Here is a 230,686-nt window from a genome sequence, read left to right on the forward strand (position 1 = left end):
TTTATCGGCGCCCATTTCGGCGGCTTCCGCGAAGCGATGGCCAGCCCGCTGCTCCTCGACATGGCAATCCATACGTTTGATCAGGCCCGCCTCATTACGGGAGCCAATCCGGTCTCCGTATACTGCCACGAATTTAATCCTCCGGGGTCCTGGTATGAGGGGAATGCCATGGCGATCTGCATCTTTGAGATGTCCGACGGCACGGTGTTCAACTACCGCGGCTCCTGGTGCGCTGAGGGGATGCCGACATCCTGGGAAGCATCCTGGCGTGTCACCGGAGAAAAGGGGACGGCCGTTTGGGACGGGCACGGCGAACTTTATGCCGAAGTCGTAGCCGAAGGGGATCAGGACGGCAAGTTTATCCGCGAATATGCGCGCGTGCCAGGCGTGCTTGATTCCATGCGCAATACTTTTCATCACGGCTGCCTGGACGAAATGTTCGCGGCGCTTGAAGCGGGGCGCAAGCCGGAAACGGACTGCAGCGACAACATCTACAGCATGGCCATGGTGCTGGCTGCGCTGGAAAGCGCCAAGACGGGCAGCAAGGTGCTGATCCGGGAAGTGATGGAGGCGGGCCCTGCGGTGCAGGCATAGCCCGTTGAATCCAACTTATCAAGGCGGATGAATGGTTATCATCCATTTCGTTTGCTGTTACATGACATGACAAGGACTGCAGGCTTTTGCTGCAGTCCTTTTTGGCTGCATCAAGTGTAAGAAATACGCCTTCATCGCTTTACCGGACTGAAAATTTAATGAGATTAATGATCCCTTTACATTCCAATGACATGGCGTAAATAAAAACTCACTACACTGAAGTATGCATACATCAGGATGCAGACAACATTTCATGAGTGAAGGAGAGATTTACCCATTGAAGAGGACTAGTAAGCTGCAGCGCAGCGTGTCCGCCGTGATGCTTGGCAGTATGCTGATCAGCGCAGCAGCACCCGTCAGCTATGCAGACGGCCTGAACGGTCAAACGGCGCCTGTCGTTACGGCGGAGCCGGTGAACGATCCCACCGCCCCCGCAGCAGACAACAGCACGAACACGGAGACCCCGCAGGAGGGTCAGCAGACGCAAAATACGCTGCAGATCGCTCATCAGGCACCTGCTGAAGTTTCGGCCGATCAGGATTTCACGGTGAGCGCAGCCATCACAGGGACAGCCGCGGCTGGTTGGTCTGGCGTCGTGAAGTATGCGGTGGACGGGAACACCGAAGCATCTGTACCGTTGGTACAGGTCGAAGGCAAGCAGGATACATACAATGCAATCATTCCAGCAGAGGCGCTAAAGGGCACGATTCTGAATTATTCGATAACGCTGCTGGACGAGCAGTCCAAGGTGCTGCAGACAATCGCTTATAGCGCGCCAATTAAGGGCAGCGGAACAGAACCAGGCACCGGGCAGGATACGGTAGCGAACGTTTCCGCAGCCGTGCTGCCGCTGCTGATTACCGAGATGGTTCCGGATACAGCCAACGTGGCTGGTGTTTCAGCAGATGCTTACGAATATGTCGAAGTTTATAACAACACAGATCAGAACATCAATTTCAAGGACTATTCTTTCTTTTACAATAATAAAGACAACTGGACGCCGGTCAGCAACGGGAATATGATCATTCCTGCGCACAAGCCGGCGGTATTCTGGATTATGAACGGCAAGAACAATGCCGAGAACCAGGACAGCTTTAACGAAAATTACGGCACGACCCTCGTGGAGGATGAGAACCTGTTCCGGATCAACGGCGGAGGTGGCATGGCCAACACGGCAGCCAGAACGCTGTCTATTAAGGACAGTACGGGAAAAGTCATCGTGACGGCATCTTATGAGGCCCAGCACGTCAAGATGAATAAGGGGATCCTTTTTCAGCATCCGGCCGAAGGCAGCGTGCAAATGGCGGTGATGCCTGCTTCCGGACAAGTCCCGGCGACACCGGGAACGGTTGACTCCGCACAGCTCGTTCCGGTCGAGGTGCCGGAAGGAAGCGAGACGGTCATCAACCATACGCCGCCAACGTCCGTCGAAGTGAAGGACCTCGAGATTCAGGCGCATGTCGAGAATCCGGGCAAGAACAGTGACGGCTCTCCGGCTCCTGTGCAGCTGCTCTACAAAACGCCTGGCCAAACGAGATATACGGTGATCCCGATGGCAGACGCTCAAGGCACGGGCGACTATAAGGCGACCATTCCGGCCTCTGCGCTGGTTGAGCCCCAAATCGATTACCGCATCGCAGCCAGCCAGACGGAGAAAGCCTACTCCGTCAAGGTGAACCTGCCCGAGTTTGATCCGGCTAAGGCACCTCCGCTGCTGGTCACGGAGCTTGTCCCGAATACTACGAATGTGTCTGGGACGTCGACAGACGCATATGAAGCGATTGAAGTGTACAACAATACGGACCAGCCGGTATCTTTTAAAAACTATAAGCTGTATTACCGCTACCCGGATAAAGGGGCGGCCGGTGATGTCGTATGGCCATCGACGAAGGAGGACTTTGTCATCCCATCTAAGGGAACGGTCGTTTTCTGGATCAAAAACAGCGCCAACCAGTCATACACGGAGGAACAATTCAACGATTTCTACAAAACGAATCTGGTAGAGAACCAAAACCTGTTTATGATTCAGAGCGACGGGATGTCCAATTCCGGGCGCCGCGCGATTGTCATTAAAACGAATACCGGCAAGGAAATTTCGGCGGCTTATTATGACGCGGATACCTTGTACGAGAACGGCACCAAAGGCGACGAAACCAAGGAAAATATGGGGCTGCATTATGCTTACCCACAGAACGGCAGCACAACGATGATTAAGGCAAGCACCGGGACACAAGCGGCATCGCCAGGATCGGTAGCGGCCTCTCAAGTTCCAAGCGAGCCGGTCCATCAGGAAGAGGACATCAATCCTCCGACGATCGAAGATGTAACGAAGGTTAAGGAAATTGAACAGTCGAAGAGCCTCGAGCTGATCGCCGATGCGCAGGACGACAAGGAAGTCCGGTCCGTTCAGGTATACGTGCGCTCCGACAAGCAGAGCGATTATACATTGCATAATCTGTCCGAGGACTTCAACGATACGATGTACCACTACAAGCTGTCCTCTGCCGAATTGATCGGCCGAAAATACATCGAATATTATTTTGCTGCGTCGGACGGCGTAAACGAAACGAAAACCGATCCGGTCAAAGTAGACGTTACGGGTGGACCGGATTCTTCTCTACTGCGACTGAACGTGAAGGACCAACAGATCATTAAGGGGACAAACACCATTAAAGGCACGGCCGAATCCCTAGGATCGGACAAACTGCAGCTGAGCATTGACGGCAAACCGGTTGCGGATGGCAGCACGTTTACCCAGCTTGAGCATGACGCTTACTTTGTTTTCGATGCGGTCAATGTCGACTACTACTTCAAAAATGCAGTGACGATGGGACCGACAGAGCTCGGAGACAAATCGATCCTGTATACGTTCCTGGACCCGATCACTACGTATACGACGCTTTCGTTCCCGATCAGTGCCGATCGCCTCAAGGCGGACGAGGACAATATCATTTATGTTCGCGCCGGTTCCAAAACGGGCCCGTTTGACGACCGTCCGGAAGAGAACAAGGACGATTTTGAGATCAAGAACGTAAGGCTCGTGCTGGCGGACGGAACCGAAATCTGGGATCCGGCCTATGGCGTTAAGGATCAAGTGATCAAAATGGGGGATTCCGCCGGGAAAAACGAGTCTGTTGGGTTCAAGTTTAACCTGACTGCCGACCAGCTGAAGTCCAAGGCTTACGCCTGGAACACGCTCGAAGCGGCAGACGGCCCGCACGAAATCAAAGTGACGGACGGAACGGATGAATATAAGGCTGCCGTCATCGTGGATAATACGCCTCCGGAGGTTAAGCCATCGATCGAAAACGGCAAGGAATACCGCGGCGAGTTTACGCTGGATGCCGAAATCGAGGACGCTTATGCGGGTGTGGACAAGGTTGACGTGAAGCTGGACGATCAGAGCATCAAGCTTCCGTATCAAACTTCGTCCGGATCGCTGAAAGGCGGAGAACATTCGCTGATCATACATGCGGTGGACAAAGCGGGGAATGAAACCACACGGACCGTAAAATTCATAGTGCCGGACGAGAATCCGCTGGCTCCGGAACTGGTCAGCCCGCAGCAAGGGCAGACGAACGTGGGAAGAAGCGCCAATCTGACCGTCAAGGTGCAGGACCCGAGCCAGGACCCGATGAATGTGCTCTTTTACAAGGGGTATAAATATGACGGCAGCCGGACGGAGGACTTTACAGGTTACATGAACGCTTCGGTGACCGAGCCTCCGAAGGAAATGGCTCCTACAGGCGAAACGCAAATGAATCCGGGAGATTACGCCAAAATCAGTTCGGAAGACGGCAAATATTTGGTGAACGAGTCGGTAGACAAGTTCCCTTACCAGCGGTTCGAAGTGAAGCTTGACCCATCCGTGAAATCGTCGGATCGCGTGGATATCCACTGGAAAGGAAAGTCGCTCGAAGGCCGCAAGGTCAGCTTGTATGCCTGGAGCCCAGCGCAAAGCCAATGGATCCAGCTTGATCATGTGATCGCCGGAACCGAAGACTTTGAGCTGAACGCAACCGTGAAGGCGGGAGATTATGCGTCCGACCGAGCGATCGACGTCATGGTGCAGGACGAAATCGCCGCGGCGGCGGAGGGTACGGCCGCAGGCACCAAGCCTTCGCCGGAGCAGGAAGATCCTTACGACTTCTCGTTCGTCTGGATGTCCGACACCCAGTACTATTCGCAGAGCTATCCAAAAATTTATCAGGATATCGTCAACTGGATCGCTGCCCAGAAGGAAAAAATGAATATTCAATACGTCATTCACACGGGCGACGTCGTCGACAAGTCCTATGAGGAGTATCAGTGGGTCGAAGCCGACAAGGACATGAAGGTGCTGGAGAATGCCGGCATTCCTTACGGCGTACTGGCCGGTAACCACGACGTGGGCCATCAGGACAACGATTATACGAAGTTCAAAGAGTATTTTGGGGAAGACCGGTTCAAGAACAACTCGACGTTTGCCGGCTCCTATGATAACAACCGCGGTCATTACGACCTGGTATCTTCGAACGGAAACGACTTTATCATCGTCTACATGGGTTGGGGTCTCGGGGACGACGAAATCGAATGGATGAACGAAGTGGTGTCCAAGTATCCGGAACGCAAAGCGATCCTGTGCCTGCATGAGTACATGCTCGTATCGAATAACCGCGCACCGATTGCGGACCAAATTTTCGAAAAGGTCGTGAAGCCGAACAAGAACGTCATCGCAGCGCTGTCCGGGCATTATCACGACGCGGAGCTGAAGGTGGATGAGCTTGATGACAACGGCGACGGCCTGCCGGACCGTAACGTCTATCAGATGCTCGCGGATTACCAGGGAGCGCCTGAGGGCGGGCTGGGTTACATCCGTCTCATGCAGTTTGATATGAAAAACAACAAGCTCCACATCAAAACGTATTCGCCATATTTGAACGATTATAACTACTATGATCCGCAGGATAATCCGGGCAAGGACGAGTTTGACCTGGACCTGAATCTACAGCCGAAAACCAAGCGGGTTGCGACGGATTACATCAGCGTCAAAGTGTACACCGATAGCGAAATCGGAAGCAGCCGTGATGTGGCCAGCGGGTCCCAGGCATCTGTCTTATGGAACGGGCTGCCTGCGGACAGATACCAGCAGTGGTACGTAAAAGCGGAAGACGCGCACAGCGGCAGCACACTCTCTGATATTTGGGGCTTCTATACCGGGAAGAACAATTCCGGCAACCCTGGCGGCGGTAACGGAGGAAACAACGGTGGCGGCAGTGGAGGCAACGGTGGCGGAAATGGCGGCGGAACAACGCCGTCACAACCAGGTAACGGAAACGCCACTTCCCCTGAAACACCTTCTAATCCGGGAACAGGTGGCAATAAGGGAACCGTGGTGCTGAGGCCGGGCACGAACGGAAGCTATCAGGCCGATGCGAAAGTATTGGATCAAGCGATAACCGAAAGCACGAATGGCAAAATCGTCATCACGCTCGACGGAGCGAGCGACCAAGGACAACAGGCGGCTTCCTTGTCCCTGCCTGCAGCCAGCGCGGCCAAAGCCAAACAAAACGGTCTGTCGCTGATCGTTGCCGGACCGGACATGACGGTTACGGTGCCTGCGGCATCGTGGCCGGGCTCGCTGACCGATGCACAGCAGCTGGTACTGCGTATGGATGCGACGATGAACAGTACAGCCAGCCAGGCTGTACGAGATGCCATCGGCTCCCAATCCGACTATAGTCTCGCCGGACCGATGTACACACTTAAGCTGGTCAAGGTCAATGGTCAGGCAGAATCCGAGATCCAGAATCTGAGCGGCCCCGTTACGGTTGAGGGTAAGCTCACCACGGAGCAGCTGCAAAACCTGGATACCGACTACGCTGGGGTTTATGAACTGGGCAGCGGCCAGCCTAAATATCTCGGCGGGCATTTCAGCGGCGGTATGGTCAGCTTTACGGCAGATCACCTTGCTCCATTTGCTGTGCTAGAGTATCATAAGCAATTTGCAGATGTGAACGGCTCCTGGGCGGACGAATACATCGGCAAGCTGGCAGCCAAACATCTGGTTAACGGAATCGACGAGAACCGATTCGGGCCCAAGCTGAACGTCAGCCGTGCGGATTTCCTCACACTGGCGATGCGAATGATGGGCACCACTTTGCAAACTTCGGGAAGTTCGGCCTTTGCGGATGTTCCGGCGGACAGCTATTACGCCGGCGCGGTGGCTGAGGCTGCAAAACTCGGACTCATCCAAGGAAGCGGCGGCAAATTCAGACCTCAGGATCCGATCAGCCGCGAGGAAGCTGCGTCCATAGTGGTGAAGCTGGCCAGAGCGGTGAACTGGAGCGGCGAATCGGCTGCATCCAGCAGCTTTGCCGACATGCAAAACGTATCCGGATGGGCGAAGCAGGCTGTTACGGAAGCCGGTCAATTCGGTCTGATGAACGGCAAAGGCGGCGGCAAGTTCGATCCGCACGGTCAAGTCACCCGCGCAGAAACAGCGAAAATGATGTACACGCTCATCGCGCAAAAATAGCATGTATAAAAAGAGGGGGAAAGCGGCGGTTAAGCCTTCCTGCCTGCCGCAAGCCGGCGCCAGAAATTTTGGCGCCGGCTTGTGTGCGTTTCGATTCCGGCCTTGAAACCGGCGAACGTGCGTTCTATAATCAACACATACAATGAAATTGAAATTCCATAAAGTTTCGGGGCTGCCATGATATAATATTTTTAATTCATGATGTTAGTCTTGCTAATCTAGATTGGCTGGTTCGGATTTAGATTGGAAATCACCGGTTAGGGATGGATATACGTGAACAATAACGAAAGAGGACCCATTGAATTTACGGAAATCGACCTGGGCGGAGATGCCGGTGAAGGCATGCGCATTCCCGCCCGGGACCCCGCGGCCGTCACTCCGTCGAAATCCATAACGTTTAGTATGGAGAGCCGGGAGCAGGCCTTTGCTGAGGAAGCGCTTGGAAGAGCGGATGAAGCTGGCGAGCCGGCCCCATTTGTTCCTTTTATGAGCTATTGGGCGACGTATCAGCAGATGACCGAGGCTCAGCGGAAATGGTATTTTTACTGGAGGAGCGAAGTGCGGCAGGGTCGTTATCATCGTACGGATCTGTCCTATATCTTCATATACGTTTATGAGCTGATTCATCAAGTCGGCTGGACCGATCCCAGGGAAGGATACAGGCTGCTGGATGAGATTTGGACGGCTTACCGGGACAAGTTCCCCAGGCTGGATCATTATTTAAAGGAATGGACCGCCGACTTTGTGCTTATTCACAAGCTTGATATTCCGTTGATTCACATTACGCAAAGGGCGGGAAGCTTGCTGTCCCATGAGCTGATGGATTTGGAGCTCGTGCGATTGTTCCAAGACAAACCGCTGCAGATTCCGATGGAATTGCTGCTTATTTTAAGCGATTATGATGTCCGGGACAGCAGGTTTTATGTGGAAGCGGGCCAAGAGGATTTAGATTATCATATTCCGCGGATCGTATCGTTGGCTGTCGGTTATTTACGCGAAAAGGAAAACGATCAATGGAAGGCATTGTTTGCACCGGACATACCGCCAAAAACAACTGAAAGGTATTTGTTCCACAGAGCGGTGTATGATGCCCGCTTGTATGGGCGTTTACTTCCGGTGACCACAATCCCGATCCGCAATCATGCTCCGCTGCGGAGCTGGGTGACGCAAATTATCCGGTACACGGAAAACAAGCTGCGGGAACACCGGGGATTTAAGGGGCGTCTGAGAGGTGTAGAAATCTCCCCCTCGATCGAGCGTCTTGTGGAGCTTTATCTGAAGCGTGAGCTGACCGGCCGCCAGGAGGAAAGACCGGCGATTGTGATCGATTCGGACAAGCTCGCTTCACTGCAAAAGGACACCGAATATGTCCGGAGCATGCTCACCGTTGAAGAACCGGGCACGACAGAGGAGAAGGACGAGGAAACGGTTGCCCCTGCAAATAAGCCGAGCGCCGTCCATTCGGATACGTCTGGTGAAGGTTCGATCAGCGATCCGGTCGTTGCTCTTCATTCTGAACAGTCTAGGGAACCTGCAAGCGTTCCGGAGACGGATCCCCGGTTGGAGTTGGGATCTGGCCAAGTATCGGATACAGATGTAAGCTCCGATCAGGAACCTGCCCCCGTACCGGAGACGGATTACAGTCCGGAACTCCTTGCAGACGATAATCATGCAACAAGTACAGATTCGAGGACCTCAGAATCCGTCGAAGCGACGAATGCCGACTCGGCAGCTTGGGACACCTCCGGGCTGGATGAGGAATGGGCACGCTTTGCTGAGATGCTGGCACCATACCATCTGGAGGCGCTGCGTGTTTTGACAGGATCAATTCAGAATGCAGACTTAGACCAAGTGGCTGACCGTCACGGGACGATGCCCGGTTTGATCATCGATGAGATTAATGACTTGGCCATGGAGACGATCGGCGACCTGGTCATTGACGGGGACCGAATCGCTGAAGAATATATCGATTGCTTTGAGAACTTGAAAGGATGAACCGAATGAATGAAGTGAAGATATCCAAGAGGCTGACCACGGCGCTCGTGAATTCATTGACGGCGGGTGTCGTGCCCCGCGTAGGGCTGGAGCATGTCGCCGTGGGACGCCGGGCCGAAGTGGACGCCATATTAAGGGATATGGACAACATCGCCGAAGGAGGAGCGGGCTTCAAATTTATTACCGGCCGTTACGGCAGCGGAAAAAGCTTTCTGCTCCAGACATTCCGCAATTATGCCATGGACCGCGACTTTGTCGTGGCGGATGCCGATTTGTCTCCGGAACGGCGGCTGGTTGGGACGAAGGGCCAGGGATTGGCCACGTACCGCGAGCTGATGACCCATTTATCTACCCGCACGCGGCCGGACGGGGGAGCTTTGGAAGCGATCCTCCAGAAGTGGATCGCCGGCCTGCAGCAGTCCGCGATGCAGGAGAAGGGACTCCGTCCGAATGACGCTGGACTCCATGAAGAGGTGGAGCAGCGGATTTTCACGGTGACTTCGCAGATGCAGAGCCTGGTGCACGGGTTTGATTTCGCCAAGGTACTGTCCGTCTACTGGAACGGTTATAAGCTGGGGGACGACGACCGTAAGCAGGCGGCACTGCGCTGGCTTCGCGGTGAAATCCCGACGAAGACGGAAGCGCGGCGCGAGCTTGAGGTGGGCGTGATCATCGATGACGACAACTGGTACGATTACATGAAGCTGTGGGCTGAGTTTACGGCAAAAATCGGATATAAAGGACTGCTGCTCTTCATCGACGAAGCGGTCAATTTGTACAAAATTACGAACAGCGTTTCCCGGCAGAGCAACTATGAGAAGCTGCTGACGATGTTCAATGATACGATGCAGGGGAAAGCCGAGCATCTCGGCATCTTTATCGGGGGAACGCCCCAGTTTGTGGAAGATGAGCGCAGGGGACTCTTCAGCTACGAAGCGCTGCGCTCCCGCCTGATCGAAGGCCGGTATGCGGGAAGCGGCTTCGCCAATTACTCCGGACCGATCATTAAGCTGGAGATGCTGTCGAGTGAAGAAATTTTCATCCTGCTGGAAAAGCTGACGCGGATTCATGCCATGCATTATGGATATGAGCCTGCAGTAGGCAGCGGCGAAATTATTACGTTTATGGAAAATGCGGCCGGCCGGCTCGGAGCGGATCAGCTGCTGACCCCGCGCGAAGTGATCCGCGATTATATGGATCTGCTTCATACCCTGCATCAGAATCCGGGAATTACCTTTGAGCAGCTGGTCGGGGAGCGCAGCGTGAAGCCGGCGGATGCCGATCCGGACGAAGTCAGCGACTTTTTGGCGGAGTTCGAGCTATGAGCGACAATCCGTTTTACAAGCTGGCCCCTTTCATTCAGGAGTATATTTACAAAAAAAGGTGGGAGACGCTTCGTCCGGCACAGGTCGAAGCGCTCAACATCTGCTTCGATACGCGCAATCATCTGCTGATCGCGGCGGGTACGGCTTCCGGCAAGACAGAGGCTGCCTTCTTTCCAGCCATGTCCGAACTGCACGAGCGGCCGGCGAAATCTGTGGGGATTTTGTACATTGGACCACTCAAGGCGCTCATTAACGACCAGTTTGAGCGGATGAAGGACCTGCTGATCGAATCGCGGATCCCGGTATGGCACTGGCACGGCGACGTATCTCAGGCGGAGAAAACGAAGCTGATGCGAAATCCTTCGGGCATTCTGCAAATTACCCCCGAGTCGCTGGAGGGGCTGCTGATGAACCGTCCGAATGCGATCCCGGCGCTATTTCAGGACCTCAGATACATCATTATTGATGAGGTTCATGCGTTTATGGGCGCAGACCGGGGGATTCAAGTGCTGAGCCAGATCACCAGGTTAGAGCGGATGGCGGGCTGCCGTCCTAGACGAGTGGGCTTGTCCGCCACTTTGAGCGACTACGATTCCGCAACCGCCTGGCTCGGTGCGGGCAGTCCCGAGCAAGTATCCGTGGTCACATCGCCGGGCGGCCGCAAGCTGCGGCTTCGGGTCGACCATTTTTCGTTTCCCGATGCTCGGGACGAGGAGCAGGCGGAGCAGCTGCAAAACGCACGCAAAGCGTACTACGAGTATATTTACGAGACGACGCACCTGAAGAAAGCGCTGATTTTTACGAACAGCCGGTCCGATGCCGAGCTGACGACGCTGGAAATGCGCAGGGTCGCGGCCAAACGCAGCCAGCCGGACGTCTTTTATGTGCATCACGGCAGCATTTCAGCCATGCTGCGGGAGGAAGCCGAAAGCGCGCTGAAGATCGGGCCGGGTCCGGCCGTGGCGGCGGCAACGCTGACGCTGGAGCTGGGCATAGATCTGGGAGAGCTGGAGCGGGTGGTACAGCTCGGCGCGCCGTACAGCGCATCCAGCTTCGTCCAGCGGCTTGGCCGGTCCGGACGCAGGGGCGACTCCGCTTCGGAAATGCTGTTTGTCGTACAGGAGGAAGAGGATGAAGAAGCACCGCTTCCGGCCAGAATGCCCTGGACCCTGCTTCGAGCCATCGCGGTCATTGAACTCTATGTGCGCTATAAATGGGTGGAGCCTCATGATATCCGCCGGATGCCTGTCGGGACGCTGTACCACCAGACAATGAGCATGCTGAAGAGCATAGGGGAATCCGAACCCGCCGAATTGGCGCGTGCGGTCCTTACGCTTCCTTCGTTTAAACATGTGACACCTGATGAGTTCAAAGAGTTTCTCAGCTACCTGATCCAGACCGACCACATCCAGTGGACCGAGGAACAGACCCTCATCATCGGGCTGACGGGGGAGAAGATCGTGAATAACTACCGTTTTTATGCGGTGTTTAAGGATGACGAGGATCACGTCGTGTATAACGGCTCCGAGGAAATCGGCTCCATCACGACGGTACCGCCGCCCGGTTATTGCTTCTCCTTGGCCGGGAAGCTGTGGAAAGTGGTGGAGGTGGACACCAAGCACAAAGCCGTGTATGTGAAGGCGGCCAAAGGCAAAGTGGACACACTGTGGCTTGGATCGGGCGGCGACGTTCACACGAAAGTGATGCGGAAAATGAGAGAAGTGCTTGCCGATTCTGCGATTTATCCGTACTTGTCGCCACAGGCGGTGAATCGTTTGGAACGAGCCCGGCGCCTGGCTAGAGAAGGCGGACTGCTCCGCGATATCGTCATTCCGGCCGGCGGCGATTCGCTCTTTGTGCTGCCGTGGGTCGGCAGCAAGCAGTTCCGCACATTGGAACGGATGCTGAAGCACCACTTGGCGGATCGCCTCTCCCTGAGATCCATCGTGCCGATGGAGCCCTACTATATGGTCGTCGCCGGTAACAGCGATGCCGGGACGCTGATCCAGGAGATCGCGGCCGAATGTTCCCGGTGCGGCGAAGAACAGCTCCTTGCTCCGGAAGAAGCCCCGTACCTCGGCAAGTACGATGAATTTGTCGCTCCGGATCTGGTTCGCCGCGCGTTCGTCGTCGATGGGCTGGACCTCAAAGGGCTGAGAGAGGGAATATTAGGAGAGCCAGCGGAGTTTTCTTCCTAATGGATACGAACGGGGGGACAAGAATTGCCAGCTAACCAGGAGAATCATTTTTATCAACGTCTGCAGGCCGCTCATCAAATCCCGATCGGGATCATCGGGCCTAAACGTTTGGTTGAACAGATCCTGCGCGTGATCGAGACGTTTCCTTCTTTTGAAGCCGTTCCCCGGGTATTTGAGGATGCGGCGGAGGCGTCAATGCTGGCGGAACGGTTAGCCAGTGAGACGGAGGTGCTGCTCCTGTCCGACCCGTTGTCTCACAGGAAGGTCAAGGAAAACCCACGGGTAACCGTTCCAGCCCATTACGTACCGTTAACCGATGCGGGCCTCTATAAGGCGCTGTTTGCGGCGCATCAGCGCGGCCTGCTTGACCGGGGAATCTCGGTGGATACGCTCACCGAAACGATGGTTCGCAGAGCCTGCAGAGATTTAGGGATGACGGATGAACGGTGGAACGTGTATGACGGTCCGGTATATGCGTCGCCGGATAAGCTGATTGCATTCCATCAAGCCGGATTTGAGTCCGGCGGATGCTCCATCGTTTTTACAGGACAGCAGGCAGTGGCTCAGCGCTTGGAGGAAAGGGGCATCCCTTCCGAGTGGCTGCTTCCCTCCGATCAAGACATCGTCGTCGCGCTCGAGCGGGCGCTTCTGTCAACGGAGACCCGGCGCAGCAAAGAGTCCCAAATCGTCGTCGGGATGATCAACGTCGACCATTTCGAACGCGTAGCCATGCAGCGGAGCAATGAGCATGAGGTCCAGAAGCTGAAGCTGGACATCCACCGCATGGTGCTCGACTATGTGGAATCGCTGGACGGATTTCTGGCCCACCAGGGCGGGGACGAATACCTTTTCTTTACGACGCGGGGCATCTTCGAACGCGAAAGCGGCGGATACAAGACGATTCCGCTGGCCAAGGATGTCAATACGACGCACGGCATTTCGCTGAGCATCGGGATCGGCTTCGGCCGTTCGGCCAGTCTGGCCGGCACCCATGCCCGAACCGCAATGCGGAAGGCGAAGGAGGCAGGAGGGAATGCCTGTTTTATCGTCAGGGAGGACGAGACGCTGATCGGACCGCTCGAGATGGCCGATCCGGTCCGGGAGGTGCTGTCTTTCACCGATGCGGAGCTGATGAAGCATGCGGTGGATGCCGGCATGACCAGCGCGTATTTGAGCCGGCTGCTTCATAACCGGGCCAAGTACGGCCAAACCGATTATAAGGTCCATGAGCTGGCGTCATTGCTCGGCATTACGGTACGAAGCGCGCATCGGCTGCTGCTGCAGTGGATCGATCATGGGCTGGTGGCAATTGCCGGCATGGAGAAGGTGCCGCGCGGGCGGCCGCGGCAAATATTCAGGTTTACCTGTTTGGACAGGACTTCGTCTGAAGCAGGAGACGTGCCTGATTGAATTTGAAGATTGAATGCCTAACGAACACGAGAACTGAAAATGATGTTTACCTGCGGGGAATCTTTTAAAGAAGATTCTCCTTTTTCGTTTGGGGATGCCAAGGCAGCGTATTTGACGATATGAAGGATCCTGTTAGCCTGTTAATTGCGTTTTATACAGCTGCACAACTTGCGTTGCTACAGCTTCAATATCACTATCTAATTCTCCTAATACATAGGCTTCCAATACTCCCATGGTTGCCGTTCCTAAAAACTTCAAAAAAATTTGCTTATCAATAATCGGAAGCGAATCCTCATTAAGCTTTTTGTCGATCTCCGCCATAGTAAAAGACAATAGCTTTTTGCGAAATGTTGAGGCACCTTCACTTTTAAACAATGCTGCAAAAAATGATTTATGCTGCTCAAAATAAGAAAACCATAGTATCGAACCTTCGATAAGCCCCTTGTCTTTTTTTTGATCACATATTTCTCGCAATTGTGCTATATGGTCGTCCACAATCTTGTCTAACAGATCATATTTATCAGTATAATGCAGGTAGAATGTTTTTCGGCCAATATCAGCTTTTTCCGTAAGTTTTTTAACCGTAATCTCATCAAACCCTTCCTGAAGTAACATTTGCAAAAAAGTCGATTGAATCGCTTGCCGAGACTTTAAAATTCTTCGATCTGTTTTAACCATGCAGCAGTCCTCCTTGATGATTGTACACAATGAAAACAACTTGTGTATTAACACGCATATTGCGCGATGTGGTCATTGAATCACCAGACCCCTTATTTTAAAGTAAATATACACGAGGCGATTAATACGCACAAGTGTATATTATATATGAATAAAGGTGGTTTTAACTGTGACAGTCACCAAAAGGAACGTGAAATTTTATGCACATGGGCTACAAATAGCCGCGATTTTAAATGTACCTGAACTTGCTGGAGACAAAAAACAAAATCCAGCTATAGTTTGCGTTCATCCGGGCAGCAGCTGTAAAGAACAAACGGCGGGCATTTATGCGGAGAAACTTGCTGAGCTAGGTTACGTAACGATTGTATTCGATGCATCCTATCAAGGAGAAAGCGATGGCGAGCCTCGTTATGCTGAACACCCGGCTTCACGTGTTGAGGATATCCGGTCTGCGGTTGATTACTTAACGACTCTGGATTATGTCGATGAAGATCGTATTGGCGTGTTAGGTATTTGTGCAGGAGGCGGATATGCTGTAAATGCTTCGATGACAGAACGCCGCATCAAAGCTGTAGGTGCAGTTTCCGTTGCGAATATAGGTCGAGGATATCGTGAAAACGATCCAATCAACATGTTAGAGCAGGTTGCCCTGCAACGTACGGCTGAAGCACGTGGAGCCGAGCCTCTGGTTATTCAATGGATTCCTAACAGTCATGCTGAAAGAGAAGAAGCGGGAATGACTGAACTGGATCTTGTACAAGCGGTTGATTACTATAGAACACCAAGAGGTCAGAGCCCTAACGCTCCAAACAAATTGAAATTCACCAGTGTTGATTCAATCATTGCCTTTGATGCTTTCCATTTGGCAGAAACTTTACTGACTCAACCTTTGCAAATCATTGTCGGTGGTGTACAAGGAGCGTTTGGATCATATAAGGATGGCCACGAGCTTTATAACCGAGCAGCTTCAGAGAAAAAGGATTTGTTCGTTATTGAAGGGGCAAGCCACTATGACCTGTACGACAGACCAGAGCCAGTGAATAAAGCCGTTGAAAAATTAGGTGCCTTCTATAAAGAAAATCTTTAGCAAGCAGCTAAATATTCAGAACCTTAGCGGTGCAGGCAATGAACCTGTATCGCTTTTTTTTGCGCCAAAATCCCGCTAATTTAAAGACGATTAAAAGATTTGTCTTTATATAGGCCGAGTCTTTATGATGAAGTGGAAAACGATTGAATGGGAGGAAGAACAAGGATGAAAAATGTAGCTGAATTGGAAGCACGGCTGGCCCAGCCGTCCGAAGCGCTCATTGCCGACCTCATGTCTGTCGAAGGGGATATTCTCGTGCTTGGCGTTGGCGGCAAAATGGGTCCGAGTCTGGCCAGACTGGCCGCGAATGCGATACGAATGGGGGGCATGAACAAGAAGGTCATCGGGGTATCGCGCTTCTCGAATGAAGAGACGCGCAAGGAACTGGAGGATGCCGGGGTGACTACGATTTCGTGCGATTTGCTGAATGATCAGGAACTCCAGCAGCTGCCCGACGTGCCGAACGTCATTTTCATGGCCGGACATAAATTCGGAACGACGGGAAGGGAGTATTTTACATGGGCGATGAACAGCTATTTGCCCGGCAGGGTCGCCGAGAAATACCGCGATTCCAGGATCGTTGTGTTTTCTTCCGGCAACGTGTATCCCTTCACCCCGGTCGCCAGCGGTGGAGCCAGTGAGCATACTCCACCGGAACCGGTCGGAGAATATGCGCAGTCCTGCCTCGGCAGGGAGCGGATCTTCGATTATTTCTCACATCAGAATGGTACGCCGATGGCGATTTACCGGCTGAACTATGCGATCGACATGCGGTACGGCGTGTTGTTGGAGCTGGCGAAGTCCGTCAACGAAGGAAGGCCGGTCGATGTGACGATGGGCTACGCCAATGTCATTTGGCAGGGGGATGCGAACGAAATGGCGCTGCGCTGCCTGACCCAATGCGCCAACCCGCCGCAGATCATCAACGTGACGGGACCGGAAACGATGTCGATCCGCTGGGCGGCGGAAGAGTTGGCGCGCCGTTTAGGCAAAGAAGTGGTGTTTACGGGGACGGAGGCGGATACTGCGCTGCTCAGCAACGCGTCGAAGTCCCATCAGCTGTTCGGCTATCCGCGGGTATCCCTCCTGCAAATGATCGACTGGATCGCGGACTGGGTTCGGCAGGGTGGGGCGACATGGAGCAAACCTACGCATTTTCAGGAAAGAAAGGGGAAGTTCTGATATGAAAAATCCGGAGCATTCGCTAACCGCAGAGCAAATCGCAGCGCTGCACGACGGCCTGGTCATCCCGGCCCACCCGCTGGCACTGGATGAAAACCGGAAGCTGGATGAGCGGCATCAGCGGGCATTGACGCGTTACTATATAGATTCAGGCGCAGGAGGAATCGCCGTAGGCGTCCATTCCACCCAGTTTGAAATCCGGGACCCCGGCGTCGATTTGTTCGAGCCTGTCCTTCGGATGGCGGCCGAGGAAGTCCAGCGCGCACAGCTGCAGCGTCCCTTCATTTTAGTGGCTGGCATATGCGGTCCGACCGCCCAAGCGCTCAGAGAGGCGGAAACCGCGCGGAAGCTCGGCTATGATGCAGGTCTGCTCAGCATGGGAGGACTAGCGAATTGGAGCGAGGAAGAGCTGCTGCAGCGCACACGGGAAGTGGCTCAAAGGATACCCCTCATCGGTTTCTATCTCCAACCCTCCGTGGGCGGACGAATGTTCAGCTTCGACTTCTGGCGGGAATTCGCCGAAATCCCCAACGTCGTCGCCATCAAGATGGCGCCGTTCAACCGGTATCAAACCCTCGATGTTGCCCGGGCTGTCTGTTATTCCAGCCGCCGCGACGAAATCGCCCTGTACACAGGCAATGACGACAACATCATTGTTGATCTACTCACGACTTACCGGTTCCGGGTGGATGGTGAGCTCGTGGAGAAGAAGGTTGTCGGCGGACTGCTTGGCCATTGGGCGGTATGGACGCGGAAAGCCGTAGAGCTGCTGGAGGAAATCAAGCGGGTTCGCGGCGGAGGCGCCATTTCGGAAGAATGGCTGAGACGGAATGTGGAGGTGACCGACACCAATGCAGCGTTTTTCGATCCGGCCCACCAATTCGCCGGTTGCATTCCGGGCATTCACGAAGTGCTGCGGAGGCAGGGGCTGATGCGAGGGATCTGGTGCCTGAATCCGGAAGAGACGCTTTCTCCTGGGCAGACGGAAGAAATCGACCGGATTTATCGGGATTATCCCCATTTGAACGACGACGATTTTGTCCGCGAGCAACTGAATAAGTGGCTGGAAACGAAATCCAGTCACGCGTAGAAAATGATAAAAACCTGACATCCCGAAAGCGGAGAATTTGATATATTTCTACCGATTTAGCATTTTCCACACCGCTCAAAAGCTTGATGCAGCAGCATTTTTAGCCATTTCGGTGCTCATGGTTCGGTAAATTCCAATCTCAAGGAAATCACGCTGTTTACCGCAGGTGGAAGCGTTTTTATGATGGGATTACCGGTGAATCACGAACACCGAAAATCGTAACACCCCCAAGATGAGCCCCAAAACATGAAGGAGGAAAGAGTATGGCAAAGAAGTGGATCAATATGGTTGCGGCAGTCACGATGCTCATCTTCGTACTCAGCGCTTGCAGCGGTGGAAGCAAAACTTCCAATGAAGGAGCTGCACCGTCAGCGGAACCTGCACCAACCGGAGGCGCCGGAGCCGGAAGCAGCACCGAGCAGTATGGCGACACAGGCGGATTAAAGCTGCCGCTGGTTGATAAGCCGACGACGATTAAATTTATGTTGTCGAGCAACTCGGCCAAAATCGGCGACGACAAGCTGATTGTCCAGGAGCTGGAGAAGCGTACGGGGATCAAGGTCGAGTTCCAAACGTATTCCCCGCAAACGTATCAGGACAAATTGAAGGTTGTGGTGGCCTCCGGCAAACTTCCGGACATTTTCATCGGGCTGAAGCCGGCTGAACTGAAAAAAATCGGCCAGCAAAAAGGCGTAGTCGCGATCAACGAATATGCCGACATGCTGCCGAACTTCTCCAAATTGTATTTGAAGGAAAACAATTGGGTCATTAAATCGTTTGGCGACGAAAAAGGCAACATTTATACGTGGCCCATCTACGACCTTAACCGGGATGTCAATCATGGCTTCCTGTACCGGAAAGACATTTTTGACAAGAACGGCATCAAGGAATGGACAAATACAGAAGAATTCTACCAGGCTCTGAAGAAGCTGAAGGAAATTTACCCGGATTCTTATCCTTATGCTTCCAAAGGTCTGGCCAACATCTTCAGAGATTGGTCCTTCGGATGGGGCATCGGTAATGGCGACAACTATCCGGCGTATTACGACGAAAAGGACGGAACGTGGAAATATGCGACGGTTCAGCCGGAGCACAAGGATATGCTTGATTTTATGAAAAAGCTGTACAACGAAGGGCTGATGGATCCCGAGTTTCTGACGGATACGCAGGATTCCTGGACGACGAAGATGACGACCGACAAATCGTTTGTCACCTGGGATTGGATCGGCAGACTCGACTTGTTCTACAACCAGGTGAAGGACAAAAATCCGGATTATGATTTAAGATACGCCAATCCGGTCGGCCCAACGGGCCATGTCAGAACCCTTCCGAAAGTCTCCGACTTTAGCATTGCGGTCGCCAACAACAAGAACAAGGAAGCGGCGCTTAAACTGCTCGATTACCTCACCAGTCCTTCGGGCGGCGAGCTGATGACCGTTGGTGTGGAGGGTGTCAACTTCGAATGGGGGCAGGACGGCCGTCCGGTGTATCCGGAGCTCAAGGATCTCCCGCTCGTCGATATCGGCGTGCTGGAAGACCGCTACGGCATGTGGCTGGAAGGAGCATACCTCAGACCGGATAAACGCAGCGTGTACTATAAGTTCTCCGAAAAAGAACAGGAAGCCCAGGACAAAATCATGAAAGATGACAAGAGAGAACCGATGGATCCGATCCTGAACTTCACCGATGACGAAATTTCCACGATGGCGGAGCTGCAAACATCGCTTCAGAAAGCGGCGGAGGAATTCAACGCCAAATATATTCTGGATAAATCTTACGGCGACGCACAGTTCGAAAATTTCAAGAAGCAAATCGCCAAGCAGGGCCTGGACGACCTGATGAAAATTTATAACGATGCCCAAAAACGTTACGACGCGGCGAAATAAATCAATGAGGATTTGAAGACTTATGAAGAAACCGAACAAGGGACGTTTGACCGAAACGCTGAAGCACATCCGGCGGGACCGTGAACTGCTGCTGCTCTTTATCCCGTGTATTCTCTTTTATATCATTTTTCGCTACGGTCCCCTGTACGGCTTGATTATTGCTTTTAAGGACTACAGCGTGTTCTCCGGCGTGATGGGCAGCGATTGGGTCGGCCTGAAGCATTTTGTTAAATTTTTCAGCAATCAGGACTTTTGGATGCTGTTCCGCAATACATTGCTGCTTGGATTTTACACGCTGATCTTCGGCTTCCCGTTTCCGATTCTGCTGGCGATCCTGCTGAACGAGGTCCGGACCAAGTGGTTTAAAAAATCGGTGCAAACGCTCAGTTACCTGCCGGCGTTTTTGTCAGTCGTCATTATCAGCAGCATGATCATCGACTTCCTGTCGCCGACGAACGGTCTGCTCAACCAGCTGCTTTCTGCGTTCGGCTTTGAGAAAAAGTACTTTCTCGTAGATCCCGGCTGGTTCCGTCCGATCTATGTGATCTCCGAGATCTGGGGCACGATCGGCTATGAGTCGATCATCTACCTGGCCGCGATTGCGGGAATCAATCCGACGCTGTATGAAGCGGCCCGTGTTGACGGCGCATCCCGGTTTCACATGATCCGGCACATTACGATTCCCGGTCTCATGCCGACGATGCTCATTATGTTCATCCTGAAAACAGGCTCGATGATCCGAATCGGCTACGAAAAGGTGCTGCTGCTGTACAATCCGATGACCTACAACGTGGCCGACGTCTTCTCGACATATGTGTACCGGAAAGGACTGCTCGAATCCAATTACAGCTATGCCGCCGCGGTCGGCATGTTTGAAGCGCTGGTGGCCATGACGATGCTCCTTGGCGCAAATGCAATCAGCCGGAAGATCGGAGGGAAAGGGCTATGGTAGGAGAACGCAAAATATCGGTCTTCAGCATCGTCAACGCCCTGATCCTGGCCTGCATCGCGATTGCGACGCTCTATCCGGTGCTCTACATCACGGTCATTTCGTTCAGCGACACGGCTTCGGTCATTCAGGGCAAGGTATTCCTGTTTCCCAAAGGCTTTAATCTCGATGCCTACAAAGAAGTGCTGAGCAACAACACGATTCCCAGAGCTTATCTGAATTCCATTTACTATACGGCTTTGGGTACCTTCATCAATCTGCTGTTTACGGCGGTGGCTGCGTATCCGCTGTCCCAGCCCAATTTCTTCGGGCGGAGGGTGTTCATGCTGGGGATCATTGTCACGATGTTCCTGAACCCCGGCATTATCCCCACGTACATCGTCGTTCAAAAGCTGGGGCTGACGGATACGGTCTGGTCGCTTGTGCTGCCGAACGCGATCTGGACGATGGAGCTGATCATTCTGAAGAGCTTCTATGAAAACATGTCGTCACAGATCCGTGAGGCGGCCCTCATCGACGGCGCATCGGAGACGCGGATTCTGTTCAGTATCGTCATCCCGCTTTCCAAGCCGGCGCTGGCATCCATCGGCCTGTTCTTTTTCATGGGCCACTGGAACAGCTTTTTCCTTCCGCTCATTTATTTGAACGACAAGGAGATGTATCCGCTTCAGGTGGTCCTGCGCGATATGCTCATTTTTAACAGCGAAAATGATGCCGGACTTGTGGACCGGGCGGCCCTCGCACCGCAGGCGGTCAAGAACGCCACGATCGTGCTGTCGATGATTCCGGTGCTGCTGATCTATCCTTTTGCCCAAAAGTATTTTGCCAAAGGAGTCATGTTAGGTTCCGAGAAGGGTTAAGCGGACGGATGTGGAATAGTTGTCATCATGAGAGGTGACGCCAATGAATCGGCTGCTTGCAAACCGGGGACTACTGCAAATCTTCTGCTCTCTGCTGTTAGTCATCATGATCATGTCTGCATCAAGCTATGTCGTTTACAAAAAATCCATTTCCGGCATCTATGACAAAGTTACGCAAAACAATCGGCTCGTCGTTAAAAATATCATCCAGGCGTTCGACAGCAGCTTTACGACGGTCAACAATCTGATTTTTACGATCCACGGACTGCCGTTTGATCCGGTCAAATCCGGAGACGACGGCCGTATGGATATGGCACAGGTCTATAATTTGCAGGATAATCTGGCATCGCTGATTTCTTCTGTCGATTATATCGAAGATGTCATCGTTTTTTACGACAACCAGGATCTGGCCATTACGGCTAATGGAACGAGCGACATGAAGCTGCTCTTCCAGAACAAGTATAGGCACGATACGTACAATGCCTCGTACTGGCGCAGCTTTTCCAAATCCAAACGTCCGTTTACGGTATTTCCTTCTTCCGATTACATGATGCAGACGGAAGGGTCTAAAACGCAAAGCCGGCAGCTCATCGCCGTCATGGACGGCAACAAATACAAGCTGTCGGATAAAAACGTGATTATCCTGATCAATGCGGAAAAGCTGCTGCAGCATGTGAACATGTCCTCCATGATTCCGGGAGCGTCCATGATCGTGCTGGACGGCGACCGGAAAATCGTGCTCAGCACGGAAAAAAACTGGGACCTGGTCGAAGTGCTGAACGACGTCTATTTTAACCAGTCCCAGGAAGACTCGCTGACCCGCGGTGACTTCGAGTATCATGTGTACCAGTCGGATTACAACGATTTCATTTACATTGATAAGATGCCTTATCAATTCCAGAATATCGATACCGTGGCCAGCGGCAGCCGGATCATTATGGTGATCGCCATTGTGAGCGCGGTGCTGCTGTCCGGGCTGCTCAGCGTCTATCTGTACCTGCCGGTCAAAGGCATTCTTCAGCTGTTCGGAGAGGGCCGCGTCAAAGGGAATGACTTTCGGAAAATCTACAGCGGCATCGTCAAAGTCCAGCGCGAGAACGAAGCGCTAAGGCAGCGGATGGAGAGAGCCGAGGCTGATATGTGCAGGAACGCGTTCTTCCGGGTGCTGGAAAGCCAACGCTCCAGCGACATCGCGCGGGATGTGCTGAAATATGAGCCGTTTTTCTTCCGGGACCGCAGCTTTGTGATGGCATCCCTTGAGTTGAGGCTTTCCCAGAAGGGGGATCGTTCTCATCCCGCGATGGAGCCCCGGCAGATGACTGAGCTGCTGCGCAAGGAACTTGGCAGCATGGCGGGTGCGGGCTATACGGCAGTGTTTCACCAGCGGGAGATGCAGTTTCTTATCCTGCTGGGCATACCGCAGGGCGGCGACCGGCAGACGGTGATATCCGGCTGGGCTGCCTTCATTCAGGAAGCGAACCGCGATGTGCTGCCTGGGTATGTGCTCCGTTCCTTTGTCAGCAAGGATTATGAGGCTCATGTCCCGAACCTTCTGTCCGCTTATCAGGACATCTTGAACGGGATGCTCTACCGGAACGTACAGGATGAGGCGCAGACCGTGATCGATACTGCGGCGGTACAGTATGTGGGTGACGTTTATTTTCCACTGGAGAAAATGGATCATTTGGCCCGCTGCCTGACGGCCGGACTGACTGAGGAGAGCATCCAAATCGTGACGGACATTATTCACGAAAATGCAGGCCGGAACATTCATCATTATCATCTGGCCCATGTGGCCAAAAGCATGTTCCTCTATCTGATCAAGCCGGCCAAAGCTACGGCGGAAGGCGATCAGGAACTGATGCAGCTGGAGTCCCGGTTCATACGGCGGGTTGAGCAGGCATTTGATCACCGCGAAATCACGGAGGCGCTCCTGGAAGTGGTGAAGCGGGTTGCCGGCAGCCGCGGCGGCGAGCCGAAAAGCAAGCTGAATCCTGCCTTTATTTCGCAGTACATCGAGCTTCATTATATGAACAACCTGTACCTCGACCATATGGCGGAGGTGCTGGATACGAGCCCGAAATACTTTTCGAATTATTTCAAAAAAACGTTCGGCATCAACTACGTCGAATACCTGAACAAGGTGCGGCTGGCGCACGCCCGCGAATTTCTGAAGAACACCGATTACAACATATCGGAAATCGGGGAAAAGACGGGGTACATGAACGCGTCAACCTTTACCACGACGTTCAAAAAATACTACGGCATCTCCCCCAGCGAATACCGGAAAATGGCGGGGGAGGGGTAGAAGGAGCGAACTATCGTCATGAAAGCCGTTGCCGCATTACGAGGAAGCATTGTAGTCACGGATACGGAAGACCCGCCTCTGGAGAGGGGGCATGTCCGGATCCGGACCGAATATTCAGCCATTAGTCCCGGTACGGAGCTGTCTTTTCTGAAAAAGGGAGGCGATCATCCGTCCCTGCTCGGGTACAGCGCGGCCGGCATCGTCGAGGAAATCGGCGAAGGCGTGAACGGCCTGCTGCCCGGTCAAAGGGTGGCATGTTATGGAGCCCCCTATGTCCGGCATGCGGAACGTCTCACGGTTCCGTCCAATTTAGTGGCCGCGGTACCGGACCACGTCCTGCCGGAGGAAGCCGCTTTTGCGGGCCTTGGGGCGATAGCCATTCATGCCCTGCGGACGGCGGATCTGCGGTTCGGGGAGTCGGCGGTGGTCGTGGGACTTGGCATTCTGGGCCAGATCATTGCCCAAATCGCTTCAGCGGCTGCAGTTCGCGTCGCAGCGCTCGATTTGAACGCGCAGCGCGTACTGATGCTGCAGGAACAAGGAATCCGTCACGCGTATAACCGGCATGAACAGCTTGAGGAGCAGCTGCAGATCCTCACGGACGGCCATGGGGCGGACAGCGTCATCTTGTGCGCAGGGGGGCCGGGGGAGGAGCTGATCAACCGGTCGCTCACCTGGATTCGCGACCGCGGCAATATCGTGGTTGTCGGCGACTTGACCACTACGTTTTCCCGTGGTCAGATGTTCGGCAAGGAGGCGCAGGTGCTCATCTCCAGGGCCGGCGGGCCCGGCAGATATGACAGCGGATATGAGAAGGATAACCGTGATTATCCGATTGGTTATGTGCGGTGGACCGAGGGCAGAAACGTTGCGGAATACGTCCGCCTCCTCGCAGAAGGACGAATATCGGTACTGCCGCTCATATCGCACCGCTACCCGCTAGGTGAAGCGGAAGCGGCTTACGCCAACTATTTGAATCCTACGGATTGTCTGGGAACGATTCTCGAATACGAATCCTGAAGGAGGATGTGTGAATGCGGAAGTCATGGTTTGCACTATTGGCATGTGTTGTACTGTTAACAGGCTGGACTGGATTGGGAGGCAGCGGCACGGCAAAGGCGGAAGACAGCCGTCTGTCGCAGAAAGTGTATGGCAGCCCGGAAGAGCTGCTGCCGCCGCTGAACTACACCGTTTCGATTTTTAACGGGACCGTAGGCTATGAAGAGGGACGGCCGGTCATGTATACCGTGTCTAAAGGGAAACCGGGCCAACTGAATGTCATTGACCTGGAGGATTACAAGCTGCTGCGCAGCATTCCGATCCCGCCCTCGGAGAGCTCATGGGCGCATACGGTTGCGCCGGACGGCACGCTGTACGTCGCGGCCGACGGCAGCGGGGCCAGGTTGTGGAAATATTCTCCGGTGACGCATACCGTGGAACAGGCCGCCTCCTTTGCGGGCGAATCATGGCCGATCTGTATCACAACGGATGAGGCGGGCCGGGTATACGTCGGTACGTATCCTGGAGGCAAGGTGATTCAGTACGATCCAGCCACCGGCCAAACCAAGGACTATGGCCGCGTGATCGGTAACATTGCCCAAGAATATGTCCGCTCCATCGCATATCAGGGCGGTAACATTTATGCGGGAACGGCGCATCATCAGATTGTCCGCGTTAACCTGGAGACCGGCGAGAAGACGGACATTGCCGCGTCACTGAATGTTCCGGAAGGGGACGATACGGTATACGATTTGGACACTATCGACAACCGCTACCTGTTCGCCCGTTATACGGATGGCAGTGGTGTGCCGGGTCCGGCGTACATCTATGATACACAAACCGGTTCCTGGCTCGATACGGTGCTGGACAACGTGACCGGACTGCACGAGACCGATTCCTTGGACGGCAAAATTTATTTTATGTCCGACAAAAAATTGAAGACCTTCGATCTTGCCACGCATGAAGTCAGCGAAACAGGAATGGAGTATAATAGCGGATTCCGGGGAGCCGATTGGGTAGAGTTTCCGAACAACCCCGACCTCCCGGGTAAAAACCTGGTTACCGTCCGCTATGACGGCGGAGTGGCGATCATGAACATCGAGACCAAGCAAGTGCACCTGATGCCATCCGTCGTTCCGGGATTGCCTGGCGTGGTGAACCGGATCCAGTCCGCTCCGGACGGGAATCTGTTCGTCACCGGGGTACAAACGAGCCGGGGTTCGATTATCGACCCGAATACCCTGACTTCCTCGGCATTCTCCATTGGTCAGGCGGACAGTGTATATCCGCTCGGCGATAAAATGTATATGGGCGTCTATCCTGAAGGAGCGCTGTTCGAATACGACATGACCAAGCCGCCGGGGACAGAAAACCCGAAGAAGACGTTCGTCCTGGAAAATGGGCAGGAACGCCTGGTGAATATGACATCGGGAGGCGGCAAGCTCTATATCGCGACCATCCCGGGTTACGGTACCCTTGGCGGATCGGTTACGGTATATGATCCCGCTACGGGGGACAGCCGCGTTCACCGCAACGTCGTGCAGGATCAAAGCGTCCTGAGCCTTGCCTATAAAGACGGCAAATTGTTCGGATCGACGACGATTCGCGGGGGATTGGGCTCGGAGCCATCGGCGGATGAAGCGAAAATATTCGTATGGGACACCCAGACCGAGCAGAAGATCACGGAATTCCCGCTGCGGATTGCCGGACTCGATAAACCGGTCTTCATCGGGGATTTGAGCGTAGGTCCGGACGGACTGATCTGGGGCGCGGCGTATGAATACGTGTTTGCACTGGATCCAAATACGTATCAGGTTGTAAAGAGCAAAAAGGTGCAGTCTGGCGTTAGCTATACGCAGTGGGCTCATCACACGATCCGCTGGTCGGAAGACGGCCTTATGTACGTTTTATTCAACAACAAACTGACGGTCATTGATCCGCAAACGCTGGAATCGCGCACGATCACCAATGCCGCCCGGTTCGAGCTCGGCAAGGACGGCAACATCTACTTTACGGACAATGCCACGAATACGATCATGTACCGGATTGAGGTCGATGGGGAAATTGTCGAACAGCCACCTGGCATTCCGCTTCCGGTTAAAAATCCAGGATTTGAGGATGCCGTGAATGGCACTGCGATCCCCGGTTGGACGTCCTTGTTTGCCACCGGTTCCGATTTGAGCTACGCGGTCAGCACGGACCGGAGCTCCTCCGGCAGTGCCAGCCTGAAGCTGAAAGATAATACCCGTACGGGATCCGTCGCCTTGCAAAGCGATAAGATCACCGTTGAACCGGGCAAGAAATACACGTCCAAAGTCCAGGTGTATATCGAATCGGGACAGCCGGGAACGATGCTGCGCTTCTTTGACAGCAGCAATCAGACGCTGGCAACGCAGGAGATCCATCTGGACGAGAGCCGGCTGGCCCAGTGGCAGACCGTGACGCTAAACGCCATGGCTCCCGACAATGCGGCCTACGCCCGCTTGATCGCAGTGGTCAGCCGCTACAACATGGCGTCGGCATATTATGACGACTTCTCCCTGTCCGTTGAAGGGACGCCTGAACCGGCGGATCAGGCAGCGCCTGTGTCTGCGGCCGAGGTATCGCCCGCTGCAGGCGAGAGCGGCTGGCTGAACCGTGACGCATCCGTGCAAATCCAGGCGGAGGACGAGGGCAGCGGCGTGGCCGCCATAACCTATGCTGCCAGCGGAGCGGGTTCGCTTGAACCGGTTCGAGTAGAAGGAGCAACCGCGTCCTTCAACGTGACTGCCGAAGGAGTCACCACGGTGACCTATTCGGCCGAGGACCAGGCCGGCAACAAGGAGGATGCGCGGGAGCTTACGGTCAAGATCGATAAAACGGCGCCTGAAATCACGTTTACCGGGGAAGCAGCCTATACGGTAGATCAGAAGGTGTCCATTCAGTGTGCGGCGTCCGACAGCTTATCCGGTGTCGCATCGGAACCGTGCATCGGGACAGACCGGCCCGCATATGAGCTGGAGCCTGGCACCAATGTGATCACGGCTTCGGCTAAAGATGCCGCAGGCAATGAAAGCACCAAGGATTTTTCATTCGGGGTTACGGCAACGTACGACAGTCTGGGCACGCTTGTGCGTTCGTTCCTGCCTGCGGATGCCGACTTTGCTCAGTCGCTGAACGCGAAGCTGCTGGCGGCCAAGGCTTCGGCCGGACGTGATCAGGCTCAAGCGGTGCAGGGTCAGCTGTCCGCGTTCGAGCAGGAGGTTACCGCCCAAAGCGGCAATAAGCTGACGGCGGATCAGGCAGCGGTCCTGCTGAAGTGGGTGAAAACGCTGAAATAGAAGGATATCGAAATGAACAGTCGTGTTAAGCGTCGTCAAATGAGGAGTCTGCGAGCAAGCGCAGGCTCCTTTTCTTTTTCTGGACGATTCCGGATCTTTAGAACCGGCGAGGTTACCAGTGTTTGCAAAAATCGGCAACTTTCCCAAACGAAAAAGCGTTTAACATGTAGTTCGATCCGGATCGAAAACCGGACAAAGAGGATACTTATTTGATACAAGGGGCAGGGAGATGAAATAGTTATGAATAAAAAGCACCACTTTGGCACCGTAGCACGGTCTGCCGTGATGCTGACGATTTTGGGAGCCACGGTGATACCCAGCCCGTTTGTGGCGGCAGAGGATTTAGCAGTTCCGGCTAAGGTTCTGAGCATTCAGAACCCATCCTCAACTGGACAGGCGGCGCAGGTACCTGCCCAGAAGGCGGCAATCAAATGGAAATTTAGCCCTTCGTTTTACGATCAGGCAACCGGTTATTCCTACTACTCCGCCTCCTCCGACCAAATGAGCAGTCGCACCATCTATGTGGATCCGAAGGGGGAGTGGCATGCGTTTGCAGAAGGCGTAACGATACATCGGGACTACACTTTGGAAACACCGGTCGTGGACAGGACGAAATACGGCGATCCTATGGAAGGACTCTACTCGACCGTATATGACCCATCAAAGGAGACTGCGACGAGAGGGGTATATTTTGCAGGCGGCTCGGACCTCCAGCATGGATTTCGTTACGTAAAAAACTATTACAAGCGGAAGGACGCGCAGGGAAAGGAGTATACTGCTTCCGATTTCAGCCTGCTCCTTCGAACCCATTCCGGAGTGATCCGCGAGATCGAGCGTGTGCCTAACCGTTTGCGTTTTAAGGCGATGCCGGACGGAAATGCGCTTGCGGTTCAGTACAGCGCTCCCCATAATCCGGATGAAATACTGATCATCAACACCGAAACGGGGAAGAAGAAGCACCTGGCATATGGCCGACCAGAATACTATGACGCAAAAGGGGGGCGGCTTCTCATCACCCTCAATAAAACGGGAAATCCAAGCATCGTGTATACGCTAGCCGACGGTAAGCAGCGCCCGGCGACGGAACAGGATTGGAAAGCGTTTAGCAGCATTAGCTTGGCTGAAGTCCGCCACCTTCCGTGGCCGGACCCTGCCACTGCGCCTTCAGCTGATTTGCAGCCACAGGATTTGCCGGTGACATCGGTCCAATCTCAAGATCAAATCTTGGTCCGAGCTGCGATTGGCGGTCGTGCGGTGAATTTATCCTTTGCTTTTGTCCAAAACGGCCGGACTCTGTTCCCCGTTCGCGAATTGGCGGAGCAGACAGGGCTGGAGGTTAAGCAAACGAAGGTGTCTGGAAAAGCGGGGGGCACATCTTTTACCTTGAAAGGACCTGGGGGGAGCGTAAGTTTAACGCCGACTGACCCTATGATGATCGGCAGCCAGCTCTTTATTGGCTCTGATATCTTGAAGCGGATTGGCCTGCCGGTGCAGGGGGTGAATTGGAATCCCTAATTAGATGAGGGCGGAATTGGAGATTGGCTCATCTTTGAAAGAAGGGATTGATGATAGATCCATCTAATGGTTACTCGAACCGAAAAACTAGGAATTACATAGTGAAAGGAGAAATCAACGGTGAACAAGAAGCACAAACGGAAGGCCTTGTTGTTTGCAGCGCTGCTGACTGCGGCGGGTACGGCGGTGGTGCCAAGCCCCAGCGTACAGGCAGAGGAGGCACCTGCGGCTCAGGATAAATATCAGACAATCGAGAAACTGCCGGCGAGCGCAGATCAGCCAACCAAGAAGCAGTCGAAAGAAACGTTCACATGGGAGTTCTATCCTATATTTTTTGATAAGTCGACAGGACGTTCTTATTACAATGCGCATACTTTTGATGAGGAGCGTTCATACGAACGAACGATATATCAGGATGCAGATGGTCAATGGCATTCACTGGAAGAGGGGTTATCTGTCAATTGGGATTATGAACTGGGTGCGATCAAATTATGGAGATACGGGTTTGGCGAGGGACTCAGCGAACTCTTCTCCACGTTATACAATCCATCCAACGAAGTAGCAAACACAGGGGTTTATTGGATGGGCAGTGACGACAACCGTTACGGGCTACATTACATGAAAAATTACTACACTCGGCAGGATACCAATGGCTATTGGCATTCATCCGAGTACATTCTGCTCCAACGAACAGAGGATGGCGTGGTCCGCGAGGTTGGACGTACCTGGCATCGGCCGCTATATTACCCGGTGCCGAATGGTAAGGTTCTCGTTCAACAGTACAGTAACACGGCTAAAATGAATGAGTTATTGATTTATGATCCTGTTTCGGGGCTCATGAAGCACTTGGTCTACGCAAGCCTCGATTATTATGATCCACCTAGCGGGCGTCTGCTCGTCAACTATAACAAGCCGGGCCGCCCAATCGCAGTGATTACGTTGGCCGATGGAAAAATACGTCCGGCAACGGAAGATGATTGGCAGGAATTTAACCGTCTTTTGTCGGAAAAGGAAGACGCTGCGCCTCGGCCAAACGCATCGACCAAGCCCCCTGCCGATCTACAACCACAAAACTTGCCTGTGACACCCATTCAAATTCGTGATCAGATCACTGCAAGAGCCACTATTGGCGGCAAGGTGGTATATCTCAGTTTTGCCTTTATTCAATACGGACGCACGATGATTCCTGTACGGGAACTGATGGAGCAGACAGGTCTGGAAGTGATACAGCAGAAGGTGGCTGGGAAGGTAAACAGCAGTTCTTTTACCCTAAAAGGTCCGGGAGGAACCGAGACGGTCACGGCTGCTGACAGCATGATGATCGGTGACCGGCTCTATGTTGGATCTAATGTCTTGAAACGGATCGGCCTGCCGGTTCAGGGGATGAATTGGAATCTGTAAGCAAGATCGCGGCCTTTCATAAAAAAACGGCATGCCCTCCCATGGTGTCTACATGGGAGGCATGCCGTTTTCATTACAATCGGTTGGGTCTGATTACAAAACAGTTGGTTTCATTACAGGGCAGTTGGTTTGGCTTCGCTGCCGTGCCGCTCCTGCCGGGAAGACCAGCTTACGTACAGAAGCAGCAGCGCGGTGATCACAATTAACGCAATGATCATCCCGATCACCCCGTTCCAGCCGAAGCCAGACAAGAAGAAGCCGCCGGACCAGCCCACCAGACTGGACCCCGTGTAGTAGAAGAGCAGGTAAAGGGATGAAGCGTAAGCTTTATAGCGCATCGGTGCCGCTTTGCCCACCCAGCCGCTGGCAACGGTGTGTCCCGCGAAGAAGCCGCATGCGAACAGAATCATGCCTGCGATCATAAAGACCACGTTGCCCGCCAGCATGAGCAGGGCACCGACAAGAAGCATGCCCAGGCCGCTGGCAATCAAGCCGGCACGCGAATAACGGTCGGCCAGCTTACCGAACCAGACGGAGGACCAGGAGCCGATCAGCTGGAAGACGAACAGGCATCCGATCAACGTTTGACTCAGCTCATAAGGCGGCTGGGACAGCGGGAAGTCGATATAGTTAAACAGCGTAACGTACGCGCCGAGCAGCAGAAAACCGATCAGGTACAGGCACAGGAGCCGGGTGTTTGCAAATCCGTTCCGGAAGCCGTCGGCCCAGTGGTGCAGCGAAATGCTGACCGGTTTGAAGTGGTTTGATTTGGGCAGGTAGAGCCAAAACATCAGACTGCATAGAAGGCTGACCAAGCCTAGGACAAACATCGCAATATGCCAATTGAAAAAATCGGTGATCAGACTGATGATAACCCTTCCTGCAAAACCGCCTACCGCAGTGCCTGCCACATAGAATCCCATGACCTGCCCGATGCTGCGCGGTTCGATCTCCTCGTTGAGATAAGTCATGGCGATGGCCGGAAAGCCCGCAAGGCTGACGCCTTCGAGCAGCCTTGCGGCCAGCAGCAGATGAAAGTTTGTGCTGAACGAAGACGCCATAGCCAGCACGGATGTAACAAACAGCGACACGCTCATGACGCCTCTGCGCCCCCAGGCATTGGACAGCAGGGAGACAAACAGCATGGTAACCGCTAATGTAATCGTTGAGAAAGAAATGATGAAGCTGGCACTGGAAGGAGATACGTGGAATTCCTTCGCAAACGTGCCGATCAAAGGCTGCGGGCTGTACAGGATCGCAAAGGTGACCAGACTGCCCAACAGCATGCTGACCAGTACCCGGAAATAGGCACGGGTACCGATTTGAATGTACTGCACGGCAAACGCCTCTCTTTATTAAGTTCTGTAAACTCTTCTCATTCGGTGACGTCCCTAAGTATACGCCTGGTTCGCTTATGTTGTATAATGAATTAAAATTATCAAATTAATACCTCTCGGTTATGAGAGCTTGAAAAGAGGGCAGGCAACCATGGAATGGCAGCAGCTGGAGTATTTCCGCGTCGTGGCCAGGCTGGAGCATTTCATCAAATCGGCGGAGCAGCTGGCTATTTCCCAGCCGGCGCTAAGCCGGTCGATGACGAAGCTGGAAAAAGAGCTTGGGGTACAGCTGTTTGACCGGCATGGCCGATCCGTTCAGCTGAATGAAACGGGAAAGCTGTTTTTGGCTAGGGTAGAGCGGGCTATGCAGGAGATTGAGGATGGGATCGAAGAGATCCGGCAGTTCCACGATCCGTTTGCTGGCAAGGTCTCGATTGCATTTTTGATGTCATTTGGCGTTCACATGCTGCCGGATGTCATCGCAAGCTTCAACCGCAAATATCCGGACGTTGAATTCGCGCTGTATCAAAACCCGACGACGGTTATTCTGCCGCAATTGCTGCGAAGCGAGGTGGACCTGTGCATTATCGGTCCATTCGGCGCAGAGCCCGGTGTCGTCTGGCACAAGCTCGTTGAGGAAGAAATGTACGTCTACGTGCCTGCGGATCACCGGCTTGCAAAGCGTGAATCGATCCGGCTGGAAGAGGTAGCGGGCGAACCGTTTATATCCTTTAAGCCGGGTTATGGCGTCCGGACGCTGATGGAACGGTTTTGCGGTGAAGCCGGTTTTGAGCCGAACATCCGGTTTGAGGGCGATGATATTATGACGGCCGCAGGGCTTGTCTCCGCAGGACTTGGAGTTACGATCATCCCGGCTTTTTCGGGTATTGAACATGGAAAGGTCAAGCGGCTGCGCGTGACGGAGCCTTACTGCCGGAGGGAAATTGGACTGGCCTGGGTCGAGGACCGGAAGCTTCCTCCTTCCGCCGACCTGTTTCGCTCATTTATTATCGAGTATTTTCGTGGCCAAGGCGAACTGTAGAATGCACTTATTCTGACAAATAACTACAAGGTACGCAGATTGAAAGCCTGGATATCCAGGCTTTTTCTCTTATCGAATGACCCGTTTTCAAGGAAACAAGAATGGGATTAGCGAAGCTCAATTTTTTATTTAAGTATTTACTTTATTAAGAAAATGGTTTATTATAACAACAGAGAGAGCTGAACCATTTTTTACCTGATGATCCTTGCGTTCACCAACTTAACAGCCCAGATAACTACATGAACAAACGAAGCTTCGCTCAACACAGAGGCAGACCGCCGCAACGCGGATTCGAGAAGAGGGAGGGGAGACAGCTTCATCTTATGGCAAATGATACGTTTTCCGCACTGGCAGATCCAACACGTCGCGGCATCCTCGAATTGCTGGCCGGGAATCCCGAACTATCCGCCACACAGATCTACGAACGTTTTGATGTAAGTCCACAGGCCATTTCGCAGCATCTGAAAATCCTTCGGGAAACACAGCTCGTCCGGGTTGAGAAAAGGGCACAGCAGCGCATCTACTCATTGAACATCGATCCGGTCAAAGAACTCGAGCATTGGGCACAAGCCATCCGGCAGCAGTGGGATGGAAGGCTCAATGCCATGGACCGCGTCCTCGCTGAAGAGATGGCCAAACGAAAAGCCAATCAGGCGAATCATGAAAATAAAGGAGAATGAATAAATGAATCATCATGCCAGCAAGCAGGAGCTCGTCATTACCCGTGTGTTTGATTATCCGGTCGATTTGGTATGGGATGCCTGGACGGATCCGAGCCTGGTCATGAAATGGTGGGGGCCTGCCCATTTCAGCTCGCCTTCGTGCAAGATCGATCTTCGCGAAGGGGGAAGCTATCTGTTCTGCATGCGCGCGCCGGAATCCTTCGGCGGGCAGGATTATTACTCCGCGGGAGTGTACAAACGAATCGTTCCGCAGCAGCGGCTTGAATTTACGCAGATTCTGGCCGATGCGGAAGGAAATGCAGTTAAGCCTTCCGATGTCGGCATGCCGGAGGACTTCCCGGCTGTGGTCGATTTCGTCATTGATTTCATCTCGAAGGGCGATCAAACCGAGCTGATCATTATAGAGTCCAACTGGAGTCCGGGTCCAATGGCCGACAACGCGGTTACGGGCATGAACCAGTCTCTCGACAAACTTGCCGCAAGTTTGGCTTAACTATGTTTTTCACACATTCAGGAAACGATATATAGAAGAAAAAAACGCCCCAGATTCGTATCTGGAGCGTTTTTTGTGCTGCAATGCCTTCTAGCAGCATGTTGATGAACATCAGCTTTCGCGAATCCAAACCGTCATTTCGCCAGGCTCCCGGTTGCCCCATAGCGTATATGGGACGGCCCGGAGGCGCTGCTGTTCCAGCTGCGGCCGCACCGTGCTGTAGAGATCGTTCGGCGCTTCCGCCGGCGTGCCAGTGCGAAGGCCATCCGCCTCGATTACGGCGACGCCGCCGCGCCATTCGTCCGTGACGACCTGCAGCTCGGCATCTGCCGGCAGACTTAGAGAAGCGAGCGGGGCTCCATTGTCGGTCTCCTCCAGGCAGTAGACGAGCGGGCCGCGCTGCAGCGCGACTTTTCCGCTGCTTGCGCGCAGGTTCGGGTGGGCGTAGATCCGCCGCGGCTGCATATCGAGCTCAAGCTCAACTACGTCACCGGCCTGCCAGTCCCGGCGAATATAGGCATAGCCGTCACGCAGCTCGTACTGGGCAGGCTGGCCATTCACGCGGATCGCGCTTGCAGCAGACCATCCGGGAAGACGAAGTGCGATCGTGAAGTCACCCGCGCCATCCGCTTCCTGCACTTTCAGGCGAACCTGGCCATCCCAAGGCAAACGGCTCTCCATGTCCAGCTGAACGCTGCGGCCGGCCGCCTGGTGGCTGATCTGGCTGCCAATATACAGGTGCACGAAGAGTGCCTCGTCGCTCGCCGAATAAATGTATTGACCGAGCGAGGACAAGAGGCGGGAGACGTTTGGCGGGCAGCAGGCGCAGCCGTACCATTTTTGCCGGACCGGCTTGATGTGACGCTTGCCGGGATTGCCTTCGCTGGCCGCCGGCCACACTTCCATCGGGTTCACGTAAAAATAATGCTTGCCGTCGCCGGCAATTCCTGCGGTTACGGTGTTATACAGCGCACGCTCCATCACATCGGCGTATTCGCCCTTCACTTCATTCTGAAGCAGCCGCTGGGCAAAAAAGATCAGGCCGATCGATGCGCAGGTCTCACTGTAGTTTGTGTCGTTCGGCAGGTCGTAGTCAAACGTAAAAGCCTCACCGTGATGCGTGGATCCGATACTGCCTGTGACATACATTTGCTTTTGCACAATGTTGTCCCACAAGCGGCGGCAGGCTTCCAGCAAAGCGTTGTCTCCCTTAAGCAGGGCCAGGTCGGCCATGGCCGTATACATATAAACGGCTCTTACGGCATGGCCTGTCGCCACCTCGTGTTCCCGCACCGGCTTATGCGCCTGGTGGTAGGCAAGATTTACAGGCCCCTTCTGAACGACACCGGGTGCCCAGTGCGAAATCCGGCCCCGCCGTTCAAATTCCTCCGCAAAGAAATTCGGCTCCTGCCCGCGTTCATCGATCAAAAAGCCGGCTAGATTCAGGTATCTAACTTCGCCTGTAGCATGGTACAGCTTGACCAGGGCAAGCTCAATTTCCTGGTGACCGTCGTAACCCCGGATTTTGCCTTCTTCCGGCCCAAAACGGTCATCGATATGGTCGGCAATCTTGCGCGCAATGTCGAGAAGCTTGGTTTTGCCTGTTCCGTAAAAATAGGCGACCGCTGCTTCGATCAGGTGTCCGGCCGTATACATTTCGTGGCAGTCCATCAGATTGGTCCAGCGCTGGTCGAGCTTGTCAATCGTAAAGTATGTGTTCAGGTAACCATCTTCCTGCTGTGCGGCTCCGATCAGATCGATCGCTTCATCGGCGACTTTTTCCAGATCGGAGTCTGGGGATTGGGCGAGCGAATACCCGACCGCTTCCAGCCATTTATACAGGTCGGTGTCCTGAAACACGAATCCGGCAAAGCTTCCTTCCTCGAGTCCTGCGGCAATCCGGAAGTTGCGGATCGCATGGCTGGGTTCAGCATCGGGAACACGGTCATTCAGGGCTTCCCACTGGTAGGGAATCACGGTATGCTTGATAAGATCCACATGATTGGACCAATAGGAGTCGGTGATGCGGACGGATTTCAAATCAAGCGGCTGTGGATGGGTTGGCGCATTTTTGGTAGACAAGTTTTCGTTCACTCCTAACATCATCATCTGCAGCTTTATCATATCGAATCAAGCCAAGGATTGTCGGTAGTGGAACGTGCATAAAAAGTGTCATTAGCCCACTAAATTGATTTTTACAGACGAGCAGGAGGATTGTCATGCTGCCTATTTATCTACAACAACCTTACAAGCTCCAAATGGGTGGACAATTTGTCAGCGATGAGGATTGGTCCCATATGGAACGGACCATTTCCGATTATGAGCTGATTATCGGTGTTGCGGGGGTGGTCTTTCTCGAAGCTGGCGGCCAGCTGTACGAAGTGAAGGCGGGGGACATGCTGCTGCTGCGGCCGGGAGAGAAGCATCGCGGATACAGGCTGTCTTCCCCCGGCGTTTCATTTTACTGGTTTCATTTTTTGCTTCCTCCGGAGACGGGCGGAGAGCCGGACGGGGCCATACCTCATTATGCACACTGCCCGGAACCGAGCCGCGTTCACATTTTGGCCAGGCAGCTTCTGCACGCGGCGAGCGGGGGATACCGGCTGAAGCAGGCGGGGGACTATTTTCTGACGTCGCTGCTGATTGAATTGGCAGAGCAGCTGCAGGATGCGGGCGCATCCGAAGCGATGGACCCCCGGCTGTCGGAGCTGCTGGAATGGACCCGGCTGCATGCCCTCGAGAGGCATATGTCCGTCGACCGGGTCGCGATGCACATGGGGTATAACCGCAACTATTTGTCGCGGATGTTCAAGCAGAGATTCGGTACCGGCCTCAGGGATTATATTCACCGGATCCGGCTGGAAGCGGCAAGGGAGCTGCTTGTGTCGAGCAAGCTGCATATCAAGGAAATTGCAGACAGGGTCGGCATCGAAGACGACAAGCAGTTTATTAAATGGTTCAAGCGTCTGTCCGGCGTTACACCGACGGAGTACCGCCAGGCGTTTTCGGCAACACGTCTGAACAAGACGTAGGGATCGATGACATCGGTCCCCTGGATGCCGTCAAATAGGGCTTCGCGGGGAAATTGATTCTTCCGGACTCTGTTTTTTTGGGTAACACAAACGATATGGCCCTTTTGGCCGTGTCTGCATCCGGATCATCCGTGCGAATAGAGCTGTAAGTGATGCTTAAGTACCTCCCAAAAATACATCCTGGGTAAGTCGAGACTCCCATTTGAATCGTGCTATCATTTTTTTAGACCGTTGTTTGCAAGCTGCCAAACATCGTGAACGACGGCCTTCAGAAGAACCTGTAGAAGGATACGCAGCAGAATCTGCACACGATTGCACGATACTTGAGGAAAGGATTTGAACTCGATGATCCAGGAAAAATACGCCAACATGCTGAACATGGCCGAGGTTTCGACCCCGGACCGAATGTTATATCCCTTTGATATCTTCCGCCAGCTTAGACAAGAAACGCCAGTGCGCTACGACAGCAGCCGAAACTGCTGGGACGTCTTCCGCTATGAAGATGTGCAGCGCATTTTGAAGGATCCGAAAACATTTTCCTCCGAGCGTGGAGCAGGCGCAGGCGGCTCCATTCTGTTTATGGATCCGCCCAAGCATAAGCAAATGCGCGACCTGGTCAGCAAAGCGTTTACGCCCAAGGCGATCCAAGAGCTGACCCCCCGCATTCAGTCCATCGCCGAGCAGCTGCTAGATTCGGTAACGGATGGATCTATGGATATTTCCAGCGAATTCGCCACTCCGCTGCCGGTCATCGTGATTGCCGAGCTGCTGGGTGCTCCGAAAGAAGACCGGAACAAGTTCAAGCACTGGTCCGATATTCTGGTGGAAAGTGCCGACGACCTCACCGACGAAGCATTCCAGCGGATTACCGACAAGCGGATGAAAGCGATGGGAGAGCTGTCCGAGTATTTTAAAGGAATTATGGCGCAGCGGGCTGCAGAGCCGCAGGAAGATCTCGTCACTGCACTGCTGAACGCTGAAATCGAAGGAGAGAAGCTGTCGGAAAGGGATATTATCAGCTTCTGCGTGCTGCTGCTGGCTGCCGGAAACGAGACGACGACGAACCTGATCACCAATGGCGTGCGCGTGCTGACCGAAAGACCGGAGCTGCAGGAGCAGCTGTATCAAGCGCCGGACCTCATACCTTCCTTTATAGAAGAAGTACTGCGCTATTACCCGCCGATCATCGCGATTGGACGCAAAGCCGCGGAGACGGTACAAATCGGAGAGCATACGATTGAGCAGGGAGCGCAGGTCATTTCCTGGGTTGGGGCCGCCAACCGCGACGAGTCCCGGTTCGACGACCCGGACGGCTTCCGTCTGGACCGCAAACCGAACCCGCATATGACGTTCGGCTTCGGTATCCACTTCTGTCTTGGGGCTCCGCTGGCCAGGCTGGAAGGAAAAATTGCGTTTCAGGCGCTCCTCGACAGATTCAAGGATCTGCGCAGAGCCGCGGACGCTGAACTCCAGCCGATCCAAAGCTCCTTTGTCTTCGGCGTCAAACATTATCCGATCGCGATGAGCCGCAGATAGAGTCAGGTATCTTTAAGAGTGCTTCCGCTTTGTTCCAGATAGCATAATCTGCATGGGGAGCTCGCGGATTCCCATTTTCGGGAGCTGTCCATATTTCTTGGAGGCTCCCGGATATGCTAGAATAGAAAATAGCAGCTTGTACATAAGCATGATGATCTAAGGCATCCCTTTACTGCGAAGGTTCCAGGAACAGCATTTGCAGGGAAGAACGGATGCCTTTTTGCGTAAGCCCGCCGGGATGATCATTTCGTTTTACCGAAGTATAAGGAGTTGAGCGCCCGTGGAAAGGCAAGTCGAAGAATTGTGGCACCAGGTCCTGTCCATGATTCAAAAGAAGATCAGCAAGCCCAGCTATGATACGTGGCTGAAATCGACGAAGGCCGTCAGTTTGCAGGATAACGTCCTGACAATCAGCACGCCCAACACGTTTACGCAGGAATGGCTGGAGAATCGGTATACCAAGCTCATTTTGACAGCGGTTCGCGAATGCATGGATGCTCAGCCGGAGCTTCATATCATTACCCAGGATGAGCTGGAGACCGAGAGAAGATCCGCATCACCCGAACCGGCTGCCCTCATAGAGGATAATATCCTGAACGATCCAGTTTTTGCCGCCATGCTGAACCCAAAATACACCTTCGATACGTTCGTCGTCGGACTCGGCAACCGTTTTGCTCATGCAGCTGCACTGGCTGTAGCGGACGCGCCGGGCAAGGCGTATAACCCGCTGTTTTTGTACGGCGGTGTCGGTTTGGGGAAAACCCACTTGATGCAGGCGATCGGCCACTATGTGCTGGAGCACAATCCGCAGGCGAAGGTGCTCTATTTATCCTCCGAAAAGTTCACCAACCAGTTTATCAACGCCATCATGAACAACCGCGGCGAAGCTTTCCGTAACAAGTACCGCAACATCGACGTGCTTCTGATCGACGACATCCAGTTTATCGCCGGCAAGGAGCAGACACAGGAAGAGTTTTTCCATACTTTCAACGCACTGAAAGAAATGGGGAAGGCAATCATCATTTCCAGCGACCGTCCGCCCAAGGAAATCCCCACCCTGGAGGAACGGCTGCGTTCCCGCTTTGAATGGGGACTCATCACGGATATTCAGCCCCCGGATCTGGAGACCCGGATTGCTATTCTGCGCAAGAAGGCGAAGGCGGAGCATCTCGACATTCCGAACGAAGCGATGGTATACATCGCCAGCCATATTCATACAAACGTCCGTGAGCTCGAAGGGGCTCTTATCCGCGTCATCGCTTATTCCTCGCTTGTGAATCAGGACATCACCGTGCATATGACAGCCGAAGCACTAAAAAATATGATCTCGCAGTCACGTCCCCAAATGATCTCGATCCAGGACATCCAGGAGCGGGTGGGAGATTATTATGGTCTGCGCATCGAGGATTTTAAAGCACGGAAACGGACAAGGGCAGTAGCTTTTCCCCGGCAAATCGCCATGTATCTGTCCAGGGAGCTGACCGATTACTCGCTGCCCAAAATCGGGGAAGCTTTTGGCGGCAGGGACCATACGACCGTCATCCACGCCCATGAAAAAATCGCCTCGGTTATTCGTGAGGACCAGGAGATTCATCAAATCGTAAGCCGGTTGTCCGAGAACATTAAAAGCCGCATCCAACCGCGCGTGTAGCCTGTTATTTTTTATACCCGTATAATCTGAACCTGTCTGCCTCAGACCCTCCTTGGTAAGATAACGGCATAAACCATCTACCAGGGAGGTTCTTTATATGAAATCAATCGTCATTGAAAGAGCGGGCGGAACAGAAGTGCTTAAGGTGAGGGAAATGCCGGATCTTGCACCAAGATACGGGGAAATGATCGTGGACGTGGCGTATGCAGGCGTCGGGCTCGTGGATATTTTGATCCGCAAAGGCGGGTTTACGGAGCTGTTTCCGTATCCGGTGATTCCGGGGCTTGAGGTGTCCGGATTCGTCCGCTCAATCGGGGACGGAGTTGAAGGGTTCCGGATCGGCCAGCCGGTCGCTTCCATGAAGCTGCTTGAGCTTGGCGGATACGCTACCCAGGCCAGAGTGACGCCGCAGCTTACGGTTCCGCTCGATTCGCTCGGAGGAGATCTCGATATGGCCGAGGCGGCAGCCTCCATCGTCAACTTAACAACCGCCTACTTTGCGGTCAAGCAGGTGAACCGGATGAGGCAGGGGGACACGGCGCTGGTTCACGCCGCCGCAGGCGGACTCGGCAGCTTTCTGGGGCAAATCGCCAAACGGTTTGGCGCTGGGAAGGTGCTGGGGACGGTGGGTTCGCCGGATAAAATCAAGCTGGCCGCTTCGCTAGGATACGACGAACTGCTGCTGCGCTCCGATTTTGTGAACGAAGTGAAGCGGATCGCGGGAGTACAGGGGGTCGACACCGTATTTGACCCGGTTGGGGGCGAGACGAGGGCACGCAGCCTGGAGCTCCTGCGACCGCTGGGACAAATCGTCGCTCTGGGCAACGCCAGCGGCGGCGAGCTGGCGCATCAGAGCAACGAGATTTGGCTCGGCAACCAGAGCATCGCCGGCTTTAACCTGGGGGCGTATGCCATATATGATCCGGTTGGCGTGGGGCAGGCGGCCAGGGAAGCGCTGCAGCTGCTCGCCAGCAGAGAGGTCCGCTCGGAGGTGCACGGCATTTACCCGATGGAGGACGCCTCCGAGGCGCATCGTCTGCTCGAAAGCGGCCAAACGATGGGCAAACTCGTTCTGCAGATGGGATAAGCGCTACAGGTCCCTTATCAGCGTTCTCAGTCACAGGGTTCGTGAGAATCCTAATCAGATGAATGCTTATAATAGGAGCCTCTTGAATGACTATAGTCTGCAGCCTTTTGTGTGAGCCCTTGCCCGCCTGAAAGTCTGCATCTTATATATGAGCCTCTTACCCGCTTGAACGCGGAGCGGAGGCTTTCTTTTACGGCGGGAGGGGTGGTATCATTTGAATCGTGGAGTTTATGGAACGTTGTACATCTCGGAGGTGATGCTAACATGATGCAAACCCGGAATCTGCTCGGGGAATTTTTGAAATCGCGCAGGGAAAGGCTTCAACCGGCGGACGTCGGGGTTAGCGGGGGATACGGCAGAAGAAGGACTCCCGGACTTCGCCGTGAAGAGGTGGCGGAAATCGCTAATGTCAGCACTACCTGGTACACATGGCTGGAGCAGGGGAGAGACGTGGCCGCTTCCAGGGAAGTCATGGAGAACATCGCCAGGGCGCTGCTCCTGTCTCCCGACGAGAAGCTGCATGTCATGCGGCTGGCGGGATTCGGCGATCTTCCGGACTGGTCCGCGCCGGCGGCCGTCCCGCCGTTGGAGCCAGGACTGCAGAAAATTATTGATCAGCTGCGCTATCCAGCCATCTTGGTCAACCGCCGGACCGAAATTATGGCTTGGAACCGCCAGGCTCCCCGGCTGTTGTATGACTTTCTGGAAGATCCGGTAATGGGCCGCAACATGGTCTGGTCCATTTTCATGAATCCGTATTTGCGGGAACGCGTCCTGAACTGGGAGGAGTTTGCCGCATACAGTGCAGCCATTCTCCGCGCCTACCATGGTCAATCAAAGGGGGACCCGTGGTACGAGGCGTTTGCCCAGAAGTTGTCCGAAGTAAGCCCGGAATTTAGGGCGCTCTGGGACTCACACGATGTACGGGAGAAGCAGGTGCAGCCTTTCGTGCTGAACCATCCCGACCTTGGGCCGTTATCCTTTGAAATCAACACGTTTGCCCATATTAATGGCAATGAAGACCTGCACTGCTGCGTCTATTCTCCGCTGGCCGGAACCGGAACCGAGGAGAAGCTGGATCTGGACGCGCAAAAAACGCCGTAGCCGGATGACCGGCTGCGGCGTTTTTAAGAGATATGAAAGTATAAACTTCCGAGGTTAAACATCCTTATTTCGCTAGAAAAACTCCCTCTAAAAGCGGTCTGTTTCCTTTGAATGTACGTCGACCGGCTACATCGTGTGAATCCGGGCTGCAGTCCCGATACTCAAATGCTCTTGATCCAGCTGATGGCAGCGGGCCGTTACGGCAAAAGCGCCGATCGAAAAAGCCAGTGCCGCCCACGGTAAATAAGCCAAACCGATACTGTCGACGACCAGGCTGCCAAGCAGGGAGCCACAGGCGATGCCAAGGTTGGAGGCCACCGGCATCAGGGTCGAGGCAAAGTCCTTGGACCCGCCGGCCGATGCGTCGGCGAGATCGATTAGATACAGCTGAACGGCGGCGCTCAGGGCGTAGGAAAACAAGGCAATGAGCATCAGGCAGAGAACGGCAGCCCAGGTGAAGCTCAGGGTCAGGGCAAGGGCCAGCATCATCAGGCTCTGAACGATAAATACAATTTTGAGCTTGGACCTCGAATCCCCTTCGGCTACCTTGGCTCCGATCCAATTGCTCAGGATGGTCAGGCCGCCATAACCGAGCAGCACAGCGCTTGTCCACTGCTTCGGAATGCGGAGCACGTTCTCAAGAATCGGTGTGATATAGGTATAGACGATAAAGACTGAGCCCACGCCGAGCACCGGAATCAAGAAAGCCATCCGGATGCGGCGGTTTGCGAACAAGGCGAACTGCTGTTTCATAGAGCTGACGCTGACGGTATCGCTTTTCGGCAGAACCGAAGCGATGAAGAACAGCGGAATGATGCCCACTGCGGAGGTGACGATGAATGCCGCCCGCCATCCGAGCAGCTGGCCGATATAGGTGCCGACCGGCACGCCCAGGACGTTGGCGATCGAAAAGCCGCCGATGATCCATGCAACGGCGCCTGCTCGGCGGGAAGCCTGGATGTGTTCACTGGCCGCGGCAATGGACAGTGACAAGGTCAACCCGCACAAAATGGCTGTGATGACCCGGATCACAAACATCAGGGCGAAATTGCCGGCGAAAATCGTCAGGGCGTTCAGCACCAGCAGGGCCGCATAGCCCGACAAAATGGTCACATGCCGGGGGATGCGTCCCAAGAGGCTGACGGCAAACGGTGTGCCGACCGCATAAGCGATGGCGAAGCTGGATACGAGGATGCCGGCGGCCGCCAGGGATACGCCCAAACTGACGCTGATATCCTTCAGCAGGCCGACGATAACGTATTCGGTCGTCCCCAGCACGAACGCGGCAAAAGTGAAGGCAAAGATCAGAATGGTTTCTTTTTTAGTTGTCATGGTTCTCTCTTCTCCTGGGTGTCTATTTTTTTCTTTGATCTTACAGGATGAAAGGCTTTTCAAGTCAATAAAAAAATTGTCGAACGGTGCTAGAAGGTAGGGGAGTCTCGTTTAAAAACCATGCTATAATGAAAGGAAAAAGCAGGTGGACGGATTTGACGAATCATACAACCAGACCTTGGCGCGCCGATAAGCTGTCGCGTTTAGGTTCCTCTATTTTTGCGGAGGTGGCCGCTTGGAAGAAAGAAGCCGAAATGGCCGGTCGTGACCTGATCGACCTAAGCATCGGCAGCCCGGATCTCGGACCCACGGAGGCGGTGCGCCGCGCCTTAAGCGAAGCTGTGCTTGACGAAAAAAACTATACGTATCCCGGCTCGGCAGGCAGCGATGCGTTCCGGGAGAAATGTGCCGCATGGATGGAGCATCGCTTCAATGTGCGCCTGGATCCGAAGGCGGAAGTGCTGTCCCTCATGGGTTCGCAGGACGGGCTGGCGCATTTGGCTCAGGCGATCTGCAATCCTGGCGACTTGGCGATCGTCCCGAATCCGGGATATCCGATTTATGCCGGTTCGCTGGCCATTGCAGGCGTGAAGCCCTATGAAATGCCGCTTCGGGAAGAGCACGGCTTCTTGCCCGATTTGGAGAGCATCCCGGACGAAATTTGGGAGCAGGCGGTATTTATCCTATTGAACTTCCCAGGTAATCCGATTGCGGCAACGGCGGACCGGCCGTATTTTGAACGGCTAGTCACCTTGGCTCGAAAATGGAACGTGCTGATCGTTCATGACCTGGCCTATTCGGAAATGGGCTTTGACGGTTACCGGCCGCCAAGCATTCTGGAAACCCCAGGTGCAATCGAAACGGCCGTCGAGTTCCATTCGTTCTCCAAGAGCTTTAATATGGCGGGCTGCCGGATCGGATTTTTGGCCGGAAACCGCGATGTCCTCGCTTCGCTGCTGGAGCTGAAGAACAACATCGATTACGGCGTCTTCGGACCGATCCAGACGGCGGCGATCGCCGCGCTGGAGCAGGCGATGGCCCCCTCTCAGTCCACTGCCGGGGTGGCCGCATTGTACGAACGCCGCCGGGACGCGCTGATCGATGCGCTCGCGCGGGAGGGCTGGGTCGTACCCAAGCCGAAGGCGACGATGTTTGCCTGGGCGAAGCTGCCGGCAGCTTTCCTGGAAGGCGCAGAGCCCTGGAGTTCCCGGCAGTTTGCCCGGGAACTGCTGCTGGGAACAGGGGTGGCCGTGATCCCCGGGGACGGATTTGGTTCGGAAGGGGAAGGTTATGTGCGGATCGCCCTTGTTCAGGAGGAAGCGCGTCTGCGTGAAGCGGCCGACCGGATCGGACAATTTATAACGATGCATGGAAACACGAAATAGCAAGTGACATACCTGTCTCTATGACAGAACAACCCTGCTCTTGTGAGCAGGGTTTATTTGTTTATTGATTACAAACAAAAATTGATTTTTAATTCCTACTTGACAGGTGAGAATAATTGGTTTAATCTTACGTCAAGGAAATCGATTAATATTCATTTAATGAGTGATCATTATTTTAACATTAAACTAAATATCAGCCGATTGGTCCACCAAAGGCTCCTGTAATCCATACCGCTTCTTGCGGTTATGGCATTCGGGGGCCTTTTTGTATATCAGCATGCACGTTGATACGGATGGCTGCTACTCCATGGGGAGAGCAATGGTGGTGGTTGATGAATGGTGAAAGGAGAGATATGGAAGAGAAGCAGTGGCTTCTGATGGAGGAAGCCGATTGGTATTTTCGCAGGCTGGTTCGGAGATTCGTCAAGGAACGTGACAAAGTATCGATTGAAGGCGTGTCCCTTCCCGGGATGCTCGTGCTAAACGCGATTCTGCATGAAGGCGAGCAGAAGCTCGGGGATCTGGCCGAACGGCTGGATTTCACCACAGGCGCGGTGACTGCTGTTTGCGACAAGCTGGAATCGCTCGGCTTCGCGCAGCGAAAGCGCCTGGAGACCGACCGCAGATCCGTTGTCCTGGACATTACGGATAAGGGCAGGGACATGCTTGCACGCAACCGGGACGCAGGTACATACATGATCGAACGCATCTTTGGAGGCTTTACGGCCAAGGAACTAGAGGAACAAATCGTGAATTTCAAAAGACTCTACGAGCATTTGGAAGGCTTTGCCGACGCCGTGCTGAAGCAGGCACATCCACCGGAGAACGCCGAGGAGCCGTCTCCCGGCCACCGGAAGGCAGCGCAGAGACCGAACCGATTTATTTCATATTAAATTCATTGTGAGCAGGGAAGGGAGACAAATCATATGGGACATCCAACTATTTATCCTACAGGAACGACCGTTTACCAACCAGGAAAGGCATGGAGCGGTTATACCATCTACCAGGCAGCTGACACCGGGGCACTGCTGATCGACATGAACGGCAGAGAGGTGCATTTGTGGAAGGGGCTGCGCGGTTTCCCGAACAAAATATTCCCTGGAGGCTATGTGCTGGGCAGCACTGCCGAGCGGGATCCCAAATATGGTTTTCAGGACGAAGCCAATCTGGTACAGGTCGATTGGGACGGCAATGTCGTCTGGAAATTCGACCGGTACGAATGGATTGAGGATCCGGGTCATCCCGCGCAGTGGATGGCACGCCAGCATCATGATTACCAGCGGGAAGGCAATCCGGTCGGATATTATGTGCCTGGATCCGATCCGAAAGTCGGTTCAGGCAATACGATCATTCTCGCGCATAAAAACGTCAACCGTCCCGAAATTTCGGACATCGAGCTGCTGGACGACACGATCATCGAAGTGGATTGGGAGGGCAATGTCGTCTGGGAATGGGCCGTCAGCGATCATTTTGAAGAGCTTGGATTTGACGAAGCGGCGAAGGAGGCGTTGTACCGGGACCCGAATACACGGGCGTTCGGCACCCATTCCGGAGACTGGATGCATATCAACTCTGTATCGGTGCTCGGTCCGAATAAGCATTATGATGCAGGCGACGAGCGCTTTCATCCGGATAATCTGATTTGGGACGCGCGGGAATCCAACATTATCGCGATCATCGATAAACGGACCGGGAACATCGTATGGAAGCTCGGCCCGGACTATTCTGGAGAAGACACCAAACATATCGGCTGGATTATCGGCCAGCACCATGCCCATCTGATTCCGAAGGGACTGCCGGGAGAGGGCAATATTCTGGTATTCGATAACGGAGGCTGGGGCGGCTATGGCAGCCCGAACCCCGAATCGCCGGATGGCGTCAAGGTGGCGCGACGCGACCATTCCCGGATTCTGGAGATTCATCCGATAACGCTGGAGATCGAATGGCAGTACACGCCGACCGAAGCCGGATTCCAGGCGCCATTGGACTCTTATCGCTTTTATAGCCCTTATATCAGCTCGGCGCAGCGGCTGCCTAACGGCAATACGCTGATTACCGAAGGAGCGGACGGAAGAATTTTCGAAGTCACGCGGGAGCATGAACTGGTGTGGGAATACATCTCTCCTTATAAAAACTCCAGAAACGCAAATATGGTTTACCGTGCTTACCGCGTACCTTATGAATGGATTCCGCAGCTGGAGAAGCCGGTGGAGACGGAAATCGCTCCGCTTGATGTAGCCGATTACCGGCTGCCAGGCGCGGCACCGCGTGGAGCCGTGACTGCAGTCGAAGTTGAGGGTACCGTATCCTATGGCGATGGAGCCTTCTGCGTAGCGACCACGGACGAAGTCGTCAGGAAGGAACGGGATCAAGATGAGTAGGCATGTGTTTCAACGCATCAGCATAATGACCGCTGCCGTCCTGCTGATTTCTGTGCTGCTCACCGCATGCGGAACCGCCTCGGGAAAAGACAGCGGGCACCAGCTTAAGGTGAAAATCGCCGATATTTCCACCAACCCGATTTTCCGGGTCGCCGCGAAAAAAGGATTTTTCGAAAAACACGGCATTGATGCGGAGCTGGTCAACTTCGCCACGCCGGCCGAAGGAGTCAACGCCCTGTTTATCAAGCAGGTGGATATTGCCTTTGGCGCAGACTTCCCGCTGTTGAATGCCGTCAGCAAAGGCGACTATGCGATCTTTGCTTCCTCCGGAACGGCAACGGATTTGAGCGCAAGCGAATGGAAGATGTTCGCCCGTAAAGAGATTGCCGGCCCCGCCGACCTGAAGGGCAAAAAACTGAGCTACTCGCGTGGAACGTTCATTCCTTATTTGTGGGACGTTTATCTGCAGCAAAACGGCATTGCCTTGAAAGACGTCACGCTGGTCGGGCAGGGAGGATTTGACGAAACGTATGTGGCGCTGAAAAAGGGCGAGATCGACGCGGCCTGGGTGTACGGCTCGGTGCTGAACGACAAGTTCGCCGCGCTGTCCGAAGCGCATGAGCTGTCGGATATGTCCCAGACGCCTGTCCGGCTCGGCACAGGTCTGATCGCCGGCACCACACTGATCCAGAACCACCCGGACGAATTGGTCGAACTGCTGAAGGCGCTTGACGAAACATCCGACTACGTCCAGGCACATCCGGACGAAACGGCTGACATTATGTATGACGAAGTGAAGCAGCCGAAAGAGGCTACGCTTAAGGATCTTCCGAAAAATCCGTGGAAGATCGGCTTCACCCAGCAAGCCTACGACGGGCTGGCCGGCCAGAAAAAATATATGGTGGATACCGGCATTATTGAAAAGGATTTTAATCTGAACGACAAGCTGAATTTGGACCTGGTGCGCAAAGCGTTCCCGGACCGCGTGATTGAGTTGAAATAAGGAGGCTGGGATGATGGGGGCAGTAACCAGACCAAACGAGATTTATATTGAGAGCTTGAATAAAAGCTATAGTCAACAGCAGACGGCAGGCGATCTGCATTATATTATCCAGGATGTCGATCTGGTCGTGAAGGGAGGAGAATTTTTCGTTCTCCTCGGCCCTAGCGGCTGCGGCAAGTCGACGCTGCTCAGCCTGATCGCGGGGTTCGTGTCTAAAACCTCAGGGCATTTGCGGGTGGGCGAGAAAGAGGTGGATAGGCCTGGCCAGGATCGGGCCGTCGTCTTCCAGCAGGCCGATTCCTCGCTTTTCCCCTGGCTGACCGTCAGGGAGAACGTGGAGTTCGGCCTGCGGATGAAGCGCATTCCCGCCGCCCGGCGCAAGGAAATCTCCGATCGTTTTATCGGCATGGTTGGACTCAAAGGGCATGAAAATAAATTCCCCCGTGAGCTCTCCGGCGGGATGAAGCAGCGGGTGCAGTTGGCGAGGGTGCTGTCCAACGATCCCGGCATTCTGTTGATGGATGAGCCGTTCGGCGCGCTGGATGCGATGACCCGACGAACGATGCAGCGCGAACTGGTAAAGATCTGGCAGGAAACCGACAAGACGGTGATCTTCGTTACCCACGACATACAGGAAGCCCTGCTTCTCGGCGGTAGGATCGGTATTATGTCCGCCGGGCCCTCTTCGCGGATCACTGATATTTACGAGGTGCCGCTGGCGTACCCGAGAGACCTGGCCGCGCCGGAATTCCATGACCTGTACAACCGCATTCAGGCCCATTTTGACGAATAGAATCCGATCGGAGGAATCACCATGAGCAAGAAAATAAAGAAAGGACCGCTTCAAGTGCTGTTCTGGATCGCTTTGATCGTCATCTGGCAGCTGGTCTCGCTCGTATACGGGCCAGAGATTCTGCCAGGGCCGATTTACACGGCGAAAGGCGGATACGAGCTGCTGATGGACGGCACCCTTCTACAGTACATTGGCATCAGCGCCTATCGTGTCCTTCTCGGTTGGACGCTCGGCAGTTTGGTGGCGGTGCCTATCGGGATCATTATCGGTAAGGTCGGATTCATCCGAACCTTCGCCGAGCCGTTTTTGAACTTTATCCGGTTTATTCCGCCGATCGCATTCATCACGCTGTTCCTGGTCTGGTTCGGTATCGGCGAGACGTCTAAAGTAATGCTGATCATGTACGCCACATTTTTTATCGTCATTCTGAATACGTTCACCGGCGTTCTCTCCGTCGAGGAGGATAAAATTCGTTCGGCCCGCAGCATGGGAGCCTCCGAATGGCAGATCGTCGTTCATGTCATCATCCCGGCAACGGTTCCGTACATCTTTACCGGCATCCGGCTGGCCATGGGCACATCCTTTATGGCCATCATCGGAGCTGAAATGATCGCCTCCAATGAAGGAGTCGGGTATCTGATCTGGAACTCGCGCCTGTTTTTCCGGACGGATTGGATTTTCGTAGGTCTGATTTGCTTAGGGCTAATGGGCTTCCTGACGGATCGGGCAGTTGGACTGCTCGGGCGCAGGCTGCTTGCGAGATACGGTGTGGTAAGTACGACGTCTTTGAAGCGGTAGGAGACAGGATGGAGTAGTCATAGGACAAAGATTTTAAACCTTGGGTATCATCGTAAAACGAGGCGAACCGCAGCGGCGGTCCGTCTCTTTGGTTTATCACCGCTCAGCTTGGAGAAGCGAATTGCATTCCGCTTCGTTATCCCCTATACTTCATAGATAGTGATCAATTACTTACTAATCTGCATTATGAAAAGGAGTTATGCGCCATGGCAAGAGATGCGTCTACTTCGGTCAACCGAAGAACAGATATTATATCGGCCGCCATCGAGGTCTTTGCCGAAACCGGCTATTACCGGGCCACCACGGCACAGGTTGCACAGCGGGCCCACATATCGCAGCCTTACGTCTTTCGTTTTTTCTCAACGAAGGAAGCGCTGCTGCTTGCGGCTCTGGAAGTTTCCTGGTCCCGGATGATCGAGTCGTTTCAGCAAGTCGTGAAGTCAGCGTCGCCGGAGCGGCTTGAAGCGGAGCTGATTACGGAATACGAGAAGATCATGGAGAATCACCGGAACGAGATTCTGCTGCAGATGCAGTCCCAAACGATTCAGGAAGAAGCGATCCAGGAAGCGATGAGGAACGGATTCCGGGAGGTTCGTCAAATCGTACTGCAGGCATTTCGCGAGGCGGGAATTCCACATCCCGAAGAAAGAACGATGCTCTTTTTGGCCAGAGGGATGCTGTGCAACGTAGCGGATGCGATCAGTCTGCCCGAATTAAAGGAAAGATAAGGGGACGTGAGAGAGGTCTCCTTATCGAAATGGATTTTTTTCATGAATAGTTATTGACCAATCACTAACTGAATGTTATGATGAGTTCAAGTTAGTGATTGATCAATCACAAAACAAAACAGAGAGGACGATTTCATATGACGATAAACAAAGCGATGGTGGTCGGAGCGACGGGCGGAACGGGTGCAGCCATTACAGAGGAATTGGTAAAACGGGGAATCTCTACGATTGCGTTCGGAAGATCACGCCACAAGCTGGAGCAGCTCGCCAGCAGATTGGGAAACCCGGTGCATTTGAAGCTGGCCGTGGGAGATGCCATGCGGCCTGAAGAGATCATCACGCAAGCTGGGAATGCAGACGTCATGTTTCATTGTGCGAACGTACCGTACCATGAGATGGCCAGCAAGCTGATCCCGCTTGGTGAATCCGTAATGGAGGCGGCGGAACGGCTCGCTATCAAAGTGGTTGCGATTGATGGGATCTATCCTTATGGAAGAAGGCAGTCCAACCCGGTCACCGAAGAACATCCGAAACAGCCGCATACGAAGAAAGGGAAGGTTCGTTTGGACTTTGAACGCATGCTGTTCGGCAAGCGCTGGAACAAGGCCAGGGTTATGATCGTCCGTCTGCCGGATTATTATGGGCCAACAGCGAATGAAGCGTCCTATCTAGGCTCAACACTGGAAGCGATCGCCGCCGGCAAAATGGCCTTTTTCATCGGGAATATGACCGTTCCCCGCGAATATGTCTACTTGCCTGACGCCGCCGCCATGATTGCGAATTTGGCAGATCATGACGAAGCTTACGGTCAAAACTGGAACATTCCAGGGGGCGGGCTGATATCAGGACGGGAGATCGTGCGGATCGCGAGAGCGGCCAGTGGAAGCAGCAAACCGGTCATTCCGCTGAAAAAAATAGGGTTATCTCTGCTCGGATTAGGCGTGCCCGTGATGAAAGAGGTCGTTGAGATGCTATACCTGACCGAGGAACCGCTGACGCTGAGCGGAGCCAAGTACGAAAAGTGGATCGGGCCGATTATCGCAACACCGTTCAAGGAAGGCATCACCGCGACGGTCAAAACACTGCAGCAGGCAAACACCGCAGCATCGGTCCAGGCATCACAGACGGCTAGCTCTAGAATAGTTTAAGTGTTTGTTATTGATTAATCACTAATTTCAGCAAATCAATTCTCCCGTTAAAAGGAAATACGCCATCATTCCCAGACCAAAGGGACATTTTTGTAGAGATTCTGGCAGGAACTGCCGGATAGGCCCGCGAAACATTGGAAGGCAGCAAGAATTAGCGAACCACTATTCGACGACGGGAGAGGGGTACCGATGGACAATAACAAGTTTCATGGGATCTTTACCGCACTCGTAACACCGATGGATGAGCGTCTTGAAGTGGATACCGAATCACTGGAACGACTGGTGGAACACCAAATCGCGCAGGGAATTCAGGGATTCTATGTGGGCGGAAGTACGGCCGAAGGATTTATTCTGACTTCTGAGGAACGGATGAAGGTGCTGGAAACCGTCATTCACACGGCCAAAGGGCGGGTGACGGTTCTGGCGCATGTTGGCTGTATCAGTACGCTTGAGAGCATCAAGCTGGCCCGGCATGCGGAATCAGCAGGCGCGGACGCGGTTTCCGCTGTTGTACCCTTTTATTATAAGGCGGGACCACAGGAAATTAGGGATCACTATCGGTCCATCATGTCGTCGGTCAGCCTTCCGATGATTATGTACCACTATCCGGGAGCAACCGGGGTGCAGCTGTCTTTGGATTTTTACGAGGACATGGCTCACAGTGCTCAATGCATTGGCGTAAAATTTACATCCATGAACCTGTTCGAAATGCAGCAGATTCGTAGCCGATGCGGGGGAGATTGGATCATTTGGAACGGCCATGATGAGGTCTGTGCAGCAGGTTTTCTCATGGGCAGCGACGGTGCCATAGGCAGTACATTTAATATGATGCCGAAAATATTCATCCGTATGTATCAAGCCCGGTCTGCCAACGATTGGATGAACGTTAAAGCACTGCAGGAACAGGCCAATTCGGTCATTGCCCATATGCTTCGCTTCGATGTGATCCCTTATGAAAAGCACATTTTGTATCTTCAAGGTGTCATTCGCTGTCCTGCGGTACGGCAGCCGCTGCAGCATTTGACTGATGCACAAAAAGCAGGAATAGCCGAATTTTATGCATCGTCACCTGTTTTGGTACAGACGGGAATATCCAGCTAACACTTGCGCAGATTAATGAATATTATCATGATAGCCGCCTGAAAGGGCGGTTTTTTCGTGTTTGCCAAGAATGTACAGACACTTTGAACACTGTCTCATCATGGACTAGGATCCTTTCCACTCATGCTGAGGACATATGTCCTATCGCATACCGCCGCGATTGCCTTTTAATAATGACAGAACGATACAGAAGGAGAGGACCTATGAAAGGCATTATATTTGCACTGCTGGGGGGCGCCTGCATTACGCTGCAGGGTGTCGCCAACTCGCGGATCAGCGGGGATATCGGGACGTGGCAGGCCGCGGCGGTAACTCAATTGACCGGCTTCATCCTCGCTTTGATCATCCTGCTGTTTGCACGGGACGGCAGCCGAGAGGGCTTTACAAGCGTCAAGCCGCTGTACCGCATCGGCGGGGCCTTGGGAGCAGTCATCATTTTCAGCGAAGTGACGTCGATTCAGACGATCGGAGTGACCTTTACGATTTCTGCATTATTGATCGCCCAGCTCTGTCTGACATTTATTGTCGATCTGAATGGCTGGTTTGGCATGAAAAAACGAAAGATCAGCCCCGCACAGTTTATCGGGATCGGGATGATGATTGCGGGCGTCGTCATTCTTAAATTTTGACATCGTTGCCGTACGCCATTATGATGGGCCTAAGTTAGAGGGGGACGTTCAAGATGAGAGAGATTCAGGACCGCGGGCTGCTGGCAGATTACATGCGTCAATATGAGCTGGAGACGATATTTTACGAACCGTTTAGACCGCATTTATCGTTGTATTGCTTTGACCAGGGAGAATTCATTTGCTCGCAGGGAGCACCTGCGGAATATTTATATGTTCTCGTCAGCGGGAAAATTAAAATCTATACCACCTCACCCGAAGGGAAAACGCTGATCCTTAACTTTATGAAACCGCTGGAAATTATCGGGGATATCGAATATCTCAAGGAAACGGATACGGTCAATACCGTTGAGGCGGTCACGACCGTGCATATGATCGGCATCCACCATCGCTGGCTGCGGAAATTTGGACAGGATTACGCTCCTATGCTCCAGTTTCTGCTGGATATGATCACCAATAAGTTTTATATTAAATCCAATTTTTTAAGCCTTAATCTGATGTATCCGGTTGAAGTCCGTCTGGCCAGCTACTTGCTGTCGATCTCTTTCGACGATGCGGACACTTCCGGGGAGGAACAGCGGACAGCGATCAACCTGGTGGATGCGGCCAACTTAATCGGGACCAGCTATCGCCACGTCAACCGGGTGATCCAGAAGTTCTGCAAAGACGGACTCGTGGAGCGGGATAAAGGATATATCCGCGTAATAGACAGAAAAGGACTTAGCGATCTGGCTGGACAAAATATTTATGAAGTCGTAACGAAAGGAGGGGCAAACCAATGATGCTTGGTCTTGTGTTATCACTGATCGCCGGCTCCCTGGTGAGCCTGCAGAACATTTTTAACAGCAAAATGAATCAGCGGATCGGCTCCTGGGCGACAACCACGTGGGTGCTGCTCCTCGGGTTTGTCGCATCGTTTGGCATCGGCTTGGCGGTCGAAGGCAAGGGCATGCTGACACTCCAGCATATGCAGCCCTGGTACTGGTTCAGCGGCATGATCGGGGTGGGGGTTGTGTTCTGTCTGATGCAGAGCATGAAGCTGCTCGCACCCACTTTTGCCATCGCCGTAGTCATGACGGCCCAGCTTGGGTTTGCGCTGATTTGGGACTCGCTTGGCTGGATGGGACTGGAGAAAGTTCCGCTGACTCCGAACAAAGTGATCGGCGTGCTCGTGATCGTGGCCGGAATCGTTGTTTTCAAAATCGGCGAAGGGCGGCTTCCAGCGGGAAAATCTGCTGCGGTTCAAAAAGAGACTGCCGCATTCGAGCAAGGAAATAGATAAGGAGTGAAGTCGAATATGACAACCATGATTGATAAGGTTGCCTGGATTCAGATTCAGGACGGACGGGTACTCACCGCACGTTCCAAAGGAAAGGACACGTATTATTTGCCTGGGGGAAAGAGGGAGCCCGGTGAAACCGATGAGCAGACGCTGATCCGTGAAATCAGGGAAGAGCTTACGGTTGCGATCGACCCGGAGACCCTTGCATTCGTGGGAACGTTTGAAGCTCAGGCACATGGCAAAGCGGAAAATGTGACGGTTCAAATGAGCTGTTACACCGGGGCATATTCTGGCGAGCTCCGCCCATCGGCGGAAATCGAGGAGTTTGCCTGGCTGACCTATGCGGATCGCAGCCGTGTATCACCGGTATGCCAGCGAATTTTTGACCATCTGCGCGAGCGTCAATGGATCTGATCAGGTGTGCCGCGAAAAGTAACGGATATTCACAGGAATACTCATTCCTGCGGGGTATCCGTTTTGTTTGATTGTGAAAGTTACTGCAAATTTTTCATTGTAAAACTAATGGTTTACATTTGGTCTGATTTCATATAATCTAATACGGACAATAATTATCCGCTTTAGTCGGCAAAACCAATTTATTTTGCTCAAATGGGATTGGGAGACCACATTAATATTGGAGGTGATGACCTATGCATATGAAGACCGGCGTGGAGCAGTGCGTATACGCGATTTTTCTGCTGAGCATGCTGCCGGACAAGGCGGTTCTGCCCGGCGAGGCAATCAGCCAGCAGCTCGGCACTTCCCCGACGTATTTCCAGAAGCTTTTGCGTAAGCTGGTCAGCGCGGATCTGATCACCTCCGTGCCCGGGGTAAAAGGCGGGTTTAAATTGAAGAAAAAAACAGATGATATCCGTATCTACGATATTTACATCGCCATTGAGGGGCAGCAGTCCCTTTATTCCTCCAGCGGCATTTTCCGGGATATGCTGGAACTGCGGGACGATCCCGATCCGTGCTGCCTTCTGGCCAATTTGATGGAAGAAGCGGAATCCGCCTGGAAGAACGTGCTTCAGCGGGAGACGGTAGCATCCATTTACGACGATGCGCATCGGGAGCGTTACAGACAGAAGATTGAATCGCTAAAGGATTGGGTTCACGAAAAAATGGTCGTATAACATACAAACGAGAAAAGAGGGAAAAGCATGATTTCGATTTTAAGCCGAATCAATGAGCTTGCCAAAAAGGAAAAAGAAGAAGGGCTCACCAACGCCGAACGCGTGGAACAGCAATCGCTGCGCGAGGATTATCTACGCGAAATCCGCGGGCAGGTGCTGGGCACGTTCTCCCGTTTGACGGTGGTTGACCCGCTGGGCAATGACGTTACGCCCGAGAAGGTTCGCAAAGTCAAGGCTGAGCAGGAGGAGACGGAAGAGGAAACCCCCGGCGTTGTAAACCGGATTCGCCGCTACTTGGATTAACGGCCGGCGACAGAGACTTTACGCATCTGCACTTTTATCGATCACTATCATTCATTTGCATGACAACTTACGATTCCATTGTCCTACCGACATTCATATAAATTTGCAGGAAAGAAGCTGATACCTATGAGCAACCACGATACGAAAACGCTGGATCAGATCAAGTTTTCCGTTCTTGATCTGGCACCCATCGTCAGGGGTGGAACCGCGGCCGAATCGTTTAAAAATACATTGAACCTGGCGCAGCACGCCGAACGCTGGGGCTATAACCGTTATTGGCTGGCTGAGCATCACAACATGCCGGGCATCGCCAGTTCGGCAACGTCCGTCGTCATCGGATATGTAGCCGGAGGGACCCAGTCGATCCGCGTCGGTTCCGGAGGCATCATGCTGCCTAACCATGCGCCGCTGGTCATTGCGGAACAGTTCGGTACGCTGGAAGCCATGTATCCGGGGCGGATTGACCTTGGACTCGGACGCGCTCCGGGTTCCGACCAGCTGACCGCGGAAGCGCTGCGCCGCGACCCGAGCAACGGGCATTATTTTCCGCAGCATGTTCAGGAATTGATGGGCTATTTCGACGAGAAGTCCAAATATAACCGCGTCCGGGCCATTCCGGGGGAAGGACAGCAAGTTCCGATCTGGCTGCTCGGCTCCAGCGATTTTAGCGCTGCTTTGGCTGCCAAGATGGGCCTGCCGTTCTCCTTCGCCAGTCATTTCTCGCCCGATCATACGCTGCAGGCGCTGGCCATTTACCGGAGACAGTTTCAGCCGTCTGCGGTTCTGGACAAACCTTACGCCATGGTTGGAGTAAACGTGTACGCGGCGGATACAACGGAAGAGGCGGAGTTTATCGCCACATCGCATCAGCAGCAGTTTCTCAGCCTGATCCGGAATACGCCCGGCCAACTCGCCCCGCCGGTTAAATCGCTGGAAGGCAACTGGAACGAGTTCGAGAAGGCGCATGTGATGAAACAGATCCGTTCATCGGTCATCGGCAATCCGGAAGAAGTCAAGCAGCAGCTGCAGGCCTTCCTGAATGAGACCCAGGCGGACGAAATGATCGTCAACTCGATGGTTTACGACCCGGCGGCCCGCCTGCGTTCGTACGAAATCGTGGCCGAAGTCACCGGCATGAAAAAGTGACAGCTTTGAGCGTTATCACAATTGGGTAACGATCGAAATGGAGAGAGACTGGCCTATATCAAGGCCGGTCTTTTTTTGTTCCTTAGCTCTTTTATCCACGTGCAGTGGCTGCTTGAACGGTGGAGTGCAGCGCTCCGTATTTGGAAATAGGGAAACGACAACCTTGTCCGGATGGTGTATAATTTTGGAAATGTTAGGTCTCCACCATTTGAAGAAAGGATGAGAGCCATGCGATTTCCTTTTGATTATCCTGTCCGCGAAATCACCTACAAAGAGGTAAAAGACCGGAAGCTGCGTTTGTATGTTTCCGAACCGGACCAGGAGGCGGCAAACAGGCCGGTGATTTTGTTTTACCAAGGGGGGAGCTTTCAGCCCAATCCGAAGTTCTCGCCGGCCCAATTTCAGCACCAGGCCCATGCTTTGGCATCCTTAGGCGTCGTTTCGATCTGCGTGGACTACAGGACAGGGCGAGATGCTGGATTTACCCCGCTGCAGGCGATTATGGATGTTAAATCAGCCGTGCGGTGGGTGCGTCAGCATGCAGAGGAGCTCGGTGTCGATCCGGAGAAGCTGGCCTTATGCGGAGCTTCGGCGGGCGGGTATATTTCCGTTTCGTCCATCATGTTCGACCGCTTGAACGACGATTTGGACGATGTGAGCGTGAATGCCGTTCCCGATAAGCTTGTCATCTTTGCAGCCGGGATGGACGGGGTGGACATTATGTCCCGCCGATACCCCGAGCTGCTGCCTATTGCCGAAGAGATCTCCCCCATCCATCACGTGAGGCGCTGCCTGCCTCAGACGCTCTGGATATGCGGAACCGGGGACGATTTGTATGACCAGAACCGCGGCTTTGTTCAAGAAATGCAGGATGCCGGTAACCCGATTACGTTTAAAACTTATGATGGCATGGAGCATGGCTTTTTTAATTACGGCCGGCATAACAATACCTATTTTCATGAAACCAGACAGGATATTGAGGGCTTTCTCCGCCCGTGGTTGGAGCATACTGCTGAATAAAAGCTGAACTCTGAAGTTTGGCGCTCTGGCCAGGAACGAAAAACGGTCTGTCGCCGGATTTTGTCTTGCTGACAGCGGGTCAGAGAATCTCCGAATTGATTTGATGCAGTCTTTACTTTTCGACCAGGATATATTACGATAACGTGGATAATGTTTATCCTCTTTGATGCAGGATAAAGAGATAGCGTTCAGGATGATTTTAACCTGGAAGGGAAGGTAACCTCATGAAATTAAGTGTATTGGATCAAGCACCCGTTACGATAGGAAATACGGCTGAAGGAGCGCTTCACAAGGCGGAAGAATTGGCTGTTCTGGCCGACGAGCTGGGATACACCCGTATGTGGATGGCCGAGCACCATGGGGCGCGCACGTTTGCAAGTTCTGCGCCCGAAGTGACGGCGGCCCGACTTGCGGCCAAAACGCAGTCCATTCGGATCGGCACCGGTGGTGTCATGATGATGCATTATTCCCCTTTGAAGCTGGCCGAGGTGTTCAAGACGCTGAGCGCATTCACGCCTGGCCGGATCGACTTCGGCGTCGGCCGGGCACCCGGCGGAGATACAAGCTCCATGTATGCCTTGTCGGAAGGGCGGCAGCTGATGCTGCACAATATGTACGAGAAGCTGAAGACGACGCTGCAGCTGATGAATGATGAGGTTCCGGAAGATAGCCTGTACGCCAAAAACGCCGCATCCCCGGCTCACGTCACCCTGCCTGAGGCATGGCTGCTCGGATCAAGCGGCGACAGTGCGCTTAAAGCCGGAGAGATGGGTGTGGGGTATTCGTTTGCGCAATTTTTCAACGGGGCGATGAGCCGCGAAATTCTCGATATTTATAAAGACCAGTTCAAGCCTTCGGCATTTATGGAGAAATCGCAGATCAGCGTGACCTATTTGGTGACCACCGCTGAGACTAGGGAAGAAGCCGAATATGAGGCGCTGCCGCAGGATCTGTTTCGGCTTATGATGGCTAAGGGGCGGCAGATCACGCAGCTGCTCACTCCGGAAGAAGCCCACAATTACCCGTTAACCGAAATGGACCGGATGCTGATCCAGGACAATCGGAGGCTGCATTTGGTTGGCCCGGTTCAGGAAATTGCCGCCCGCCTGAAGGAAGAGCAGGAGCTGTATGGATTTGATGAGGCCATGATCTGCAGCATCCCGCATTCCCAGGAAAAGCGGCTGCAGGTATATAAGCTGCTGGCACGCGAGCTTTTACAATAGTATATATGACGTAATAATAGCGTACTTACCTCTTGCGATAATGGAGGAGAGTACGCTTTTTAGATTATTTATAGGCCTTGGAAACGATATTCATCCCATCTATAGCTGTATTAAAAATTAATGATGTCATAAATGTTGATAAATAGCTTAATGTGACGTAATATATAAAACACAATAAAACGAAGCGGGAGGAGGCTTGGGTTTTCACTCAGCAGCACACGGCAGAATTGCCGGATTAACGGGGCATGGAATGGGAGGAGAGGTAAAGAAATGGAACGTCATATTGCTATGGACATGGTAAGAGTGACAGAGGCGGCGGCGCTTGCCGCCGGACGCTGGACGGGAAGAGGAGACAAAAACAGCGCAGATCAGGCAGCAACGACAGCGATCAGGAAGCAATTCCATTCGATGCCCATTGATGGAACGGTCGTAATTGGCGAGGGGGAAATGGACGAAGCCCCCATGCTCTATATCGGAGAACAAGTGGGGGACCGCCGCGGTCCGAAGGTCGACATCGCGGTGGATCCGCTTGAGGGGACCGAAACGGTAGCCAGCGGTTTAAACAATGCCATATCGGTCATCGCCGCCGCTCCGGCAGGCCAGCTTCTGCATGCGCCGGATATGTACATGGCCAAGCTGGCGGCAGGTCCGAAGTTGGCCGGCCGGCTGTCCCTCGATGATCCGATTGAAACGACGCTATCCAAAGCATCGGCCATACTGAACAAACCGGTATCGGATATAACGGTATCGATTCTGGACCGGGAACGACATCAGGACATCATTGCCAAGCTCCGGACGATGGGGGCGCGGATCAAGCTGCTCAGTCACGGCGACGTCATGGGAGCGATTGAGGCGGCGATGGAGAGCGAAGTGGATCTGTATGTCGGCTCAGGCGGTGCACCTGAGGGTGTATTGGCCGCCGCCGCCCTCCGCTGCCTTGGCGGGGAGATGCAAGGAAGACTGCTTCCGGCCGGCCCGCCGGATTTCGAGCGCTGCCTGCGGATGGGGATTCCGGATCCGCACAAGCTGCTGACGATGGACGATCTCGTAGGTACAAAAGAAGTGCTTTTCGTTGCAACGGGCGTCACTTCCGGATCATTCTTGAACGGCGTGCGGTACCTGCAGGAAGACAAAGCCGAAACCTATTCGGTCGTCATGCATTCGGCCAACAAGACGATCAGTTATCTGCGGACGATTCATGAGCTTCCGGTGCAGGAGGCATTGGTTCAAGGGGCGGCAATGTAACGCTGGGTGCCTTGCAGTGAGCACCGGCATCGAACCAACAAGGACAGGCGGGAAGCCTGTCCTTGTTGGTTTTATTTTTTCTCGGCAGACAGAATGAGGAACATCGGCCGGCGCGTTTCGTCCTTCATGCCAGGGTGGTGCATCAATTTCGGGTCGGGAAGCGGCTCGCGAACCGCCGTGATGGCAAACCCGGTGCGAATTAAATCGTTGATGTAAGTGGAAAGGGTGCGGTGATATTTAATGACATGGTCCGTTAAAAACGCTGTGCTGCGAACACCTTCATCCTGATAATGATCCACCGGCCAGTACAGCGGGCTGCCCTGGTCGTCCAGAATCCATTCCTGCTCGGGCCGGGACGTAAAAATAGGATGCTCCACCGAGAAGACGAACGTGCCGCCCTGCTTTAAGCAGCTGTGTACTTTTTGGCATACGGCATCAAACGACTGCACGTAATGGAAAGCGAGCGAGCTGAGGACGACGTCGAAATGGCCGTCGGGAAAGTCGATATCTTCGATCGGTGCCTGCAGATAGGTGATTGCCGGATCATCCGTTTGTTCACGTGCGGATTCCAGCATTTTAGCCGAAATGTCTACGCCGACAACCTCAGCTGCATGCTGTTCCCGCGCATACCGGCAGTGCCAGCCAAAGCCGCAGCCGAGGTCGAGAACCGATTTGCCCTGCAGATCCGGAAGCGATGCTTTAAATTCATGCCATTCCCCCGCAGCCCCAAGCCCGCCGATGGACCGGGGCATCTCTTTATACGCCGCGAAAAAAGCGGTATCGTCATACTTGTTTTGTTTCATAATCGATGCACTCCTTTATTAGCTATTCACCTTTCCTCTTGTTTCCATCTGATCCAACTATAAATTGGGCATGACTTCCGGGTCAAGTTGATGCTGGATTCAGAACATGTTATAACACGGCATCGACTGGGTATATTGAGAAATAACATGTCTTACAAAAGGTGGAAAAACCATGAGAACTAACGCACCGGAGTCTTCCTTACTTTCAGCCCGGATCACGTATGCCAGCCGCAACCTCTGGTCGGGATTTTTGGCCGGCATCGGATTTATCGCTTTTGTGGATGAGGTCGTGTTTCATCAGCTGCTGCATTGGCATCATTTTTATGACAAATCCACATCGGCTGTGGGTCTTGTGTCAGACGGCCTGTTTCATGCGCTCAATTGGTTCGCGACGATCGCCGGCATGTTTATGGTATCGGATCTCCGGCGGAGAAACGCCATATGGCCGAAACGCTGGTGGGGAGGCATGCTCCTCGGCGTCGGTGGATTTCAGCTGTATGACGGGACGATCCAGCACAAGTGGATGCGGATTCATCAGATCCGGTACGTTGACAACATCTTCGTATACGACGTCGTTTGGAATGTCAGCGCTGCCGTCATTCTGATCATCGGCATCATGCTGATCGCTCAAACGGGCAGATTAGCGAAGCGGGAAACGGAAAGGGACGGTTAAATGAACATGACAGGACATCACGCAGGACATGCTGCCGGAGGTCACCATGATGCCGGGACTGGCACTCTCCATGATGCGCTCTTTATCCTCTTATTTCTCGTGCTTATCGGCTTCTACACCGTGGCGGCGAATGCTTCGAAACGCCGGTTTAACAGATGGCCCGCCATGCGCACGATCTGCTGGATCCTCGGAGTCCTTGCTGCGGCAGCGGCGTTAACTGGACCACTGGCGGCAAGAGCGCATGATGACTTTGTCTATCATATGCTGGGGCATCTGCTTCTTGGCATGCTGTCTCCACTATTGATCGCATGCTCTGCTCCCGTGACCTTATTGCTGCGCAGCTTAACGATTTCGTCCGCGCGCAGGATGGCAGCCTGGCTGAAAACCCGGCCAGTTCGTCTGCTGAGCCATCCAGTTACGGCATCTCTTTTGAACGTCGGAGGACTGTGGGTGCTGTATTATACCGGCTTGTACTCGGCGATGCAGCACCATCCGGTTCTTCATGTTTTGGTGCATGCGCATATGTTTGTCGCAGGGTACTTATACGCCGCAGCACTGCTCTGTATAGATCCCCGTCCTCACCGGGCAGGGTACGGATTTCGTGCAGGCATCCTCGTGTTATCTCTTGCCGGACATGGAATCTTGGCCAAGGTTCTATTTGCGTATCCGCCGGGAGACGTCCCCATAGCCCAGGCTGAATCGGGAGCACAGCTCATGTATTACGGAGGAGATGCCGTCGACCTGATCCTCATCTTTCTGTTTTGTCTGCAGTGGTACAAGTCGGCACGGCCTGGCAGAAGGCACAAGAACGCTTCGTCCCCGGCCATTTCGTGAAATTGACCTTTTTTAAAAAAGGAAACTGACCATTTCTATAGGGTCAGTTTTGTTTTATGTTGGTAGATATACGAATAAGAAAGGTTGGAAGTGGCGATGACAGAAGCGGTCAATCTAATGCATAAAGTTGGACAAGGGATTACTCCGCGGCAATTTATGGAACGCATGCAGGTCAGAGAAATGGTTAACAGCGGGATACCGAATACGGTTGAAAGGTTTTATGAAAAATATCATGGATTCCGTACGCTCGATTCGGCCAGGCGGGGTTTGTTTGCATCTTCAGGCGAGCGTTTAGGCATTCGCTGCCTGATCTTGTGCACGGACTGGTGTCCGGATGTCATTTGGAACGTCCCCGTGCTGTTTCGGATCATGGAGCAGTCCGGCATCCCGATTGAAGCGCTGATCATGGAAGAACATCTGGATACGATGGATTTGTTTCTGACGGACGGCGGAAGAGCCCAGCCTGTGGCGATTTTTGTTGACCGGGATGGCAACGTGCTCGGCAGGTGGGGAGCGCGCCCAGTCTACATTCAGCAAGTGATGGACGACTTTAAAGCCAGCCGGCCGGACAGGCAATCTCCTTCGTATCAAGAACAGCTGAACCGAGTTTACCGGGACATCGGGGCTCTTTACCTTGAGGGCGACCGGTACCAGGATGTTATTTTGCAAGAGCTGGACGTGCTGTTTCGTCGTTTTGTTCAAACACCGTAGAGATAGAAAGAGATTAGGTGCCGAACCAAGCCTTTTTTAAACGAAGGATACCTTCTTCCATAACCGGAAGCGGAAGGCCGGCAAAGCCCAAATAAACGACAGGAAGGGGGGCATCGGGAGGGGCAGCCCACATACTGCGGAAATCATACACCCTGACCTGCTGCTGTTCAGCCAGTTGGATCAGCTCTTGAGCGGTACCATCGCGGCGGACGCTCAGCTGAAGGTGAAGCCCCGCATGCTGACCGGTAATATGGACTTGCTCACTCAAGTGAATGCGTATCAGGTCTATCAAATGATGATGCTTCTTGCGGTACAAGCTGCGTGTCTTCCGCAGATGTCTGTACCAGTACCCCTCCCGCATGAACCGCTCCAGCGCCCACTGTTCCAGACGCGAAGGTGCATGCAGCAGATCATGGTGGAGCTTGGATAAGTTGTGCAAGAGTGAGGGAGGAACGACCATATAATTGATGCGGAGCGCAGGCGACAATGTCTTCGAGAAGGTACCGATATAGATAACCCTGCCTTTGTTATCAAGCCCTTGAAGGGAGGGGATCGGCTTTCCTTGATACCAGAATTCTCCGTCATAGTCATCCTCGATAATATAAGCGCCCTCCGTTTCGGCCCATGCGAGCAGACGCACCCGCTGCGAATACGGCATGATGCTTCCTGTCGGGAACTGATGCGAAGGCGTGACATATACGGCCTGAAAAGGAACCTTTGTCAGCTCATCCACAAGCAGCCCTTGGCCGCTAACCGGGATCGGAACCGTCTCCCAGCCGTATCCGTTCAATAGGTTCTTTACGAGATCGAAACCAGGCTCTTCAAAGGCCACCCGCCGTACCCCATCCAGTAGTTTAACCAGTATGCCGATGCTGTACGACATGCCGCTGCCAATGATGACTTGCTCCGGTGAACAGAGGACGCCTCTGGAATGAGCCAGATACTCCGAAATGGCAGCCCGCAGTCCCGGTTCGCCGCGGGAATCTCCATATTGACCCAGCTGTGCGGCCATCGGCTGCGCGGCTTCTTTTAACATTTTGCTCCATGTCCGCAATGGAAACGAATCTCCATCCATATGGGTAGGATTAAAATCGATCCAGTCCATGCCTTCTTCGCGTAAACACTCGTGAAATCCTGGCACGGTATGCTTAAGCTGCATACGCCGAGCCGGAGACGTTGTCACGACATTTTGTATAAATTCAGGGTCGTCCACCACGTAAAAGCCCGACTTAGGTTTGTTGACGACATAGCCTTCGACCACCAGCATGTGATATGCGGTTTCGACAGGCGTCTTGCTGATACCGAGCTGCTGCTGAAGCGCCCGTACGGACGGCAGCCGGGTCCCAGCCGCAACTTTCCCTAAGCGGATTTGTTCGCGGATCAAATGATAAAGTTGAAGATATAACGGAGAGCCGGAATGCTCGGGTAGCAGAAGGTCAAACATGGGATACCGCCTTTGCGTAGGATTCGCTGATTCTTGTCCTCATCGTATCACAAGAGGGTCTCGATCTGCAGCGATGGCTGCAACGCAAGTTGACGGATTTCTTGACCGTTATTTTGTTTGTAGATTCAGTGTATTTAGAAAAGGCTTCAGCTTGTCCACGACGTAGTGGCTGCCGCCGCGTGCATGTACATTTTCGATTAGTGCGGATATCAGGAAAGAAGATTGCTCCGCGTCGAAGGCGACCACGAATCCGTTCTCCTCGCCCTGTTCGCCTTTTTTGGCTTTCAGCTCGGCTGTTCCGGTTTTTGCCGCCAGCTTCAGCTCGGCAGAAGACAGCGCGTGAGCGGTTCCGCCGCTTCGGCTGACGACCTGCGTCAGGGCATCTTTGACCGTTCCAGCAACCTGTGGATTAATGATTTGGATCGCTTGAGGAGATTCTTGATCTTCCTGCTGTAGAAAGAGGATAGGGGGAACAAGTTTGCCTTGCTGGGCGAAGGGTGTGAATGCGACCGCCACGTGGATCGGGGACAACAGCATTTCTCCTTGTCCATAGGACGTATCCGCGAGCAGAACTTCCGAAGCCAGGTCGCGGTGGGAGGCGTTGGCATACTGGCTTGGCTTCAGGTTGATCATGTCCAGCCCCCAATTCTCGCCGAAGCCGAATTTGGATATGCCCTCGATAAATTTGCCGCTGCCCATTTCCAGCGCTTCTTGTGCAAAATAAATGTTGTCCGAATACACGAGGGCGTCCACCATATTTACGGAGCTGACGTCCTTCACCCGCGTGACATAGTACCCGCCCCAGCCCGCGTCTTTTTTCCAATGAAGACCGTCAATGCGGCGGGTTTTATCCGCTTTGGTTATGCCTTCGGTCAGGCCGGCAGCGGCCGTCACCGCTTTAAACACCGAACCTGGCGCATATCGGGCCGCGAACCGGTTAAAGAAAGGAAGCTCCGGATCCTTGGAATAAGCGTCCCATTCCTGCTGTGACAGGCCGGTGACCATTTGGTTTGGGTCATACGAAGGAGTGCTGACCAGGGCCAGCAGATCACCATGCTTCGGGTTCATCAACACTGCCGCGCCGGTATCACCGGACAGCGTACGGTACAGGTCCTGCTGAAGAGCGGAGGCGACCGTAAGGCGGATGTTCTCGCCATTTACCGCTGGCTTCTGGGCAACGATGCTTTTACGGTTCCCCTTCGCGTCAGTAATCTCGATCAATCCCCCTTTCCGTCCCCGCAGCTGCTTTTCCAGCGATTGCTCCAGCCCGGCCTTGCCAATCCAGTCCCCTGCTGCATAATAGCCGTCTTTATCGTTCTGCAAATCCTCCTGCGTCACCTGACGGACATAACCGGTAAGGTGGGCGGCGGCCTGGCCCAGCGGATAGTACCTCACTTCCTTCGGTCTGACCGAGACGCCCGGCAGTTTCTGGGACAGATCGGCAGCGGGAACATTGGCCATCGGAACAAAATAATTCGGTTTGACCCATTTCTGCGCCAGCTTTTTTTGGATATATTCCACTGGAAGTTTGAAGTAGGCGGCGATGCTAGCGATCGTCTGATTCGGATGGTCGCCGAGCTCGGAAGGGGTAATGCCCCATTCGTATGCGGTGCCGCGGGTGGCCAGCGGGTTCCCGTCCCGGTCCGTGATTTCACCACGCTGAGGCGTCAATACCCGGACCCTTACTTTGTCGCCGGCGGACATCTCTGGTAGAATCAGAGAAGGATGCCACTCGATGGCCCAAACCTTATCGTGGTCTTGTGCAACCTGAACCAGCTTCATATGGTAATCCCCATCAACATCACCGATTGGGGTATGCCAGGTGGCGGTATAGTCCATGGAATAATGATGGTCCTCTTCAGACTGGAAGGCAGGCCCCTGCGTCACTTTAACGCCGGTAACGCCCATTCCGCTGAAGATCGATTGGTATTTCTCGACGAACTGCTCGCGGCTCATTCCCGATTGCTCAAGGGATTCAGGCGTCATGAGGTCGTAGAGCCTGTCAAATTTCATTTCTTTCAGACTGTTGAAGTAAGACTGCAGCGTCTGTTCGGGACCGGGTTCATCCCGCCCCTGAATAAACACGTATATCGCCATCCCGCTGGCAACCAGAAAAGCTAACAGCACGTATGTAAAAAATTGTTTTCGCTTTAATCGCTTCATTGCTATAAACCTCGCTTTTGAAATATAATTCACAAGTAAACATGGAAACGGGTATAGGCTAACTATAAAATCAGCAGGGTAGGCAAACAATGGAACAAATCTGACGAATTTATCATTGACGGGAGAAAGAGACAAAGGAAAGTGAGAGGTAGATATGCCGGACAAAATCAAAATCATGATTGATACCGCCGGCCAGAAAGGCCATGGGTCGTTTATTTATTTGGAAGAAGGAGAAACCGTGACGGTGGGTAGACATACCGGCTCGGAACAAGGGATGCTCGAGATATACAACCTGCTGGTATCTAAACAGCACTGCCGGATCGCGTGGACCGAAGAGGGGCTCCTAGTTGAGGACTTGGGGAGCAAGAACGGGACCGAGCTGAACGGCCAGCGTTTGAACCCCCATGAACCCGCTGCGGTGTCTCCGGGTGACCGCCTAACTCTGGTGAACGGACTGGTTGCTTTGGAGCTGGAGAAGGTCATGGACCTGGAGGAAACGAGGGAGTATGTTTTTTCGGGGTGGCCTGAAGACGAGGTGCGCTTGAATGACGATATGCAGAGCGTTCAGATTGATGAGGAGACGGTCCCGCTATCTAAGAAGGAATACCAGCTGTTTAAGCTGATGCACAGCCGGCTGGACCATTTTGTGACCAGGGACGAAATTATGAGATATGTATGGCCCGAGCGCTGTATCGATGATACTGAGCTGGTTGGCATTGACGAGGTCAATTCACTGATTTACCGGACGAACAAGAAACTGCAAGGATATTTCGTCATCAAGTCGGTGTACAAAAAAGGCGTCTATATGAAACGGGAATATGCCGGGTCTGATTCGGCCTTATCCCGGTGACTCGGTCTAATCGTAATTTTAACATCCCGCCCGGAATGTCCGAGGCGCGTTGTCGTCATTTTTATCGTTCATTGGAACGAAAATGATAAAAACAAACAGCCAGCCTTCCCCTAGCGGGGAAAAGGCTGGCTGTTGTGTTGTTCAAAGAAGCTGCGGTACGCTTGCGTCGGATCTTCAAACCAATGGGCTATGCGGTCCGCCGTATTCTGGTCAGCTGCCGCTTGCATCAGAAGCTCGGCAATATGTCCCGGCAGCGGTTGGGTCATGGCATTGGTCCATTCGGTCACGGCCTTGATATAAGGCTGCGTCCGGTTCCAATATTCGCTGCCGATAGACTCGTCCCAATCGGCATCCGCATGGGCCAGCAGCGTCTCGTACAACTGCTCGGCAGCGTACGAGGCTGTATTGCAGCCCTGCCCGGTGATCGGGTCGGCAAGGAATACGCTGTCTCCGCATCCAAGGATAAGCGTGCCATTATGCATGACATACGGGCGGTGAACCGCAGGAGTGACGGCCGTGAGCAGATATGCGTTGTCGTCAATCAGCGCGAATTTGGCCGAATCGATCCGCCCGGCAATCTCCGGGAGGTGTTCCTCCACAATGCCAAGCATCCGCTCCGCAAAAGCATCCGGCCCCTTAGCGCCGACAAAAGCATCCAGTGCTCCGCCCGGAACCGCTTCAATAAACAGTATTGTGGCCCGTCCGTTTGATGTAACGGCAGGAATCTCGAACATTTCACCGGTGCCGGGCATCACCGTAATGGAAATGCCTTCGGGCTCAACGGGACGTATACCGGAAAAATAACCGACGATGCATTTCCGCTGCGGCGTCTGGAAGGGCGTCAGGCTCTCATCGACGGGAAATGAGGCGACCGGTCCCGATTTGCCGGCTGCGTCGATGAGCAGGTCGAATGAGGCGGCAAGTGCATCCAGATCACCAGCCGCAATGCGTCCATGCCGGAACCGAACGCCATCCTTGGACAAATCCTCCATGGCGTCCGCAAACCGGATACGCTGATCGGTGGAAGTGGCGATGCCCGTCAACTGCCCGGTAAACAGCTTTTGTCCGCCGAGTTGAAAGTGAATGGTCCGGATTTGCGGCGCATCGCTGTTCGCGGGCATGTGCACGCGCCGCTCGCGCGCAAGTGTCGGCTGGAAATGAACCTGGGTCGAACGGACTCTCCCGCTGCGGACCTCATCAGGTTCTTCATGATGAAGCACGGTGACGTCAAAATCGTCCTTCAGCGCATAGGCAAGCTGCAGCCCGGCCGTTCCGCTTCCGATAATGCCGATTGTTCTCATGAGTGATCTCCTCCTTGATCTTGGGGACTATTTAAAAAGCATACCTTCGAGCCCGGATGGACCAACAGGGAACAATTGACTAATTTTAGCTCAGGCGAAGCGGGATTTCTTTCACCCCGCGCACGATCATGCCGGGTCTCCATTCCAGATCCCCGATCTCTCCTTCAAGCGCAAAGTCGGGAAAACGCCGCAGCAGCGTGTTGACCGCAATCTCTCCCTCCAAGCGGGCGAGCGGGGCGCCAAGGCACAGGTGTATCCCTTTGCCAAACGCCAGATGCGGGCTTTTGCCGCGGGTAATGTCAAACAGGTCCGGGTCCTCAAACTGGGCCGGATCCCGGTTGGCTGCATCGAGCGCGACGATCACGAGGTCGCCCCGCTGGAATGGCTGGCCCCTGAATTCCAAATCCTCGGACGCCCAGCGGGAGGTGCTGAATTCCACAGGGCCGTTGTACCGGAGCATTTCCTCGATGGCTCCCTGGATGAGTTCCGGCCGGTCCTGAAGGAGCTTGCGCTGCTCCGGATATTCGAGCAGGGCCAGCACGCCGTTGCCAATCAAATTGACCGTCGTCTCATGACCGGCGATGATCATTAGCGTGACCACCCCGTACAGCTCTTCCTCCGTTAACCGGTCCCCTTGGTTTTCCGCGATCACCAGCTCGCTGATCATGTCGTCACCTGGCTGCTGACGGACCTTCGCGAACCATTCTTTTAGATATGCGATAAATTCGTTCATGTGACGGGTGACATCCTCGCCCATTTTCTGATTCGAGGCTTCAATAATAGAGTTCGACCACACCCGAAACTTGTCCTGATCCTCCGTGGGCACGCCCAAAATTTCACTGATGACGATGATCGGCAGCGGAAATGCGTAATCGTCAATGAGGTTCAGATGATCCTTGCCGGAGACCGCATCCAGAAGCCTGTCCGCAATCTCCTGGATATGATCCCGCATGCTTTCGATTCGCTGGGGCGTGAAGCCCTTTTGCACCAGACCGCGAAGACGTTTGTGATCCGGCGGGTCGGAGAACAGCATGTTTTTGGAGAACACGCTTGGATGCTCCTGCCCGACGAATTTGGTCATGTCCTTGATGAACCTCGGATCTTTCAGCACGGCCGCCGCATCCTCGTAGGTGCTGATGAGCCAGCCGGTTTGCCCGTTCGGAAGCATGACTTTCACAACGGGATCGCTTTGACGCAGTTTCTCGTACACGGGGTAAGGGTTGCGGGTAAAGTCGCTTGTAAACAACGCATTTTTCGGAGTTTCACTTGCATTCATAGACACTGTACTCCTCTCGAAAAAATGATAGATTGCTCTTTCATTATAAAAGAATGTGGGAACGATATCCAAAAAGCGCGTTCTAGCCTCTCTATCAACCTATGCAGCCCTTCCCGCAATATTTCGGATAACAACATCAAAACGGTAGTTTTCGGTAATGTTTACCGTTTTTGTTCATTCCATTGGAGAAATCGTCATCTGCAGCAAGAAAAAAGAGAATCGTTTTGTATTTTCTGCTCATATCCGATGGAATGCTGCTTCGATAGTCTTAAAGGGCAAGATTCACCACATATCAAATGGAGGTTGTAGGCATGAAAAAAATCGCAGCTGCGGGTTTGATCATCGCAATGCTGGGCAGTGTGCTGGCGGGCTGTTCATCCGGCGGCAAGAGCGGCGAAGATGCGGCAAAGGGGGCAAGTCCGGGAGGAGCGGCCGAATCGGCGACCTATCCATTAAAAACCGATGAGAAGCTGTCCTACTGGGGCGAGATCAACGGGAACCTGGTCGGAATCAAGGCGACGCATGATGAAATTCCTTTCTTTCAAAAATGGCAGGAAAAAACCGGGGTACCGCTCAAATTCACCGCTCCGCCGACCGGTCAAGTTAAGGAAGCCTTCAACGTCATGCTGGCCTCGGGGGATTTGCCGGATATGATCGAATACAACTTTATCGGCGATTTTCCCGGCGGACCGGAAAAGGCGATCAAGGACGGTTACATTTTGAAGCTGAACGATCTGATCGACAAGTACGCTCCAAACCTGAAAAAGTACCTTCAGGAGCATCCCGACATCGACAAGATGGTCAAAACGGACAGCGGCAGCTATTACGCGTTCCCGTTCATCCGGGGCGACGAATACCTGCGCGTATTCCAGGGGCCAATTATCCGGAAAGACTGGCTGGACGAGCTTGGTCTGCCGGTGCCGGAAACGATCGATGAATGGACGGCGACACTGAGAGCCTTCAAGGAGAAAAAAGGGGCGGCCGCACCGTTTTCGGTAGTGAGCAAGCCGCGCTTTTTCAATGAATCCGGCAACGGCGCTTTTATTGGTGCCTTCGGTGTGAACCGCGGATTTTATCAGGAAGACGGGAAGGTCAAATTCGGCCCCGCCGAACCTGGTTTTAAAGAGTATTTGAAACTGTTCCATGACTGGTATAAGGAAGGCTTGATCGACAAAAACATCGCGACGGCCGACACGAAGGCAGTCGACGGCAACATGGCATCCGGCGCTACTGGGGCCACGATCGGCAACGCCGGAGGAGGCATCGGCAAATGGCAGCCGCTCGTTGAGGCAAACGATCCGAAAGCCGTGCTTGTTGCGGCACCTTATCCGGTGCTGAACAAAGGGGACAAGCCCAAATTCGGGCAGCTGAACCAGGCCTACGCGTCCGAAGGAACGGTAGCGGTCACAACCGCAGCCAAAGATCCAGCGCTCGCGGTGCGCATGCTGGATTACGGGTACAGCGAGGAAGGACATATGTTCTTCAACTTCGGTGAGGAAGGCGTCAGCTACAACATGGAGAACGGCTATCCGAAATTCACCGATCTCTTGATGAAAAATCCGGACAAGCTCGCTCCCGCCCAAGCGATCTCCCTGTATGCGCGCAGTAGCTATAACGGGCCGTTCGTACAGGATAAGCGTTATGCGGAGCAGTTCTTTGCGCTCCAGACGCAGCGCGATGCGGTGGAGGTTTGGAAAAACACCGATGCGGCGAAGTATAACCTGCCATCCATTACGCCGACGCCGGATGAAAGCTCCGAGTATGCCACCATCATGAACGATATCAACACGCTGGTGGATGAAATGACGATCAAGATCATTCTCGGCTCCGAGCCGGTCGATCAATATGACAGTTATGTCGCCAAGATGAAGTCGCTGGGACTGGACCGGGCGATCGAAATTCAAACGGCGGCGCTGCAGCGTTACAACAGCCGGTAAGCACAAAGGAAGGGGAGGGCCTGCTCTCCCCCTAATATAATCGAGGTGAACTTCAGGCATGGCAAATCGGCAATCGTTTCGAAGCCGGCTCGTTCGTGATTTTGTGCTCAACAAGTATTTATACATCATGATGCTGCCGGTGATCGCCTATTATTTGGTCTTTCATTATGCACCTATGTACGGGGCGCTGATCGCGTTCAAAGATTATTCGCCCATGAAGGGCATTCTGGGAAGCGACTGGGTCGGATTGAAGCATTTTCATGACTTTTTCGGCAGCTACTATTTTTGGAGAATTCTAAAAAATACGATCTTGATCAGCCTCTATACGCTGGTTTTTGAGTTCCCGGCGCCGATCATACTGGCCCTCCTGATCAATGAAGTACGCAAGAAGAAATTCAAACGCGTCGTCCAGACGATCACGTACATGCCGTATTTTATTTCGCTCGTTGTCATTTGCGGCATCATCACCGATTTTACGAACGCAGACGGGCTCATCAACCGCCTGTTCATGTTCCTGGGCTATGATGGCCAGGCCATGCTGCAAAAGCCCGATCTGTTCCGGCCCATCTACGTGCTGTCCGAAATCTGGCAGCGGATCGGCTGGGAATCGATCATTTATATCGCTGCGCTCATGAGCATCGATCTGGAGCAGTACGAAGCGGCCCGGATCGACGGGGCCAGCCGTCTGAAGCAGATGCTGTACATTACACTGCCCGGACTGCTGCCGACCATTATGATCATGTTCATTCTCCGGATGGGGAACCTGCTCAACGTCGGGTTTGAAAAGATCATTCTTCTATATAACCCGGTTACATACGAAACGGCAGACGTCATCTCCTCCTTCGTATACCGCAAAGGCCTGCTGGAGTTCGGCTGGAGCTACAGCTCCGCCGTCGGTTTGTTCAACTCGGTCATCAATCTTGTCCTCCTGATAACGGCCAACGCCATCAGCCGGAGGGTGAGCCAAAACAGCCTATGGTGAGGTGGTAAGCTTGAAAACAGAGAGCGGTTGGGGTGACCGCATATTCAATGTCATCAACTATGCCCTGATGATTTTTCTGGTCGTCGTGACCTTGTATCCACTGGTGTATGTATTATTCGCTTCCTTCAGCGATTCGGCCCGGCTGCTCGGCCACAAGGGCTTTCTGTGGCATCCGCTCGGCTTCAGCCTCGACGCCTATAAGAGCGTGCTGGACAACCCGGGCATCGGCATCGGTTTTCGCAATACACTGTTCATTCTGATATTCGGGGTAGCGGTAAATTTGCTGCTCACCTCGATGGGCGCTTATGTCCTGTCGCGCAAAAACGTGATGTGGAACAAGGTGTTCATGTTCATCATCGTGTTCACCATGTTCTTCAGCGGCGGTCTGATCCCGCTGTATCTCGTCGTCAAAGGCGTGGGACTGCTGGACACGCTGTGGTCCACGATCGTTCCGTTCGCCGTCAGTACGTTTAACCTGATCATCATGCGGACGGCCTTCATGGGCATTCCGGACAGCCTGGAGGAATCGGCCAAAATCGACGGCGCGAATCATTTCACCATTTTGTTCCGGATTATTATCCCGTTGTCCATGCCGGTCATCGCCGTCATGATTCTCTATTATGCGGTGGACAAGTGGAACGGATGGTTCTACGCGTCGGTGTTTATCAAAGACAGAAACCTGTTTCCCCTGCAGCTGGTGCTGCGTGAAATTCTGATCTCCAACTCGACCGACAGCATGTCATCGGGCGCTTCGGCGGGAGACCGGTTCCAAATCGGGGAAACGATCAAATACGCAACGATTATGGTGGCGACCGTGCCTATTCTGTGCGTGTATCCGTTCCTGCAGCGGTTTTTCGTGAAAGGAGTCATGGTCGGCTCGCTGAAGGGCTGATGCACTTAATTGCGAAACAGATGTTGTTCAGATAAAGGAGGTCTTCGCATGAAGGACTTTGAAACAGTTAAGCAGGAGATGTGGCGGCAGATCGTCTTCAAGGCGGGACAAATGCTGGAACGAATCGGAGACAAATCGCCGCATGCCGCAGGCCAAGACGGGAAATACGATGATATGCGGATCGATTGGTGGACTTCGGGCTTTTGGCCGGGCGTGCTGTGGCTGATGTACGACATGACCGGTGAGGATAAATACCGGGAGGCTGCCTGGAACTGGGATGAACGGTTGTCGGAGCTGTGGCTCGCCCCAAATCATTACGATCATGATGTCGGTTTTCAGTTTTTGCCGACCGCAGTCATCAAGCATAAGCTGACCAGAGATGAAGACGCGGCAAGACGCGCGCTCCTTGCCGCCGGCTTCCTGGCCGGTCGCTTCAACCCTGCCGGCCGGTTCATCCGCGCCTGGAACGGCGACAAGACCGGCTGGTCGATCATCGATACGATGATGAATCTGTCGCTGTTGTTCTGGGCATCAGAAGAGAGCGGCGACCCGCGGTATGCACATATCGCAGGGCAGCATGCGGACACGGTCATCCGCCATTTCGTCCGCCCGGACGGGTCCGTGCATCATATCATCCGGTTCGATGCCGAAACCGGCGAAGCCGCCGAAGCGATCGGCGGACAGGGCTTTGCGCCGGATTCGGCCTGGAGCCGGGGGGCGGCCTGGGCACTATACGGTCTAACGAATGCGTGTCGTTATACGGACCGTTCGGATTACCTTGCGGCAGCCCAGCGGGTGGCGAACTTTTTTATCGCGCATCTGCCCGAAGATGCCGTGCCGTACTGGGATTTTCGTGCGGAAGCCGTGGAGGCCGAGGGCGGCATCGTGCGAGACAGCTCGGCCGGCGCCATCGCGGCGTCCGGATTGCTGGAGCTCGCGGAGGTGCTTGGCGATATCCGGGGAAGAGGATATCTTGATGCCGCGCAGCGGATTCTGCATTCCCTGTACACAACGTACGGAACATGGAATGATCAAGATCATGAAGCCGTCCTGCTGCACGGAACCGGCCATAAGCCGGTATCACAAAACGTGGATGTGTCTCTCATTTACGGCGACTACTTTTTTATTGAGGCGGCCGCCAAACTGAACGGATGGAAGCACCGGATCTTTTAAAAAGATACGTATAGCGAGTTGATGCCGGATGCATAACCGCCTGTCCATTCATCCGCATGAGCCTGGGAAGACCGTGAGGTCTCCCGAGGCTTTTTCGCGTTAATTCCGCATCCAGCCAGGGGATATTACGCTTTTTATCAACCGGATTGCACTTTTTATCTATACGCATCCCAGGCGATATTCGATATAATGGGTGTCTAATCAATTGAGACAAACTATTGAAGTATGGGTGATGGTCTTTTGCTGAACATTCAAAACCTATGGCGGAAACGGGAGAGCATCATTGTCACCTGGCTCGTATCATACAGCGCGGTGCTGTTTGTTCCGATCGTCATCAGCCTGGTGATCTATGCCCAGGCCAGCCATGCGCTGAAGAGCGAAATCCACCGGGCCAACGATTCGCTCCTGAAGCAGATGAGGTACACAATCGATAATCAGATCGACCTGATGAAGCGGTTGAATATGGAAATGACATGGAGCCCGAATTTGCAGCATCTGATGTATTCCAGCATGCCGGCTCAGGAAGTGCCCTACACGGCATACCAGCTGGTGAATGAATTCAGGCTGTTTAAAACGTCGTATGCTTCCATTGACGAATTTTACGTTGTTTCCAGACGGGACGGCTCGGTGTACAGGTCCGGCAATATCCGCGACTTGAAATCCGCTTTCTATACAATTCACCAAACCGGTGCGCTCACACTCGAGCAATGGAAGAGCGAAGTATTGAATGGGGCGAGCAATTCCTTCATCGTGCTTCCCCATGCCAATGCGGCTGATGAACATACGGCAATCGCCTATATTACGCAGCTGCCGAAAGACATGAACGGGCAGAGCACAGGCAGCGTAGTGGTCATGTCCGATACTCGTCGGTTCCAGGAAGCGGTGGAGGGCATTTCGGGTTTCAGCGGAGCGACGCTGCTCATTTTGAACCATAATAACGAGATTCTGATGTCCAACCATCCGGATTCGGAGGAGCTGTCGCCATTTCTGAATGGTAAGCGGATTCAAACGGATTCCGCGCAGGCTGGAACGTCGGAACTGTTCTCAATCAACTCCTCTGTCTCGGATCTGAAGTACGCCCTGATCATCCCGAGCGGAATCTATTGGGAAAAGGCGGAATACGTCCGTAATTTTACGTATGTCAGCATACTCGTAAGCCTGGCGGGTGCCGGCGTTCTGACCTGGTTTTTTATGCGCCGCAACTATTCGCCTGTACAGCAGCTGGTCGAGTCCCTCAAGGATGAGAACACCGACCGTAGTTATGCCGATGCGAACGAGTTCCGGTTCATCCAGAAAGTCGTTATCCGCACCCGCACTGAAAATGACGAGATTTCCATGCAGCTGCAGAAGCACCAGCAGGTGCTGCGGTCCAATATGATCAACCGGCTGCTGAAAGGCAAACCGGATACACTGGTACCGTACGAGGAGGCGTTTCGCTCGTTTCAGATGAAGCAGGTATCCACGGAATTTGCCGTCATCCTGTTCGTGATCGAGAACGAAGACAAGCTGTACGAATTTTTGCCGGGCATCGACATGAATGAACGCAGTAAGCTGATCCACCTGATCATATCCAATGTCGTGGAAGAGCTGGCGGAAAAGCAGGGACATGCCGGGTATGTGGTCGAAACGGATGACATGATGGCCTGCCTTGTCAATTTGAAAGCGGATACTTCCGGATGGGAGCACGATCTTCATGACATCGCGGCCGAGGCGCAGCGGTTTCTGGAGCGGTATGACATGGAACTGACCATCTCACTGAGCGGACGCCATGCTTCCTGGATCGGCATCTCCGAGGCGTACCGGGAGGCGGTCGACGCGATGGAATACAAGATGGTCCTCGGCAAAAAAGGGATCATCGCATACGAGGACATCCGTGCCGACAGCACTGCAGACATCGGTTACGGCTATTATTATCCGCTTCAAATCGAGCAGCAGCTGATTAATGTGATCAAGGCGGGGGACCTGGATGAAGCCGCGTCGTGCATGAACGAGATCATTGAGAAAAATCTGGACAAGCCTGTCATGCCGCTCACACTGGCAAGATGCCTGATGTTCAATCTCGTCGGGACGATGATCAAGGCGATCAACGAGCTGGGCGAAGGGAGCGGCGGCATCACGCTTGCCGACAACCCGCGCTGGATCGACGATATTATGGCATGCGGCACGCTTCGGGAAATGCAGGAGAAGCTGCAGTCCCTCCTTCAGGAAGTGTGTGCCTACGCATCAGCTAAACGTTCATCCCACGTATCCAGGGAGCGGGAGGATTCCCTGCGGAACCTTATTCAGGAAGTCCACCAGTATATCCAAGCGAATTACGTGGACATGAACTTGAACGTCAACGCGATCGGCGAGCATTTTCAGCTGAAGGGGAGCTATCTGTCGAAGCTGTATAAGACCCAGACGGGCGAAGGCATACTCGACAGCATTCATAAATACCGGATCGAGCAGGCGAAACGGCTGATGAGGACCAAGCCCGAGTCGATCAGCGAGATATCCAGGCAGATCGGATACAACGACCCCGCGACCTTCATCCGGGTGTTCAAAAAATACGAAGGCATTACGCCGGGCAAGTACAAAGAAATTATTTGATGTTTTATTTTCGGGAGGTACCTATGAAGTGGAGAGGTAAAGGGAGAGCGGCCGCTTGGGGATGGCTGGCTTTCATGGTCCTGTTGATGGCGGTACTGCCGGCTTGCGACCGTGAGCGGACGACGCATACGGCAAGTACGTTGCCGACTGCCGAAACAACGCTAATGGCGGGAGGAGGCAAGGGTTCGTCCGCCTCGGATGCCAAGCTGACCTATTGGGCTGAACTGAACGGCAACGCGGCGGGAATCAAGTCCACCTTTAACCAGGTGCCGTTCTTTCAGGAATGGCAGCGGAGAACCGGCGTCCAGCTGACGTTCATCCAGCCTCCGGCCAACCAGGCGAAGGAAGCGATCAGCGTGCTGCTGGCATCAGGCGATCTGCCGGATATGATGGAGTACGAATGGATCAATTATCCGGGGGGACCGGAGAAGGCGATCAACGACGGCTATATTCTTCGCCTGAACGAAGCCATCGATCAGTACGCCCCGAACTTGAAGCGGTACCTGAAAGAGCATCCCGATATCGATATGCAAATCCGTACAGCCGGAGGCAGCTACTATGCATTCCCGTTTATCCAGGGAGACGACAAGCTGCGGACTTACCAGGGACCGATAATCCGCAAGGATTGGCTGGATGAGCTGGGCCTGGATGTGCCTGTGACGATCGACGATTGGCATACGGTGCTCAAGGCATTCAAGGATAAGAAAGGCGCGGAAGCGCCGCTTACCTTCCTTGGCGTACCGAATCCGCTGTTTGGCATCGAGGGCGGAGGGTTTATCGGCGCATTCGGAATCAAGAAAGGCTTTTACCAAGAGGAGGGAAAAGTCAAGTTCGGCCCGGTTGAGCCGGGGTATAAACAATTTCTGTCACTGTTCCGGCAGTGGTACGCGGAAGGGCTGATCGACCCGAACTTTGCTGCCGTGGACTCTGAAACGCAGGACACGAGCATGATCCTGAGCCGGAGCGGTGCTGGTATTTGGAATGCGGGCGCCGGCATCGGCACGTGGCTGCCTGTTATGAAAGCGCAGGATTCGTCGGTGGAGCTCGTTCCGGCGCCATATCCGGTGCTTCAACGCGGGGACCGACCCGAATTCGGGCAGCTGGCCCCGGCTGTCGGATCCAGCGGGGTGGCGATTTCCGCGAAGAGCAAGCATGTCGAAGAAGCGGTCAAGATGCTGGACTACGGGTACGGACCGGAAGGACATCTGCTCTTTAATTTCGGCATCGAAGGGGTCAGCTACGAGATGAAGGACGGGTATCCGGTGTATACGGACGTCATTTTGCACAACCCGGATAAGCTGGCGCCGTCACAGGCGCTGGCGATGTACACCAGGGCAAGTTATTTCGGACCTTTCGTCCAGGATATCCGTTACATGGAACAGTATTATTCCCTTCCGGAGCAGAAGGAGGCGGTCCGGGTGTGGTCCGACACGGATGCGGCGCTTCATACGCTGCCTGCGCTTCCGACCACGGAGAAGGAGAGCACCGAGCTGGCGGTGATCATGCAGGAAGTCAACAAGGCCGTAACCGAAATGTCGCTGAAAATCATTATGGGCATGGAGCCGGTATCTGCTTTTGATGAATACGTGAAAAAAATCCGGCTGATGGATATCCAGCGTGCCATCGGCATAGAGCAGCAGGCGCTGGACCGTTATCGCGCATCCGTATCCAAAACAAGCGGGAACACCACCGGTTGACCGTGGAACGGGCTGTCCCGAAACCTACGATTTTATGCCTTTCCTGATAGCCGGAACCGCTGCTGACAAGAATGTGTTAAAGGCAATATAGAACGGAAACACAATCATTTCGAACATTAATATCAAGCCGGTGACCGGAGCGGGATCATCTCCCGGATTCGTCAGCGGAAACAGCATGCTGAAGCCCCAAATCATCAGGATGAAATACGGGATCCACAGAACGGCAGCGGCATAAGCGGATTTGCGGCCGGAGACAAGACGCTTGCTCAGCCAATAGCAGAGGATCAGTGATACGGCCAGCAGGGCCAGATTCGCCCAGTTCAATGCATGATAGATGCCAGTCCAATTCGTGATTCTTTCCAGCCTGTACACATTGCCCAAACTTTCCGCATGGAGGAAAAAGAGGAAAGCGTAAATACAGCTCATCACATTCAATTTGTAAAAATAGCGCATGAAGGTTCATCTCCCATTAGTCCAGCGGTTCGCTGGGCTTCATTGCGTTGACGGATAGGCAAGCCGAGAATTGTTCAATGCGGCTGATGCCATGTGATGCTACTCTGGCGCCTTTCACAAAACCTCATCTTTTATGGAAAATATGGGCTTCCATTCATTACCATTATACCTGAATCTGATTTGTACCGGTACAGCTGTGATAAATTCGCATTGTCCCCGCAGAATGCTCCCTGTACCTTATAAGTAATGGATTTTTTGTAATTTGAATATAAATCAGCGCGTTTCTAATCAAGATTTCACATTCCGAAATGAGGAGAGAGAAGAATGTTAAACCTGCAAAAATACATGAGCAAACTGGGTATGACCTATCAAATCGACTTCATTCCCGATCTGAAGCTCCTGTGTGAACTGCAATATCGGCACGTCATGCATATTCCTTTTGAAAACCTAGATATCATGGATGGGGTCCCATTATCGATGAATCCCGACATACTCTTCAACAAGATCATTGAAGGCCGGCGCGGAGGCGTATGCTACGAATTGAACGGATTGTTTCACAACCTTCTCAAAGCGCTTGGATTCAGCGCATCAATGGCTGCCTGTACTGTCAAGCAGGAGGAAGGTTGGTTTATCGACGGAACCCATGCCGTAAATGTCGTTCATCTTCCGGGTGGAGATTACCTCGTGGATGTTGGTTTTGGCGGCCGAAGCCCCCGAGTGCCGGTTCCGCTGAACGGCGAATTGACAGAGGACTGGGATGGAAAGTGGCGCATACGTCCGTATACAGAAGAGCAAGACCGATTTGTTTTGGAGAAGGAAACCCCAGAGGAGTGGGAGATGCTGTACCAGTTGGACAGGGAGTCGCGACTGCTGGAAGATTTCAAAGCGGTGTTCGATATGACGCAGTATGGGCATGAATCGAAATTCAATAAAATACGGGTGGCAATGAGTCAGACGGAGCAGGGACGCGTTACGCTGAGCGGAAACTCTTTAACCCAGGTAAACGGAGAGATGAAATCTAAAGAGGACGTCGAGCCGGAACGGATTGGGCAGGTGCTGCGCGAGCTATTCCATATTGAATGGAAGCAATGACGGTTCATTATCAGCCGGTCTCGTGAGTAGCCCGTATTGAGGCTAAGAAGACTGACTTCGTTAACGAAGGGGGCTGCCGGCTCTTCGATGAATTGGTGTAAGGCTTCGGGCGAATACTAGTTTGGTCAAGGTATTTTCGCTTGCAGAGGAGTCTTCGATTATGGACAGCAACAATCACGAGAAAAGTAAATGGGCGCTGCCTTTCCGAAAAAAAGCCGGACCCCGGCTCCATAAGGACGATATCACGGTCGTGGACACCGGCAACGCCAAGAAGGCCGTCGTCGCCACCGCATTGGGAAATGCCATGGAATGGTTCGACTTCGGAATCTACTCTTATTTGGCCGTCGTTATGGGCAAGGTGTTTTTCCCGGAGATGACGGGTTCCATCCAGCTGATTTATACCTTTGCCACGTTTTCCATCGCCTTTCTCGTCAGGCCGTTCGGCGGTTTGTTTTTTGGAAGGCTGGGGGACCGGCTAGGCCGGAAAAAAGTGCTCACCATCACGTTAGTCATGATGGCGGTGTCTACGCTGTGCATCGGTCTCATCCCGAGCTACGCATCGATCGGCATTACCGCTTCGGTACTGCTGCTGCTGGCCCGCCTGGTCCAGGGCTTCTCCACCGGGGGAGAATATTCGGGCGCCATGACCTTCATTGCCGAATCCACGCCCGACAAGCGCCGCGGATTTATGGCGAGCGGCCTGGAAGTGGGCACCCTGGTGGGGTACATTGCCGGATCCGGGTTGGTGACGCTGCTTAGCTACCTGCTCGGGCCCGACCGGATGCTGGCTTGGGGCTGGAGGATTCCTTTTTTTATCGCGGCTCCGATCGGCTTGGTCGGCCTGTACCTGCGGAATCATCTCGAAGAAACTCCCGCCTTTGAGGCGATGGAGAAAGCAGCCCAGGATGAAGGGAGGCAGAAAGTGCCTTTCCGGGAACTGCTAAAGGTTCAGTGGAGAGTCGTCCTGCTCTGCATCGTCATGGTGTGTTCCTTCAATGTCGTGGACTATATGGTGTTGTCATACATGCCATCGCATCTTACCGCGGTGCTCGGTTACGGGGAGACGGAAGGGCTGCTGCTCATTCTTATTGTCATGTTTATCATGATCCCGATTGTGCTGTTCATGGGTTACTTCAGCGACCGGATCGGGAACAAACGCATCATCCAAGGCGGTCTGCTGGGGCTGATCGTGCTCTCACTGCCGGCGTTTTGGTGGATCGGGAGCGGCAAGGGAGGGATGGTCTTTCTCGGTCTGCTGTGCCTCGCCGTGCTGCTGACCTGCTTTGAAGGCACCATGCCGTCCGTGCTTCCGGCTTTGTTTTTTACCAAGGTCCGATATGGAGCCCTGGCGATTACTTATAATATTTCAGCATCCCTGTTCGGCGGGACCACTCCGCTTGTCATGGCTTGGCTGATCAATCTGACCGGGGAGCCCTTGGTACCAGCGTATTATTTGATCGCAGTTTCAATTATCGGCTTCGTCATCGTGACCATGTGGTTTACCGAGACCTCGGGCCGGTCGCTTCGCGGTTCTGCGCCCGCGGTGGAGAAGCCGCACGAAGTTCATGAGGTGCTTCAAGAGCCGGAGGAAGCGCTGTGGTGGCATGAGGAGCAGTCGGCCATCCACGATCAGCTGTCCGATTCAGATCCGACACGTTAACGAAATAAGGATTGCGTGATGAAATATATAAATCTTAAAAAAGGCGCTGGAACAAGGGTTCCGGCGTCTTTTTTGCTTCTTTTTCCAAATATTTTTGTGAAAGCCTTTTCAATTGTGTTTAAATGTGTTATCTTTGAGGTAATCTAATTGTGTCTAAATTGTGAAAGCAATTTGTCGAAATTGTGAATCATCGCTGATGCATAGCGTATGATATAGCATCCAATGTTTTTAAGGAGGAATTCATCATGACCTTTTTACTGCTGATTGTGTTTACCGCTGCGTTGATCGGTGTGTTGTTCTTCGGGAAGAAGCACGAGGTGTTGATTGCCAACGTCATGAATACATTGCTGCTCACGGGTCTTGCGATTGCGTCCGGAATGCATTTAAGCTCTGGCGGCTTATTCTACCTGATTCTGATTTTCTACTACGTGGTGCCGATGTATGCTGTCATTACGCTGTTTGGTGTCATGAAGAAGAACAGCAAGAAGAACAAGAAGGACGTATTTATCAGTTCCTTTGAGCCGTCCCTCCCCGATTTGCGTGGAGAACGCGCCTAATATCCAATCATAATTAACCGCTGGGACAACGAGGTTCCAGCGGTTGTTTTATTTTGTGCACTCTTGGCAGACTCTAGGTCCAGTGAAAAGGTCGCTCCAAATGTGCAGGAATTTTGGTAGCTGCGTTCCCTTTGGCTGCATTGATCTGGAACTGGGTTAGAAAAAGGCTTCCGCTCAAATCCGCGCCGCGGATGTCCGCGTCCCGGAAGTCGGCGCCGATCAGATCCGTGATCCGGAGGTCTGCGTCCCGAAGGTCGGCCGCGATCAAATATGCGCCTCTAAAGCTCTGGAATTTGAGATCGGCGCCTTTCAGCTTGGCACCGATCAGATCCGCCCCGCGTCCCTTCAGGTTCTTACGAGAAGACGGTCCCTTGTAACGTCGGCGTGCCTCCTCCCGAACGAGTTCACTGGTCTTAAGGAGCAGGAGGTTTACTTCGGCCCGGTGAGCGGGAATATCCAGCTTCAATATTTCCTCTGGCGGAAGTTCGGTGAGACGCTGCGTTTCATTCAACTGCGTTCTGAGCTCCTCGTGGATCAGGTGGGCGTCGGCATGGCTTAGCGCTTCGCTTAAATAGGCCAGAAGCTCGTGCAGCTGACGCATGACGGGAAATACTTCGAACATTTGCTTCGCCGTCTCCGGCGCTTGGCGCCAATCTATGCCGCTATAAGTAAACTGGGAAACTTTTTGTCCGGCCCCGAAACAGTCATAAACCGTACATCCGCGAAATCCCTTTTGGCGCAGGCTGTTATGAATACCGCAGCGGAAATCGGATTGCAAATGGCGGCAGGGCTGTCCCGCCTGCTTGTCCATGGCAAAGTCGGATGAGGCGGCAAAAGGAAGGGAAACGCAGCACAGGCCGAAGCATTTCTCGCAGTCTGCCTTCAGGGCAGCTCGTCCGAAGTCTCCTATGTCCTCAAAATGATATGGGTTTGGTGAACTCAATGTTGATATCTCCTTCATGTAAAATCAGTCCGGTTTTTTTTACCTATCGTTATCTTACAATAAATTGAAGCATTTATCGATGACGTGATGCTTATCAGCCTGAAGCTTTCGCCAGATTTATTGATACATGGAATCGAGCGGGGATTGGACATCTTATCATCGTGAACTAATTTATCCAACGGGAGTGATGGAGAAATGAAGATTAGCGGAAATACGATACTCATTACCGGCGGCGCATCCGGAATCGGGCTGGCCTTGGCGGAGCGTTTCGTTCAGGCGGGTAACACCGTGATCATTTGCGGGCGCCGCGCAGACAAGCTTCAGGAGCTGAAGGAACGTTACCCGGATATACATACGGTGGCATGTGACCTGTCTGTGGAGTCCCACCGGCTGGAATTGTTCCGTAAGGTGACGTCCGAATTTCCGGGTTTGAACGTTCTCATCAATAATGCAGGCATTCAGCAGCGGGTTCATTTGCTCGAAGCGGAGAAAGAGTGGGAGTATTACCGTCAGGAAATTTCAATTAATGTAGATGCACCGATTCATTTAACGCTGTTGTTTATGCCTCACTTGTTAAAGCAACCGGATCCGGTCATCGTCAATGTCACCTCAGGGTTGTCCATTACGCCGGGAGCCTGGGTTCCGATTTACAGTTCTACCAAGGCCGCGCTTCATTCCTTTACCGTTAGTCTCCGGATTCAGCTGGCTCAAACGAACGCCAAGGTGATCGAAGTGCTGCCGCCTGCGGTCAACACCGATCTAGGCGGGGCGGGACTTCACACCTTCGGCGCGCCTCTTGACGCGTTTGCCGACTCGGTATTCAGGGACCTGCAAACCGGTAAAGAGGAGATAGGTTATGGCGGTACGGAGGAGAGGCTGCATCTGTCGGCGGTACAGGCAAGAGAGACGGCAGCCCGGATGTACGATGGCTTCCGGTCAGGTACATAACATCTTGCACAGATGTAGAACAGGAAGAGGACCTGCTGACAAGATTAGCAGGTCCTCTTTGGGTTACATGTTTTCTTTTAAAAATTTGTCGTAGTCGTTTAATGCCCGGTCTAATTTCTGACTGGCCTTGATCAGCTCCGGATCGGTGAGACATTTGCATACGGACAGTTTATTCAATTCCAACCGAAGCTCTTCAATTTTACGAATAATTTTATCCATGGTTGAACAGCTCCTTAGAAATTTTGCATCCTCCTTGCGCTCGCAGAATGCCGCAACGACAGATGCGTCAACACTTTTTTCGATCCAGCACATGATTTTTGAAAAAGAATGATACTACATTTTTCGCTAAATTCCCCTCAAATCCCTTCCGTGAAGCTGACATATTATCGAAATGTTACCCGATGATGAAATTTTTTTTTAGGTTCATAAAACCCTTCCGGCCTGGACAGCGAGATTCGATATAAATGGGTAAAATTTACATGGTATAAAGAACGGGTGTTCGTATATAATAAAAACATACGTTCGGTTAGGAGGGTCTGTCATGTCAGAAAAATATGTTGGGCAAACCGTGGAGATCGTTTATTTAGACCAGGCCGGTAACATTACGCAGCGTAAAATCGAAGTGAAAGAGATGCGCGGGAACACCGTCAGGGCGGTATGCCTGAAGACAGGTGCCCCAAGAACCTTCCGGCGGGATCGGATTCTGGCATGGCAGGTCGCAAGAACTGCCTAGGACCGGTTAGGACGGCGTCCTTGACGCAGCTCTATTCGTGCGCACTGCTCATCAATAAACTGATTCTTCGAAGAGAACAGAACCAAAATAAAAAGCCTAACCCGGTATGGGCTAGGCTTTCTTTGCTTATCATCAATGTCGGGGATATGATAAAGAACAAGTTCGCCGGCTTTCTGTCTCAGTTCTGGCATATCTTCCCGCTCTCGGCATACCATTAGGCAAAAGCAAAGAGAGAGGGAGGATACGGATGAACGAAATTGAACCGCAATGTCCGGTACAGCTGGTCAGCACGCATCTGCCGGAAGGGGCTGAGCTGGTTACGATGAATACTCCAGCCGGACAACCTGCCGTGATTGCCGAGGATTTAACTGGGGATCGGGTCCCGGAGATATCCGCCGTCTACCGGTTGAATGATGCGTTGTACTTGCTTGTGCTCCAGTTTAGCGAAGGGGCATGGAGAACGATGGCCAGGATCCAAGGCCCAGGCTATGGAGTCACGCTCATGACCGCTGCACCGGTAACCAAGCCTGGGCGGAACAACCTGCTCGTAGGCTGGCAGATCGGTTCCATTTGGTCGAAGCTGTCCGTGTATGAGTGGACGGAGTATGGTGTGAGTGATGTGGCACCTGCAGAAATGAGTTACAGCTATATTGACGTGGCGGATTGGCCGGGCCCTGGAGGTCCAGACGGCAGATCCGAGCTCGCACTCTGGATCCACGATACGGGCGAAGCCTACCGGACGGAGGTGCTGCGCTGGCGGGACGGGAGTTTTCACCCGGCAGAAGATGTTTACCCCGCCTATTACCCTGAAGTAGCCCGCTACTATGAACGGATGACCGAATCCTATCCGGATTATCCGTTCTACTGGTACTATCTGGCCGAGGCGCAGTATCGGGCCGGTATCCCGCAGGCGGCACTGCATTCGGTACGAAGAGCATTAGGATTTGCCCAGCCGTATCCTTCCCGGGAAACCCTTTTGACGCTGGAGAGGAAGATCCTGCAGCTGCCCCGCGTGGCGGAGCTGCTGCGATTTTCGGCCCGAACCGCCGAAGGGATTCAGTGGGGGTATATCAACACGAGCGGTACGATGGTACTTCCGGCCAGATACGAAGAGGCGGCGGAATTTCAGAAGAACGGCCTTGCCATTGTCCGGGAACGAGGAAAATACGGATTGATCGATCAAGCCGGGATGTGGATCGTTGCCCCGGTGTATGATTCGATTTCACCGTTTTCGGAACACCGGGCCGTCGTCACGGGCGGCGGCGACTGCAAGCTGATCGATGAACAAGGTAAGGTGGTAACGAAATGCGGGTACTCGTATATCGCCGATATGCGGGAAGGCAGATCCGTATTTCGTGGAGAGGGCCATCAGGGGGAAACGATACATATCGGCCGTTACGGCTATCTGGATTCCCAGGGATATGAGATCATCCCGGCAAGATATGAGGAAGCCGGTGATTTTGGCAGTGGAAGAGCCTGGGTCAAAATGAAGGATGGTGTGTACGCGCTAATCGGGCTGGACGGCCGCAGTCTATACGAATATGAGTTTGAGTATGCCGGTCCTCCCGGCGGCGGATTGCTCGTTTGTCAGCAGCAGGCCGGCGGAAAATACGGCTATATCGATCTGCGCGGCCAAGTCCGTATACAGCCTGCTTTTACCTCGGCGTCCCCCTTCCGCCGTCAGCGGGCGATCGTGAACATGGGGGAGGGCGGCACGAAGAGTTACGGCGTCATTGATGAATCAGGTCAATTCGTCGTTCCACCTGTATATGACGAGATTCGTGATCTCGGTGAGGAAAGGCTGGCACTCGCACACGCCGTGAATCCGGAGCAGCCGTCTATCGGCTTGAACTATGCGATTGCGGATTGGGAGGGCAGGCTGCTGACAGACTTTGCGTATACCCGCGTGTCGGCCTATCAAGATGGTCTGGCATCGGTCACGGATGGGCAGAACACCTTTTTAATCGATTCTAGCGGTGCAGCCGCGCCCGGATATCCAAAGGTGGAAGGCAGCGGCAGCCTGACTTTGAAGGGAAACGGCCTAATTGAAGTCCAAGTTGACCGGCGGATGTCGTATGTAACTCGTGACGGAAGAACCATTTGGCGGGACCAGGGATCCTCCCAAATGACTTCAGCCCGCCAGTCACAATAAACCTTGAATTCGACGAACCGCTGCCGTGAAGGCAAGCGGTTTTTTTGGATTGGAAGGTTCAGGATCGGTTGGGAATAATTTTACGTGGGATGGGGGAAATTAACCGCAGTCTAACTAGTTATGGCAGGAGGGCAGGCTGTGACCTCATCCGAGCAAACGATCTATCCTTCGCTTGACGGGAACATTTCATACATCCGGGACAAGCTGTGTCACACCGACGATCTGAAGGTCAGACACCTAACCTACCGTGGACAATCATCGGCGCTGATATATCTGGAATCTACGGTGGACCCAACCCTGATCGAGCGTAACGTCATCCGTCCGCTGCGGCAGGGAGGAGACGAGGACTTGTCCCAGCTGTTCCTGACGCTCCGGCTCGAAACCGAACACAAGCTGGATCAGGGCACGCAATCCCTTTTGTCGGGCAATTGCTTGTTTTTCACCAAGGATGACATGAAGCAGTTCTACGTTTTGACCACGCCGGCCAAATACGAACGCAGCATTACGGAGCCGGAAAACGAAGGCATTATCCGCGGGGCACACAACGGTTTTATCGAGGATTTAACGGTCAATTTGTATCAGATCCGCCAGCAGATCAGCTCGACGGACCTGAAGGTGCATTATCACAATATAGGCAGTACGGCTCCCCGCAAAGTGGCAGTAATGTACATGAATAACCTGGCGGACCCAGCCGTAATCAAAAAAGTGGAAGGCAGGCTGAAGGGCATCACGATCGATTCCGTCATTTCGACCGGCTTTATCCAAGAATTCATGGAAGATCAGCCGTTTTCGATCTTTCCCCAGTTTTTGAATACGGAACGGCCGGACCATACGGGCGCGTATTTGCTCGACGGGCATGTGGTCATTATGCTCGAAGGTGATCCGACGGCCTTGATCGTCCCGGTGAGCTTTTTCTGCTTTTATCAAACCCCTGACGATTACAGCAACCGTTGGATGATCGCATCGTTTGTGCGGTTTATCCGGCTGCTCAGCTTCATCACCGCCTTTCAGCTGCCGGCATTCTATATCGCCATCGTAGCGTTTCATTCGAATATTTTGCCCATCCAGCTGTTCTTTACTGTACAGGGTTCATTGACCCGGGTACCGTATCCCCCGCTTGTTGAAGCGATGCTGCTCGAGCTGATCTTTGAATTGCTGAGGGAGGCAGGGCTCCGGCTGCCAAGCCGAGTAGGGCAAACGATCGGCATTGTCGGGGGTCTGGTCATCGGGGATGCGATCGTAAAGGCGGGTTTCGTGTCGTACACGATGATTATCGTTGTGGCTTTAACCGCGATTTCGTCGTTTTTGATACCGTCTAATGAGATGAGCTCGGCGATCCGGATATTGCGGTTTCCCCTGATGATATGCGCATCCATTTTCGGTTTTATCGGCATTGCTTTCGGACTAACGATCCTGTTCATTCATCTGTGCAAGCTGGAGTCGTTCGGGAAGCCTTACCTGTCGCCGCTGGCCCCATTGAAAATTAAGGGCTTCAAGGATGCGTTTCTTCGGTTTCCGATCTGGACGATCCGCGGCAGGCATGGCGAGAAAAAGCACAACTAACATCAGTTGACACGGATCCGGGAGGGGTGGCCAAGGTGGATCAGGCTGAGAAAAAGATGTCCCCGAAACAGCTGTTTTTGTTCATTATCCAAGCCCAAATCGGAGTCGGCGTGCTTTCGATTCCCTATGACCTTAGTAAGACGGCAAAAGGCGGCGGGGGCATATCGGTTGTGATCGCCGGAGCGATTACCCAAATCATCATTTTGATGATGTGGACTCTTCTGCGTAAGTTTCCCGGGATGAACCTTTTTCAAATCTGTATCCGGCTTGGCGGACCGGTTATAGGCAGGCTGCTGATCGCATGCTACATCGGATATTTTATTTTGCTGGGCAGCAATGTTTTGCTGAATGCCTACATGGTACTCCAGCGCTGGATTCTGCAATCCACCCCCAAGTGGGTGGTACTGCTCCTGTTCTGTATCATGACGTATTACCTGGCCAAGGAAAAGCTCACGGTTTTGGCCAGGTTTTACAGCCTGTCGTCCTTGCTGTTCATTCCTTTGATCATTTTTGTCAGCTACGGCCTGACACAGGCACGGATCGAATACATGCTTCCGTTAACCGAAGCAGGCCTGATCAACATCCTGAAGGGAACCAAGGATACGACGATTTCGATGTACGGGTTCGAAATGTTCATGATCGTCTTTCCGTTCATCGACGCTTCAGACAGCAAGAAACTGAAAATGATCAGCTTGTCAAACCTGTTCGTTACGCTGTTCTATACTTTTGTCGTGTGCACCTGCCTGATGGTGTTTAACCAGACGCAGCTGGCGATGATCCCGGAACCTGTCATATACCTGGTCAAATCGCTGAATTTTTATATCATCGACCGGGCGGACATTCTGTTCTTGTCGATTTGGTCGATTACCTTGGTATGTTCCATCGCCAGCTACTTTTATGCGGCTGCCGATGGGCTTGCGGTCCTGTTTAGCAAAAAGAACCATCAAATGTTTGACCCCTTTGTTAGTGTAGCCTTTTTTTTAATTGCTCTTTTGCCGACCACGCCGATGGCGATCGACCGCATCAACAAAGTTTCCGAATTTGCCGCATACGCATTCGTAGCTGTCATTCCTTTCCTGATGATGTTAATCAGTTTATTCGTCAAAAAGAAAGCGGGTGGAGCCGTATGAAACGAGGCCGCGGGGCACTTTGCTGCACCATGCTGGGTCTGAGCACGGCGCTGCTGACCGGATGCTGGGACCGTGAATATTTGAAAGACTTGAATCTGGCTTACAGCGTAGGTTTTGATCTGACCAAGGATCATAAAATCAAGGAAACCGTAGAGCTGATCATTCCCCCGAAAACCGAACAAAGCGCCACCACAAATGAAATCCATTCAGCTGTGGGTTTGTCAACACGCGGGGCGAGCAACATCCTCCGGGCTCGCGTAAGAGGGAATATGCGGGTGATCAAGAACAGCGTGCAGCTGATCGGCAGGTCTTTGGCCGAAGAAGGGCTCAAGGCACCGATGGACGTCAATTTCAGGGACCCCCGAAACCCGTCTTCCGACGTAAGGCTGGTCGTCACAGAGAACGATGCTTCAGAAATCATCGGCATGAAAAAAATAGGCGAGCTGCAAATCGGCGAATTCCTGACCCAGAAAATCAGGAGCTTGGAGAAAATGAGCCTGTTCTACCCGCCGGAAACCGTAAATACTGTATTTCGTGCCTTGACAGATCCGGGTCAGGATTTTGTGCTGCCTTATATCGGGGTACAAGGCTCCGAGATCGTTGCCAAAGGGGTCGCCTTGTTCCATGATCAGAGCTTTAGCGGAACGCTAGGCAAAGATCAATCGATCATGCTGGTCCTGCTGAAAGGAAAGTCGGGAGGCAATGCCCGGTTTACCAAAACGGTGAATCTGGATACCTCCAAGCCGATCCGCGGATCGATCAGCTATAACGTGGGCAACAAGAAGCGGAAGCATGAGTTTCATGTGAGCGTCACCCGGAACGGCGATGTTCACGTGACGCTGAGCCTCAAGCTTCAGGCGGTCATCGAGGAATTTACCGGACCGCAGCTGCTGGATGACAAGGCAGTGAAGCGGGTGAACCGGGAGCTGTCGTCCATCATGACTCAGGAAGCCAGGGAGGTCGTGCGGGAGCTGCAGCAGGCGAACTGTGACATTTTTGGGGTAGGCCGGCAGCTAATGGCCTATCATCCCAAACTGTGGAAGCGGATCGATTGGAACAAGGAGTACCGTAACGTGCAGTTTCATACCCAGGTTCAGGTGTCCATTATCGATACCGGGGTCATACAATAACACTGATGTCCATGCCGAACGGGGTGCGGAATGGAGCGATGTTTTGCGGTCTGGCCGATTGCGGCCAGCCGCTTTTTTTGGTTTTCCAATTCGCTGGAAATAGAATGTTAACTTGCGGAAACTCATATATATGTCATGGAAACCGTTATCTGATGACCTGAGACAAAGCAGCGTTTAGAGGCAATCGTAAAGCGAGTGACAAAAAAATGTGGTATTAAATAACAAAAAAGGGTTTGCAAAGGTCCGGTGGGGTGTTATAATCCGATCAAGGAAAGCGGTTACCCTAAATGATTCATTGAAATGATATCGTGAGAACAAGGTGGAATGTCCATGAGTAAACAACTGAATATCGGCGTGATCGGAGCAGGGAGGATCGGAAGGCTGCATACTGAAAATCTGCTCAAGCATCCTCAGGTTAATGTGAAAGCGATTGCAGACCTGCAGATCGATCATGCCAGGGCATGGGCCAATGGGCTGGGGATCCCTTTGCTGACCCAGGATGCCGAACAGATCATTAGTGATCCGGGCATCGATGCCGTTTTTATTTGCACGTCGACCAATACCCATATTGACATGATCGAGCGTTCCGCCAAGGCGGGCAAACACATTTTCTGCGAAAAGCCGATCTCCTTCGATGTCCGGGGAACCCGCCTTGCGCTGCAAGCCGCTTCCGACAGCGGCGTCAAATTTCAGCTTGGCTTCAACCGCAGGTTTGACCCGAATTTCCGCAGAGTCAGGGAGATTGTCGCTTCCGGCCAGATTGGAGATCCCCATCTGATCAAGATCACTTCCCGCGACCCCAGCCCCCCTCCGCATGACTACATCAAGGTATCCGGCGGGCTGTTTATGGACATGGCGATTCACGATTTTGACATGGCCCGCTTTTTGAGCGGCAGCGAAGTGGATGAGGTTTATGTCCAAGGGGCAGTCCTGGTGGATCCGGTTATCGGAGAGCTCGGAGACGTGGACACGGCGGTCATCATGCTGAGATTCCGGAACGGCGCGATCGGTGTCATCGACAATTCGAGGCAGGCTGCCTATGGGTACGATCAGCGCGTGGAAGTTTTCGGCTCGCTGGGCCAGGTCAATGTGCAGAACGATTTTCCGAACTCGGCGGAAATCAGCACGGCCGGCGGCGTGTACCGGGATAAGCCGAAGCATTTTTTTCTGGAACGTTATGAAGCGGCGTATCGGCTTGAAATCGAGAGCTTTATCAAAGCGATCTTGAACAATGAGGACGTACCTGTCAGCGGAGAGGACGGGTATGAGGCGGAACTGCTGGCGGATGCAGCCAGGAAGTCATGGCTGGAAAAGAGACCCGTCAGCTTGTCCGAGTATTCCATGTCTACATCATGAGGTTTTTGTTTGTCTTTAGGGTAAGCGATTAACCTAATGAAATATTTTGCGAAAGGATGGTTATGAATGGGCGTACTTCGATTAACGATGGCTCAGGCCTTGCTTCGCTTCCTGGACCAGCAGTATGTGCAGCTGGACGGAAAGGAGCACAAGTTCGTTAAGGGAGTCATGGGTATTTTCGGTCACGGCAACGTACTGGGCATCGGCGAAGCATTGGAGCGGGAGCCGGGCAGCCTCAGATTCATCCAGGGAAAAAATGAGCAGGGCATGACGCATGCCGCCGTTGCGTACGCGAAGCAGAAGAACCGGCTGGAAATCTTCGCCTGTACTTCCTCCATTGGCCCGGGGGCGCTGAATATGGTCACGGCCGCCGCGACGGCGACGGTCAACCGGATACCCGTACTGCTGCTTCCAGGCGATATTTTCGCCTGCCGGCAGCCGGACCCGGTCCTGCAGCAGCTGGAGCATCCGATGGATTATACCGTGTCTGTCAACGATGCCTTCAAGCCGGTCAGCCGATACTGGGACCGGATTACGCGTCCCGAACAGCTGATGAGCTCGATGATCCAGGCGATGCGCGTACTGACTGACCCTGCCGAAACCGGCGCGGTCACCATCTGCCTGCCGCAGGACGTGCAGACAGAGGCGTACGATTATCCTGAGGATTTTTTCCGCAAAAGAGTGCATTACCTTGACCGCAAGCCGGCAAGCCAGGCAGCGATCGAGCGGGCGGCGGAGCTGATTTCGCGCAAGCAAAAGCCGATCCTGATCGCCGGCGGCGGCGTTCATTATTCCCTGGCCTATGAAGAGCTGCGGCAGTTCGCGGAAGCGTTCGGCATTCCCGTGGCCGAGACCCAGGCAGGGAAGAGCGCAATCCCATGGGACCATCCGCTGAATATGGGAGCGATCGGCGCGACCGGATCCCTTGCCGCGAACCGGCTTGCCAGAGAAGCGGATGCCGTCATTTGCTTGGGAACCCGGCTGGGTGATTTTCCGACCGCGTCCAAAACCGCTTTTACGAGTCCCGAAGCAGAATTCATTCATATCAATGTGAGCGGTTTTGACGCGTCGAAGCTGAATGCGTGCCAGGTGGTGGCGGATGCTGGAGCGGGGTTAAAAGAACTAACCTCCGCACTCCAGGCAAGGAGCTACAAGTCTGCTCATAACGGACCAGAGCTTGCCAAACTGAAGGAGGAATGGACCCGGGAGGTCGACCGGCTGTATGGCTTGGAGTCGGAAGAAGGCTTGGCGCAAACCCGCGTGCTCGGTGAGCTGAACCGTTCCATGGCAAACGAAGTGATCGTTGCGGCGTCCGGGAGTCTTCCCGGCGATTTACACCGGCTGTGGAGGTCGGAAGCGCCCAAATCCTATCACATGGAATACGGCTTTTCCTGCATGGGGTACGAAATTGCCGGGGCCTTCGGCGTGAAGCTCGCCGAGCCGGACAAGGAAGTCTATGCGCTCGTCGGCGACGGAAGCTACCTCATGCTTCATTCCGAGATTTTAACCAGCATCCAGGAAGGTGTAAAGGTGAACGTGATCCTGCTGGACAATCACGGATACCAGTGCATACACAGCCTGCAGCGTGAAAACGGGAGCGACGGCTTCGGCAACGAATTCCGTCTGCGCAGCCAGGAAACTGGGCGCCTGACGGGAGAATACGTGCCGGTCAACTATGCGGCTCATGCGCGAAGCATGGGAATCAAGGCATTTTCCGCCACCAGTGTGGATGAACTGAAGGAAGCCCTCCGGCAGGCCGGGGAGGAGAAAGGCTCTACCCTGATCGAAATCAAGGTGCTGCCGGGCACCCAGTCGGGCGGATACGAATCCTGGTGGAGGGTGGATGTTCCGGAAGTGTCGACCAGCGATAAAGTGCTGGCTGCGAGGGAAACGATGAACGAACATGTGCAGCAGGCGCTGAAAATCTAAGTCCAAGGGGAGGATACACGAAGATGACGGATATCCGATCGATTAAATTGGGCATTTCACCGATCAATTGGGTTAATGAAGATGTGCTTGAACTGGGCGACCATTATACGTTCGACGACTTGATGCAGGATTTCACGCAGCTGGGGTTCACCGGAACGGAAAACAGCCGGAAATTCCCGAAAGACGCCGCCGTTCTTAAGAAGGCATTGGCTGAGCATGGACTCCAGATGACTTCTCAGTGGAAGGGCGTCTTGTTCTCCGAGCCGCGCCGCAGGGCGTCCGAGCTGGAATCGTACCGGCAGCATGTTGAATTTTTAAAGTCGATGGGCAGCCGCCATGTCGTCACCTGCGAGCTTGGGGGTTCGATCATCGGCGACCCGAGAAGACCGAAAGGCGTCCAGGACGTGCATCCTCTGACGGACGAGGAATGGAACCACATGGTCGAGGGGCTGCATCAGGCCGGAGAAATCTGCAAACGAAATGGGATGAAGCTCGTCTACCACTATCACATTGGAACTGTGGTCGAACGGCCGGATGAAATTCAAAGGCTGATGGAGACGACGGATCCCGAGCTGGTGCATTTGCTGCTGGATACGGGGCATGCCTATTACGGCGGATCCGACCCGCTGGAGCTGTATGAACGCTATGCGGATCGCGTTGCCTACGTTCATTTGAAGGATGTCCGGAACGATGTGCTGAAGCGGGTGAAAAGGGAGGCGATCCCTTTTCAGCAAGCGGTAATCCAGGGCGTGTTTACCGTACCTGGCGACGGATGCATCGACTTTGCGCCGATTTTCCGCAGCTTCGTGCGGCATGGTTATGACGACTGGATGATTCTTGAGGCGGAGCAGGATCCCGGCCAAGCGAATCCTTACGAATATGCCAGCAAGTCGAAGCAATATCTCGCTCAAATTGTTCAGGAATTGAACGCCTGAAAGGAGGAAGGAACATGTCCAAGCTTATCGTTCCCGGCGGACAGCCGGACGAGAACGGCAGATTGCTCAGCATCACGCCCGAATCGGCGGGGTGGGAGTACGTAGGTTTTGAAGCGTACCGGCTGGAACCCGGTCAAACAATCGAGCAGGAGACGGGAGACCGTGAAGTCTGCCTCGTGCTGCTCAGCGGGCTGGCGAATGTGGAAGCAGGCGGACAAAGCTATGAACGGATCGGCCGCCGGATGAGCGTGTTTGAGCCGCTTGCCCCTTATGCGGTATACGTTCCTGCGCACGACCGTTTCCGGCTGGAAGCCGTTACCTTAACAGAGGTGGCCGTGTGCAGCGCTCCCGGCCAAGGGCGGCTCGAAGCAAGGCTCATCCCGCCGGAGAAGATCGGGGTGGAGCAGCGGGGCTCCGGTTATACGGAGCGGACCGTCCGCAATATTTTGCCGGAGCAGGAGGAAGCGGAAAGTCTGCTCGTCGTGGAAGTCTTTACGCCGGCCGGGCACTGGTCCAGCTATCCTCCGCATAAGCATGACCAACTCGATCTCCCGCATGAGTCCCTGCTGGAAGAAACCTATTATCACAAGGTGTCTCCGGGTCAGGGGTTTGCCCTGCAGCGCGTATATACCGACAACCTGTCGCTGAATGAAACGCTGGCCGTGAAGAGCGGGGACGCCGTCCTCGTTCCCTGCGGTTACCATCCGGTATCGGCGCCTCCCGGGTACGACGTGTATTACCTTAACGTCATGGCCGGGCCGGTGCGCACCTGGAAGTTCCATAACGACCCTCAGCATGAATGGCTGATGACCCCTGGACAGGAGGTGCCAAAGCGTTGACCACGATTTCATTTCCAGACCATCGTTCCCTGGACTTTATCGGGCTGGGCCGGCTGTGCATCGATCTGAACGCCAACGAAATCCATCGCCCGATGGAGGACACGGTCACCTTTACCAAATACGTCGGCGGCTCCCCGGCCAACATTACGATCGCCATGGCGAAGCTGGGGCTGCGCACCGGTTTCATCGGCAGGGTGTCCGACGACGCCCACGGCCGTTTCATCACCCGGTACCTGCAGGACGCAGGCATCGACACCCAACACGTTATTGTCGACCGGTCGGGCAGCGTCACGGGACTCACGTTTACGGAAATCAAGTCGCCGACGGACTGCAGCATCCTGATGTACAGGGATAACGTAGCGGACCTCAAACTGGAGCCTGGCGACGTAAGCGAGGATTATATCCAAAGTGCCAGAGCGCTGCTCATTTCAGGTACAGCCCTTGCAAAGAGCCCGTCCAGAGAAGCGGCTTTCAAAGCGATGGAACTGGCCATAAGACACGGAGTCGTCATTGTTTTTGATATCGATTACCGTCCGTATACATGGACCTCGGCCGATGAGATCGGCACGTATTACCGTCTAGCCGCCGAGAAATCGGATATTATTATCGGCGGACGCGAAGAGTTCGACCTGATCGAAGCGCTGGACGGCCCGCTTATGCAGGACGATGAAGCCACCGCGAAGCAGTGGTTCAAGCACCGGGCCAAGCTGGTGGTCGTCAAACGGGGCGGAGATGGGTCGACGGCATTTTCGGCGGACGGAGAGAAGCACGTAGGTGCCGTTTTTCCGGCACAGGTGGTGAAAACCTTCGGTGCGGGTGACTCCTTTGCAGGTGCCTTTATTTACGGCATGATGCAGGGATGGAGTATCGACCGGTGCCAGCAGTTCGGCAGTGCCTCAGCATCGATCGTGGTCTCCAGCCACAGCTGCTCCGACGCGATGCCGACAGCCTCGCAAATCCAGGAGCGGATCGACCGCTTTGTGCATCAAGGAATCTGACAAACCATGGAGGTATCTACATGACGGATCAAGTGCAAGATCAAGTGCAGCAGCTTCACAACTTCGTCGGGGGCCGGTGGGTTCCTTCGGGCGGAGGAAGATCGGAGCCGGTCTATAATCCGGCCACCGGGGAAGAGATCGCCCGCGTCCCCTTATCCACCCTGGACGATCTGAACCGCGCCGTATCCGCGGCGGCGGAGGCGTTTCCGTCCTGGAGCGGCACTCCGGTGCCGCGCCGGGCACGGATCATGTTCAAGTTCCAGCAGCTCTTGACGGAACACTGGGAAGAGCTCGCCCGGATGATTACGCTGGAAAACGGCAAGAGCTACCAGGAAGCATACGGCGAAGTGCTGCGCGGTATCGAATGTGTGGAGTTCGCCGCCGGCGCTCCGACACTGCTGATGGGCAGCAACCTGCCGGATATTGCCTCGGGACTGGAGTCGGCCATATACCGTTATCCGATCGGCGTCGTCGGCGGCATCACGCCGTTTAACTTTCCGATGATGGTGCCGAGCTGGATGTTCCCGCTAGCGATCGTATGCGGCAACACCTTCGTGCTGAAGCCGTCCGAACGGACACCGCTGCTCGCGAACCGGCTGGCGGAGCTGTTTCAGGAAGCCGGGCTCCCGGACGGCGTGTTCAACATCGTTCACGGTGCGCATGACGTCGTTAACGGCCTGCTTGAGCACGATGACGTCAAGGCGATTTCGTTTGTCGGCTCCCAGCCTGTGGCCGAGTACGTGTACAAGACGGCAGCGGCTCACGGTAAACGGGTACAAGCGCTGGGAGGCGCAAAAAACCATTCCATCGTCATGCCGGATGCCGATCTCAAGCTCGCGGTGAAAGAGATCACGAGTGCGGCCTTCGGCTCCGCAGGTGAACGCTGCATGGCCTGCTCGGTCGTCGTGGCCGTCGGCGATATCGCCGACGAGCTGGTGAGCGGACTTGCCGAAGCCGCCAAGAATATCCCCGTAGGCGACGGTATGGAACCGGATGCCTTCCTGGGACCTGTGATCCGGGAATCCCATAAGAGCCGGACCATTGGATATATTGAGAAGGGGATACAGGAGGGGGCTCAGCTTGTATTGGACGGCAGGGATCATGTCTTGGCCAACGCAAAAGGTTATTTTCTTGGCCCGACCATCTTTGACCACGCCGCTCCTGGTATGAACATTTGGACAGACGAAATCTTTGCGCCTGTACTTCAGGTCGTCCGGGTAAACAGCCTCAAGGAAGCCGTAGCGATTGCCAACAAGTCCGAGTTTGCCAATGGGGCCTGTATCTATACGGACAGCGCCAAAGCGATTCGCGAGTTTAGGGAATCGATCGACGCCGGCATGCTCGGGGTCAATGTAGGCGTACCGGCACCCATGGCGTTTTTTCCTTTCTCCGGCTACAAAAAATCCTTTTACGGAGACCTTCACGCCAACGGTAAAGACGGGGTGGAATTCTACACCCGCAAGAAAATGGTTGTGGCCCGCTATTGATCATGGAGCAAATTGCCACAGACTGGAACTTTCCCTATACTTAGAGTACAGAGCAGCGTTAAGGAAGGGGGAACGAGGATGGCGACGATATACGATATTGCCCGGGAAGCCGGCGTGTCCATTGCCACGGTATCCAAGGTCATCAACCAGACCGGCCGGATCAGCGACAAGACAAGAAAGCATGTGCAGGACGTGATGAAGCGAATCGACTACCAGCCGAGCGTCGTCGCATCCGCCTTGACCAAGAAAAGGACGTATTCGCTCGGGCTCCTGATCCCGGATATCGCGAACCCGTTTTTTGCCGAGCTGGCCCGCAGCATTGAAGATCATGCCCACGAGCTTGGATACAGCCTGGTCATTTGCAGCACCGACAACGACTTGACCCGGGAAGAAAGGTACATCAACGTTCTCCGGCAAAAGAGCGCCGACGGGATCATCATCGCCACTGGCGCCCGCAACGACGCCATGATGAAGCAGCTGATGAAATACAAGCTTCCGGTTGCCGTCATCGCGCGGGAAATGCCGCTGCTTGCAGTGGATACAGTGCTCGTGGACGATTACTTAGGCGGCTATCTGGCTGCGTCTCACTTGACTGGGCTCGGACACCGGAATATTGCCGTGATTGCGGAGGACTTGGCTGTGATGAGCTCGAAGGAACGGGTTCGCGGTTACCGGAAAGCCCTTGAAGAAGCAGGGATTCCCTATGACGAGAATTTGGTGGCGGTCAGTCCGTTTCATGTAGAGGGAGGGAAGGCGACAGCCAAGGAGCTGCTCAGCGGCTCCAACCCGCCAAGCGCCATCTTCGGATGCAACGATCTGCTGGCGATCGGAGTCGTGCAGGCTGCCCGGGAGCTTGGCCTGCGCGTACCTGAGGATGTTTCGGTCGTGGGCTTTGACAACACGGTGCTGGCGACAATTATCGATCCGCCGCTCACTTCAGTGGCCCAGCCCGTTCAGCAAATGGGAAAAGAAATCGTCCAGCTGATTACAGGCGAAATCGACGGAAGCAAGCCCTCCAAGCAGCGCCTGGTTCTGCTGCCGGAACTCGTCGTCCGAGGAACGACCAGCGCCGTGTAACGGCGCTTTTTTTGTTGTTGATTCCCATTGTGGATCACCCGATGATTTCATCGCTTTTCCCGACATAATGAGGGAGTTTCAACCATTTTACAAACATAGACAATATATCACAAAAATAATGATTGCGCTTTCATACCCGAGTAGATTATAATTTCCTCAAGGTAAAGCGCTTACCTCACATTTCCAGTCTCATGTTACGACACAGTTCCTTGGGGGAGAGTCTAAAGCCCGTTTCGCTTCGAATTTATGTTACTAAACTTCAAGAAGAAGTGAAGAGTCTTAATATGGTATCGATACCATACGCACTGAATAACGACTTAGATATCGATGCTAACCATCGTATCGGGATCGGATTCGGCTCTTGGTTTCAACCACAGAAATGTAATATTTTACAAAAAGTGCAACCATTTTTGATTTACACCTCATCTTGAGAGACTATATTCCAATTAAAGCCGAAATGAAAAGCCATTCTTATAGTAAAAAAGGGGGGATTGAGCCCTAGGATAACAGATATGCAGTGATCATGACATCGGTTAAGACTGACGGGCGGCATGCAAGACACCGCTTCGGTTCATCAGCAATCATCCACAAAAAAGAAGGTGATCCCAGTCCATGCAAACCCAGGTGAAAACAGCAGCTGTACCTGGAAAGACATCCGGCAAACGATGGAAAAACATTCTTCTGCATAAATACCTCTACATCATGCTGCTTCCTTGCCTCGCTTTTTTTATCGTATTTTCCTACATACCGATGGTCGGCCTGATCTTAGCTTTCAAGGAATACAAGTTCAATACGGGAATCCTCGGAAGCCCGTGGGTCGGTCTGAAGTACTTTGAGCGTTTTTTCAATGACTATCAGAGCGCAATGCTCATCAAGAACACCTTGATCATTTCCTGCATGAAGCTGTTTATCGGCCTGCCCTTTCCGATCCTTCTGGCTTTAATGTTCAACGAGATCCGCAACCGTTATTTTCGCAGCATCGCGCAGAGTATCGCCTATCTCCCGCATTTTTTGTCCTGGGTAGTGGTCGTGGGGCTTGCTCAACGCCTGCTAGCTCCGGATAACGGATTGCTCAACCAGGTCGTGTCTTATTTCGGCGGGGACGGAAGCACCTTTTATATGATGGAACCAAATTATTTCTATTCCATTATGTTCGGCAGCCATTTATGGAAGACGATCGGATGGGACTCCATTATCTATCTGGCGGCGATCGCCGGCGTCAACCCGGATATGTACGAGGCGGCCAAAATTGACGGTGCGAACAAGTGGAAGGAACATTGGTACATCACACTCCCTTCCATCCGTCCAACGATTCTCATTTTGTTCATTCTATCACTGGGTAATATTTTGTCCGCCGGATTCGATCAGCTGTATCTCTTGAGAACTCCGGGAAACATGCAGCTCTCTGAAATTCTGGATACTTATGTCATTCGCATCGGTCTTCAGGGGGGCCAATACGGATATGCAACGGCTGTGGGATTAATGCAGGGCTTGATCGGATTGATCCTTGTCGTAACTGCCAACCGTATCTCAAGAAGAGTTTCTGACACATCGGTATGGTAGCGATACCATATGCTTTGCAACAGCATTCTTGCATCCATGATTGCCATCTATGATTACATCTATGATTGCATCCGTGTAAAGACAGGGGAAAGGCCATTGACAATTATTTGAAAAGAGGGATGCCGAAATGCTGAAAGGGAAAACGTGGTTCAAAATGTTATCCATGCCGCTGATCGCCTCCATGCTTCTAGTTGGGTGCAGTGGAAATGATTCAAGCGGTCCAAACAGCGAACCGACGGCGGCTAATCAGGATGCGGGTACGGCAAATCACCCTGCGACTTGGATTGCGGACCGCAAAGTAAAAGGGCTGGTCTTTATGGGGACGGATGACTATACGGAGGATATGAATGCGGAGATCAAAGCCAAGCTGAAGGAGATGACAGGCATCGACCTGGAAATCGAAATCATGGTGGCGGACCATTCCATCGACGGACTCATTGCGGGGCTGGCGTCGAACGACCTGCCTGATTTTATAACATTCTATCTTAACAACAGCGGCCGGCCCGAAATGCAGGTCGTACTGAAAGCGGCCAGAGAGCAAATGTTTACGGACCTCACGCCGCTTATGAAGGACACGAAGATCTACAGCAAATATCTGCAGGACGACTACCTTCCGCTTGACACGAAGTATGGCGTCATGTTCAGGCCGGAGTTCGGCGGATCGTCTTATTTCGTCCATATGAATATCGCCAGACAAGGAGGGTACTCGACGCGTAAATATGCCGGCGGTCCTTATATCCGTAAGGATATTGCCGACGCCATGCATGTGGATCCGCGCACGATCGATACGACCCAGAAGCTGTATGAGCTGGCGCAAAAAATCAAGGCAGGCGGGTTCAAGGACAAGAACGGCAAGGACGTCGTTCCGATCGGTCCTTCTTACTGGGGAGGCAAGGAGGTCGGCGCCTTGTTTAACGACCTGGAGTGGGGCAGCGCCGACCAGCGGATCAATAAGGATGCAGGAGGTAACATTTTGCATGAAAGCCAGACCGAATATGCATTGAAAAAAGTCGAGTATGTGCAAAAGCTCATGAGCGAGAAACTGCTGCATCCCGAATTTTTCACGATGGACGAAAGCCGGGCGACGGAAGGCGCCCTGAATGGAACGTGGGGAATTATCGGAGATATGCACAATTATCAGGAGTTTAACCGCGATATGCATTACCTGCCGCTGGGACCGATCAATTACGTTGACCGTCCTTATCAAATGCAGGTCGATTATAAATCCGGATACTCAGCCTGGGCGATTCCGGCAACGACCAAAGATCCGGAAGACATCATGAAGCTGGCGGACTTCCTGGCAAGCCGGGAAGGAAAGCTGCTGTGGCAGTACGGGATTGAAGGGAGGGATTACACCCTGGATGCCAAGGGGAACCCACTGGCCAACAAGGATATTTTGGATTTGAAGCAAAACAATCCCGAGGAAGCGAAGAAGCTTGGCTTTGCGGGTGTCGGCAACTATTGGGGTGAGCTGCTGGGATCGACGGATATTGACCGGATGGCCGACTTCGGGGAAATGGAGTACGGCGACGCGGTTGCTCCGGAAGTGAATGCAGGCGCGCTGAAAATCGCCGATTACTGGGGCTGGGATGACAAACGCAAACAAGCGAATGTTGTGGACGGCTACACACCTTTATCTTTCATCGGAGAATTTGATCAGGGAACCGAGCTGAAGGCCGCGTTCGAAAATTATGACGACAGTCTGATTCGGGCGTATTACGCAAAAAACCTGGATGAGGCGAAGAAGATCCTGGACTCCGCTTCCAAGCAGCTGGACGCCTCCGGACTGCAGGCGTTCCTTGATCTGCTGAAGCAGAAAAATGCCGACGCCAAAACGCATTTGAAATTCTAGATGGGAGGATCATGCGGATGAAGCCATTTTACCGGACGCCGCTGGGTGAAAGAGTATATATCTTCGTAATCTACCTGCTGATCACGCTGCTGTGCCTGTCCATAGTCCTGCCGTTTTTGAACATATTGGCGCTCTCCTTCAACGCGGGGAAGGATGCGGAGCGCGGCGGGATTTACTTCTGGCCCCGGGTATGGTCGATCCAGAATTTCAAGGAGGTGTTCGCCTCCTCGAATATCGTAACGGCTTTCGGCATCTCGTTGTTTCGAACCGTGGTCGGAACGGTCGCGAGCGTATTTCTGACCGCGATGGGCGCCTATGCGCTGAAGAGCAGAACGTTGCCCGGAGTACGCTTCTTCACGCTGCTGATCTTCTTTACGATGCTGTTCAGCGGGGGAATGATCCCGTATTATATGCTGCTGAAATCGCTGCATTTGACCAATACGATCTGGGTATATATTATCCCGAGCTTGTACAGCGCCTGGAACCTGATCATCATGCGGACGTTCTTTCAGCAAATTCATCCCAGCCTGGAAGAGTCTGCGCGGATGGACGGCTACAATGACTTCGCCATCTTTATGCGGATCATCATGCCGCTCAGCAAGCCGGTGATCGCCGTCATCGCGCTGTTCAACGCCGTCGGTCACTGGAACGACTGGTTTACGGGTGCTTTTTATGTCCGTTCGGCAAAATTGCGGCCGCTATCGACACTGCTGCAAGAGATGCTCACGCGGGCGGAAGCGATGCGCAGCAAGCTGGAATCCGCCGCAGGCATGAACCAATATGACGCGCTGGAGAAAATGCAGGTAACGGGCGATTCCATGAAGATGGCCACGATCATCATTGTCGTAGCGCCGATCATCATCATTTACCCGTTTATTCAAAAGTATTTCGCTCAAGGCGTCATGATCGGTTCGATTAAGGAATAATTGCAGAAGGATGATCAACCAGGGAGGATTTGGCATGCGCATCGAAAACCCTTATGATAAAAGAGGAACGTGGCTTCGCGGAAGCTTTCATAATCATACCAATAACAGCGACGGCTGGTTTCCACTGGAAACGGTATATCGGATGTACGCCGATTATGATTTTCTCGCGATTTCGGATCATGACAAAATGACTGATTCGGCTGGAGAATGCAGCATCCCCACGGTTTTTGAAGCGATCGAGGTCAGCAGCCGCGAGCCTCACATGCTTCTCGTTGCGCCCCCTCGTTCCATTTTGGAGGGCTACAGCAGTGAGTTTTCGATAGGAAATTACCAAAGGCTGGCTGATGTAACCTTGGATAATGGCGGAATCTGCGTTCTCGTGCACCCGAACCGGTATTTTTCGAATTACTGGAACCTGGAGGACATGCTGCGGATGGAGCGGGTGACCGGCATCGAGGTATACAACGGGGACGGGAACATCGAATACGATATCGCGTTTGATAAATGGGATGCGATGCTTTCGGCGGGACGGCGGGTTTGGGGCTTCGGAAACGACGATTCCCATGTGTACGGACAAGAGAAGCAGGCCTGGAACGTCGTGCTTGCCGAAGAAAATTCGCAGCAGTCCATTCTCAGCGCGATCCGAAGCGGGAGTTTTTATGTCTCCACTGGTTTTGGTTTTGAATCGATTCAGACCGAAGATCGTAAGATCTACATCCGCCTGAAGTCGAACAAACTGCTGGACCGGATGTATAAATACGTGACCTTGTTTGGGAAAGACGGCAGGGTGCTGCATGAAGAGACAGGACGGATTACGGAAGTAACTTATTCGTGTATGGGAGACGAAGGGTATGTCCGCGTCAGCGCCTATATTGAAGGAGGCTATGCGGCGTTCTCTCAACCCTTGTTCATTAATCAGCGTTAGGGATGAGATGGGTATGAGCGTTAAAATTAAGGATGTAGCCAAACGGGCCGGTGTCTCTACGACAACGGTCTCCCGTGTTTTAAACGGGGAAAAATACGTCAGGGAAGAACTGAAGGACCGCGTCAACCAGGCCATTGAAGACCTGGGTTATGCGCCCAGCCATATAGCCAGAAGCCTGGTCAGAAACAAAACCAATCTGCTGGGGGTCATCGTGCCGGATCTGACCTCCAGCTTTTATTCGACCATTCTGAGCTCCATCGAGCAGACCGCTGCCTCCAATCATTATAATCTGCTCGTCTGCAATATCAGCGAGGACATTGACAAGGAGTTCAAATACCTGAACATTTTCAAGGAAATGCGCGTGGAAGGCATCATTATCATGCACGAGAAGATCAATGAGGATATTCGGAATTTTATCGAGAAATTAAAAATTCCCGTCATCTTCTCCAGCGTGAAACCGATGGACCAATCCTTCGTATCGGTCATCGTGGACGATTATGCCGCAGCATATGACGCAACGACATATTTGATCGGACTCGGGCATGAGCAGATTGCTTTCATCGGCGGGGACATGCGTGATATGACTTCCGGCCAAAACCGGTACAGCGGGTATCGGAATGCTTTGGCGGACCATGGAATTAAATTTGCCCATGAACTGGTCCGTTTCGGTGATTACAAGGTGAACAGCGGCTTTGCACTGATGGGTGAGTTCCTGCGTTACAAACATAAACCGACGGCGGTCTTTGCCGTTAGCGACGATATGGCGATCGGGGCGGTCAACTGCATCATCGATCACGGCCTGAAGGTTCCTGAGGATATTTCGGTGATCGGCTTTGACGGAAGCCAGATGACGGAGCTCGTCCGGCCGCGGATCACGTCTATGGAGCAGCCCATTCAGCGAATGGGCGAGGTGACGGTCGAAACGCTGCTTCAGTTCATTGCAGGAGAAAAGCGAACAGCGGAAGATATCATTTTGGATCATCGGTTAGTGGTGCGCGACAGCTGCAGATCACTGTGAAGGTTGTGAACACCCAAGAACCGGGGATGCTTTGAAGCTGTCCATCTCCATGACTAGCCTTTATAATAGTAAAAGACTCGTTTGTCATTTCGATGAAAAAAGGGGTGTTAACGTGAAAGACGACGCAATCATTCATTCGGTCATCTTTTCGCTCAAGCATGAGAAGGGTTCGTCCGCTGAACAGCGATTTCTGGAGGACGGCAGGGCTGCGCTCAGCTCGATACCTACGGTAAAGGAATTTCAAGTATTCCGGGAAATCAGCCCCAAGAATACATATGACTTTGGTTTTTCCATGAGGTTTGACAGCCGGGCGGATTATGAAGCCTATAACGCTCATCCGCAGCACGTGGCATTTGTGAGGGACCGTTGGGATCAGGAAGTGAGCCAGTTCCTCGAAATCGATTATGCCGGATATGAGCATTGAGGCTAGATTTTCGATAGGACGAGGATGGTGCAAGCTTTGAATATTCAAATTCGAACAGGCCGGAGAGATGAGATGGAAGAGATCATGCAATTGATCTCCAGATGCGTTCAGGTCATGCAGGAAGGCGGCAGCGACCAATGGGACGACGAGTATCCGAACCGGGATGTCATCGGGGAAGATCTGAGCCGGGGGACGCTGTTCGCAGCGGAAGGCGACGGGCGGATCCTGGGCATCATGGTGCTGGATCAACATCAAGACGAGCAGTATGACAAGATACCTTGGACAGAGACGGAAGGGCCTCATCTGATGATGCACCGGATCGCTGTGGATCCGATGGCCCAGGGGCAAGGAATCGCTCGTAAGCTGGTTGCTTTTGCGGAAAAGTTTGCCCAAGAGAATGGATACAAGAGCATCCGGCTCGATACATACGCCAAGAACACGCCGGCTCTTAAGCTGTACCGGGGACTCGGCTACGATCAGCGGGGCGAAGTGAACTATCCGGGACGGGAAGCGGGCTTTCCAGCTTTTGAAAAAGTGTTTGTATCGTCTTCGGCAAGGTAATCCGATACCGCGGCATTAAGAAAAAATCCCCTTTTCTCCGTACAGTGGAGACTAAGGGGATTTTTGTTCTGTTTATATGGCGATTAAGCTCTAAACTCCGCTGGGCGCTCAGGGCTGGCTTCCGCCAACGCTTGGCGAAGGCTGTCGGCGTCATGCTCGCGGTAGCTTGGTGTACCCGGCTGCTGGCGCCAGGACTCATCCAGTCCGCCGGCGTCGATGGCGTCAAAGCCAAGTTCTTCAATCAGGTCAAGCACGACCTGCTTAGAGGCGGGGGCGTCTCCAGCAACCGGCAGCGCCAAACGTCCAGGACTGCCCTTCGGCAGGCGGCGTTCCAGCAGATTTAGGGCGGATATGCCGTTAAAAGCTTTATTCACCGGCCGCTTCAGATGCTGTTCCACCCAGCGGCTTTCCGGCAGGCCTGCTTCAATTTCCGCGATGAGCCCGTCGCGCTGGCGGGGGTAATAGTTCCCCGTATCGATAATCACGGCATTTGGTGCAGTATGGTCGAGGATTCCGGCAGGAAGGTCAGGAATGTTTTTCTGAGGAATAGTAACAATGACGACTTCTGCACCCTGCGCCACTTCCGTGACTTCCTTGGGCGCTGCTCCCGTTTCTTCGGCAAGTGCAGCCAAGGTTTGTGGGCCTCTCGAATTGGCGATGGACACCTCATGTCCGAGTTTGGTCAGGCGGCGGGCAAGATTTCCTCCGATATTTCCGGCACCGATAATCGCAATTTTCATTTATTCCGACTTCCTTTCCCGAATTAGTTGTATATCTTCAAATAAACTGTAACAAAAACAGTTATCGATGTAAAGCGCTGCAAACTATTTTTTTCCAAATTTATGATCCTGCTGCGGGTAGAGCTTTTGCATGGTATCCAAGAAGCCTCGCAGAAGAGGAGAGATGTGGTCCTTTTTCCATACAAAAGACATCCTGTATGCGGATTGGCTAACTCCAAGTACTGGCTTATATGCGAGATCGGTGCGCAAATGCCGGGCAGATTCATGAATCAGGGCAATGCCGAGACCCGATGAAACGAGCGACAACAACGTATGCATTTCGTCGGCCGTTTGAACAATGGCTGGACTGAACCCTGCCTCCATGCATACTTGAATCATGGTATCGTAATAAACCTTTCCAACTTCCCGGTTGGTAGTAATAAACGATTCCCTGCTTAATTCGCCGATATGCACAGTATGGCGGTTACCCAAAGGATGTTCGGGAGGGAGTGCGACCCAGAAAGGCTCGCTCCGGATGGAGTAGGACATAAGAAGCGGCTCGTTCACGGGAATGCCTGTAATACCGATGCTAAGCGTGCCATCCAACAGAGCTTCGATTTGGGAAGATGAATGTAAATGGCATGGTGTGATTTGGACTTCGGGATATGTTTGACGGTACGCAGAAATGACCTGGGGAAGAATGTCCCAAGTTGCGGATTCCACGAATCCGATCCTGAGTTCTCCGATCATCCCCGAAAATGCACTCCTAACCTTGTCCACGGCACGATCCGCGTGGTGGAGCAAGTTTCTGGCTTCCTCATAAAATAAAATGCCGGCCGATGTCAGGGAAACACTTCGCTTGGTACGGATAAACAAGGCCCCGCCTAGCTCCTGTTCAAGCTGGCGAATCTGCTGACTAAGTGCAGGCTGGGCGATTCCCACCCGATCGGCTGCCCGTCCGAAATGCAGTTCTTCGGCCAAAGTGACGAAATATTTGAGCTGCCTCAGTTCCATAGCGATCCTCCAATCCCCTTTTTTAATAAGTAAAACTTATTACAGAAATATAAAACCGATATTTCACTTATGATTGGATTGATATTACAATAGAATTCATCCAATGTCACACACATGCGAAGGGAAAGGTGATCAAGATGACTCCAATGAAACGTACAGCGATCGTAACTGGCGGAAGCAGTGGAATCGGATTCTCGATTGCTCAAAGGCTCATACAAGAAGAAATCGGTGTCATGATCCTTGGCAGACACGAAACTTCCCTGAGGGAAGCATGTAAGCGGCTGGGCGAAGGCGCTTCATGGGTACAAGCGGATGTACGCCGTCGTGAAGATGTACAGCGGGCCGTCGAGGAGGTAGTCCACCAAAACGGACGTTTAGATATAGTGATTAACAATGCGGGATTCATGGGTGAGGCCGTTTCTACCGGAGTGCCTCTTGAGGATTCCGAACAATTCTGGGATGACATTATTGGCGTGAACTTGAAGGGGGCATTTTTGATGACGGCTGCCGCAGCGCCATACCTGGCAAGTCCGGGCGGAAGGATCGTCAATATCAGCTCGATCGGGGCGTTTACAGGTGGAAGCGGCCCCGGATCCCTGGCATACGCCGCCTCGAAATCCGGGCTCCATGGCCTCACGTACGCTGCAGCCCGAGAGCTGAGCGTCAGAGGGATAACGGTGAATGCCGTGGCTCCAGGCCTGATTACGGATACCGGTTTTGGCCACCGTGAGGATAAACTGCAGCAGCTGATCCCGAATATTGCCGCCGGGCGTCCGGGGACGCCGGACGAGGTAGCTGCCGCGGTCTTATACTTGATTTCGCCGGATGCATCTTATGTCACTGGAGAAATTCTGAACGTCAATGGCGGATGGCTTTTTGGGAGATGACGTCTTTCATGCCGGATATGGCCAACACATACGCACACTAGCGCCTTAAACCAGGGCGCTTTTTTTAATATCAGAAAGTATAAACTCCAGAGCCATGGCTTCCTGATATTGCAAGAAAAACTTCCTTTAGAGGCGGTCTGACTTCTGTGAAGGTACGTCGATAGACGTTTTTTTTATAATATCAGAAAGTATAAACTCCAGAGCCATGGCTTCCTGATATTGCAAGAAAAACTTCCTTTAGAGGCGGTCTGTCTTCTGTGAAGGTACGTCGATAGACGTTTTTTTTATAATATCAGAAAGTATAAACTCCAGAGCCATGGCTCCCTGATATTGCAAGAAAAACTTCCTTTAGACGCGTCTGTCTTCTTTGAGGGTACGTCGATAGACGTTTTTTTTATAATATCAGAATGTATAAACTCCAGAGCCATGGCTCCCTGATATTGCAAGAAAAACTTCCTTTAGACGCGGTCTGTCTTCTTTGAGGGTACTTCGATAGACGTTTTTCTTATAATATCAGAATGTATAAACTCCAGAGCCATGGCTCCCTGATATTGCAAGAAAAACTTCCTTTAGACGCGGTCTGTCTTCTTTGAGGGTACTTCGATAGACGTTTTTCTTATTTTGTGAAAAATCGGTAATTTCTGAATCATGTCCACTTAATGGGAAAAGCTACCCATGATCAGGTTCCAGAAAGGAAAACTTAATCTGGGAAAATTACAGATTAAACAAATGCAATCACAGCTGACGGGAGTGAACTTTGCCTGTATGTTTCCCCTGCATGTCATCCTCGCCAGGGCCAGAAAAAGCCTGATACATCAAGGGTTTAGGCAGGATTCATAAAGTTTTGTCATCAGGGCTCCTGACAATATAGCGTTTTCATTTTATTGAGTGTCAGGTTGATGTCGGCTAGGATGGATATAGGACGAACGACGTATTGCAAAATACCGTTCGACAAAAGTTTACAAGGAGGTTATCCTCATGGCCCAATCCACATCTTCCTCCGCATCCGGTGCCGCCCGGGTCGGAGTTCAAAAATTCGGGCGCTTCCTGAGCGGCATGGTCATGCCGAACATCGGAGCGTTCATCGCGTGGGGCTTGATCACGGCACTGTTCATACCGACCGGCTGGATCCCGAACGAGTATCTCGCGAAGCTGGTCGACCCGATGATCAAGTACCTGCTCCCGCTGTTGATCGGATACACTGGCGGTACGATGGTGCACAAGCAGCGCGGCGGCGTGATCGGTGCCCTGGTCACGATGGGCGTTATTATCGGAACCGACATTCCGATGTTCCTCGGCGCGATGGCCGTCGGTCCAGGAGCTGCCTGGGTGCTCAAACAGTTTGACAGAGCCGTCGAAGGCAAAATCAAGTCCGGCTTCGAAATGCTCGTCAACAACTTCTCGCTCGGCATTATCGGCGGTGTGCTCGTCTTGATCGCTTATTCGATCGTGGGACGCATCATCGAAGCCGTCACCAACGTGCTTTCCTCCGGCGTCGAGTTTCTGGTTCATCACCACCTGATTCCGCTCGTCAACATTTTGATCGAGCCGGCGAAGGTGCTGTTCCTGAACAACGCTATCAATCACGGGGTGTTGAGCCCGATCGCGATTGAACAAGCGCAGACCGCGGGCAAGTCCATCCTGTTCATGCTCGAATCGAACCCGGGTCCCGGACTCGGTATCCTGCTCGCTTATATGATCGTAGGCCGGGGTTCTGCACGTCAATCTGCACCGGGTGCGGCGATTATTCACTTCTTTGGCGGGATTCATGAAATTTACTTCCCGTACATTCTGATGAACCCACGTCTCATTCTGGCGGCAATGGCCGGCGGCGTGACAGGCACATTTACGTTCTCGCTGCTGAACGCGGGACTCGTTGGCCCGCCATCTCCGGGCAGCATCATCGCTTACCTGGCCATGGCGCCGCGGGGAGAAATCCTACCCGTACTGAGCGGGGTCATCACCGCTGCGATCGTATCCTTCGTCGTGGCTGCGCTTCTGCTGAAAACCAGCAAGAAGACGGAAGAAGACCAGGACGATCTTGAAGAAGCAACGAAACGTATGAAAGACATGAAAGCTGCAGGAACTCCAGCTGCTGCGGCGGCCGCTGCGGAAGAAGGGGCGAAAGAAGCAACGGCACCTTCGGCGGCAAGCACTGCTGAAGGGCAGAAGAGCAAAGACGAGGTTCACAAAATCGTCTTCGCCTGTGACGCCGGCATGGGCTCCAGCGCCATGGGCGCTTCCATCCTTCGCAAGAAGATGAAAACCGCCGGATCGCCGATCGAAGTCACGAACACGGCGATCAGCGACATTCCGTCCGACGCGGATATCGTTGTCACGCATAAAACGTTGACCGACCGTGCTCGCGGCGTAGCGCCGCAAGCAGAGCATATTTCCATCGACAACTTCCTGAAGAGTCCGGAATATGACGAGCTTGTCGAACGCTTGAAATAACTATAAAAACGCTTGAGGCGAATGGATGCGGGCATATGGGCCGGCATCCAAGCGCCTTTTGCGGTCGTTATGGAGGCTAAGGGGCATGGAATTGTCACACCGTGTAAGACAGATCTTGGATTTGCTGCTGCGCAGCCCTTCGGAGAGTACGGTTGCCGAAATCGCCAGCAGCATTCGGGTCAGCCCGCGGACGGTGCACAGGGAGCTGGACACGGTCGAGAGCTATCTGCATCGGCACGGGATTACGCTTCACCGGAAAGCCGGTTCCGGCCTCAGTGTAGAAGGTGATCCTTCACAAATTGAACAAGTCCGTTCGGAGCTGCTCATGCCCGCCGAGATCGAATATTCGGCGGATGAGCGGCAGGTATACCTCCTTGCCCGGCTGCTCGGTTCGTGGGAACCGGTGAAGCTGTTTACGCTTGCCCACGAGATGAAGGTCACGGTACCGACCGTAGGAGCGGATCTGGACGATTTGACCGACTGGATCGGCAAACAAGGCTTGCTGCTGATCCGTCGGCGAGGTTATGGAGTGGAAATTACCGGCTCGGAGCCCTTGATCCGCGAGGCGATTCGTACACTCGTCCGCTTCCGGTTGGATGACTTGTCGCTTATCGGGTATTCGGAGCAGAATCCGCATCATCCAGTGGATGCCAGAATCGCCTCAATGGCCGGGGCGGACCGCATTTCGACGATCGAAGAAACCTTATGGAAGTGGGAGGAGCGGCATCAGGAAGAATCCTTCAGTGAGGAAGCCTATACCGATCTGCTGATCCGGCTGTCCATCGCGGCAGCCCGCATTCGCAAGGGCATCACAATCACTGAAGCGGAAGCCGACCGCCTCATCAATCTGCGGCGGTTTGACCGGCCATCTGCTATGCCGGCTCAAGACCATAAAATGAAGTCTGCTGAACTTTTATGCGATGAGTTGAGTGAAGTTCTGAACATGGAATATTCGCTGCCTGAAGTGAGGTATACCGCAGAACTTCTTGAAAGAGCCTTAGCTCATTCGACAGGAATGCTTCCGGCGGACGATCTGGAGCTTGCCGGAACGGTCCGGTCGCTCATCCGCAAAATGAGGGAACTGGATGCGAACGACTACACCGCTGACCGCTCCCTTCGGGACGGTTTGTTCATGCACCTGAAAGCGGCGATGGAACGAATCACAGCAGGGCAGCGGATCCGGAATCCGCTGCTGGATACGATCCGCAAGGACTATGCCGAGCTGTTCGGCCGGGTCCGGCAGGCAGCGGACGCCGTTTTTCCTTCCGTCCGCATCCCGGACGAAGAGATCGCTTTTTTGGTGATGCATTTTGGAGCCGCGCGGGAGCGGATCGGCCAGATCCATCAGCATTTGCGAGCGGTGATCGTATGCACAAGCGGGATCGGCTCTTCGAAAATGCTGGCAGTTCGGCTGCGCAAAGAATTTCCGCAGCTCCAAATCGTCGAACAGGCTTCATGGTATGAGGCCGCAAGGATACCGAGAACGGACTATGATTTGATCATCAGTACCGTCGATTTGCCGCTGCCGGAGGAACAATATTTGAAGCTGAGCCCGCTGCTTACCCCATCTGAAGCGGAGAAGCTCCGGGATTATATCCGGCACCGCGGCGTGAAGCACCTGCCGGACGCGTTATCAGCGGATGCCGAGCCGCTGCCAGGATTACTGGAGGATTTGGCACCTGAGCTGAGAGATTGGCCTGCCGGACGCCGGGAAGCGGCCGGCACAGCCGATATCGACGGCTTGCGTTCATTGCACCAAACCCTCCAGCAAAGCATTGAGCTCCTGGAAGCTTTTCGCGTGCTGCCGCTGCGAATCGAAGGGCAGCCGAGCCTTGATCAATGGCTGCTTGCCGCCTGCACAGCGCCGACGCTCCGGGACGTGATCATCGACCCGGAAGCGGTCGCGGCTCTGCTGCTGCAGCGGGAACAGCACGGGACCCAGCTGATTCCCGGCACGGAGCTGGCGCTGTTTCATACGCGCAGCAATGCGGTGAAACGGCCGGCTTTGCTGCTCTTTGCACTGGATCAGCCGTTCAAGCTGGATGACTCAGGTGACGTTGAGCTGTCGCGCTTTTTGCTGATGCTGGCTCCGCGGCAGCTCGAGCGGGAAACCCTGGAGGTGCTGAGCGAAATCAGCGCAACGCTGCTGGACACGGATATGATTGAAGCCCTTGCGGAGGGGGATGAAGGGCGCATCAGGGAACTATTGTCCGCCCATCTCCGTGCATACTTAAAAAACAAATTGGAAAGAGAGTGATCATCATGAGTATTTTATCCGCAGATCAAATTCGAGTGAACGTTAAAGTATCCGACAAGTATGAGGCCATTCGCCTTGCCGGACAAATGCTGGTTGATGCTGGACATGTGGAACAGGAATATGTCGATAAGATGATTGAACGCGAAAACGCCTTGTCCACTTATATGGGCGCAGGCCTGGCCATTCCCCATGGGACCAACGAAGCCAAAGGAATGATCAAGTCGACCGGACTGGCCGTGCTGCAAATTCCGGATGGTGTCGATTTTGGCGGGGATGAGCCGGCGGTGCTCGTCGTCGGGATTGCCGCCCAAAACGGTGAGCATATGGACATTCTGACCAGCGTCGCCATGGTTTGCTCGGATGAGGACAGCATGGAAGGCATCCGTACGGCGAAGACCGCCGAGGAAATTTTGAGTATCTTTGAAAGCGGGATGGAAGAATGAAGGCTCTACATTTCGGCGCAGGAAATATCGGAAGGGGATTTATCGGCTTGCTGCTGTCGCAGTCGGGTTACGAGGTCGTATTTTCCGATGTGAACGAGTCGTTAGTGCAAACGATCCAGCAGCGCGGTTCTTACACGGTCACCATTGCCGACGAGAGCGGGAAGCAAATCCCGGTAGAGGGCGTTAACGCCATTGACGGACGGGATCCCGCAGCGGTTGCAGAAGCAGTGGCTTCCGCCGATCTGGTCACGACGGCTGTGGGAGTGAACATTCTGAAACATATCGCGCCGGGGATTGCAGCTGGTTTGAAGCTTCGGATGGAGCTCGGAGCTGCTCCGCTGCATGTTATTGCCTGCGAGAACGCCATCGGCGCCAGCACGCAGCTGAAAGAACATGTCATGGGCCATTTGTCGCTCGAAGAGCAGCAAAAAGCGGCTTCTTTTGCAGCCTTCCCGGATTCTGCGGTAGACCGTATCGTGCCGCTGCAGCATCATGAGGATCCGCTAGCTGTCACGGTGGAGCCGTTCTACGAATGGGTGATCAATCGATCCCAAATGTTCTCCGGCTCCCAGGAAATCCAAGGGGTTCATTACGTTGACGACTTGATTCCGTATATTGAGCGCAAGCTTTTCACAGTAAATACCGGTCACTGCAGCGCGGCTTATGCCGGATACCGGAAAGGATATGCGACCATCCAGGAAGCGATGAAGGACGAGGAAGTCGCCGGGCTGGTTACCGGTGCGCTTCAGGAAACGGGAAGCATGCTCGTGCGTGCTTACGGCTTTGATCCTGCGGAGCATGAGAACTATATCCGCACGATCATGGACCGCTTCCGCAATCCGTATTTGAGCGACGAGGTTGTCCGGGTCGGCCGGTCGCCGATCCGTAAGCTGTCTCCGGATGACCGCTTGGTCCGGCCGGCGCTTCGTGCCTGGGAGCAGGGCGGTTCCTTCGAGCATTTGACCGAGGTCATGGCGCTGGCTCTTAAATTCGACTTCGCAGAAGATCCGGAGGCCGTCAAGCTGCAGAGCCTGATCGCGGATCAAGGCGCCCGCCAGGCTTTTGCCGAAGTAAGCGGTCTTGATCCAGACCATATGCTGACCGAGGAAGTGTTGAAGGCCTACAATCATCAATAATCGATCGAAAACTAGCATGTTCACGATAGACGAATTCCAACGTAAAATAAGGAGGTATGGCCCATGAGCCAACTGCTGACCGGCGTGCCCGCATCACCGGGCATCGCCATTGCCAAAGCATACCGGCTGGAAGCGGAGGAGTCCATCCCGCAGCAGAGAAAGGTCGACGATCCTGCCGCCGAGAAACAGCGTCTTCGCAGCGCGGTGGATGCGGCCAAGGCTGATATCGACCGGATCCGGGAAACGACGCTGGAGCGGCTTGGACCGCAGAAGGCCGAGATTTTCGAAGCTCACCTGTTTCTATTGGACGACCCGGACCTGATCGACACGACGCTGGACCAGATTGAGAACGAAGGCGTCAACGCGGAATATGCCCTGTACGAAGTGGCTTCCAGCATCATCGAAGCGCTGCAGTCCATGGATAACGAGATGCTGCGGGAACGCGCGGCGGACGTTAAGGATATCACGGGACGGGTCATCAGCAAGCTGGAGGGACGGGAGCACAGCGCGCTGTCCGAGCTGAGCGCCGAAACGATTCTGATTGCCAAAGACTTGACCCCATCGGATACGGCCCAGTTAAATCTGGAATTCGTCCGGGGCTTCGTCACGGAGATCGGAAGCCGGACGTCGCATTCCGCCATCATGGCCCGCTCCCTGGAGCTGGCTGCCGTCGTCGGGACCGGAGCGGATGCTTCTGCGATTCGGACGGGGGATATGGTCATACTTGATGCAACGGCCGGGCAGGTCATCGTCAATCCGTCGGATGAGCAGCTCCGCGAATATTCCGCTCGTAAGGCCGAGTATGAGGAGTATAAGACCCGCATGCGCAGCTACGTGGACCGACCGTCGGTCACCGCTGACGGCGTTCAGGTGGAGCTGGCCAGCAATATCGGTGGCATTGACGATCTGGAGAAGGTGCTGGCGAACGGGGCGGACGGCATTGGCTTGTTCCGTACCGAATTTCTGTATATGGGACGCAGCTCGTTCCCTTCCGAAGAAGAGCAGTATTCCGTATACAAGCATGTATTGGAGAAAATGAACGGCAAGCGCGTCGTCATCCGTACGCTGGATATCGGCGGCGATAAAGAGCTGCCTTACCTGCAGCTGCCGAAAGAGATGAATCCGTTTCTGGGCCAGCGGGCCATCCGTTTATGCCTGGATAAGGAGGATTTGTTCCGCACCCAGCTTCGGGCGCTGCTTCGGGCCAGCATGCACGGCAAGCTAGCCATTATGTTCCCGATGATCGCCGTCCTGGGCGAGCTTCGTGAGGCGAAGCGGATTCTGGCGGAAGAACGTGCCAAGCTCGAGCAGGAGGGCACAAAGGTGTCCGATTCGCTTGAAGTCGGCATTATGATCGAAATTCCCGCTGCAGCGATCGCCGCCGATGTGTTGGCGAAGGAAGTGGACTTTTTCAGCATAGGCACGAACGACCTGATTCAGTACACGATGGCGGCGGACCGGATGAACGAATCGGTTGCCTATCTGTATCAGCCTCATCATCCGTCGATTCTCCGTCTGGTGCAGCTTGTGATCCAGGCAGCTAACCGCCACGGCAAATGGGCCGGCATGTGCGGTGAAATGGCCGGAGATTCGGCAGCGATTCCGCTTCTTCTCGGCCTCGGACTGTACGAATTCAGCATGAGCGCCTCGTCCGTACTCCCGGCCAGAGAACTGATTTCCCGCTTGTCCAGAGAGGAATGGGCAGGCTTGGCCGAGCAGGCGATCGGCATGAGCTCCCAGCAAGAGGTGCTTGATTTTGTCAACCAACAACTAAGGAGTGAAGCATAAGCTATGGTAACCCAAACTTTTACCGTCATCCACCCGCAAGGGTTTCATGCCCGCCCTTCGAAACTGTTCGTAGAGAAGGCAAATACGTTTCCTTGTAAAGTTACGCTGTTCAAAGGCGAGAAAAAAGCCAACGGCAAAAGCTCCCTCGGGCTGTTGACCCTGGGCATTGCCGCCGGCGATGAAATCCGGCTGGAAGCCGACGGTGAGCAGGAAGAGCAGGCGCTGCAGGAGTTGGGCCAAATGCTCACCAAAATTTACGAAGAGTAGTCTGAAGCAGCAAAAACCATCCAGAGCCTCAGGGAGAAATCCCTATTGGGCTGGATGGTTTTTTTGTAGGGGAGCAGCCGGTCACAACTTAAGCTGCATGTTATATAAATGCGCATAGGTGCCGCCCAGTGCCAAAAGCTCTTCATGCGTTCCCTGTTCCGCAATCTCGTCATCGGTCAACACGATGATCCGCTGTGCATTCCGGACCGTAGACAGCCGGTGGGCGATCACCAACGTCGTACGGTTGTCGGACAGCTTCTCCAGCGACGACTGTACTGCCAGCTCGCTGTCATTGTCAAGGGAACTGGTGGCTTCGTCAAAGATGATCACGGGCGGATTTTTGAGAAACACGCGTGCAATGCTGAGCCGCTGCTTCTGACCGCCGGATAACTTGATTCCGCGCTGGCCGATGTCGGTATCATAGCCGTCCGGCAGCCCCATAATGAAATCATGGGCATGGGCCTTTTTCGCCGCCTCGATGACTTCCTCGTGGGTCGCCTCCACGTTGCCGTAACGGATATTATCCATAACTGTGCCGGCAAATAAATAGATATCCTGCTGGACGATGCCAATGTTCCGCCGGAGGGAGCGCAAAGTCAATCCGCGGATGTCTTTGCCATCCAGAAGAATGGTTCCTTTGCTGACTTCATAAAACCGGGGGATCAAGGAGCACAGCGTCGTTTTCCCGACGCCGGACGGACCGACGATGGCTACGTATTCGCCGGCTTCGATGGTAAGAGACAGGTCGGTCAGCACTTCCCGGTGATCGTCTTTATACTTGAAGGAGACCTGCCGGAATTCCACCTTGCCTTCGGCATGGCCGAGCTCTGCCGCACCTGGCGCGTCGCAGATATCCGGCTCTACCTCCAAAATCTCCATGAACCGGTCAAACCCCGTCATACCTTCCTGATACAGCCTTGCGAAATTCACCATCCGCTGAATGGGCTCGATCAGAATGCCAATGCATAAAAAGAAGGTCAGCAAGTCCGGAAGCTGCATCGACGAGTGGAGGATAGCGGCACCGCCGAAGACGATAACGGCGACGGTAATCAGCTGTGTAAAGCCGATCATTCCGCCAGAGAAAATGGCTTCGCTCTTGTACCCGTCGCTCCGGCTCTGGAGAAAGCGGGCATTGGCCCGGGCGAATTTGCGGATCTCCACGTGCTCGTTCGTAAACGATTTGACCACACGAATTCCGGCGAGGGAGTCTTCCACCTGCTCATTGATGTCCCCGATCCGGTCCCGGCTGATTCGCAGAGCCGCATTCATTTTCCGGTTAAAATAAAACGCGTACGCAGCCATCACCGGCAAAAACAGAAAGACGATCAAGGTCAGCTTAACGTCGATCGCGATCAAAATGATAAACGCACCGGTAAATTTCAAGATCGAGATGAGCAGGTCCTCCGGTCCGTGATGGTACAGCTCGGCAAGGGATAAAATATCGTTTGTGGTCCGGGTCATCAGCTGGCCGGTTTTTTGTTCGTCGTAAAAACGGAACGAAAGCTTCTGCAAATGCTCGAACAGTTCGCTTCGCATGTCGCCTTCCATCATCGCGCCCATCATGTGGCCTTTGTAGTCCACGAACACCTCGCAGGCAATATGGAGAATGACCAATGCGAGCATCCCCGCACCGACGGCATAGATTTGGGACAGCGCGTCAGAATGAGCACCGTCAAGCAGCTCGGAGGTAATGTAGCGGACGCCGAGCGGAAGAACAAGCGTAATCGCCGACAAAATAAAAGCGCATGCCATATCGGCGGCAAACAGTCCCTTGTAGGGTCTATAGTAGGAAATGAATTTTTTAATTCTGGAATTCAATTGGATTCCTCCCGTAATGCAGGAGGGTTAAAGTATAGTCGCCCTCCCGTTTGTAGGTAAGACGGCGGTTTTTTTCATAGAAAACACCCTTTCCATAAGAATTACTTTCATCATATCCGAACAGATTTCCATTTAGGAGTAAAATTTGCCTATATCTAAAAATTACTGCGATGTGGGTACGTTTTATTAACGGCTCATGGGATTGATTCATGAAGGATGGGGCGGGTAATGAAATAAAACGCACTTTCTTATAAAAAGATGCGGGCTCCTGTGCAGGCAGTCCTCTTTGTGTTACGGAAGGAGCTGATTTATTATCCGGCATCATCTCATGGAGTTTGAGCAGCTTAAGACGGATGAACATCATTGGCATTGGGTGGTCAAGTTCCGGCACCACCGGCTTGTGGTCCATGAACCCGGCAAGGTTCTGCGGATCGCGAGCGACATCATCATTTCGCTGTGCTACATCAGTGGCAGCATGCTATTTTTTCAGGAGTCGATGCAAACGGCGGGCGTGTGGCTGTTCGTCATGGGCAGCTTCCAAATGCTTGTCCGCAGCGTGCTGCGCATTCTGGGCAAAATCGATTGGAAACAGCGCTAAGTCATTACGCAAAAAAGAGGTCTGGCTGCCATGTGAATCCAGGTCCTTTGGCATGGACCCCGATAATGATCATTCAGATGCAAGAGAAAAAGCCGCATTGCTGCGGCTTTTTCTCTGTCCAGGGAACGTGTGGGTTATTGATCTTGTGCCAACTCATATCTAAACACTTCGGACGTTCTGAATGACAATGTTGCTGTGAGGCAGCGACGGAATATCGCTGAAGCTGTAGCTTAAATCCTGCTGTGGCACGTCATAGCTCATCCGGTTGGCCAGGAAGTCGAGGCTCTCCTTCATGATTTCCAGGGTTAGCCATTCGCCGGCGCACCGGTGCCCTGTATCATGATCGCCTCCGCCTTGAGGAATAAACCGGAAAGGGGAACCTCTCCAATGATGAAAACGGTCCGGCATAAACTTCTCCGGCTTGTCCCACAGGTCCGGGTGGTGATTGGTGCCGTACAGGTCCAGCATGGTTAACGTCCCTTGCTCAAATCGATAACCTTTCCAGACAAAATCCTCTGCCACCCGTGCCGCCGTCACGGGGAAGAAAGGATAGAAACGGCGGACCTCCTGGATAAAGTGGCCAAGCCGCACCTCATCCGATCCGGCCAGCTTTTCCCGCTCTTCATGCTGCTGAATGACGGCAAGTGCGGTAAAGGCGATATAAATGGAAACGGCGACGATCGGGCGAATAATATTCAGCATTTCCATGGCGGCAGTTTTTAAGTCGAGCAGCTGGCCATTCAGATCCCGGTAAAAAGAGATCACGGCCAGTGCCGAATGTTCCGGCGCTGTGAAACGGTTGGCGCGCACGTCTTCAATCAGGCCGCTGACCCAGGACTCCGCCTTGGTTCTGGCGTTCCGGCCTTTCATATAGGTGATTCCAATGGAGGCGGGAGATTCGAACAAGGCGCCGAACCAGCCCGTTTTCTCTCGTACTTCTTCCGGCTCAAGCGGAACTCCAGCCCATTCGCAGGCAACCCGGCATAACAATTCCTTGGCTTCCTCGTAAATCTCGACTTCTTTCCGCGTTTCAAAGTTTTTCGCTGCAATCTCCCAATATTTTCGGGTCAGCTCCCGTATACGCTGCATCGCGTCGTCGGACATGAGGGACATGAACATCGCTTTCCGGTGGCGATGGGCTTCGCCGTCCAGCGTTTGAACCCCGTTTTCACCGAACAGCGTTTTGATCACGCGTTTGGGTGCCGCACCGAACCGGATAAATTTGTCCTCGTCATAAAACAGCCTGGCGGCTTCTTCCCCGCGCATGCAAATGGCCCGTTCGCCAAGCAAACGCGTCTCGAATACATCCGATTGAAATCCGAGGGTTCGGTTCGTGATGTACAAATAGCCTTCTTTAAGAAAAGCTAAACTATGATCCAAGCCTTCTTCTGCCGGCATCGGTCTGTTTCCTTCCAACATGAGTGCAACCTCCTTTTACAAAATAAACCGCATCATATATACATACCCGAACTGTACTCGATTGATCGTACCCGGCATGGACATGAGAAGGATCTGGATAAACAGGGGTACGAATCAAAGTATTCCCATTCTCTCCGTAGGATAACAGGCGACCGCAAACCAAGCTGCTTTGGAGGAAGCGGTCAAGGAACACTGAATGTTCCGGAATCCTGGGTCGTTTTGAGGGGGTTTTTGGAGGAGGATATGTAGAGAACTTTGTCGAATTAAACCTAACTAGTAAATAACTTCCATGAAGGCGGGAGTTCTTCTCGGGTTAGTGATTGGATGGTAGAGATAAGGGGGCAGGGGATTTTATGGCTGGAAGGAAACTGATTATGGGTATCGACGGAGGGGGCTCCAATACCAGAGTGATCATTGCAAGTCCGGAAGGAAACATCGCTGCGTACATCGAGGATCAGAAAGCGGCATCGCAGCATCGGGATAACCAGGCAACGGATAATGTCAAGACGGCGATCCGCAAAGCCCTTTCCGTCGCGGGGTGTTCTCCTGGGGAAATTTGCGGCATGGCCGCAGGCATCGCCGGTTACGACCGGGATCAGGATTTAGAGTGGGTGAAGGAACTGACCCATTTACCGGAAATAACATGCCCCAAGTGGCACGTAAACGATGCGGTCGCCGCCCATTATGGTGCATTGATGGCAAAGCCAGGCGTCGTGGTGATTTCCGGTACAGGCTCAATTATTTTCGGTATCAATGAAGAAGGGGAATACATACGTAATTACGACTATCATCACTATGCTGCAAGCGCAGCCAGGTTTCTGGCCTATGACGCCGTTTATGAAGCCATTGCCGGACATACGGGCGATACTGACGGGCGTCTGGTTCATGATATGCTCTCGCATTGGAATGCAGCCGACCTTGGGGAACTTGCACTCCTGGGCAGGAACGGTTTCCATGATGACCGCCGCGAAAGGGACCGGGTATTTGGAGCCTTTGCTCCTTATGTTACAGAGGCGGCAGCGGCAGGCAGTTCATTAGCCCAAGCGGTTTGCGACCGGTCCATTCACCAGATCGTGGTCGGCATCCGCTTGCTCGGACGGCATTTTCAGGCCGAAACGCTGCGGGTTGCGTGCATCGGGAGCGTGGCGAACAGCACTTATTTTCAGGGAAAGCTTAAGCGTATCTCCACAGATGATCCGGGAAGACCATTCCGTTTGATGGATCCGCATTTTCCTCCCGTTGTAGGCTCGTTCTTGTATGCAATGGAGCAGCTGGGACTTCCGGTTACGGACGATGTCCTTGAGAGGTTGAGCAGCTCAGCTGGCACATGGATGAAAGCCCCAATCTAATGGATTCGGAGGAAACGATTCTTGTTTCCATACCAAATAAGGAGCCATAAGAATACATTAACGCAACAAAGTCTGCGACAGCGGGCTTTGTTTTTTGTGTCTGCCTGGCAATGCAACTTTTTTTAAAGTTCTCGAAAGAAAAATATTGAAATCCAGGAAAAGGTCCATTACAATAAAAACAACTCAACTACCATACTAGTTATACTAGTATTCCAATTGTCTTCTGAACTGCCTCACCATTTTTATTCCGGTCTATTGTGTTTCTAGGTTCAAAAAAGCTTTGGAGAACAGATGTCTTGAGTTTTTTGAGGGTTATTTGTAAGCGCTTTAAGAAAGGGGAGGTCTTTTTCAGGGTTCGACGACCGCACTTGAGCCACACGAATTGTAAGCGGTTTATCCGTCTGCCCGGACCGGGATGAATGTTCATATGTGAAATGGTTGCGCGAGACATCAGACGGATTGGTACGAGAAGTGCACAAATAACAGCGACATGTTCTGCGCGGATTGGAGTGATCTGAAGAATGGAAACGAAGGCCGCAAGCCCCGTCTTGCCCCAGGAGAGAGCCGTCAAAAAACAGAAGCAGCGTTCTGTAGGAAGGCTTCTACGCAAAGACTGGCAGTTGTATTCGCTCTTGGTATTACCGATCATTTACCTGCTCATTTTCAAATACGGGCCGATGATCGGCAACGTCATCGCTTTCCGTCGTTTTGTTCCCGGCGGGAGCATTTATGGAGAGAAATGGGTAGGGCTTCACTACTTCCGGATGTTTATCCAGGATCCCACCTTCTGGAAGGTATTTACGAACACGCTGATTCTCGGCGCGTTGACCCTGCTGTTCACGTTCCCGATTCCGATTATCTTTGCGTTACTGCTTAATGAAGTGAAGAACAAGAAGTTCAAGAAATTTGTTCAAACCGCCTCGTACATGCCACACTTTCTGTCCATTGTCATCGTGGCCGGCATGATTCTGCAGATGACTTCGGCGAGCGGCTCCATCAATGCACTCATTCGTTTCTTCGGCGGGGACGGCATTAACTTCATGCAGCGGGCCGAGTGGTTCCGGGCGATATACGTCACCTCCGAAGTGTGGCAGGGCATGGGTTGGGGAGCGATTCTGTATCTGGCCGCACTGACGACGATCGACGAGTCGCTGTACGAAGCAGCCAAAATTGACGGCGCCAACCGCTGGAAGCAGACGCTGCATGTAACGATTCCCGGCATTCTGCCGACCATCGTCACTCTGCTGATCCTGAACATGGGCAGCTTCCTGGCGATCGGTTTTGAAAAAATACTGCTGCTGTACAATCCGGTCATCTACGAAACTTCCGACGTCATTTCTACATATTTGTTCCGGGTCGGTCTTCAATCCAGCAGCTTCAGCTACGCCACGGCCATCGGATTGTTCGAATCGATCATCGGGCTCATTCTGGTGTTCTCAGTCAATGCGATTTCCAGAAAAGTAACGGAAAGAAGCCTATGGTAAGGAGGTCCTCAAGTGAAAGATTCCGCTTCTTATAAAGTGTTCAAAGTCGTCAACACGATCATTTTGCTGCTGATTGTCTTCATTACGGTATTTCCTTTCATTAACGTGCTCGCCCAGTCCTTCAGCAGCGAGGCTTATATCAATGCGGGGAAGGTCAACCTGATTCCGAGAGGCTTCAATATCGACACGTACCGGACGGTGGCCAAGGACGCGATGTTCTGGACGAACTACAAAAACACCGTCGTGTATACGGTGGTCGGAACGGCCATTTCGATGTTCATGACGACGATCTTTGCCTACGCCTTGTCCAAGAAAAGGCTGATGGGACGCAAATTTTTGACGATGTTCGCGGTGTTCACCATGTTCTTTAACGGCGGGCTGATCCCGAACTATGTGCTCATAAACAGTCTTGGCTTTGCCAATTCGATTTGGGCGATCGTCGTTCCGGGTGCCATCAGCATCTACAACATGCTGATCATGAAATCATTTTTCGAGAACATGCCGGAGGAGCTGGAAGAAGCGGCTTCGATCGACGGTTTGAATACGTACGGGATTCTGTTCCGCATTATTCTTCCGCTCAGTAAGGCGATCATGGCCACCATGATGCTGTTCTATGCGGTGGGACATTGGAACTCATGGTTTTCCGCTTTCCTGTACATGGACCAGAAGGAACTGTTCCCGGTCACCGTATACTTGCGGAACCTCATTGCCGGGGCAACAGGTGGCGCCTCCGCGGGGGCGACGTCAGCGGATAATCTGACCCAAATCTCTGCGAACATTAAATCGGTCACGATGGTTCTGACTATTCTGCCAATTCTGCTGATTTACCCTTTTGTCCAAAAGTACTTTGTATCGGGTGTTATGCTGGGTTCCGTGAAAGGATAAATCCGGTCCGGATCGCCGCATTCATTTCATAGCTTTACACTTCTTTGCAGTTCCGATATTCATTCATGGGGGGAGTAAACAAATGTTCAAGCGTTCTCGTAAAAAATGGGGAATGACGCTGATGGCCGCAGTGATGAGCCTGTCCGTGGCTGCCTGCAGCAACAATCTTGGCGGCAGCGGCGGGGAAGCCAAGGACCAATCCAAAGGTGCGATGGAAAATTACGGCGTTAACGTTTCTTTCAAGGCAACCGAGCCGTTTAACCTGCCGATTCTTTTCAGCGACCAGCCGGCCTACCCTTACAAGAAGGACTGGATGCTGTTCCAGGAAATCACGAAAAGAACGGGCGTCACGCTTCAGCCAACGATCGTTCCGATGAGCGATTACAGCCAGAAGCGCTCGCTGCTGATCAGCTCGGGAGACGCTCCGCTGATCATTCCGAAAACGTATCCCGGGGAAGAAGCTTCCTTTGTGTCATCCGGTGCGATTCTGCCGGTAAGCGATTACATTGATATGATGCCGAATTTTAAGGATAAAATCGAAAAATGGGGCATGGAAGAGGAGCTGGACGGACTCCGGCAGGAGGACGGTAAATACTATGTACTCCCTGGCCTGCATGAAGAGGTATGGCCGGATTATACGCTGCTCGTGCGGACCGACATTTTTGAGAAGAACAACATTCCGATTCCTGCGACCTGGGATGAGCTGTATACCGCTCTCAAGAAGCTGAAGGAAATTTATCCGGACTCGATTCCGTTCTCCGACCGGTTCCAGTTTAACAGTACGCTGAGCATCGCGGCGACCGGATTCGGAACGAAGGGCGGCTGGGGATTCGGCAACGGTCTCACTTACAAAGCGGACAAGGACGAGTTCGTGTACACGTCCACGACGCCGGAATACAAAAATATGCTGACGTATTTCAACAAGCTTGTATCCGAAGGCCTGCTGGACAAAGAAAGCTTTACGCAAACGGACGATCAGGCGACTCAGAAGTTCGTATCCGGTAAATCGTTTGTGATCAACGGCAACTCCCAGACCGTCGTGCTGCATCGTACGGACATGAACAAATCGCTCGGAGAGGGCAAATTCTCCATCGCCAAAATTACGGTGCCAGGAGGACCTGCAGGTCAGCTGATGTCCGGCTCCCGTCTGGAGAACGGCGTGATGATTCTGGCCAAAGCCAAGGAAAACCCGAACTTTAAGGCGATTCTCCAGTTCATTGACTGGCTCTACTACAGCGACGAAGGCGAAGAGTTTGCCAAGTGGGGTGTTGAAGGGGTAACGTATACCAAAGAGAACGGCGTCCGGAAGCTGGTCGACGATATCAACTATAACGGCCTGAACCCGAAAGGAACGAAGGATCTGCGTATCGATTATGGCTTCTCCGGAGGGGTGTTCGCCTACGGCGGTACAACGGAGCTGCTGCAATCGATGTTCAGCGACGAAGAGAAGAAGTTCCAGGAAGATATGAAAAAGACGAAAACCGTCATACCGGCCGAGCCGCCGATCCCTTATTCCGTGGAAGACCGCGAGCAGGCGACCCTGCTGAGCACGCCGCTGAAAGACTACTCGGATCAAAACACGCTCAAATTTATCCTCGGCGAGCGACCGTTGTCCCAGTTCGACGCATTCGTGAACGAGCTCAAGGGCCAGGGTCTGGATAATTATGTTAAGCTTGCCAACAAGACTTATAAAGCTTATAAAGAGAAGAAGTAAGTCGGTAAGTCGTCATAAACACGAACTTATCTGAAGTTACACGAATCGGGTTGCCGTTTCGCCAGCGAAATGGCAGCCTGTTTTCAACTCGCCGGGCGTTATGCCGTATTAGCATGACATCCACAACGAACATCCATGCTTTTCATGGTCCGAAGGAGTGAATGGTTTGCGTGTTACCGCTCAGGAGGTTGTAACGTATTTAACGGAACCCGCGGGGGATTTGCAATCCCGGATCGACCGGATCATCGCCGGAACTCCCGAAGCGGAGGTCCGCGGAATCGGGGTCGCTTTCATCGCTTCCCATGATGTTGTCCTTGAGGCCATCCGGCTTGAGGTGAACCTGCTGGTTACGCACGAAGGGACTTTTTACAGTCATCAGGAAGAGCAGGGTTTCGCTCCGGAAGATCCCGTTCATGCGGCCAAGCGGAAGCTGATCGAATCGGATGATATGATCATTTACCGGTTTCACGATCATCCGCACAGTTATCGGCCGGATATCATCACGGCAGGACTGATCGAAGCATTGGGATGGGAGGATGATGAGCACCGGGATCTCGGAACGGCTTCCGTTGTGCGGCTGCCGCAGAGCCGTAGGTTATCCGACATCGCCGAGCATGTAAAACAGAAGCTGAATCTGCCCTACCTGCGTGCCGTCGGCGATCCCGAAACGGTCTGCGGGCTAATCGGAGTTGCTGTCGGGTACAGGGGAGGTGGACAGCACGCGATCCCGTTATTCGAGCAAGAACGTCTGGATTTGATGATCATCGGTGAAGGGCCGGAATGGGAAACGCCCGAATATGTCAGGGATGCAACCGCGCAGGGACGAGCCAAAGCGCTGTTGATGCTGGGTCATGCAGCCAGCGAGGAACCGGGGATGAAGCTGATCAGCGAACGGCTTGCCGGCAGATTTCCCGGACTTCCGGTCCACTTTATACCAACCGGTTCGATGATAGAAATCCTGTAAGTGCCCGCAGTGTTGTCCGACTAAATTATTTTAAAAAAAGAATGTTTGGCAGTCATTTCAACCTTCGCGTGTTGTGAAATGAAAGCAAGGAGAAAGAGGTAACCGTAATGTCGACAGAGCAGAAAATCAAGGGTTCCACCAGGGCTTATTCCTATAACCTGCTGAGGGAAAGAATTCTTCATTTGGAGCTCGAACCCGGCACCAAAATTTCGGAGAAGGAAATCGCGGACGAGCTGAACGTCAGCAGAACGCCCGTCAGGGAAGCGTTTATGAAGCTGGCGGAAGAAGAACTGCTGGACATCATCCCGCAGAGCGGCACCATTGTGTCCCGCATTAACCTGAAGTATGTGGAGGAAGGCCGGTTTATCCGCGAGAAGCTGGAAAAAGAAATCGTGGCGCTTGCCTGCGACCAATTGGATAAAGACGCTCGGTTCAAGATTGAAGCGAACATTGCCATGCAGGATGTTTGTGCCGGGCAGAACAATTTCTACAGGCTGTTTGAGCTGGATGAAGAGTACCATCAGATCCTGTTTGACGCCACCGGCAAACAGCGGACGTGGAAAATGCTGCAGCAGCTGAACATTCATTTTAACAGGCTGCGGCTGCTCCGGCTCTCCAAAGACTCCAACTGGGAAAATATTATTCGTCAACATAAGGAAATTTACCAGCTGATCATTCAGCAGGATAAAGAACACGCGATGAAGGTGATGGAGCAGCATCTCCGCCTTGTCGTCGTGGAGCAGGACTTTTTAAAAGAGAAATATCCGCATTATTTTATATAAAGATCATCGGGAGGGACGAGAAGCTCATGGCGCAAGAGGCAAGGCTTCCATACTCGTCAGCAGATCAGGGCTGGCTCAGCTATACGAATAATGAATCACTCGCCGGGATGAAGGAACTGACCCAAATCGCGGTATATGGCAATTCGGATGTGATCGATTCCGCGCTCGCCGAACTCACGCACGGCATTCGTGAAATGACAGGCGCCCTTCCTGCCATCGTGTCAGACCCGGATCGGCAGGCGTCGAACCTGATCCGGCTTGCTTTACTCGAGGAGATCGGTGTACAGGAAGAATGGATGAATGCAGCACGGATCAAGGATCTAGGGGAAGAAGGGTATGCCATCCGGCGTCATCCCGAGAACGGCGGCGGCTCGCTGTATGTGATGGCGAATACGGACAGGGGCCTCTTGTACGGCACATTTCATCTGCTGCGGGTTCTGCGGACCGGACAGGAACTGGACCGACTGGATGTGACGGACAGCCCGCGGAATCCGCTGCGCATGATGAACCATTGGGACAATATGGACGGTTCCATTGAGCGGGGGTATGCCGGCAGATCGATCTTTTTTCAAAATAACCGGTTTGTTGAGGATAACGCCCGTATCCGGGACTATGCCAGGCTGATGGCGTCCATCGGCATCAACGGCATCGCGATAAACAACGTCAATGTCCACCGGACGGAAACGCAGCTGATTACTCGGCAGTTTCTGCCGGACGTGGCGAATGTGGCCGGGATCTTCCGCCGTTACGGCATCCGATTGTTTCTCAGCGTCAACTATGCAAGCCCGATGGAGCTTGGCGGACTGGACACGGCCGATCCGCTGGATTCCCGGGTGGGCGATTGGTGGAAGGAAAAAGCAAAAGAAATATACGAATATATTCCCGATTTCGGCGGATTTGTCGTAAAGGCGGATTCGGAGCATCGTCCGGGCCCGTTTACCTATGACCGTACGCATGCGGACGGTTCGAACATGCTGGCGGAAGCGCTGGAGCCGTTCGGCGGGCTCGTCATTTGGAGATGCTTCGTGTACAACTGCCTTCAGGATTGGAGAGATCGGTCAACGGACCGGGCCCGCGCAGCTTACGACCATTTTAAACCACTGGATGGACAGTTCAAAAACAACGTCATTCTCCAAATCAAAAACGGTCCGATGGACTTTCAGGTCCGTGAAGCGGTATCCCCGCTCCTTGGAGCCATGCCCGGCACGAATCAGATGCTGGAGTTTCAAATCACGCAGGAGTATACGGGGCAGCAGAAGCATCTGTGCTATCTTGTTCCCCAGTGGAAAGAAATCCTGGACTTTGATACGTTCGCCGAAGGCCAGGGCACCGAGGTCAAGAAAGTGGTCTCCGGGGGGATCTACCCTTATCGAGCCTGCGGGATCGCCGCCGTCATCAACGTGGGAGACGACCACAATTGGACGGGGCATACGCTGGCGCAGGCCAACCTTTACGGGTACGGCCGCCTCGCCTGGAATCCGGATCTGACCGAAAAGGATATCACAGGCGAATGGATTCGTCTTACATTTGGCGGCGATTCTTTGGTTTCCGCAGAAATCGAACCTATGCTTGCAGATTCCTGGCATGTTTACGAGAGCTACACCTCACCGCTTGGCGTCGGCTGGATGGTCAACCCGGGGCATCACTACGGACCGAATGTCGACGGTTATGAGTATTCGGTGTGGGGGACGTATCATTTTGCCGATTGTCACGGCATCGGCGTAAACCGGACGGTCAAGGACGGAACCGGCTATGTCTCCCAATATTTCCCCGAAAATGCACAGCGGTATGAATCGCTGGAATCGTGCCCGGATGAGATGCTGCTGTTCTTCCATCATGTTCCGTACAGCCATGTGCTTCATTCCGGCAAGACGGTGATCCAGCATATTTATGACACCCATTTCGGCGGTGTGGAGGGGGTGGAGCAGCTGATCGGGCGTTGGAGCAAGCTGGAAGGTCATATCGATGAATGGCGCTACCGGAATGTCTGGGAGCGGCTGCATATTCAATTGGAGCATGCCAAAGAGTGGCGGGATGTCATAAATACGTACTTTTACCGGAAATCCGGTATTCCGGATGCAGCCGGCCGAACCATCTATTAGTCATTCAACTATCATATCCCTTACGAGTAGAGCAGGAGGTAGGCTCATGGCAGAACTGACAATGGAAGCGGGAACCCGAAGCAGGAAGATGAGCTCGTTCAATACGGGCTGGTTGTTCGCCCTGGGAAATTACGCAGGCGCCCAACAGCCGGATTTTAAAGATCAGGAGTGGCGGAAGCTGCAGGTTCCGCATGACTGGAGCATCGAGCAGCAGGTGGATCCCGCCATGGCATTCGGCGGCATGCAGGCTTACCTGCCGCGATGGAACGTGGGATGGTACAGAAAGCACTTCCATATCAAATCGTCATCCGACAATGAGCGCGTCTATATTCAGTTTGATGGGGTTCATCATAACAGCGAAGTATGGATCAACGGTCATTTCGCCGGAAAACGGCCTTACGGGTATGTCAGCTTCCAGTACGATCTGACGCCTCACATCAAGTGGGATCAAGACAATGTGATCGCGGTCAAGGTGGACAATACGCCGATGCCATCCGACCGGTGGTATTCGGGCTCGGGTATTTACCGCAACGTATGGATGATTCGTACGGATGAGCTGCATGTTGCAGCGTGGGGAACTTTCATAACAACACCGGAGATCCACCCGGATAAAGCAACGGTCCAGGCGCAAATCCGGGTAAACCATCATGGCGAAGAGCCAGCGGATTGTATAGTTATTACCGAATTCGTGGACAGCCGGGGTGTGGTTTTGGGTAAGTGCGAATCTCCAGTGACCACATCTCCTTCAGAGGAGGTTACGGTCGATCAGGAAACGGTGATCCCCTCTCCGCATTTGTGGTCGCCGGAGCAGCCGGACTTGTATTATGCCCGGACAACGATTGTTCGGGACGGATCTGAAACCGATGAATATATAACGCCGTTTGGCATCCGTGAAGTCGTTCTGGACCCGAACCGGGGCCTCGTTCTCAACGGGGTGCCTTTGAAGCTGATGGGCGTGTGCATCCACCATGATCTGGGCTGCCTGGGTGCAGCCTACAATAATCAGGCCATGAAGCGCAGGCTGGAGAGGCTGAAGGAAATGGGCTGCAATGCGATTCGCTTTGCCCATAACCCGATGGCCCCGGAGCTGCTTGATCTATGCGACCGCATGGGCTTTCTGGTCATTGATGAAGCGTTCGACAAGTGGAAGTCGCTGTATTATGAGCACTTGTATGATGATTGGTGGGAGAAGGATCTGGAAGCGATGCTGATCCGGGACCGGAACCATCCGAGCATTTTTCTGTGGAGTGTCGGCAATGAGGTCGAAAATCAAGGGCAGCCATCCATGCTGGTCATGCTGAAGCAGCTTACCGATTACTGCCGCAAGCTGGATCCAACACGCCCTGTCACCTGCGCGCTCGAACCGCATAACGTGCCAATCAGCCTGCGCGAAGGCCCGATTGAAGACAAGGTCCTGCATACGAAAAAGATGGCGGAGCTGGTTGATATTCTGGGGCTTAATTATCAGGAGCAGTGGTATGAGCATTACCGGGAAGCTATGCCGGATACGCTGATCGTCGGCACCGAGACGTTCCCCTACTACCGGGGGGAAGGCAACCGCGTGAAGGGCTACCTTCCGGTCAATCCTTGGTTTGATGTCGAGAAGCATGACTATGTTATCGGGCAATTTGTCTGGGCAGGAATTGATTATCTGGGAGAGGCTTCATACCCGTACAAAGGCTGGGCATCTGGACTGATCGATACCTGCGGCTTCCGCAAACCGATTTCTTATTTGCAGCAAAGTTTCTGGTCGGAAGAGCCGATGGTTCATATCGCCGTGTTCGATCCGGCACAAGAGGATGCCGGCGCGCAGTGGACGCTGCATTGGAAATCGCCTGGGCTCGCGAGCCACTGGACCTTTCCCGAGCAGGCGGGCAGATTGATGAGGCTTGTTACGTTCACCAATTGCGAGAGCGTGGAGCTGATCATGAACAACGAATCGTACGGCGTGCGGAAACTGACGGATTACCCGAACCGCCTCATGGAATGGCATGTGCCCTACCATGCCGGCACCATTCGTGCGGTCGGCCGTAACGGCGATGCGATAGTATCCGAGTATGAGATGAAAACGGCAGGAGCGCCGCATCGAATCGTGCTGGACACCGACCGCTCCCTGCTGAGGGCGGACGCCCGTGATATCGCGCATATCGAAGTCAGCGTCGTGGATGATCAGGGGATCGTCGTCCCGAATTCGGACTTCGAGTTAAGCTTCGACATTCAAGGTAAAGGCGAGATCATTGGCACTGATAACGGCGATTTGCGCGACCACGAGCCTTATAAGAGCAGCCGCAGGGAAACCCGCGGAGGCCGTTGCCTCCTGGTCGTTCAGTCGGGACTGGAGACCGGCGAAGTGGTGATCCGCGCAGCTGGGGACGGTGTGGCAGCGGGTGAACTGCGGATTAAGGTGGAAGAATGAAATGAATGCAGGTCTCATGATGAACTTGTTTGCAAAATATCGAATCTTTCAATGTACTCGTTGTTAAAGCCTGCACCGCAGGCTTTTTTTGTGTTCACGGAATGTTCCCTGTGTCTTCGAAGGGTCGATTCGGTCGCCGCCACCATTCTAGATAAAGATTAGGTGCTGCATTCCATACTTCGATGAACACCGAATAAAAAGGAAGTTATAATGCAAACAACGCGCGACTACAAGACAACATCGACAGGAGGAGCGAAAAATGGACTGGACGGAACAAAAATGTAAAGCAATCGATTTCAAAGAGCTTCATACGCAGACCTTCCTTTTGCCCAACGCTTGGGATGCGGCAAGCGCCAAGGTCTTCGAGCAGTGCGGATTCAAGGCCGTAGGCACGACCAGCGCAGGCATTGCCGCCGCCCATGGTTACACGGACCGGAGCATGCCGTTTAACACGATGTTAGCCGCGGTCCGGGAGATCGTTCAGGCCGTGAGCATCCCGGTTACCGTAAATATAGAAGACGGGTATGGATCGACGCCGGAAGAAGTCGCGAATTCAGTTAGACAAGTGATCGAATCAGGCGCAGTAGGGATCAACCTGGAAGACAGCAAGATGAATCCCCGAGACGGGCTGTATGATATCTCCGAGCAACGGCAGAAAATAGCCGCCACCCGGCAGTCCATAAACCGGTTGGGCATCCCGGTGTTTATTAATGCCCGGACGGATCCTTATTGGATTCGAAAGGGAACGCCGGCGGACATGCTGGAGGAAACGCTTAAACGAACTAAGGCTTACAGAGAAGCAGGGGCCGACGGCGTCTTTGTGCCCGGCGTTACAGATATTGCTGCGATCCGCATCCTCCGGAAAGAAATCGGCGGTCCGGTCAACCTGCTGGCCGGCGCCGGCATGCCGTCCTTTCATGAGCTGCAGTCGCTGGGGATTGAACGGATCAGCACCGGCTCCGGCCCTTTCCGCGCCGTGATATCGATGCTCCACCGGATCGGAGGCGATATGCTGGGACACGGCTCATTTGAGCGAATGACATCGAATGTCCTCACGTATGATGATTTATTGCAGCTCTAACGATGACGGGCATGTTCCTTAAAATACTCCGCTACAAACTGCTGAAGATATTGAAGGCTATAGCGGATTTCACCGGGTTCCAGATGACCGTAGCCAAGCAGCAGCTTGTCGGTGTGCCTTCCTTTCCGGATGCAGTGATGCTCCACGGGGACCGTGCGTATCCCGCTCCGGCGTGCATGATCCCGAAACGAATCATCGAATGCCATGCCGGCAAACTCAACGGCCAAATGCAGCCCTGCCGCATCGCCCCATGGACGCCATTTCTCTCCAAAACAGTCCGCCAGCGCATCGAGGAGAGCCTGGCGCCGTTCTCTGTACAGCTTCTTCATCCTTGCGATATGCCGGTCGAATTTGCGGGTACGCAAAAACTCGGCCAGCGCCGCTTGTTCAAATGGCGGATTCTGTACGTCCGTATAGGTGCGCAGCCTTCTCCAGCGGCTTTGCAGCTCGAGGGGAACTAGAACATACCCGATCCGAAGCGCAGGAAACAGAACTTTGCTGAACGTGCCGATATAAATGACCCGGTCCGGGGCCATCGCATACAGTGGTGCTGCCGGTTCCCCGTAATATCTGTATTCGCTGTCATAGTCGTCCTCAATGACGTAGCTGCCGCAGCGGCGCGCAAAGCGGATCAGCTCGGCTCGCCTTGCTGCAGGTAAAATACCCCCAAGAGGAAATTGATGGGACGGTGTGACGTATATCGGCCCGCAGTGATCCAAGGATAAGGCATCGGTCTGAATCCCATGGGCATCGACGGGAACCGGCGTCACCGTGTATCCTTTTTGAATAAAAGTCTGGATCATCTCAATATTACAGGGATCCTCGGCTAACATTTCTGGATGGTCCGCATGGAGCAGGTCGGCAACCAAGTGAAGCGCCTGCGTGGCGCCTGCGGTAATATAAATATCACCGGCGTCAACGGTCAGTCCTTTGCTGCGCAAAAGCCAGGCGGCAATCTCTTCGCGCAGCTGTACCAGGCCTTGAGGGCCGCCATATCCCAGAAGCTCCACAGGCATCTCGCCCAAGGCCTTCTGGAATACCTGCTGCCAAGCGTAACGCGGAAACTGACGCAGATCCGGCTGGCCTGTTTTGAAGTCCGCCCGAAAGGAAGGAACAGGGGACGGTTCTTGATGCTGCTGGAATGCGCTCTGCTTCGCTTGATCCAGAATTAACCCTCCAACAACCCGGGTAGGCGCCCCCTGCCGGCTTTCCGCGTACCCTTCTGCGATCAGCATGTCATACGCTTCATTCACGGTATTCCGTGACACGGCCAGCGTCTGGGCCAATTCACGGGTCGAAGGGAGGGGCGAGCCCTCCTTCAGAATCCCGTTTATCATTTGATCCCTCAACCTCTGATAAATCTGACGTTTCAATGAAATGTCCAAGCTCCGATCCAACTCGATTCCCCACATGGCATCCTCCAACTGGTTGGTATCATTTCGGGAAGAACTGGTCCTTTTACGTACCAGTTTGTTCCACTATGATTGTAACAGCCTTTTGGAAACGAAACTACTGAACCGGGGATGATGCTGAAAATGGAACGAATCAAAGGATATGTGTATCTGCTATGCGCATTTGGGCTTGCCGGCACCTCTGTCGTGGCGGCTTCGTTTGTAAACGGTAAGCTTGGAACGTTTACGATTACTTCCATGGGCCTTTTGTTCTCGCTGGTTTGCCTGCTGCCGTTCTGTATGGGGCAGCTGCTGAGAACGATCCGGGCCCTGTCTACCAGGCAGTGGCTGCTGCTGTTCTGTCAGGCGATGTTCGGTGTCCTGCTGTTCCGCATGTTTTTGCTTTATGGTCTCACCCGTACAAGCTCGGTGGAAGCCGGTATATTAACCGGCGCGACCCCCGCGATTACGGTATTGTTGGCCGTGCTGTTTCTGCGCGAAAAGATGAAAGCCGCCCATTTTTTAGGTGTTGCCGGCACGGTTTGCGGCATATTGCTGATCCAGGGCGTGTTTATGCCGGAAAGCCGTTTCAGCAATGAGCATATGGTTGGAAACATTCTGGTTCTGGGTGCCGCCGGTTGCGAGTCGCTGTTCAACGTTCTGTCCCGCGCAGCGGCAGTCCCAAGCAGCGGGAAACACGAAGCTATACATCCTGTCGTGCAGACGACGCTCGTCTCCGCGATGGCATGGCTGATCAGCCTGATCCCCTGTTTGGCGGAGCAGCCTTTAGCGGCTCTCTCCGGAATGGGATGGCAAGGGTGGCTGGCTCTTGTCTGGTATGGCCCTGTGGTGACCGCCCTGGCGTTTATTTGCTGGTATGCCGGCATCCGGCGCTGCAGAGCTTCGACCGCGGCCGCCTTTTCGGGCATGATGCCGTTCACTTCTCTGACACTATCCGTGTGGCTGCTGCACGAACAGGCTGGATGGCCGCAGTGGGCAGGGGGCTTGCTTGTCATTGCCGGCATGGTTCTGATCGGCATGGATTGGGAATCCAAGCTTGTAAGGCAGACCCAGATGCCTGCAGGTTTACCTAAAAAAAGCGGGACATAAATTCATCAATGGCCGTCGTGTCTTCATAACTGCCGATAATGACGAACAGCAGGAATGGAACGGCGATGACCGCGATCAGCAAACCTTTGCCGAAATAGAGGAGAAATCTGGTCAGCATATTCATTTTCGATCACTCCTTCAAATTTTTGAATGCGCAGGGATGAAAAAAGACCCTGATCAGAATCGCTTCTGATAAGAGTCGGAGCCGCTGCGGTCTGTCTATCCGCAAGGTTCTGTTTCATTCTTCTGGTTCAGTATATGACTGAAAATAGGGAGTAAGAACAGCAGCCCCGCCGCCAGAATCCTGCACGTGGCTTATGAAAAGATGATTGACAGTTTAAAACCCGGATGATATGTTTACCGGCAAAACCGAAGAAATCAGGAGGCTGAAGCATTCATGTCCTTTGATCCTCTATATCATCCGTATCCTTCCTACCGGCTGCCGGTTTACGCGAGTAAAGGCATGGTGGCCACTTCGCAGGCGCTCGCCTCAGCGGCAGGCTTGGACATTCTGAAGCGCGGGGGCAACGCCATCGATGCGGCGATCGCTTCCGCTGCAGCGCTGACGGTAGTGGAGCCGTGCTCGAACGGAATCGGCGGTGACGCCTTTGCCCTCGTGTGGACGAAAGGCCAGCTGCACGGGCTGAACAGCAGCGGCCCGGCGCCGGCCTCGATCTCGATCGAGGCGGTGAAAGCGCTGGGGCATCACGAGATGCCGCGCTACGGCGCGATTCCGGTGACCGTGCCGGGCACGCCAGCGGCCTGGGCGGAGCTATCGCGCAAGTTCGGCCGGCTGCCGCTGGCCGAGTCGCTGGAGCCGGCCATCCGCTATGCGGAGGATGGCTACCCGGTATCGCCAACGGCCGCAGCCAACTGGCACGCTGCCTTCCGGCGCTACAGCACGCTCGAAGGCGAAGCATTTGAGCCGTGGCTGAGCGTGTTTGCGCCGGGGGGCAGGCCGCCTGCGGCCGGCGAGATGTGGCGCTCGCCCGACCATGCGCGGACGCTCCGCCTGATCGGCTCGACGGAAGCGGAAGCGTTCTACCGCGGGGAGCTGGCCGAGCGGATCGCCGGATTTATTTCCCAATCCGGCGGCTTTTTGAGCGAAGAAGATCTGGCTGCCTTCAGGCCGGAGTGGGTGAAGCCGATGTCGGTACCGTACCGCGGCTACGACATCTGGGAGATTCCTCCGAACGGGCAAGGCTTGATCGCCTTGATCGCGCTCAATATTTTAAAGGGATTTCCGGCGGCGTCCCAGGAATCGGCCGAATCATATCACCGTCAGATCGAGGCGATGAAGCTGGCGTTTGCAGACGGTGCCCGTTACATAACGGATGCTGCGCATATGTCCGTCGATCCGCATGTATTATTGACGGAAGAGTACGGGGAGCTGCGAAGAGGGCTGATCGGCGGTGAAGCGATGGTTCCGGCGGCAGGCGAGCCGCGCGCAAGCGGAACGGTGTACTTGGCGGCGGCAGATGGAGAAGGCAACATGGTTTCTTTTATTCAGAGCAACTATACCGGCTTCGGATCAGGGATCGTCGTTCCCGGTACGGGGATCGCCCTGCAAAACCGCGGACTGGAATTTTCGCTGGAGGAGGATCATGCCAACCGCCTGGTGCCGGGAAAACGGACGTACCACACGATCATCCCGGGTTTTATCACCAAAGGAGAACAGCCGGTGGGGCCTTTTGGCGTGATGGGCGGGTATATGCAGCCGCAGGGACATGTTCAGGTGGCGATGAACCTGATTGATTACGGCCTTCATCCGCAGGCAGCTCTCGATGCCCCTAGATGGCAGTGGGTAAAGGGCAAGACGGTGACGGTCGAGCCTCACTTTCCGATGCATATGGTCAGACGCCTCCAGCGTATGGGACATGACGTTCAGGTTGCACACGACTTCGGCTCGTTTGGGCGGGGGCAGGTCATCTGGAGAGATCCGGATACTGGGGTGCTGTGCGGAGGAACCGACCCCCGGACCGACGGGGGCGTTGCCGTCTGGTAAAAGCATTTCAGCATTTAGTTCGGCCGACCTCGGACCATATAGAAAGGGATACGAAGCTCGCCAATCTGGATGTTGGCGGGCTTTTTCCTTTGATCGTATTGCTTCGCTATGGCGTTCATGCTTGACTCGTACCTAGAGCAATATTATGCAATCCTTGCGGGTGAACCATCGGTTACCTTTATAGAGAAACCAAGAAGGAGGTGACGGCATGCCGGACGAAATTCGAACCGTTTATTATGACGCCGGCCTGCAGGTCGAGGCATACCGATTTGTGGGTGTCAAACAGAAATTTCCCCCTCATTTTCACGACTATTACGTGATCGGATTTATAGAAGGCGGGCAGCGCTATTTGGAATGCCGGCAGCGGGAATATATTATCAATCCTGGCGATATCATCATTTTCAATCCGCGTGATGTTCATGCCTGCGAGCAAGTGGACGGCCGTGCCCTGGATTACCGCTGCATAAATATTCAGTCTCAGCGGATGATGGAAATCGCGCAGGAAATTACGGGCCGAGGCTATTTGCCAGCGTTTGCGCAAACCGTTCTGTACCAGAGCGAGCTTGCTTCTTCGCTGAGGGAACTTCATGCCATGATCTGTGAGGGAGAGTCTGATTTTATCAAGGAAGAACAGTTCTTTTTGCTGATGGGACAGCTGATTCATGAATATACGGATGTCTCGGCCTGCGAAGCTTATGAGGGGGGAGCGGGTTTTCAGGACGTGTGTGATTACATGGAGACGAACTTCGCAGGGGCCATTTCACTGGATGACTTAAGCGCTTTGGCAGGGCTCAGCAAGTACCATTTTTTACGCTCATTTACCCGGGAACGGGGCATATCGCCATACAGTTATCTGGAGACGGTGCGGATCGGACACGCCAAGAAACTGTTGGAACAGGGAACGCCTCCGGCTGATACGGCACTGCTGACCGGGTTCAGCGATCAAAGCCACTTCAGCAACTTTTTCAAGCGGTTTATCGGGCTAACGCCGCGCCAGTATATGCGAATATTCGGGAATGAACGGCAGATGGAGCCTGTCCTGCCAACTAAGGGGGCCAAAGGCGTATGAAGCTGTCTGAAAGCCGGAACGCTGGCCATATAACCGCTTTATTGACGATTCTGATCTGGGGGACGACGTTCATATCGACCAAAGTGCTTCTGGACGATTTTGATCCCTTCGACATTTTGCTGCTGCGTTTCGCAATCGGATATGTGGCACTGCTCGCCGTTCATCCCCGAATGGTTCCATTCCGGCGGATCCGGGAAGAGCTGCTGTTTGCGGGGGCGGGCCTTTGCGGGGTAACCTTGTATTTTTTGCTGGAAAATGTGGCGTTAACCTATACGCTAGCCTCCAACGTCGGCATCATCGTTTCAGTCGCCCCTTTTGTCACCGCTGTAACGTCCAGGCTTATCTTAAAAGAGGGGAGGCTGGATGGGCTGTTTTTCGTGGGCTTCGTGGTGGCCATGAGCGGAGTGGTCCTGTTGACGCTGCAAGGAAGCACTGTGCTGAAGCTGAATCCGATCGGGGACTCCCTGGCAGCACTGGCATGCGTGTTTTGGGGAATCTATTCGATCCTCACGCGCAAAATAACCCGGCTGGAGTATCATACCATTGCTTGTACGCGGCGGATCTTTTTCTATGGTCTTCTGTTTATGCTTCCGGTCTTGCTCACTGAGGGTCTGCCCGGTAACCTCGAGCGTTTGTCCGATGGCACCAATATAGCCAATCTGCTGTTTCTTGGGCTGGGCGCGTCCGCAGTATGCTTTGTCACCTGGAACTGGAGCGTTGGTGTACTTGGGCCTGTGCAGACCAGTGTATATATTTATCTCGTGCCGGTCATCACCGTGGCAGCGGCGGCCTTGATCCTCCACGAGGAGATCACAGCAGCTGCGGTCTGGGGCGCGTTGTTAACCGTCGCCGGACTGGTTCTTTCCGAACGAAGGGGGATACAAATGAAAGGCAGATTGGACAAAGGAGCATCGAACTAGTCACTGTAAAACAGATTACTTAAAAAATGAATTGCCACCTCCGAAGTGTCATGCTATATTGATAATGATTCTCAATATCAAATACATAGGGGTGGATTCATTTGTTTAAATTTATAAGGCCATACACACTGATGGTCTGTGTGTTGGGAATAACTCTGCTGCTGGCGGCCTGCGGCGGGAACGGATCTAATGGAGGGTCAGGGACGTCGGGAAGCGGAGGAGAGGCCGCTGGAACTGCTTCAGCAGGATCATCGTCCGACACGTCTTCATCCCAAGCCGGGGGGAATGAGTCCTCCGGAACGGGTAAAACGGTTACGTTCCATGCGGGTAACGGAGATGTCCAGGTACCCGAGCATCCGCAGCGGATCGTCGATTTGACGAATTTCTATACAGGCTACTTCCTGGCGTTAGGCGTCAAGCCGGTCGGCGTGTTGGAAGGCGCCATGGAGAATCCGTATTTCGAGGGCATGCTGGACGGCGTCGAAAGCGTCGGCAGCGAGCCATCGCCCGAGAAAATTTTGTCGCTGAAACCGGATCTGATCATCACATATACCGGGACGGACGGAATCGATCAGCTGGAGCAGATTGCCCCGGTTGTCGCCATTGAATACGGTAAAAAGAATTACAAGGATCAGATGATCGACTTCGGAAAACTGACGGGTAAAGAAGCAGAAGCGAAGGCTTGGGTCGAGCAGTGGGAAAACAAGATCAATGAACTGAAGCCCAAGATTCAGGAAGCGGTAGGCAGCAAAACGGTGTCCATCCTGAACCCTTATGCCAAAGGGCTGTACGTGTTTGGACATAACTTCGGCCGCGGCGGAGAAATCATATATGACGAATTCGGCTTGAAGGCGCCGCCGGAAGCACAGAAGGAAGCAATTGACAGCGGGACCGGATGGGCTACCATCTCTATGGAGAAGCTTCCGGAATTTGCCGGAGATATCATTTTCACATGTCCGTGGTCAGGAGACACAAGCGACCCGAATATCGTCTATGACAACCCGGTATGGAAAAGCTTGCCCGCGGTAAAAGCAGGTCATGTATTTCAGCTGAATCCGAAGGCGGACACGTACAACGACCCGGTATCATTGGAAGCTCAGCTGAAGTTCATATCGGACAGTCTGCTGTCCGTTAAATAAAGTATGGATAAAGCTCTGCAGCTGCGGGTAAACAAGCCGCCTGTGGAGCTTATTTTTGTTAGAACAAGAGCGGTCGTTATAGCTTGCGGCTATAACTAGATATAGTTATTTCCAGTTATACGGCAGAAGACATCACGTGTTATCTTTTTGGTAACAATTTGCAAAGGGGTAACGAAGATGGCATACAGCAGCAGTTTGGGATATCCGCGCATCGGCGCAAACCGGGAATGGAAGAAGGCGCTGGAGGCGTTTTGGTCCGGTAAAATCGAAGAATCGGAGCTGCACACGCAGCTGCAGGACATTCGTTTGAATCATCTGAGCAAACAGCGGGACAAAGGAATCGATCTGATCCCGGTCAACGATTTCAGCTATTATGATCATGTGTTGGACACGGCAGCCATGTTCGGGATTATTCCGGATCGTTTTGAATACAACGGCGTGCCCGTTCCCGTATCCGTCTACTTCGCGATGGCAAGAGGAAACAAAGACGCCACTGCCTGCGAAATGACCAAATGGTTTAATACGAACTACCATTACATCGTGCCGGAACTGGGCGGCATCACGCCGGTCCTTACTGAGAACAAACCGCTTGCGGCTTACCGTGAAGCCAAGGACAAGCTTGGCATCGAAGGAAAACCCGTCATCGTCGGACCGCTCACTTTCCTGAAGCTGTCTAAAGGGTATGCCGCATCGGAAACGGACGCCTGGCTTGATCGGCTGCTGCCGCTGTACGCGCAGGTTTTGAAGGAGCTGGAGCAGGAAGGCGTCAACTGGGTGCAGGTGGATGAGCCGATCCTCGTAACGAAGCTAAGCGATGCAGACGTCAGCCGGCTGCAGAAGATTTACCAAACGCTCAAAGCTGCAGCGCCAGGCGTGAAAATCATGCTGCAGACCTATTTTGAAGCAGTAGAACGCTATCAGGAGGCTACACAGCTGCCGGTCGACGGAATCGGGCTGGATTTGGTCCACGGATGGGAAGGGAACCGACAATCCATCCGTGACTTCGGGTTCCCGCAGGATAAAGTGCTTGGAGCGGGTGTCATCGATGGACGCGGCATTTGGAAAGCATCCCTGCGCGAAAAGCTCGATCTGCTGAACGAGATCACGGCGATCGTACCGTCTGAACGGCTGGTGATCCAGTCTTCCTGCAGCCTGCTGCACGTACCCGTCACGGTTCAGGCAGAAACGAAGCTTCAGCCCGAACTTCTGGGTGCACTGGCTTTCGCCGATGAGAAGCTGGAAGAAATCGTGCTGCTGAGCAAAGCCGTTCAATCCGGAGCATCGGTGATTTCTGCTGAGCTGGAAAAGAGTGAAGCGGCGGTAACCGCGCTCAAGCGTTCCTGCGAACGTAACCGGACCGATATCCAGCAGGCGGTGGCCGCTGTCAGCGCGGAGCCTGCGCAGCGTGAGGCTGCTTTTGCGAAGCGCCTCGACGTGCAGCAGGAACGGTGGCAGCTGCCTATTCTGCCAACGACGACTATCGGCAGCTTCCCGCAGTCGGCGGAGGTGCGCAAGGCACGCCAGCTGTGGCGCAAAGGCGAATGGAACGCCGAGCAGTACACGAATTTTATCCGGGAACAAATCGACCTCTGGATTCAGCTGCAAGAGGAAATCGGACTTGATGTGCTCGTTCACGGCGAATTTGAACGGACGGACATGGTCGAATTTTTCGGGGAAAAGCTGGCGGGGTTTGCGTTTACGCAGAACGGCTGGGTTCAATCCTACGGCTCCCGCTGCGTCAAACCGCCGATTATTTTCGGCGACGTCGCTTGGGAGAACCCGATGACGGTCAAGGAGACCGCGTATGCCCAATCCAAGACGAAGCTGCCGGTCAAGGGCATGCTCACCGGGCCGATCACCATTATGAACTGGTCGTTCGTCCGCGATGATATCAGCCGCGAGCAAATCGCCTACCAATTGGCTTATGCATTACGGCAAGAGGTCGAGGCGCTGGAAAGTGCCGGGATTGGCATGATCCAAGTAGATGAGCCGGCCGTCCGCGAAGGGCTCCCGCTGAAGGAACAGGACCAGAAAGGCTATCTTGATTGGGCGGTGAAGGCGTTCCGGCTGACTACGTGCACGGTGCAGAATTCGACGCAAATCCATACCCATATGTGCTATTGCGAATTCCATGATATGATCGATTCGATTATTGCGATGGACGCGGACGTCATTTCCATTGAAACTTCACGGAGCCACGGGGAGCTTATTCAGAGCTTCGAAGAGAATACCTACCCGCTGGGTATCGGCCTCGGCGTCTACGACATTCATAGTCCCCGCGTTCCTGACGTAGAGGAGATGACCCGGATGATCGACCGGGCTCTGCGGGTGCTGGATCCGAAGCTCTTCTGGATCAACCCTGACTGCGGACTCAAAACTCGGGGAATCGGAGAGACCGTAGCCTCGCTCCGGAACATGGTTGAAGCTACGCGCTTTGCCCGCGAAAAATACGCTTTGCAGGTGTAAATTGAAATAACCCAAAATGCGTTAATCGCCTGAGATGCTGCGAAGACAAGAGGCGCGCTAAAGCCGGCTATGAATCTACCGCTGTTTTCATCCATTTTTCTAGACTTGCCCTCACTTCTCTGATCCTATCGCATCTATTGATAGAGAAGGGAGGTGAGCAAGGATGCCTATTGTAACACCATACCAGAACAGCCTGCGGTATACGTCCACGATCGGTTCGGGGACCGGAACAGGGGCTGCGTTCACCGTGGCCTCTACGGCATTTACGAATGATGCCGGCACGGCGGCGACAGCTTTTCCTGGAGCGTATAAATATTACAATCTCTTTATTAACGGAATGCTCCAGACGGCGGACACGTCCTCGGTCACGACGACTGCCATCACCATTCCAGGAGGCGATGCACTGGACGGAGGAACTCCTCTTGTCGTTCAGTTCGTCGTCTCCTAACGGTTATCGCGGCACAAGCGCGGTGCAATGAATCGTCCGGATCCTTCCGGGCGGTTTTTTGCATCCATCCGGCATCCCCTTTCGTGATATATTAATAGAATACTAAAGCAGATTCGGGGGTTGGCATATGGGGAAATTGGAGATCAGAAGACCAAAGGCAGCGGATGTCGAGGCAATACATACGTTTTTTAGGCTGGTTATCACGGATACGTTTGAGAAGGAAGGCATAGCCGACCTGCACGATGATATCGAGCATGAAATCGCCTCTAAGCATGATTACCTCAGTCAGGATTTGGAATCGCAAGGCCGCCAGCGTTATTTTCTCATCGCATGGCTGGATGGCAAGATTGCCGGAACGATCGAGTATGGGCCTTCCAGCTCCCTGATCAATGAATCCACCGGCCATTCGCTGAGGGATGTGATCGAAGTCGGGACCGTCCTGGTTCACCCCGAGCTCCATGGCCAGGGTATCGGCAGCACGCTCTGGAGCACCATGCTGCTCACTCTGCAGGCAAAAGGCATCTCGGAATTTTGCCTGGACAGCGGGTATCGGAACGCCCAGCGGATCTGGACTCGGAAATTTGGCGAGGCGGACTATGTGCTGGACAACCATTGGGGTGAGGGGCAGCATCATATGATCTGGTCCCGAAAAGTCGAGGATATATCCATCTCGTTCAAAATATAATATTGCTGAATTGCTGCAATTTTGTTGGGATCGCCCCTTCAAGCCGGTTTCCGGCCTGACGGGAGCGGTCTTTTTTTGGCGCTATTTAAAATGCGTGGCCGGATATTTTTTAGCTATAAGCATTTTATACCCGTTCCGGATGTCCGGAACAGGGATACAATAAGTTTACAAATTATACAGGAGGCGGTACGCATGCGGCAACGCTATATCGACACGAAACCGAAAGGATCCAATCTAATGAAACCTGTGAGGTTAGAGCGATATGAACGATACGATAAATATTGGAGTTTTGGCCCATGTTGACGCCGGCAAAACGACTTTGACGGAGCAAATTCTGTTTCAGGCAGGGGTAATCGAGGAGGCGGGATCGGTCGACCAAGGCAGTACGATCACCGACTCTTTGGACATGGAACGGAGAAGGGGGATCACCATTAAAGCGGCAGCCGTGTCGTTTATGCTGGGCGATCTGAAGGTGAATGTCATCGATACGCCGGGGCATGCGGACTTTATATCCGAAGTTGAACATTCCCTTGGTGTTCTGGACGGCGTGATTCTGGTCGTATCCGCGGTTGAGGGAGTTCAGGCACAGACGCGGGTGCTGATGCAGACACTCAAGGAGCACGGAATCCCGGTTATTTTCTTTATTAATAAAATCGATCGGCTGGGTGCGGATTTCATTCGGGTGCGGGATTTAATCCGCAAGCTGCTGGATGAACGCACATGTGATGTGTCAATTGCCCAGCAAGAGGGAAGCGAGTCTGTTCAGGTGGTTCCGGCGGATCCTGGAGGTTCCGGCTGGATCGAAGTGCTGGCTTTGGGCAGCGAAGCGCTGATGGAAGATTTCGCAAATAATGAGGTTATAACTGAAGAGCGGCTGATGCAGGAGCTGGGCAGACAATGCCGGCAGGGACTTGCGTTTCCGCTATTTGCCGGATCGGCGGCGAGAGGCTTGGGGGTTCGGGAGCTGCTCTCCGGGCTGGCCCGTTATTTTCCTGTCCAAGCATCGCAGGCGCTGTCCGCTCTGCCGTTGTCAGGATTGGTCTTCAAAGTGGTTATCCAGGCGGGCGGGGAACGGCTCGTTTTTGTCCGATTGTTTGGCGGACAGCTGCAGACCCGGGCTGATGTGACGGTCATGACGCAGGATGGCCTGTCGGAACGGATTAAAATCAAGCAGCTGTACGGGCTGAAAGATGGCGAAAGGAAACCGGTTCAGCAGGTCGATGCCGGGGATATCGCGATTTTTGGCAGCGAGCAGGTGATGGTAGGGGACGTGATCGGCTGCGTGTCGGAGAGCATGAAGGTATTCCGTTTTCAGAAGCCTCCGATTCAAGTGAAGGTATCTGCGGTCCGGCCGGAAGACGGTCACCTGCTTCATCAGGCGCTGAGCGAACTGACCGTGGAAGACCCGTTTCTGCAGTATGTATACGACTCTCAAACCCACGAAAATATCATCCATGTCTTCGGCAAGGTACAGCAGGAAGTGCTGCTGGAAACGCTGAGAGAGAGGTATGCGATTGAGGCTGCTTTCTCGGCACCGCAAGTGATCTGCATCGAAAAACCGGTATCTTCCGGGGAGGCTGCGGAAAGCATTGGTGAGCCGGACAACCCGTTCTGGGCAACGGTCGGCTTCCGCGTCGATCCGGGGCCAGTAGATTCCGGTCTGGTATACCGCCTGGAGGTTGAACTGGGATCGCTTCCGCTGTCTTTTCAAAAGGCGATCCGGGAAACCGTAACGGAGGTCCTCCAGGAAGGGCTGTACGGGTGGGGCGTTACCGATATCACGGTTACCCTGACCCACAGCGGTTACAGCAGCCCCGTATCTACGGCAAAGGATTTCCGCCTGCTGACACCGCTTGTTCTGATGAAAGCGCTGGAAAGAGCGGGGACCCAGGTGTACGAACCGGTCAGCGAGCTGCAGATCAGCCTTCCCGAATCGAGCATCAGCAAAGTGCTGTTTCGGATCACGGCGCTGGACGGGACGTTTGAGGAACCGAAGTTCGATCACGGCAGCGTATATGTCACGGGAACAATTCCAGTGCGAAATGCCGACCTCTTAAAAACCGAGCTGCACGGGCTCACAGGGGGAGAAGGCGTGATGTCGGTAAAGCCGGGCGGATACATCGCCGCTGCATCACCGATCCCCGTCAATCAACGGAGGCAGCTGAATCCGCTCCAGCGCGGTGAATACATGCTGCATATCAACAAAATAAAATAAACGGTACATCCACAATCCGAGGTTCCGGGCGAACGTCGGATTGTTGGCATGCCCGTAAGCCGTCATGCAAGATCTGATTCTGAACGCCGAATATGACACATATCGTTAGATGGCACCACGTTTCATCTGCTGTATATTAGCCGAAACCATCCATTTTGTGTAGAGAGGTGAACTGGTTTGAAAGGAAAAGCATTCAAAGCGCTCATGAGCTGCCTTTTGCTCCTTGGACTGCTGCCTTGGAGCGCATCGGCAGAGACGGTACCCGAATCCGTGATTTACGGCGGCGGTCCGTTCTATGCAGGGGGAACCGACACGATGAACACGCTGAAAGCTTCCGGTTTCACGACGGTCATGCTGTGGACTATCCATGTCAACAGCAACGGGGATCTGGTGTATAACGATCAGCCGGTGGTATCTAACGGCACCTATGTTGGCAAAGCATCATGGCCTGCCGAGCTGGCTTCGCTCAAGCAGGCGCCCACTTCGGTGAAGCGCCTTGAGATCAGCGTTGGTTCATGGGGCGTGAGCGATTTCCAGAACATCAAAAATCTCGTCGCCTCTCAAGGGACGGGAACCGGAAGCATTTTGTACAAAAACTTTGCTGCGCTCAAGTCGGCGCTTGGGGTCGATGCGGTGAGCTTTGACAACGAGGACTTATACGACGTTAATTCGGCGGTCGCCTTTGGCAAGATGCTGTCCGGGATGGGCTTAAAAATCACGCTGTGTCCTTATACCAACGTCAGCTATTGGCAGAGCGTCAAATCCCAACTGGGATCCAGCGTGGACCGTGTGTATTTGCAGGTATACGACGGAGGAGCGGGGAATGATCCGGCAGCCTGGAGCAGCCAGCTCGGGATGACGGTAATGCCGGGATTAGACAGCAAAACGTCCAGCGGCGGCAACACCCCGGCTCAAGTCAACAGCCGGATGAGCGCATGGAAGTCGTCGGCGGGCATCCAGGGAGGTTTTATCTGGTATTATGACGCCATTTTGAACAATCCGGGCGGGGGTTCGGCGGCGGACTACGCGGCGGCGATCAACAGTGCGCTGGGCGCACCCGCTACCGGATCGTTAACGACGGGCGGCACGGTATCCGCCAGCGCAATGGGTAGTCCATCCGGCGAAGAGAAGGAGAAGGCGTTTGACGGTAGCAGCTCAACGAAATGGCTGATTTTCACGAATGCGGGGTGGATTCAGTATCAATTCGGCGGCGGGGCATCCCATATCGCCACTTCCTACTCGGTAACGTCAGCTAATGATTTTCCAGCCAGGGATCCGAAGAATTGGTCACTTCAGGGATCGAATAACGGAACGAGCTGGACGACGCTGGATACCCGTACAGGCCAAACCTTTGCAAGCCGCTTCCTGACGAAAACGTATACCTTTAGCAACACGACCGCTTATTCGTATTACCGGCTCAACGTGACGGCGAACAATGGAGGCGCGGAGCTGCAGATCGCCGAAATTGGCCTGTATCCATAAACCGCTAACCTCGCGTGAGCCGTTCAACACCGTCAGCTCTCGTTTAGAGGCTGGCGGTGCTTTGCCGTCAATCGCGTTTGATTTTGCCGAGCTCATCCGTTAACCTGTCCAGCTTACGATTTAATGCTTCCAGCTTCTTATCGTAATGGCGGTAGGTTAAATAACCGAGCACCGCTTTGAACAGAAAAAAGACGACCGCGGCGATGACGATTAAAAAGTAATTGTGGGCGAGCTGCCTGATCCAGCTGTTAATCGCATGCATATCCATGGGCCAGCTTCCTTTGTCCTTGTAATGAGTATATTTCAGCTTTTTCCATATCGGAGCTATTATATCCGCTTATCATCGAGCGTTTAGAAAATAAGCAGCTGACAGAAGTAATAGTCTCAGTTTCAAAAGTGCCGCCCTTTCTGTGAAATCGTGACAGGACGGCCGTCAAGTTGTCGTTATATTGCATTGTTCGGATGCGCTTTCATTTCTATAATGAGGATGACATAAAATACTGCTGAGATGAAGCCGGCAAGCCGTATGGAAGTATCCTTACTGTACCGTATTTTATTGAGGAGGCTGTGTACATGAGCAAAGTTCGCGTAGGCATCATCGGCACGGGAGGCATCGCCGCTTGGCATGCCAGACAACTGCTGGAACTACCGGAGGTTCAAATTACAGCTTTGACGGACACCAGTGACAAGAATCGGAATGCTTTTGTGGAAAAATTCGAGCTTCGTGAAGCCCGCCAGTACTCGAATTACGAGGACATGCTGGCACAGGCAGAGCTGGACGCGGTGGTGATCTGTTCACCGCACACCCAGCATTTTCAGCAGGCGCAGGATGTGCTCAGCAGCGGTCTGCATGTTCTGATCGAGAAGCCGATGACCTGCTCCTCGGCCGAGGCCGAGCTGCTGATTCATACCGCCGAGCAGGCGGGGAAAATTTTGCAGGTATCGTATCAGCGCCACTTTCAACCCGAGTTCCTGTACATAAGGGATGCCATTGCGAGCGGCGTCATCGGCAAGGTCACTTCAGTTACCGCTTCACTGTACCAGGAATGGAGACAGGGGACGCCCGGTTCCTGGCGGCAAGACCCGGCACTCTCCGGGGGCGGCTTCCTGATGGATTCCGGCAGCCACATTATCGATGTGCTGCTCTGGACCACCGGGCTGACGCCGGTAGACGTCAAACCGCAGCTGCATATGCATGGTGCGCCGGTCGAAATCGATACCTTTACCTCGATCCGGTTTGCGGAAGGCGCTGTGGCTGGATTGAATCTGGTCGGCTACGCACCTTGCTGGCATGAAACCTTCGTGTTCTGCGGCGAGGACGGCGGTATCTTCTATGACAACGGAAAAATCACGCTGCGGCGGCTGAAGCAGGAACCGATCGTCCCTGATCTGCCGGAGCAGACGACGAATCAGGACAAAAGCTTCATCGATGCGATTTTGGGACGGCATGAAGTGTTGGTGCCTGGAGAATTCGCCCTGAAGGTTGTCAAGCTGTCCGAGATGATCTACCAGGCGGCAGGCTATGTTCCGCAGGCCGCATCGATAACAGAGGAGGAAAACGTCTAATGAGCAATCCTATCGGAATGCGGATACCACCCAAAATCGGTGCGGAAGGTATCCGGCAAACGGCTCTGTGGGCAGCAGAAGCCGGGCTGGATATTCTGGATGTTCCGCAGCTGACTCCGGAAGTAAAGCAGGCGTGCGAAGAGGCCGGCATCGGAATCGGATCGGTCGATGCCCAGCAAACGGCAAAGCTTCTCAGCCGCGACGACTCTGTAAGAGAGGCGGCTGTGACCTCAGTAAAACAGCAAATGGACGGAATATCGGAACTCGGCGGCAGTGTCATGTTTATGTGTCTCGTCCCGGAAGACCATACACTGCCGCGCAGGGAGGGCTTCGCTATCTGGAAGGATACGTTTCCGGAACTGGTCCGCCATGCCGAGGAGAAGGGTGTATATATGGCGATCGAGGGCTGGCCCGGTCCGGCGCCGTATTATCCGACACTGGGATGTACGCCGGAAATGTGGAGAGCGATGTTCGAAGCGATCCCTTCGCGGCATTTCGGGCTCAACTATGATCCTTCCCACCTGGTCCGGCTGGGCATTGATTATCTCCGCGCTTTAAGCGAATTCGGGGACCGTGTCGTTCACTGCCACGGCAAGGACACGGAAATTTTGCACGATGAGCTGTACGAGTGCGGCGTCATCCCGGCAACCTTCGGGGAGAAATATGGCTTCTCTGAAGGCTCATGGCGCTATACGATCCCTGGGCATGGCGAAGTGGAATGGAGCAAGGTTGCCGTAAGGCTTGACCGGCTTGGTTATCAGGGAGCGGTAAGTATCGAGCTCGAAGATCACCGGTTCTGGGGATCGATCGAGGCGGAGCGGCAGGGGATCGTGAAGGCTGCCGAACATTTGGCTCAGTATTTTAAATGATTTGGACCGGCATATATATCCGGCTGTCTTGAATGAAAGGCATCCAGGGGATTCAATCCCGTCATCATCCCGCCATCTCGGATGGCGGGATGATTATTTTTCTGTATCCTTGCCCTTATTTCCTGTGGTAACATCGGGATAACAATGTCCGGACCGCGTCGGCTCCGGCTAACCACACATGATTTGGAGCCTGCAACCTTATGGGAACACCTTACTCCGCTGTCCTGACTCTGATCGTATCCGCCGGTGTGTTAAATCTTCTGATGGGTTTATATGCCCTGTCGGGAAGGTCCAAGCTCACCATGGTGAGAACCTTTTTTGCGTTCAGCCTTTTGGCAGCCATTTATACGTTCGGGTCCGCGCTTGAACTTGCCAGCGGTTCGCTCGAAGAAATCAAGTTCTGGATCAAGTTCGAATACTTGGGCATGCCGTTCCTGCCTCCGCTGAATCTGCTCATCATTATGTCCTATCTCGGTATGGAGCGTTATTTGGGAAGGCGTCTCAAGATAGCCATGTTCATCATTCCCGCCGTCACACTGCTGCTGGTCATGACGAACGATTCGCATCACCTCTATTACCGCGACATTGTCCTGCGGGCAGGCGGGTCCAGCCTTAAGGCGGACGTAGTGGGGGGGCCCTGGTATATTATTCAAGGTGCCTACACGTTCGGGTGCATGATCGGCGGTGTCGTGCTTCTGCTGAGGAACTGGCGGAGAATGCCTTCTTACCGCTTTCAGCTCGGCACGATGCTGATCGGCCTGGTGCTGCCGCTTGCCGGAGACTTTCTTTACCTGGGCGGTCTAACCCCTGAAGGGATGGATCCGATTCCGGTCATCATGACGGTGACTTCAGCGCTTTACTTATGGGCGCTTGTGTCCAAAGGATTGTTTCACGTCGCTCCGATTGCCCGGGACAAGCTGTTTGCCAGCATGCGTGACGGGGTGCTGGTGCTCGACAGGGACAACCGGCTGGTCGATTACAACCCTGCCGCCGGCGCCATGATTCCAGAGCTCGGTGTCTCGTCCATTGGGGAGCAGCTGGAAGGGCTGTGGGAAAAGCACGCCGGTGGACCGCTGCTTCATTACGATCCGGATACGGATAGCGGTTCAGGAGCGGATATCCAGGAATTGTACTGGCATATCGGAGAGAGGAACTTCAACTATCAAATCCGGACGTCTGTCATCCTCAATCAGGGCGGGCAGACTGCCGGACGGCTGATCGTGCTGATCGATGTCACCGAGAAAGCGCGTCTTCAGGAAGAGCTTCGCCAGCTGGCTTACTATGACGGGTTGACGCGGATTTACAACCGTGTCCATTTTATGAAGCTGGCCAGCGGCCTGCTGTACGACTGCCTGAAACAGGAGGAGCCGATGTCGCTGCTGCTGTTCGACATCGATCACTTCAAGCGGATCAACGATGAGTTCGGGCATGATACGGGCGATGACGCCCTGATGCACATCGTCGCGGTATGCCGTGAGCAGCTGCGCCCCGAGGATGTGTTTGGCAGGTACGGGGGCGAGGAGTTTGTGGTCGCCCTTCCGGGGCTCAGTCCGGAAGAGGCTGCCGGGGCAGCGGAGCGCATACGCGCCAGCCTTGCCCTGCAGCCGCTTGAGACAGCGGGCGGTCCCCTGTCGATGACGGTTAGTTTTGGCGCCGCAGGCTTGCCTGCGGCCTGCTTGGCGAGAATGGAAGCAGCGGCGAGCAGGGAGGCAGGCGATACCGGCCCGTCGTCAGCCTGGGTCCGTGATGGGGGTCTTGCATCAGGATTGGAAGACACATCCGAGGGAGTACTCCCTATAGGAGAGGAATGGCCGGATGCCGAACTGCGGCGGCTGTTGAAGATGGCCGACCGGGCGCTGTACGATGCCAAGCGGGCCGGAAGAGACACGGTGCGGATTGCCGCGGAAACGTCCTGAACAATATGGAACGAAGGAAGCCAGACCATTGGGGGCTGGCCTTATTTGTGTATATGCATAGTGTATATGAATACTACATTGTCACACTAATCTTCCGTTCTGGCGGCCGTCCTCGTTATGGATGCGTGTGACTGCCGGTATTCCCTTGGCGTCATGCCGGTAATCTTCTTGAAGAGCCCGTTGAAAAACGCGATGTCCGTATACCCCACGGCGCCTGAGATATCGTGAATCCGGAGGTGACTTGACCGGAGCAGGCGGCAAGCCTCCTGAATCCGGATCCGCTGCAGATACTTGATGGGTGTGAGTCCGGTATGTTTGACGAACAGCCTCTGAAACTGCCGCTCCCCAATCCCCAGCTCACCGGCAAGCTCCTCTACGGTAAACGGACGGCTGTAATGGCCATGAAGCATGGACAGCACATGGTCCATACCTACGGTAGGCGGCGGTGCCCCTTCCACCGCGGCTTCATGGATCCGGATGATGCAGATCATCAGCTGAAGCATGCCTGCATACAAGGCGGTTTCCCTTCCGGTACGCTCCACCGAATACTCACGATAGAGCCGTTCAAACCAGCCTTTGGCTTCGCCGTCACGGTCGCGGTAGTGCATGATTTCGTTAAAAGCCAGAAGCTTTCCAAGCTCATCGCCTCCAGGCACCATTTCCAAAATTTTGGTGGCATTCTCCATGGAAGTCAGGCAGTTATACACGATCAGCTGACGGTCCTTGGCCGTTGACCCCGGCCGGAACACATGCGAAGCGCCGATCGGAATGACAAACAGGTCCCCCGCAGATACGGGCATGACCGCATCGCCTGTATGGTGATACCCGGTTCCTTCACTGACATAACTCATTTCCAGAAAATCATGGTGATGTTCGGTTAACTCATAGGACTCGGCGTTGCGGTTTACGAAAATCGAGAAGTCATCCCAATTGTTGAAATACTCCCTTCCGCTCAGCAGCCTTACCGTACGCTTAGGCATGATGATTATCCTCGCTATGTCGGAATTACCGGGTAAAATGTCGCTTTCACCTAAATTACCCGGGGTGTTAATCATTTTATGATAAATAGGAGGATAGAACAAGATCTGGTCATGGAACGCTGGAATGTTGCGCGACAAGGTATATGGGAGCAGCCGAAAGGCTGGCGGCAGAAACTATTCCTGATATAGCAAAGCGATTCGAAAGCGTTTCCATGGGGGAGGACGAACTTGGTTCAGAAAGGGGATGGATGGATGGATGCTCATATCGCCGTCGATATCGGGGCATCAAGCGGGCGCCTTGTTCTCGGAAGGCTGAAGGATTCCAAGCTTGCGCTGGAGGAAATCCACCGATTCGACAACGGCTTCCGTGAGCTGAACGGCTCCCTGTATTGGGATATCGAGCATTTGCTGGAGCAAATCGTTGCAGGGCTGCAGGCAGCCAAGAAGGCCGGCATCGATTCCTGTACTTTGGGGATCGATACCTGGGCAGTGGATTATGCACTGGTTGACCGGGAAGGCAGGAGGCTTAGGGAAGTCTATGCGTACCGTGACCGGCGGACGGATTCGGCCCCGGCGGAGCTGGAAAAGCTGATTTCCCGCGAAGCCCTGTATGAGAAGACAGGCATCCAGCAGCTGACGTTCAACACGATCTACCAGCTGTTTGCACATGACCGGGAAGAACGGACACGGGCGGACCAGGTTCTGCTCGTACCGGATTATTTGTATTTCCGTCTGTCAGGCAGACGGATCAACGAAGTGACCAACGCGTCCACCACCCAGCTGCTGAACTTGCAGAGCCGGGATTATGATGCAGAGCTGTTGTCCATTCTCGGGATGCGGCGGGAACAGTTTGCTGCGTTGACCGAGCCGGGAACCTCCCTTGGAGGGCTGGACCCGGCACTTCAGCAGCGGTACGATTTGCCGTCATGCAGCCTCGTCGTTGCGGCAACCCATGATACCGCTTCCGCGGTGCTTGGTGTGCCTGCCCGTGAGGGGAGTTCCTGGGCCTACTTGAGCAGCGGCACTTGGTCACTTCTGGGCGTGGAGAGGGATCAGCCCCTGAACACGAAGGAAACGATGGCAGCGAACTACACCAACGAATGGGGCGCGTACGGAACTTATCGTTTTTTGAAAAATATTACGGGCCTCTGGTTAATACAGGAGGTTCGCCGGCAGAGCGGAGACCGGTACAGCTTTGCTGAGCTGGTTCAAATGGCGGAGCAGAGCGAGCCTTACCGCAGCCTGATCGACTGCAATGACGACCGGTTCTTAAATCCGCCGGATATGGCGGAGGAGATCCGCCGCTTTTGCAGGGACACCGGGCAGAAGGTTCCGGAGTCGTTGGCCCAGGTGGCACGCTGCATCTTCGACAGCTTGGCTTTAAGCTACGGCACTTACTTGGATGAGCTGGAAGCGCTGACCGGAGAATCCGTCGAAGTCCTGCACATCGTGGGCGGCGGAGCGAAAAACGAGCTGCTCTGCCAGCTGACAGCGGACGCCACAGGCAGGGAGGTCTGTGCAGGCCCCGTCGAATCCACGGCGCTCGGCAACCTGATGGTCCAAATGATCCAAACTGGAGTGTTCAGGGATATTCACGAAGCCAGAAAAACCGTTGCCGAATCTTTTGAAGTGACCCGCTATAGACCAGGTCCCCTTGCGGCAGGCGTTAAGGATCGCTGGAATAGGATCGTGAAAAAATGATCATTTACCAAATCCAATTTTCGGGAGGCAAGTAATATGGATCAACAAATTCGGAAGAGCTATGAGGATGCCAAAACGCTATATTCCCAGTATGGGATCGACGTCGACCAGGCGCTGGAAAAGCTGGCGCAAATTAAAATTTCGCTCCACTGCTGGCAGGGGGACGATGTGCGAGGTTTTCTGTTCAGAGACGCGGAGCTTAGCGGAGGAATTGCGGTAACCGGCAGTTATCCGGGACGCGCAGCCACGCCGGATCAGCTGAGAGACGATTTGGAAAAAGCCTTGTCCTTGATCCCCGGCAAGCATAAAGTGAATCTCCATGCGATATATGCGGACACCGAAGAGAAGGTTGACCTTGACGAGCTCGAGCCCCGCCATTTTCAGCGTTGGGTCGATTGGGCCAAAGATCAGGGACTCGGTCTGGATTTCAATCCTACGTATTTCTCCCACCCGAAAGCGGCCGACGGTTTTACGCTCAGCCATGCAGATGATGAAATCCGCCAGTTCTGGATCCGCCACGGCAAGGCGTCCCGCAAGATTGCCGAGTATTTCGGCCGCGAGCTGGGTCAACCCTGCGTGACCAACAGCTGGGTACCCGACGGGTACAAGGATACGCCGGTCGACCGCCTGTCGCCGCGCCAGCGGCTGCGCGATTCGCTTGACGAGATTTTCCGCGAAGAGATCGATCCGTCGTATAACATCGACGCGGTGGAGAGCAAATTGTTTGGTTTGGGTTCCGAGAGCTACGTTGTGGGTTCGCACGAATTTTATATGGGTTACGCGCTGTCACGGGGAAAATCGGTCTGCCTCGATGCTGGGCATTTCCATCCGACCGAAGTGATCAGCAACAAGCTGACGTCCATCCTGATGTTCAGTGAACATTTGCTGCTGCATGTCAGCCGTCCCGTGCGCTGGGACAGTGACCATGTCGTAACGATGGATGACGAGCTGCTCGAAATCGCCCGCGAGCTGGTCCGGGGTGATTTGCTGCCGAGAACGAGCATCGGCCTGGATTTCTTTGACGGCAGCATCAATCACATTGCAGCTTGGGTCATCGGCACCCGCAATACGATCAAAGCGCTCCTCCGGGCCATGCTGGAACCGGTGGATGAGCTGAAAAGGATCGAGCTTGCAGGCGATTTCACCTCACGGCTGGCTTTGACCGAGGAGTTCAAATCCTACCCATTCGGTGCCGTGTGGGATTACTACTGCGCTTCGCAGGGCGTGCGTGTGCGTGAGCAGTGGCTGCATGAAGTGAAACGCTATGAGGAGCAAGTGTTATCCGCTAGATACAGCCTGGTTCAGAACTCTTAATTTCTGGCAGAGCTGAGAAGGAAGTGCTTTAAATAACAGTAGCGACGCCGCATCCGGCGTCGTTTTTTTATAATATCAGAAAGTATAAACCCCAGAGCGATGGCTTCCTGATATTGCAAGAAAAATTACCTTTAAACGCGGTCTGTCTTCTTTGAAAGTACGTCGATAGACGTTTTTCTTACGTCGGCAATAAATGTATCGTGTGGCCTGGCAGGGCAGAATTATTCTCGCATCATACTTCTCGCTAAGTTTAGTCCATGCAAGCGGCTGGACCGTTTTAATGGGATGTCCGCGCACTGCTAATTCGTTCTATATCTGTTTCCAGCTGAATGAAAAAAGACGTGATTTTGTTCTATGGGAAGCATCAATTTGTGTATGACACGGGGGTCGAACCTCGTGCTACGATAACCGTGCGCATGAGCGTTCTAATAACATGAAAGCGCTTCACATTGTGGGCGGGATGGAGTCTCATGCTTCAGGCATATGAAGGGGTTACTTTACCTAAAGGAGGCTGAAGATATGAAAAAAGGAAGACCGTGGAAAATCGGAGCGGCGGCGTTGATGCTGGCTGCGCTCCTGCCGTCCGGGATGGGCAGTGCTGCCGCGGCGTTGACCGAGGTGCCATATGCCATGGATTCAAGCAACCAAGCGGGTTGGTGGACGCCCCTCGAAACGTATGGAACGGGATTGGAGTACGCCTACATGGCGTATAACGCGCCGGGAAGCGCCGAGTCAACGCATAAAGTATATATCGCCAGGCGGGACGGGAACGGGGAATGGTCCAATATTCCTGTCATGAACGGGAGCTCGGTTGCAGAATACAGTGATGATTTGGGACATAATCAGCCCTCGATCGCGCGGGATGGGAGCGGCAGGTTTCACGTGTTCGCTTCGATGCACCACGAAGCATGGCATTATTTCCGATCCGACACGGTAGGGGGAGCGCCACAAAACCATTCCGCCGATATGCCAACGCCTTCCACATTTAAAGGCACCTATCCCGTCTTGACCACGGCACCGAACGGAGACGTATACCTGTTGATCCGGTCCGGCGAAGACGCCGCCGGCTACCGTTCAGGGCAGCTGTTTCGGTGGGATAACGCGGCTTCCACATGGTCCAAGGTGGCCGTGATCGGCTCGTCCTTGAACAAATCATTCTACCCTGATGATCTTGTGTTTGATGCGAACGGCGACCTTCACATTTTGTTCGAGTGGTCCGCATTTGCGGCCAGTCCGCTGCGGCATGAATTGTCTTACGTCAAATACAGCCCATCGACAGGCAGCTTCTACAAGGCCGACGGCAGCGCCGTTTCCTTGCCGCTGACGCCGGGAATCGCCGATATCATCCAGCCGCTCGCCCCGACAGAAGCGTATGTTCAGACGGGAAGTGACCCCGGTGGTCCCGGTGTGCAGAGCGCCAAACTGGCCGTCGATTCGTCCGGAAATCCCGTCGTAGCCTACCGCTACCGGGAGGAAGGCAGCACGGCCTTTTCCGTGAAGTATGCATCCTATGGAGTTGACGGCTGGAACCTGCAAACCGTGTATAACGCATCCGAGACCAAGGCAGCCATTGATATTACATGGGCAGGCTCGGTGCCGCGGGTGTACTACGCCAAGAGCAGCGGTACGGACCGCGCATTTATGGCCGCACCGATGGGCGGCGGCTGGAACCAAACGTCCATCGCGCCAGGCAAGCCGATCGAGCGGCTTAGTGTAGAGCGTAATGATAACGGTATTGATATTTTGTACCTTGTGGACGTCACGAACCGCAAGCTGTATTACGGTAGAAACTGAGCCTGCGATCTTTCTGAAACGATATCAAAGTATACGTATAAATCTCCTGAAGAACCGCATAAGGGTGCGGTTCTTTTTTCGTTAACTGGCAGGACCAACAGCAGCGTGTCAATAGAACGATTTGATGTTTTTTGCAGGGTTGCACACTACAAATTTACGCTCTTGTACGAACATTGTTATCTAGGGACATCGTGTGAGATATAATGGGAGCACCAAGTGTAAAAAAGGAGTTCTCGTTATGCGGAAATGGCTCGGTCACCTCATTCCCCACAAGCTGAAATACCGGTTGTTTGCCCTGTTTGCGCTCGTCATTTTGCTTCCGTTCAGCGTGCTGAATTTGTACAACTACCAGAAAATCGAATCGCTTGTCCAAAATAAAATCAGCGAACAGAGCCACGAGCAGCTGTACAATCTGCACCGGTCACTTGAGGATCAGCTCAGCATCGCGTTCAAGACGCTGATTTTTCTGGAACAGGATTCCGAGGTGAAGCGCATTCTGCAGAAGCCGGAAGAACGGTCGGTCCTGGACAATAAAGAGATCATGGAGGACAAGTTCAAAGGGCTCAACAACAGCTTTTTCCTGTACAATCCATCCGTCTATTTCACGCTTCTCGACAACAGCGGCCATGTGTATACTTCCTATCCGCCAAATACTTCCCTGAATTACAGCCAGATTGCTTCTAACGCATCTTTCAAGGCGCTTAAGGAATCCAAGTCCTCTTATCTCTGGGTGTCCGACGACGCCAATTACGTGTCACGGGACATCAGTAAGAGCCCGAGCCTGCTGTCATTGTACGCCGAACTGCGTGACCGGAGCAACAAGGCCTACGGCTTGGCACGCATCAGCATCGATTTTTCCTTCTGGTTTCAATCTATGCTGCAAAAATCCGAAAGCGATCAAGCCTACTTCATCATGACCCGTACCGGTGAGGTGATCGCAAGGTCGATTCCCGATTCGTCATTGTCTGCCGCAGCCGTCAAAGAAATCGCAGACATGCCGCAGAGCGGTCATTGGACGAATCAGCAGTCCGACACGCTGGTGAATTACAGCTATTTGTCTTCCCTGGATTGGTACCTCGTGGATCGAATACCGCTTCATCTGCTGTTCCGGGAAATCGAAACGCTGAAGAAGCAATACTTTGTAACCTTTTATGCCATTACCGCCGCGTTTATTGCGGTTGCGTTCATGATTGCCCATGCGTTTACAAGGCCGTTGTCGCATATGCAGATCAAGATGAAGGAGGCAGTCCGCAAGGATCTGCGGATCCGGCTGCCTGAGAAGCGGTATAAGGGAGAAATTTTGGAACTGACCCGGACGTTTAACACGATGATGGTCGATATGAACGGTTTGGTCCAGCGGCTGCGGGCCGAAGAACGGCAGAAGGATGCGGTGCATTTTCAAATGCTGCTGGCGCAGATGAACCCCCATTTTCTGCTGAATACGCTGAACACGATCAAGTGGATCGGCCTACGGAGCGGTAGCGAAGATATCGCCGAGATCTGCCTGTCGCTCGGAAAGCTGCTGGAGACGAGCCTCAACTCCGACGTGGACCTGATTCATCTCCGGGATGAAATCGAGCTTACGCGCGCCTTTCTTTATATTCAGCAGGTGAGATATGGGAACCGCTTTCAAGTGGAGTTCAGCTATGATGAGGAGCTGGTGTACGCGCTGGTGCCGAAGCTGAGCCTGCAGCCCTTGGTAGACAATGCGATTAAGCATGGCATCGGCAATATGGCCGAAGGCGGACGCATTTTGATCCGGATGGGGCGCAGCCCGCTGCTGCAGGACCGGCTCACTCTGGAAGTCGAAGACAATGGCGTCGGCATCGAGCAGTCCAGCAAAAATCAGGGCGAAGCCCGCAAGCGTCCGAGTATCGGATTGCAAAATGTGAGGGAGCGGCTGCGCCTTTTGTTCAAGGACAAAGGGGAGCTTGAGGTCATCCCGCTTGAGCAGGGTACGCTGTGCCGGATGCACCTGCCCGTGCTGCTGTCCGAGCCCTACGAGAATACGCGTCAATCGATATCATGAACGATCTAAATGGAACTAGAATGTTGATCCGGCTGATTTCTTGAATTGTGCAATTGTTCTAAGTTTGAGCTGTGACATTCTTTGGTTCCTTCTATCTAGCTGTTAAGGAGTGAACGCTCATGTGGAAAGTGCTGCTGGTTGAAGACGAAACCTTCGTGAGGGAGTCGGTCAAGGAGATCATCCGTTGGGAGGAGATGGGCTTTACGCTTGCGGGCGAGGCGAGCAATGGTTTGGAAGCGTTACCGATGATCAAGAACGACCCGCCGGATCTGGTGCTGTGCGACATCGTCATGCCGCAGATGGACGGCCTTGAACTTCTGCAGGAAACACGGAAAGCCGGCATCGGGTCCAAGTTCGTCATGCTGACCTGCATCGGGGACTTTGAATCCATGCGCAGAGCGATGGAGTACGGGGCCTCCAACTATATTTTGAAACTGTCCATGAGCGTGAAGGATCTTCGGGAGACGCTGTCCAAAGTGAGCAGGGAGCTGTCAGCCCGGCAGCCGCAAGTTGAACGTCCGGTTCGGCAGCCAGCGGCCCGGGAGAAGATTACGCACCCGGAAGTGAACAAAATTATGGAGTATATCGAACAAAACTACGATCAGGACATTACGCTCAAATCGCTCGCCCGTTATGTCATGATGGGGGAAAACTACGTCAGCGCCTTGTTTAAAAAGAAAACAGGGGAGACCTTGATCCACTATCTGCACCGGACGAGAGTCGAGAAGGCCATCGAATACTTGACGACGACGGACCTTCCGGTCAATCGGATCTGCCAGAACGTTGGTTTCATGAACGACAACTATTTTATCAAAATTTTTAAACGGATGACGGGGATGACCCCGAGCCAATACCGGATGAAGCAATAGAACAAAATGCATATTCAGTATCTGTCACGAGCCGCCGAACTGCGTATTTCTGTTCCATGGAAATCATGATTCTGTTACTTACGGCGGGGCCCGCCGCTTTGCTATCCTTGAGCTGCAACAAAACAATTCATTTTGATACGGGGGGCTTCAATTGAGAAAAAAAGGTTGGCTTGCGGGATTCGTATCGCTGGCGCTGATCGCGGGCGTGGTATCGGGCTGCTCCGGCGGCGGCAGTAAGGGGGACGCCGAGGGGGCGGCGGGCAGTGCAAAAGCCGCTTCGTCCGCTTCAGGCGGCGCCGTCAAACTGAAAATGTGGGGCGGGGTTCCGCCGGAGGCCGGGCCGCAGGAGGTGGTGGATGCCTGGAACAAGGATCACCCGGATATTCAAGTGGAGTATGTGCGCTTTGTCAATGACGATGAAGGCAACTTGAAGCTGGATACGGCGATTATGACCGGACAGGATGTCGATCTCTTCGTCAACTATTCCGCTTCCCAGGCGTCAAAACGGGTTGCTTCGGGGGCTGCGGCTGACCTGAGCGCCTTCACGGACTATAATATCGATGAGAAAATGGGGCCCGAAGCGGCCGGTTGGAAGATCGACGGCAAATATTATGGCGTACCGACGACAAAAAGCTCCTTTTTCGTCGCGCTGAACAAGAATGCCCTGGATGCAGCCAACCTCCCGGTTCCGAAGGACTGGACCTGGGACGAGATGAGGGAATACGCCAAGAAGCTGAAGAAAGGGGACGGCTACGGTTTTATTCAGAATACCGAGCCGTTTGTCGATCCGATCGACTCCGTGCTTGCCAAAGAAGGCTATACCAAGGCGGACGGCAGTTCCAATCTGGATCATCCGCTTGTGCGCAAATGGCTGGAAAGCTTGTATGGCATGATGAAGGATGACAAGACGACGCCTCCGCTCGGCGAGCAGCTGACGTCCAAAATGCCGGTCGAGCAAATGTTCCTCAGCGGTGAAGTGCCGATGCTGAACATCGGGGCCTGGCTGCTCCGCAGCTCCAACAACTTTACCGATTATCCGCGCGATTTCAAAATTGCGTTTGCACCGGTACCGCGGCTGGAAGAAGACGCCGCAAACTACGTGACCCGCGGCGGGTTGGGCGATTATATATCGATTAACGCCAAGTCCAAGTATCAGAAGGAAGCGTGGGAGTTTCTGAAATGGTACGCGGACGGCGGCATGGCACCGATGGCAGCGGGCGGGCGTCTGCCTGCATCCAAGGATGCGGATCAGGATACGGCGCTGAAGAGCATGCTGGGAGACAAGGGGGACACCTACGATCAGGAATCCTTGATGTACGTCATGTTTGACAACAAGACGCCGACCTTCGTCCGTACTGTTCCGCAGGAGGTGATGGATCTGCGCTCGCAGGAATACGAGAAGTACTTCCTGGGGTCCCAGGACCTGGACGCGACGGTAGCGGCCATGGTGAAACGCCATGACGAATATTTAAAATCCAATCCGCAGCAGTGACCTATTGGCACGAAGGTGGTACGCTCATTTGAACACAAGGGATGGCCAAGTCTATTGGCTGTCCCTTGCCGCATTCTGGATATTTGGATCTAAGCAAAAAAAGTGCCGAGGCAAGAGAGAACAAAAACGGCGAACAACAGCGATCGGTGGAAACTTTATGCACATGCCCGACAAGGATTCAACTGCCCGATTATAGATAGAACGATTTGATGAACAAGCGCAGCGAGTCGTCCTCGAAGCGCTTTTTTGCATCATTTTGTGATATGAAGACGATGGTTTTGTTCCTTCTGCGAAACGTCTCGGCTTGCTAGACTGAGGACATCAAAAATATGAAAGTAGGCGAAACGCATGAACAACCATTGGATGAGAAGGCAGCGAAGGCTGGGTTACGTCTTCATCGGGCCCAGCATGATCGGCGTGCTGCTGTTCTTTCTCATACCGGCCGCATACTCTCTGGGTTTAGTCTTCACGGATTACAAATTCATGAATCCCAAGGTCGGGTTCGTCGGTCTTGATAATGTGACCCGGATGCTGCACGACAAGCTGTTTTACCTGTCCTTGAAGAACACCGTACTGTTCCTCGTGGCGGTGCCGGTGTCCATCGCGCTCGGCTTTGTCGTCGCGGTCATCCTGAACCAGCGGATCTACTTGAAAAAGCTTCTGCGCGCCCTGTACTTTATGCCGTACATTACGAGCGGGGTGGCCGTCGCGTTTGTGTGGATGCTGCTGTTCCAGCCGAAACAGGGGCCGATCAACGGATTTCTCCGAGGCATCGGCATTGATCATCCTCCCGGATGGCTGTCGACGACCACCTCCTCCATGTTTGCGATCGACATCATCTGGATCTGGTTTCTGATGGGGTATAACATGATCATTTATTTAGCCGCGCTGCAGGAGGTATCGCCGGAGCTGCTGGAAGCCGCGAAGATCGACGGCGCCCGGCCAGGACAGCTGCTCCGCAAAATCATTTGGCCGCTCGTCAGCCCCACCACGTTTTTGCTGCTGGTGACCGGAATGATCATGACGATCAAGACATTCGGCATTATTCAGGCGACAACGCAGGGCGGCCCCGGGAACAGCACGACCATCTTGTCCCTGTACGTCTACCAGAACGCCTTCCGTTACTACGACATGGGCTACGCCGCCACAATATCGTGGGCGCTGTTCATCATCATCCTGATCATTACGGTGATCCAATGGATCGGCCAAAAACGATGGGTTCATTACTAAGAGAAAGAGAGGCCTGAAGCATCATGGAACTCCAAAAACGACTGCTGGCCGGCACGCCGGGCAGGCTGCTGGTGACGCTGATCATGCTGGCGCTGGCCATCGTGATGGTTATGCCTTTTCTATGGATGATCAGCACATCTTTGAAAACACCGACCGAAGTATTCAAATACCCGATCGAGTGGATTCCCGCACATCCGACATGGGAACACCACCTCAAGGTGTGGACCGGACCGAAAAGCTTCGGTACTTACTACCTGAATTCGCTAAAAATTGCCCTGATCGGCATGGCGGGCGCCACGTTCCTGTCTGCGTTTGCAGCTTACGGTTTTGCCCGGATCGAATTCAAGGGAAGGAATGCGCTGTTCATGCTATATTTATCCATGATGATGATTCCCCCGCAGGTACTGTTCGTGCCCAAGTTCATCATGTTTGAATGGGCCGGCATTTATAATACGCATCTCGCCCTGATTCTGCCCGGCTTGTTCACGATTTTCGGTGTATTCATGCTGCGCCAGTTCTTCCTGTCCATTCCCCATGAGATTTCCGAGTCGGCTTTTATCGACGGGGCGGGGCATTTCCGGATCTTCTTCCGGCTCATACTGCCTCTCGCCAAACCGGCGTTGGCCACCTTGGCCATCATCGATTTCTCCTGGCAGTGGAACGATTACGAGAACGCGCTGGTCTTTTTGATCGATGAGCGGCTGTACACCATTCCGCTTGGACTTCAGAACTTTATCCTGGAAAATACGGTGGACTACAACGGCATGATGGCCGCGGCGTCAGCGGGCATTATCCCGATGATCGTCGTGTTTGCGATCGGCCAGCGCTACATTATTCAAGGTTTGACCAACTCTGCGGTGAAAGGGTGAGAGGATGAAAACCGAGACGATACGAAGCGACGTAACCGTCATTGGCGGCGGGCTGGCCGGGGTATGTGCCGCTATTGCGGCGGCAAGGCTCGGCAGCCAGGTCGTGTTTGTGAACAACCGCCCGGTACTCGGCGGCAATTCAAGCAGTGAGGTGCGGGTGTGGGTGTGCGGGGCGACCGCGCACGGCATTAACCGGTACGCTAGGGAGACCGGCATCATGGGCGAACTGTTCGTCGAGAACCAATACCGCAATCCGGAAGGCAATCCGTATCTGTGGGATTTGGTGATCCTGGAAGCGGTGCGGGCGGAGCCGAACATTACGCTGCTGCTGAACACCGATGTGCATGAAGTCGAGGCGGACGGTCCGGAGGAGAACCGGACGATCCGGTCGGTGACCGGCTGGATGATGGGCTCCGAGCGGCGCATCCGCATGGAAAGCCCCGTCTTTCTCGATTGTACCGGCGACGGTCTCGTCGGCTTTATGGCGGGCGCCCGCTGCCGGATCGGCCGGGAAGCCTCCCGTGAATACGGGGAAGCGTGGGCGCCGGAGGAGGCGGACGGTATCACCTTGGGCAGTACGCTGTTGTTTTACACGAAGGACGCGGGTCATCCCGTCCGGTTCGTACCGCCTTCTTTCGCCAAGGACATTACGCAGACGCCGATTCCGATCAAGCGGGTCATCCGCAGCGGCGACTCGGGCTGCCATTACTGGTGGATCGAGTGGGGAGGCGAACTGGACACGGTCCATGACAACGAGGTCATCCGGGATGAACTATGGTCGGTTATCTATGGGATCTGGGATTATATTAAAAATTCAGGGCGGTTTGATGCCGACGCCATGACGCTGGAATGGGTCGGTTCCATTCCGGGAAAAAGGGAATATCGCCGCTTTGTCGGCGACTATGTGCTGAACCAGAATGACATCATCGCGCAGGAGCCGTTCCCTGACCGCATCGCCTTCGGCGGCTGGTCCATCGATCTGCACCCGCCGCAGGGGATGTATGCCGAAGCCAGCGGCTCCAAGCATATGCACGCGGACGGCATCTACCATATTCCGTACCGCAGCCTGTATTCGGCGAACGTCTCCAACCTACTGTTCGCCGGCCGCAACATCAGCGCTTCCCACGTGGCTTTTGGTACAACGCGTGTCATGGCGACATGCGCGGTGATGGGGGAAGCGGCAGGAACCGCCGCTGCGCTCTGCGCGGCGAAGGGCGTGCCGCCGCGGGCCATTTACCGCTCGCATCTGCACGAGCTGCAGCAGACGCTGCTGCGCCTGGATGCGTCCATCATCGGCCTGCGGCATGAAGACGACCGGGACCTCGCCCGCCAGGCAAAGGTATCGGCCTCGTCGGTCCGCGGCAGCATCGGCGTCACCAAACCGGATTCAGCCTACCGGCTGGAGCGGGATGCCGCAATTTTGTTTCCGGTGGAGCCGGGGATGCAGGGACTGGAGCTGCTCCTGAACGCGAGCGGGGATACCCGGCTGATGGTGGAGTTGTGGGATACAGGACGTCCGGAAAATTATGTGCCCTGCACAAAGGTGGCTGAAGCCGAAGCAGCTGTTTCCAAGGGCGAAGCGCAGTGGATATCCCTTCCGCTGGCTTGGGCACCGGACACGCCGCAGAATGCTTTTGTCATCATCCGCAGGAATCCAGACATTAGCCTGTACCGGGCGGCTGAACCCCTTACCGGCGTCCTCGCATTTGAGAAGGGGGCGGTGCCTAACGCTTCAGCTGATTTGGAGGACCATGACGAGAATCAGCCCGTCGTGGCCTGGAGCATGAAGGCGCTGGTCCGGCAGCCGTTCTGCTTCAAGGTTCTGGGTACGACCGCTGCCTATTCGCCGGCGAAGGCGATTGGCGGATACAAGCGGCCGTTCGGCGGACCCAATCTGTGGGCGTCGGATCCGATTGGGCCGGAGGACGAGACATGGCTGCAGTTGACATGGGAGAGTGAAATCACGCTGCAGGAGGTGCGGCTGACATGGAACGACGACGTCAACGAAGACCTGATCAATCTGCATCATCACCGTACACCGTTCGAAATCATTCCTGAACTGGTCAAGTCATACCGGATCGAGGCATGCATCCGTGGGGAATGGGGCACGATCGCCAGTGTTCACGATAATCGGCGAAGAAGCAATCGGATCGCTTTGAATGAGCGTATTTCCGCCGACGCGCTGCGCCTCGTGATCGAAGAAACAAACGGTGCCCCTGCCGCCGAACTCGTAGAGATTCGGGTATATTGATTGGAAGGTCAACGGAACCCATTATCGCAAAAGTACGGCTTGAGGCAGCCATCCACCAAGATGGCTGCCTTTTAGTTAAGGCAAGCTAGATAGTTGGTCCTATGTCGAACCGCAGTATGAGACGATGTTCCCTTTTTGTTGGAAAACTGAACCAAATTCGGGGTGATGAACGTAGTACCGAATAGTCCAACAAAAGGAGGTTCATTCATGAAAAAAAGGATGGCATGGCTTCTGGCCGCCGCACTGACATTGACTCCGCTGGTTCCCACCGCAGCGATGGCGTCCGGCACGGAAGCGACGGTTCCGGCAGCCAAGGGGCTTGAACAAATCGCCGCAGAGAAAGCGGAACTGCTAACGAAGCAGTACGGGACGATCAGCGTGCAGTACGCGCTCATCGACCAAGGGAAGATCCGAGTTTCCAGCCAAACCGGAACGAATGATCAAGGGGGCAAGGTTCCGCTAACGAGCGGCACGATGTACGGCATCGGCTCAACGAGTAAAATGTTTACGACCGCCGCCGTCATGAAACTGGTTGACGAGGGGAAAATCAACCTGGATACCCCGCTTGTACAGTACATACCGGAATTCAAAATGAAGGATGAGCGTTACAAGCAAATTACCCCGCGCATGCTGCTGAACCATTCCTCCGGGATTCAAGGTTCCAGCCTGAATAATGCGTTTTTGTTTGAAGACTCGGACCCTTACGCGCACGACACTCTGCTTGAGCAGCTGTCCAAACAAAGCTTAAAGGCCGATCCGGGCGCTTTCTCGGTGTATTGCAACGACGGCTTTACGCTGGCAGAGATCTTGGTGGAACGCGTAAGCGGTATGAAATTTACTGCCTTCGTTCATCAATATTTCACCGGACCGCTGGACATGAAGAATACCAAAACTTCGCAGGATATGGTGGATCCTTCCCAAACGGCAGGTCTCTATTATCCCGGCATTCAGCAGCAGCTGCCGAACGAAACGGTGAACGTGATCGGAACGGGAGGCATTTATTCCACAGCGGAGGATTTGGCGCGGTTCTCGCAAATTTTTACCGGACAACAGCAGGGCATCCTGTCAGCCAAGTCGGTGGAAGCTATGGGTCAGCCTGAATACAAAAAAGGATTGTGGCCAAAAGATGCGGACAATTCCGTCGATTACGGCCTGGGCTGGGACAGCGTAAGGCTGTATCCGTTTAACGATTACGGCATCAAAGCAGTCGTCAAAGGCGGGGACACGATTCTGTACCACGCTTCGCTGATCGCCCTTCCGGATCAGAATATGGCTGCGGCTGTCGTATCATCAGGCGGAAGCAGCTCGACGAACCAGCTCCTTGCGACTCAGATTCTGTTGGAAGCGCTGAAAGAAAAAGGGACGATCAAAGAGATCAAACCGGACAAATCGTTCGGTAAACCGGTTCCGGCCAGCATGCCGGAAGATCTGAAGAAGGAAGCCGGATATTATGGCTCGACCAATCAACTGGTCAAGGTTGACCTGAAGGATGGAATGATGTCCGTCTCGGTTCCGAATGTGCCTGAGTATCCTGCAGAGAAATATGTGTACACTTCGGACGGAACGTTCGTAAACGAAGCGGGTACCGCGAAAGTCAGCATTGTGAAGGAAAAGAATGGCCTGACTTACCTATGGGTCCAGGAATACAGCAGCGTTCCTGAGCTTGGGCAAATAGCGTTGTCCCATTATCTGGCTCAAAAGCTGGACAGCAACCCGCTTTCAAAGGATACGGCCAAAGCTTGGGATCAGCGTGAAGGTAAAACCTATTATCCGGTGAACGAAAAATACACGTCAGTCATGTATTTGATGAAGCCTACGCTGGAGATCAAGCGGGCCCAAGATTTCCAAGGGTATTTGAACGACAAAAAAATTACCGAACCGAATACGGCAGCCAGCGTTCTTCAGGTTCCGGGCATGGGCGGCCGGGACACGTCGGAATACAGCTTCTATAAAAAAGACGGAGCCGAATACCTGGAAGCTGCGGGCAGCGTATTCGTCAGCGAGGATCTGGTGAAGCCGCTGTACCATGGCAAACAATCGACCGTCAGCATCAAGGCGGATGGTTATGCAAGATGGTTCACGGTTCCGAAGCAAGCCGCCGGAAAAACGATGACAGTGAAGCTTCCGGTTGAAGGAGGATTCGTCGTTTATGACGCCGAAGGCAAGCTCGTAAATATGAGTGAAGTCAGCGGATCTAACCAAGTTGTCCTGCCTAAGGACGGAACCGTTGTTTTCGCAGGAGACGCCGGAGCTTCGTTCGACGTCAAACTCGATAAAAAGTAAGGTATAATACGTAACCTGCTATCATCATTCATCATTTTATAGCGATTGAATGCAGAACCACCGCATCCTTCATTTACTAAAGGGGCGGTGGTTTTATTTTACAGAGGGAGCGAAATTCTGGCTGTAACTAACGAGCTGCCATTCACTTGGATTACCCGGCTCAAATACAGTAGAATAAGTAAAACCTAAGCTCGCAGGGGGCGGTCGAACAATGAACAACAGTAAAGAGTGGAAGCAGGCCGAGCATGCACTATCTCGAATGGAAGTGCTGAAACAAGGCAGCAACGAGCCGGTGGCGATAACCGGTGAATCGGAGGATTTAGTCTGTATCGGCATCGGAACCGACGCAGCTGTGTTTGTATACGAACCGCTTCCAGCGTATGCATATAAGCTATACACGGAAGCTGCGCTTCCAAAGAAGCAGGCGGAAATTCATGTCTACAGCCGGCTGGAAGGCAGTCCGTTTTTTCCTGTGTTTTACGGATCAGGAGAACGCTATGTCGTCATCAGCCGGGAAGAAGGTATGACTCTGTATGATTGCCTCCTGTATGGAATCCCGGTGCCAAGGCAGGTCATCGACGACGTGGATGCCGCCCGTGCATTTGTTAGGAGCAAAGGGCTTAACCCAAGGGACATTCATCTGAAAAACGTGCTGCTTCAGGACGGGCGCGGGAAAGTCATTGACGTGTCTGAATATGTCCAGAGCGGAAACGATAAGCGGTGGGAGCATCTGGAATGGGCGTATGATAACGTATATCCGCTGCTGGAAGGCAAAAGGATTCCCTTATGGCTGATCGAAGCCGTGAAGACGGCTTATAACCATCTCGATCCGTTGAACATTAATTTACAGGAATTTTCCGAACGCATACGAAAGCTTTTTATAAAAAATTAATTGGCCTGCCTCTTGACCCTCACATTAGTGTCAGGGTTTACAATAAAGACCTACCGGGCAGGAAGGAGGAGATGGGGACTTGAACATTGGAGAATTGGCGGAGCGGACCGGTGTTAGCATTCGCTCCCTTCGTTACTATGAACAAAAGGGGCTGCTTACGCCGCTGCGAAAGGAGAACGGGTACAGGGAATATACCCCGTTTGCGGTCGAGCAGGTGCAGGCCATTCAGCTGTATTTGAACCTTGGATTGTCTACTGACGAAATATCCGGAATATTGCAGTGTGTCTTGCAGAATAAAGAAGCCTTTTGTAAAGATGTGCTGCCGATCTACCAGCAAAAGCTTCAGGAGATCGATAAACAGATCCAGGTGCTGACCAGCATCCGGGCCAATTTGACCGAGCGCATCGATTCCATCCTGCTCGAACGATCCCTATCCGGTCAGGAGGAAGGTTAAATGAGTATTCAAGCGGTTAACGATACGACGTTTGCGTCGCAAATAAGAGCCCAGGGAACCACATTGGTGGAATTTGGAGCGGTATGGTGTCCTCCCTGCAAGAAGCTGCTCCCCATGCTGGATGAATTGTCTGAAGAGATGGGGGATCAGGTGCATTTTTTGAAGGTAGACTGCGATGAGTCTCCTGCTACCGCCAGCCAATATCAGGTGATGTCCGTTCCGACGGTCATCGTGTTCCGCGATGGTGAGGCTGTCGAGAAGCTGGTTGGCCTTCGGCCAAAGAGCGTTTACGAACAGGTTGTATCCAAGCATAGCTTATCTAAAGCATGAGTGGTGAGCGAAGATGGGCCATACTTCCCGGCAAGAGGGATGGATCGTGGCCTCTGCAGTGAGAATTGATATTTAGCATGGATGTCACAAATAGGCGGCGGTTACGGAAGCATGGTTCGCATGCTGGCCGGTCGCCGTCTTTGTCTGTTTGGAGGAAGGAATAAGAAAACACAAACCGATCGATAAAAACGACATGTTAAACAGTGGAAAGCCTTGTTAATATGTAAGCGATTTCAAAACAAGAAAGGTGGGATATGATTTGACGGGTTGGAGGAAAAAGGTCAGCGCAAGTTTGATCGTATTGATGATCTGCTCCCAAGCGGCAATGGCCGGAGGGAGGCAGGCAGTTGACGCTGCTGCGGCCGAGGACGTGAACTTGGCGGTTGGCAGTACGGCGACGGTAAGCTCGGGCTCGGGCAGCGCAGCGAACGCGGTGGACGGCAAAGGCGAAACGGTATGGCAGCCATTAGCCGCCGACAGAAAGGATGATATGAACGTGTGGCTTTCCATCGACTTGGGTAAGGAGGAAACCTTCAACAAGATGATGTTCAACCTGAACCGGGCAGACAATCTGAAGGATTACCAGCTGCTCTATTCGAATGACCAGACGAATTGGAATGAAGCATTCAGCAAAAACAAGGATTTAAGCGCATCGGAAACCGCCAGCTTTGAGGCGGTCAGCGCACGGTATTTGAAGCTGAGCCTGAATCTCAGCAAAGACCTGAACGTGCAGCTATCCGAGCTGTCCGTGTATAACAGTACGGAGGCACCTGCACCGGCGGACCTTCAGCGGATCTATTTTACTGATGCGGCCGGAAAGGAATACGCGAACAACAGCGAAATCCGGCTGAACAAAGGAGAAGAAGCAGCGCTGTTTTTGAAAGGTGAACTGAAATCCGGCAGCGTCGTGGACTTAAGCGAAGTGGCGAAAACCTTTAAATCTTCCACCATGGACGTGTCCGTATCCCCATCGGGAACCGTGACGGCGACCCAGGTCGGGGCTTCGCTGATGCAAGCGGTCGTACATACAACAGAAGACTTGAAGACAAGCGACCTCTGGGTGGTCGTTGATGATCCCGCAGCCTTTCAAGGTGAAGCCTATGTCGTGAACTCCATACTGACGCACCCGCGGATGAAGACGGAAATCGGACAGCCGGCCGTCATCGAACCGCAGGACGTTTATCCAACCGTGTCCCTGACGCCTACCGTAAACGGAAATGTCACAGGCGAATTGATTTATAACGGCAACAAGACAGTTGATGCCTTGCCAAAGACAGCGTTGTCTAAAGGAGAAGTGGTGGAATGGACGCCTGTGGGGAAGGCGGACCAGCAAGGTTCCTATCAGCTGCGGTTGACGGTTGAACAGAGCGGCAAGGAACCGGTGTACGAATCATATTATTTTACCGTGCTTGATCCCAAAAGCGTTCCTGCGGGACAGAGCCAAATCGCTTTCCTGGGTAAAGACGGGAAAATGGTATACATCAGCGATTATCGCGGCAACCAAATTCTCGACTTCTCGAATGTCGGCTATATGGGCGGCGGTGTAAAGATACCGAACGTGCCTGTAAAAGCCACCGTATCTCCGGGTGAGGGAGATGATACCGCACGCATCCAGGCGGCGATCGACGAGGTGGCCCGGCTTCCGCTCGGGAAGGACGGGTTCCGTGGCACGGTCCTGCTGAAAAAAGGCAGATATGACGTCGGCGGCACACTGACCGTCAAAGCCAGCGGAATCGTGCTGCGGGGTATGGGGCAGGACGAAAAAGGGACGCTTATTTATGGCACCGGGGCCAATCCGCGCAATTTGATCGAAATCGGGGAGAATGTCGGCCTTACTTTGGACAGTGGCTCTAAGCAGACGATCTCCGATTTGTACGTGCCATCGGGTGCGCGAACCTTTCATGTGGAAGACGCCAGTGCCTATCATGTAGGCGACCAAATCGTCGTCCGCCGGATCGGGGATAAAAACTGGATTCATGCGATCGGCATGGATTACATTTACAACCGTCCGGGCGGCACGGCAACTCAGTGGTCTCCGTTCAACCTGGATTTTGACCGGGTCATCACGGCCGTCGACGGCAATTCGATTACGGTCGATGCGCCGCTGGCAAGCGCGATCGAGCGCCAGTGGGGCGGCGGTGAAATCTACAAATACACGGATGAGGCCCGCATTCAGCAGGTAGGCGTCGAAAATATGCGGGTGGATTCGGACTTCGATCCGAGCGTCATCGATACCGTCATGGATAACGATACGACCGACCCGTATTATGCGGACGAGAAGCATGCCGAGCGCTTTGTCGTGTTTAACAGTGTTAAAAACGGCTGGGTCCGAGATGTGACGGGGTATCATCTGTCGTACTCTCTCGTTCAGATGAGCCGCAACTCCAAATGGATCACCGTGCAGGACAGCAAAATGTACGACATGGTCAGTATCATCACCGGCGGCCGCCGGTACGTGATCCATCAGATGGGCCAGCTGAATTTTGTGCAGCGGATTTACACGGAGACCGCGCGGCATGCGTTTGTCGTTGACAGCAGGGTACAGGGGCCAAACGTGTTTCTGGACGGAGAGGCGGTCAAAAATTATAACACCAGCGAACCGCATCACCGCTGGTCCGTAGGCGGACTGTTCGACAACATCAAGGCTCCGATTTCTATCCGGGACAGAGCCTGGCTCGGTAGCGGCCATGGCTGGGCCGGGGCCAATTATGTGAGCTGGAACACAGAGGGAGAGCTCACCTCCCAGCAGCCGCCAACAGCGCAGAACTATGCGATCGGCCATGTCGGCGAGAAGGTGCCCGGACTGGTTCCGAGCGACTATGATCCCCGTCCGCGCAGCGACGGATACTGGGACAATTACGGCCAGCATGTGACCGTTGAGAGTCTGTATAAGCAGCAGCTGGAGGAGCGGCTGGGCAAAAAAGCGCTGAACAACATACAAAAGTAACCAACAGTTAGTTCCGGCTGAGCAGCATCCACAATTTGTTGAATGAAGCCAGACGATGAAGCCATGATTCCCATCCTATTCTCTTTAGAGTACGGCGGGCGGAATCATGGTTCTTTTTATGTAAGCATAAAAAAACACAACCGCCAGGAATCTATGCCATGGAGAGACGGGCGGATCAGGAGTAGCATGGAGGCTGGAATCACGCAGTGAACGGAATAAATCTGAAAGATGCTGTTCAATAAAAGGAGGCCAAATTATGAAAGCGCTTCTCGTTGGGTTGGGAGGTTTTGGAGGCGGCTGGTACCGGAAGCTCCGGTCCCAGTACGCGGATATAGAACTCGCCGTTGCAGATACAGACTCTGGTAAAAGGACGGCGGTAGAGGCGGATGGAATCCCTTTTTACGAAAATGTACGCGAAGCCATCGAGCGGGAGCGGCCAGATCTGTTGATCAACGTTACCCCAAGGGAGGTTCACAAGCGCATTAACGAGCTGGCGTTCGATCATAAACTGCCGGTATTTTGCGAAAAGCCGATTGCCGATAATTTTGAGGATGCCGCCGCGATGGTGCAGCGTGCTGAACAGAAGCAAATTCCGTTTATGATCGCGGAAAACTACCGTACGTTTCCAGCGGTCCGGAAGCTGAAGCAGCTCCTGAACGAAGGCGCGATCGGTGAGCTGCGGTCCATGGAATGCGATTTTTTCAGGCAGCGCCAAAAAATAACGCTGGAACGGGACGAGGTGCTGGAAGAAGTCATCATTCACCATTTTGACCTGCTGCGGTATTTGTCCGGCCGTGAGGTGAGCAGGCTGTATGCTTCACGCAGGCATGTGTTTCATATTGTTATGGACCTGCAGGCCGGAATCCAGGCCTCGTTCCGCTGCTCCTTGACCAGCCAGGGGCGGGAAACGCAGTGGGCCGGCGATTGGCGGATCGAGGGATCGCTGGGCAGCTTGACCTTTGTGGGCGGCGTGCTCGAGCTCGTGACGGCAGATGGCGTCCGACGGATGGAGGATTTTAGCGATGTGGACGCCCCGGGGCCGTTCACCGAGTTTTTGCGGTCATTGGAGGAACACCGCCCGGGTGAAACGAATGCCAGGGATTATTTAAAAAATCAGGCTCTGGCGGATTATACGAGACGGTCTCTCCGGACAGGCGTCCCTGTGGATCCTTCGGACAGCTGGGGATATGGGCCGGCCGTCATCCGCAATTTTCTTCGGGCCGAACTTACAGGCTCCGTGAGCCATGGGGGGGAAGGCTTGGTTCATGGCTGCAAGCTGTTCGGGAGCGGCGATTTCGATACGCCGCTGAAATTTTTGCATTACACAGTCATCCCGCCGGGGTCATCCATCGGCCTGCATGGTCACCGTGAGGATGAAGAACTGTACGTTCTGCTTGAAGGCAGCGGCTTGATGACAGTGAACGGAAGAACGTACCGGGTGGAAGCCGGGGACATCGTCCTGAACAAGCCTTGGTGGAGGCACGGCCTTCGGAATGACGGGGATGTGCCGATGAAAGCGATCATTTTTGAGGTGGGTATACCCAAACAGATGTGTCTGCAGCAAAGGCTGGAGGAAGAGGAGAGGTGAAGCATGTGGTCAAACAGGATGTCAGCTTGCAAGAGCATACATCTGCAACTACGAGAGACCTTCGATTATGGTACACCCGGCCGGCAGCCGGGTGGAATGAAGCGCTGCCCATAGGGAACGGGCGGCTAGGTGCAATGGTGTTCGGCACGCCGGGGCTGGAAAAAGTCCAGCTCAATGAGGATTCGATTTGGTACGGCGGCCCGGGACGGGCGGCCAATCCCCAGTCCCAGCCTTATTTGGCTGAGATCCGGACGCTGCTTAAGGAAGGAAAGCAGGCAGAATCGGAGCACTTGGCGAGAATGGCAATGACGGCTTCCCCAAAATATGAGCAGCCATACCAGCCTCTAGGGGATCTGATGATCAAATTCCTTGAGCAGGAAGGGCCTGTGGAAAACTACGAGCGGCAGCTGGATTTGGAGCAAGCCGTTGTGGACGTTCGATACAGGCACAATGGCGTCCGGTATCGGCGGAGCTATTTTGCCAGCGAACCGGATGGGGTTCTGGTCATCCGATTGACCGCGGACCAGCCGGGCCAGCTTACGCTGGCCGTCAATCTCATGCGCCGTCCGCTCGATTATGGCTGCCGGACCGACCCTTCGGGAGCCATCGTCATGGACGGGGAATGCGGAGCGGACGGCGTCCGGTTTAGTGCAGCCTTTCGAGCCGTAATTCAGGGAGGACGGCAGCGGGTTATTGGTGATTACCTTTCGATCGAAGGAGCGGATGCTGTGACGTTGCTGCTGGCGGCGCAAAGCACGTTTCGGTTGAAGCAGCCGGCAGAAGTTTGCCTGGAGCAGCTGGAGAGAGCAGCGGCGAAACCGTTTGAAACGCTGCTGAAACGGCATATAGACGAGTACGCGTCCCGGTTCGGCCGCTTTGTGATCAATCTGACGCCGGACGGGGATCCGCTTGCTGCTCTCCCTACAGACCAGCGGCTGCTCCGGTTGCAGAATGCGTTGGGACATGAAAGCGGTGAAGGAAATACAAATGATTTGCTGCCTAATGAAGCGGAGATTGAAGATCCCGGTCTGGCGGCCCTCTACGTTCAATATGGGCGCTATTTGCTGATATCCTGCTCCCGTCCGGGCACCTTAGCGGCCAATCTGCAGGGGATTTGGAACGACAGTTATACCCCACCGTGGGAATCCAAATATACGATCAACATCAACGTCCAGATGAATTACTGGCCGGCTGAAGTGCTCCACTTATCTGACTGTCATGAACCGCTGTTCGATCTGATCGACCGGATGCGGGCTAACGGACGGGCTACCGCTCGTGAGATGTACGGCTGCCGGGGCTTTACTGCCCATCACAACACGAATCTGTGGGCAGAAACCCGGCCGGAAGGGATTTTGATGACGTGCACGGTGTGGCCGATGGGCGCCGCGTGGCTGTGCCTCCATTTATGGGAGCACTACCGTTTCGGGGGTGATCCGGCTTTTCTTGCTGAACGGGCATACCCGGCGATGAAGGAAGCGGCGCTATTTCTTCTCGACTACATGATCGAGGAGGGCGGTTATCGGGTTACGGGACCGTCGGTATCTCCGGAGAACCGGTTCGTTCTCCCGGACGGCGGCAGCGGCAGCCTGTGCATCGGTCCGGCGATGGATTCGCAAATCGCGCTGACGCTGCTGTCCGCCTGCTCGGAAGCGGCGGCGATCATCGGCGAGGAGGATCAGTCGTTTCTCGGCGAGTTGCGGGAGACGATCGGACGCATTCCGCGTCCGGCTGTTGGTAAACACGGGCAAATTATGGAATGGCTGCGCGAGTATGAGGAGGCCGATCCCGGACACCGGCATATTTCGCAGCTGTTCGCCCTGCATCCGGGTGAGCTGATTGATGTTCGGCGCACGCCGGAGCTGGCAGCCGCTGCCGAGCGGACGCTCGCGCGGCGCCTCGCCGCAGGCGGCGGCCATACGGGCTGGAGCCGGGCCTGGATCGTCAATTTCTATGCCCGGCTTGGCATGGGGGAGGAGGCTTACGGGCATCTGATGAAGCTGTTTGCGGTTTCCACGTATCCGAATTTGCTGGACTGCCATCCGCCTTTTCAAATCGACGGCAATTTTGGCGGAGCGGCGGGAGCTGCGGAAATGCTGCTGCAATCCCATGCGGGGGAAATCCGGCTGCTGCCGGCCCTGCCAAGGGCGTGGCGCTCCGGCCGTGTTGAAGGCCTTCGGGCAAGAGGAGGGTATACCGTAGGTCTGTCATGGAGTAAAGGGACGCTTGACGAGTTGACGATCCGCTCCTCCAAGGCGGGCTTGTGCCGCCTGTGGTCGCCCGTCCCCTTGGAACTCGCTGTTTCCGGTCACTTGGAAGCCGGTGCCTCGGGAGATAAGTCCGACGATGACCCTTCCGGTTTTGAATATGTGATCACCTTGGCAGCTGGGGAAAGCTGCGGCATTCGGGCAGGCAAAGGATGAACGCGACCGTAATAAAACACAAGTGAAGCGACAAATCCCCATTCCGAGGGTCCGGACAAAAAGATTAACATTAGCGATGAAGCGATCTATACAAAAAGGAGCGATATTTATGCCAGAACAAGCGCCAGCCGCCATCTCAGCCTCCAGTCCGGCCTTGCCCGCACCAAAAAGGCGGATGAGCAATCTGCGCAAATACAAGGCGCTATACCTGATCTCACTGCCTGGGATCATTTATTTTATCGTGTTTAAATACCTGCCCCTGCTGGGGTCCGTCATGGCGTTTCAAAACTACAACATTTTCAAGGGCTTTACAGGCAGCCCATGGGTCGGACTCGATCAGTTCCGCCGGATGTTCACTTACCCGGAGTTTCTGCGGATTCTTGAAAACACGGTTTTGATCGGATTTTATGACCTGATTTTTGCCTTTCCGGTTCCGATTATCTTTGCGCTGCTCCTGAACGAACTGAGGAAAGTCGTGTACAAACGGATTCTCCAAACGGTCGTCTATCTGCCGCACTTCCTCTCCTGGGTCATTATCGGAGGGATCATGATCGGCATATTATCGCCGACGACTGGAATCGTGAACCAGGTATTGAACGCGTTCGGACTCAAATCGATTTACTTTCTGGGCGAGGATTCGTATATCCGGAGCATCCTGGTCGGAACGGGGATCTGGAAAGACAGCGGCTGGGGCACAATCGTGTATTTGGCCGCACTGGCCAGCGTCAATCCTGAGCTGTATGAAGCCGCCCGCATCGACGGTGCCAGCCGCTGGAGACAAACCCTGTCGATCACGATCCCGGCCATCCTGCCGACCATCACCATCATGTTCCTGCTCCATATCGGCAACTTCCTGGATTTCGGCTTCGAACGCGTTTTTGTCTTCGTCAATTCGCTGAATGAAAGCAAGGGCGACATCCTCGATACCTACATTTACCGGGTCGGTTTAATCGATCAGCAGTACAGCTACACGACGGCGATCGGCCTCTTCAAATCGGTGGTCGGACTGGTGCTCGTCATGATCGGGAATACGCTGAGCAAGCGGGCTTCGGGCGAAGGACTATACTAGAAAGGAGAAGGATGGCACAATGAAAAACAAAGGCAGCTTATTTGACGGATTTAACTATATTTTCTTGACGCTGGTCGGATGCTTGATGGTGTTCCCTCTCCTCCATGTGCTCGCCAAGTCGTTCAGCAGCAGCCAGGCGATCAATGCAGGCAAGGTCAAGCTGATCCCGGTCGATTGGACGCTTACAAACTACCAAGTAATTTTGGGTGACAGCTCCATCTGGCGAGCGTTTATGGTAAGCGTATTCATCACGGTCGTTGGGACGCTGATCAACTTGATCCTGACCGCATCACTGGCGTATCCGTTGTCCAGACCCGAGTATTCGATGCGCAAAGTCGTGCTGATTTTTATACTGATTACGATGATCTTTCAGGCGCCGCTGATCCCTAACTACATGGTGATCAAAAACCTGCATCTGATTGACTCGTTATGGGCCTTGATCATTCCGTCGGTCATCAGCGCGTACAACCTGTTCATCATGCGCTCCTTCTTCGTCGCCCTTCCGTCGGAGCTGATCGACAGCGCCCGGATCGACGGGGCAGGAGAGCTGCGCACGATGTGGAGCGTCATTCTTCCGCTGTCTAAACCGGCCATGGCAACCATGGGGCTGTTCTATGCGGTATCCCACTGGAATTCGTATTCGTCGGCACTGTATTTTATCAACAACCGGGCGCTTTACCCGCTGCAGCTTCGCCTCCGGGAGATCGTTCTGAGCAATGACCTCGGTCAGGCAGGCAACCTGCTTGAAAATGTGAACCAGATCTCTCCGGCTGGCGTGCAAATGGCGGTCATCGTCGTTTCCGTCGTACCGATCATTATCGTGTACCCGTTCCTGCAGAAGTACTTTATCAAAGGGATGCTGATCGGGTCGATCAAGGCCTGATACTATCTTTTTACAGCTAGAAAAGTATACGTTTTCATAGATGTGAAATGTGATAAGATATTAAACATCAGTGTCATGCGATTTGCGCGGCGCTCAAGTATAGGCTGGCAGACAAGGGTTTGGACTGGTGAGTGAATTTGGATTTGCGCGCAGCGCAAAACAAGAGAGCGAAGCCGAGTCAAACAGGAGTCAAATGGATGCAGGGAGGAGAGACGGCATGAAAAGAGCAGCTTATTTCATTCTGGCAGCAGCCGTTATTCTCCTGTTCTGTTATCTGGCTGGAAGCGCGGACCGATTAGCCTCTCCTTCGCCGCAGCCGGCTCAGGAAGGTGTGAAAGAATCCTCTCCGCAGCCGACGGCCTTCAGCATGGCGATATCCAACGGTGCCAGCCCTTATGCGGTGAATATGGCGGATCCATCCGAGGACCGCTGGGTCAAAGAATTGGAAGCGCTGACAAATACGAAGCTGTCCATCTCTTTGATCTCGCTGAAAGATTTCGACCGGCGCATGCCGGTTATTCTTGCAGGCGATACTTATCCGGATGTCGTGCAGATGATTGGCGGGGCAAGCTCGGCCGCCATGGCCGGATCGGTCCAGGCGGGACTGTTCCTTCCGCTAGACGACTGGATCAAGACCTATGCTCCGAACTTGTGGAAAGCGGTGCCGCCGGAAGCCTGGAAGGAAACCAGCTTTGAGGGGCATATTTATGGAATTCCGGCCTGGCTCGGCAATCCGTCGCGCCGGGCAACGTATATCCGATCGGACCTGCTGGCACAAACGGGCCAGAACATACCGAGAACCGTAGACGAATTTCTGGACGTGCTCCGCGCCTTCAAGAAGCTGGGAGTCGAAATTCCCTATGAGATGCGGGAGAATTTCAAGTATGCGGACGTCATTTTCGGCGCCTATGACGTGCTGGGTTACCAGTTTGAAGTCCGAAACGGTGAGGTGGTTCCGAAATTTTTGGATGAAAAGCATATGATGAAGGCGCTGCAGGTATACCGGACGATGCTGATGGAGGGACTCATCCCGGAGGATTTTGCGACAGTCTCGTCAACCGAATATACCCATGACATCGAAGCAGGCCGAGTGGGAAGCTGGACGGCGAACGCCGCCGGCTTGCTGGACTTCCGCACCAAGCTCAGGGCATCGGTTCCCGGGGCGCAAATCGATATCATCCCCTCACCGGAAGGGCCGGAAGGGTCGAAAGGCTACGGCTTGTACAGCTCCGTCATCAATTCGTTCTACATTAATAAGCATGTGCCCAAGGAAAAATTGATCGGCATTCTCCAATTTTTTGATTGGATGGTCTCGGACGAAGCTCAGCGTTTTTTTTCGTTCGGGATCGAGGGCGACACCTATACGGAAGACCATGGGACGATTGCGTATCATTTTCCGAAAACGAGGGAGGAGCAGGACGAGGAAACCTTCCGCGAACTGCTGTGGCTGACGCATGATCTGACGATTAACCGCGCCAGAACGGAACTGGTGCCGGGCGGGAAGGATCTGCTCCATGCTTTGGACGTGACGCTGCCCAAGGAAGGGCTGGGAAGCATCGTCTTTGTTCCCGAGCTGGAGTCCTTCAGCGCTTTTCCCGATCTTGCTTCGGAGCGGCCGAACCAATCCCCGCCTGTGATCGTTGACCATATGGTCAAAATGATTTACGGCAAGGAACCGATCTCGGATTGGCCGAAGGTCGTCCGGGAATACCGGGAACGCGGCGGTAATGCGATTATTCAGGAAGCGACGGCGAGGTACCGGGCCAAGCAGGGGGTGCTGATCCAGCACAACCGATAGGGATGCGACATTTCTTTCTCTTTTCGATAATGCAGCTGCGCTTTTTCTATCCGCTCTAGGAAGGGGTTTGATACAAGTGCGAGTTTTGATTGTGGAAGATGAGCCTGTCATTCAAAAAGGACTGGTTAAGATGGTTCAGCGTTATCCGGCTTCCTTCTCCGCGATTTATACCGCCGATGACGGGGAGGCCGCTTTCGAGACGATCCGGAATCTGGAACCGCACCTGGTGCTGACGGATTTGCGGATGAAGCGGATGGACGGACTGGAGCTGTGCGAACGGATACACCGGGAATTCAGTCATGTCCAGGTTGTCGTCATATCCGGTTATAATGACTTTCAGTATGCACAGCGGGCCATGGCGTACGGGGTCAAGCGCTATTTGTTGAAGCCGGTGACCCAGCAGGACGTACACGATACGCTGAAGGAGCTGATATCAGGGATGACCGGCAGCATTATTCCTGTGCAAAAATATGTGGAGTGGGCGCATCAGCTCGAGCAGAGCATCTGGCTGCTGCAGCGGGACGAAACGATACGCCTCATCGAAGAGGGCGAACGGTCGGGCTTGTTCGATGGGCTGAACGTGATCAACATGGAAGCGGTGCTGAGCGACTGCCTTGGCATGATCACAGAACGGCTGGAGAGCCGCGGCTGGAAGCCGCGTTCCGGTTGCAGGGGTACACAAGGCGCGTCCAACACGAAGAAGGAAGTCATGATCGCTTTTACCGCCAGTATGGACCGGATTCTCGAAGAGCTTCAGCTGATACGGAAAGGCAATTTCAAGGATCCGATTGAAGAAGCTAAAGCCTTCATCGACCAGCATCTGTCGGAGGACATCACACTGGAGGAAGTGGCCAAGCGGGTGGGTCTCGCCAGGACCTATTTCAGCGCCCTTTTCAAGAAAATGACAGGGGAGACCTTCGTGCATTACCGGATCAAAAAACGGATGGAAGAAGCGCGCAGGCTGCTTGCCGTACCGACCCTGACGATCACCGATATCGCGGTCAAGGTGGGGTACGAGGATTATCCCCATTTTACGAAGACCTTCAAAAATTTCGTCGGCGTATCCCCGTCGGAGTACCGGTCTTCCTTTGGCATTGAATGATGAGAGTATCCCTGAGGCTGAAGCTGCTTTTGTATTTTACCATCGTGATTCTTCTTTCCCTGTCTGCGGTTGGCATCGCCTTCTACAGCATTTCAGCCAAGCAGCTGCAAAAAAGCGCAAAGAGCCAAATGGTCCAGATCGTGGACAATGCCGTACATCATACCAACCTGTATTTGTCGTCTTATCAGCGGTCGATGGTGGCGCTGCTGACCGACCTCAGGGTGAAACGGTACATCGATTTGCCGGCTGACCGGGAGGAGTACGAAAATTACCGCTACATGACCGATATCCGGGATGCGATCGTGGATCCGGTGTGGATCCGCAATCCCGAGATCGAAGCACTGTACATCATCGGTTACTCCGGGAATGCGCTCTATTATTATAACGGCGGGTCGGAACCATCCTTTAAGCCGGATGATACCGCCAAACAGATCCGATATTTTAAGGAGAACACAGATGAAAGCGGCCGGTTGACCATTATGAATTACAGCATTTTAGGCGAAAAGACGCCGATGATGACGCTGATCCGCCGCATCCGCGGACTTCGTTCTACGGAAATGAAAGGTTTTGTGGGGATCGAGGTCAAGGCGGAGGAGCTGTCCACCCTGTGGAAGGGGATCGATCTGGGGAAGGACAGCTATTTTTTTATTGTCGACGGCGAAGGAAGGATTCAATACCACAACGATCAGACCAAGGTAGGATCGATCGTTCCGGCCAGCCTGGGCAAGCAAATCAGCGAGGCCGGCACCGAGATGTTCCGCAATTCGGCGGAGGGAATGGACCGGGTATACATCAGCCGCAAAGCCGAATACTCGGGGTGGAATCTGGTGGTGTCCATTCCGTACAGCCAGCTGCAAAAACCGCTTAACACGATACGCAGCTCCATTATCGTCGTTGCGGTCATTACGTTCCTGACGGCGTTATTCCTGGCGAGCCGGTTCGGCAAGTCGATTACTACCCCGATCCGGACGCTGATGAAGGGGATGAGCCAGACGGAGAAGGGAAACTGGAAGTTCATTCCGCTTCCGAAGCACCGGGACGAAATTACCGAGCTGATGATCCGCTACAACCTGATGGTGAACCGCTTATCGGAGATGGTCGATACAGTGTATCGCGCCGAGCTCCGGAACAAGGAAATGCAAGCCGAACGGCAGAAAGCCGAGTTCCAGTCGCTCCAGCTGCAGATCAACCCGCATTTTCTGTACAATACACTGGAAACGGTCGTATGTTACGCGGTTATTCAGGACTCGGACGAAATTACGGAGATCGTCGGGGCTCTGTCTTATATGCTGCACTATTCGGTACGGACCAATCTGGAAGAGATCACGGTAGCGAATGAGCTCAAGCATGTCATGTACTTCATGGTCATTATTAATCACCGGATCGGCCGGACGTTCGAGATTGATGTGCGGGTAAGGCCGGAGCTGCTTCTGCGGAAGATGGTCCGGCTCACGCTTCAGCCGCTGGTGGAAAACGTGTTCCAGCACGCCTTCAGGCAAGGGGTGGAGGATCATCATACGATCATCATAGATGCCGGCGAAGAAGGAGATTCCTTCTGGGTCAGCGTGCAAGACAACGGTTGCGGCATGGCCCCAGAGCGGCTTGAGGAGCTTCGCGCCAAGCTGAGCGAGAACCGGCTTGCCGACGAGGAGGACCGGGGCAGCGCGGGCGGGATCGGCGTACCCAATGTGCACCGGCGGATTCAGCTGGTGTTCGGCGAGGACTACGGCGTAACCGTGGAAAGCAGCCCCGAGTGGGGAACCCGGATGATCACGCGGATGCCGATGTCCGGCGTAAAAGAACTGAGCAGCCCAGCGGGGCAAGAGGCAGCCGCGCCTATCCTGACCCTGCCCATGGCGGGCAGCGGCTAGGCGCAAACAAAGAAGAACGTTAAGCAAATCCTGTATTCCGGAGCATGGAATACGGGATTTTTTTATGGTCAGACAACCGTAAAAAACCGCAAAAAAACACATCACGACAATAATTCGCCCCATGGGAGCTTCCCTGGTTAAGCCTTATGATGGGGACAGCAGCAAAGAGAATATCTTTTGCACTTTGCATGAAGAGAGGGGATTATAAGATGAAAAAATGGGTCAGTCTGATCCTCGCGGCAGCGCTTGTCACGGGTCTGACCGCAGGATGTGGAAACAAAAGCGCCTCGAGCGGCAGTGACGATGCGGCCGATGCATCGAAACCGGTGAAATTCAGCATTTCTTTAACCACAAGTGGAAACGCTTACGCGGAAGGCTCCAAGGACATTAACAACGAGAAATGGGTCAAGGAGGTCGAGAAGAGAGCGAACGTGGATTTGGACATCAGGCTGATTCCCTTGAAAGACTTCGATGCGAAGATGGCCGTCATGTTCGCCGGCGGCGATATTCCGGACGTCGTGCAAAACGTCGGCGGAGCAACGGATAAGTCTATGGCCGGTTCGGTTCAGGCCGGCGTGTTTATGCCGCTGGACGACTTGCTGAAAGAGTATGCTCCGAACCTGATGAAAGCCGTTCCGAAGGAAGCGTGGGACGAGGTGAGCTACAAGGGGAAAATCTACGGCGTGCCAACCTGGCTAAGCAACCCTTCCCGCCGCGCGACTTACATCCGGACCGACCTGCTGGAAAAAACGGGTCTGCCGGCGCCCCAAACGATGGACGATTTCCTGAACGTCCTGCGTGCGTTTAAAAAACTCGGCCTCAGCGCGCCGTATCAGATGAGGGAGAATTTTAAATACGCGGACATCGTATTTGGTGCGTATGACGCCCTGGGCTATCAATTTACCGAAATGAACGGCCAGGTCGTACCGAAGTTTTTTAACGCTGAAAATATGGAAAAGGCGCTGACCGTCTACAAAACGATGTATGACGAAGGCCTGATCCAGAAAGATTTCGCCACGATCCAGGCGCCTCAGTACAGCGAAAATATCGAAGCCGGCAATGCCGGCATGTGGACAGCCAACGCCGCCAGCCTTCTCGATTTCCGCACGAAGGTCGGCGCGGCGGTTCCCGGCGCCAAGGTCGATATCATCCCGTCACCGTTAGGGGACAACGGACAGAAGGGTTATGGATTGTACAGCTCGGTAAACACTTCGCTCTATATCAACAGCAAGGTCAGCAAAGAGAAAGCGGCCCGGATCATCCAAATGTTCGAGTGGATGCAGACGCCGGAAGCGAAAAACTTCTACAGCTTTGGCATCGAAGGCGAGGATTACACGGTCAAAGACGGAAAAATCGATTACAAGCTGCCGGAAGGCAAAGCCGCTCAGGACGAAGCCGGATTCCGCTCGCTGCTGCGCTGGGTCGGTGACGGAACGATCAACCGTGAACGGACCGAATTGCTCCCAGGCGGACAAGACGTGCTGAAGGCGCTCGATGATACGCTGGCCAAAGAAGGCGTGGGCGGGATCGGATTTGTACCGGACCTGGAATCCTTCAGCCAGTTCCCTGACTTGGCTTCCAAGCGTCCGGACCAGGCGCCAAAGCTCATCATCGACCACATGGTCAAAATGATCTACGGCAAAGAGCCGATCAGCGATTTTCCTAAAGTCATCGAGGAGTATAAGCAAAAGGGCGGCGATGAGATCGTCAAAGAAGCCACGAAGCGTTACAACAACAAAGACGGAATTATCGATCAGCAAAGCCGCAAATAGGTTGATTTCAGGGAAGCCTTTCACGCGAAGGGCTTCCTCCTGTTAGGAGGGGAATGAATATATGGGCAGGAAAACTGGAGACGGACGGAATAAGCTGAAGCTTCTGACCCCTTCATCCTGGTGGGGAGCCAAGTGGAGGGAGGCGCTGCCGGCAGGCAACGGAATAACTGGAGCAGCCGTGTATGGCGGAGTCCATTTGGAAACGGTCATGCTGACGCACGGCGGCTTGTGGTGGCAGAGCCGTACGCCGGATCTGCCCGACGTGAGCGGCCGGCTTGGAGAGATGCGCCGGTTGATGATGGAGGGGAAGGAGGCGATTGCCGAAAATGTATTGGTCGACGGTTTGAAGGAGCAAGGTTACGATCCGGTCATGGCCGTTCCGCTGCCGCTTGGCGACCTGAACTTGAGCATGGACGTAAGTGAAGGCTTTAAGGACTACAGCCGGGAGCTGGACATGGAAACCGGTGAAGTAACGGTGCGCTGGCAGGACGGGCATACGCGTTATGAGCGGGCGTTGTTCGTATCCCGGGCGGACGATTTGATCGTCTATGAGCTACGGTCGTCAGGGCCAGAAACGATATCGGCGAAGATCGCCCTTGACCTGCATCATCGCGGGGATGTCAGGCGTCCCCCTGGCAGACCTGACGCTCCATTACCGACAGGAAGCGAATCAGGGTCCGAAGGTGAGTTCATATGGTGTGCCGCATACCATGACGACGGCAGCGATTTCGGTGCCGTCGCTCGGGTGATCACGGTCGATGGCAGGATAAGCAGCATGTCCAGTGGGTCCGTTCTTGAAGGCGCCACGCAGGCATTGATCCTGGTTAAACTGTTCGTTCATGAGCCGCGTCAAGCGGCCTGGAAACGGTTGAAACACGAGCTGGCCGCAGAACATCGGTCTTACAGCGAGCTGCTGCAGCCGCACATTGAGGAGCATGAACGCTTGTTTCAGCGGATGACGCTGAATCTGGATGCTCCCGGACGAGAGGCATCGAACGAAGAGCTGCTGCTGCAAGCCTACCGTGGCGAAGCCCCGCTTGCCATGCTGGAGAAGATGTGGGCCTACGGGCGTTATCTTCTGATTGCAAGCTCGCGCGAAGGCGGGGATCCCTGCCATTTATACGGCTTATGGTGCGGGGAATATCGCGGCTTCTGGGCGTTCCATATGGCCAACGAGAACCTGCAGATGATGTATTGGCAGGCGCTCACGGGACATATGCCCGAGCTGCTGCTGCCCGTATTCGATTACGTGGAGCGGCAGATGGACGATTATCGCCGCAACGCGCGCTGTATCTATGGCTGCAGGGGGATCTGGATCCCTGCGCCGACCGCTCCGGACTCCGGCCTGCTGAAGACGATCGCGCCCCACATTGTCCACTGGACCGGGGCGGCTGGCTGGATCGCGCAGCACTATTATGATTATTACCTATACACGGGCGACAGGGAATTTTTAAGAAACCGGGCCCTGCCGTTCCTGCGGGAGGCGGCTTTGTTCTATGAAGATTTCCTGATGACCGGAGACGATGGTCTGTACATCAGCTGCCCATCCAATTCGCCGGAGAACCGGCCGAGTAACGGAGCGGGTGGACCCAAGGGAACGGCAATGAACGCGACGATGGATTTTGCCATCGCCAAGGAAGTGCTGACCCGGCTGGTTGAGGGTGCCGCTAAGGAAGGAATGTATGCTGAAGAAGTCGATGGCTGGAAAGACATGATCGCCAAAATCCCGGCGTATCAGGTTAATGCAGACGGCGCAGTCCGAGAATGGATGCATCCTGCTTACGAAGATCAATACCATCACCGGCACCAGTCGCACCTCTATCCGGTGTTTCCGGGCAAAGAGGTAACGCGTGAGACCGATCCCGGTCTGTTCGCAGCCTTTGAGACCGCGTTAAGAAAGAGGCTGGTCGTTGGATTAAAAGAGCAGACGGGATGGTCACTTGCTCATATGTCCAATTTGTACGCCCGCATGGGTGAAGCGGATAAGGCGCTGGAGTGTTTGGATCTGCTGGCCAGATCAGCCGTGATCAATAATTTCTTTACGCTTCACAACGATTGGCGCGGCATGGGCATCGGCTTGGATATGGAGTGGGCTCCGTTTCAGATTGATGCGAATATGGGCATGACGGCTGCGCTTCAGGAAATGCTGCTGTACTCCGATCCCAACATGATCCGAATCCTCCCAGCCCTGCCGAAGCGATTCCTCTCCGGAAGCGCCGCTGGAATGCTGGCATGCGGAGGCTACGAGGTAGACATTGCCTGGGACAGGAAGAATGGCACGCTTGATGTTCGGCTCCAATCTTTGAGAGCTGGAGGCTCCGTTACCCTCGTGCTCCCCGAAGCTTGCAACGGCTTCCGGGACGGGGGCAGACTGCCTGAGAATCGGCAAATCCACATCTTGCTTGAACAGGGAGAATCCCTAACCTTGCAGTTGACGTTCAGCTAATGAGAGGGGAGAGACAAGGATCATGAATATATCTTCATTATTAGAAGAAATTATGCGTCTGCCTGTGATCGATACGCATACGCATTTGATAGGAGATAAGCTGTGCGCGGCTGACTTTTGGGAGATCGCCGATTATTTCTGGTTGAACCAAGAACTGCAGACGGCAGGATATCCGAAGGATGCGGCACAGCTGCCGGTTTCGGAGCGGGCGGAAGCCTTCGTCAGAGCTTACAAAGCTACCCGTAATACGATGATGAATCGTGCTTTTACGGCGATTATGGGGGATTTATACGGAATCACCATCCATGACACGGCGTCTGTGCTTCAGGCGGACGAAGCTGTACGCACGCAGAGAAATACTCCAGGCTGGGCTCAAAGCGTGGCCGACCGGCTGCATGTGAAGCGGTTTGTTGTGAACCGCCCTGAACATGCCGTATTTGACGGTATGCGGGAGGATGCCCTTCTGTTGCCCCGGATCGACGGATGGTTGCCGGAGCTTGCCGCCGGCATCGTCTCCTCCGCAGCCCATGAACGCCAAGACCGTTTCGCGCAGGCGAAAGCGTTCATTTCCGAGCAATTGAAGTCCTATCATGAGATGGGCTGTCCGGGGATCATGACGACGCTTCCCCATTATGAGGCTGCGGCGCATGAGGATTATAAGCTTGAAACCGCGGGGCGGACCGATGAGGTCATGATGCTGCTTCTCCATGAAATCTGCTCCGGTCTGCAGGAGCGGGACATGTTCCTTCAGCTGTTCCTCGGCGTGGAACGAAGATGGGGGAGCAGTTCGGCCGCTCCTGTGAACGATCCGCTCCGGATCGTAAAGCTGTATGGCTTGTTTGAGCGTTACAACATCCCGTTTGAGCTGGTGGTTGCATCGGAACTGAACAATTTGGACGTCGTACAGGCGGCCTGGAATTTTGCCAATGTTCACGTAGGCGGCATGTGGTGGTATAACTTCCGTGCCAGCACATACACGCAGAGCATGCAGTACCGGCTCGAGGCGTTATCTCCGCTCAAAAGCTCGCTGATCGTCTCGGATGCGCGCTGCATCGAATGGACGTACGGCAAGCTGCTGATCGTGAAGCAGCAGCTTGCTCGTTTTCTCGATGAGCAGGTCAGGGATGAATGGCTGAGCCGTGAGGATGCGCTGGCACTGGCGGCGGAATGGCTGCATGGCAGTTCGGCAAAACGGTACGGGTTGGCGGAATCGACGGTCTGATCGTGAAACCGGGACCGCTGAATTGTGAAAGACGCGTGCCATTTGGCAAAACAGAAAGGTCGAGAAACTAAATGATGAACGGAGGGAGAACGTGACATTTTCACTGCTTGACCGGATGCTGCCTGCCCCCATGGAAGGGGGCTTTCGGATGGAAGGCTGGTGGGTATGGTGCGGGTCGGTCGTTCGCGGAGAGGACGGACGCTTTCATATGTTTGCGTCCCGGTGGCCAAAGTGGCTGCCGATGCACCCGGGCTGGCTGCTCCGTTCGGAAATCGTCCGAGCCTCGTCCGATACCCCGGAAGGACCCTATACCTTTGAAGAAACTGTGTTCCCAGCGCGGGGAGCGGAGTACTGGGACGGAAGGAGCACCCATAACCCGCACATCATCCGGTATGGAGACAAATATTTGCTGTATTACATGGGATCGACGCATCCCTTCCCTGAGCCGCGGCCAGGAGAGACGGTGGAGGCGGACGACTGCCGCGTCATTGCGGCAAGGGCGAACAAGCGTGTCGGCATGGCCGTCGCCGACAGCGTCTATGGGCCGTGGAAGCGTCTCGATACGCCGATTCTGCCGACGAGGCCGGGCAAGTTCGACAGCTTCCTGACCTCGAATCCGGCGCCATGTATCCGGGAGGATGGCTCCGTGCTGCTGGTTTATAAAGCCCGGCAGTATGAGGGCACGGCCCATGGGCAAATGACGCTTGGCGCAGCAGAGGCAGCAGGATATGAAGGGCCATATCGCGTAATTCAGGATACACCGCTGTTTCCGCCGGAACGGTTTCATATCGAAGACCCGTTCATTTGGCGCACGGCGGAAGGGTATGCCATGATCGCGAAAGACATGGATGGGAAGCTGTGTGGAGAGAAGCACGGCGGCATTCTGGCACTTTCTCCGGATGGCAGGGACTGGAGGCTCGCAGACCAGCCCAAATTCTACTCCCGGCGCGTCCGATGGGAGGACGGATCGGAACGTTGGATGGGCAGCTTCGAACGGCCCTTCCTGCTGTTTCAGGATGGACAGCCGACGCATCTGTTCGCCGCGGTTGCGGACGGACCGGGGGGCTTCCGGCAAGCAGAACATACCTGGAACATGGTGATTCCGCTGCGGACTTCACCTTGAACTAAAAATGGAACATTCAATTACAGGAGGAGATCATATGGGAGAGACTGTTTCCAAACAAAAGGGTAGCGTAGGGAGCTCGGCGCTTATTTCGGAATCCGTTCAACAGTGGGCGGAAGGGGCTTGGCAGCAAATCGTAAACAAAGTAGAGCGCACCAGTCAGCGGATTGGCGTCAGTTTTCCGCATGCATCCGTCAACGGGGTCTATGACAACATGCGCCCGTCCTGGTGGACAGCCGGCTTCTGGCCGGGGATCTTGTGGCATATTGCCGCAGACGGGCACCATCCAGGGCTGCAGGGGATTGCCGAGCTAATTGAGGAGAAGCTGGACGAACCGCTGTATTCGCTCGCTGTGCATCATGATGCCGGATTTATATGGACGCTTTCGGCCGTGGCCGACTACCGGATTACCGGCAGCGAGCGTTCCAAACACCGCGGGCTGATGGCCGCCGCCCAGCTGGCAAGCCGCTTTAATGTAAAAGGGAGCTTCATCCGCGCCTGGCATGACCTGGAGCAGGTGAACCGGGCAGGCTGGTCCATCATCGACACGGTGATGAATCTGCCGCTGCTGTATTGGGCGTCGGAGGAAACGGAGGATCCGCGGTTCCGTCATATCGCCGCGGCGCATGCAGATACGGTGCTGGCGCATTTTCTGCGTCCGGACGGATCCAGTTATCATATCCTAGAATTTGATCCCGAGTCGGGCGAACGAATCGGTGCCATGTCCGGTCAGGGGTATGCGGAAGAATCCGCCTGGTCCCGAGGCAGTGCCTGGACCATCTACGGACTCACCCTGTCTTATATTTACACGGGAGAAGAACGCTTTTTGACTGGCGCCAAGCGGGCCGCCCATTTTTTCCTGGCGAATCTGCCGGAGGACCATGTGCCGCACTGGGATTTCCGGGCGCCTGAAGAAGGGGGCAAGCCGCGGGATACTTCGGCCGGGGCCTGCGCGGCATGCGGGCTGATCGAGATGTCCCGTCTGGTACCCGAGGCGGAAGCGCGGCTGTATCTCCGTTCTGCGGAACGCATCGTTCGCTCTCTGCAAGAACATTACGGGACATGGGATATGCCGGGGGAAGAAGGCCTGATCCTGTCCGGCACATCCAATCTGCCGGGTGGAGTGCATATCGATACGCCGCTGATTTACGGCGATTATTTCTTTGTTGAGGCGGTATCCAAGCTGCGCGGCTCGGCGCTGAGATTGTGGTAATGTGTATCAGCACTGAGGCAGTAATTCAGCGTGAAAGGAGATATGACGAATGAAACGAGAGGCCGAACAACAAGTCCAACAGACAGCAGCAGGGTCCGCGCCGGAGAACCTGCTTGATGATCCTTTTCAACTAGAGACAGCCCCTGATGGTCCTCAGTCTGAGGAGCAAAATCACCGGATGGAATGGTGGAGGGAAGCCCGGCTGGGCCTGTTCATCCATTGGGGACCCTACGCACGGCCGGCAGGCGAGTGGAAAGGAAAGGAGATCCAAGCTTCCTACAGTGAGCACATCATGCTGCGCGCAAAGATTCCGGCCGTTGAATATGAAGAGATGGCGGCAGGCTGGAATCCTTCTTCTTTTGACGCGCTGAAGTGGGTGCGTACCGCCAAAAAGGCCGGCTTGAAATATATCATTTTCACGGCCAAGCATCATGACGGATTCGCCATGTATGATTCGCATGTGTCCGATTACTCCATCGTCCAGCATGCGGTCTTTCAAAGAGATCCGCTCCGGGAGCTGGCGGAAGCATGCGAGCAGGAAGAAATGGTGCTGGGTATTTACTACTCGCACGCCATGGACTGGCATGATCCCGATTCCCAGGGGAACACCTGGGACTACCCCAGCAATATCGGTGCATACGATGACGTGGAGAGCTGGGTGCACGATTCGGATAAGCGAAGCCGCTTTGAGCGTTATCTGAATAATAAATCACTACCTCAGGTTCGCGAGCTGCTGACGGATTACGGGAAGGTCGGCCTCATGTGGTTCGACTGCGGCGGAAAACTGACCCGCGAGCAGGGGAAGCAGTTTCTGGACACTGTATACTCGCTGCAGCCGGACTGCCTGGTGAACAGCCGGGTGTGGAAGGCTCCCCTCGGGGATTACTCCAATACGTCCGACAATCAGCTGACCACGCGGACTTTGCGCCAGGATTGGGAGAACATCATCACGCTTAACGATTCATGGGGGTACAAAAAATCGGATCACAACTGGAAATCTCCCGCATCCATCATCCGGCAGATGGTCGATGTCGTCAGCAAAAACGGCAATTTGGTCATCAATATCGGACCGACAGAGACGGGAGAGTGGGATCCGGTATCCGAATCGATTTTGCTGGAAATCGGCGGTTGGTTAGATACATACGGAGACAGCATTTACGGGGCGGGGCCATCCCCGACGGCAAGGCCGTCCTGGGGCAGGTGCACCGTGAAAGGAAACATGCTGTATCTGCATGTCTTCGACCGGCCAACAGACCGGAAGCTGGTCGTTCCCGGCCTGAAGACGGACGTTCTAAATGCCTATATGCTGAAAGACGGCAGGGAACTGAAATTGACCCGGTTATCGGAAAAGGATGTAGAGATTGAACTGCTTGAATCGGTGCTTTCCGAAGTGAACGAATTTTCCAAACCACAAGTCATCGCCATCCTCTGTTCCGGTCCGGTCGATGGCAATCCGGTGGGACTATTGGACTCACGGGAAGGCAGCATCCTTGAATTAGGCGTATTCGATGCCGAAATATCCGGAGCCGGACTGAAGTATGATACCGGGAAAAAGGGCCGTGACAACCTCCTGGATTGGACAGACGAAAGTGCCGAGGCGGTCTGGTCTGTCCGGACCCTGGGGGCCGCAGATTTCGACGTGCGCATCGAATATGGCAGCGATGACGCCGAGGGTGGAGGCGGCGGGACCTACCTGGTGACCACCGGAGACCAGTCACTGCGTGCTCAGGTGCAGCCGACCGGCGGACCGTATGACTTCCGTGAGTTTTACGTGGGAAAGCTGCGTTTTCCCGAAGCAGGGGAGTATTTGATCCGGCTTCAGGCGGAAAGAATTACGGGCCAATATTTAATGCAGCCCAGATGCTTGAAGCTGCAGCGTTAACCCGAACCGGATTGTGTTGAATTACGGAAAAGGAACCATTGCCTCTGCAAGCAGAAGACGGCGGTTCCTTTTTTCTTGACTTGGCTTCCTTATATCGCAAGAGAAACTGCAGCTTTAAGCAGCGGTCTGTCCTCCTAGAATGTACTTCGGTCGGTGTTTCTCTCAAGATCCTCCCGTCTGTTTTCCTTTTCGGGAAAAAAGCTTCTTCATTAGGACAACGGCTGCCAAAGCAAGGGGAATCCAGATTTGGAAAACCGGAAAGTCGTACATCAGATTTCGCGTGAATCCGATCCAGGTATGGTAAATAAAATTGGGCGCGGCGAAAGAAATGGTATAAATAAACGCGCCGACGATGACCGTTAATTTTTTGTGGCTCATCTTTACCAGATAGGAAAGGCCAATGACCGCCCCCAAGTAAAAAGCCGTCATTTTCACAAAGATGCCGATATAAATCAGCAAAATTATGACCGGATCGAGCCGTTCGAGAAAATCAGCGATTTCGATCAGGCGGACCGATCTGAGCATGGGGAGGGTGGTAATGCTTAAGATTTGGGGGCTCAATATCGTTAAATTCAACAAGTTGAATGTCAGCAGCAGGATTCCCACAAACAGGTAGGAATAGATCGATAGCTTGGACAGATTTTTTTTGTTGTTCAAATGCTTCCAAAACGCAAGAAACACGACAACCTCGCCAAACGGGAAGCTGATGACTTTCGGAATGGCTTCCCTGATCACAGGCATGATGCCATGCTCGAGCACCGGCTGAAGCCGCTCCAGATGAATATTTTTAGAGACGATGAACATCAAGAAAATCAGGAAATAACCCAGGATGGTAAAGGGGAGCAGAAATTCGACGACACGGAAAAAAACTTCCGTTCCCTTGGAAATCGCATAGGCGGACAGCAGAATCATGATCAGCATCAGGAGGGACAGCGGCGTTTTGGGAAGAAAGGAAATGTTGATAATGTCCCCAAACTCCCTGGTGTTTCTCATGGATTCATAGGAAAAATAGAAAATATAAGCGATCGTGACGATCGTTCCCAGAATACGACCCAGCTGTTGGTTCAGGATTTCGAAGAGATTGCGGTCCTCGTTCCCCTTTTGGATGAAAAGGTAAACCAGGAGCAGGAGCAGTCCGGCCAGCATCGCGACTATGACGACCAGCCAGGCGTCCTGCTTGGCTCCCACGCCCAATTCGTATAATGGGGAAGTTCCGATCAAAAACAGGATCATCATCGCGATCAGCTCGTATTTGTCTATTTTTTGCAAGTAGGGGCACTCCTTCCGCTAGAATTTTTGGTCTTTGAGCAAGCTGGAGTACGGCTTGGTAATCATGTTCGTATGCTCAATGTTAATCTTGACCTGCACGCGCAGGCTGATTTCCTCGATGGGACGCTTCGTTTTCATCAGTTTTCTCCAAGTAGAGGGATCTTTACGATGTATCGCGTTCATGAATCCGGCCAGATCCACGTTCATTTCCTGCAGATGGCTCCAGGTCTCCATGACATCGCCGCCGATTTGTTTGCTTATCGTACGTTCTAAGTCCCGAACGACCCCAGGATTCTTTAAGTCCAGGTTGCAGCCGGATTCGTCGATCACTCCCGTTGCGGAAATTTTGGCGTGGATGACTGATTTCCCATGGATGACCTTCGGTTCAAGTTTGGTAGACGATTTCAGCACTCGATAGCTGAGCAGCTGATTTTCTTGGCCTTTTGCGGTGCACGGAATCACGACCATCATGCTGCTGACACGGTCGGAGAGCCACGCTACGGAACGGCTATCTTTTTGATCGATCCAACCCACCAGCTTGTCCTTACGGAATACTCCCAGCTCTCCGAGCTTAATGACCGCATCATTTCGCGTCGATTTCAGGGCATCGAGGGAGGACTGCTTGGTCAAATCTCCGGATACCTCAAGTTCTGGCGCCATGGCGCTTTCATCCAGACTGGCAACCATTCTGGCGAAATCGATGAGCCGCATGTTTTGAGCCTGGGACAGATTTTTCTGGCTTTGATCGATGATCCGTTGAATGGCGTTGCCGGATATTTTCTCCAAAGGGATCAGCACTTCCAGCAAATTGGAAGCTTTGCCCTTGGTCAAGAGGACGGACATGGTCTCCCTGCTCTCGAACGGACGAAGGAAAAAATCAAGAATTTCTCCGACTCCTTCTTTCCGGGCCACATCTTCGCTAAGAATAAGGACGGAGTTATGGGCAAAAAAGAGCTTCCTTGATGTTTCCAGGCTGGCATTCTGCATCGCCTCGGCGATTGAGCGCCCCTTGGTTGAGAAAATGGTCGTCGGAGACTGGCTTCCTGCACTGCCGCCGCCTGTCTGGGTGGCAATCGACTGCGGAATGACGACCTGGAACGAAATCTCCCATTTCCCGTTGCTGCGGTCGATGGACGTCGCAGAAATGATGCTCAGCGTATTCAATTCTTGGCTGTCCCAGCATCCGCTCGTCAGCAGCGCGACAGAAAGCATGAGAATCATAATGCCCAGTCTCCGGAGCATCTTTTCCACCTCTTCGTTTGACCTGGATGTTCACTGCTCTTGTTCATCTTTCGATGGCGACGGTTTTTGGATTGATTTTTGGCGTTTGACGTTTTTCTGGCTGATTAAGGTAGGCCTTTTGATCATGGCCCACCAAGGCACGCGTACCAACGAGTCCTTCTGGTCGGAAGTAGTAAAGGGCGCAAGCGGAATCAAATAAGGGATTCCGAAGGACCGCAGCCCTGCCAAATGGATGAGCATCGCCATTAATCCTGCAATGATACCAAACAGTCCCAGCGTGGCTGCCAGCAGCATGAATCCGAAACGAAGCAGCCGAGCCGAATTGGATAAGCTGACCGACGGAGCGACGAAGCCGGCAATGGCGGTAAAAGCCACGATAATAACCATCGCGGCCGATACCAAACCTGCCTGAACCGCCGCTTGTCCAAGCACGAGCGCGCCGACGATCGAAATCGCGGACCCGATCGCCCTTGGCATCCGCACCCCGGCTTCCCGCAAAACTTCGAAAGTGATTTCCATGGCAAGCGCTTCGACAAAGGCCGGAAACGGGACGCCTTCCCGCTGGGCCGCGAGGCTGATGAGCAGGGTCGTCGGCAGCATCTGCTGATGAAATGTGGTGATCGCGATGTACATCGAGGGCAGGAGCATGGAAAACACAAATGCAATGATCCGCATCAAGCGCAGAAACGTCGCGATATCGAATTTTTGGTAATAATCCTCGCTGGACTGGAACAACTTAAAAATCGTAATGGGGGCAATAAGCACAAAGGGGCTCCCGTCTACGAGAATGGCTACTTTCCCTTCCAGAATGGCCCCGGCGATAGCATCCGGCCGCTCGGAATTCGTAAGGGTTGGAAAAGGCGTAAAGGTGGCATCCTGGATAAATTCCTCTATATATCCGCTCTCCAGAACGCTGTCGATGTCAATCCGGTCAAGCCTTTTTAAAATTTCCTTCACCACGTCATCACTAGCGATACCATGAATGTACATAACGGCTACGTCCGTTTGGGTTACGCGGCCGATCGTTCGGTCGACGATCCATAGATTCGGATTTTTGATTTTGCGGCGGATTAATGACGTATTGATCCGAAGGTTTTCCGTAAAGCCTTCTCTTGGTCCCCGGATGACGGTTTGGGACTGGGGTTCGTCTACACCGCGCTGTTCCCCACCGGCTGAGGATGCTGATATTCCCTTGGCTGTACCATCTACCAGAATGACCGTATTGCCGGCAAGAATGGCGTCAAACAGTTTCTTCATGGTATCGATGTCCGTGACTTGGCCAATGGCTAAAAACCGGTGTTTGATCCAACCCAGTACCTGCTTTGGCGGGTCCAGCGAACAATCCGCATCGGCCTGGATCTGCGTCAAAGATTTCAAAATGGAATTGTTGATAATCTGCTCATCGGCCAAACCGTCGGTGTAGATGACGGCGACATGGACAGGTTTTCCCAGGGCCTGGTCCAACCGACGGATTATAATATCGGAACTGTCGCCCGTCATTTCCTTGATCGTTTGGACGTTAACATCCAAGTATTTGGAAAGAGGCGTTTCAGGCATATTAAATTCCGAAGGCTGCTCGTTTTTGTCATGATTTTGTTTGGAATCACCGCTGGAATCTTGTTTGGATTTGAAAAAAGGCCGCATCCTAATCCTCACCTTGAAATTTATATTCTGCTTCATCGTTGCCTTTTTCGGAGGAACTTAAACTAGGGGCATCGATAGAGGATCGCTCTTCAGAAAACGTGCCGGAAAAAGCAAAACAGACGGCTGGCGGCCGTCTGTCGCGATTTATAAACAAGCAATAGACTGAAGGAAAATCATTACCTTTCGGCGTCCACAACTTGCGGGTCACTGCGCAGCGGAAACCAGCCGGGAATACTCATCATGAGGCTCCACAGCGGTTCGGGAATCGATAAATCCTGCAGGTCGAGAGGGGAGATGGACGTTCGGATCTGCTGTTCACGGCCTTCCAATACCAACTGTACCCAATCCGGTTCCATGATGAGCTCCCGTCCCAGGGCGATGAGCGGGATGCCGGAGGACAGCGCCTCCAGTGCATCATCGGGCGTGTAAATGCTGCCGACGCCAATAATGGGGATACGCGAGCCGACGCGCTCCTGAAGAATCGCCAATCGTGACCGGCTGTCCTGAATCCCCCTTCGCGGAACGGAGCGGAAGCTGGTCAGGGATATATGAAGGTAATCGATCCCTGTATCCAACAGTGCATCGACGAACGAGAGGGTATCGGCCATCGTAATGCCCGGCGTTCCCGCCTCTTCAGGCGAAAACCGGAAGCCGACCAGGAATGGTTTTTCAGACTCTTTACGAACGGTCCGAAGGACCTCGCGAATAATGGTTAAGGCCAGCGTCATTCTATTCTCCAAGCTCCCTCCATAACGGTCCGTGCGGCGGTTCGTCATCGGGGAAAAAAATTGATGCAGCAAATTCCCGTTTCCGCCGTGAATTTCCACCCCATCAAATCCGGCGTTGACCGCTCTTCGGGCTGCTTCTGCATAAGCATGAATGATGCCTTCCATTTCCTGCTCGGTGAGACTGCGCGGGACGGGGGCTCCTTCCCGGTCTTCCGGGATGTTTCCGGCGCTGACGTAATCGCCTGTCTTGGAGCCTTGTCTGCCAGTGTGGAAAATTTGCAGCACGGCCTTGGCTCCGTTTCCCTGGATCGTCGAGGCAAGCCGGCGGAGTCCGGGAATGAGGGCGTCGGTGTCGGCACCGGGCGCACCAGGCATTCCTCCTTGCTGCAATACATACGTTGCCGCTGTGATGACCATGGCAGCACCATGAGAACGCCGTTTGTAGTATTGAATTTCCTGTTCGGAAATGGAGCCGTCCGCATTGGAACTCATATGGGTCATCGGAGACATCACGATTCGGTTTTTTAAAGAAATGTTGGCTGACGGAAAATGAAATGGATCAAAAAGGGGGGAGTACGATTTCTTCATTGGGTGACAACTCCTTCGTAACGATTCTTTTATTGAGCTTGTTATGATTATAAGAGGAGAAGCAGCATCCCGTAAGAACGCAAAATCTTTGGATATAATCCAAATACCTGGACCAACTAACATAAAGTTAGCTTGATTTATCATCATGTTCTGCATATAATGGACATTACAGGTCCATAATAAATGCGCTGTTATGGTTTGCTGCTTGAAAAGGAGGAATCCAGCATGCAATTTTCAAAAAGTACTGCATACGGTTTACACGCCTTGATGCTGCTGGCGAAATCGGAACGGGGCCGCAACGTGGGAATTAAAGAACTGTCCTCATCTCTGGGCGCTTCCGAGAGCTATTTATCCAAAATTATGTCCAAGCTGCGGCAGGATGGGCTTGTTCGCGCAGTTACCGGTGTGAACGGCGGCTATGAGCTTGCCCGGGCCGCCAGTGAAATTACTTTTCTGGACGTGGTTCAGGTTCTCGAAGGACGTCAGCACTTGTACGAATGCTTTCACGGGAGCGACCATCCGCTGCCGTCCCTGGAAGCTGCGGGGGACGAACCGGAAACGCCGGAATTTGCTTTCGGCGAAGGATGCCCGGTCAAACAAGTGATGGATGCCGCGGAACTGCAGATGAACCGTTATCTTCAGCAGCATACGATCCAATCGGCACTGAACCAGGCGGGCTCATGTGATGCCCATACGGCAAGCAAGAAGTAATAGACTTCTTGCGCATTTATTATGGATAAAAAGGATCTATAAAGGGAGGAATTAAAATGTCAGAAGTATTGTTGGATGCGGTTATTATCGGAGGCGGGCCAGCCGGCATGAGCGCAGCGCTTGCGCTGGGCAGATCAAGACGTTCCGCGGTGGTCATTGACGAAGGCCGCCCGCGGAATCGGGTAACCCATGAGATGCATAACTTCCTGTCTCGGGACGGTATCGCTCCCGCGGAGTTTCGGCGGATCGCTCGAGAACAAATCAGTCAGTATCCTGCAATCAAGTTTGTACAAGGGAAGACGGAATCCGTGGAAGGAAGTGATGGCGACTTCCGGATCCGCACGGTTGACGGAAAGGTGTTCCGCAGCAAGAAGCTGTTGTTTGCAACCGGCAAACGAGACCTACCTCTGGATATTTCCGGGCTGGATGAGGTATACGGCAAAACCGCGTTTGTCTGCCCCTATTGCGACGGCTGGGAACTGCAGGACCAGCAGCTCGTGATGATTGCCAAGGGCGAAGGAGCGATGCATTTATCCAAAGTGCTGATGGGATGGTCTACGAATTTAACGTTATGCACGAACGGCCCGGATGAATTGAATGCGGAACAGCGTGAAGAGCTGGAGCGCCACGGCATTACCGTTAAGGACTCGCCGATTCACAAGATTGAGTCTGAAGAAGGCAACGTAAAGCAGGTACTCCTGGAGAACGGCGAATCCGTTGCCTGCACCGGAATTTTCTTTGCGCCGAAACTGGCCGCTGCCACTGACCTGCCGCAGTCGCTGGGCTGCGAAGTGTCGGAATCCGGAAGCATTGTGGCCGATCGGATCGGCAAGACCAATATCCCCGGTGTATTCAGTGCCGGAGATGCCGCTTCTGACATGTATCAAGCCATTGCTGCGGCTTCCATGGGCGCGTTGGCAGGCATGGGCATCAATGCCGAACTGCTGGAAGAGGCATGGAAATCGGTTCGCTGAATCGCAGCCGATGGATCCATTCTTTTGCCAGGTTTGTGAAATCGGAATTTTTTTGCGAAAAAAGGTTTACGTCAGGCGTAACTTCCGATATTATAAGCGTAATGTAAGAACCGTTAATTTGAAATGCGATGAAGAGAAGAGTAGGTAAAGGAAGCATTTCCCAGAGAGCTCCGTCCGCTGAAAAGGAGCATTGAGTCCTTTATTGAATAAAGCCTCTGAGCAGCACACCGGAACCCGATGTTCAAGGAGAGGATGGTGTGCCAGGAGCTCCTGTTACAGAGCTAGAGTATATGCATCCGTTGATTGATGCCGTACTCGAAGAGGCTAAAATGGCGACATTTTAGCGAATCTGGGGTGGTACCACGAGTATGATATCTCGTCCCTAAGACGGCAGTCTTGGGGGTGGGATTTTTTATTTTTTCGTCATGATCCTGTAAATATCGCTGCTCACAGGCGGATGGGCACACCAATTCAAACGGTTTGAATAGTGTCTAATAGACGGTTTAACGAGCCACGCCTGTCACCATAGTATTTGTTTAGCAGACAACTTCTCATACTCTACTTCGAAAGGATTGGAATCACTCATGTCACAAAAACTTAAAGTCGGTATTGTCGGTGGAACCGGCATGGTTGGCCAGCGTTTCGTACAGCTCTTGGATCAGCATCCCTGGTTCCAGGTGACCGCGATTGCGGCAAGCAGCAGTTCCGCCGGTAAAACCTATGAAGAATCGGTGCAGGGAAGATGGAAACTGGCAACGCCGATTCCCGAGGACGTCAAGCAAATTGTCGTTCAGGACGCTTCGAAAGTCGAAGAGGTTGCGTCGGGAGTTGACTTTGTTTTCTGCGCCGTGGATATGAAGAAGGACGAAATCAAAGCGCTTGAAGAAGCGTATGCCAAAACGGGTACGCCTGTTATTTCGAACAACTCCGCTCACCGGTGGACGCCTGACGTGCCTATGGTGATTCCGGAAATCAATCCAGGCCACATCGGCGTAATTGAAGCGCAAAGACAGCGGCTCGGTACCAAGACCGGGTTTATCGCGGTCAAACCGAATTGCTCGATCCAGAGTTATGTGCCGCAGCTGAACGCGCTGCTTGATTTTAAACCGACTCAGGTGGTTGCGTCGACTTACCAGGCGATCTCCGGCGCAGGCAAAAACTTTACGGACTGGCCGGAAATGCTGGATAACGTCATTCCTTACATTGGCGGTGAGGAAGAGAAGAGCGAGCAGGAGCCGCTGCGCATTTGGGGCAGCATCGACAACGGGCAAATCGTTAAGGCGTCCTCTCCGATCATCACGACCCAGTGCATCCGCGTTCCTGTGACAGACGGGCATTTGGCGACCGTGTTCGTCTCTTTTGAGAAAAAGACGTCGAAGGAAGAAATTATTGAGCGCTGGCGGGCGTATCAAGGAAGACCGCAGGAATTGGGCCTTCCAAGCGCACCGAAGCAGTTCATTACGTATTTTGAGGAAGAAAATCGTCCGCAGACGAAGCTGGATCGCGATATTGAACGCGGCATGGGCGTTTCGGCAGGCAGACTGCGCGAGGATTCCATTTATGATTTCAAATTCGTGGGTCTTTCGCATAATACGCTGCGCGGCGCCGCAGGCGGGGCTGTGCTGATTGCCGAACTGCTGAAGGAAGAAGGATATATTCAAGCCAAGTAACAAGTAACAAGGGATCGGATCGGTGTATCCGGTCCTTTTTATTTGTTTACACGAACTTTAGGACAAGTTCTCTAAATCCCTGACCGTATCTGTCAGTAATTATCGTCTATACTGATAATAGTTGCGAGTGAATGAATCATATATACGAGTTGTGATGAAGGGGAGGACGAGAATGGAAAAATACGCTATGTTCGGCAAACTGACGGCAAAGCCGGGGCAGCGCGATGAACTCGCGAGAATGATGCTGGAATCCAGCGGGACGCTGGAGGATATGGAAGGCTGCATCTATTATATCCTGCATGAAGCGGAGGACAATCCGGACGATCTTTGGATTACGGAACTATGGGAAAGCAAGGAAGCTCACGCGGCCTCGTTGAAGAATGAGAAGGTGCTGGAGCTCATCGGACGCTGCAGGCACCTCATTGCTGAAGCCGGCGGCATCAAGGTCCGGCCGATCGGAGGCAAAGGATTCTGATTCCTGATATAAACCATGTATGACAGCAAACCGCGGATGCCGCGGTTTTTTTGTTATCCGGGGAGCGCGATGCATAACACCGCATGCCCTCGTACATAGTATAAGCGAACTCTACTCAACATTTGGAGGCATTACACAACATGAACGTTCAAAGAGCGCAGGAAATCGCATCCTCGCCAGTCATGGCAAACGTACTGCTGGATGGAACCCCCATCTATATACAGCATGTGGACGAGCTGAGCGAAACCGCACGTGTCTATCCGCTCGACAATCCGGAAGCTGAGCGGGAAGTACCGCTGTATTCATTAGAGGAGCAGGATCATTTTCTGGGATAAAAAGGAGAGAATTGCGATGAAAGAAGTGCCTAAACAAAATGAAAAAGAGGCGGATCGGTTGAACGACTATGACGTCACCGATGATGTGGTACGGGAAGTTCCCGCCACGACGGATGCCAGTGAAGCTGTTGCGGCCATGACTTCGCACATTAATAAGTATGATGTGCCCGATGAGCTGGAGGAAAAATAACGACAAAGCTGTTAAAGCGTACAGGCGAGCCTGTGCGCTTTATTGTTGTTCCCGATCAAATGTATTTACTTTTTACGCAAGAATAGCAATCGGGAATAAATCCGGCTCATGATGATTTGATAGAATCAGCATGAGAACGAGTGTTTTTGATCACATTTCAAAAGGGAGAGATGGACGATGATTCAATGGGGAGCCAAAAACATCGATGTCATCACGTTGTTTGTGGAAGATCTGCTGGAGGCCAAATCATTCTATGAGCGGGTATTCGGCCTTTCCTCCGTCTACGAGGACGACAACTCGGCAGTATATAACTTCGGGAACATGACCGTCAACCTGCTGAAAATAACCGAAGCGGACGAGCTTACGCATCCGGCTCCGGTGGCAGACCGCGGGGCGGGAGCGAGGTTTGTGTTCACAATCCGCGTTGATGACGTAGATGCATTGTGCACAGAGCTGAATTCAGCCGGCGTTGCCCTGCTGAACGGGCCGATGGACCGCCCATGGGGAATCCGTACGGCAAGTTTCCAGGATCCGGGCGGGCACATCTGGGAAATCGCGCAGGAGCTGCGTTGATTCCTTCCGAAATGGATTGCAGGGAGCTGAGGAAGACGAATTAAGCTTAGAGATGATGATATGCTGAACCTCATACGCTTAACCTCATACGCTGAACCCAATGGGTCGGCGTATTTTTTTCGTTGACTAACCGTTCAACCAATAGTAATATGATGACATAATCAGGTAAATGATGGATGGAGGGATCCGGGATGGATTTGTATTATGAGATTCATGGCAGTGGAAAGCCCGTCATTTTTATACACAGCGGAGGCACGGACAGCAGGCTGTGGTCATTCTTGGCACCATTAGTCGCCAAAGATTACCAGGTCATTACTTATGACGGCCGGGGTGCAGGCAAATCTCCTTCTCCCAAGGAACCGGCGAACTACGTCGAAGACTTGCATGAGCTGATGGATGACCTTCACCTGGATACCGCCGTCCTCATCGGCCATTCAGGAGGTGGCCAAATCGCCACCGATTTCAGCCTTCAATACCCGAATCGTGTTTCGGGCTTGGTGCTCATCGGCCCATCGTTGACGGGCTATAAGCCATCACCGGAGTTTGAGCGCTGGATGAGTGAGGTGAACGCGGCCGCCCCCGATGCCGATAAAATCATGGAGCTTGCGTTCAGCGCTCCGCTGTACCGGGTCGTGATGTCCAGTCCGCAGCGCCGATTGATGATTGACATGTTCAGGCATCACCTGACCAAGACAGCCGAGTGGGGGAGCTTCGAATCCGTTTGGCCGCAGCCTCCGGCCATCGGTCGATTGGAAGACCTTCACGTAAAAACCCTGTTTATGATCGGTGATAATGAGATCCCGGATAATGAACGCGTCGCTGAGCTGTTCCGGAGCTTGCCGAATGTTCATTATGTCCAAATTCCTGGGGCGGACCATATGATGCCCTTAACCCATCCGGAGATGATGTACAGCTATATTACCGAGTTTTTGGAGGAGAGACGTTAAATGCCGCGCACCCAGGAAGAGAATGAACGAATACGTCAGCAGGCCAAGGCGAAGATCCGGGAAGCAGCCATAGACCTTTTTATGAGAAAAGGTTACCATGCCACCTCGATCGATGACGTCTCCAAACACGCCGGCGTGTCCAAAGGGCTTCTATACAACTACTACAAAGGGAAAGAAGAATTGCTCAGTGCCATGGTCGAAGCCAGAATCGGGGAATTGATACAGGTCATGGAGAAGGCAGAGGCATTGGAAACGCCGGCAGAGCAGCTGAAACATATCGTTGAAGGGGCCGTCGATAATGTGCGGCGTTCTCCTGAGGTGTTCCGGTTCTATCTGCACCTGCAGACCCAGCCGGAAGCCGATGAAACCGTCGCCAAATACGGCAAGCTCCTGATTGAGGAAAGTGCCCGCCAGTTTCAAATCCAGTGCCGCATGTTCGAAAAACTGGGAGCATCCGACCCGGTAGCGAGGTCATTGTACTTTTCGTCCGCACTGCAGGGGATCATGCTCATGATCTCGACTTATCCGGATCAATTTCCGGTCGAGGCTATGAAGCGGCAAATCATCGAGGATTTCTGCCAAATTTAGCGCCAAATGTATGACGGTAATCACCCGCCTTTTATAAATCCAAATGAACCGGGAACAGCTGCTGATGCAGCTGTTTTTTGCTGATCGAGTTCGTGTCTTAGGGGTGCGTTTAAACGATAAAATTTATTAATACAGCTGGTAACTATCGGATAAAAACGAATAGAAATACTTCATGAAAGCTTTTTTGCCAGCAGAGGTGTTTTTCTCTATCAATCTATTGACTTCTACGTTTAATGACCATATAATCAACTAAAGTGACCCGACGTGTAAGGAGACCTGACATGGTAATTATCGATGAAGTGTACCGCAATATCAGTTTTGATATGCCGGAACAGGAATTATTCACTTTACTTGAACGCGTTAAAGCGACAAAAGAAGAAGACGTAGAAGAGTTAAAAAACAAAATCGATAAATACGAGCAGAAACGCCGGGCGGAAGAGGCACTGTATCAATCCATGTCCCCGATCCGGCGATTGTTTACAGGGCGGCCAGCCAGCCATCATCAGGCAGTTGAGTATATGGTCCATGTCAAAGAACGGTTCAAGAAGATCGACGCGATAAAGCGCAGTATTCGGGAACTGGATCAGGTGCTTGATAGGCTGCGTTTACCGATAAGGGATTCAAACGAGGTATTTCTGTCTCCTGAGCTGATCCGGGAAATCAGACTGCTTCAGGAAATGGAGGCTTCACAGGAATGAATTTAACGCTTGAATCTTTAGGTACGGGAATGGATACCGTATGGGTCGTTCTCAGCGCCGCTATGATTCTGTTGATGGAGGGCGGATTCGCCCTGCTTGAGGCAGGATTTGTTCGTTACAAGAACAGTGTCAACATTATTATGAAGGTGTTCGCCGATATCACGATCGGTACGTTGGTTTTTTATGTATTCGGATTTGCGCTCATGTACGGAAAGGACGCCGGAGGGATCATCGGGACGAGCGGATTTGTCCTTGGGGGCGATTTATCCCACCTCCAGCTGCCAGTGTCGCTGGATACGTATTGGCTGTTCCAGGCGGCCTTCACCATCGCGGTCATCTCGATCGTTTCGGGTGCTGTTGCCGAGCGGATCAATTTTAGAGCCTATTTGCTGTACATCGTCCTGATGACCGGCCTGATCTATCCGATCGGCGGCCACTGGGCCTGGGGCGGCGGATGGCTGACGAAGCTCGGCATGCAGGATTTTGCCGGCTCTGCCGTCATTCACGCGCTCGGCGGCTTCTCGGCCCTGGCGTCTGCGCTGATCGTGGGTCCCCGGAAAGGCAAATTCAATAAAGCGGGTGCCAGCACGATCGCCCTGCCCAGCAACCTGCCTCTCGCTTCGGTAGGGGCTTTCCTTCTCTGGTTTGGCTGGTTTGGCTTCAATGCGGGCAGCACGCTCAGTGCGACCGATGTCCGCATCGGACATATTGCGTTGACAACGATGCTGTCTGCCGCTTCCGGCGGAGCGGTCACACTGGTGTATACGCTGTTCCGCTACCAGCGCTCCGACGCGCCATCCGTGATTAACGGCTCCTTGGCAGGTCTGGTCGGAATTACGGCCGGATGCGCTTTTGTCAGCGACAGCGCCGCCATCCTGATCGGTGCGATCTCGGGACTGCTTATGATGGCGGCAACGAGCTGGCTGGAGGGACGCCGCATTGACGATCCCGTCGGCGCCTTCCCGGTCCACGCCGTATCCGGTGCGTGGGGAACCCTTGCCGTTGGTCTGTTCGCGACAGACGGGGGCCTCTTTTACAGCGGCAGCTGGCATTTGCTTGGCGTTCAGGCGCTAGGACTGGCTGCGCTGGCGGCATGGGGGTTTGTCCTTACTTGGGTCGGCCTTAAGCTGATTGGTCTCCTCGTCCCTGTTCGTTCCAGCGAGGAGGAAGAGGAAATCGGCCTCGACATCAGTTATCACGGCATTATGGCAGCGGACCGGTCCCACGAGTTTATCGATCATGAAGTCCGCTATTCAATGAGTGAAGAACATCGGAATGTATAGCTGTTTGTATTGTTCAAGTGGAACACTTCGAAGCACTGCCCTCGAAGTGTTCTTTTTTATTTTGCAGCATTTATTTAGATTCCGGCATTGCGTCTAAGCACCACACCGCCATATTCCAAGTTAGCAATCAGTAAGAAACGGAAAGTGATCCGCTATGATACGCTGATCTGGAAGAGTTAACAATACATAGTGAAAGGAAGTAATCAAGATGGGCGTATTGAAACCTTTTATTTACTCGGAAGATGCAAGAAGTCAGGCGGATTTCTATATCCGTTCGCTTGGCGGCAACTTAGAATCCGTTATCACTCATGGGGAGTCGATGGGAGTACAGAATGACTTGCAGGATAAAGTGATTCATATGTGCTTATCGGTAGCCGGAGGCAACTATATTTTTATGTCGGACTCAATGGAATCGAATCTTCAAGGCAACAATATGTCGCTGAATATCGACTACCCTTCGTCAGACGAAGCCCGAGAGGCATTCTCGAAGCTTGCCGATGGAGGTCACGTCATTTATCCGTTTGAACAGCAGCCGTTCGGGTTGCACCTTGGCGAACTTACGGACCGGTTCGGTGTCCGCTGGATGATTACTGCACCGTCCGTATCTACCCAATCCTAAGCGTTCCACAATTCAATAGGCCGTTTCCGGAACCCCCCCGCTTGAACCTTAAGGTTTAAGCAGGGGTTATTTTGTTTGTTCCGGCAAATTCCCGTTGGTGGGTACTTCTGTTATTTCAATGAGCGGAGTTCTCTATCGGGCTGTAGAGTTATGCCTGTAATGTGAAGGAGTCAGGCCGACAATCTGTTTGAATTTCCGGTGAAAATGAGGCATACTGTCAAACCCGCAGGCCGGGGCGATGCTGCTGATGCTGTCGTCGGTGTGAAGCAGCAGCTCTTTGGCCCGGATCACCCGTTTGACGTTGATGTAATCCGTTACGCTCATCCCGGTCAACTGTTTGAACACGCGGCTGAAATGGGCGGAGCTAACGGAAGCGAGCCGGCTTAAAGAGCTTAGGCTGATCTGCTCGCAGTAATGCCCATCGATATACAGCAAGCTTTGCCGCATCCAGTTCGGACCAACGAACGGGCTGCGGGAGCCGCTGCTTCCTGCACTTTGTTCCCTGTGGATCAGGAGCAATAGGTACTGAACGTACAGCGCAATCGAGTGGCGGTAGCCCGGGGGTTGCCCCGTGAGCTCGGACTGAATGGCGGCCAGCTTGTCTTCGAGCTGCGACTCCAGCGCAGCGGGGCATTCCAGCCTATAAGCATGGTTCAAACTGCAGCTGTCAAAGCACTGTAAGTAAGAAAAGGATTCTCCCAAAGAAGATTGCCGGACGAGTTCGGGACTAAAAAACACGGCAGTGGACGTAACCGGATCGTCTTTGTCCGGGAACGCCTGGTGGATCGTGCTGCCGGGGATGATGAACAGATCCCCGCGGCGCATTTCGTAAATCGTCCGGTCGATAAAAAAGGAGCCCATGCCTGAGTGGACATACACCAGCTCATGCCAATCGTGAAGGTGATGCGGCAGTTCCAGCTGCGCCGTCTTTCGGTCGCGGTAATTGAATGAGAAAGGAAATTCCGGCTGCGCGTCAAATTGTTTGCGAATGGGATTCATAGCGTTGCCCCTTGAGCTTATTGGGAACCATCAGCCGAACCGTCACCTTCCGTAAACGATTCATAACAGAAGAGGAGGGACAGCAAATGGGTTCGTTGTCTTGAAGATATCAAAATCGGATATGATTGTGCAAGATTTCGTTCTTTTAGAACCGATCCATAGTTGTTATATTGAGAAAAGAACATCGGTTTACAAGAATGGAGGGAATTGCAATGCGAATAGACGCTCACCAGCATTACTGGAGTATCGCCCGGGACGACTACGGCTGGATTACGCCGTCCATTCCTGTCCTGTACCGGGATTATCAGCCGTCGGATCTGCTTCCGCATCTGGCAGAACATCATCTCGACGGAACGATCCTCGTGCAAGCTGCACCAACGTATGAAGAAACCGATTATATTCTTGAACTCGCGGCACACGATGATCGGGTTCTGGGCGTGGTCGGATATATGGATCTCGCGGATGATGATCACAAGGACCATTTTGAGCGCTTCGCGCAGCATCCCAAATTCGTCGGCTTCCGCCTCATGATCCAGGATATGGAGGATGCAGATGCGATCCTGGAACCTTCATACGCTGCTTCGCTCAAACACTATGCGAGCCTTGGCGTTCCGGTCGACCTGCTCGTCCGGTCCGATCAATTGGATACGCTGGTCCGGCTGATCGAGCAAATTCCGAATCTGCATGCGGTGATCGACCATCTGGCGAAACCGCGAATCGCAGCAGGGGAAATGGAGCCTTGGGCCGGATCCATGAAAAGGCTGGCGTCTTACCCGAACCTGTACTGCAAGCTGTCCGGCATGGTGACCGAGGCGGACCATGACGGCTGGAAGCCGGATCAGCTTACGCCTTATGTCCGTCATGTTCTGGACTGTTTTGGCGCAGACCGGGTGATGTTCGGCAGCGACTGGCCGGTATGCCTGATGGCTTCGAGCTACGACGGTGTCATGGATGCTCTTATGAAGACGCTTCCACCAACTTGGGGGGCCAATGAGAGTTTGAAATTGTTCGGTGGCAACGCCGCAGCATTTTACCGGCTGAAGAATAAGAAAAGATGACACGCATTGCTGCGGGGAAACGACTGAATAGAAGGGTTGGGTGAAACCGAAATGAAATACCGGAAACTAGGAAAAACGGGTCTGGAAGTATCGGCGCTCAGTTTTGGCGCCTCCTCGTTAGGCTCCGTATTCCGTGATACGGATGAGCAGGAGAGCCTGCGAACCGTCCACGAGGTGATCGACAGCGGGATCAATTACATTGACGTCTCGCCTTATTACGGATTGACTAAAGCCGAAACGGTGCTCGGCAAGGCGCTTAAGGACATTCCGCGCGACCGGTACCTGCTGTCAACCAAGGCCGGACGATACGGGGAGAACGAATTCGATTTTTCCCATAACCGGATTGTGACGAGTCTCGATGAAAGCCTGAAGCGGCTGCACGTGGATGAAGTGGATATTCTGTTCCTCCATGATATCGAGTTCGTCCCGGCGCAAATCATCCTGGAGGAAGCCATCCCTGCGCTGGAAAAGCTCAAGCAGGCGGGCAAAATCCGGTTTGCCGGCATATGCGGACTGCCGCTAGCGCTGTTTGAAACGCTGCTGCCGCAAATCGATGTCGATGCGATCATTTCCTACTGCCATTATTCGCTGAATGACACCAGTCTGCTGGACTTGCTGCCGCTTCTTGAAGAGAGGAATACGGGACTCGTTAACGCCTCACCTATCTCCATGGGACTGCTGAGCACCCGGGGAACGCCTGCTTGGCATCCGGCCGATCCGGAAATCAAGGAGGCGTGTTTGAAGGCGGCACAGTTCTGCGCGGACCAAGGGGAGGATATCGCGAAGCTCGCGGTGCAGTTTTCCACTTCCAATGAGCGCATACCCACCACGCTGGTCAGCACAGCCAATCCGGGAAATATCCGCAGGAATGCTTCCTGGGTGGATGAGCCGGTGGATGAGCGTCTGCTAAGCGAAGTACTCGCCATTTTGGAGCCTGTGCATAACCGGACCTGGACGAGCGGAAGGCCCGAATATAACGCGAAAATAGGGGAGGCGTGAGATGAAAGGCATCATATGTTCAGCCGTCGGCCGATTTGACATGGCGCTGGATCTGCCGGAGCCCGTGATGGAGCCGGGGCATGCGGTGGTCGAGATCAAGCGGGTCGGGATTTGCGGAACCGATCTGCACGCATTCCGTGGCAACCAGCCATTTTTTACTTATCCGAGAATTCTTGGCCATGAGCTGGCAGGTATCATTATGGAAATCGGCCCTAACTGTGATGGGCTTGAAGCCGGCGATCAGGTGAGCATCATCCCTTATTTGCACTGCGGGACATGCATTGCCTGCCGGAGCGGGAAGACCAACTGCTGTACGGATATGCAGGTCCTTGGCGTTCATACGGACGGCGGCATGCGTGAGCGGATTGCCGTTCCGGTGACCCACTTGATTCGCACGAACGGGTTGACGCTGGACCAGACCTCGGTCATTGAACCGCTGGCCATAGGTGCCCATGCCGTGCGAAGATCGGGGCTGGTGGCCGGCGAGACGGCGCTCGTCATCGGGGGCGGGCCGATTGGGCTCGGGGTCATGGCCTTTGCAAAGGCCAGCGGTGCCCATGTGCTCGCGATGGATGTGAATGACGAACGCCTGGCTTTCTGCAAGCAATGGATTGAGGCGGATGCGCTGGTGAACGCATTGCAGAATCCCGATGAACAAATTGCGGCGGCCTGCGGCGGTGAGCTGCCTTCGGTGGTGTTTGACGCTACGGGGAACGCACAGTCGATGACTGACGCGTTCCGTTATACCGCCCATGGCGGAAGATTGGTCTATGTCGGATTGGTCAAAGCGGATATCCGGTTCCACGATCCGGAATTCCATAAACGGGAGCTGACGCTGCTGGCCAGCCGCAACGCAACGCGCGAAGACTTTATGCACGTGCTGCATACGATCCGGTCCGGCGGGATCGACGTCGCCCCATACGTCACACACCGGTCCGCATTTGACGATATGATTGAACAATTTAACCATTGGCTGGACCCGGCTGCCAAGGTCATCAAAGCGATGGTAGATATGTAGGCTTATAGCTGGATGGAGTACAAAAGAGAACGGCCGTCTTTAAAGACGGTCGTTTTTCTCAACTTAGCGGTGATTGGCAGGAACAAGCCGCAGGCGGCTGACTCATTCGATATCCATGAAAGGTCAGGTGGTTCCATGAAACAGGTGTGGCTGAACATTTCGCCGGTATTTCGCAGATTCCTTATGTCTTATCTGATCGTGCTGATGATCCCGCTGATTGCGGGATATGTGTCTTACCGGACGTCGATCGATGTAGCGGAGCAAAGTTCCCTGAAGACCAGCATCATGACGCTGCAGCAGAGCAAGGATCTGATGGAGCGCAGGCTCGCGGAAGTACAGGGCTTTACCAAACAGCTCGCCATTAATCAGGATTTAGCCAGGCTCATGACTTCGCATTCGGACGAGCAGAATTACGACGTATACGGTCTGTGGAAAATGATGCGGGATATCGCAAGCTACAGTCAAACCAACGACTTCCTTTCGAATTTTTACATCTACCTCCGCAACAGCCATCTGGTGCTTACGCCAAGCACGGTCTATTACCGGCCGGAGATGTTTTACGAATCGAACCATTATGAAGGCATGACCTTTGAGAGTTGGAAAAAGAACTTTCTCGAGAAGAGCAACCTCAGCATGGTCGTTCCCCAGCACGATTACGTGACAAAGACACATCAGCAAACGGTGGTTACCTTCGTGCAAGCCTTGCCCCTGAACAGCTTCGATACACCTCTCGCCTCCGTCGTGGTGCTGATCGATACGAAGAAAATGTCCACATACCTATCAGGGATAACCAATCAGTATGGAGGATGGGCATTCGTCAGGAACCATGATGGGGAAACAGTCCTGTCTGAGGGGATCACTGGCAGCGACATAGCCAAAATCCGAAATATTCCTTCAGGTAAACCCGGCGATATCAGCCGTGCGGCGGATGACATGCTGCTCATATCCATCCGGGATGAATTAAGCGGCTGGGTCTACACGGCTGGCGTCCCGAAATCCGCCCTCATGATTAACGCAAACCGGATCAAGAACATCACCGGAATACTTACCGCGATTTCATTGATTTCCGGACTTGTCATCGGACTTGTGCTGGCATACCGGAGCAGCGCTCCGATCAACAATCTGATAAATTCACTCAAGAAACAGCTTGGATTGGAACTTAGTACAGGTATCCAAGATTACGATTTTATCGCTGGAAACATTTCAAGCCTGATTGCGAGCAACAGACAGCTGGAACAAGAGCTCCACAACCAGGTGCCGTTGATCCGCGACGCTTTCATCAAACGGCTGTTGGTCGGAGAATTTTACAACGAAGAAGAACTGGCCGCTGCTTCCGCACAAGCGGGTGTGAACATTAAGGGTGAAGCAGGTTACGCCGGCCTGGCTAAAATCAACACCTATGGCGGTTCAGACAGCCGCGAATCGCTTGCGGTATCCAGTGTGGCCCGCCTTATTGTGCGTCAGTCCCTCGTGGAGGCCGAGCCCGATATGCTGGTAACGGATTGGGGTCAGGACAAGCTCGCCTTTTTGCTGCTGCGCACAAGCAAGCTGGCCCCGGATGAGGCTTTGGTGATACAAAGGCTGCAAGATCTGGCGGGCACGCTGTTCAGCCATTATCACATGCCTGTCCAGTTCGGAATGGGGAGGCCCTTCGAGGCGCTGGCGGATGTCGGGCGCTCGTTCGGTGAAGCGGCTGAGGCTCTGGATTATGCAACATTCACCGATGAGGGCGGCGTCATTCGGTATGAGGATTCAAGCAGGGACGCGTCGTTATTTTATTATCCGATCGAAACGGAAACGCGGCTGCTGAACACGATCAAATCAGGAGATGGCAAGGAAGCGATGCGGATCCTCGAACACATTGCCGTACGGAATTTTCAGGAGAGGGAGCTGTCCCGTGAAATGACAGAGCAGCTGATCGGCGAACTTAAGGGAACGATGCTCAAACTGCTGGATCAAAAGGCGGGAGATGATCATGAGTTCACAGACAACCTCCAGTACCGCATAGCTCAAATCCAGCCGTTTGAAGGGATTGACAGGCTTCTTGGGCAAATGGGCGAAATGATCGGCCTCTATTGTTCGATGATCGAGGAGAAAAAGAACGCCCTGCATCATCAGACGGTACGGCAGGTGAAGGATTATCTTGAGTCTGCGTACGGGGATGCGGACTTGACGCTGTACCACATCGCCAAGCAGGTTGGAAGGCCGGAAAAGTACGTCTCCACGGTATTCAAGGAAAGCGAGGGAGAGCCTTGGTTCGATTACCTGGAACGGCTGCGCATCGATAAAGCGTCCGAGCTGCTGCTGAACCGGGCTTTGAAAATCGACGATATTGCCGAAAGGGTCGGCTATAACAGCGCACATTCATTCCGGCGGGCATTCAAGCGGGTCCGGGGGATCTCCCCGAGCATGTTCAGGGAGGCGGCCGAATTAGGAGACTCGCATTGATTCAGTATCGATAGAATGCGCTTTCATCGCAAAATGTACGCTTGATCGCGGATTGTACGGTCGGGTTGTGGATGCATCCGCCGCAATTGTACCTTTACGGTCGTGGCGCGGAGATTTTACCATGAATTCTGTAAGCGCTACCATTACAAACGGCTCCGGAGTCGTAACGTGAAGGGGGAATATGCTTGTGAAGGCTGTATCGGTTCAGCCGCAGACGGAGACCCGGGAGAGGAGCACTTCCAAAAATTATTGGAAGGAAGCCAAGAAAAGTCTGAGGAAGCACTGGCAGCTGTATTTACTGGTGATACCGCCGGTCCTGTTCTTTATTCTTTTCAAATACCTCCCGATGGCGAACGCGGTGCTTGCATTCAAGAATTACCAGGTGACCAAAGGGATATGGGGAAGCCCCTGGGTGGGGACGAAGTACTTCGACATGCTGTTTAACAATCCGCAATTCTGGACGCTGATCAAAAACACGTTGTTTCTGTCTCTGTATCAGCTGGCAGCCACTTTTCCGATCCCGATCATTCTGGCCCTGCTGCTCAATGAGGTGCGAAGCCTCCGTTTCAAAAAAGCGGTACAGCTGATTACGTATGCGCCGTTTTTTATTTCGACCGTCGTCATGGTCTCCATTATTATGATCTTCCTGGCTCCGCGGCTCGGACTGCTGAACGTGATTCTAAATGCAATGGGCATGGAATCCACGAATTTTCTCGGAGACCCGACCAAGTTCAGATCCGTTTACGTATGGTCGGAAGTGTGGCAAACCACCGGATACTCCTGCGTCATTTATTTGGCGGCATTGGCTGGCGTGGACCCGTCGCTCTATGAAGCGGCCAAAGTGGACGGGGCTTCCAGGCTGCAAAAAATCATCCATGTGGACATTCCGGGCATTCTGCCGGCCGCCGTCATCATCCTGATCCTAAGCGTCGGCAATATCATGTCGCTGGGCTTTGAGAAAGTATATCTCATGCAGAACCCGTTAAACCTGCAATCTTCAGAGATCATTTCCACGTATGTCTACAAAATCGGTTTGCTGAACGCCAATTACAGCTTTGCCACAGCCGTGGGCTTGTTCAATTCGGTGATTAACCTGATTTTGCTCGTGGCGGTCAATGCCGTCTCGCGGCGGATATCCGAGAACAGCCTGTGGTAATTCAAAATGAACAAGGGAGGAGAGGCCATGGCTGTTATACAGACGACCGGTTCCATATCGCCAAGGAGGAAAATTCGCGAATCGGCAGGAGACCGCGTTTTCCTCAGTATCACCTACGTCCTGCTCAGTTTGATCCTCGTTGCCGTACTTTACCCGCTCATTTATATTGTCAGCTCATCGATCAGCAGCCCGCAGGCCGTCGCATCCGGCAAAGTCTGGCTGTGGCCGGTGGATATCTCATTTGCCGGATATAAAACGGTCTTCAGCAACGACCAGATTCTGGTCGGCTACGGAAACTCACTGTTCTATACCTGCTGCGGGACCTTGATCAGCGTCATCCTGACGGTGGCGATCGCCTATCCGTTATCGAAAAAGACGTTTTTTGGGCGCAATGTGCTCATGATGTTCATCACGTTCACCTTTCTGTTTTCCGGCGGCCTGATTCCTACGTATCTCGTCGTCAAGGGACTTCATCTGATCGATACGAGGTGGGCGCTGCTGCTGCCAAATGCGATCTTTGTATTCCAGGTCATAATTGCCCGCACCTTTTTTAAAGCGTCCATTCCGGAAGAGCTGAACGATGCCGCCGAAATCGACGGCTGCAGCGACATCCGCTTTTTACTCAGCGTCGTCATTCCGCTGTCCAAGCCGATCCTGGCCGTGTTGACGCTGGTGTATGCGGTCGCGCAGTGGAACGCCTTTTTCGACGCGCTGATCTATCTGAAGTCGCAGCATTTGTATCCGCTCCAGCTAACGCTGCGCAGCATTCTGATTCAAAATTTCTCCGGCGGCAATATGGACGCAAGCGAGCAGGTCAAGCGGCAGGAGCTTGCCTATTTGATGAAATATTCTCTCATCGTGGTCGCAAGCCTGCCTGTGCTGATCCTGTATCCCTTTATCCAACGGTATTTCGTTCAAGGGATGCTGATCGGTTCGATTAAGGGCTAAACCGCATAACAGTGGATGACTTTAGCAGGGGAGCTTTTCAATTTTTGATGGAAAAGGGGCGTGTCGTGTTCATGAAGAAACGTGTTTACCGTGGCTGGTTCAGCTTGATTGCACTGGTGCTGGTCCTTGCAGGCTGTTCCGGGGGTGCATCACCGAAAGCTTCAGGAGCGGAGGGCGGATCTGCGGGTACAGGCGGGGAAACCGGAACCGTTCCGATCAGCGTGTTCGTCAATACCGACGGCAACATCGACTATAAAACAAACCTGTTCACCAAAGTGCTGGAGAAAAAAGCTGACGTCAAGCTGCAGTTTACCGAGGTACCTTATGACGGCGCAGCTGAGAAACGCCAAATTTCCCTCGCCAGCGGCGACTACCCTGATTTGTACATGCTGATCCCGTGGGTCGACAAGTTCTCCCAATCGGATCTGGTGAAGTTCGGGCAGCAGGGCGTGATCCTTCCCCTGAACGATTTGATTGATCAATATGCCCCAAATATCAAGAAGGCGCTGGACGACCACCCGGATTACAAAGCGATGTCCATCGCTCCGGACGGCAACATCTACGGGCTGACCATGCTGAACGAATGTTTTCACTGCTCTTACCCCAACAAAATGTGGGTTAACACCAGCTGGCTGAAGAAGCTCAATTTGGAGGTCCCTAAAACGACGGAAGATTTCAAGAAGATGCTGGAAGCCTTCAAGACCAAGGATCCAAACGGCAACGGCAAAGCCGACGAGGTTCCTCTGAGCGGTTCCATCGAAAATTTTGGCGTGCACATTCTGCCTTTTCTAATGAACGGCTTTATCTACGATGACGATAAATACTATCTGACGGTGAATGGCAATAAAGTAGACATCGCAGCCAACAAGCCGGAATGGAAGGAAGGACTTGCCTATGCCAGGTCGCTGTATGCCGAAGGCTTGATTGATCCGGGGGCATTCACACAGAACGCCGACGCGTTCAAGCTGATCGGCAACAATACCGCAACCGAGCTTCTGGGTGCGGGAGCATCGATGCATCCGGCGATATTCACGGATACCGGGGAAGGCAACAAGTACAGCTCCCATTACGACGCCATTCCTCCGCTGCAGGGGCCCCATGCCGCTTATGCCACATTCAACTACCCGGTCGAGCCGGGAGCTACCTTCGTCTTGACCAACAAGGCAAGCAAAGAGGTACAAATCGCTGCTATCAAAATGCTGGACTACATTTATACCGAAGAGGGACAGCTGCTGGGCAACTATGGCGAGGAGGGCAAGGACTGGGTAAAGCCGAAAGATGGAGACGTGCCATTGAATGAAAAGGCGAAACCGATTTTCAAAACGCTGGAGCAGCCGGCGGGCTCCGAGCCGCGAAACAGTGCGTGGGGAGCAACCGCCCAATACGATCATACCCGGGAGTTCCGCGATGGCTGGATTCAGGAAACCGATATTTATAAAAATTCGGGTTATGAGCGCAGATTGCAGGAAGCGACCTACCTGTACGAGAATAAACAACCTAAGGAGGTTTATCCCAATTGGTCGGTCTGGATCGATCCAGCGGCTGCCGACGAGCAAAGCATGCTTCAGCAAAATATTAAGGACTACGTGGATCAAAATGCCCTGCAGTTTGTCACCGGCGCCAAAAACCTGGACAAAGACTGGGATGCCTACGTCAAAGGGTTGGATGCATTAAATCTGAAGCGGTATTTGGAAATCATGCAGCAGGCTTATGACACGACCAAAAAATCAGAATAATACGAACCTTTTTATCGAACCGGAGGGGAAGCATGAAACTTCAATATGACAAACCTGCTACAGTATGGACGGAAGCGCTTCCGATCGGCAACGGCCGGATTGGCGCCATGGTGTTCGGAGGCGTAGCCGAAGAGCGGATCCAGCTGAACGAAGACACGCTATGGTCGGGATATCCGCGGGACACGAATAATCCGGAGGCTTTGGAAGTATTGCCCCGGGTGCGCGAGCTGATCCGCAGCGGGCAATACGAGGAAGCCGACCGTGCGGCGAAAGGGATGATGGGGGCTTACAGCCAGTCCTATCTCCCGCTCGGAGATCTGCATATCGAGTTGGAGCAGGAGGGAGAAGCTTCATTCACAGGCTACAAAAGAGAGCTGGATCTCGCTGAGGGTATTACCCGTGTTGAATACACGGTTCGCGGGGTGGTGTATGCAAGGGAGATGTTCGTATCCCATCCGGACCAGGTGCTGGTAGTCCGCTTGACTTCCAGCGAGGTAGGAAAGCTGAATTTTCGGGCATCGCTCAGCAGTCCGCTGCGCAGCGTGACGGAGGCGGAGAACGACACCTTAGTCCTCCGGGGTACCGCGCCGGAACAGGTTTGGCCTAATTATTACCGCAGCGATGATCCCATTATTTATGGTGATCCGGATACGACGGAAGCGGTGCGTTTTGAAGGACGCCTGGCAGCTGTAACGGAGGGCGGCAGCGCAGCTGTCAGCGAAACGGACATCCTCGTTCAAGGCGCGACGGCGGCAACCCTTTATTTCAGCGCCGCGACGAGTTTTAGCGGCTTTGATAAACTGCCCGGAAGCCAAGGCAAAGATGAGAAACGGGTCGCCAAGGACGATTTGGACAGAGCTATTCAAGGCAATTATGAGGGCCAGCGCCAGACACATATTGCCGATCACCGCTCGTTGTTCGACCGGGTCCAGTTGTCCCTTGGGGTAAGCAAGGCAGGAGAAGAACTATCGACAGAGGACCGGATTGTCCGCTACGGCGCCGACGACCCGGGGCTGGTGGAACTGCTGTTCCATTATGGCCGATACCTGATGATCGCAAGTTCGAGGCCAGGAACCCAGCCGGCGAATCTGCAGGGAATATGGAACCAGGAGATGCGCCCCCCGTGGAGCAGCAACTGGACGCTGAATATCAATGCGGAAATGAATTACTGGCCGGCCGAAACGGCGAATCTGTCCGAGCTGCATGAGCCGCTGCTTCGCTTTATCGGCGACTTAGCCCGGAATGGCGGGACAACGGCCCAGACTCACTATGGCGCCCGCGGCTGGACCGCCCACCACAATTCGGACATCTGGGCGATGTCCAATCCCGTCGGCGATTACGGGCATGGCGATCCGGTATGGTGCATGTGGCCGATGGGCGGTGTCTGGCTGTGCCAGCACCTGTGGGAGCATTTTGCATTCAGCCGCGACGAGAAGTATTTGCGGGAACATGCCTACCCGGTGATGAAGGAAGCGGCTCTGTTCTGCCTGGATTGGCTGCATGATGACGGCAGCGGCCGCCTGATCACTTCGCCGTCGACCTCACCGGAGCATAAATTCAGAACGCCGGCGGGCGGTCTGGCTGCGGTCAGCGAAGCATCGACGATGGATCTGATGCTGATCTGGGACCTGCTCACCAACTTAATTGAAGCGTCCGAGACGCTGGAAGAAGTCGAAGCGCTGCGGCAGGAGTGGCTGGAGGCTAGAGAGCGTCTTCTGCCGCTGCAGGTCGGGAAGTACGGACAGCTTCAGGAATGGTCAAAGGATTTCGAAGACGAGGATGTCCACCACCGTCACGCGTCCCATATGTTCGGCGTGTATCCGGGCCGGCAGCTCACCAAGCGGCTGTCGCCGGATTTATTCGAGGCCGCCCGGCGTTCCCTGGAACGGCGGGGCGACGACGGAACAGGCTGGAGTCTCGGCTGGAAGGTCGCCCTATGGGCCCGGTTCGGCGAAGGCGACCGTTCGCTTGCTTTGCTCTCCAACCTGCTGCGCCTCGTCCGTGAAGATGAACCGGATAATTATCACCATGGCGGGGTGTACGCGAATTTGTTCGACGCCCATCCGCCGTTCCAAATTGACGGCAATTTTGCGGCGACGGCGGGCATTGCCGAAATGCTGCTTCAGTCGCATCAGGGATACTTGGAGTTCCTTCCGGCTCTGCCTACTTCATGGCCGAACGGATTTGTGAAGGGCCTTCGCGCGCGCGGAGGGTTTGAGGTCAGCCTGGATTGGATAGTTGGAAGGCTTGCGGAAGCTGAGATTGTCTCCCTTGCCGGATCAACCCTGTCAATCTATTCGCTGATTCCGCTGACGATCTTGGCGGATGAAAACAGCATTGCTGTTCATCAGACTGGAGAGAACTTGTACTCATTCCCTACGACTGCGGGTATGACGTACCGCTTATTGCTTGAGCCATCCGTTCAACAAGGAAGGCTCTGATTGTTGAAGCACTGCCGAACCTTCGGCAGGGCTTTTTCATTTGGAATGGGGATAGTCACGTGAGGGTCACGTTCGTTAGAACGCCTGGAGATTCGGTCGGCTTTATTCCCTGCGCCGAAAACCGGCGCGGTAGCTGCGGGCAGACATCCGCGTGACCGACTTGAATACTTTTTCAAAATGCGAAAAGTTCTCGAACCCCACGTCCTCCGACACCCGAATGATGCGTTCGTCTGTTTCGCGCAGCAGACGCTGGGCCTTCTTGATCCTGGTAATGCCGATATATTCGATCAGGCCAAAACCGGTATACTTCTTGAACGACCGGCTCAGATGGCTGGGGCTCAAGTAGAACAGTTCACTCAGGCCGCTCAGCGTCAAGGATTCCCGGTAATGCTCCGAGATGTAGCTGGCGATGTCGTTCATGCGGGCTGCGGCGGGAGAGACCGTGTCATCGGGCGCCCCTTGCTTGTATGCTGCGGACTGCCTGGCCGCAAACAGCAATGCCTGTCCCGCAGCATGCCGGACGGCCATCCGGTATCCGGGAGCCTCGTCCTGAATCTCCCGCAGCATTTCATAGAGCAGCTGTTCGATCCGAAGCTTGTCCTGATCCGGTAGATGCACCACGCGGTGGGGACCGTGAAACGGAGCAAGCAGCAGCTCGGTCTCATCCTGCTGGAGCGGCTCGAAATACGATTCGTTGACATAAATGACGATGCGTTCATGGTTCGGTACACCGGTGTCCGAGGTTTTATGCACTTCATTACCCGGGATGAACACCAAATCTCCGGATCGGACCCGATACACCCGGTCTTTAATGAAGTAAAAGCGTTCGCCGCCAAACAAATAATACAGCTCGTAATGTTTGTGCATATGGTCCTCCGACATGGAGAAGTGTCCTTTGCGGCGGTTATATTCCACAGAAAAGGGATCGGACGCTTTTCCGTACCGCAGCTCCTGGTCTAAAGCCATAATCGATCCTCCACAAGCGCAATAAATGCGGGGTTTTCATCATTCTAGCATAAAATGCGGGGACAATAAGCGAATTTTGCAGTAATCTGCAAATAAACAGATTCATAGAAGGAGAGGGAATGATATGGCCAAAAAAACATATGTGCAGGTCGGAGCAGGCGGAAGAGCGGAATTCTTTTATGGTGCGATTGCCCAGCGTTTCCGGGAGTCGGCGGAGCTGCTCGCTTTTTGCGATGTGAACCAGACTCGCATGGATTATGCCAACAAGCTGCTGACGGAGAAGTACGATTATCACGCGGTACGAACGTATAAAACCGAAGCCTTTGACGAGATGATCCGGACCGAGAAGCCGGACTTCGTCATCGTAACCAGTGTGGACCGTACGCATCACCGCTATATTATCCGGGCGATGGAGCTCGGCTGCGACGTGATCACGGAAAAGCCGATGACGGTCGACGCGGCCAAATGCCAGGACATTCTCGACGCGGTGGAGAGAACAGGACGAAACGTTCGGGTCACCTTCAACTACCGTTATGCGCCTCATCATACGAAAGCCCGGGAGCTGATTGCAGACGGAACCATCGGGGATGTGACGTCGGTTCACTTCGAGTGGCTGCTTAATACGCAGCACGGCGCCGATTACTTCCGCAGATGGCATCGGGACAAGCGCAACAGCGGCGGACTGCTTGTACATAAGTCGACCCACCACTTCGACCTGGTTAATTTCTGGATCGGATCCGAGCCGGAAACCGTCTATGCGATGGGAAACCTGCTGTTTTACGGACGGGAAAATGCCGAGAAGCGCGGAATCACCAAGTTTTATGACCGGGCCACAGGCCATCCGAACGCCAAGGACGATCCGTTTGCACTGTCGCTCGACAGCAACGCGCATCTGAAAGCGATGTACCTCGACGCGGAGTGGGAGGACGGCTATCGCCGGGATCAAAGCGTATTTGGCGATGGGATTTCGATCGAGGATACGATGAGCGTTATGGTCCGGTACAAAAATAAAGCACAGCTGACCTATTCGCTGAATGCTTACATGCCGTGGGAAGGATACCGGATCGCCTTTAACGGCACCAAGGGCCGGATCGAAATGACGGTAATCGAGCAATCCTATGTCAATTCCGGCGGAGACAAAGCGCTGGAAGGAGCGGTCAAGGGGGTCAATATCCTGGTATTCCCCATGTTCGGCGAGCCTTACAAGGCGGACTTCGAGGAAGGGGCCGGCGGGCACGGCGGCGGCGATCCTGTGCTGCTGAACGATATTTTCGGCGTGCCTGTGGAAGATAAATTCCATCGGGCGGCGAACCATATTGACGGCGCCCGATCGATCCTGACGGGCATTGCCGCCAATCAATCGATCTCCACCGGACTTCCGGTGAAAGTCGACGATCTGGTAAGGTTTTACGGGGCAAAGTAACATGCGCCACGGATAAGGATCGAGGCCACCTGAGCGGCAGCCATGGTGGCCTTTGGCTTCCTGATGCGGTAAGAGTTACAAAGACACTGACCGGTATAGATCAGTGTCTTTGTCATTTTCACCGATGATCCGGGGACTTACTGCTGCCGGAAATGGAGTGCTGGAAGGGCATGGCACACAGGGTTGAACCTGATTTGGTATGATGTGTTCATCAGTATCGAGAAAGCGCTGTCAAATTAACGGGAGGAAGGTTCGTCATGTTCTACTCGCTCAGAAGCAGGCTGATCTTATTTTTTGTGTTGTTGTTCGTTTTGTCGTTCAGTGCATTGTCTCTTCTCATTTTTAACGAATCACGAACGATTATCCGTTCCTATATTGAATCGTCCGCGCTCGAGAAAATGAATGAATACGGTTCCTACATCGACATGGTGCAGACGCAAATTTACGACTTGGCTTCCCTGATCTTTAACAGCGACCAGACCGATACCTGGGATAACATCGCATCGGACACGTCGGCAACGGAAGGGGAGAAGATGCTTGCCCATATCCAGATGAGCAAGTTTCTGACGCAGACGACCAACAGTTATACCAGCATCTCATCGGTCGCGCTGTACCGCAGGGAAGGCTTGTGGGTCAGTATGGATAACCAGGTCATCAAGGAAAGCTCCTTTCTGGATCAGTCCTGGTACAAGCAGTTTCGGGACGAGACGGTCCGCTGGGTGCCGGCGCACACCGACGATGTGGAATTGAAAATCCGCCGCAGCGACCATCCGGTCGTCAGCATGCTGATGCCGATCGGGGCATTTGAACCGAAGCAGGCGAAAACGGTTCTGAAGGTCAACGTAAGCGCCGATTATTTTCTGGAACCGCTGAGCAGGATCCATTTGGGCGAGAGCGGGACGATGTATTTAATCGATCAGCACGGCAGTCCGCTCCTGACCCAAGCGGATTATGAAACGAGCGCCAATCTTGCCAAGAACGAGGTCGCCAGGGCGCAGGCAGGGCGAAGCAAGCAGGGCGTCGTCTATTTCAAGAACAACCAGGGTGATGCGCAAATCCTCGTTTACAAAAAGCTGGCTCAAAACGGTTGGATGCTTGTCGGCATCGTCCCGGAGAGCGATCTGTATGCGCCGCTGCTTAAACTGCGCAACAGTATTATGGTGCTGGCGGCGGCGCTGCTGCTGATCTCGCTCTTCGTCGCCTTCTGGCTGTCGAACGGGATTACAAGGCCCCTGTCAAGGCTCGTCTCCGCCATGCGGCATGTGCAACGGGGGGATTTTGACAGCGCGGAGAGCCGGCTGCCACTGGAAGGCATCGTCCGAAATGAGGTCGGCTTTGCCACAGCGACATTCCGCAACATGATCGGCAGGCTGCGGCAGCATATCAAAACCGAATTCGAACTGAAGCTGCTCCGGCAGCAGGCCGAATATAAGGCGCTGCTGATGCAGATTAATCCTCATTTTTTGTTCAATACGCTGGAACTGCTCAGCAGCCTGGCGATGCAGAAGCGCACGGACGATACCGTGAAGGTTATCGAGTCGCTCGGCAAAATGCTGCGCTTCGGCTTGCGGATCAGCGACGATTTGGTCGCCTTGAAAGAGGAGCTGAAATACGTTCATGATTATGCTTCCATCCTGCGCATCCGCTTCGGGGACCGGCTCTGGCTGTCCATGGAAGAGGACGGGCTGCCCGAGCATGCTGCCTGCGTCAAGTTTGTCCTTCAGCCTTTGCTCGAGAACGCCGTAAAGTACAGTTTTGCGCATCGAACAGAAGCACGTGTATCCGTCAGGGTATACCGAAAGGACGGCCATGTGGTCATGTCCGTCGCGGATAACGGACCCGGCATGACGGACGAACAGATCCGCGATGTGCTGGAAGAAGCGGCCGCCGCCCGGCCGGACCAAATTCTGGCCAGCCGGGAACGGCAGATCGGACTCGGGAACGTACTTGCGCGGTGCCGGCTGTATTATGGCTCGTTGTTCGAGGCTCATCTGGATTCAAAGCCCGGCGGGGGAACGCGGATTGAACTGATGTTACCGATCCGGGAGGTGTATAACGATGTATCGCTTATTGATCGTGGATGACGAACCGGAGATCCGCCAGGGTCTGCGGCTCAAGATGGATTTGGACGGTCTTGGCATTGCGCTGGCCGGCGAAGCATCGAACGGGGCGGAGGCACTGTCCCTTCTGGAGAACGGTGATATTGAGATCGTCCTTACCGACATGAACATGCCGCTCATGGGCGGAGTGCAGTTTATGGAAGTGTGCAGGGAACGCTGCCCGAACGTCAGGGTCATCGTCATTACCGGCTATGAGGACTTTCAGTACGCTCGTGCCGCACTCCGCTTCCAGGCGAGCGAATACCTGCTGAAGCCTGTTGCCCGCGATGAGTTGAATTCCGTCCTGAAAAACGTCACCGCCGAGCTGAACCGGGAACGGGATAAAGCTCAGCTAGAGGCCAAAACGCAGTGGGAGCTGTCGCGATATTACAGTGGGATGAAGGAGCAATTTATCCTTCGGGTCGTCCGCTGGGAATCCGGGCCGGAGAGCGCCGTTACGGACCACGCCCGCAGATTTGGGCTTGGCGGGTGGGATGAGCGTCAAGTGCGCTTTATGACCCTCGGCCTGAAAGTGAGGGATACCGGAGATGCACCGGATCGGGTACCCGATCAATTCCTCCTCCCGCTGGAAATGATCTGCCGTGAAAAGGCAGACGACGCAGCCGGAAGTTGCGAGGCGTTCCGGGACGGGCATTATCCGGGGCTGATTCATG

Annotated in this window: 183 protein-coding genes and 1 other annotated feature (2 of these 184 only partly in view); of the genes, 157 read left to right on the forward strand and 26 right to left on the reverse strand. The window is 53.7% G+C overall.

Annotated elements, in window-relative coordinates:
• The 6 genes from GCU45_RS31105 to GCU45_RS31130 all read left to right on the forward strand — a co-directional run.
• Positions 1 to 594, forward strand: partial view of a Gfo/Idh/MocA family protein gene (locus tag GCU45_RS31105; RefSeq protein WP_152403798.1) — the 3' portion only. It extends 465 nt beyond the left edge of the window; the window shows 594 of its 1,059 coding nt (coding positions 466-1,059); its start codon lies beyond the left edge, outside the window; it ends in the stop codon at positions 592 to 594.
• 277 nt (positions 595 to 871) lie between these two features.
• A complete protein-coding gene (locus tag GCU45_RS31110; protein WP_167527298.1) occupies positions 872 to 7,111 on the forward strand; it encodes an S-layer homology domain-containing protein in 6,240 nt (2,079 codons plus the stop codon).
• A 273-nt stretch (positions 7,112 to 7,384) separates the two neighbouring features.
• Positions 7,385 to 9,106, forward strand: coding sequence for a TerB N-terminal domain-containing protein (locus GCU45_RS31115; RefSeq protein WP_152403802.1), 1,722 nt, complete (start codon positions 7,385 to 7,387; stop codon positions 9,104 to 9,106).
• A gap of 5 nt (positions 9,107 to 9,111) precedes the next feature.
• Positions 9,112 to 10,431, forward strand: coding sequence for an ATP-binding protein (locus tag GCU45_RS31120; RefSeq protein WP_152403804.1), 1,320 nt, complete (start codon positions 9,112 to 9,114; stop codon positions 10,429 to 10,431).
• Positions 10,428 to 12,629, forward strand: a complete 2,202-nt coding sequence (locus GCU45_RS31125) for a DEAD/DEAH box helicase (RefSeq protein WP_152403806.1) — start codon at positions 10,428 to 10,430, stop codon at positions 12,627 to 12,629. The genes GCU45_RS31120 and GCU45_RS31125 overlap by 4 nt, the downstream gene beginning before the upstream one ends.
• A 24-nt stretch (positions 12,630 to 12,653) precedes the next feature.
• The gene (locus GCU45_RS31130) at positions 12,654 to 14,039 is read left to right on the forward strand and encodes a hypothetical protein (RefSeq protein ID WP_244364749.1); all 1,386 of its coding nucleotides are present in this window, start codon (positions 12,654 to 12,656) and stop codon (positions 14,037 to 14,039) included.
• 132 nt (positions 14,040 to 14,171) lie between these two features.
• On the opposite strand, the gene GCU45_RS31135 is transcribed toward GCU45_RS31130, so the two are convergent.
• Positions 14,172 to 14,717, reverse strand: coding sequence for a TetR/AcrR family transcriptional regulator (locus tag GCU45_RS31135; RefSeq protein ID WP_152403808.1), 546 nt, complete (start codon positions 14,715 to 14,717; stop codon positions 14,172 to 14,174).
• A gap of 169 nt (positions 14,718 to 14,886) precedes the next feature.
• On the opposite strand from GCU45_RS31135, the gene GCU45_RS31140 reads away from it, so the two are divergent.
• The 11 genes from GCU45_RS31140 to GCU45_RS31190 all read left to right on the forward strand — a co-directional run bounded on the left by GCU45_RS31140 (position 14,887) and on the right by GCU45_RS31190 (position 31,314).
• The gene (locus GCU45_RS31140) at positions 14,887 to 15,804 is read left to right on the forward strand and encodes an alpha/beta hydrolase (protein WP_152403810.1); all 918 of its coding nucleotides are present in this window, start codon (positions 14,887 to 14,889) and stop codon (positions 15,802 to 15,804) included.
• A 165-nt stretch (positions 15,805 to 15,969) separates the two neighbouring features.
• The gene (locus GCU45_RS31145; protein WP_152403812.1) at positions 15,970 to 16,986 is read left to right on the forward strand and encodes an NAD-dependent epimerase/dehydratase family protein; all 1,017 of its coding nucleotides are present in this window, start codon (positions 15,970 to 15,972) and stop codon (positions 16,984 to 16,986) included.
• 1 nt (position 16,987) lies between these two features.
• Positions 16,988 to 18,076 (forward strand): dihydrodipicolinate synthase family protein, encoded by a 1,089-nt coding sequence (locus tag GCU45_RS31150; protein WP_152403814.1) that lies wholly within the window; start codon positions 16,988 to 16,990, stop codon positions 18,074 to 18,076.
• Between the two features lie 263 nt (positions 18,077 to 18,339).
• Positions 18,340 to 19,962, forward strand: coding sequence for an extracellular solute-binding protein (locus GCU45_RS31155; protein WP_152403816.1), 1,623 nt, complete (start codon positions 18,340 to 18,342; stop codon positions 19,960 to 19,962).
• Between the two features lie 22 nt (positions 19,963 to 19,984).
• The gene (locus tag GCU45_RS31160) at positions 19,985 to 20,914 is read left to right on the forward strand and encodes an ABC transporter permease (protein WP_152403818.1); all 930 of its coding nucleotides are present in this window, start codon (positions 19,985 to 19,987) and stop codon (positions 20,912 to 20,914) included.
• Complete coding sequence (locus tag GCU45_RS31165) at positions 20,908 to 21,771, forward strand: carbohydrate ABC transporter permease (RefSeq protein ID WP_076166805.1); 864 nt, start codon at positions 20,908 to 20,910, stop codon at positions 21,769 to 21,771. The genes GCU45_RS31160 and GCU45_RS31165 overlap by 7 nt, the downstream gene beginning before the upstream one ends.
• A 43-nt stretch (positions 21,772 to 21,814) precedes the next feature.
• The gene (locus tag GCU45_RS31170; RefSeq protein WP_152403820.1) at positions 21,815 to 24,079 is read left to right on the forward strand and encodes a helix-turn-helix transcriptional regulator; all 2,265 of its coding nucleotides are present in this window, start codon (positions 21,815 to 21,817) and stop codon (positions 24,077 to 24,079) included.
• An 18-nt stretch (positions 24,080 to 24,097) separates the two neighbouring features.
• The gene (locus tag GCU45_RS31175) at positions 24,098 to 25,099 is read left to right on the forward strand and encodes a zinc-dependent alcohol dehydrogenase (protein ID WP_152403822.1); all 1,002 of its coding nucleotides are present in this window, start codon (positions 24,098 to 24,100) and stop codon (positions 25,097 to 25,099) included.
• Between the two features lie 14 nt (positions 25,100 to 25,113).
• The gene (locus tag GCU45_RS31180) at positions 25,114 to 28,398 is read left to right on the forward strand and encodes an OmpL47-type beta-barrel domain-containing protein (RefSeq protein WP_152403824.1); all 3,285 of its coding nucleotides are present in this window, start codon (positions 25,114 to 25,116) and stop codon (positions 28,396 to 28,398) included.
• A 240-nt stretch (positions 28,399 to 28,638) separates the two neighbouring features.
• Positions 28,639 to 29,913, forward strand: a complete 1,275-nt coding sequence (locus GCU45_RS31185) for a hypothetical protein (protein ID WP_152403826.1) — start codon at positions 28,639 to 28,641, stop codon at positions 29,911 to 29,913.
• Positions 29,914 to 30,033: 120 nt separating this feature from the next.
• On the forward strand, positions 30,034 to 31,314 hold the full coding sequence (locus tag GCU45_RS31190) for a hypothetical protein (protein WP_152403829.1): 1,281 nt from the start codon (positions 30,034 to 30,036) through the stop codon (positions 31,312 to 31,314).
• Between the two features lie 113 nt (positions 31,315 to 31,427).
• Here the strand turns inward: GCU45_RS31190 and GCU45_RS31195 are convergent, their stop codons facing one another.
• Positions 31,428 to 32,651 carry an MFS transporter gene (locus GCU45_RS31195; RefSeq protein WP_244364750.1) on the reverse strand — a complete coding sequence of 408 codons (1,224 nt, stop codon included), beginning with the start codon at positions 32,649 to 32,651 and terminating at the stop codon, positions 31,428 to 31,430.
• A gap of 151 nt (positions 32,652 to 32,802) precedes the next feature.
• Between GCU45_RS31195 and GCU45_RS31200 the strand changes: the two genes are divergently transcribed.
• From GCU45_RS31200 to GCU45_RS31210, 3 genes are all read left to right on the forward strand, one after another.
• A complete protein-coding gene (locus GCU45_RS31200; protein ID WP_152403830.1) occupies positions 32,803 to 33,693 on the forward strand; it encodes a LysR family transcriptional regulator in 891 nt (296 codons plus the stop codon).
• A gap of 323 nt (positions 33,694 to 34,016) precedes the next feature.
• Entirely contained in the window at positions 34,017 to 34,373 is a 357-nt protein-coding gene (locus GCU45_RS31205) for an ArsR/SmtB family transcription factor (RefSeq protein WP_076166780.1), read from the forward strand.
• A 4-nt stretch (positions 34,374 to 34,377) separates the two neighbouring features.
• Complete coding sequence (locus tag GCU45_RS31210) at positions 34,378 to 34,869, forward strand: SRPBCC family protein (RefSeq protein ID WP_152403834.1); 492 nt, start codon at positions 34,378 to 34,380, stop codon at positions 34,867 to 34,869.
• Positions 34,870 to 34,980: 111 nt separating this feature from the next.
• Here GCU45_RS31210 and GCU45_RS31215 read toward each other — a convergent pair whose 3' ends face one another.
• Positions 34,981 to 36,951 (reverse strand): glycoside hydrolase family 127 protein, encoded by a 1,971-nt coding sequence (locus tag GCU45_RS31215; RefSeq protein WP_244364751.1) that lies wholly within the window; start codon positions 36,949 to 36,951, stop codon positions 34,981 to 34,983.
• A 137-nt stretch (positions 36,952 to 37,088) separates the two neighbouring features.
• Here GCU45_RS31215 and GCU45_RS31220 point away from each other — a divergent pair, with 137 nt between their 5' ends.
• The 5 genes from GCU45_RS31220 (at position 37,089) to GCU45_RS31240 (ending at position 43,279) form a co-directional block, all read left to right on the forward strand.
• Positions 37,089 to 37,901, forward strand: coding sequence for a helix-turn-helix domain-containing protein (locus tag GCU45_RS31220; protein WP_145134158.1), 813 nt, complete (start codon positions 37,089 to 37,091; stop codon positions 37,899 to 37,901).
• A 345-nt stretch (positions 37,902 to 38,246) separates the two neighbouring features.
• Positions 38,247 to 39,437: a cytochrome P450 gene (locus GCU45_RS31225; protein ID WP_152403836.1), complete on the forward strand. Its 1,191-nt coding sequence runs from the start codon at positions 38,247 to 38,249 to the stop codon at positions 39,435 to 39,437.
• A gap of 322 nt (positions 39,438 to 39,759) precedes the next feature.
• A complete protein-coding gene (gene dnaA / locus GCU45_RS31230) occupies positions 39,760 to 41,088 on the forward strand; it encodes a chromosomal replication initiator protein DnaA (RefSeq protein WP_244364770.1) in 1,329 nt (442 codons plus the stop codon).
• 97 nt (positions 41,089 to 41,185) lie between these two features.
• Entirely contained in the window at positions 41,186 to 42,175 is a 990-nt protein-coding gene (locus tag GCU45_RS31235; RefSeq protein WP_152403839.1) for a quinone oxidoreductase family protein, read from the forward strand.
• Between the two features lie 264 nt (positions 42,176 to 42,439).
• Positions 42,440 to 43,279, forward strand: a complete 840-nt coding sequence (locus tag GCU45_RS31240; RefSeq protein WP_152403841.1) for a helix-turn-helix transcriptional regulator — start codon at positions 42,440 to 42,442, stop codon at positions 43,277 to 43,279.
• Positions 43,280 to 43,405: 126 nt separating this feature from the next.
• On the opposite strand, the gene GCU45_RS31245 is transcribed toward GCU45_RS31240, so the two are convergent.
• On the reverse strand, positions 43,406 to 44,611 hold the full coding sequence (locus GCU45_RS31245; protein ID WP_152403842.1) for an MFS transporter: 1,206 nt from the start codon (positions 44,609 to 44,611) through the stop codon (positions 43,406 to 43,408).
• Between the two features lie 128 nt (positions 44,612 to 44,739).
• On the opposite strand from GCU45_RS31245, the gene GCU45_RS31250 reads away from it, so the two are divergent.
• From GCU45_RS31250 to glpX, 19 genes are all read left to right on the forward strand, one after another.
• Positions 44,740 to 45,996, forward strand: coding sequence for an aminotransferase class I/II-fold pyridoxal phosphate-dependent enzyme (locus tag GCU45_RS31250; protein ID WP_152403844.1), 1,257 nt, complete (start codon positions 44,740 to 44,742; stop codon positions 45,994 to 45,996).
• Between the two features lie 353 nt (positions 45,997 to 46,349).
• On the forward strand, positions 46,350 to 46,889 hold the full coding sequence (locus GCU45_RS31255) for a MarR family winged helix-turn-helix transcriptional regulator (RefSeq protein WP_152404691.1): 540 nt from the start codon (positions 46,350 to 46,352) through the stop codon (positions 46,887 to 46,889).
• A gap of 33 nt (positions 46,890 to 46,922) precedes the next feature.
• Positions 46,923 to 48,377 carry an aryl-sulfate sulfotransferase gene (locus GCU45_RS31260; RefSeq protein WP_152403846.1) on the forward strand — a complete coding sequence of 485 codons (1,455 nt, stop codon included), beginning with the start codon at positions 46,923 to 46,925 and terminating at the stop codon, positions 48,375 to 48,377.
• Positions 48,370 to 49,380, forward strand: a complete 1,011-nt coding sequence (locus GCU45_RS31265; RefSeq protein ID WP_152403848.1) for an ABC transporter substrate-binding protein — start codon at positions 48,370 to 48,372, stop codon at positions 49,378 to 49,380. The genes GCU45_RS31260 and GCU45_RS31265 overlap by 8 nt, the downstream gene beginning before the upstream one ends.
• Before the next feature lie 13 nt (positions 49,381 to 49,393).
• Positions 49,394 to 50,173, forward strand: a complete 780-nt coding sequence (locus GCU45_RS31270) for an ABC transporter ATP-binding protein (protein WP_152404693.1) — start codon at positions 49,394 to 49,396, stop codon at positions 50,171 to 50,173.
• 21 nt (positions 50,174 to 50,194) lie between these two features.
• Complete coding sequence (locus GCU45_RS31275) at positions 50,195 to 50,971, forward strand: ABC transporter permease (RefSeq protein WP_076166739.1); 777 nt, start codon at positions 50,195 to 50,197, stop codon at positions 50,969 to 50,971.
• A 206-nt stretch (positions 50,972 to 51,177) separates the two neighbouring features.
• Positions 51,178 to 51,699: a TetR/AcrR family transcriptional regulator gene (locus tag GCU45_RS31280; protein WP_145134137.1), complete on the forward strand. Its 522-nt coding sequence runs from the start codon at positions 51,178 to 51,180 to the stop codon at positions 51,697 to 51,699.
• Positions 51,700 to 51,836: 137 nt separating this feature from the next.
• Positions 51,837 to 52,847 carry an SDR family NAD(P)-dependent oxidoreductase gene (locus tag GCU45_RS31285; protein WP_152403850.1) on the forward strand — a complete coding sequence of 337 codons (1,011 nt, stop codon included), beginning with the start codon at positions 51,837 to 51,839 and terminating at the stop codon, positions 52,845 to 52,847.
• 189 nt (positions 52,848 to 53,036) lie between these two features.
• Positions 53,037 to 53,948 (forward strand): N-acetylneuraminate lyase, encoded by a 912-nt coding sequence (locus tag GCU45_RS31290; protein WP_152403852.1) that lies wholly within the window; start codon positions 53,037 to 53,039, stop codon positions 53,946 to 53,948.
• 203 nt (positions 53,949 to 54,151) lie between these two features.
• Entirely contained in the window at positions 54,152 to 54,577 is a 426-nt protein-coding gene (locus tag GCU45_RS31295) for a DMT family transporter (protein ID WP_152403853.1), read from the forward strand.
• 53 nt (positions 54,578 to 54,630) lie between these two features.
• A complete protein-coding gene (locus GCU45_RS31300; protein ID WP_152403855.1) occupies positions 54,631 to 55,356 on the forward strand; it encodes a Crp/Fnr family transcriptional regulator in 726 nt (241 codons plus the stop codon).
• A complete protein-coding gene (locus tag GCU45_RS31305; protein ID WP_152403856.1) occupies positions 55,353 to 55,856 on the forward strand; it encodes a DMT family transporter in 504 nt (167 codons plus the stop codon). Before GCU45_RS31300 ends, GCU45_RS31305 begins: the two co-directional genes overlap by 4 nt.
• Positions 55,857 to 55,871: 15 nt before the next feature.
• Entirely contained in the window at positions 55,872 to 56,270 is a 399-nt protein-coding gene (locus GCU45_RS31310) for an NUDIX hydrolase (RefSeq protein ID WP_152403858.1), read from the forward strand.
• 236 nt (positions 56,271 to 56,506) lie between these two features.
• Positions 56,507 to 56,992 (forward strand): RrF2 family transcriptional regulator, encoded by a 486-nt coding sequence (locus GCU45_RS31315; RefSeq protein ID WP_152403860.1) that lies wholly within the window; start codon positions 56,507 to 56,509, stop codon positions 56,990 to 56,992.
• A 27-nt stretch (positions 56,993 to 57,019) separates the two neighbouring features.
• Positions 57,020 to 57,295 (forward strand): DUF896 domain-containing protein, encoded by a 276-nt coding sequence (locus GCU45_RS31320; protein WP_145134125.1) that lies wholly within the window; start codon positions 57,020 to 57,022, stop codon positions 57,293 to 57,295.
• Positions 57,296 to 57,421: 126 nt separating this feature from the next.
• Complete coding sequence (locus tag GCU45_RS31325) at positions 57,422 to 58,441, forward strand: LLM class flavin-dependent oxidoreductase (RefSeq protein ID WP_089547006.1); 1,020 nt, start codon at positions 57,422 to 57,424, stop codon at positions 58,439 to 58,441.
• Positions 58,442 to 58,669: 228 nt separating this feature from the next.
• The gene (locus GCU45_RS31330) at positions 58,670 to 59,461 is read left to right on the forward strand and encodes an alpha/beta hydrolase (RefSeq protein WP_244364753.1); all 792 of its coding nucleotides are present in this window, start codon (positions 58,670 to 58,672) and stop codon (positions 59,459 to 59,461) included.
• Between the two features lie 224 nt (positions 59,462 to 59,685).
• The gene (locus GCU45_RS31335; RefSeq protein WP_152403863.1) at positions 59,686 to 60,684 is read left to right on the forward strand and encodes an LLM class flavin-dependent oxidoreductase; all 999 of its coding nucleotides are present in this window, start codon (positions 59,686 to 59,688) and stop codon (positions 60,682 to 60,684) included.
• Positions 60,685 to 60,954: 270 nt separating this feature from the next.
• On the forward strand, positions 60,955 to 61,929 hold the full coding sequence (gene glpX / locus GCU45_RS31340; RefSeq protein WP_152403865.1) for a class II fructose-bisphosphatase: 975 nt from the start codon (positions 60,955 to 60,957) through the stop codon (positions 61,927 to 61,929).
• A gap of 71 nt (positions 61,930 to 62,000) precedes the next feature.
• On the opposite strand, the gene GCU45_RS31345 is transcribed toward glpX, so the two are convergent.
• A complete protein-coding gene (locus tag GCU45_RS31345) occupies positions 62,001 to 62,732 on the reverse strand; it encodes a class I SAM-dependent methyltransferase (protein ID WP_152403867.1) in 732 nt (243 codons plus the stop codon).
• 172 nt (positions 62,733 to 62,904) lie between these two features.
• On the opposite strand from GCU45_RS31345, the gene GCU45_RS31350 reads away from it, so the two are divergent.
• From GCU45_RS31350 to GCU45_RS31360, 3 genes are all read left to right on the forward strand, one after another.
• On the forward strand, positions 62,905 to 63,405 hold the full coding sequence (locus GCU45_RS31350; RefSeq protein ID WP_152403868.1) for a DUF2243 domain-containing protein: 501 nt from the start codon (positions 62,905 to 62,907) through the stop codon (positions 63,403 to 63,405).
• On the forward strand, positions 63,406 to 64,239 hold the full coding sequence (locus GCU45_RS31355; protein ID WP_244364754.1) for a cytochrome c oxidase assembly protein: 834 nt from the start codon (positions 63,406 to 63,408) through the stop codon (positions 64,237 to 64,239).
• Positions 64,240 to 64,335: 96 nt separating this feature from the next.
• A complete protein-coding gene (locus GCU45_RS31360) occupies positions 64,336 to 64,950 on the forward strand; it encodes a thioredoxin family protein (RefSeq protein WP_152404697.1) in 615 nt (204 codons plus the stop codon).
• Positions 64,951 to 64,963: 13 nt separating this feature from the next.
• Here the strand turns inward: GCU45_RS31360 and GCU45_RS31365 are convergent, their stop codons facing one another.
• Together GCU45_RS31365 and GCU45_RS31370 are read right to left on the reverse strand one after the other, a co-directional pair.
• On the reverse strand, positions 64,964 to 66,394 hold the full coding sequence (locus GCU45_RS31365) for a MocR-like pyridoxine biosynthesis transcription factor PdxR (RefSeq protein ID WP_152403869.1): 1,431 nt from the start codon (positions 66,392 to 66,394) through the stop codon (positions 64,964 to 64,966).
• 108 nt (positions 66,395 to 66,502) lie between these two features.
• Positions 66,503 to 68,557, reverse strand: coding sequence for a penicillin-binding protein PBP4(5) (locus GCU45_RS31370; RefSeq protein WP_167527299.1), 2,055 nt, complete (start codon positions 68,555 to 68,557; stop codon positions 66,503 to 66,505).
• Positions 68,558 to 68,711: 154 nt separating this feature from the next.
• Here GCU45_RS31370 and GCU45_RS31375 point away from each other — a divergent pair, with 154 nt between their 5' ends.
• Complete coding sequence (locus GCU45_RS31375; RefSeq protein WP_152403873.1) at positions 68,712 to 69,407, forward strand: FHA domain-containing protein; 696 nt, start codon at positions 68,712 to 68,714, stop codon at positions 69,405 to 69,407.
• A 110-nt stretch (positions 69,408 to 69,517) separates the two neighbouring features.
• Here GCU45_RS31375 and GCU45_RS31380 read toward each other — a convergent pair whose 3' ends face one another.
• Positions 69,518 to 70,708 (reverse strand): styrene monooxygenase/indole monooxygenase family protein, encoded by a 1,191-nt coding sequence (locus GCU45_RS31380; RefSeq protein WP_152403874.1) that lies wholly within the window; start codon positions 70,706 to 70,708, stop codon positions 69,518 to 69,520.
• A gap of 85 nt (positions 70,709 to 70,793) precedes the next feature.
• Positions 70,794 to 71,984: a cytochrome P450 family protein gene (locus GCU45_RS31385; protein WP_152403876.1), complete on the reverse strand. Its 1,191-nt coding sequence runs from the start codon at positions 71,982 to 71,984 to the stop codon at positions 70,794 to 70,796.
• A gap of 311 nt (positions 71,985 to 72,295) precedes the next feature.
• On the opposite strand from GCU45_RS31385, the gene GCU45_RS31390 reads away from it, so the two are divergent.
• From GCU45_RS31390 to GCU45_RS31415, 6 genes are all read left to right on the forward strand, one after another.
• Positions 72,296 to 73,921, forward strand: a complete 1,626-nt coding sequence (locus GCU45_RS31390) for an extracellular solute-binding protein (RefSeq protein WP_152403878.1) — start codon at positions 72,296 to 72,298, stop codon at positions 73,919 to 73,921.
• Between the two features lie 58 nt (positions 73,922 to 73,979).
• Positions 73,980 to 74,903: an ABC transporter permease gene (locus GCU45_RS31395; RefSeq protein ID WP_076166645.1), complete on the forward strand. Its 924-nt coding sequence runs from the start codon at positions 73,980 to 73,982 to the stop codon at positions 74,901 to 74,903.
• A gap of 67 nt (positions 74,904 to 74,970) precedes the next feature.
• On the forward strand, positions 74,971 to 75,795 hold the full coding sequence (locus GCU45_RS31400) for a carbohydrate ABC transporter permease (RefSeq protein ID WP_167527319.1): 825 nt from the start codon (positions 74,971 to 74,973) through the stop codon (positions 75,793 to 75,795).
• A gap of 48 nt (positions 75,796 to 75,843) precedes the next feature.
• Positions 75,844 to 76,968, forward strand: coding sequence for a glycoside hydrolase family 88 protein (locus GCU45_RS31405; protein WP_152403882.1), 1,125 nt, complete (start codon positions 75,844 to 75,846; stop codon positions 76,966 to 76,968).
• Positions 76,969 to 77,208: 240 nt separating this feature from the next.
• A complete protein-coding gene (locus tag GCU45_RS31410; RefSeq protein WP_244364756.1) occupies positions 77,209 to 79,557 on the forward strand; it encodes a helix-turn-helix domain-containing protein in 2,349 nt (782 codons plus the stop codon).
• A gap of 23 nt (positions 79,558 to 79,580) precedes the next feature.
• Positions 79,581 to 81,254: an extracellular solute-binding protein gene (locus tag GCU45_RS31415; RefSeq protein ID WP_244364757.1), complete on the forward strand. Its 1,674-nt coding sequence runs from the start codon at positions 79,581 to 79,583 to the stop codon at positions 81,252 to 81,254.
• Between the two features lie 24 nt (positions 81,255 to 81,278).
• On the opposite strand, the gene GCU45_RS31420 is transcribed toward GCU45_RS31415, so the two are convergent.
• Entirely contained in the window at positions 81,279 to 81,707 is a 429-nt protein-coding gene (locus GCU45_RS31420; protein WP_152403886.1) for a hypothetical protein, read from the reverse strand.
• Between the two features lie 324 nt (positions 81,708 to 82,031).
• Between GCU45_RS31420 and GCU45_RS31425 the strand changes: the two genes are divergently transcribed.
• From GCU45_RS31425 to GCU45_RS31435, 3 genes are all read left to right on the forward strand, one after another.
• The gene (locus GCU45_RS31425) at positions 82,032 to 82,799 is read left to right on the forward strand and encodes an arylamine N-acetyltransferase family protein (protein WP_152403888.1); all 768 of its coding nucleotides are present in this window, start codon (positions 82,032 to 82,034) and stop codon (positions 82,797 to 82,799) included.
• Positions 82,800 to 82,959: 160 nt separating this feature from the next.
• The gene (gene proP, locus GCU45_RS31430) at positions 82,960 to 84,459 is read left to right on the forward strand and encodes a glycine betaine/L-proline transporter ProP (protein ID WP_152403890.1); all 1,500 of its coding nucleotides are present in this window, start codon (positions 82,960 to 82,962) and stop codon (positions 84,457 to 84,459) included.
• 245 nt (positions 84,460 to 84,704) lie between these two features.
• The gene (locus GCU45_RS31435) at positions 84,705 to 85,016 is read left to right on the forward strand and encodes a hypothetical protein (RefSeq protein WP_105443223.1); all 312 of its coding nucleotides are present in this window, start codon (positions 84,705 to 84,707) and stop codon (positions 85,014 to 85,016) included.
• Between the two features lie 73 nt (positions 85,017 to 85,089).
• Here the strand turns inward: GCU45_RS31435 and GCU45_RS31440 are convergent, their stop codons facing one another.
• Complete coding sequence (locus tag GCU45_RS31440) at positions 85,090 to 85,959, reverse strand: pentapeptide repeat-containing protein (RefSeq protein ID WP_244364758.1); 870 nt, start codon at positions 85,957 to 85,959, stop codon at positions 85,090 to 85,092.
• Positions 85,960 to 86,154: 195 nt separating this feature from the next.
• Between GCU45_RS31440 and GCU45_RS31445 the strand changes: the two genes are divergently transcribed.
• Positions 86,155 to 86,907 (forward strand): SDR family oxidoreductase, encoded by a 753-nt coding sequence (locus GCU45_RS31445; RefSeq protein WP_152403894.1) that lies wholly within the window; start codon positions 86,155 to 86,157, stop codon positions 86,905 to 86,907.
• Between the two features lie 63 nt (positions 86,908 to 86,970).
• Here GCU45_RS31445 and GCU45_RS31450 read toward each other — a convergent pair whose 3' ends face one another.
• A complete protein-coding gene (locus tag GCU45_RS31450) occupies positions 86,971 to 87,126 on the reverse strand; it encodes an aspartyl-phosphate phosphatase Spo0E family protein (protein WP_152403896.1) in 156 nt (51 codons plus the stop codon).
• A 322-nt stretch (positions 87,127 to 87,448) separates the two neighbouring features.
• Here GCU45_RS31450 and GCU45_RS31455 point away from each other — a divergent pair, with 322 nt between their 5' ends.
• From GCU45_RS31455 to GCU45_RS31545, 19 genes are all read left to right on the forward strand, one after another.
• Positions 87,449 to 87,640, forward strand: coding sequence for a hypothetical protein (locus GCU45_RS31455; protein ID WP_105443220.1), 192 nt, complete (start codon positions 87,449 to 87,451; stop codon positions 87,638 to 87,640).
• Positions 87,641 to 87,887: 247 nt separating this feature from the next.
• Positions 87,888 to 89,792 carry a WG repeat-containing protein gene (locus GCU45_RS31460; protein ID WP_152403898.1) on the forward strand — a complete coding sequence of 635 codons (1,905 nt, stop codon included), beginning with the start codon at positions 87,888 to 87,890 and terminating at the stop codon, positions 89,790 to 89,792.
• Between the two features lie 138 nt (positions 89,793 to 89,930).
• Positions 89,931 to 91,355, forward strand: coding sequence for a spore germination protein (locus GCU45_RS31465; RefSeq protein WP_167527300.1), 1,425 nt, complete (start codon positions 89,931 to 89,933; stop codon positions 91,353 to 91,355).
• Between the two features lie 35 nt (positions 91,356 to 91,390).
• Positions 91,391 to 92,485, forward strand: a complete 1,095-nt coding sequence (locus GCU45_RS31470; protein WP_152403902.1) for a GerAB/ArcD/ProY family transporter — start codon at positions 91,391 to 91,393, stop codon at positions 92,483 to 92,485.
• Positions 92,482 to 93,615, forward strand: coding sequence for a Ger(x)C family spore germination protein (locus tag GCU45_RS31475; RefSeq protein WP_152403904.1), 1,134 nt, complete (start codon positions 92,482 to 92,484; stop codon positions 93,613 to 93,615). Before GCU45_RS31470 ends, GCU45_RS31475 begins: the two co-directional genes overlap by 4 nt.
• 330 nt (positions 93,616 to 93,945) lie before the next feature.
• Positions 93,946 to 94,971: an inositol 2-dehydrogenase gene (gene iolG / locus GCU45_RS31480; RefSeq protein WP_152403905.1), complete on the forward strand. Its 1,026-nt coding sequence runs from the start codon at positions 93,946 to 93,948 to the stop codon at positions 94,969 to 94,971.
• Between the two features lie 66 nt (positions 94,972 to 95,037).
• Positions 95,038 to 96,900 (forward strand): 3D-(3,5/4)-trihydroxycyclohexane-1,2-dione acylhydrolase (decyclizing), encoded by a 1,863-nt coding sequence (gene iolD / locus GCU45_RS31485; RefSeq protein ID WP_152403907.1) that lies wholly within the window; start codon positions 95,038 to 95,040, stop codon positions 96,898 to 96,900.
• Positions 96,901 to 96,923: 23 nt separating this feature from the next.
• Positions 96,924 to 97,835 (forward strand): myo-inosose-2 dehydratase, encoded by a 912-nt coding sequence (gene iolE / locus GCU45_RS31490; RefSeq protein ID WP_152403909.1) that lies wholly within the window; start codon positions 96,924 to 96,926, stop codon positions 97,833 to 97,835.
• 14 nt (positions 97,836 to 97,849) lie between these two features.
• Positions 97,850 to 98,674 carry a 5-deoxy-glucuronate isomerase gene (gene iolB, locus GCU45_RS31495; protein ID WP_152403911.1) on the forward strand — a complete coding sequence of 275 codons (825 nt, stop codon included), beginning with the start codon at positions 97,850 to 97,852 and terminating at the stop codon, positions 98,672 to 98,674.
• Entirely contained in the window at positions 98,671 to 99,672 is a 1,002-nt protein-coding gene (iolC, locus tag GCU45_RS31500; RefSeq protein WP_244364760.1) for a 5-dehydro-2-deoxygluconokinase, read from the forward strand. The genes iolB and iolC overlap by 4 nt, the downstream gene beginning before the upstream one ends.
• Before the next feature lie 20 nt (positions 99,673 to 99,692).
• On the forward strand, positions 99,693 to 101,159 hold the full coding sequence (locus GCU45_RS31505) for a CoA-acylating methylmalonate-semialdehyde dehydrogenase (RefSeq protein ID WP_152403915.1): 1,467 nt from the start codon (positions 99,693 to 99,695) through the stop codon (positions 101,157 to 101,159).
• Between the two features lie 78 nt (positions 101,160 to 101,237).
• A complete protein-coding gene (locus GCU45_RS31510) occupies positions 101,238 to 102,236 on the forward strand; it encodes a LacI family DNA-binding transcriptional regulator (protein ID WP_152403917.1) in 999 nt (332 codons plus the stop codon).
• Positions 102,237 to 102,848: 612 nt separating this feature from the next.
• Positions 102,849 to 103,799, forward strand: coding sequence for an ABC transporter permease (locus GCU45_RS31515; RefSeq protein WP_152403919.1), 951 nt, complete (start codon positions 102,849 to 102,851; stop codon positions 103,797 to 103,799).
• A 127-nt stretch (positions 103,800 to 103,926) separates the two neighbouring features.
• Positions 103,927 to 105,651: an extracellular solute-binding protein gene (locus GCU45_RS31520; RefSeq protein WP_152403921.1), complete on the forward strand. Its 1,725-nt coding sequence runs from the start codon at positions 103,927 to 103,929 to the stop codon at positions 105,649 to 105,651.
• Positions 105,652 to 105,668: 17 nt separating this feature from the next.
• Positions 105,669 to 106,577, forward strand: coding sequence for a carbohydrate ABC transporter permease (locus tag GCU45_RS31525; RefSeq protein ID WP_152403923.1), 909 nt, complete (start codon positions 105,669 to 105,671; stop codon positions 106,575 to 106,577).
• Between the two features lie 34 nt (positions 106,578 to 106,611).
• Positions 106,612 to 107,502, forward strand: coding sequence for a CehA/McbA family metallohydrolase domain-containing protein (locus tag GCU45_RS31530; RefSeq protein ID WP_152403925.1), 891 nt, complete (start codon positions 106,612 to 106,614; stop codon positions 107,500 to 107,502).
• A 13-nt stretch (positions 107,503 to 107,515) separates the two neighbouring features.
• Entirely contained in the window at positions 107,516 to 108,520 is a 1,005-nt protein-coding gene (locus GCU45_RS31535; protein WP_244364762.1) for a LacI family DNA-binding transcriptional regulator, read from the forward strand.
• Positions 108,521 to 108,632: 112 nt separating this feature from the next.
• Positions 108,633 to 108,944, forward strand: a complete 312-nt coding sequence (locus tag GCU45_RS31540) for a Dabb family protein (protein WP_152403929.1) — start codon at positions 108,633 to 108,635, stop codon at positions 108,942 to 108,944.
• Between the two features lie 36 nt (positions 108,945 to 108,980).
• Positions 108,981 to 109,505 carry a GNAT family N-acetyltransferase gene (locus GCU45_RS31545; protein ID WP_152403931.1) on the forward strand — a complete coding sequence of 175 codons (525 nt, stop codon included), beginning with the start codon at positions 108,981 to 108,983 and terminating at the stop codon, positions 109,503 to 109,505.
• A gap of 83 nt (positions 109,506 to 109,588) precedes the next feature.
• On the opposite strand, the gene GCU45_RS31550 is transcribed toward GCU45_RS31545, so the two are convergent.
• On the reverse strand, positions 109,589 to 110,245 hold the full coding sequence (locus tag GCU45_RS31550) for an NADPH-dependent F420 reductase (RefSeq protein ID WP_152403933.1): 657 nt from the start codon (positions 110,243 to 110,245) through the stop codon (positions 109,589 to 109,591).
• A gap of 84 nt (positions 110,246 to 110,329) precedes the next feature.
• Complete coding sequence (locus GCU45_RS31555) at positions 110,330 to 111,238, reverse strand: LysR family transcriptional regulator (protein ID WP_152403935.1); 909 nt, start codon at positions 111,236 to 111,238, stop codon at positions 110,330 to 110,332.
• A gap of 137 nt (positions 111,239 to 111,375) precedes the next feature.
• Between GCU45_RS31555 and GCU45_RS31560 the strand changes: the two genes are divergently transcribed.
• The 7 genes from GCU45_RS31560 (at position 111,376) to GCU45_RS31590 (ending at position 120,470) form a co-directional block, all read left to right on the forward strand.
• On the forward strand, positions 111,376 to 112,125 hold the full coding sequence (locus GCU45_RS31560; protein ID WP_152403937.1) for an SDR family NAD(P)-dependent oxidoreductase: 750 nt from the start codon (positions 111,376 to 111,378) through the stop codon (positions 112,123 to 112,125).
• A 978-nt stretch (positions 112,126 to 113,103) separates the two neighbouring features.
• A complete protein-coding gene (locus GCU45_RS31565; RefSeq protein ID WP_152403939.1) occupies positions 113,104 to 114,579 on the forward strand; it encodes a PTS mannitol transporter subunit IIBC in 1,476 nt (491 codons plus the stop codon).
• Between the two features lie 85 nt (positions 114,580 to 114,664).
• Positions 114,665 to 116,836 carry a BglG family transcription antiterminator gene (locus tag GCU45_RS31570; protein ID WP_167527301.1) on the forward strand — a complete coding sequence of 724 codons (2,172 nt, stop codon included), beginning with the start codon at positions 114,665 to 114,667 and terminating at the stop codon, positions 116,834 to 116,836.
• A gap of 5 nt (positions 116,837 to 116,841) precedes the next feature.
• Entirely contained in the window at positions 116,842 to 117,279 is a 438-nt protein-coding gene (locus tag GCU45_RS31575) for a PTS mannitol transporter subunit IIA (protein ID WP_076166532.1), read from the forward strand.
• A complete protein-coding gene (locus GCU45_RS31580) occupies positions 117,276 to 118,415 on the forward strand; it encodes a mannitol-1-phosphate 5-dehydrogenase (RefSeq protein WP_152403943.1) in 1,140 nt (379 codons plus the stop codon). The genes GCU45_RS31575 and GCU45_RS31580 overlap by 4 nt, the downstream gene beginning before the upstream one ends.
• 63 nt (positions 118,416 to 118,478) lie before the next feature.
• Complete coding sequence (gene ptsP, locus GCU45_RS31585) at positions 118,479 to 120,203, forward strand: phosphoenolpyruvate--protein phosphotransferase (protein WP_152403945.1); 1,725 nt, start codon at positions 118,479 to 118,481, stop codon at positions 120,201 to 120,203.
• 3 nt (positions 120,204 to 120,206) lie between these two features.
• The gene (locus GCU45_RS31590; RefSeq protein WP_145946118.1) at positions 120,207 to 120,470 is read left to right on the forward strand and encodes an HPr family phosphocarrier protein; all 264 of its coding nucleotides are present in this window, start codon (positions 120,207 to 120,209) and stop codon (positions 120,468 to 120,470) included.
• Positions 120,471 to 120,551: 81 nt separating this feature from the next.
• On the opposite strand, the gene GCU45_RS31595 is transcribed toward GCU45_RS31590, so the two are convergent.
• On the reverse strand, positions 120,552 to 122,288 hold the full coding sequence (locus tag GCU45_RS31595) for an ABC transporter ATP-binding protein (protein WP_152403946.1): 1,737 nt from the start codon (positions 122,286 to 122,288) through the stop codon (positions 120,552 to 120,554).
• A 328-nt stretch (positions 122,289 to 122,616) separates the two neighbouring features.
• On the opposite strand from GCU45_RS31595, the gene GCU45_RS31600 reads away from it, so the two are divergent.
• A complete protein-coding gene (locus GCU45_RS31600) occupies positions 122,617 to 122,886 on the forward strand; it encodes a YrhK family protein (protein WP_152403948.1) in 270 nt (89 codons plus the stop codon).
• Positions 122,887 to 123,045: 159 nt separating this feature from the next.
• Here the strand turns inward: GCU45_RS31600 and GCU45_RS31605 are convergent, their stop codons facing one another.
• The gene (locus GCU45_RS31605; RefSeq protein ID WP_152403950.1) at positions 123,046 to 124,305 is read right to left on the reverse strand and encodes a CYP152 family fatty-acid peroxygenase CypC; all 1,260 of its coding nucleotides are present in this window, start codon (positions 124,303 to 124,305) and stop codon (positions 123,046 to 123,048) included.
• A gap of 353 nt (positions 124,306 to 124,658) precedes the next feature.
• On the opposite strand from GCU45_RS31605, the gene GCU45_RS31610 reads away from it, so the two are divergent.
• From GCU45_RS31610 to GCU45_RS31650, 9 genes are all read left to right on the forward strand, one after another.
• The gene (locus GCU45_RS31610; RefSeq protein WP_152403952.1) at positions 124,659 to 125,654 is read left to right on the forward strand and encodes a BadF/BadG/BcrA/BcrD ATPase family protein; all 996 of its coding nucleotides are present in this window, start codon (positions 124,659 to 124,661) and stop codon (positions 125,652 to 125,654) included.
• A 521-nt stretch (positions 125,655 to 126,175) separates the two neighbouring features.
• Entirely contained in the window at positions 126,176 to 127,138 is a 963-nt protein-coding gene (locus GCU45_RS31615) for an ABC transporter permease (protein ID WP_152403954.1), read from the forward strand.
• Positions 127,139 to 127,150: 12 nt separating this feature from the next.
• Positions 127,151 to 128,023, forward strand: a complete 873-nt coding sequence (locus GCU45_RS31620) for a carbohydrate ABC transporter permease (RefSeq protein ID WP_089547061.1) — start codon at positions 127,151 to 127,153, stop codon at positions 128,021 to 128,023.
• An 82-nt stretch (positions 128,024 to 128,105) separates the two neighbouring features.
• Positions 128,106 to 129,737 carry an ABC transporter substrate-binding protein gene (locus GCU45_RS31625; protein WP_152403956.1) on the forward strand — a complete coding sequence of 544 codons (1,632 nt, stop codon included), beginning with the start codon at positions 128,106 to 128,108 and terminating at the stop codon, positions 129,735 to 129,737.
• Positions 129,738 to 129,894: 157 nt separating this feature from the next.
• Positions 129,895 to 130,701, forward strand: a complete 807-nt coding sequence (locus tag GCU45_RS31630) for a Nif3-like dinuclear metal center hexameric protein (protein ID WP_244364764.1) — start codon at positions 129,895 to 129,897, stop codon at positions 130,699 to 130,701.
• 107 nt (positions 130,702 to 130,808) lie between these two features.
• Positions 130,809 to 131,483, forward strand: a complete 675-nt coding sequence (locus tag GCU45_RS31635; protein WP_152403960.1) for a GntR family transcriptional regulator — start codon at positions 130,809 to 130,811, stop codon at positions 131,481 to 131,483.
• A gap of 26 nt (positions 131,484 to 131,509) precedes the next feature.
• Complete coding sequence (locus GCU45_RS31640; protein WP_152403962.1) at positions 131,510 to 133,585, forward strand: alpha-glucuronidase family glycosyl hydrolase; 2,076 nt, start codon at positions 131,510 to 131,512, stop codon at positions 133,583 to 133,585.
• A gap of 46 nt (positions 133,586 to 133,631) precedes the next feature.
• Positions 133,632 to 136,001 (forward strand): glycoside hydrolase family 2 TIM barrel-domain containing protein, encoded by a 2,370-nt coding sequence (locus GCU45_RS31645; protein WP_152403964.1) that lies wholly within the window; start codon positions 133,632 to 133,634, stop codon positions 135,999 to 136,001.
• Positions 136,002 to 136,260: 259 nt separating this feature from the next.
• Positions 136,261 to 137,082, forward strand: coding sequence for an isocitrate lyase/PEP mutase family protein (locus GCU45_RS31650; protein WP_152403966.1), 822 nt, complete (start codon positions 136,261 to 136,263; stop codon positions 137,080 to 137,082).
• On the opposite strand, the gene GCU45_RS31655 is transcribed toward GCU45_RS31650, so the two are convergent.
• Complete coding sequence (locus GCU45_RS31655; protein WP_341874571.1) at positions 137,079 to 138,419, reverse strand: MocR-like pyridoxine biosynthesis transcription factor PdxR; 1,341 nt, start codon at positions 138,417 to 138,419, stop codon at positions 137,079 to 137,081. The two genes, GCU45_RS31650 and GCU45_RS31655, sit on opposite strands and share 4 nt — an antisense overlap.
• 198 nt (positions 138,420 to 138,617) lie before the next feature.
• On the opposite strand from GCU45_RS31655, the gene GCU45_RS31660 reads away from it, so the two are divergent.
• Complete coding sequence (locus GCU45_RS31660) at positions 138,618 to 139,583, forward strand: DMT family transporter (RefSeq protein ID WP_152403971.1); 966 nt, start codon at positions 138,618 to 138,620, stop codon at positions 139,581 to 139,583.
• Here GCU45_RS31660 and GCU45_RS33950 read toward each other — a convergent pair.
• Positions 139,564 to 139,707, reverse strand: a complete 144-nt coding sequence (locus tag GCU45_RS33950; RefSeq protein WP_163873822.1) for a hypothetical protein — start codon at positions 139,705 to 139,707, stop codon at positions 139,564 to 139,566. The genes GCU45_RS31660 and GCU45_RS33950 overlap by 20 nt on opposite strands.
• 273 nt (positions 139,708 to 139,980) lie before the next feature.
• Between GCU45_RS33950 and GCU45_RS31665 the strand changes: the two genes are divergently transcribed.
• The 9 genes from GCU45_RS31665 to GCU45_RS31705 all read left to right on the forward strand — a co-directional run bounded on the left by GCU45_RS31665 (position 139,981) and on the right by GCU45_RS31705 (position 152,012).
• Positions 139,981 to 141,588, forward strand: coding sequence for a gamma-glutamyltransferase family protein (locus GCU45_RS31665; protein WP_152403973.1), 1,608 nt, complete (start codon positions 139,981 to 139,983; stop codon positions 141,586 to 141,588).
• A gap of 208 nt (positions 141,589 to 141,796) precedes the next feature.
• On the forward strand, positions 141,797 to 142,657 hold the full coding sequence (locus tag GCU45_RS31670) for an AraC family ligand binding domain-containing protein (RefSeq protein WP_152403975.1): 861 nt from the start codon (positions 141,797 to 141,799) through the stop codon (positions 142,655 to 142,657).
• Entirely contained in the window at positions 142,654 to 143,577 is a 924-nt protein-coding gene (locus GCU45_RS31675; protein WP_152403977.1) for a DMT family transporter, read from the forward strand. Before GCU45_RS31670 ends, GCU45_RS31675 begins: the two co-directional genes overlap by 4 nt.
• A gap of 131 nt (positions 143,578 to 143,708) precedes the next feature.
• Positions 143,709 to 144,716 carry an iron-hydroxamate ABC transporter substrate-binding protein gene (locus GCU45_RS31680; protein ID WP_152404701.1) on the forward strand — a complete coding sequence of 336 codons (1,008 nt, stop codon included), beginning with the start codon at positions 143,709 to 143,711 and terminating at the stop codon, positions 144,714 to 144,716.
• Positions 144,717 to 144,893: 177 nt separating this feature from the next.
• Positions 144,894 to 147,182: a 5-methyltetrahydropteroyltriglutamate--homocysteine S-methyltransferase gene (gene metE, locus GCU45_RS31685; protein ID WP_152403979.1), complete on the forward strand. Its 2,289-nt coding sequence runs from the start codon at positions 144,894 to 144,896 to the stop codon at positions 147,180 to 147,182.
• Between the two features lie 163 nt (positions 147,183 to 147,345).
• Positions 147,346 to 147,630, forward strand: coding sequence for a DUF4183 domain-containing protein (locus GCU45_RS31690; RefSeq protein ID WP_152403982.1), 285 nt, complete (start codon positions 147,346 to 147,348; stop codon positions 147,628 to 147,630).
• Between the two features lie 127 nt (positions 147,631 to 147,757).
• A complete protein-coding gene (locus GCU45_RS31695) occupies positions 147,758 to 148,315 on the forward strand; it encodes a GNAT family N-acetyltransferase (protein WP_152403984.1) in 558 nt (185 codons plus the stop codon).
• A 262-nt stretch (positions 148,316 to 148,577) separates the two neighbouring features.
• Positions 148,578 to 150,530 (forward strand): elongation factor G, encoded by a 1,953-nt coding sequence (locus GCU45_RS31700; protein WP_152403986.1) that lies wholly within the window; start codon positions 148,578 to 148,580, stop codon positions 150,528 to 150,530.
• Positions 150,531 to 150,707: 177 nt separating this feature from the next.
• Positions 150,708 to 152,012 (forward strand): discoidin domain-containing protein, encoded by a 1,305-nt coding sequence (locus GCU45_RS31705; protein WP_244364766.1) that lies wholly within the window; start codon positions 150,708 to 150,710, stop codon positions 152,010 to 152,012.
• 67 nt (positions 152,013 to 152,079) lie between these two features.
• Here GCU45_RS31705 and GCU45_RS31710 read toward each other — a convergent pair whose 3' ends face one another.
• A complete protein-coding gene (locus tag GCU45_RS31710) occupies positions 152,080 to 152,280 on the reverse strand; it encodes a hypothetical protein (RefSeq protein WP_244364767.1) in 201 nt (66 codons plus the stop codon).
• 305 nt (positions 152,281 to 152,585) lie between these two features.
• Between GCU45_RS31710 and GCU45_RS31715 the strand changes: the two genes are divergently transcribed.
• The 3 genes from GCU45_RS31715 (at position 152,586) to GCU45_RS31725 (ending at position 156,363) form a co-directional block, all read left to right on the forward strand.
• Entirely contained in the window at positions 152,586 to 153,578 is a 993-nt protein-coding gene (locus GCU45_RS31715; RefSeq protein ID WP_076166373.1) for a Gfo/Idh/MocA family protein, read from the forward strand.
• Complete coding sequence (locus tag GCU45_RS31720; RefSeq protein ID WP_089547084.1) at positions 153,578 to 154,447, forward strand: sugar phosphate isomerase/epimerase family protein; 870 nt, start codon at positions 153,578 to 153,580, stop codon at positions 154,445 to 154,447. The genes GCU45_RS31715 and GCU45_RS31720 overlap by 1 nt, the downstream gene beginning before the upstream one ends.
• Positions 154,448 to 154,647: 200 nt before the next feature.
• Complete coding sequence (locus GCU45_RS31725; protein ID WP_152403988.1) at positions 154,648 to 156,363, forward strand: histidine kinase N-terminal 7TM domain-containing diguanylate cyclase; 1,716 nt, start codon at positions 154,648 to 154,650, stop codon at positions 156,361 to 156,363.
• Between the two features lie 86 nt (positions 156,364 to 156,449).
• On the opposite strand, the gene GCU45_RS31730 is transcribed toward GCU45_RS31725, so the two are convergent.
• Positions 156,450 to 157,343 carry an AraC family transcriptional regulator gene (locus tag GCU45_RS31730; RefSeq protein ID WP_167527302.1) on the reverse strand — a complete coding sequence of 298 codons (894 nt, stop codon included), beginning with the start codon at positions 157,341 to 157,343 and terminating at the stop codon, positions 156,450 to 156,452.
• 252 nt (positions 157,344 to 157,595) lie between these two features.
• Between GCU45_RS31730 and rhaB the strand changes: the two genes are divergently transcribed.
• From rhaB to GCU45_RS31865, 27 genes are all read left to right on the forward strand, one after another.
• The gene (gene rhaB, locus GCU45_RS31735; protein WP_152404705.1) at positions 157,596 to 159,044 is read left to right on the forward strand and encodes a rhamnulokinase; all 1,449 of its coding nucleotides are present in this window, start codon (positions 157,596 to 157,598) and stop codon (positions 159,042 to 159,044) included.
• Between the two features lie 36 nt (positions 159,045 to 159,080).
• Positions 159,081 to 160,358, forward strand: coding sequence for an L-rhamnose isomerase (gene rhaA, locus GCU45_RS31740; protein WP_152403992.1), 1,278 nt, complete (start codon positions 159,081 to 159,083; stop codon positions 160,356 to 160,358).
• Positions 160,359 to 160,877: 519 nt separating this feature from the next.
• Positions 160,878 to 162,152, forward strand: coding sequence for a BNR-4 repeat-containing protein (locus tag GCU45_RS31745; RefSeq protein ID WP_244364694.1), 1,275 nt, complete (start codon positions 160,878 to 160,880; stop codon positions 162,150 to 162,152).
• A gap of 238 nt (positions 162,153 to 162,390) precedes the next feature.
• Positions 162,391 to 164,181 carry a sensor histidine kinase gene (locus GCU45_RS31750; RefSeq protein ID WP_152403994.1) on the forward strand — a complete coding sequence of 597 codons (1,791 nt, stop codon included), beginning with the start codon at positions 162,391 to 162,393 and terminating at the stop codon, positions 164,179 to 164,181.
• Between the two features lie 119 nt (positions 164,182 to 164,300).
• The gene (locus GCU45_RS31755; RefSeq protein ID WP_076166342.1) at positions 164,301 to 165,050 is read left to right on the forward strand and encodes a response regulator; all 750 of its coding nucleotides are present in this window, start codon (positions 164,301 to 164,303) and stop codon (positions 165,048 to 165,050) included.
• 151 nt (positions 165,051 to 165,201) lie between these two features.
• A complete protein-coding gene (locus GCU45_RS31760; RefSeq protein WP_152403996.1) occupies positions 165,202 to 166,542 on the forward strand; it encodes an ABC transporter substrate-binding protein in 1,341 nt (446 codons plus the stop codon).
• A 348-nt stretch (positions 166,543 to 166,890) separates the two neighbouring features.
• Entirely contained in the window at positions 166,891 to 167,772 is an 882-nt protein-coding gene (locus GCU45_RS31765) for a carbohydrate ABC transporter permease (protein ID WP_076166334.1), read from the forward strand.
• A 23-nt stretch (positions 167,773 to 167,795) separates the two neighbouring features.
• Positions 167,796 to 168,641, forward strand: a complete 846-nt coding sequence (locus GCU45_RS31770) for a carbohydrate ABC transporter permease (RefSeq protein WP_076166330.1) — start codon at positions 167,796 to 167,798, stop codon at positions 168,639 to 168,641.
• Positions 168,642 to 168,645: 4 nt separating this feature from the next.
• On the forward strand, positions 168,646 to 170,892 hold the full coding sequence (locus GCU45_RS31775) for an FAD-dependent oxidoreductase (RefSeq protein WP_152403998.1): 2,247 nt from the start codon (positions 168,646 to 168,648) through the stop codon (positions 170,890 to 170,892).
• Positions 170,893 to 171,099: 207 nt separating this feature from the next.
• Positions 171,100 to 173,175 carry a serine hydrolase domain-containing protein gene (locus GCU45_RS31780; protein ID WP_152404000.1) on the forward strand — a complete coding sequence of 692 codons (2,076 nt, stop codon included), beginning with the start codon at positions 171,100 to 171,102 and terminating at the stop codon, positions 173,173 to 173,175.
• A 211-nt stretch (positions 173,176 to 173,386) separates the two neighbouring features.
• Positions 173,387 to 174,067 (forward strand): serine/threonine protein kinase, encoded by a 681-nt coding sequence (locus tag GCU45_RS31785; RefSeq protein WP_152404003.1) that lies wholly within the window; start codon positions 173,387 to 173,389, stop codon positions 174,065 to 174,067.
• A gap of 79 nt (positions 174,068 to 174,146) precedes the next feature.
• A complete protein-coding gene (locus tag GCU45_RS31790) occupies positions 174,147 to 174,521 on the forward strand; it encodes a MerR family transcriptional regulator (protein ID WP_076166323.1) in 375 nt (124 codons plus the stop codon).
• On the forward strand, positions 174,522 to 174,851 hold the full coding sequence (trxA, locus tag GCU45_RS31795) for a thioredoxin (protein WP_152404005.1): 330 nt from the start codon (positions 174,522 to 174,524) through the stop codon (positions 174,849 to 174,851).
• Between the two features lie 259 nt (positions 174,852 to 175,110).
• Complete coding sequence (locus GCU45_RS31800; RefSeq protein ID WP_152404007.1) at positions 175,111 to 177,798, forward strand: discoidin domain-containing protein; 2,688 nt, start codon at positions 175,111 to 175,113, stop codon at positions 177,796 to 177,798.
• A gap of 256 nt (positions 177,799 to 178,054) precedes the next feature.
• On the forward strand, positions 178,055 to 179,386 hold the full coding sequence (locus GCU45_RS31805; protein ID WP_152404009.1) for a cupin domain-containing protein: 1,332 nt from the start codon (positions 178,055 to 178,057) through the stop codon (positions 179,384 to 179,386).
• Between the two features lie 5 nt (positions 179,387 to 179,391).
• Positions 179,392 to 181,806, forward strand: a complete 2,415-nt coding sequence (locus tag GCU45_RS31810; protein ID WP_244364695.1) for a glycoside hydrolase family 95 protein — start codon at positions 179,392 to 179,394, stop codon at positions 181,804 to 181,806.
• Positions 181,807 to 181,981: 175 nt separating this feature from the next.
• Positions 181,982 to 182,875 carry an ABC transporter permease gene (locus GCU45_RS31815; protein ID WP_076169344.1) on the forward strand — a complete coding sequence of 298 codons (894 nt, stop codon included), beginning with the start codon at positions 181,982 to 181,984 and terminating at the stop codon, positions 182,873 to 182,875.
• A 19-nt stretch (positions 182,876 to 182,894) separates the two neighbouring features.
• A complete protein-coding gene (locus GCU45_RS31820) occupies positions 182,895 to 183,758 on the forward strand; it encodes a carbohydrate ABC transporter permease (protein ID WP_152404013.1) in 864 nt (287 codons plus the stop codon).
• 217 nt (positions 183,759 to 183,975) lie between these two features.
• Positions 183,976 to 185,556 carry an extracellular solute-binding protein gene (locus tag GCU45_RS31825; protein WP_152404014.1) on the forward strand — a complete coding sequence of 527 codons (1,581 nt, stop codon included), beginning with the start codon at positions 183,976 to 183,978 and terminating at the stop codon, positions 185,554 to 185,556.
• Positions 185,557 to 185,632: 76 nt separating this feature from the next.
• On the forward strand, positions 185,633 to 186,658 hold the full coding sequence (locus GCU45_RS31830) for a response regulator transcription factor (protein ID WP_145133942.1): 1,026 nt from the start codon (positions 185,633 to 185,635) through the stop codon (positions 186,656 to 186,658).
• 29 nt (positions 186,659 to 186,687) lie between these two features.
• Positions 186,688 to 188,529 (forward strand): cache domain-containing sensor histidine kinase, encoded by a 1,842-nt coding sequence (locus GCU45_RS31835; RefSeq protein ID WP_244364697.1) that lies wholly within the window; start codon positions 186,688 to 186,690, stop codon positions 188,527 to 188,529.
• A 209-nt stretch (positions 188,530 to 188,738) separates the two neighbouring features.
• Complete coding sequence (locus GCU45_RS31840; protein WP_152404018.1) at positions 188,739 to 190,301, forward strand: extracellular solute-binding protein; 1,563 nt, start codon at positions 188,739 to 188,741, stop codon at positions 190,299 to 190,301.
• Between the two features lie 61 nt (positions 190,302 to 190,362).
• Complete coding sequence (locus tag GCU45_RS31845; RefSeq protein ID WP_152404020.1) at positions 190,363 to 192,747, forward strand: glycosyl hydrolase family 95 catalytic domain-containing protein; 2,385 nt, start codon at positions 190,363 to 190,365, stop codon at positions 192,745 to 192,747.
• 22 nt (positions 192,748 to 192,769) lie between these two features.
• A complete protein-coding gene (locus tag GCU45_RS31850; protein ID WP_152404022.1) occupies positions 192,770 to 193,969 on the forward strand; it encodes a glucuronate isomerase in 1,200 nt (399 codons plus the stop codon).
• Positions 193,970 to 194,084: 115 nt separating this feature from the next.
• Positions 194,085 to 195,092 carry a glycoside hydrolase family protein gene (locus GCU45_RS31855; RefSeq protein WP_152404709.1) on the forward strand — a complete coding sequence of 336 codons (1,008 nt, stop codon included), beginning with the start codon at positions 194,085 to 194,087 and terminating at the stop codon, positions 195,090 to 195,092.
• 37 nt (positions 195,093 to 195,129) lie between these two features.
• Positions 195,130 to 196,305, forward strand: coding sequence for a glycoside hydrolase family 88 protein (locus tag GCU45_RS31860; RefSeq protein ID WP_152404024.1), 1,176 nt, complete (start codon positions 195,130 to 195,132; stop codon positions 196,303 to 196,305).
• 49 nt (positions 196,306 to 196,354) lie between these two features.
• Positions 196,355 to 198,187, forward strand: a complete 1,833-nt coding sequence (locus GCU45_RS31865; protein WP_152404026.1) for an alpha-L-fucosidase — start codon at positions 196,355 to 196,357, stop codon at positions 198,185 to 198,187.
• A 162-nt stretch (positions 198,188 to 198,349) separates the two neighbouring features.
• Here the strand turns inward: GCU45_RS31865 and GCU45_RS31870 are convergent, their stop codons facing one another.
• The 4 genes from GCU45_RS31870 to GCU45_RS31885 all read right to left on the reverse strand — a co-directional run bounded on the left by GCU45_RS31870 (position 198,350) and on the right by GCU45_RS31885 (position 203,658).
• Entirely contained in the window at positions 198,350 to 199,456 is a 1,107-nt protein-coding gene (locus GCU45_RS31870) for a GerAB/ArcD/ProY family transporter (protein WP_152404028.1), read from the reverse strand.
• Between the two features lie 18 nt (positions 199,457 to 199,474).
• Positions 199,475 to 200,698: a Ger(x)C family spore germination protein gene (locus GCU45_RS31875; protein ID WP_152404030.1), complete on the reverse strand. Its 1,224-nt coding sequence runs from the start codon at positions 200,696 to 200,698 to the stop codon at positions 199,475 to 199,477.
• Positions 200,699 to 200,728: 30 nt separating this feature from the next.
• Positions 200,729 to 202,342: a spore germination protein gene (locus GCU45_RS31880; protein ID WP_425281311.1), complete on the reverse strand. Its 1,614-nt coding sequence runs from the start codon at positions 202,340 to 202,342 to the stop codon at positions 200,729 to 200,731.
• A gap of 176 nt (positions 202,343 to 202,518) precedes the next feature.
• A complete protein-coding gene (locus tag GCU45_RS31885; RefSeq protein ID WP_152404032.1) occupies positions 202,519 to 203,658 on the reverse strand; it encodes an NADH-dependent flavin oxidoreductase in 1,140 nt (379 codons plus the stop codon).
• A 225-nt stretch (positions 203,659 to 203,883) separates the two neighbouring features.
• Between GCU45_RS31885 and GCU45_RS31890 the strand changes: the two genes are divergently transcribed.
• The 12 genes from GCU45_RS31890 to GCU45_RS31940 all read left to right on the forward strand — a co-directional run bounded on the left by GCU45_RS31890 (position 203,884) and on the right by GCU45_RS31940 (position 212,721).
• Entirely contained in the window at positions 203,884 to 204,369 is a 486-nt protein-coding gene (locus tag GCU45_RS31890; RefSeq protein WP_105443148.1) for an RrF2 family transcriptional regulator, read from the forward strand.
• A 56-nt stretch (positions 204,370 to 204,425) separates the two neighbouring features.
• A complete protein-coding gene (locus tag GCU45_RS31895) occupies positions 204,426 to 205,343 on the forward strand; it encodes an NAD(P)/FAD-dependent oxidoreductase (RefSeq protein ID WP_152404034.1) in 918 nt (305 codons plus the stop codon).
• Between the two features lie 119 nt (positions 205,344 to 205,462).
• Positions 205,463 to 205,730, forward strand: a binding site (T-box leader).
• 197 nt (positions 205,731 to 205,927) lie between these two features.
• Positions 205,928 to 207,013, forward strand: a complete 1,086-nt coding sequence (asd, locus tag GCU45_RS31900; RefSeq protein WP_076166265.1) for an aspartate-semialdehyde dehydrogenase — start codon at positions 205,928 to 205,930, stop codon at positions 207,011 to 207,013.
• Between the two features lie 172 nt (positions 207,014 to 207,185).
• Positions 207,186 to 207,488, forward strand: coding sequence for a putative quinol monooxygenase (locus GCU45_RS31905; protein WP_076166262.1), 303 nt, complete (start codon positions 207,186 to 207,188; stop codon positions 207,486 to 207,488).
• Positions 207,489 to 207,628: 140 nt separating this feature from the next.
• The gene (locus tag GCU45_RS31910) at positions 207,629 to 207,823 is read left to right on the forward strand and encodes a small acid-soluble spore protein H (RefSeq protein ID WP_076166259.1); all 195 of its coding nucleotides are present in this window, start codon (positions 207,629 to 207,631) and stop codon (positions 207,821 to 207,823) included.
• Between the two features lie 16 nt (positions 207,824 to 207,839).
• On the forward strand, positions 207,840 to 208,013 hold the full coding sequence (locus GCU45_RS33955) for a hypothetical protein (RefSeq protein WP_163873923.1): 174 nt from the start codon (positions 207,840 to 207,842) through the stop codon (positions 208,011 to 208,013).
• Between the two features lie 177 nt (positions 208,014 to 208,190).
• Positions 208,191 to 208,586 carry a VOC family protein gene (locus GCU45_RS31915; RefSeq protein ID WP_152404035.1) on the forward strand — a complete coding sequence of 132 codons (396 nt, stop codon included), beginning with the start codon at positions 208,191 to 208,193 and terminating at the stop codon, positions 208,584 to 208,586.
• A 191-nt stretch (positions 208,587 to 208,777) separates the two neighbouring features.
• Entirely contained in the window at positions 208,778 to 209,533 is a 756-nt protein-coding gene (locus GCU45_RS31920; protein WP_152404037.1) for an alpha/beta fold hydrolase, read from the forward strand.
• Positions 209,534 to 210,121, forward strand: a complete 588-nt coding sequence (locus GCU45_RS31925) for a TetR/AcrR family transcriptional regulator (protein ID WP_152404039.1) — start codon at positions 209,534 to 209,536, stop codon at positions 210,119 to 210,121.
• A gap of 281 nt (positions 210,122 to 210,402) precedes the next feature.
• Complete coding sequence (locus GCU45_RS31930; RefSeq protein WP_152404041.1) at positions 210,403 to 210,819, forward strand: hypothetical protein; 417 nt, start codon at positions 210,403 to 210,405, stop codon at positions 210,817 to 210,819.
• Positions 210,816 to 212,102, forward strand: coding sequence for an ammonium transporter (locus GCU45_RS31935; RefSeq protein WP_152404043.1), 1,287 nt, complete (start codon positions 210,816 to 210,818; stop codon positions 212,100 to 212,102). Before GCU45_RS31930 ends, GCU45_RS31935 begins: the two co-directional genes overlap by 4 nt.
• Before the next feature lie 208 nt (positions 212,103 to 212,310).
• A complete protein-coding gene (locus GCU45_RS31940; protein ID WP_152404044.1) occupies positions 212,311 to 212,721 on the forward strand; it encodes a VOC family protein in 411 nt (136 codons plus the stop codon).
• Positions 212,722 to 212,853: 132 nt separating this feature from the next.
• Here GCU45_RS31940 and GCU45_RS31945 read toward each other — a convergent pair whose 3' ends face one another.
• Positions 212,854 to 213,720, reverse strand: a complete 867-nt coding sequence (locus GCU45_RS31945) for an AraC family transcriptional regulator (RefSeq protein WP_152404046.1) — start codon at positions 213,718 to 213,720, stop codon at positions 212,854 to 212,856.
• Between the two features lie 212 nt (positions 213,721 to 213,932).
• Between GCU45_RS31945 and GCU45_RS31950 the strand changes: the two genes are divergently transcribed.
• From GCU45_RS31950 to GCU45_RS31985, 8 genes are all read left to right on the forward strand, one after another.
• Positions 213,933 to 214,778 carry an amidohydrolase family protein gene (locus tag GCU45_RS31950; RefSeq protein WP_208837167.1) on the forward strand — a complete coding sequence of 282 codons (846 nt, stop codon included), beginning with the start codon at positions 213,933 to 213,935 and terminating at the stop codon, positions 214,776 to 214,778.
• 51 nt (positions 214,779 to 214,829) lie between these two features.
• A complete protein-coding gene (locus GCU45_RS31955; protein ID WP_152404048.1) occupies positions 214,830 to 215,777 on the forward strand; it encodes an aldo/keto reductase in 948 nt (315 codons plus the stop codon).
• Between the two features lies 1 nt (position 215,778).
• A complete protein-coding gene (locus GCU45_RS31960) occupies positions 215,779 to 216,795 on the forward strand; it encodes a zinc-binding alcohol dehydrogenase family protein (RefSeq protein ID WP_152404050.1) in 1,017 nt (338 codons plus the stop codon).
• Between the two features lie 135 nt (positions 216,796 to 216,930).
• A complete protein-coding gene (locus tag GCU45_RS31965; RefSeq protein ID WP_152404052.1) occupies positions 216,931 to 219,243 on the forward strand; it encodes a helix-turn-helix domain-containing protein in 2,313 nt (770 codons plus the stop codon).
• A 301-nt stretch (positions 219,244 to 219,544) separates the two neighbouring features.
• The gene (locus GCU45_RS31970; protein ID WP_076169336.1) at positions 219,545 to 220,399 is read left to right on the forward strand and encodes an ABC transporter permease; all 855 of its coding nucleotides are present in this window, start codon (positions 219,545 to 219,547) and stop codon (positions 220,397 to 220,399) included.
• Positions 220,400 to 220,426: 27 nt separating this feature from the next.
• A complete protein-coding gene (locus tag GCU45_RS31975) occupies positions 220,427 to 221,347 on the forward strand; it encodes a carbohydrate ABC transporter permease (RefSeq protein ID WP_152404055.1) in 921 nt (306 codons plus the stop codon).
• Positions 221,348 to 221,418: 71 nt separating this feature from the next.
• Positions 221,419 to 223,083 carry an ABC transporter substrate-binding protein gene (locus GCU45_RS31980; protein ID WP_152404057.1) on the forward strand — a complete coding sequence of 555 codons (1,665 nt, stop codon included), beginning with the start codon at positions 221,419 to 221,421 and terminating at the stop codon, positions 223,081 to 223,083.
• Between the two features lie 32 nt (positions 223,084 to 223,115).
• The gene (locus tag GCU45_RS31985) at positions 223,116 to 225,524 is read left to right on the forward strand and encodes a glycoside hydrolase family 95 protein (RefSeq protein WP_152404059.1); all 2,409 of its coding nucleotides are present in this window, start codon (positions 223,116 to 223,118) and stop codon (positions 225,522 to 225,524) included.
• A gap of 102 nt (positions 225,525 to 225,626) precedes the next feature.
• Here the strand turns inward: GCU45_RS31985 and GCU45_RS31990 are convergent, their stop codons facing one another.
• Positions 225,627 to 226,490, reverse strand: coding sequence for a helix-turn-helix domain-containing protein (locus GCU45_RS31990; protein WP_152404061.1), 864 nt, complete (start codon positions 226,488 to 226,490; stop codon positions 225,627 to 225,629).
• Between the two features lie 124 nt (positions 226,491 to 226,614).
• Here GCU45_RS31990 and GCU45_RS31995 point away from each other — a divergent pair, with 124 nt between their 5' ends.
• From GCU45_RS31995 to GCU45_RS32005, 3 genes are all read left to right on the forward strand, one after another.
• Complete coding sequence (locus tag GCU45_RS31995) at positions 226,615 to 227,913, forward strand: Gfo/Idh/MocA family oxidoreductase (RefSeq protein WP_152404063.1); 1,299 nt, start codon at positions 226,615 to 226,617, stop codon at positions 227,911 to 227,913.
• A 257-nt stretch (positions 227,914 to 228,170) separates the two neighbouring features.
• A complete protein-coding gene (locus GCU45_RS32000; RefSeq protein WP_152404064.1) occupies positions 228,171 to 229,997 on the forward strand; it encodes a cache domain-containing sensor histidine kinase in 1,827 nt (608 codons plus the stop codon).
• Positions 229,972 to 230,686, forward strand: the beginning of a protein-coding gene (locus GCU45_RS32005; RefSeq protein ID WP_152404066.1) for a helix-turn-helix domain-containing protein. It continues 872 nt past the right edge of the window; only the first 715 of its 1,587 coding nucleotides appear in the window; it begins with the start codon at positions 229,972 to 229,974; its stop codon lies beyond the right edge, outside the window. Before GCU45_RS32000 ends, GCU45_RS32005 begins: the two co-directional genes overlap by 26 nt.

It is taken from the genome of Paenibacillus cellulositrophicus (assembly GCF_009363095.1).
Lineage (GTDB): Bacteria > Bacillota > Bacilli > Paenibacillales > Paenibacillaceae > Paenibacillus_AQ > Paenibacillus_AQ favisporus.

What these genes read in the sequence shown, in the direction of transcription:
- GCU45_RS31745 (WP_244364694.1), top strand. Translation starts at nt 160,878, where the DNA reads ATGAAAAAAGGAAGACCGTGGAAAATCGGAGCGGCGGCGTTGATGCTG.
- GCU45_RS31350 (WP_152403868.1), top strand. Translation starts at nt 62,905, where the DNA reads ATGAGAACTAACGCACCGGAGTCTTCCTTACTTTCAGCCCGGATCACG.
- GCU45_RS31220 (WP_145134158.1), top strand. Translation starts at nt 37,089, where the DNA reads ATGCTGCCTATTTATCTACAACAACCTTACAAGCTCCAAATGGGTGGA.
- GCU45_RS31965 (WP_152404052.1), top strand. Translation starts at nt 216,931, where the DNA reads ATGAAACAGGTGTGGCTGAACATTTCGCCGGTATTTCGCAGATTCCTT.
- GCU45_RS31710 (WP_244364767.1), bottom strand. Translation starts at nt 152,280, where the DNA reads ATGGATATGCATGCGATTAACAGCTGGATCAGGCAGCTCGCCCACAAT.
- glpX (WP_152403865.1), top strand. Translation starts at nt 60,955, where the DNA reads ATGGAACGTCATATTGCTATGGACATGGTAAGAGTGACAGAGGCGGCG.
- GCU45_RS31260 (WP_152403846.1), top strand. Translation starts at nt 46,923, where the DNA reads ATGGGACATCCAACTATTTATCCTACAGGAACGACCGTTTACCAACCA.
- GCU45_RS31590 (WP_145946118.1), top strand. Translation starts at nt 120,207, where the DNA reads ATGGTAACCCAAACTTTTACCGTCATCCACCCGCAAGGGTTTCATGCC.
- GCU45_RS31875 (WP_152404030.1), bottom strand. Translation starts at nt 200,698, where the DNA reads ATGCTCCGGAGACTGGGCATTATGATTCTCATGCTTTCTGTCGCGCTG.
- GCU45_RS31460 (WP_152403898.1), top strand. Translation starts at nt 87,888, where the DNA reads ATGAACGAAATTGAACCGCAATGTCCGGTACAGCTGGTCAGCACGCAT.
- GCU45_RS31975 (WP_152404055.1), top strand. Translation starts at nt 220,427, where the DNA reads ATGGCTGTTATACAGACGACCGGTTCCATATCGCCAAGGAGGAAAATT.
- GCU45_RS31955 (WP_152404048.1), top strand. Translation starts at nt 214,830, where the DNA reads ATGAAATACCGGAAACTAGGAAAAACGGGTCTGGAAGTATCGGCGCTC.
- GCU45_RS31365 (WP_152403869.1), bottom strand. Translation starts at nt 66,394, where the DNA reads ATGTTTGACCTTCTGCTACCCGAGCATTCCGGCTCTCCGTTATATCTT.
- GCU45_RS31450 (WP_152403896.1), bottom strand. Translation starts at nt 87,126, where the DNA reads ATGGATAAAATTATTCGTAAAATTGAAGAGCTTCGGTTGGAATTGAAT.
- GCU45_RS31785 (WP_152404003.1), top strand. Translation starts at nt 173,387, where the DNA reads ATGAACAACAGTAAAGAGTGGAAGCAGGCCGAGCATGCACTATCTCGA.
- GCU45_RS31850 (WP_152404022.1), top strand. Translation starts at nt 192,770, where the DNA reads ATGAATATATCTTCATTATTAGAAGAAATTATGCGTCTGCCTGTGATC.
- asd (WP_076166265.1), top strand. Translation starts at nt 205,928, where the DNA reads ATGTCACAAAAACTTAAAGTCGGTATTGTCGGTGGAACCGGCATGGTT.
- GCU45_RS31725 (WP_152403988.1), top strand. Translation starts at nt 154,648, where the DNA reads ATGGGAACACCTTACTCCGCTGTCCTGACTCTGATCGTATCCGCCGGT.
- GCU45_RS31225 (WP_152403836.1), top strand. Translation starts at nt 38,247, where the DNA reads ATGATCCAGGAAAAATACGCCAACATGCTGAACATGGCCGAGGTTTCG.
- GCU45_RS31775 (WP_152403998.1), top strand. Translation starts at nt 168,646, where the DNA reads ATGAAAACCGAGACGATACGAAGCGACGTAACCGTCATTGGCGGCGGG.
- GCU45_RS31980 (WP_152404057.1), top strand. Translation starts at nt 221,419, where the DNA reads ATGAAGAAACGTGTTTACCGTGGCTGGTTCAGCTTGATTGCACTGGTG.
- GCU45_RS31935 (WP_152404043.1), top strand. Translation starts at nt 210,816, where the DNA reads ATGAATTTAACGCTTGAATCTTTAGGTACGGGAATGGATACCGTATGG.
- metE (WP_152403979.1), top strand. Translation starts at nt 144,894, where the DNA reads ATGGCATACAGCAGCAGTTTGGGATATCCGCGCATCGGCGCAAACCGG.
- GCU45_RS31520 (WP_152403921.1), top strand. Translation starts at nt 103,927, where the DNA reads ATGCTGAAAGGGAAAACGTGGTTCAAAATGTTATCCATGCCGCTGATC.
- GCU45_RS31905 (WP_076166262.1), top strand. Translation starts at nt 207,186, where the DNA reads ATGGAAAAATACGCTATGTTCGGCAAACTGACGGCAAAGCCGGGGCAG.
- GCU45_RS31320 (WP_145134125.1), top strand. Translation starts at nt 57,020, where the DNA reads ATGATTTCGATTTTAAGCCGAATCAATGAGCTTGCCAAAAAGGAAAAA.
- dnaA (WP_244364770.1), top strand. Translation starts at nt 39,760, where the DNA reads ATGATTCAAAAGAAGATCAGCAAGCCCAGCTATGATACGTGGCTGAAA.
- GCU45_RS31990 (WP_152404061.1), bottom strand. Translation starts at nt 226,490, where the DNA reads ATGGCTTTAGACCAGGAGCTGCGGTACGGAAAAGCGTCCGATCCCTTT.
- GCU45_RS31165 (WP_076166805.1), top strand. Translation starts at nt 20,908, where the DNA reads ATGGTAGGAGAACGCAAAATATCGGTCTTCAGCATCGTCAACGCCCTG.
- GCU45_RS32000 (WP_152404064.1), top strand. Translation starts at nt 228,171, where the DNA reads ATGTTCTACTCGCTCAGAAGCAGGCTGATCTTATTTTTTGTGTTGTTG.
- GCU45_RS31890 (WP_105443148.1), top strand. Translation starts at nt 203,884, where the DNA reads ATGCAATTTTCAAAAAGTACTGCATACGGTTTACACGCCTTGATGCTG.
- GCU45_RS31640 (WP_152403962.1), top strand. Translation starts at nt 131,510, where the DNA reads ATGGCGCAAGAGGCAAGGCTTCCATACTCGTCAGCAGATCAGGGCTGG.
- GCU45_RS31950 (WP_208837167.1), top strand. Translation starts at nt 213,933, where the DNA reads ATGCGAATAGACGCTCACCAGCATTACTGGAGTATCGCCCGGGACGAC.
- GCU45_RS31915 (WP_152404035.1), top strand. Translation starts at nt 208,191, where the DNA reads ATGATTCAATGGGGAGCCAAAAACATCGATGTCATCACGTTGTTTGTG.
- GCU45_RS31120 (WP_152403804.1), top strand. Translation starts at nt 9,112, where the DNA reads ATGAATGAAGTGAAGATATCCAAGAGGCTGACCACGGCGCTCGTGAAT.
- GCU45_RS31125 (WP_152403806.1), top strand. Translation starts at nt 10,428, where the DNA reads ATGAGCGACAATCCGTTTTACAAGCTGGCCCCTTTCATTCAGGAGTAT.
- GCU45_RS31200 (WP_152403830.1), top strand. Translation starts at nt 32,803, where the DNA reads ATGGAATGGCAGCAGCTGGAGTATTTCCGCGTCGTGGCCAGGCTGGAG.
- GCU45_RS31720 (WP_089547084.1), top strand. Translation starts at nt 153,578, where the DNA reads ATGAGCAATCCTATCGGAATGCGGATACCACCCAAAATCGGTGCGGAA.
- GCU45_RS31150 (WP_152403814.1), top strand. Translation starts at nt 16,988, where the DNA reads ATGAAAAATCCGGAGCATTCGCTAACCGCAGAGCAAATCGCAGCGCTG.
- GCU45_RS31405 (WP_152403882.1), top strand. Translation starts at nt 75,844, where the DNA reads ATGAAGGACTTTGAAACAGTTAAGCAGGAGATGTGGCGGCAGATCGTC.
- GCU45_RS31205 (WP_076166780.1), top strand. Translation starts at nt 34,017, where the DNA reads ATGGCAAATGATACGTTTTCCGCACTGGCAGATCCAACACGTCGCGGC.
- iolD (WP_152403907.1), top strand. Translation starts at nt 95,038, where the DNA reads ATGGGCGTACTTCGATTAACGATGGCTCAGGCCTTGCTTCGCTTCCTG.
- GCU45_RS31370 (WP_167527299.1), bottom strand. Translation starts at nt 68,557, where the DNA reads ATGAAGCGATTAAAGCGAAAACAATTTTTTACATACGTGCTGTTAGCT.
- GCU45_RS31555 (WP_152403935.1), bottom strand. Translation starts at nt 111,238, where the DNA reads ATGGAACTGAGGCAGCTCAAATATTTCGTCACTTTGGCCGAAGAACTG.
- GCU45_RS31240 (WP_152403841.1), top strand. Translation starts at nt 42,440, where the DNA reads ATGATGCAAACCCGGAATCTGCTCGGGGAATTTTTGAAATCGCGCAGG.
- GCU45_RS31750 (WP_152403994.1), top strand. Translation starts at nt 162,391, where the DNA reads ATGCGGAAATGGCTCGGTCACCTCATTCCCCACAAGCTGAAATACCGG.
- GCU45_RS31530 (WP_152403925.1), top strand. Translation starts at nt 106,612, where the DNA reads ATGCGCATCGAAAACCCTTATGATAAAAGAGGAACGTGGCTTCGCGGA.
- GCU45_RS31415 (WP_244364757.1), top strand. Translation starts at nt 79,581, where the DNA reads ATGAAGTGGAGAGGTAAAGGGAGAGCGGCCGCTTGGGGATGGCTGGCT.
- GCU45_RS31560 (WP_152403937.1), top strand. Translation starts at nt 111,376, where the DNA reads ATGACTCCAATGAAACGTACAGCGATCGTAACTGGCGGAAGCAGTGGA.
- GCU45_RS31995 (WP_152404063.1), top strand. Translation starts at nt 226,615, where the DNA reads ATGGCCAAAAAAACATATGTGCAGGTCGGAGCAGGCGGAAGAGCGGAA.
- GCU45_RS31375 (WP_152403873.1), top strand. Translation starts at nt 68,712, where the DNA reads ATGCCGGACAAAATCAAAATCATGATTGATACCGCCGGCCAGAAAGGC.
- GCU45_RS31345 (WP_152403867.1), bottom strand. Translation starts at nt 62,732, where the DNA reads ATGAAACAAAACAAGTATGACGATACCGCTTTTTTCGCGGCGTATAAA.
- GCU45_RS31250 (WP_152403844.1), top strand. Translation starts at nt 44,740, where the DNA reads ATGAAAGGAAAAAGCAGGTGGACGGATTTGACGAATCATACAACCAGA.
- GCU45_RS31245 (WP_152403842.1), bottom strand. Translation starts at nt 44,611, where the DNA reads ATGACAACTAAAAAAGAAACCATTCTGATCTTTGCCTTCACTTTTGCC.
- GCU45_RS31825 (WP_152404014.1), top strand. Translation starts at nt 183,976, where the DNA reads ATGAAAAGAGCAGCTTATTTCATTCTGGCAGCAGCCGTTATTCTCCTG.
- GCU45_RS31380 (WP_152403874.1), bottom strand. Translation starts at nt 70,708, where the DNA reads ATGAGAACAATCGGCATTATCGGAAGCGGAACGGCCGGGCTGCAGCTT.
- GCU45_RS31605 (WP_152403950.1), bottom strand. Translation starts at nt 124,305, where the DNA reads ATGTTGGAAGGAAACAGACCGATGCCGGCAGAAGAAGGCTTGGATCAT.
- GCU45_RS31765 (WP_076166334.1), top strand. Translation starts at nt 166,891, where the DNA reads ATGAACAACCATTGGATGAGAAGGCAGCGAAGGCTGGGTTACGTCTTC.
- GCU45_RS31635 (WP_152403960.1), top strand. Translation starts at nt 130,809, where the DNA reads ATGTCGACAGAGCAGAAAATCAAGGGTTCCACCAGGGCTTATTCCTAT.
- GCU45_RS31855 (WP_152404709.1), top strand. Translation starts at nt 194,085, where the DNA reads ATGCTGCCTGCCCCCATGGAAGGGGGCTTTCGGATGGAAGGCTGGTGG.
- GCU45_RS31655 (WP_341874571.1), bottom strand. Translation starts at nt 138,419, where the DNA reads ATGATAAACGGGATTCTGAAGGAGGGCTCGCCCCTCCCTTCGACCCGT.
- GCU45_RS31525 (WP_152403923.1), top strand. Translation starts at nt 105,669, where the DNA reads ATGAAGCCATTTTACCGGACGCCGCTGGGTGAAAGAGTATATATCTTC.
- ptsP (WP_152403945.1), top strand. Translation starts at nt 118,479, where the DNA reads ATGAGCCAACTGCTGACCGGCGTGCCCGCATCACCGGGCATCGCCATT.
- GCU45_RS31920 (WP_152404037.1), top strand. Translation starts at nt 208,778, where the DNA reads ATGGATTTGTATTATGAGATTCATGGCAGTGGAAAGCCCGTCATTTTT.
- iolE (WP_152403909.1), top strand. Translation starts at nt 96,924, where the DNA reads ATGACGGATATCCGATCGATTAAATTGGGCATTTCACCGATCAATTGG.
- GCU45_RS31945 (WP_152404046.1), bottom strand. Translation starts at nt 213,720, where the DNA reads ATGAATCCCATTCGCAAACAATTTGACGCGCAGCCGGAATTTCCTTTC.
- GCU45_RS31755 (WP_076166342.1), top strand. Translation starts at nt 164,301, where the DNA reads ATGTGGAAAGTGCTGCTGGTTGAAGACGAAACCTTCGTGAGGGAGTCG.
- GCU45_RS31700 (WP_152403986.1), top strand. Translation starts at nt 148,578, where the DNA reads ATGAACGATACGATAAATATTGGAGTTTTGGCCCATGTTGACGCCGGC.
- GCU45_RS31615 (WP_152403954.1), top strand. Translation starts at nt 126,176, where the DNA reads ATGGAAACGAAGGCCGCAAGCCCCGTCTTGCCCCAGGAGAGAGCCGTC.
- GCU45_RS31730 (WP_167527302.1), bottom strand. Translation starts at nt 157,343, where the DNA reads ATGCCTAAGCGTACGGTAAGGCTGCTGAGCGGAAGGGAGTATTTCAAC.
- GCU45_RS31815 (WP_076169344.1), top strand. Translation starts at nt 181,982, where the DNA reads ATGAGCAATCTGCGCAAATACAAGGCGCTATACCTGATCTCACTGCCT.
- GCU45_RS31185 (WP_152403826.1), top strand. Translation starts at nt 28,639, where the DNA reads ATGAATAAAAAGCACCACTTTGGCACCGTAGCACGGTCTGCCGTGATG.
- GCU45_RS31535 (WP_244364762.1), top strand. Translation starts at nt 107,516, where the DNA reads ATGAGCGTTAAAATTAAGGATGTAGCCAAACGGGCCGGTGTCTCTACG.
- GCU45_RS31985 (WP_152404059.1), top strand. Translation starts at nt 223,116, where the DNA reads ATGAAACTTCAATATGACAAACCTGCTACAGTATGGACGGAAGCGCTT.
- GCU45_RS31325 (WP_089547006.1), top strand. Translation starts at nt 57,422, where the DNA reads ATGAGCAACCACGATACGAAAACGCTGGATCAGATCAAGTTTTCCGTT.
- GCU45_RS31170 (WP_152403820.1), top strand. Translation starts at nt 21,815, where the DNA reads ATGAATCGGCTGCTTGCAAACCGGGGACTACTGCAAATCTTCTGCTCT.
- GCU45_RS31290 (WP_152403852.1), top strand. Translation starts at nt 53,037, where the DNA reads ATGGACAATAACAAGTTTCATGGGATCTTTACCGCACTCGTAACACCG.
- GCU45_RS31580 (WP_152403943.1), top strand. Translation starts at nt 117,276, where the DNA reads ATGAAGGCTCTACATTTCGGCGCAGGAAATATCGGAAGGGGATTTATC.
- iolB (WP_152403911.1), top strand. Translation starts at nt 97,850, where the DNA reads ATGTCCAAGCTTATCGTTCCCGGCGGACAGCCGGACGAGAACGGCAGA.
- GCU45_RS31960 (WP_152404050.1), top strand. Translation starts at nt 215,779, where the DNA reads ATGAAAGGCATCATATGTTCAGCCGTCGGCCGATTTGACATGGCGCTG.
- GCU45_RS31770 (WP_076166330.1), top strand. Translation starts at nt 167,796, where the DNA reads ATGGAACTCCAAAAACGACTGCTGGCCGGCACGCCGGGCAGGCTGCTG.
- GCU45_RS31895 (WP_152404034.1), top strand. Translation starts at nt 204,426, where the DNA reads ATGTCAGAAGTATTGTTGGATGCGGTTATTATCGGAGGCGGGCCAGCC.
- rhaA (WP_152403992.1), top strand. Translation starts at nt 159,081, where the DNA reads ATGGATCAACAAATTCGGAAGAGCTATGAGGATGCCAAAACGCTATAT.
- GCU45_RS31160 (WP_152403818.1), top strand. Translation starts at nt 19,985, where the DNA reads ATGAAGAAACCGAACAAGGGACGTTTGACCGAAACGCTGAAGCACATC.
- GCU45_RS31930 (WP_152404041.1), top strand. Translation starts at nt 210,403, where the DNA reads ATGGTAATTATCGATGAAGTGTACCGCAATATCAGTTTTGATATGCCG.
- GCU45_RS31280 (WP_145134137.1), top strand. Translation starts at nt 51,178, where the DNA reads ATGGCAAGAGATGCGTCTACTTCGGTCAACCGAAGAACAGATATTATA.
- GCU45_RS31845 (WP_152404020.1), top strand. Translation starts at nt 190,363, where the DNA reads ATGGGCAGGAAAACTGGAGACGGACGGAATAAGCTGAAGCTTCTGACC.
- GCU45_RS31180 (WP_152403824.1), top strand. Translation starts at nt 25,114, where the DNA reads ATGCGGAAGTCATGGTTTGCACTATTGGCATGTGTTGTACTGTTAACA.
- GCU45_RS31505 (WP_152403915.1), top strand. Translation starts at nt 99,693, where the DNA reads ATGACGGATCAAGTGCAAGATCAAGTGCAGCAGCTTCACAACTTCGTC.
- GCU45_RS31880 (WP_425281311.1), bottom strand. Translation starts at nt 202,342, where the DNA reads ATGCGGCCTTTTTTCAAATCCAAACAAGATTCCAGCGGTGATTCCAAA.
- GCU45_RS31680 (WP_152404701.1), top strand. Translation starts at nt 143,709, where the DNA reads ATGGTCTGTGTGTTGGGAATAACTCTGCTGCTGGCGGCCTGCGGCGGG.
- GCU45_RS31475 (WP_152403904.1), top strand. Translation starts at nt 92,482, where the DNA reads ATGAAACGAGGCCGCGGGGCACTTTGCTGCACCATGCTGGGTCTGAGC.
- GCU45_RS31865 (WP_152404026.1), top strand. Translation starts at nt 196,355, where the DNA reads ATGAAACGAGAGGCCGAACAACAAGTCCAACAGACAGCAGCAGGGTCC.
- GCU45_RS31885 (WP_152404032.1), bottom strand. Translation starts at nt 203,658, where the DNA reads ATGAAGAAATCGTACTCCCCCCTTTTTGATCCATTTCATTTTCCGTCA.
- trxA (WP_152404005.1), top strand. Translation starts at nt 174,522, where the DNA reads ATGAGTATTCAAGCGGTTAACGATACGACGTTTGCGTCGCAAATAAGA.
- GCU45_RS31550 (WP_152403933.1), bottom strand. Translation starts at nt 110,245, where the DNA reads ATGAAAATTGCGATTATCGGTGCCGGAAATATCGGAGGAAATCTTGCC.
- iolG (WP_152403905.1), top strand. Translation starts at nt 93,946, where the DNA reads ATGAGTAAACAACTGAATATCGGCGTGATCGGAGCAGGGAGGATCGGA.
- GCU45_RS31270 (WP_152404693.1), top strand. Translation starts at nt 49,394, where the DNA reads ATGGGGGCAGTAACCAGACCAAACGAGATTTATATTGAGAGCTTGAAT.
- GCU45_RS31210 (WP_152403834.1), top strand. Translation starts at nt 34,378, where the DNA reads ATGAATCATCATGCCAGCAAGCAGGAGCTCGTCATTACCCGTGTGTTT.
- GCU45_RS31840 (WP_152404018.1), top strand. Translation starts at nt 188,739, where the DNA reads ATGAAAAAATGGGTCAGTCTGATCCTCGCGGCAGCGCTTGTCACGGGT.
- GCU45_RS31255 (WP_152404691.1), top strand. Translation starts at nt 46,350, where the DNA reads ATGGAAGAGAAGCAGTGGCTTCTGATGGAGGAAGCCGATTGGTATTTT.
- GCU45_RS31715 (WP_076166373.1), top strand. Translation starts at nt 152,586, where the DNA reads ATGAGCAAAGTTCGCGTAGGCATCATCGGCACGGGAGGCATCGCCGCT.
- GCU45_RS31285 (WP_152403850.1), top strand. Translation starts at nt 51,837, where the DNA reads ATGACGATAAACAAAGCGATGGTGGTCGGAGCGACGGGCGGAACGGGT.
- GCU45_RS31355 (WP_244364754.1), top strand. Translation starts at nt 63,406, where the DNA reads ATGAACATGACAGGACATCACGCAGGACATGCTGCCGGAGGTCACCAT.
- GCU45_RS31665 (WP_152403973.1), top strand. Translation starts at nt 139,981, where the DNA reads ATGTCCTTTGATCCTCTATATCATCCGTATCCTTCCTACCGGCTGCCG.
- GCU45_RS31330 (WP_244364753.1), top strand. Translation starts at nt 58,670, where the DNA reads ATGCGATTTCCTTTTGATTATCCTGTCCGCGAAATCACCTACAAAGAG.
- GCU45_RS31335 (WP_152403863.1), top strand. Translation starts at nt 59,686, where the DNA reads ATGAAATTAAGTGTATTGGATCAAGCACCCGTTACGATAGGAAATACG.
- GCU45_RS31565 (WP_152403939.1), top strand. Translation starts at nt 113,104, where the DNA reads ATGGCCCAATCCACATCTTCCTCCGCATCCGGTGCCGCCCGGGTCGGA.
- GCU45_RS33955 (WP_163873923.1), top strand. Translation starts at nt 207,840, where the DNA reads ATGAAAGAAGTGCCTAAACAAAATGAAAAAGAGGCGGATCGGTTGAAC.
- GCU45_RS31860 (WP_152404024.1), top strand. Translation starts at nt 195,130, where the DNA reads ATGGGAGAGACTGTTTCCAAACAAAAGGGTAGCGTAGGGAGCTCGGCG.
- GCU45_RS31660 (WP_152403971.1), top strand. Translation starts at nt 138,618, where the DNA reads ATGGAACGAATCAAAGGATATGTGTATCTGCTATGCGCATTTGGGCTT.
- GCU45_RS31390 (WP_152403878.1), top strand. Translation starts at nt 72,296, where the DNA reads ATGAAAAAAATCGCAGCTGCGGGTTTGATCATCGCAATGCTGGGCAGT.
- GCU45_RS31400 (WP_167527319.1), top strand. Translation starts at nt 74,971, where the DNA reads ATGATTTTTCTGGTCGTCGTGACCTTGTATCCACTGGTGTATGTATTA.
- GCU45_RS31515 (WP_152403919.1), top strand. Translation starts at nt 102,849, where the DNA reads ATGCAAACCCAGGTGAAAACAGCAGCTGTACCTGGAAAGACATCCGGC.
- GCU45_RS31940 (WP_152404044.1), top strand. Translation starts at nt 212,311, where the DNA reads ATGGGCGTATTGAAACCTTTTATTTACTCGGAAGATGCAAGAAGTCAG.
- GCU45_RS31780 (WP_152404000.1), top strand. Translation starts at nt 171,100, where the DNA reads ATGAAAAAAAGGATGGCATGGCTTCTGGCCGCCGCACTGACATTGACT.
- GCU45_RS31155 (WP_152403816.1), top strand. Translation starts at nt 18,340, where the DNA reads ATGGCAAAGAAGTGGATCAATATGGTTGCGGCAGTCACGATGCTCATC.
- GCU45_RS31435 (WP_105443223.1), top strand. Translation starts at nt 84,705, where the DNA reads ATGACCTTTTTACTGCTGATTGTGTTTACCGCTGCGTTGATCGGTGTG.
- GCU45_RS31175 (WP_152403822.1), top strand. Translation starts at nt 24,098, where the DNA reads ATGAAAGCCGTTGCCGCATTACGAGGAAGCATTGTAGTCACGGATACG.
- GCU45_RS31360 (WP_152404697.1), top strand. Translation starts at nt 64,336, where the DNA reads ATGACAGAAGCGGTCAATCTAATGCATAAAGTTGGACAAGGGATTACT.
- GCU45_RS31135 (WP_152403808.1), bottom strand. Translation starts at nt 14,717, where the DNA reads ATGGTTAAAACAGATCGAAGAATTTTAAAGTCTCGGCAAGCGATTCAA.
- GCU45_RS31570 (WP_167527301.1), top strand. Translation starts at nt 114,665, where the DNA reads ATGGAATTGTCACACCGTGTAAGACAGATCTTGGATTTGCTGCTGCGC.
- GCU45_RS31575 (WP_076166532.1), top strand. Translation starts at nt 116,842, where the DNA reads ATGAGTATTTTATCCGCAGATCAAATTCGAGTGAACGTTAAAGTATCC.
- GCU45_RS31310 (WP_152403858.1), top strand. Translation starts at nt 55,872, where the DNA reads ATGACAACCATGATTGATAAGGTTGCCTGGATTCAGATTCAGGACGGA.
- GCU45_RS31425 (WP_152403888.1), top strand. Translation starts at nt 82,032, where the DNA reads ATGTTAAACCTGCAAAAATACATGAGCAAACTGGGTATGACCTATCAA.
- GCU45_RS31235 (WP_152403839.1), top strand. Translation starts at nt 41,186, where the DNA reads ATGAAATCAATCGTCATTGAAAGAGCGGGCGGAACAGAAGTGCTTAAG.
- proP (WP_152403890.1), top strand. Translation starts at nt 82,960, where the DNA reads ATGGACAGCAACAATCACGAGAAAAGTAAATGGGCGCTGCCTTTCCGA.
- GCU45_RS31690 (WP_152403982.1), top strand. Translation starts at nt 147,346, where the DNA reads ATGCCTATTGTAACACCATACCAGAACAGCCTGCGGTATACGTCCACG.
- GCU45_RS31675 (WP_152403977.1), top strand. Translation starts at nt 142,654, where the DNA reads ATGAAGCTGTCTGAAAGCCGGAACGCTGGCCATATAACCGCTTTATTG.
- GCU45_RS31670 (WP_152403975.1), top strand. Translation starts at nt 141,797, where the DNA reads ATGCCGGACGAAATTCGAACCGTTTATTATGACGCCGGCCTGCAGGTC.
- GCU45_RS31445 (WP_152403894.1), top strand. Translation starts at nt 86,155, where the DNA reads ATGAAGATTAGCGGAAATACGATACTCATTACCGGCGGCGCATCCGGA.
- GCU45_RS31695 (WP_152403984.1), top strand. Translation starts at nt 147,758, where the DNA reads ATGGGGAAATTGGAGATCAGAAGACCAAAGGCAGCGGATGTCGAGGCA.
- GCU45_RS31610 (WP_152403952.1), top strand. Translation starts at nt 124,659, where the DNA reads ATGGCTGGAAGGAAACTGATTATGGGTATCGACGGAGGGGGCTCCAAT.
- GCU45_RS31650 (WP_152403966.1), top strand. Translation starts at nt 136,261, where the DNA reads ATGGACTGGACGGAACAAAAATGTAAAGCAATCGATTTCAAAGAGCTT.
- GCU45_RS31600 (WP_152403948.1), top strand. Translation starts at nt 122,617, where the DNA reads ATGGAGTTTGAGCAGCTTAAGACGGATGAACATCATTGGCATTGGGTG.
- GCU45_RS31295 (WP_152403853.1), top strand. Translation starts at nt 54,152, where the DNA reads ATGAAAGGCATTATATTTGCACTGCTGGGGGGCGCCTGCATTACGCTG.
- GCU45_RS31385 (WP_152403876.1), bottom strand. Translation starts at nt 71,984, where the DNA reads ATGAATGCAAGTGAAACTCCGAAAAATGCGTTGTTTACAAGCGACTTT.
- GCU45_RS31455 (WP_105443220.1), top strand. Translation starts at nt 87,449, where the DNA reads ATGTCAGAAAAATATGTTGGGCAAACCGTGGAGATCGTTTATTTAGAC.
- GCU45_RS31420 (WP_152403886.1), bottom strand. Translation starts at nt 81,707, where the DNA reads ATGCGCTATTTTTACAAATTGAATGTGATGAGCTGTATTTACGCTTTC.
- GCU45_RS31510 (WP_152403917.1), top strand. Translation starts at nt 101,238, where the DNA reads ATGGCGACGATATACGATATTGCCCGGGAAGCCGGCGTGTCCATTGCC.
- GCU45_RS31625 (WP_152403956.1), top strand. Translation starts at nt 128,106, where the DNA reads ATGTTCAAGCGTTCTCGTAAAAAATGGGGAATGACGCTGATGGCCGCA.
- GCU45_RS31925 (WP_152404039.1), top strand. Translation starts at nt 209,534, where the DNA reads ATGCCGCGCACCCAGGAAGAGAATGAACGAATACGTCAGCAGGCCAAG.
- GCU45_RS31275 (WP_076166739.1), top strand. Translation starts at nt 50,195, where the DNA reads ATGAGCAAGAAAATAAAGAAAGGACCGCTTCAAGTGCTGTTCTGGATC.
- GCU45_RS31145 (WP_152403812.1), top strand. Translation starts at nt 15,970, where the DNA reads ATGAAAAATGTAGCTGAATTGGAAGCACGGCTGGCCCAGCCGTCCGAA.
- GCU45_RS31910 (WP_076166259.1), top strand. Translation starts at nt 207,629, where the DNA reads ATGAACGTTCAAAGAGCGCAGGAAATCGCATCCTCGCCAGTCATGGCA.
- GCU45_RS33950 (WP_163873822.1), bottom strand. Translation starts at nt 139,707, where the DNA reads ATGAATATGCTGACCAGATTTCTCCTCTATTTCGGCAAAGGTTTGCTG.
- rhaB (WP_152404705.1), top strand. Translation starts at nt 157,596, where the DNA reads ATGGATGCTCATATCGCCGTCGATATCGGGGCATCAAGCGGGCGCCTT.
- GCU45_RS31315 (WP_152403860.1), top strand. Translation starts at nt 56,507, where the DNA reads ATGCATATGAAGACCGGCGTGGAGCAGTGCGTATACGCGATTTTTCTG.
- GCU45_RS31820 (WP_152404013.1), top strand. Translation starts at nt 182,895, where the DNA reads ATGAAAAACAAAGGCAGCTTATTTGACGGATTTAACTATATTTTCTTG.
- GCU45_RS31305 (WP_152403856.1), top strand. Translation starts at nt 55,353, where the DNA reads ATGATGCTTGGTCTTGTGTTATCACTGATCGCCGGCTCCCTGGTGAGC.
- GCU45_RS31265 (WP_152403848.1), top strand. Translation starts at nt 48,370, where the DNA reads ATGAGTAGGCATGTGTTTCAACGCATCAGCATAATGACCGCTGCCGTC.
- GCU45_RS31395 (WP_076166645.1), top strand. Translation starts at nt 73,980, where the DNA reads ATGGCAAATCGGCAATCGTTTCGAAGCCGGCTCGTTCGTGATTTTGTG.
- GCU45_RS31805 (WP_152404009.1), top strand. Translation starts at nt 178,055, where the DNA reads ATGAAAGCGCTTCTCGTTGGGTTGGGAGGTTTTGGAGGCGGCTGGTAC.
- GCU45_RS31645 (WP_152403964.1), top strand. Translation starts at nt 133,632, where the DNA reads ATGGCAGAACTGACAATGGAAGCGGGAACCCGAAGCAGGAAGATGAGC.
- GCU45_RS31300 (WP_152403855.1), top strand. Translation starts at nt 54,631, where the DNA reads ATGAGAGAGATTCAGGACCGCGGGCTGCTGGCAGATTACATGCGTCAA.